Source organism: Brevibacterium sp. SIMBA_078, assembly GCF_046534565.1.
GTDB lineage: Bacteria > Actinomycetota > Actinomycetes > Actinomycetales > Brevibacteriaceae > Brevibacterium.
In genome coordinates this window covers 1-230686 of sequence record NZ_JAWRYQ010000005.1, presented here as the reverse complement: position 1 = coordinate 230686, position 230686 = coordinate 1, and the positions used below count along the sequence as shown (strand labels likewise).

At 64.6% G+C, this 230686-nt stretch carries 194 protein-coding genes, 5 tRNA genes and 1 pseudogene (1 of these 200 cut by a window edge); 147 read left to right on the top strand and 53 right to left on the bottom strand.

What is annotated here, in order from left to right:
* On the top strand, nucleotides 1–116 hold the 3' end of the coding sequence (locus tag SB749_RS18070) for a DNA-binding protein (protein WP_410711517.1). It extends 262 nt beyond the left edge of the window; 116 of the gene's 378 nt are visible here — the last part of the coding sequence; its start codon lies off the left edge, out of view; it ends in the stop codon at nucleotides 114–116.
* A gap of 66 nt (nucleotides 117–182) precedes the next feature.
* Here SB749_RS18070 and SB749_RS18065 read toward each other — a convergent pair whose 3' ends face one another.
* Nucleotides 183–869: a potassium channel family protein gene (locus SB749_RS18065; protein ID WP_410711516.1), complete on the bottom strand. Its 687-nt coding sequence runs from the start codon at nucleotides 867–869 to the stop codon at nucleotides 183–185.
* Nucleotides 866–1540 carry a potassium channel family protein gene (locus SB749_RS18060; RefSeq protein WP_101546977.1) on the bottom strand — a complete coding sequence of 225 codons (675 nt, stop codon included), beginning with the start codon at nucleotides 1538–1540 and terminating at the stop codon, nucleotides 866–868. The genes SB749_RS18065 and SB749_RS18060 overlap by 4 nt, the downstream gene beginning before the upstream one ends.
* Nucleotides 1541–1676: 136 nt before the next feature.
* Between SB749_RS18060 and SB749_RS18055 the strand changes: the two genes are divergently transcribed.
* Nucleotides 1677–3587 (top strand): APC family permease, encoded by a 1911-nt coding sequence (locus SB749_RS18055; RefSeq protein WP_410711515.1) that lies wholly within the window; start codon nucleotides 1677–1679, stop codon nucleotides 3585–3587.
* A gap of 7 nt (nucleotides 3588–3594) precedes the next feature.
* Nucleotides 3595–4920, top strand: a complete 1326-nt coding sequence (locus tag SB749_RS18050) for a class I SAM-dependent RNA methyltransferase (RefSeq protein WP_410711514.1) — start codon at nucleotides 3595–3597, stop codon at nucleotides 4918–4920.
* Between the two features lie 39 nt (nucleotides 4921–4959).
* On the opposite strand, the gene SB749_RS18045 is transcribed toward SB749_RS18050, so the two are convergent.
* Nucleotides 4960–5154 (bottom strand): hypothetical protein, encoded by a 195-nt coding sequence (locus tag SB749_RS18045; protein ID WP_410711513.1) that lies wholly within the window; start codon nucleotides 5152–5154, stop codon nucleotides 4960–4962.
* A 310-nt stretch (nucleotides 5155–5464) separates the two neighbouring features.
* Between SB749_RS18045 and acnA the strand changes: the two genes are divergently transcribed.
* On the top strand, nucleotides 5465–8149 hold the full coding sequence (gene acnA, locus SB749_RS18040) for an aconitate hydratase AcnA (RefSeq protein WP_410711512.1): 2685 nt from the start codon (nucleotides 5465–5467) through the stop codon (nucleotides 8147–8149).
* Nucleotides 8150–8741: 592 nt separating this feature from the next.
* Nucleotides 8742–10682, top strand: coding sequence for a 1-deoxy-D-xylulose-5-phosphate synthase (dxs, locus tag SB749_RS18035; RefSeq protein WP_410711511.1), 1941 nt, complete (start codon nucleotides 8742–8744; stop codon nucleotides 10680–10682).
* Between the two features lie 60 nt (nucleotides 10683–10742).
* Here dxs and SB749_RS18030 read toward each other — a convergent pair whose 3' ends face one another.
* Nucleotides 10743–11894: an HRDC domain-containing protein gene (locus tag SB749_RS18030; protein ID WP_410711510.1), complete on the bottom strand. Its 1152-nt coding sequence runs from the start codon at nucleotides 11892–11894 to the stop codon at nucleotides 10743–10745.
* Between the two features lie 17 nt (nucleotides 11895–11911).
* The gene (locus SB749_RS18025; RefSeq protein ID WP_173152837.1) at nucleotides 11912–12526 is read right to left on the bottom strand and encodes a DUF3000 domain-containing protein; all 615 of its coding nucleotides are present in this window, start codon (nucleotides 12524–12526) and stop codon (nucleotides 11912–11914) included.
* A 168-nt stretch (nucleotides 12527–12694) separates the two neighbouring features.
* Between SB749_RS18025 and hemE the strand changes: the two genes are divergently transcribed.
* From hemE to hemQ, 3 genes are read left to right on the top strand one after another with little or no spacing between them, the layout of a single operon-like run.
* Nucleotides 12695–13741 carry a uroporphyrinogen decarboxylase gene (gene hemE, locus SB749_RS18020; protein WP_410711509.1) on the top strand — a complete coding sequence of 349 codons (1047 nt, stop codon included), beginning with the start codon at nucleotides 12695–12697 and terminating at the stop codon, nucleotides 13739–13741.
* Between the two features lie 4 nt (nucleotides 13742–13745).
* Entirely contained in the window at nucleotides 13746–15161 is a 1416-nt protein-coding gene (gene hemG, locus SB749_RS18015) for a protoporphyrinogen oxidase (RefSeq protein ID WP_410711508.1), read from the top strand.
* A 22-nt stretch (nucleotides 15162–15183) separates the two neighbouring features.
* On the top strand, nucleotides 15184–15894 hold the full coding sequence (gene hemQ, locus SB749_RS18010; protein WP_410711507.1) for a hydrogen peroxide-dependent heme synthase: 711 nt from the start codon (nucleotides 15184–15186) through the stop codon (nucleotides 15892–15894).
* A 99-nt stretch (nucleotides 15895–15993) separates the two neighbouring features.
* On the opposite strand, the gene SB749_RS18005 is transcribed toward hemQ, so the two are convergent.
* A complete protein-coding gene (locus tag SB749_RS18005; protein WP_410711506.1) occupies nucleotides 15994–16281 on the bottom strand; it encodes a hypothetical protein in 288 nt (95 codons plus the stop codon).
* Nucleotides 16282–16379: 98 nt separating this feature from the next.
* Here SB749_RS18005 and SB749_RS18000 point away from each other — a divergent pair, with 98 nt between their 5' ends.
* A complete protein-coding gene (locus SB749_RS18000) occupies nucleotides 16380–16895 on the top strand; it encodes a MarR family winged helix-turn-helix transcriptional regulator (protein WP_410711505.1) in 516 nt (171 codons plus the stop codon).
* A 4-nt stretch (nucleotides 16896–16899) separates the two neighbouring features.
* On the opposite strand, the gene SB749_RS17995 is transcribed toward SB749_RS18000, so the two are convergent.
* The gene (locus SB749_RS17995; protein WP_410711504.1) at nucleotides 16900–17433 is read right to left on the bottom strand and encodes a GNAT family N-acetyltransferase; all 534 of its coding nucleotides are present in this window, start codon (nucleotides 17431–17433) and stop codon (nucleotides 16900–16902) included.
* Between the two features lies 1 nt (nucleotide 17434).
* A complete protein-coding gene (gene msrB, locus SB749_RS17990) occupies nucleotides 17435–17884 on the bottom strand; it encodes a peptide-methionine (R)-S-oxide reductase MsrB (RefSeq protein WP_410711503.1) in 450 nt (149 codons plus the stop codon).
* A 156-nt stretch (nucleotides 17885–18040) separates the two neighbouring features.
* Here msrB and SB749_RS17985 point away from each other — a divergent pair, with 156 nt between their 5' ends.
* The gene (locus SB749_RS17985; RefSeq protein ID WP_410711502.1) at nucleotides 18041–19240 is read left to right on the top strand and encodes an alpha/beta hydrolase family protein; all 1200 of its coding nucleotides are present in this window, start codon (nucleotides 18041–18043) and stop codon (nucleotides 19238–19240) included.
* Nucleotides 19241–19297: 57 nt separating this feature from the next.
* On the opposite strand, the gene SB749_RS17980 is transcribed toward SB749_RS17985, so the two are convergent.
* Both SB749_RS17980 and SB749_RS17975 read right to left on the bottom strand, forming a co-directional pair.
* Nucleotides 19298–22003 (bottom strand): penicillin acylase family protein, encoded by a 2706-nt coding sequence (locus SB749_RS17980; RefSeq protein WP_410711501.1) that lies wholly within the window; start codon nucleotides 22001–22003, stop codon nucleotides 19298–19300.
* A gap of 34 nt (nucleotides 22004–22037) precedes the next feature.
* Nucleotides 22038–22916 (bottom strand): DUF817 domain-containing protein, encoded by an 879-nt coding sequence (locus tag SB749_RS17975; RefSeq protein ID WP_410711500.1) that lies wholly within the window; start codon nucleotides 22914–22916, stop codon nucleotides 22038–22040.
* A 137-nt stretch (nucleotides 22917–23053) separates the two neighbouring features.
* Here SB749_RS17975 and SB749_RS17970 point away from each other — a divergent pair, with 137 nt between their 5' ends.
* On the top strand, nucleotides 23054–24823 hold the full coding sequence (locus SB749_RS17970; RefSeq protein ID WP_410711499.1) for an N-acetylmuramoyl-L-alanine amidase: 1770 nt from the start codon (nucleotides 23054–23056) through the stop codon (nucleotides 24821–24823).
* Between the two features lie 76 nt (nucleotides 24824–24899).
* Entirely contained in the window at nucleotides 24900–25574 is a 675-nt protein-coding gene (locus SB749_RS17965; RefSeq protein WP_410711498.1) for an NAD(P)-dependent oxidoreductase, read from the top strand.
* Between the two features lie 10 nt (nucleotides 25575–25584).
* On the opposite strand, the gene SB749_RS17960 is transcribed toward SB749_RS17965, so the two are convergent.
* Both SB749_RS17960 and SB749_RS17955 read right to left on the bottom strand, forming a co-directional pair.
* Nucleotides 25585–26160 (bottom strand): hypothetical protein, encoded by a 576-nt coding sequence (locus tag SB749_RS17960; RefSeq protein ID WP_410711497.1) that lies wholly within the window; start codon nucleotides 26158–26160, stop codon nucleotides 25585–25587.
* Between the two features lie 31 nt (nucleotides 26161–26191).
* A complete protein-coding gene (locus SB749_RS17955) occupies nucleotides 26192–27034 on the bottom strand; it encodes a L,D-transpeptidase family protein (RefSeq protein WP_410711496.1) in 843 nt (280 codons plus the stop codon).
* A gap of 60 nt (nucleotides 27035–27094) precedes the next feature.
* Between SB749_RS17955 and SB749_RS17950 the strand changes: the two genes are divergently transcribed.
* From SB749_RS17950 to SB749_RS17935, 4 genes are all read left to right on the top strand, one after another.
* Complete coding sequence (locus tag SB749_RS17950) at nucleotides 27095–28396, top strand: DUF6636 domain-containing protein (RefSeq protein ID WP_410711495.1); 1302 nt, start codon at nucleotides 27095–27097, stop codon at nucleotides 28394–28396.
* Nucleotides 28397–28589: 193 nt separating this feature from the next.
* A complete protein-coding gene (leuA, locus tag SB749_RS17945) occupies nucleotides 28590–30353 on the top strand; it encodes a 2-isopropylmalate synthase (protein WP_410711494.1) in 1764 nt (587 codons plus the stop codon).
* A gap of 77 nt (nucleotides 30354–30430) precedes the next feature.
* Nucleotides 30431–31159: a DNA repair protein RecO gene (recO, locus tag SB749_RS17940; protein WP_262774816.1), complete on the top strand. Its 729-nt coding sequence runs from the start codon at nucleotides 30431–30433 to the stop codon at nucleotides 31157–31159.
* Nucleotides 31156–31932, top strand: a complete 777-nt coding sequence (locus SB749_RS17935; RefSeq protein WP_410711493.1) for an isoprenyl transferase — start codon at nucleotides 31156–31158, stop codon at nucleotides 31930–31932. The genes recO and SB749_RS17935 overlap by 4 nt, the downstream gene beginning before the upstream one ends.
* A gap of 394 nt (nucleotides 31933–32326) precedes the next feature.
* On the opposite strand, the gene SB749_RS17930 is transcribed toward SB749_RS17935, so the two are convergent.
* Complete coding sequence (locus tag SB749_RS17930) at nucleotides 32327–34123, bottom strand: DEAD/DEAH box helicase (RefSeq protein WP_410711492.1); 1797 nt, start codon at nucleotides 34121–34123, stop codon at nucleotides 32327–32329.
* A 395-nt stretch (nucleotides 34124–34518) separates the two neighbouring features.
* Here SB749_RS17930 and SB749_RS17925 point away from each other — a divergent pair, with 395 nt between their 5' ends.
* Both SB749_RS17925 and SB749_RS17920 read left to right on the top strand, forming a co-directional pair.
* Nucleotides 34519–35901 (top strand): glycine--tRNA ligase, encoded by a 1383-nt coding sequence (locus SB749_RS17925; RefSeq protein ID WP_264798821.1) that lies wholly within the window; start codon nucleotides 34519–34521, stop codon nucleotides 35899–35901.
* Between the two features lie 169 nt (nucleotides 35902–36070).
* On the top strand, nucleotides 36071–37444 hold the full coding sequence (locus SB749_RS17920; protein WP_410711491.1) for a YibE/F family protein: 1374 nt from the start codon (nucleotides 36071–36073) through the stop codon (nucleotides 37442–37444).
* A gap of 79 nt (nucleotides 37445–37523) precedes the next feature.
* On the opposite strand, the gene SB749_RS17915 is transcribed toward SB749_RS17920, so the two are convergent.
* Together SB749_RS17915 and SB749_RS17910 are read right to left on the bottom strand one after the other, a co-directional pair.
* Nucleotides 37524–38915: an aspartate aminotransferase family protein gene (locus tag SB749_RS17915; RefSeq protein WP_410711490.1), complete on the bottom strand. Its 1392-nt coding sequence runs from the start codon at nucleotides 38913–38915 to the stop codon at nucleotides 37524–37526.
* Complete coding sequence (locus tag SB749_RS17910; protein ID WP_101547408.1) at nucleotides 38912–39397, bottom strand: Lrp/AsnC family transcriptional regulator; 486 nt, start codon at nucleotides 39395–39397, stop codon at nucleotides 38912–38914. Before SB749_RS17910 ends, SB749_RS17915 begins: the two co-directional genes overlap by 4 nt.
* A gap of 448 nt (nucleotides 39398–39845) precedes the next feature.
* On the opposite strand from SB749_RS17910, the gene SB749_RS17905 reads away from it, so the two are divergent.
* Nucleotides 39846–41174, top strand: a complete 1329-nt coding sequence (locus SB749_RS17905; RefSeq protein WP_410711489.1) for a M24 family metallopeptidase — start codon at nucleotides 39846–39848, stop codon at nucleotides 41172–41174.
* 85 nt (nucleotides 41175–41259) lie between these two features.
* Here the strand turns inward: SB749_RS17905 and SB749_RS17900 are convergent, their stop codons facing one another.
* Complete coding sequence (locus SB749_RS17900) at nucleotides 41260–42648, bottom strand: L-lactate permease (protein ID WP_410711488.1); 1389 nt, start codon at nucleotides 42646–42648, stop codon at nucleotides 41260–41262.
* Nucleotides 42649–42709: 61 nt separating this feature from the next.
* On the opposite strand from SB749_RS17900, the gene SB749_RS17895 reads away from it, so the two are divergent.
* The 9 genes from SB749_RS17895 to SB749_RS17855 all read left to right on the top strand — a co-directional run bounded on the left by SB749_RS17895 (nucleotide 42710) and on the right by SB749_RS17855 (nucleotide 53902).
* Nucleotides 42710–43258, top strand: coding sequence for a helix-turn-helix domain-containing protein (locus SB749_RS17895; RefSeq protein ID WP_410711487.1), 549 nt, complete (start codon nucleotides 42710–42712; stop codon nucleotides 43256–43258).
* A 234-nt stretch (nucleotides 43259–43492) separates the two neighbouring features.
* The gene (locus SB749_RS17890) at nucleotides 43493–45196 is read left to right on the top strand and encodes an ATP-binding cassette domain-containing protein (RefSeq protein ID WP_410711486.1); all 1704 of its coding nucleotides are present in this window, start codon (nucleotides 43493–43495) and stop codon (nucleotides 45194–45196) included.
* Between the two features lie 110 nt (nucleotides 45197–45306).
* Nucleotides 45307–46494: a tRNA dihydrouridine synthase DusB gene (gene dusB / locus SB749_RS17885; protein WP_410711485.1), complete on the top strand. Its 1188-nt coding sequence runs from the start codon at nucleotides 45307–45309 to the stop codon at nucleotides 46492–46494.
* A gap of 2 nt (nucleotides 46495–46496) precedes the next feature.
* Complete coding sequence (locus tag SB749_RS17880; protein WP_410711484.1) at nucleotides 46497–47804, top strand: deoxyguanosinetriphosphate triphosphohydrolase; 1308 nt, start codon at nucleotides 46497–46499, stop codon at nucleotides 47802–47804.
* 3 nt (nucleotides 47805–47807) lie between these two features.
* Nucleotides 47808–49880 (top strand): DNA primase, encoded by a 2073-nt coding sequence (gene dnaG / locus SB749_RS17875; protein ID WP_410711483.1) that lies wholly within the window; start codon nucleotides 47808–47810, stop codon nucleotides 49878–49880.
* A 78-nt stretch (nucleotides 49881–49958) separates the two neighbouring features.
* The gene (locus tag SB749_RS17870) at nucleotides 49959–50603 is read left to right on the top strand and encodes a TetR/AcrR family transcriptional regulator (RefSeq protein ID WP_410711482.1); all 645 of its coding nucleotides are present in this window, start codon (nucleotides 49959–49961) and stop codon (nucleotides 50601–50603) included.
* Between the two features lie 11 nt (nucleotides 50604–50614).
* Entirely contained in the window at nucleotides 50615–52411 is a 1797-nt protein-coding gene (locus tag SB749_RS17865; RefSeq protein ID WP_410711481.1) for a DHA2 family efflux MFS transporter permease subunit, read from the top strand.
* Nucleotides 52353–53318 (top strand): D-2-hydroxyacid dehydrogenase, encoded by a 966-nt coding sequence (locus SB749_RS17860; RefSeq protein ID WP_410711480.1) that lies wholly within the window; start codon nucleotides 52353–52355, stop codon nucleotides 53316–53318. The genes SB749_RS17865 and SB749_RS17860 overlap by 59 nt, the downstream gene beginning before the upstream one ends.
* A complete protein-coding gene (locus SB749_RS17855; RefSeq protein WP_410711479.1) occupies nucleotides 53315–53902 on the top strand; it encodes a hypothetical protein in 588 nt (195 codons plus the stop codon). The genes SB749_RS17860 and SB749_RS17855 overlap by 4 nt, the downstream gene beginning before the upstream one ends.
* Nucleotides 53903–54099: 197 nt before the next feature.
* On the opposite strand, the gene SB749_RS17850 is transcribed toward SB749_RS17855, so the two are convergent.
* Together SB749_RS17850 and SB749_RS17845 are read right to left on the bottom strand one after the other, a co-directional pair.
* Nucleotides 54100–55527: a glyceraldehyde-3-phosphate dehydrogenase gene (locus tag SB749_RS17850; RefSeq protein ID WP_139467387.1), complete on the bottom strand. Its 1428-nt coding sequence runs from the start codon at nucleotides 55525–55527 to the stop codon at nucleotides 54100–54102.
* 55 nt (nucleotides 55528–55582) lie between these two features.
* Nucleotides 55583–56620, bottom strand: coding sequence for a YhjD/YihY/BrkB family envelope integrity protein (locus tag SB749_RS17845; RefSeq protein WP_410711478.1), 1038 nt, complete (start codon nucleotides 56618–56620; stop codon nucleotides 55583–55585).
* A gap of 126 nt (nucleotides 56621–56746) precedes the next feature.
* On the opposite strand from SB749_RS17845, the gene SB749_RS17840 reads away from it, so the two are divergent.
* On the top strand, nucleotides 56747–57562 hold the full coding sequence (locus SB749_RS17840) for a DedA family protein (RefSeq protein WP_410711477.1): 816 nt from the start codon (nucleotides 56747–56749) through the stop codon (nucleotides 57560–57562).
* Between the two features lie 102 nt (nucleotides 57563–57664).
* On the opposite strand, the gene SB749_RS17835 is transcribed toward SB749_RS17840, so the two are convergent.
* Both SB749_RS17835 and SB749_RS17830 read right to left on the bottom strand, forming a co-directional pair.
* Nucleotides 57665–58708, bottom strand: a complete 1044-nt coding sequence (locus SB749_RS17835) for a glutathione S-transferase C-terminal domain-containing protein (RefSeq protein WP_410711609.1) — start codon at nucleotides 58706–58708, stop codon at nucleotides 57665–57667.
* Between the two features lie 262 nt (nucleotides 58709–58970).
* On the bottom strand, nucleotides 58971–60779 hold the full coding sequence (locus SB749_RS17830; protein WP_410711476.1) for an AMP-dependent synthetase/ligase: 1809 nt from the start codon (nucleotides 60777–60779) through the stop codon (nucleotides 58971–58973).
* A 189-nt stretch (nucleotides 60780–60968) separates the two neighbouring features.
* On the opposite strand from SB749_RS17830, the gene leuS reads away from it, so the two are divergent.
* Complete coding sequence (leuS, locus tag SB749_RS17825; protein ID WP_410711475.1) at nucleotides 60969–63884, top strand: leucine--tRNA ligase; 2916 nt, start codon at nucleotides 60969–60971, stop codon at nucleotides 63882–63884.
* A 99-nt stretch (nucleotides 63885–63983) separates the two neighbouring features.
* On the top strand, nucleotides 63984–64817 hold the full coding sequence (nadE, locus tag SB749_RS17820; protein ID WP_410711474.1) for an ammonia-dependent NAD(+) synthetase: 834 nt from the start codon (nucleotides 63984–63986) through the stop codon (nucleotides 64815–64817).
* A 3-nt stretch (nucleotides 64818–64820) separates the two neighbouring features.
* Here nadE and SB749_RS17815 read toward each other — a convergent pair whose 3' ends face one another.
* Complete coding sequence (locus SB749_RS17815) at nucleotides 64821–65537, bottom strand: hypothetical protein (RefSeq protein ID WP_410711473.1); 717 nt, start codon at nucleotides 65535–65537, stop codon at nucleotides 64821–64823.
* A 95-nt stretch (nucleotides 65538–65632) separates the two neighbouring features.
* On the opposite strand from SB749_RS17815, the gene SB749_RS17810 reads away from it, so the two are divergent.
* The 5 genes from SB749_RS17810 (at nucleotide 65633) to holA (ending at nucleotide 72238) form a co-directional block, all read left to right on the top strand.
* Complete coding sequence (locus SB749_RS17810; RefSeq protein WP_410711472.1) at nucleotides 65633–66940, top strand: UDP-glucose dehydrogenase family protein; 1308 nt, start codon at nucleotides 65633–65635, stop codon at nucleotides 66938–66940.
* Nucleotides 66937–67812: a DegV family protein gene (locus SB749_RS17805; RefSeq protein ID WP_410711471.1), complete on the top strand. Its 876-nt coding sequence runs from the start codon at nucleotides 66937–66939 to the stop codon at nucleotides 67810–67812. The genes SB749_RS17810 and SB749_RS17805 overlap by 4 nt, the downstream gene beginning before the upstream one ends.
* 127 nt (nucleotides 67813–67939) lie before the next feature.
* Nucleotides 67940–68872 (top strand): helix-hairpin-helix domain-containing protein, encoded by a 933-nt coding sequence (locus SB749_RS17800; RefSeq protein WP_410711470.1) that lies wholly within the window; start codon nucleotides 67940–67942, stop codon nucleotides 68870–68872.
* Between the two features lie 100 nt (nucleotides 68873–68972).
* A complete protein-coding gene (locus tag SB749_RS17795) occupies nucleotides 68973–71195 on the top strand; it encodes a ComEC/Rec2 family competence protein (protein ID WP_410711469.1) in 2223 nt (740 codons plus the stop codon).
* Nucleotides 71196–71254: 59 nt separating this feature from the next.
* On the top strand, nucleotides 71255–72238 hold the full coding sequence (gene holA, locus SB749_RS17790; RefSeq protein WP_410711468.1) for a DNA polymerase III subunit delta: 984 nt from the start codon (nucleotides 71255–71257) through the stop codon (nucleotides 72236–72238).
* A gap of 128 nt (nucleotides 72239–72366) precedes the next feature.
* On the opposite strand, the gene rpsT is transcribed toward holA, so the two are convergent.
* The 3 genes from rpsT to SB749_RS17775 form a co-directional block, all read right to left on the bottom strand.
* Nucleotides 72367–72627 carry a 30S ribosomal protein S20 gene (rpsT, locus tag SB749_RS17785; protein ID WP_139467376.1) on the bottom strand — a complete coding sequence of 87 codons (261 nt, stop codon included), beginning with the start codon at nucleotides 72625–72627 and terminating at the stop codon, nucleotides 72367–72369.
* 245 nt (nucleotides 72628–72872) lie between these two features.
* Nucleotides 72873–73487 (bottom strand): type II toxin-antitoxin system PemK/MazF family toxin, encoded by a 615-nt coding sequence (locus SB749_RS17780; protein WP_410711467.1) that lies wholly within the window; start codon nucleotides 73485–73487, stop codon nucleotides 72873–72875.
* Between the two features lie 102 nt (nucleotides 73488–73589).
* Nucleotides 73590–74354 (bottom strand): endonuclease/exonuclease/phosphatase family protein, encoded by a 765-nt coding sequence (locus tag SB749_RS17775; protein ID WP_410711466.1) that lies wholly within the window; start codon nucleotides 74352–74354, stop codon nucleotides 73590–73592.
* 162 nt (nucleotides 74355–74516) lie between these two features.
* Between SB749_RS17775 and lepA the strand changes: the two genes are divergently transcribed.
* From lepA to SB749_RS17760, 3 genes are all read left to right on the top strand, one after another.
* Nucleotides 74517–76385, top strand: coding sequence for a translation elongation factor 4 (gene lepA, locus SB749_RS17770; RefSeq protein WP_253903700.1), 1869 nt, complete (start codon nucleotides 74517–74519; stop codon nucleotides 76383–76385).
* Entirely contained in the window at nucleotides 76386–77615 is a 1230-nt protein-coding gene (gene hemW, locus SB749_RS17765; RefSeq protein ID WP_410711465.1) for a radical SAM family heme chaperone HemW, read from the top strand.
* A 242-nt stretch (nucleotides 77616–77857) separates the two neighbouring features.
* Nucleotides 77858–78376 carry a hypothetical protein gene (locus SB749_RS17760; RefSeq protein ID WP_410711464.1) on the top strand — a complete coding sequence of 173 codons (519 nt, stop codon included), beginning with the start codon at nucleotides 77858–77860 and terminating at the stop codon, nucleotides 78374–78376.
* 50 nt (nucleotides 78377–78426) lie between these two features.
* On the opposite strand, the gene SB749_RS17755 is transcribed toward SB749_RS17760, so the two are convergent.
* The 3 genes from SB749_RS17755 to SB749_RS17745 all read right to left on the bottom strand — a co-directional run bounded on the left by SB749_RS17755 (nucleotide 78427) and on the right by SB749_RS17745 (nucleotide 81005).
* Nucleotides 78427–79221 carry a DUF4870 domain-containing protein gene (locus SB749_RS17755; RefSeq protein WP_410711463.1) on the bottom strand — a complete coding sequence of 265 codons (795 nt, stop codon included), beginning with the start codon at nucleotides 79219–79221 and terminating at the stop codon, nucleotides 78427–78429.
* 84 nt (nucleotides 79222–79305) lie between these two features.
* Nucleotides 79306–80016, bottom strand: a complete 711-nt coding sequence (locus SB749_RS17750) for a DUF4870 domain-containing protein (protein ID WP_410711462.1) — start codon at nucleotides 80014–80016, stop codon at nucleotides 79306–79308.
* A 125-nt stretch (nucleotides 80017–80141) separates the two neighbouring features.
* Nucleotides 80142–81005, bottom strand: a complete 864-nt coding sequence (locus SB749_RS17745; RefSeq protein WP_410711461.1) for a DUF3097 family protein — start codon at nucleotides 81003–81005, stop codon at nucleotides 80142–80144.
* A gap of 160 nt (nucleotides 81006–81165) precedes the next feature.
* Here SB749_RS17745 and hrcA point away from each other — a divergent pair, with 160 nt between their 5' ends.
* The 8 genes from hrcA (at nucleotide 81166) to zapE (ending at nucleotide 89242) form a co-directional block, all read left to right on the top strand.
* Nucleotides 81166–82206, top strand: coding sequence for a heat-inducible transcriptional repressor HrcA (hrcA, locus tag SB749_RS17740; RefSeq protein WP_410711460.1), 1041 nt, complete (start codon nucleotides 81166–81168; stop codon nucleotides 82204–82206).
* A 122-nt stretch (nucleotides 82207–82328) separates the two neighbouring features.
* The gene (dnaJ, locus tag SB749_RS17735; RefSeq protein WP_262776724.1) at nucleotides 82329–83444 is read left to right on the top strand and encodes a molecular chaperone DnaJ; all 1116 of its coding nucleotides are present in this window, start codon (nucleotides 82329–82331) and stop codon (nucleotides 83442–83444) included.
* Nucleotides 83441–84202 carry a 16S rRNA (uracil(1498)-N(3))-methyltransferase gene (locus SB749_RS17730; RefSeq protein WP_410711459.1) on the top strand — a complete coding sequence of 254 codons (762 nt, stop codon included), beginning with the start codon at nucleotides 83441–83443 and terminating at the stop codon, nucleotides 84200–84202. The genes dnaJ and SB749_RS17730 overlap by 4 nt, the downstream gene beginning before the upstream one ends.
* A gap of 55 nt (nucleotides 84203–84257) precedes the next feature.
* Complete coding sequence (locus tag SB749_RS17725; RefSeq protein WP_410711458.1) at nucleotides 84258–85337, top strand: PhoH family protein; 1080 nt, start codon at nucleotides 84258–84260, stop codon at nucleotides 85335–85337.
* The gene (gene ybeY, locus SB749_RS17720) at nucleotides 85334–85822 is read left to right on the top strand and encodes an rRNA maturation RNase YbeY (RefSeq protein ID WP_410711457.1); all 489 of its coding nucleotides are present in this window, start codon (nucleotides 85334–85336) and stop codon (nucleotides 85820–85822) included. The genes SB749_RS17725 and ybeY overlap by 4 nt, the downstream gene beginning before the upstream one ends.
* A gap of 8 nt (nucleotides 85823–85830) precedes the next feature.
* Nucleotides 85831–87138 carry a hemolysin family protein gene (locus tag SB749_RS17715; protein WP_410711608.1) on the top strand — a complete coding sequence of 436 codons (1308 nt, stop codon included), beginning with the start codon at nucleotides 85831–85833 and terminating at the stop codon, nucleotides 87136–87138.
* A gap of 1 nt (nucleotide 87139) precedes the next feature.
* A complete protein-coding gene (gene era, locus SB749_RS17710) occupies nucleotides 87140–88078 on the top strand; it encodes a GTPase Era (protein ID WP_410711456.1) in 939 nt (312 codons plus the stop codon).
* A 156-nt stretch (nucleotides 88079–88234) separates the two neighbouring features.
* On the top strand, nucleotides 88235–89242 hold the full coding sequence (zapE, locus tag SB749_RS17705) for a cell division protein ZapE (RefSeq protein WP_410711455.1): 1008 nt from the start codon (nucleotides 88235–88237) through the stop codon (nucleotides 89240–89242).
* A gap of 60 nt (nucleotides 89243–89302) precedes the next feature.
* On the opposite strand, the gene SB749_RS17700 is transcribed toward zapE, so the two are convergent.
* Entirely contained in the window at nucleotides 89303–89779 is a 477-nt protein-coding gene (locus tag SB749_RS17700) for a TIGR02611 family protein (RefSeq protein ID WP_410711454.1), read from the bottom strand.
* A gap of 136 nt (nucleotides 89780–89915) precedes the next feature.
* On the opposite strand from SB749_RS17700, the gene SB749_RS17695 reads away from it, so the two are divergent.
* From SB749_RS17695 to SB749_RS17615, 17 genes are all read left to right on the top strand, one after another.
* Nucleotides 89916–89988: transfer RNA gene (locus SB749_RS17695), tRNA-Gly, on the top strand.
* A gap of 26 nt (nucleotides 89989–90014) precedes the next feature.
* Nucleotides 90015–90085, top strand: a tRNA-Cys gene (locus tag SB749_RS17690).
* Nucleotides 90086–90115: 30 nt separating this feature from the next.
* Nucleotides 90116–90187 (top strand) — tRNA-Val (locus SB749_RS17685).
* Between the two features lie 37 nt (nucleotides 90188–90224).
* Nucleotides 90225–90296, top strand: a tRNA-Val gene (locus tag SB749_RS17680).
* Between the two features lie 470 nt (nucleotides 90297–90766).
* Entirely contained in the window at nucleotides 90767–92080 is a 1314-nt protein-coding gene (locus tag SB749_RS17675; protein ID WP_410711453.1) for a DUF4352 domain-containing protein, read from the top strand.
* 195 nt (nucleotides 92081–92275) lie between these two features.
* Nucleotides 92276–94282, top strand: coding sequence for a threonine--tRNA ligase (thrS, locus tag SB749_RS17670; protein ID WP_410711452.1), 2007 nt, complete (start codon nucleotides 92276–92278; stop codon nucleotides 94280–94282).
* Nucleotides 94279–94884, top strand: a complete 606-nt coding sequence (locus SB749_RS17665; RefSeq protein WP_410711451.1) for an HIT family protein — start codon at nucleotides 94279–94281, stop codon at nucleotides 94882–94884. Before thrS ends, SB749_RS17665 begins: the two co-directional genes overlap by 4 nt.
* Entirely contained in the window at nucleotides 94881–96923 is a 2043-nt protein-coding gene (locus SB749_RS17660) for an alpha/beta hydrolase family protein (protein WP_410711450.1), read from the top strand. Before SB749_RS17665 ends, SB749_RS17660 begins: the two co-directional genes overlap by 4 nt.
* A gap of 130 nt (nucleotides 96924–97053) precedes the next feature.
* Nucleotides 97054–97533, top strand: coding sequence for an NUDIX hydrolase (locus tag SB749_RS17655; protein ID WP_062242804.1), 480 nt, complete (start codon nucleotides 97054–97056; stop codon nucleotides 97531–97533).
* A 137-nt stretch (nucleotides 97534–97670) separates the two neighbouring features.
* The gene (locus tag SB749_RS17650; protein ID WP_139467356.1) at nucleotides 97671–98423 is read left to right on the top strand and encodes a YebC/PmpR family DNA-binding transcriptional regulator; all 753 of its coding nucleotides are present in this window, start codon (nucleotides 97671–97673) and stop codon (nucleotides 98421–98423) included.
* The gene (ruvC, locus tag SB749_RS17645) at nucleotides 98423–99019 is read left to right on the top strand and encodes a crossover junction endodeoxyribonuclease RuvC (protein ID WP_410711449.1); all 597 of its coding nucleotides are present in this window, start codon (nucleotides 98423–98425) and stop codon (nucleotides 99017–99019) included. The genes SB749_RS17650 and ruvC overlap by 1 nt, the downstream gene beginning before the upstream one ends.
* A gap of 65 nt (nucleotides 99020–99084) precedes the next feature.
* On the top strand, nucleotides 99085–99681 hold the full coding sequence (ruvA, locus tag SB749_RS17640) for a Holliday junction branch migration protein RuvA (RefSeq protein ID WP_410711448.1): 597 nt from the start codon (nucleotides 99085–99087) through the stop codon (nucleotides 99679–99681).
* The gene (gene ruvB, locus SB749_RS17635; RefSeq protein ID WP_410711447.1) at nucleotides 99678–100754 is read left to right on the top strand and encodes a Holliday junction branch migration DNA helicase RuvB; all 1077 of its coding nucleotides are present in this window, start codon (nucleotides 99678–99680) and stop codon (nucleotides 100752–100754) included. The genes ruvA and ruvB overlap by 4 nt, the downstream gene beginning before the upstream one ends.
* Before the next feature lie 80 nt (nucleotides 100755–100834).
* Nucleotides 100835–101410, top strand: coding sequence for a preprotein translocase subunit YajC (gene yajC / locus SB749_RS17630; protein ID WP_410711446.1), 576 nt, complete (start codon nucleotides 100835–100837; stop codon nucleotides 101408–101410).
* A gap of 38 nt (nucleotides 101411–101448) precedes the next feature.
* Nucleotides 101449–103626 carry a protein translocase subunit SecD gene (gene secD / locus SB749_RS17625; protein WP_410711445.1) on the top strand — a complete coding sequence of 726 codons (2178 nt, stop codon included), beginning with the start codon at nucleotides 101449–101451 and terminating at the stop codon, nucleotides 103624–103626.
* Nucleotides 103623–104639, top strand: a complete 1017-nt coding sequence (secF, locus tag SB749_RS17620; RefSeq protein ID WP_410711444.1) for a protein translocase subunit SecF — start codon at nucleotides 103623–103625, stop codon at nucleotides 104637–104639. The genes secD and secF overlap by 4 nt, the downstream gene beginning before the upstream one ends.
* A 20-nt stretch (nucleotides 104640–104659) precedes the next feature.
* Entirely contained in the window at nucleotides 104660–106957 is a 2298-nt protein-coding gene (locus SB749_RS17615; RefSeq protein WP_410711443.1) for a RelA/SpoT family protein, read from the top strand.
* Here SB749_RS17615 and SB749_RS17610 read toward each other — a convergent pair.
* Nucleotides 106936–107490 (bottom strand): hypothetical protein, encoded by a 555-nt coding sequence (locus SB749_RS17610; RefSeq protein ID WP_410711442.1) that lies wholly within the window; start codon nucleotides 107488–107490, stop codon nucleotides 106936–106938. The two genes, SB749_RS17615 and SB749_RS17610, sit on opposite strands and share 22 nt — an antisense overlap.
* A gap of 122 nt (nucleotides 107491–107612) precedes the next feature.
* Nucleotides 107613–108965 (bottom strand): DUF349 domain-containing protein, encoded by a 1353-nt coding sequence (locus SB749_RS17605; RefSeq protein ID WP_410711441.1) that lies wholly within the window; start codon nucleotides 108963–108965, stop codon nucleotides 107613–107615.
* Nucleotides 108966–109084: 119 nt separating this feature from the next.
* On the opposite strand from SB749_RS17605, the gene SB749_RS17600 reads away from it, so the two are divergent.
* The 52 genes from SB749_RS17600 to SB749_RS17345 all read left to right on the top strand — a co-directional run bounded on the left by SB749_RS17600 (nucleotide 109085) and on the right by SB749_RS17345 (nucleotide 167992).
* Complete coding sequence (locus tag SB749_RS17600) at nucleotides 109085–109729, top strand: MBL fold metallo-hydrolase (protein ID WP_410711440.1); 645 nt, start codon at nucleotides 109085–109087, stop codon at nucleotides 109727–109729.
* A gap of 51 nt (nucleotides 109730–109780) precedes the next feature.
* Nucleotides 109781–111115, top strand: a complete 1335-nt coding sequence (hisS, locus tag SB749_RS17595) for a histidine--tRNA ligase (protein ID WP_410711439.1) — start codon at nucleotides 109781–109783, stop codon at nucleotides 111113–111115.
* A 58-nt stretch (nucleotides 111116–111173) separates the two neighbouring features.
* Nucleotides 111174–112958: an aspartate--tRNA ligase gene (gene aspS / locus SB749_RS17590; protein ID WP_410711438.1), complete on the top strand. Its 1785-nt coding sequence runs from the start codon at nucleotides 111174–111176 to the stop codon at nucleotides 112956–112958.
* On the top strand, nucleotides 112958–114361 hold the full coding sequence (locus SB749_RS17585; protein ID WP_410711437.1) for a replication-associated recombination protein A: 1404 nt from the start codon (nucleotides 112958–112960) through the stop codon (nucleotides 114359–114361). Before aspS ends, SB749_RS17585 begins: the two co-directional genes overlap by 1 nt.
* A 55-nt stretch (nucleotides 114362–114416) precedes the next feature.
* Nucleotides 114417–116006, top strand: a complete 1590-nt coding sequence (locus SB749_RS17580) for a cation:proton antiporter (protein WP_410711436.1) — start codon at nucleotides 114417–114419, stop codon at nucleotides 116004–116006.
* 254 nt (nucleotides 116007–116260) lie between these two features.
* A complete protein-coding gene (gene rpsD / locus SB749_RS17575) occupies nucleotides 116261–116902 on the top strand; it encodes a 30S ribosomal protein S4 (RefSeq protein WP_373270422.1) in 642 nt (213 codons plus the stop codon).
* Between the two features lie 206 nt (nucleotides 116903–117108).
* Nucleotides 117109–119763 (top strand): alanine--tRNA ligase, encoded by a 2655-nt coding sequence (gene alaS, locus SB749_RS17570; protein WP_410711435.1) that lies wholly within the window; start codon nucleotides 117109–117111, stop codon nucleotides 119761–119763.
* The gene (gene ruvX, locus SB749_RS17565; protein ID WP_410711434.1) at nucleotides 119760–120236 is read left to right on the top strand and encodes a Holliday junction resolvase RuvX; all 477 of its coding nucleotides are present in this window, start codon (nucleotides 119760–119762) and stop codon (nucleotides 120234–120236) included. The genes alaS and ruvX overlap by 4 nt, the downstream gene beginning before the upstream one ends.
* Complete coding sequence (mltG, locus tag SB749_RS17560) at nucleotides 120233–121369, top strand: endolytic transglycosylase MltG (RefSeq protein WP_410711433.1); 1137 nt, start codon at nucleotides 120233–120235, stop codon at nucleotides 121367–121369. The genes ruvX and mltG overlap by 4 nt, the downstream gene beginning before the upstream one ends.
* Nucleotides 121370–121372: 3 nt before the next feature.
* The gene (locus SB749_RS17555; RefSeq protein WP_410711432.1) at nucleotides 121373–122293 is read left to right on the top strand and encodes a shikimate dehydrogenase family protein; all 921 of its coding nucleotides are present in this window, start codon (nucleotides 121373–121375) and stop codon (nucleotides 122291–122293) included.
* Nucleotides 122294–122306: 13 nt separating this feature from the next.
* Nucleotides 122307–123086, top strand: a complete 780-nt coding sequence (locus tag SB749_RS17550; RefSeq protein WP_410711431.1) for a prepilin peptidase — start codon at nucleotides 122307–122309, stop codon at nucleotides 123084–123086.
* A 10-nt stretch (nucleotides 123087–123096) separates the two neighbouring features.
* A complete protein-coding gene (aroC, locus tag SB749_RS17545; RefSeq protein WP_410711430.1) occupies nucleotides 123097–124296 on the top strand; it encodes a chorismate synthase in 1200 nt (399 codons plus the stop codon).
* Complete coding sequence (locus tag SB749_RS17540) at nucleotides 124293–124931, top strand: shikimate kinase (RefSeq protein ID WP_410711429.1); 639 nt, start codon at nucleotides 124293–124295, stop codon at nucleotides 124929–124931. The genes aroC and SB749_RS17540 overlap by 4 nt, the downstream gene beginning before the upstream one ends.
* A 171-nt stretch (nucleotides 124932–125102) precedes the next feature.
* Entirely contained in the window at nucleotides 125103–126224 is a 1122-nt protein-coding gene (aroB, locus tag SB749_RS17535) for a 3-dehydroquinate synthase (RefSeq protein WP_410711428.1), read from the top strand.
* A gap of 147 nt (nucleotides 126225–126371) precedes the next feature.
* Nucleotides 126372–126932: an elongation factor P gene (efp, locus tag SB749_RS17530; protein WP_262776692.1), complete on the top strand. Its 561-nt coding sequence runs from the start codon at nucleotides 126372–126374 to the stop codon at nucleotides 126930–126932.
* Entirely contained in the window at nucleotides 126933–127343 is a 411-nt protein-coding gene (nusB, locus tag SB749_RS17525; protein WP_039207417.1) for a transcription antitermination factor NusB, read from the top strand. It abuts the gene before it with no gap.
* A 110-nt stretch (nucleotides 127344–127453) separates the two neighbouring features.
* A complete protein-coding gene (gene pyrR, locus SB749_RS17520; RefSeq protein WP_410711427.1) occupies nucleotides 127454–128005 on the top strand; it encodes a bifunctional pyr operon transcriptional regulator/uracil phosphoribosyltransferase PyrR in 552 nt (183 codons plus the stop codon).
* Entirely contained in the window at nucleotides 128002–128982 is a 981-nt protein-coding gene (locus SB749_RS17515) for an aspartate carbamoyltransferase catalytic subunit (RefSeq protein ID WP_410711426.1), read from the top strand. The genes pyrR and SB749_RS17515 overlap by 4 nt, the downstream gene beginning before the upstream one ends.
* Nucleotides 128975–130288 carry a dihydroorotase gene (locus SB749_RS17510; RefSeq protein WP_410711425.1) on the top strand — a complete coding sequence of 438 codons (1314 nt, stop codon included), beginning with the start codon at nucleotides 128975–128977 and terminating at the stop codon, nucleotides 130286–130288. The genes SB749_RS17515 and SB749_RS17510 overlap by 8 nt, the downstream gene beginning before the upstream one ends.
* On the top strand, nucleotides 130273–130767 hold the full coding sequence (locus tag SB749_RS17505) for a hypothetical protein (protein WP_410711424.1): 495 nt from the start codon (nucleotides 130273–130275) through the stop codon (nucleotides 130765–130767). The genes SB749_RS17510 and SB749_RS17505 overlap by 16 nt, the downstream gene beginning before the upstream one ends.
* On the top strand, nucleotides 130764–131924 hold the full coding sequence (carA, locus tag SB749_RS17500) for a glutamine-hydrolyzing carbamoyl-phosphate synthase small subunit (RefSeq protein ID WP_410711423.1): 1161 nt from the start codon (nucleotides 130764–130766) through the stop codon (nucleotides 131922–131924). Before SB749_RS17505 ends, carA begins: the two co-directional genes overlap by 4 nt.
* 12 nt (nucleotides 131925–131936) lie before the next feature.
* The gene (gene carB, locus SB749_RS17495; RefSeq protein WP_410711422.1) at nucleotides 131937–135212 is read left to right on the top strand and encodes a carbamoyl-phosphate synthase large subunit; all 3276 of its coding nucleotides are present in this window, start codon (nucleotides 131937–131939) and stop codon (nucleotides 135210–135212) included.
* Nucleotides 135212–136057, top strand: coding sequence for an orotidine-5'-phosphate decarboxylase (pyrF, locus tag SB749_RS17490; RefSeq protein WP_410711421.1), 846 nt, complete (start codon nucleotides 135212–135214; stop codon nucleotides 136055–136057). The genes carB and pyrF overlap by 1 nt, the downstream gene beginning before the upstream one ends.
* 174 nt (nucleotides 136058–136231) lie before the next feature.
* Entirely contained in the window at nucleotides 136232–136543 is a 312-nt protein-coding gene (mihF, locus tag SB749_RS17485; protein ID WP_025777825.1) for an integration host factor, actinobacterial type, read from the top strand.
* A 19-nt stretch (nucleotides 136544–136562) separates the two neighbouring features.
* Complete coding sequence (gene gmk / locus SB749_RS17480; protein ID WP_139908109.1) at nucleotides 136563–137126, top strand: guanylate kinase; 564 nt, start codon at nucleotides 136563–136565, stop codon at nucleotides 137124–137126.
* A gap of 12 nt (nucleotides 137127–137138) precedes the next feature.
* Nucleotides 137139–137474, top strand: a complete 336-nt coding sequence (gene rpoZ / locus SB749_RS17475; protein ID WP_228281215.1) for a DNA-directed RNA polymerase subunit omega — start codon at nucleotides 137139–137141, stop codon at nucleotides 137472–137474.
* Complete coding sequence (gene coaBC, locus SB749_RS17470) at nucleotides 137471–138751, top strand: bifunctional phosphopantothenoylcysteine decarboxylase/phosphopantothenate--cysteine ligase CoaBC (protein WP_410711420.1); 1281 nt, start codon at nucleotides 137471–137473, stop codon at nucleotides 138749–138751. The genes rpoZ and coaBC overlap by 4 nt, the downstream gene beginning before the upstream one ends.
* Entirely contained in the window at nucleotides 138748–139953 is a 1206-nt protein-coding gene (gene metK / locus SB749_RS17465; protein WP_410711419.1) for a methionine adenosyltransferase, read from the top strand. The genes coaBC and metK overlap by 4 nt, the downstream gene beginning before the upstream one ends.
* 12 nt (nucleotides 139954–139965) lie before the next feature.
* Nucleotides 139966–142020, top strand: a complete 2055-nt coding sequence (locus SB749_RS17460) for a primosomal protein N' (RefSeq protein ID WP_410711418.1) — start codon at nucleotides 139966–139968, stop codon at nucleotides 142018–142020.
* Between the two features lie 29 nt (nucleotides 142021–142049).
* Nucleotides 142050–142982: a methionyl-tRNA formyltransferase gene (locus SB749_RS17455; RefSeq protein WP_410711417.1), complete on the top strand. Its 933-nt coding sequence runs from the start codon at nucleotides 142050–142052 to the stop codon at nucleotides 142980–142982.
* A 5-nt stretch (nucleotides 142983–142987) separates the two neighbouring features.
* Nucleotides 142988–144511: an RsmB/NOP family class I SAM-dependent RNA methyltransferase gene (locus SB749_RS17450; protein ID WP_410711416.1), complete on the top strand. Its 1524-nt coding sequence runs from the start codon at nucleotides 142988–142990 to the stop codon at nucleotides 144509–144511.
* 3 nt (nucleotides 144512–144514) lie between these two features.
* Nucleotides 144515–145177 carry a ribulose-phosphate 3-epimerase gene (gene rpe, locus SB749_RS17445; RefSeq protein WP_410711415.1) on the top strand — a complete coding sequence of 221 codons (663 nt, stop codon included), beginning with the start codon at nucleotides 144515–144517 and terminating at the stop codon, nucleotides 145175–145177.
* Between the two features lie 50 nt (nucleotides 145178–145227).
* On the top strand, nucleotides 145228–145893 hold the full coding sequence (locus tag SB749_RS17440; RefSeq protein WP_410711414.1) for a nicotinamide riboside transporter PnuC: 666 nt from the start codon (nucleotides 145228–145230) through the stop codon (nucleotides 145891–145893).
* 99 nt (nucleotides 145894–145992) lie between these two features.
* A complete protein-coding gene (locus SB749_RS17435) occupies nucleotides 145993–146256 on the top strand; it encodes a phosphoribosyl-ATP diphosphatase (protein ID WP_410711413.1) in 264 nt (87 codons plus the stop codon).
* A 53-nt stretch (nucleotides 146257–146309) separates the two neighbouring features.
* Entirely contained in the window at nucleotides 146310–147149 is an 840-nt protein-coding gene (gene hisG, locus SB749_RS17430; RefSeq protein ID WP_410711412.1) for an ATP phosphoribosyltransferase, read from the top strand.
* Nucleotides 147150–147156: 7 nt separating this feature from the next.
* On the top strand, nucleotides 147157–147591 hold the full coding sequence (locus tag SB749_RS17425; RefSeq protein WP_244195112.1) for a PH domain-containing protein: 435 nt from the start codon (nucleotides 147157–147159) through the stop codon (nucleotides 147589–147591).
* A 2-nt stretch (nucleotides 147592–147593) separates the two neighbouring features.
* The gene (locus SB749_RS17420; RefSeq protein ID WP_410711411.1) at nucleotides 147594–148793 is read left to right on the top strand and encodes a CaiB/BaiF CoA transferase family protein; all 1200 of its coding nucleotides are present in this window, start codon (nucleotides 147594–147596) and stop codon (nucleotides 148791–148793) included.
* Nucleotides 148794–148804: 11 nt separating this feature from the next.
* Nucleotides 148805–150307 carry a carboxyl transferase domain-containing protein gene (locus tag SB749_RS17415; protein WP_410711410.1) on the top strand — a complete coding sequence of 501 codons (1503 nt, stop codon included), beginning with the start codon at nucleotides 148805–148807 and terminating at the stop codon, nucleotides 150305–150307.
* Nucleotides 150308–150316: 9 nt separating this feature from the next.
* A complete protein-coding gene (gene hisF, locus SB749_RS17410) occupies nucleotides 150317–151081 on the top strand; it encodes an imidazole glycerol phosphate synthase subunit HisF (protein ID WP_173152521.1) in 765 nt (254 codons plus the stop codon).
* Complete coding sequence (hisI, locus tag SB749_RS17405) at nucleotides 151078–151434, top strand: phosphoribosyl-AMP cyclohydrolase (RefSeq protein WP_173152519.1); 357 nt, start codon at nucleotides 151078–151080, stop codon at nucleotides 151432–151434. The genes hisF and hisI overlap by 4 nt, the downstream gene beginning before the upstream one ends.
* Complete coding sequence (gene trpE, locus SB749_RS17400) at nucleotides 151337–152977, top strand: anthranilate synthase component I (protein WP_410711409.1); 1641 nt, start codon at nucleotides 151337–151339, stop codon at nucleotides 152975–152977. Before hisI ends, trpE begins: the two co-directional genes overlap by 98 nt.
* A 4-nt stretch (nucleotides 152978–152981) precedes the next feature.
* Nucleotides 152982–153530: a Trp biosynthesis-associated membrane protein gene (locus tag SB749_RS17395; protein ID WP_410711408.1), complete on the top strand. Its 549-nt coding sequence runs from the start codon at nucleotides 152982–152984 to the stop codon at nucleotides 153528–153530.
* 96 nt (nucleotides 153531–153626) lie between these two features.
* Nucleotides 153627–153896 carry an HGxxPAAW family protein gene (locus tag SB749_RS17390; protein ID WP_173152511.1) on the top strand — a complete coding sequence of 90 codons (270 nt, stop codon included), beginning with the start codon at nucleotides 153627–153629 and terminating at the stop codon, nucleotides 153894–153896.
* Entirely contained in the window at nucleotides 153893–154690 is a 798-nt protein-coding gene (gene trpC, locus SB749_RS17385) for an indole-3-glycerol phosphate synthase TrpC (RefSeq protein WP_410711407.1), read from the top strand. Before SB749_RS17390 ends, trpC begins: the two co-directional genes overlap by 4 nt.
* A gap of 127 nt (nucleotides 154691–154817) precedes the next feature.
* Nucleotides 154818–156032, top strand: coding sequence for a tryptophan synthase subunit beta (gene trpB / locus SB749_RS17380; protein WP_264798710.1), 1215 nt, complete (start codon nucleotides 154818–154820; stop codon nucleotides 156030–156032).
* Nucleotides 156029–156820, top strand: coding sequence for a tryptophan synthase subunit alpha (trpA, locus tag SB749_RS17375; protein ID WP_410711406.1), 792 nt, complete (start codon nucleotides 156029–156031; stop codon nucleotides 156818–156820). The genes trpB and trpA overlap by 4 nt, the downstream gene beginning before the upstream one ends.
* Nucleotides 156817–157863 carry a prolipoprotein diacylglyceryl transferase gene (locus SB749_RS17370; RefSeq protein WP_410711405.1) on the top strand — a complete coding sequence of 349 codons (1047 nt, stop codon included), beginning with the start codon at nucleotides 156817–156819 and terminating at the stop codon, nucleotides 157861–157863. Before trpA ends, SB749_RS17370 begins: the two co-directional genes overlap by 4 nt.
* Nucleotides 157864–158048: 185 nt before the next feature.
* The gene (gltB, locus tag SB749_RS17365; protein ID WP_410711404.1) at nucleotides 158049–162749 is read left to right on the top strand and encodes a glutamate synthase large subunit; all 4701 of its coding nucleotides are present in this window, start codon (nucleotides 158049–158051) and stop codon (nucleotides 162747–162749) included.
* Nucleotides 162742–164205: a glutamate synthase subunit beta gene (locus SB749_RS17360; protein ID WP_410711403.1), complete on the top strand. Its 1464-nt coding sequence runs from the start codon at nucleotides 162742–162744 to the stop codon at nucleotides 164203–164205. The genes gltB and SB749_RS17360 overlap by 8 nt, the downstream gene beginning before the upstream one ends.
* Nucleotides 164206–164332: 127 nt before the next feature.
* On the top strand, nucleotides 164333–165880 hold the full coding sequence (gene pyk / locus SB749_RS17355) for a pyruvate kinase (protein ID WP_410711402.1): 1548 nt from the start codon (nucleotides 164333–164335) through the stop codon (nucleotides 165878–165880).
* A gap of 221 nt (nucleotides 165881–166101) precedes the next feature.
* A complete protein-coding gene (locus SB749_RS17350) occupies nucleotides 166102–167475 on the top strand; it encodes a dicarboxylate/amino acid:cation symporter (RefSeq protein ID WP_410711401.1) in 1374 nt (457 codons plus the stop codon).
* Nucleotides 167432–167992 (top strand): GNAT family N-acetyltransferase, encoded by a 561-nt coding sequence (locus SB749_RS17345; protein ID WP_410711400.1) that lies wholly within the window; start codon nucleotides 167432–167434, stop codon nucleotides 167990–167992. Before SB749_RS17350 ends, SB749_RS17345 begins: the two co-directional genes overlap by 44 nt.
* A 74-nt stretch (nucleotides 167993–168066) precedes the next feature.
* Here SB749_RS17345 and SB749_RS17340 read toward each other — a convergent pair.
* Nucleotides 168067–168148, bottom strand: a tRNA-Leu gene (locus tag SB749_RS17340).
* Nucleotides 168149–168340: 192 nt separating this feature from the next.
* Between SB749_RS17340 and SB749_RS17335 the strand changes: the two genes are divergently transcribed.
* Nucleotides 168341–168961 carry an ANTAR domain-containing response regulator gene (locus SB749_RS17335; RefSeq protein ID WP_373284070.1) on the top strand — a complete coding sequence of 207 codons (621 nt, stop codon included), beginning with the start codon at nucleotides 168341–168343 and terminating at the stop codon, nucleotides 168959–168961.
* Nucleotides 168962–169078: 117 nt separating this feature from the next.
* On the opposite strand, the gene SB749_RS17330 is transcribed toward SB749_RS17335, so the two are convergent.
* Nucleotides 169079–169540, bottom strand: a complete 462-nt coding sequence (locus SB749_RS17330) for a PaaI family thioesterase (RefSeq protein WP_410711399.1) — start codon at nucleotides 169538–169540, stop codon at nucleotides 169079–169081.
* A gap of 42 nt (nucleotides 169541–169582) precedes the next feature.
* Between SB749_RS17330 and polA the strand changes: the two genes are divergently transcribed.
* Nucleotides 169583–172246 carry a DNA polymerase I gene (gene polA / locus SB749_RS17325; RefSeq protein ID WP_410711398.1) on the top strand — a complete coding sequence of 888 codons (2664 nt, stop codon included), beginning with the start codon at nucleotides 169583–169585 and terminating at the stop codon, nucleotides 172244–172246.
* 189 nt (nucleotides 172247–172435) lie between these two features.
* On the opposite strand, the gene SB749_RS17320 is transcribed toward polA, so the two are convergent.
* Nucleotides 172436–173275: a class I SAM-dependent methyltransferase gene (locus tag SB749_RS17320; protein WP_410711397.1), complete on the bottom strand. Its 840-nt coding sequence runs from the start codon at nucleotides 173273–173275 to the stop codon at nucleotides 172436–172438.
* A gap of 206 nt (nucleotides 173276–173481) precedes the next feature.
* On the opposite strand from SB749_RS17320, the gene rpsA reads away from it, so the two are divergent.
* The 5 genes from rpsA (at nucleotide 173482) to SB749_RS17295 (ending at nucleotide 181490) form a co-directional block, all read left to right on the top strand.
* Nucleotides 173482–174966, top strand: a complete 1485-nt coding sequence (rpsA, locus tag SB749_RS17315; RefSeq protein ID WP_167196481.1) for a 30S ribosomal protein S1 — start codon at nucleotides 173482–173484, stop codon at nucleotides 174964–174966.
* A 46-nt stretch (nucleotides 174967–175012) separates the two neighbouring features.
* Nucleotides 175013–176839, top strand: coding sequence for a hypothetical protein (locus SB749_RS17310; protein ID WP_410711396.1), 1827 nt, complete (start codon nucleotides 175013–175015; stop codon nucleotides 176837–176839).
* Nucleotides 176840–176848: 9 nt separating this feature from the next.
* On the top strand, nucleotides 176849–178024 hold the full coding sequence (gene coaE, locus SB749_RS17305) for a dephospho-CoA kinase (RefSeq protein WP_410711395.1): 1176 nt from the start codon (nucleotides 176849–176851) through the stop codon (nucleotides 178022–178024).
* A 90-nt stretch (nucleotides 178025–178114) separates the two neighbouring features.
* Nucleotides 178115–180247 (top strand): excinuclease ABC subunit UvrB, encoded by a 2133-nt coding sequence (uvrB, locus tag SB749_RS17300; RefSeq protein WP_410711394.1) that lies wholly within the window; start codon nucleotides 178115–178117, stop codon nucleotides 180245–180247.
* A 175-nt stretch (nucleotides 180248–180422) separates the two neighbouring features.
* Entirely contained in the window at nucleotides 180423–181490 is a 1068-nt protein-coding gene (locus tag SB749_RS17295) for a TerC/Alx family metal homeostasis membrane protein (RefSeq protein WP_410711393.1), read from the top strand.
* Nucleotides 181491–181622: 132 nt separating this feature from the next.
* Here the strand turns inward: SB749_RS17295 and SB749_RS17290 are convergent, their stop codons facing one another.
* A complete protein-coding gene (locus tag SB749_RS17290) occupies nucleotides 181623–181913 on the bottom strand; it encodes a YciI family protein (RefSeq protein WP_410711392.1) in 291 nt (96 codons plus the stop codon).
* A gap of 65 nt (nucleotides 181914–181978) precedes the next feature.
* On the opposite strand from SB749_RS17290, the gene SB749_RS17285 reads away from it, so the two are divergent.
* The 10 genes from SB749_RS17285 to secG all read left to right on the top strand — a co-directional run bounded on the left by SB749_RS17285 (nucleotide 181979) and on the right by secG (nucleotide 195574).
* Nucleotides 181979–184474 (top strand): DEAD/DEAH box helicase, encoded by a 2496-nt coding sequence (locus SB749_RS17285; protein ID WP_410711391.1) that lies wholly within the window; start codon nucleotides 181979–181981, stop codon nucleotides 184472–184474.
* 57 nt (nucleotides 184475–184531) lie between these two features.
* The gene (gene uvrA / locus SB749_RS17280) at nucleotides 184532–187402 is read left to right on the top strand and encodes an excinuclease ABC subunit UvrA (protein ID WP_410711607.1); all 2871 of its coding nucleotides are present in this window, start codon (nucleotides 184532–184534) and stop codon (nucleotides 187400–187402) included.
* A gap of 5 nt (nucleotides 187403–187407) precedes the next feature.
* Nucleotides 187408–189267 carry an excinuclease ABC subunit UvrC gene (gene uvrC, locus SB749_RS17275; protein WP_410711390.1) on the top strand — a complete coding sequence of 620 codons (1860 nt, stop codon included), beginning with the start codon at nucleotides 187408–187410 and terminating at the stop codon, nucleotides 189265–189267.
* Between the two features lie 84 nt (nucleotides 189268–189351).
* A complete protein-coding gene (gene rapZ, locus SB749_RS17270) occupies nucleotides 189352–190242 on the top strand; it encodes an RNase adapter RapZ (protein WP_410711606.1) in 891 nt (296 codons plus the stop codon).
* 1 nt (nucleotide 190243) lies between these two features.
* Nucleotides 190244–191239 carry a gluconeogenesis factor YvcK family protein gene (locus SB749_RS17265; RefSeq protein ID WP_410711389.1) on the top strand — a complete coding sequence of 332 codons (996 nt, stop codon included), beginning with the start codon at nucleotides 190244–190246 and terminating at the stop codon, nucleotides 191237–191239.
* A gap of 25 nt (nucleotides 191240–191264) precedes the next feature.
* A complete protein-coding gene (gene whiA / locus SB749_RS17260; protein WP_039207494.1) occupies nucleotides 191265–192248 on the top strand; it encodes a DNA-binding protein WhiA in 984 nt (327 codons plus the stop codon).
* 9 nt (nucleotides 192249–192257) lie between these two features.
* Nucleotides 192258–193259 (top strand): type I glyceraldehyde-3-phosphate dehydrogenase, encoded by a 1002-nt coding sequence (gene gap, locus SB749_RS17255; protein WP_410711388.1) that lies wholly within the window; start codon nucleotides 192258–192260, stop codon nucleotides 193257–193259.
* Nucleotides 193256–194473, top strand: coding sequence for a phosphoglycerate kinase (locus SB749_RS17250; RefSeq protein ID WP_410711387.1), 1218 nt, complete (start codon nucleotides 193256–193258; stop codon nucleotides 194471–194473). Before gap ends, SB749_RS17250 begins: the two co-directional genes overlap by 4 nt.
* Before the next feature lie 14 nt (nucleotides 194474–194487).
* A complete protein-coding gene (gene tpiA, locus SB749_RS17245) occupies nucleotides 194488–195273 on the top strand; it encodes a triose-phosphate isomerase (protein WP_410711386.1) in 786 nt (261 codons plus the stop codon).
* Between the two features lie 55 nt (nucleotides 195274–195328).
* Nucleotides 195329–195574: a preprotein translocase subunit SecG gene (gene secG, locus SB749_RS17240; protein WP_101544300.1), complete on the top strand. Its 246-nt coding sequence runs from the start codon at nucleotides 195329–195331 to the stop codon at nucleotides 195572–195574.
* A gap of 145 nt (nucleotides 195575–195719) precedes the next feature.
* Here secG and SB749_RS17235 read toward each other — a convergent pair whose 3' ends face one another.
* The 3 genes from SB749_RS17235 to tkt are packed head-to-tail and all read right to left on the bottom strand — an operon-like array spanning nucleotide 195720 to nucleotide 200529.
* Nucleotides 195720–197351, bottom strand: a complete 1632-nt coding sequence (locus SB749_RS17235) for a glucose-6-phosphate isomerase (protein WP_410711385.1) — start codon at nucleotides 197349–197351, stop codon at nucleotides 195720–195722.
* Complete coding sequence (tal, locus tag SB749_RS17230; protein ID WP_410711384.1) at nucleotides 197348–198451, bottom strand: transaldolase; 1104 nt, start codon at nucleotides 198449–198451, stop codon at nucleotides 197348–197350. Before tal ends, SB749_RS17235 begins: the two co-directional genes overlap by 4 nt.
* On the bottom strand, nucleotides 198448–200529 hold the full coding sequence (gene tkt / locus SB749_RS17225; protein WP_410711605.1) for a transketolase: 2082 nt from the start codon (nucleotides 200527–200529) through the stop codon (nucleotides 198448–198450). The genes tal and tkt overlap by 4 nt, the downstream gene beginning before the upstream one ends.
* 246 nt (nucleotides 200530–200775) lie before the next feature.
* On the opposite strand from tkt, the gene SB749_RS17220 reads away from it, so the two are divergent.
* Together SB749_RS17220 and SB749_RS17215 are read left to right on the top strand one after the other, a co-directional pair.
* Complete coding sequence (locus SB749_RS17220; RefSeq protein WP_410711383.1) at nucleotides 200776–201312, top strand: hypothetical protein; 537 nt, start codon at nucleotides 200776–200778, stop codon at nucleotides 201310–201312.
* 10 nt (nucleotides 201313–201322) lie between these two features.
* On the top strand, nucleotides 201323–202309 hold the full coding sequence (locus tag SB749_RS17215; RefSeq protein ID WP_410711382.1) for a heme o synthase: 987 nt from the start codon (nucleotides 201323–201325) through the stop codon (nucleotides 202307–202309).
* Between the two features lie 130 nt (nucleotides 202310–202439).
* On the opposite strand, the gene SB749_RS17210 is transcribed toward SB749_RS17215, so the two are convergent.
* The 4 genes from SB749_RS17210 to SB749_RS17195 are packed head-to-tail and all read right to left on the bottom strand — an operon-like array spanning nucleotide 202440 to nucleotide 205423.
* A complete protein-coding gene (locus tag SB749_RS17210) occupies nucleotides 202440–202850 on the bottom strand; it encodes a VOC family protein (RefSeq protein ID WP_410711381.1) in 411 nt (136 codons plus the stop codon).
* A 16-nt stretch (nucleotides 202851–202866) separates the two neighbouring features.
* The gene (locus SB749_RS17205; protein WP_410711380.1) at nucleotides 202867–203769 is read right to left on the bottom strand and encodes a COX15/CtaA family protein; all 903 of its coding nucleotides are present in this window, start codon (nucleotides 203767–203769) and stop codon (nucleotides 202867–202869) included.
* Between the two features lie 8 nt (nucleotides 203770–203777).
* Complete coding sequence (locus SB749_RS17200) at nucleotides 203778–204509, bottom strand: ABC transporter permease (protein ID WP_410711379.1); 732 nt, start codon at nucleotides 204507–204509, stop codon at nucleotides 203778–203780.
* On the bottom strand, nucleotides 204506–205423 hold the full coding sequence (locus SB749_RS17195) for an ABC transporter ATP-binding protein (protein ID WP_410711378.1): 918 nt from the start codon (nucleotides 205421–205423) through the stop codon (nucleotides 204506–204508). The genes SB749_RS17200 and SB749_RS17195 overlap by 4 nt, the downstream gene beginning before the upstream one ends.
* A gap of 137 nt (nucleotides 205424–205560) precedes the next feature.
* Between SB749_RS17195 and SB749_RS17190 the strand changes: the two genes are divergently transcribed.
* The 10 genes from SB749_RS17190 (at nucleotide 205561) to SB749_RS17145 (ending at nucleotide 214806) form a co-directional block, all read left to right on the top strand.
* Entirely contained in the window at nucleotides 205561–206280 is a 720-nt protein-coding gene (locus tag SB749_RS17190; protein ID WP_410711377.1) for a helix-turn-helix transcriptional regulator, read from the top strand.
* Entirely contained in the window at nucleotides 206277–207707 is a 1431-nt protein-coding gene (gene sufB / locus SB749_RS17185; RefSeq protein ID WP_039207512.1) for a Fe-S cluster assembly protein SufB, read from the top strand. The genes SB749_RS17190 and sufB overlap by 4 nt, the downstream gene beginning before the upstream one ends.
* Before the next feature lie 40 nt (nucleotides 207708–207747).
* Nucleotides 207748–208923 (top strand): Fe-S cluster assembly protein SufD, encoded by a 1176-nt coding sequence (gene sufD, locus SB749_RS17180; protein WP_410711376.1) that lies wholly within the window; start codon nucleotides 207748–207750, stop codon nucleotides 208921–208923.
* A complete protein-coding gene (locus tag SB749_RS17175) occupies nucleotides 208920–209243 on the top strand; it encodes a non-heme iron oxygenase ferredoxin subunit (RefSeq protein WP_407645271.1) in 324 nt (107 codons plus the stop codon). Before sufD ends, SB749_RS17175 begins: the two co-directional genes overlap by 4 nt.
* Before the next feature lie 26 nt (nucleotides 209244–209269).
* Nucleotides 209270–210028, top strand: coding sequence for a Fe-S cluster assembly ATPase SufC (sufC, locus tag SB749_RS17170; RefSeq protein ID WP_410711375.1), 759 nt, complete (start codon nucleotides 209270–209272; stop codon nucleotides 210026–210028).
* Nucleotides 210028–211278 carry a SufS family cysteine desulfurase gene (locus tag SB749_RS17165; protein WP_410711374.1) on the top strand — a complete coding sequence of 417 codons (1251 nt, stop codon included), beginning with the start codon at nucleotides 210028–210030 and terminating at the stop codon, nucleotides 211276–211278. The genes sufC and SB749_RS17165 overlap by 1 nt, the downstream gene beginning before the upstream one ends.
* A gap of 16 nt (nucleotides 211279–211294) precedes the next feature.
* The gene (gene sufU, locus SB749_RS17160) at nucleotides 211295–211774 is read left to right on the top strand and encodes a Fe-S cluster assembly sulfur transfer protein SufU (RefSeq protein WP_410711373.1); all 480 of its coding nucleotides are present in this window, start codon (nucleotides 211295–211297) and stop codon (nucleotides 211772–211774) included.
* Nucleotides 211767–212102 carry a metal-sulfur cluster assembly factor gene (locus SB749_RS17155; protein ID WP_025778421.1) on the top strand — a complete coding sequence of 112 codons (336 nt, stop codon included), beginning with the start codon at nucleotides 211767–211769 and terminating at the stop codon, nucleotides 212100–212102. Before sufU ends, SB749_RS17155 begins: the two co-directional genes overlap by 8 nt.
* A 1074-nt stretch (nucleotides 212103–213176) precedes the next feature.
* The gene (locus tag SB749_RS17150; RefSeq protein ID WP_410711372.1) at nucleotides 213177–213446 is read left to right on the top strand and encodes a hypothetical protein; all 270 of its coding nucleotides are present in this window, start codon (nucleotides 213177–213179) and stop codon (nucleotides 213444–213446) included.
* 301 nt (nucleotides 213447–213747) lie between these two features.
* Nucleotides 213748–214806, top strand: coding sequence for a hypothetical protein (locus SB749_RS17145; protein WP_410711371.1), 1059 nt, complete (start codon nucleotides 213748–213750; stop codon nucleotides 214804–214806).
* 339 nt (nucleotides 214807–215145) lie between these two features.
* Here the strand turns inward: SB749_RS17145 and SB749_RS17140 are convergent, their stop codons facing one another.
* On the bottom strand, nucleotides 215146–216408 hold the full coding sequence (locus tag SB749_RS17140) for an MFS transporter (protein ID WP_410711370.1): 1263 nt from the start codon (nucleotides 216406–216408) through the stop codon (nucleotides 215146–215148).
* A gap of 164 nt (nucleotides 216409–216572) precedes the next feature.
* Between SB749_RS17140 and SB749_RS17135 the strand changes: the two genes are divergently transcribed.
* The gene (locus SB749_RS17135; protein WP_410711369.1) at nucleotides 216573–217340 is read left to right on the top strand and encodes an IclR family transcriptional regulator; all 768 of its coding nucleotides are present in this window, start codon (nucleotides 216573–216575) and stop codon (nucleotides 217338–217340) included.
* A gap of 192 nt (nucleotides 217341–217532) precedes the next feature.
* Here SB749_RS17135 and SB749_RS17130 read toward each other — a convergent pair whose 3' ends face one another.
* From SB749_RS17130 to SB749_RS17100, 7 genes are read right to left on the bottom strand one after another with little or no spacing between them, the layout of a single operon-like run.
* On the bottom strand, nucleotides 217533–217976 hold the full coding sequence (locus SB749_RS17130; RefSeq protein WP_410711368.1) for a hypothetical protein: 444 nt from the start codon (nucleotides 217974–217976) through the stop codon (nucleotides 217533–217535).
* Nucleotides 217977–217985: 9 nt separating this feature from the next.
* Complete coding sequence (locus SB749_RS17125; RefSeq protein WP_410711367.1) at nucleotides 217986–218162, bottom strand: hypothetical protein; 177 nt, start codon at nucleotides 218160–218162, stop codon at nucleotides 217986–217988.
* Between the two features lie 32 nt (nucleotides 218163–218194).
* The gene (locus tag SB749_RS17120; protein ID WP_410711366.1) at nucleotides 218195–218773 is read right to left on the bottom strand and encodes a 3-phenylpropionate/cinnamic acid dioxygenase subunit beta; all 579 of its coding nucleotides are present in this window, start codon (nucleotides 218771–218773) and stop codon (nucleotides 218195–218197) included.
* A complete protein-coding gene (locus SB749_RS17115) occupies nucleotides 218770–219570 on the bottom strand; it encodes an SDR family NAD(P)-dependent oxidoreductase (protein ID WP_410711365.1) in 801 nt (266 codons plus the stop codon). The genes SB749_RS17120 and SB749_RS17115 overlap by 4 nt, the downstream gene beginning before the upstream one ends.
* A complete protein-coding gene (locus SB749_RS17110; protein ID WP_410711364.1) occupies nucleotides 219567–220913 on the bottom strand; it encodes an aromatic ring-hydroxylating oxygenase subunit alpha in 1347 nt (448 codons plus the stop codon). The genes SB749_RS17115 and SB749_RS17110 overlap by 4 nt, the downstream gene beginning before the upstream one ends.
* A gap of 34 nt (nucleotides 220914–220947) precedes the next feature.
* The gene (locus tag SB749_RS17105; RefSeq protein ID WP_410711363.1) at nucleotides 220948–222186 is read right to left on the bottom strand and encodes an NAD(P)/FAD-dependent oxidoreductase; all 1239 of its coding nucleotides are present in this window, start codon (nucleotides 222184–222186) and stop codon (nucleotides 220948–220950) included.
* Nucleotides 222186–222506, bottom strand: a complete 321-nt coding sequence (locus tag SB749_RS17100) for a 2Fe-2S iron-sulfur cluster-binding protein (protein ID WP_410711362.1) — start codon at nucleotides 222504–222506, stop codon at nucleotides 222186–222188. The genes SB749_RS17105 and SB749_RS17100 overlap by 1 nt, the downstream gene beginning before the upstream one ends.
* A gap of 762 nt (nucleotides 222507–223268) precedes the next feature.
* Between SB749_RS17100 and SB749_RS17095 the strand changes: the two are divergent.
* A pseudogene (locus SB749_RS17095) lies at nucleotides 223269–223421 on the top strand (VOC family protein); the annotation flags it as partial.
* 644 nt (nucleotides 223422–224065) lie between these two features.
* Here the strand turns inward: SB749_RS17095 and SB749_RS17090 are convergent.
* From SB749_RS17090 to SB749_RS17075, 4 genes are all read right to left on the bottom strand, one after another.
* Complete coding sequence (locus SB749_RS17090; RefSeq protein ID WP_410711361.1) at nucleotides 224066–226033, bottom strand: ATP-dependent nuclease; 1968 nt, start codon at nucleotides 226031–226033, stop codon at nucleotides 224066–224068.
* Between the two features lie 630 nt (nucleotides 226034–226663).
* Complete coding sequence (locus SB749_RS17085) at nucleotides 226664–227773, bottom strand: 5-methylcytosine restriction system specificity protein McrC (RefSeq protein ID WP_410711360.1); 1110 nt, start codon at nucleotides 227771–227773, stop codon at nucleotides 226664–226666.
* A gap of 1 nt (nucleotide 227774) precedes the next feature.
* Nucleotides 227775–229751 carry an AAA family ATPase gene (locus tag SB749_RS17080; protein ID WP_410711359.1) on the bottom strand — a complete coding sequence of 659 codons (1977 nt, stop codon included), beginning with the start codon at nucleotides 229749–229751 and terminating at the stop codon, nucleotides 227775–227777.
* Between the two features lie 270 nt (nucleotides 229752–230021).
* Nucleotides 230022–230525: a helicase associated domain-containing protein gene (locus tag SB749_RS17075; protein WP_410711358.1), complete on the bottom strand. Its 504-nt coding sequence runs from the start codon at nucleotides 230523–230525 to the stop codon at nucleotides 230022–230024.
* Between the last annotated feature and the right edge of the window lie 161 nt (nucleotides 230526–230686).

Sequence of the window (230686 nt, the reverse complement as noted above, 5' to 3'; positions counted from 1 at the left end):
TCCGTCCCGGATCCCTTATCGTCTTGGAAGGACGGTTCTGCGGCAAGGACGGGGTGCTCACAGCACACAACCCCGTCTACGAACTCCTGCAGACGCGCGACGACTCCGACGACTGACCGGCGCAAGGGGGTGGGCAGCCGCCGGCCGCGGAGCTGTCGATCTCGGTCGCAGACGACCAGCTCTCAGCTCTCGCCGTTCTCGCCTGTCCTCGCGGTCTCCTGCAGCAGCGCGAGCAGCGCGGGTTCCTGATCGGGGGAGGAGAGGAAGAACAGCTCGTCCCCGGCCTCGATGACATCATCAGCGCTCGGAGCGAACGCCCGCGAATTGCGGATGATCGCCACCAGCACCGTGTCGAGCGGGAAAGTGATCCCACCGACGCGCTCGGCCACGAGCTCGGCGTTCTCGTGCACGGTGAACTCGAGCAGTCCCGCCTGCCCGCGTTCGAAGCTCATGAGGTGGACCAGACCGCCGACCTCGACGGCCTCCTCGACGAGCGCGGTCATCAGACGCGGAGTGGAGACGGCGACATCGACGCCCCAATTGTCGTCGAAGAGCCATTCGTTCTTCGGATTGTTCACGCGCGAGACGGTCCGCGGCACCCCGAACTCGGTCTTCGCCAACAGGGAGAGCACCAGATTGGTCTTGTCATCTCCCGTCGCGGCCACGACGACATCGGCCTCCTCCAACCCTGCTTCGGCGAGACCGGCGAGCTCACACGCATCGGAGAGCAGCCATTCCGCGCCCGGAATGCGCTCATGTCCCAGCGCTTCCTTGCTCTGGTCGATGAGCAGGACCGAATGGTCCTTGTCCAGCAGCTCCCTGGCCACCGAACGTCCGACGGAACCGGCTCCGGCGATGATGACCCTCATTCTTCTTCCTCCACGGTTCGCACGGGCTGATCGAGGATCCGTTCGATCTCGCCGAGGCGGTCGACCGGAGCCATGAGGTGGACGAGGTCCCCGTCCTGGAGGAGCAGATCGTCGTGGGCGACGATGCCCTCGGACAGGCGGGTGACATAGGCGACCCGAGCCTTGGTTCGTGTTTCGATCTCCTTGATCGGACGGGCCACCCAGCCAGGATCCAGATGCACCTCCGCCAGGACGAGGTTGCCGGAGGGCTCACGGTATTCGGTGATCGACCCCTGCGGGACGAGCTTGCGCATCACCTGCTCGGCCGTCCACCGCACGGTGGGCACGGTGGGGATGCCGAGACGTTCGAAGACCTGCGCACGGTCGGGATCGTAGATGCGTGCGGCGACATTGCTCACCCCGAAGGTCTCACGAGCGACACGCGCGGCGAGGATATTCGAATTGTCACCGCTGGAGACGGCGGCGAAGGCGAAGGCCTCGGCGGTCTTCGCCTGGGACAGGGTCTCGCGGTCGAAACCGACCCCGGTGATCGTCGAACCGCTGAAATCCCGACCGAGCTTGAGGAATGCGTCGGGGTCCCGGTCGACGACGGCGACGGAGTGCCCATTCGCATCAAGGGCTTTGGCCAGGGAGGCCCCGACTCGACCGCAGCCCATAATCACGAAGTGCATGGGTAATCCTTCCCGCAGTGATCTACCATTGGTTGCCGTGGCCAGCAGTTTTTCTGATGCCGTCAAAAGACTACTCGTTGGACGGCCCTTCCGCAGTGAGGACAGGCGTGCGCCTGCGCTGAAGAAGCGCATCGCGATGCCCGTCTTCGCCTCCGACATGCTCTCCTCGGTGGCCTACGCCCCCGATGAGATCCTGCTGGCACTGTCACTGACCTCACTTGTGGCCCTGACCGTCGCCCCCTGGATCGGCGTGGCCGTCGGCATCGTCATCCTCGTGATCGTCGCCTGCTACCGCATCAACGTCAAGGCGTACCCCTCCGGCGGCGGTGACTACGAGGTGGCCTCGAAGAACCTCGGCTCCGGTGCCGGGCTCATCGTGGCTGCGGCCCTCCTCGTCGACTATGTGCTCACCCTGGCCGTGTCGATGACGGTCTTCGCCGCCTACATCACGACGGCGTTCCCGGCACTCGCGCCCTACCGTGTGCCCGTGGCCATCGTCGGCATCCTGCTCATCTGCTTCGCCGGTCTGCGCGGTTCCCGGGCCACTCCGATGCTGCTGGCCGTGCCGACCTACCTGTTCCTCGGTGCCGTGTTCCTCACGATGTCGGTCGGTCTCATCCGCGTCGGGCTCGGTGACACCCCGCACGCCCAGACCGCCGACTACACGGTCGTGCACAGCAACATCGGCGATCAGGCGACGCTCGGCCTGGCCACCGTGCTCATCGTCCTGCGCGCGTTCTCCTCCGGAGCCGTCGCACTGGCCGGTGTGCAGACCGTGGCCACGGCGGTTCCGGCGTTCAAGAAGCCGCGCGGCAAGAACGCCGGCAACACCCTGCTGCTCTCAGGCCTGCTCGCCGCCCTCATGCTCACGGGGCTGACCTATCTGGCGTCGGTCACCGGAATCAAATACGTCGACGACCCGCATCTCTATCTCGTCCGCGGCGACGGCAGCCCGGTCAGCGCCGAATACGAACAGGAACCCGTACTCGCGCAGCTGGCGCACGCGATCTTCGACAATGCGCCTGCGATGTTCTTCATCGTCGTCCTCATCACCGCGCTCGTGCTCATCGCCGCTGCGAACACCGCGGTCGAAGGCTTCCCCGGACTGGCCTCACGGCTGGCCCGCGACGAATTCCTGCCGCGGCAGCTGGCGACGAAGGGCGACCGACTCACCTTCTCCAACGGCATCCTGCTGCTGGCCGCGGCGGCGATCGTCCTCGTCATCGCCACATCCGCCTCGGCGACGGTGCTCATCCAGCTCTACCTCGTCGGGGTCTTCGCCAGCTTCGTCCTCGGCCAAGCGGGAATGGTCCTGCATTGGCGCAAACGACTGCGTCTGGTCATCGATTCGAAGGCCCGGATGCGGATGCACTTCAATCGGGTCGTCAACGCCGTCGGCTGCGTGCTCGCCGCCGGCGTCCTCATCGTCGTCATCGTCTCGAAGTTCCTCGCCGGCGCCTGGCTGGCCGTCGCAGCCATGGCCGGTCTCTACCTCGTCATGGGCGCCATCCACCGCCACTATTCGCGCGTGGCCCGCGAGCTCGCCCCCGACGCGGACGTGAACTCACGGACGATCCCGTCGAACACCCACGCCATCGTCGTCGTCAGCGAAATCGACAAACCGACGATGCGTGCCCTCTCCTACGCCCGGGTGACCCGATCGAGTCAGCTCGAAGCCGTCACCGTGGCCGTGGACGAAGAGGCTGCGGCCGCTCTGCAGAAACGGTGGAACGAGATGGAGCTGCCGGTGCCTCTGACCGTGCTCGGCTCGCCGTACCGCGAACTCGTCCGCCCGATGCTCGCCCATATCCTCGCCATCCGCCGCAGGTCGCCCCGGGACCTCGTCATCGTCTACATTCCGCAGTTCGTCGTCGGTCGCTGGTGGGAGCACATCCTGCACAACCAGGTGGCACTCAAACTGCGCACCCGACTGCTGCTGGTGCCCAATGTCGTCGTGGTCTCCGTGCCCTGGCGACTGAAATCCTTCTCGCGACAGTACGGCGGAGACGGACCCGATTCCGACACCTCGCTGTACAGACAGGCCTAGAACACCCATGAGCGACACTTCGGTCCCCGCCCAGGAACTCACCCTCGACATCGAGGCACCGGCGGCCGGCGGCACCTCCATCGCCCGACACGACGGTCAGGTCGTCTTCGTCTCCGGGGCCCTGCCCGGTGAGAAGGTCCGAGTCCGCACCGAGGCAGGACCGCCCGCCCGGTTCCTGCGTGCCGCCGTCACCGAGGTGATCGAGGCCTCGGCTCACCGCGTCCCCGATCGTCGCCTCGACTATGTATCCACCGGTTCGGCTGGGTTCGGCGGAATGGAATTCGCCCACGTCGACCTCGCCCACTCCCGCACGCTCAAGGCCGAGGTGCTGGGCGACCAGCTGCAGCGCATCGGACATCTCGACTGCGCGGCCGAGGTGCTGCCCGCGCCGGGCGAGACGGACGGCACGGACTGGCGCACGCGCGTGCAGCTGGCCGTCGACGATGAGGGCCGCGCCGGAATGCTCGCCCCCAGATCACACGAGGTCATCCCCGTGACTACGCCCCCTCTGGCCGCCGGGCCCGTGCGCGACCTCGACATGACGACACTGCATGTGCCGGGAGTCCGCCGACTCGAATTCGCGTGGGCCGGCGACCATGGTGCGCTCATCGTCCGTGGTCGGCCCAGCGCGCAGGTTCTCGATGAGATCGAGTCCTGGCTGCCGGCGTCGTTCTCCCTCCTCGCCGAGGCGGCCGGACCGGAGCAGCGTCATGGTCGTGGCCGCGGTGGTCGTTCCCGCGGGCGCGGTCGCGCTCATGCGCCCGCTCCCACCCTGCGCGTGGTCCGCGGAGACCGCACCCTGACCGAAACGGTCGACGGCCGTGACTTCACCGTCGGCGCCGACGGCTTCTGGCAGGTCCACCGGGATGCGGCCGCACTGCTCAGCTCGGAGGTCGTCACAGCACTGCCTGGAGATGCCGAGGCGATCACGGACCTCTACTGCGGGGTCGGGCTCCTCGGCATCACTGCCGCCCGGGCCACCGGAGCGCCTCTGTTCGGGGTCGAAGGAGTGGAGGCAGCCATTGCTCACGCTCGTGACAATGCCGCCGATCTCGAGGCCCGGTTCCTCGCTCTCAGCGTCGATCGGGCCCGACTGCCCGATTCGGACGTCATCATCCTCGACCCGCCACGGGCGGGCGCCGGGAGGAAAGCCACCTCGGCGATCATCGAATCAGCGGCGCGCACCCTGGTCTACGTGTCCTGTGACCCGGCCACGCTGGCTCGTGACCTCGCGGCGCTCACGGGCGGGGGATTCGCGATCGAGAGCCTCACCGGCTTCGACCTCTTCCCGCTGACCTCGCACCTGGAGACCGTGACAGTCCTCAGGCGGTGACCGATCTGCGGCCTCAGGCGGCGACTTGAGGCGGTGTCCTCAGGCGGCGACCGAGCGGCGGGGGAGGAGGGCGAGGGCGATGAGGGCGATGAACGTCGTGAGGAAGCCCCACAGTCCCCACCAGCCGCCCGACCGGCCCTTCTCCTTTGCGAATGAGCTGCAGACGACGGCGAAGATAATGCCGACGAGCAGTGCGCCGAAGCCGAATCCGGCGCCTAGGGTGAACGGGTCCATGGGATCTCCTCGGGGATGGCAGGCGAGTGCGCTGCTGCTTTGAGTGTGCTGTCCACGCTAGGCCGTGAGGCCCGGCCGTGGCCCTGGTGATGACCGCACGAGGGCCTGCGGAAAACCCGATCGCAGGGTTTCGCACCTCCGTGTGCCATGGTGGTCAAAGCCCCTCAAATGCGATAGAATTTATCTTGACGTCAAGATACTTTTGGAAACATATGTGTCGCGTAAATCGGTGCGTGATGCAAGGGTCCGACCGCCGAGTCGGGCGGGCCCGGTTTCTTGGATGAGTGTCGGATGAAACAGGAGAATCACGATGAGCAACGTCGATACGTTCAAATCGAAGAGCACCCTGACCGTGGGCGATAAGGATTATGAGATCTATCGCCTGGATCAGGTCAAAGGGTCGGAGAAGCTTCCCTTCAGCCTCAAGGTGCTGTTGGAGAACCTGCTGCGCACGGAAGACGGCGCAAACATCACTTCGGAACATATTGAAGCCCTCGGCAGCTGGGACCCCAATGCCGAACCCGATACGGAGATCCAGTTCACCCCGGCCCGCGTGGTGATGCAGGACTTCACCGGTGTGCCCTGCATCGTGGACCTCGCCACCATGCGTGAGAAGGTCGTCGAGCTCGGTGGCAGCCCGGATCAGGTCAACCCGCTGGCTCCGGCCGAGCTGGTCATCGACCACTCGGTGCAGATCGACCGCTTCGGCACCGCCGATGCCGTCGAACTCAACATGGACATCGAATACCAGCGCAACGGTGAGCGCTACCAGTTCCTGCGCTGGGGCCAGACCGCATTCGAAGACTTCAAGGTCGTGCCTCCGGGCATGGGCATCGTCCACCAGGTCAACATCGAGCACCTGGCTCGCGTGGTCATGCCGCGCGAGGTCGACGGAGTCCTCCGGGCCTACCCGGACACCCTGGTCGGCACCGACTCGCACACCACGATGGTCAACGGCCTCGGTGTGCTCGGTTGGGGCGTCGGCGGCATCGAGGCAGAGGCCGCCATGCTCGGCCAGCCCGTGTCGATGCTCATCCCGCGCGTCGTCGGCTTCAAGCTCACCGGTGAGATCCCCTCCGGTGTGACGGCCACGGACGTCGTCCTCACGATCACCGATATGCTCCGCCAGCACGGAGCGGTCGGCAAGTTCGTCGAGTTCTACGGCAAGGGCGTCGCCGAGGTGCCGCTGGCCAACCGCGCCACCATCGGCAACATGAGCCCCGAGTTCGGTTCGACCGCCGCGATCTTCCCGATCGACGAAGTCACCATCGACTACCTCAAGCTCACCGGCCGCTCGGAAGAGCAGATCCAGCTCGTCGAGGACTACGCCAAGACGCAGGGACTCTGGCACGATCCGGAGAACGAAGTCGAGTACTCCGAGTACCTCGAACTCGACCTGTCCACCGTGGTGCCCTCGATCTCCGGACCGAAGCGCCCGCAGGACCGCATCGAGCTCTCCGACGCCAAGAGCCAGTTCGCCAAGGACATCCACAACTACGCCGCTCCCGGCGAGGAGTCGAAGTCCGTGGACGTCAGCACCGCCGACGGACGCAACTTCGAGCTGGCCAACGGTGCCGTGGCGATCGCTTCGATCACCTCCTGCACCAACACCTCGAACCCCTCGGTGATGATGGCCGCGGGCCTGCTGGCACGCAATGCCCGCAAGCGCGGACTCAACTCGAAGCCGTGGGTCAAGACCTCGATCGCACCGGGTTCGAAGGTCGTCACCGAGTACTACAACAAGGCCGGCCTCATCGAGGACCTCGAAGCGCTGAACTTCTACATCGTCGGCTACGGCTGCACCACCTGCATCGGCAACTCCGGTCCGCTGGATGCGGAGATCTCGAACAGCATCCAGGACAACGACCTCTCGGTCACCGCAGTCCTGTCGGGCAACCGCAACTTCGAGGGCCGCATCAGCCCGGACGTGAAGATGAACTACCTCGCTTCGCCTCCGCTGGTCATCGCCTACGCGCTGGCCGGCACCATGGACTTCGACTTCGAGAACCAGCCCCTGGGCAAGGACTCGCAAGGCGTCGACGTCTACCTGGCCGACCTGTGGCCCTCGCCTGAAGAGGTTGAGTCAGTCATCGCCTCGTCGATCTCGACCGATATGTTCGACAACGAATACGGTCGCATCTTCGACGGTGACGAGCGCTGGCAGCAGCTCGACACCCCCGAAGGCAAGGTCTTCGAGTGGGACGACGAGTCGACCTACGTGCGCAAGCCCACCTTCTTCGACGGCATGGGTCTCAAGCCTGAAGCCGTCAAGGACATCAAGGGTGCCCGCGTGCTCGCGAAGCTCGGCGACTCGGTGACCACCGACCACATCTCGCCCGCAGGTTCCTTCAAAGCCGACACCCCGGCCGGCAAGTACCTCGTCGAGCACGGTGTCGAGCGCAAGGACTTCAACTCCTACGGCTCGCGCCGCGGCAACCACGAAGTCATGATTCGCGGAACCTTCGCGAACATCCGTCTGCAGAACCAGCTCCTCGACGGAGTCCAGGGTGGCTTCACCCGCGACTTCTCGCAGGAGGGCGGACCGCAGACGACGATCTACGATGCCTCCGTGAACTACGCGGCCGCCGGCACCCCGCTGGTCGTCCTCGGTGGCAAGGAATACGGTTCGGGATCCTCGCGTGACTGGGCTGCCAAGGGCACCAAGCTGCTCGGCGTCGAGGCCGTCATCACCGAGAGCTTCGAGCGCATCCACCGCTCGAACCTCATCGGCATGGGCGTCCTGCCGCTGCAGTTCCCCGCCGGCGAATCCGCTGATTCGCTCGGACTCGACGGCACCGAGACCTTCTCCATCGAAGGCGTCACGGAGCTCAACGAGGGCAAGACCCCGGCGACCGTCAAGGTCACCGCCGAGAAGGAAGACGGCACGAAGGTCGAATTCGACGCCGTCGTCCGCATCGACACACCGGGTGAAGCCGACTACTACCGCAACGGCGGCATCCTGCAGTACGTTCTGCGTCAGCTCGCAGAAGCCTGATCGCAGACGTGCTGAGACGCCGTGAGTCTCCGACTCGCGGTAGTCGGTTCGGGCTGAGGCGCTGAACCGGGACACTTCGAAGGCCGGTGGGATTCTTCCCACCGGCCTTCGTCGTATCTGGACGCGTGTGACGATGCCGTTGATCGAGCATCCCTCACCGTTCGTGTCACGTCCTCCATGCAGTTCGGCATCCGTCACCGCTCGTGCCACAACGCCTCGTTGCAGCGGTGCGCTGTGCGGCGAAGGGTGAGGGACGGTCGCTGTCGTGCGGGATTGTCAGGGAGCGTGAGCGCGTCCGCGGGAATCCGTGCGCTGGTGGTCGGCCGCCTCGGCGTGGGTGGGGGTGGGCGCGAATGCGACCATCACTCATCGGCAGTCACTCAACACCGTGCTGCAACGGGGTGGTGTGCCACGAACGGTGAGGGGTGCGCTCGCAATGGTGCGAATTGCCGGCGCCGAGGCGGTGCAGCGAGAAGGCTGAGGGGTACTGCAGCGCGGAGATATGCCGCGAGAGGTGAGGGACGCATCGGTGAGCGATAGGATGGGGCGGATGGAATCTGTCCGCCAACGATGTCGTCAGAACTGAGGCCGCATGACCTTTCTCGAATCCCTCGGCTCGCCTGCCGATCTGCGTCGACTCGACGCATCGGAATGCGAAGTGCTGGCCAAAGAGATCCGTGACTACCTCATCACGACCGTGTCCGGCACAGGCGGACATCTGGGCCCCAACCTCGGCGTCGTCGAACTGACGATGGGCCTCCACCGCATCTTCGACTCACCGCGCGACACCATCATCTTCGACGTCGGCCACCAGACGTATGTGCACAAACTGCTCACCGGCCGCCGCGAGGAGTTCTCCACCCTGCGGCAGCGCGACGGCCTCTCCGGCTACCCGAGCCGGTCCGAGAGCGAGCACGACGTCGTCGAGAACTCCCACGCCTCGGCCTCCCTGTCCTGGGCCGACGGCATCGCCAAGGCTCGCCAGCTCACCGGTGAGCGAGACCGCCACGTCGTCGCCGTCATCGGCGACGGAGCCCTGACCGGAGGAATGGCTTGGGAAGCGCTCAACACCATCGCTGCCGACACTTCCACCCCGCCGAGGCGGCTAATCATCGTCGTCAATGACAACGGCCGCTCCTACGCCCCGACCGTCGGCGGATTCGCCGCCCACCTCGACGAACTGCGCACCACCACGAGCTACGAGAAGCTCCTGAGCTGGGGTAAAGAGACTCTGCGCCAATCCGGTCGCCCCGGTCGCGCCGCCTACAGCGCCATCCACGGCGTCAAACGCGGACTCAAGGACATGGTCAGCCCGCCCGAGACCGGAATGTTCGACGAACTCGGCATCAAATACTTAGGACCTGTCGACGGACACGATCTGCCCTCGGTTGAAAAAGCCCTGCAGCTGGCCAAACAGTTCGACGGCGGCCCCATCATCGTCCACATGATCACCCAGAAGGGCCACGGATACGACCCGGCCGTCAACGATGAAGCCGACCAGTTCCACTCCGTCGGCGTCATCGACCCCGTCACCGGGAGGTCGACACCCTCGAAATCGACATCATGGACCTCCGTCTTCGGCACCGAGATCTGCGAACTCGCCGAAGAGCGCGAGGACATCGTCGCCATCACCGCCGCCATGCTCCTGCCCGTCGGACTGGCGAAATTCGCCGAAGAGTTCCCCGACCGGGTCTACGACGTCGGCATCGCCGAACAGCATGCGGTCGCCTCAGCTGCCGGACTGTCCTACGGCGGGCTCCATCCCGTCGTGTGCATCTACTCCACGTTCCTCTCCCGCGCCTTCGACCAAGTGCTCATGGACGTCGCCCTCCATCGCCAAGGGGTGACCTTCGTCCTCGACCGCGCTGGCATCACCGGCCCCGACGGAGCCAGCCACCACGGAATCTGGGACATCGCGATGCTGCGCGTCGTCCCCGGACTGCGCCTGGCCGCACCTCGCGACGCCGCACGGCTGACCGAAGAGCTGCGCGAAGCCACGGACGTCAGCGACGTCCCGACCGTGGTGAGATTTCCACGCGGCGGCGTCGGGGCCGACATCCCGGCGCTGAGGCGGCTCGACGACGGCGTCGACATCCTCCGTGAAGGGCCGACCGGGTCGAAGTCCGATGTGCTCATCGTCTCCGTCGGACCCTTCGCCTCATTGGCCGGTGACGTCGCCGACCGCCTGGCAGAGCAGGGGCTGAGGTCCACGATCATCGATCCCAGATGGGTGCTGCCCGTGCCCGCATCCGTCATCGACCTCGCGACCGACCACAGCCTCGTGGCCGTCATCGAAGACGGGGTGAAGATCGGCGGTGTCGGTTCACAGATCCGCTCCGACCTGCGCGAAGCTGATTCGCGGATCGGAGTGCTCGAACTCGGCGTGCCCGACGAGTTCCTGCCGCAGGGGACGCGTAAAGAGATCCTCGCCGAGGTGGGCCTCGACGTCGACACGATCGTGTCCGAAATCCTCAGAACCCTGCCCACCGAGGTGGCCGATCGAGCCGATCAGAGTTCCCGCCGCGCGGTGTGAGTTCGGGCTCACAGGGGCGACGGAGGACAGAAGTTCGACCCTTGGGACTTGAGCGTGAGTTCAGGCCTGGGGGAGTCCGGCCAGGGTCTTCTTCAGCACAGGGGCGCTGAGCTCGATCTGCCACGGTCGGGCTCCCGCCTCGGCGAGGTAGCCCTCGACATCGACGCTCGACTCCGCAGACAGCGACTTCACAATCGCCGGCTGGAGGAGCACATCATGGGGGATCGTCAGCTCGTCGGAGAGCTCCGACATTGCGGCCTTGAGCGCCGCCACCCGCTCCTTGAGCTCCGCCGGGTTGAACGCGCTGCGCTTCGACCGTCCGCGTTCGAACCGTCCCGGCAGCTCTTCGGCACCCAACCGGGAGGCCTTGCGGTAGGCACGGAAGAGCCGGGCCGCCTCGGCGCGGGAGAGCCGGCGCCACTGCGCCAGGATGTCATCGCTGGACTTCACACCGGACTGGGCGAGGGCGACGAGCTCACGATCGCGCAGGATCTTCGCGGGTGCCAGATCGGCTTCACGGGCCATGGAATCCCGCGCCTGCCAGAGCTCGCGGACTCGGGCGATGTCGCGGCGGGACCTGATCTTCGAGAGTCCATGCGTGCGTCGCCACGGCTCATCGAAATGCTTCGGGGTGAAGTCGAGCAGGTGCGCGAACTCCTGCTGTGCAAATTCCCACCGGTCCAAGTCGAGAAGCTGCTGGTGGAGGATATCGCGGATCGGCAGGAGCACTTCGACATCGAGGGCGGCATAGTTCAGCCACTCCTTCGGCAGCGGACGCGTCGACCAGTCGGCGGCCGAATGCTCTTTCGCCAGACGCACCCCGAGGGTGCGTTCGGCGACCGCGGCCAGGCCGAACTTCTCCCACCCGAGCAGCCTGGCGGCCAGCTCGGTGTCGAACAGAGCGGCCGGGCGCATTCCGCGCTCCTGCAGGCACGGCAGGTCCTGCGTCACTGAATGGATGACCCACTCGTCGGAGCCGAGAGCCGGGTTGAGGTCGCTGAGGTCACCGAGCGTCTCGGAATCGAGGAGGAAGGTGCCCGCCCCTTCACGTCGCAGCTGGACGAGGAAGGCGCGCTGCCCGTATCTGATGCCGGAAGCGCGTTCGGCGTCGATGGCGATCGGACCCTGGGCGGCGGCCAGACTGGCGATCGAGGTGGAGAGGTCCTCTGGTGTGTCGACGACGTCGGGGATGCCGTTCGCGGGTGTTTCCAAAAGCGGTAGTTCAGTTGTCATCGACGGCGCCCGGGCAGGGCTGTGACTCCTTCAGGAAGTGGTGGCAGTCCGGCGACTGTGCTGAGCAGATCGATCCAGGCCTCGAAGTGATTGCCGATCAGATCCGGCTCGTCAATCACGGGTGTCCACGAGGCGCGCAGCTCCAAGTCTATCGTGGCCGGGCGATCGGCCAAGGTGCCGAAGCTCTCGGACAGCACCCGTGTGGTCGTCCCGCCGGCGGCGAGCACCTGGCAGTCGTTGGCATCGAGGGCATCCTCGAGCCAGCTCCATGCCACATGCCCGAGCATCGTCTCATTGCCGAGTTCGTGTTCGAGTTCGGCCCGGATATAGGAGACCACCCGGAACGACCCCTCCCATTCCTCGGGGGCGGCGGGATCGAAGAGGACGACGATGCGGCCGGTGGCGAGCTCGTCGATGGCCTCGCCGCTGGCCCGCAGAAACGTCTCATCGGCGCTGACCTCGGCCCCGAGCGCATAGGAGTAGGGCGCCAGACGGGCCGGGGCGGGAATCTCGGAAATCGACACGTTGTTCGTGCTGCGCGCCTGACGCAGCACCGACGTCACGGCGGAGAACTCCGCCGGAATGCGATTGAGAGGTGAGGTGTTGACCACAATTGCCACGATAGATCAGCCGCGGGGACAGAGGAATCATCCACGCCGAGGCGGCCCCGGACAATCCGTCGGATCGTGTCCTCGGCCGGATGCTGAGACGGCAAGACGGCCCGTCTTGAAACCGACGACGAGTGGGCATGAGCGATCGAAGAATGGGAAGATGGCCCCATGACATCACCCCTGTTGGCTGCCCTGCGTTCGGAGCCGGTTTCGCACACTCCCGTCTGGTTCATGCGGCAGGCCGGCCGCTCCCTGCCTGAGTACCGCAAGCTGCGCGAAGGCACTCAGATGCTCGATGCCTGCCGCGACCCCGAGATGGTCTCCGAGATCACCCTCCAGCCGGTCCGCCGCCACGGCGTCGACGCGGCCATCTTCTTCTCCGATATCGTCGTCCCGCTCCAGGCCGCCGGAGTCGAGGTGGAGATCGTTCCCGGCGTCGGCCCGGTCATCGCCTCCCCGGTGCGCTCCCGCGCCGATATCGACGCCCTGCCCGGACTCGACGCCGCCGACATCCCGGACATCGCCGAATCAATCCAGCGGGTGACCGCCGAACTCGGCGAGGCCACCCCGCTCATCGGCTTCGCCGGTGCTCCGTTCACCCTGGCCAGCTACCTCATCGAAGGCGGGCCGAGTAAGAACCACGAGAAGACGAAGTCGCTCATGGTCTCCGACCCCGAGGCGTTCTCGGCCCTGCTGAGCAAGCTTGCGACGATGTCGGCGACCTTCATCGACGTGCAGCTGAACGCCGGTGCCAAGGCCTTCCAGCTCTTCGACTCCTGGGCCGGCTACCTCGCTCGGGAGGACTACGAGAACCACGTACTCGAACACTCCACCGCAGTCTTCGACGCATTGTCCGGACACGACGTGCCCAGCATCCACTTCGGCGTGCAGACCGGTGAGCTGCTCGGCTCCATGGCACAGGCCGGATCGACGACCGTCGGCGTCGACTTCCGCGTCGACCTCGCCGATGCCGCCACTCGCGTCAATCCCGGTCAGGCACTCCAGGGCAACCTGGACCCGGCCCTGCTCTTCGCCCCGTGGGAGGCGCTGTCGGCCCGCGTCGAGGCGATCGTGCGCAAGGGACTCGAACTCGACCGCGGATTCGTCTTCAACCTCGGCCACGGCGTCCTGCCCGACACCGACCCCGAGGTGCCCGGACGCGTCGTCGACCTCGTCCACCGCGTCTCGGCCGAGATCCTCGGCAGCCGCGACTGATCGAATGACTCGGATCACCGTCGTCGGAGGAGGGATCTCCGGCCTCGTCGCCGCCTATCGTCTCTCCGCCGAGCACCAAGTCACAGTGCTGGAATCAGGCGACCGCCTCGGCGGCTGCCTGAGGCCGACCACGCTCGATGGTGCCGTGCCGGTGGGCATCGACTCGGGAGCCGAAGCGAGCCTCAACCGACGTCCGGAAACCAAGAGCCTGGCCGCCGAACTCGGCCTCGACTCGGTGTTCCCCTCGACCCAGCACAGTTCGCAGGTGCTCAGCCGGGGAGACCTGCATCCGATTCCCAAACGGACGATCATGGGAGTGCCCGCCGAGGCGGCCGAGGTCGAATCCCTCATCGGCACCGAGGCAGCCGCTCGCTTGGCGGCCGAACGGATCACCCCGCCGATCGAAGGTGATGACGTCTCGCTGGGGGACTTCCTGTCCGAGCGCCTTGGCGGCGCCATCGTCGACGAACTCGTCGATCCGCTGCTCGGCGGCGTCTACGCCGGTCGCTGCCGGGACCTGTCCCTGGCCGAAACGGTGCCCGCGCTGCTGCCCGCCGCGGTCGAGGGCACCTCGGTGCTCGACCTCGTCGCACAGCTCCTCGCCGCCCGCGACGCCCAGACCGCGTCGGCAGGGAACCCGGAACCGGTGTTCATGAGCTTCGAAGGCGGAATCAACCGCCTCATCCCGGCCCTGCACGAGGCGATCGTGTTGGGCGGCGGGACGGTGCGCCTCGGCGCCGGTGTCACCGGGATCGACCGTGACGGCGAGAAGTGGGTCGTCCGTGGTGAGGGGGAGGACATCGAATCCGATGGGCTCGTTCTCGCTACGCCCGCGCATGTGACTGCCGGGCTGCTGAGGTCGGTGGCCCCGGAATCGGCGAGCCGCCTCGGCGAGATTCCCTATGCCTCCACCGCCTTGGTCGCCGCCCTCGTCGACCTCGGGGGAGTCGAACTGAAGGGTTCGGGGTTTCTCATCCCCGCCACCGAGGGCACGTTCATCAAGGCCTCGACCTTTGTGTCGAACAAATGGCCGTGGACGACTGACCACATCCCCGCGGGGACGGCCCTGGTGCGGATGAGCATCGGACGCTTCGGCGACGGACCCGAGGTGTGGAGCAGCTTGTCCGATGAGGAGATCGTCGAACGCGCCTTCGCCGACTGGCAGACGATCACCTCCCGCCCGGAGTCGCGGCTGCTGGGCTCGGAAGTCCAACGCTGGAACTCCGCACTGCCGCAGTACCTGCCCGGCCATGCCGAACGCATCGCCGCCATCGACGCAGAGATCGCGGACCTGCCCGGCCTCGAACTCGCCGGATCCGCCTACGGGGGAGTCGGGATTCCCGCCTGCATCGCCCGCGCGGACGCCGCGGCCCAGAGACTGAACCGACCCGCCGACGACCACCGAGACACCTCAGAATGAAGAGAAGACAGAAGGAGCAGATATGAGCGAATACACTCAGCCCACCGACGCCCAGATCGAAGAAGCGAACGAGCAGACGCGGTATATCGCCTACTCCGTCTTCGCCTCTGCCGGAGAACTCGGCGATGCCGACCGGAGGGAACTCGCCGATGAGCTGCATGCGGCTCTCGAGCCCCTGAAGGAACGCGGTCTGATCGTACGCGGAATCTACGACGTCTCCGCCCTGCGCGCCGATGCCGACGTCATGTTCTGGTATCACGCCCCCGAAATCGAGGTCGTCCAGGCCGCATACTCGGCGATCCGCCGCAGCCTGATCGGCGGAGTGCTCGAACCCGTGTGGTCCGTCGTCGGAATCCACCGCCCAGCGGAGTTCAACAAGGCGCACCTGCCCGCCCTGCTGACCGATACCGAGCCCGGCGATTACATCTGCGTGTACCCGTTCGTGCGGTCCTACGACTGGTACCTCCTCGACCCCGCCGAACGGGCGAAGATGCTGCGCGACCACGGCATGGCCGCCGCCGGGTACAAGGACATCAAGGCGAACACGATCGCCTCCTTCGCCCTCGGCGACTACGAATGGCTGCTGGCCTTCGAGGCCGCCGAACTCCATCGCATCGTCGACCTGATGCGCGATCTGCGCAACACCGAGGCGCGCCTGCACGTGCGCGAAGAGGTTCCGTTCTACACCGGACCCCGTCGCGAACTCGTCGACATCATCTCCGACTGGCGCTGACCGAACGCCATTGACCCGGCCGGGACCGAGACAGCAGGAAAGGGCCGCCGCACCGATACGGTGCGGCGGCCCTTCGCGCGGTCGGGGAGCGGCCGGCGGCTACCTGCTGCCCTTCTTCACCACATAGGAATGGCCGTTGGCGTCGGTGCGCATCTCCAGCCCCATGGCATCAAGCTGCTGGTGCCGCAGCGTCTCGTCCTCGAAGTATCCGCCCGGGCGAGTGTTGTCGACCTGTGCCGGTCCGACGATCTTGCGGAAGAAGTTGTTGAGCCAGCCTACCCCGCGCTGGGAATCCGGATACTGGTCCTTCTTCCGTGCCGAAGTCTTCTGCTTCTTATCCTGCTTCCGGTTCGAACCATCGGGCGAAGGCTGCGAGGCGGACGACATAGCGAGGATCCTATCGACGAGGTGCCGCTTGGGCGGGGACTGGGCAGGTGTCACTATTAGTGTACACTAACCATTAGTGCACTAACTAAAGTTCCACGATGGTGCACTCACTGATTGCCGACGCGGAGGATCGACGACTCACGATGCTGGAATCCGAAGGTTCGACGGAGCCGCTGGACAACCCGCTGGCGCTCGAGAGCCAGATCTGCTTCGCTCTGGCGGTGGCGTCCCGCGGGGTGATCGGCGCGTATCGCTCCGTGCTCGAACCCATCAGTCTGACGCACCCGCAGTATCTGGTCATGCTTGCGCTGTGGCAGCACGAGAAGCTGCCGATGCGCGAGATCGCTCGCTTGCTGCGGCTCGAACCCGCCACTGTGTCCCCGTTGGTCAAACGCCTCGAAGCGCTGGACTATGTGACGAAGACGCGCAGCGACAGCGACGAGCGGATCGTTGAGGTCACCCTCACCGACACCGGCCGTGAGCTGCGCAAGACCGCCGAGGCGATTCCCGGGACGATGATGGCCAAGCTCGGCATGGACGTCGACGGAGTCCGCGAGCTGCATGCGGTGATGCAGAAGATCATCGCCTCCGTCGACGCCGCCGCCGAGGGCTGACCGGTCAGCCGGCCGGGCGCTCCATGGGGGTGTGCTCGATCCCGTCCTCGTCGAAGCGCGGACCGTTGGGGGCGAAGCCGAGGGACGAGTACAGCCCCTCGAGGTGAGACTGGGCATTGAGCGTCAGCGGGGCAGTCGACCAGGCGTGGACGATGTCGCTGAGCAGTCGGCGGCCCCACCCCTGACCACGGGCGTCGGGATGGGTGGCGACACGACTGATGCTGCGTGCCCCCGGCCTGGCCGCCGGTCCGTCGGGCACAGCCGCCGGCAGCAGACGGGCATAGGCCCATGGCGAGATATCGCGTCCGTGCTCGGCGCCGTGAGTGTCCGGCATCGCAGTGGCCGGTCGCGGGTAGAAGAAGTGCAGGGTCTCCGGGAGTGAGTCCACCCCGTCGGGGTCGAGGAACACGCATTCCTGTTCGACGACGAAGACCCGCGAGCGCAGCTGCAGTATTCCGTAGAGCTCCGTGGGCCGGAGCTCGTCGAAGGTCTTCACGACGAGTTCGGTCGCCTCGGTGATCTGAGTGTCCGTCGCCACCTCAGCTGTCCGCAGCGTCGGTGTTGAGCTTCAACGAGATCGAGTTGATGCAGTAGCGCTGGTCGGTGGGAGTGCCGTAGCCCTCGCCCGAGAAGACATGGCCCATATGCGAGTCGCAGTTCGCGCAGCGGACCTCGACTCGTTCCATGCCCATCGAGGTGTCGCGGATGTAGCGCACCCGGTCCTCGGCCAGCGGCGCGTAGAACGACGGCCATCCGCAGTGCGAGGCGAACTTCGTATCGGAGGGGAACAGGTCGGCTCCGCAGGCCCGACACTGGTACATCCCGGCAGCCGTCTCATCGTTGTACTCACCGGTGAAGGGACGTTCGGTCGCGCCCTGGCGCAGCACCGCGAACTCTTCAGGCGAGAGCACGTCCTGCCAACGGATCTCCTCAGCCGCGGCCCCCTCGTTCGTCGAAGTTTCAGCGTTGATATCTGATGACTGAGTCATCGTGACCTCCGGTCTCTGTCAATGACGGTGATTGCGGCGAGGAGGAGAAGATCTCCGCCCCTGGTGAGCGCAACAGCGAGTGACACTCGCTCATTCCGCACAACAGCGTTTGGTGCCTGATCATTCCGTAGGCAACAATGAACACAGGAGGTTTTCATGGTCCGCGACACGAAGTTCCCCGCCCGCCTGCTCGCCGCCGGTATCGGCGTCGGCGCCGGACTCGGTGCCCTGATCTCTGTGGCGTCGTCGGGTCTGGCCGCCTACTTCGCCCGCAAGATCATCGTTCCGGAGAACGCCCCGGAAGAACTCGACATCCTGCACATCGACGGTTTCCCGCCGAATATGCGCATTCAGCTGCCCGCCGATGAGGAGACCACGGTGCCCGGCACCTATGGTCTCTACTTCAACCAGGGTTCGGGACATGCCGTCGTCGGCGACATCGTCGAGTACGATCCGCGCTCGCGCACGGTCTCCCGAGAGATCCTGTCCGTCACCCGCGGTGATATCCGACGGGCCTGGCGGGGACGTTGGACCGGAGTCGTCTATCCCGATCCGATCGCTGCCGGAGTGAATTTCGGCGACATCGAGATCCGCTCCGACGCCGGGGACCTGCCCGCGTGGCTGCTGCCGACCGACCATCCGGAACCGCACGACACCTGGGCGATCCTCATCCACGGTCGTGCCAGCACCCGCGCCGAGGGACTGCGTGCCGCTCCCGTGCTCAACACCCTCGGGGTGCCGTCGATCGCGATGTCCTACCGCAATGACGCCGAGGTGCGGGTGGAGACCACATCGCGCTACGGACTCGGCGACACCGAATGGATCGACGTCGACGCGGCCATCGACTTCGCGCTCGAACACGGAGCGAAGAACGTCGTGCTCTTCGGCTGGTCGATGGGCGGAGCCATCGCCCTGCAGGCGGCCTCCCGCGGACGCAACCGCAGATTCGTCACCTCGCTGGTCCTCGACGGACCCGTCGTCGACTGGGTGAATGTGCTCGACGGGCAGGCGAAGAAGAACCTGCTGCCGACACCGATCGCCAAACTCACGCTCGAGATGATCACGCAGCCATGGGCGCGGCCGATCACCGGACTGGAGACCCCGCTCGATCTCGATCGCATGGATTGGGTGACCCGTGCCGCCGAACTCGATGTGCCGGTTCTGCTCATCCACTCCGATGACGACGAATTCGTTCCCTCCGGCCCCTCCCATGCGCTGGCAGGGGTCAGACGGGATCTGGTCACGATGCCCTCATACGGCAAGGCCCATCACACGAAGGAATGGAACATCGACCCCGTGCGCTGGGAAGACGATGTCGCGAACTTCCTCGAAGCGAAGATCCTGCCCAAGGACTGATCACGGGGCGCGGGGAGGGCCCCGCGCCTCTGTCGTATCCTCACGTCTGCTCTGTCCTCAGGGTTCGAGAGTGAGTGTGTCCTCTGCCGCGGCGGCCACGGCCTCCTGCGAGTACGGCCACGGACGATTGACATTGGCGGCCCAATCGTTCGTCTGATCGTCGTATTGCGGGTGGAAGGCATGCCCCGACGCGCCCGTGAGGTTGATCCAGTTCGAGGCGTCGAAGTTCGACAGATCGACCGTCTGGCGCATCGACGGCACCCAGTTTGTCTCATAGCCGACCGAGGCATCCCAGCCGGTGGCATGGACGACGCCCGAACCGCCGGAGACCTCATAGGGGCCGCGGTTGAACAGCTTCTCCACCGGTGTGATCCCGGATTCGCCGAGGCTGGCGTTGCGGATCGTCAGCCGGTGCAGGATTCCCCACCGCCACGTCACGGGCTCCGGTCCCAGCAGGTCCTCCGTCTCCGCCCACGCCGTCTTCATGGCCTTGCGCAGAGCCTCGTCCCGACCTTCGACGCCCTTACTCGACCACCACTGGGAATCCGGGTCTTCGAGCAGCTCCGAGAGTACGAGGTACCACCGTGAACCGCCGGCGGGGGACACCCCGTCGGGCAGCTTCGAGCTGATCGTCTGCTCGAGCAGCGTCTTCGTGAGCACATTGAAGTAGGCGGCGCCCGCGCTGTTCGCGGAGTCGAAGCCGTTCCAGCTCTTCAGCAGCTTCTTCGCCTCGAGGATGTCCTCGTCGCCATGGGAGTGGATCTTCACCGCTTCGGGGACGAGCTTCGCGGCGAACGGATTCTGGTCGTCGTTCTGGATCTCCGCCATGTCCATCGGCCGCAGCTTCCGGCCCTCGTCGGCCGCGTCCTTGATGCGTTTCGTGATGCGGCGGGCACGATCTCCGTAGTCGAAGTCCTCACCCAGCTGCACGGTCTCACCGGGGGCGGCGACCGGGTTGTTCGCGGTGACGATCCATCCGCGTTCGGGGTTGTACAGGTGTGGGAGATCCTCGAAGTCGACCCAGCCCTGCCAATCCTCGTCGGATTTCCACCCGCGGCGGGGCACGGTGCCGTCGGCCTTGCCTCGACGTGGGATCATCCCGGGTGCCTGATAGCCGATGTTACCGGCGACGTCGGCGTAGACGAGGTTCTGGGAGGGCACGTCGAACAGGGACGCCGCGTGCCGGAACTCCTGCCAATTCGTGGCCTTGTTGATGGCGAACACGGCCGAGGCGGTTGTGCCCGGACGCAGAGCCGTCCAATCGAGGGCGAGACCATAGTGTTCCTCGGCCGGTCCCGATTTCGGGTCCTGCGAATCCGCCCCGGTCGTCGCATCGAGTGCTCTGCGATACGTGCCGTCGAGCTTCGACACGAGTGGGCCGTTGCGGGTGGAGCGGATGGTGATCTCGCGCGGGTCCTCTCCCGCGACCTCGATCGTCTCCTTGCGCACCTGCAGCGGTTCGTCACCGTCGTCGTGGATGACCTTCCCGTCGCGGATCTTCTCCACCACGAGGTCGGTGACATCGGCGCCGAGGTTCGTCAGGCCCCAGGCGATCGACTGGTTGTGGCCGATGACGACTCCCGGCAGTCCGGAGAAGGAGAAGCCGGTGACGTCGAAGGGGCACTCATCGGTGACCTTCTTGCATCGCAGTCCCACCTGGTACCAGACCGAGGGCATCGCCGGGGCGAGGTGCGGGTCATTGGACAGCAGCGGTCGACCGGTGTTCGTGTGCTCCCCGGAGATCACCCACGAGTTCGACCCGATATCGTCGCTGTTCTGTCCCAGCATCGGCGGCAGCGAAGTGAGCGTATTCCGCAGTTCGAGGAGATCATCGGTCGGGGCGGCAGCCTCGGTGTCGGTGTTCCCCGTTCGGGGCGCCTCGGTGACGGCGCCTCCGGCCTGTGCCTCATCGTCCTCCCGTGCACGGTCGTCGGCTCGCGGCTCCTGCTCGACGTCGTCGCCGCTGAGGTCCTTCGGTGCTTTGTCACCGGCTCTGCCGCCGAGGATCGTCGGACGGGTGGCATACGGGTAGTCCGGATAGAGGTCGCTCATCTGCTCGTCGGTGAGCTCCGAGCCGAGGATCGACCGGTCGATCTCGTCTTCGAGGTTCGAGCGCAGATCCCACGCCATGGCCTTGAGCCAGGCGACGCTGTCGACCGGGGTCCATTCCTCGACCTCGGAGCTGCCGGTCTCGAGGCCGAGGACGGCGTACTCGAGGGACAGCTCGGTGGGGGATTTGTCCTTGAGGTAGGCGTTGACGCCGTCCGCGTAGGCCTCGTAGTAGCCCAGACTCGTCTTGTCGAGCTTCTTCACCTCCTGCTCGGCGACCTTCCGCCAGCCGAGCGTGCGGATGAAGGTGTCGGTGCCCAGCTGGGATTTGCCGAAGAGCTCGGAGAGTCGTCCCGAGGTGACGTGTCGGCGGAAGTCCATCTCCCAGAACCGGTCCTGAGCGTGGACGAACCCCTGAGCCAGGAACAGGTCGTGGGCGGTCTCGGCCTCGATGGTGGGAACACCCGATTCGTCACGGTGGACGGTGACCGGCGCGTCGAGACCCGACAGCGAGATCTCGCCGTCGGTGGTCGGGAAGGACCGGCGGACGAGGAACAGTCCGACGAGGGCGAGGACGAGAGCGAGGACGAGGACTCCGGCGATGACGCGCAGCAGCACACGGGCACTGACCGACAGGTTGGATCCGCTGGATGGGCGGAGCACCTTGAGCAATGCGCTCGATTCCTTCTCATTCTGCGCACCGGGTGCCGCCATGAGTCTCCTTCGGCCGTCCTGATTGTTTCGGTTCTCAGCAAGTATAGGTGTCAGGAGGCTCGGGTCTGTGGACCTCAGGCGGCCTGGGGCTGTGGACGAAGGTCACGAGGACGACGGAGATCATCATGAGCAGGAACCAGGCCACCAGCTTCGTCAGCGGCACCAGGTGCCAGCCGTCGTCCTGACTCGGATACAGCCAGGCACCGGCCGCGGTCCCGATGTTCTCGGCCACCCAGATGAAGAAGGCGACGAGGAGGAAGGCCAACAGCACGGGCATCGTCAGTGTCCTGCGATGGATATGGAAGTACATGCGGCAGCGGAAGAAGACGATGACGGTGGCCACGACGAGGAGCAGGCGGAGGTCGACGATGAAGTGGTGGGTGAAGAAGTTGATGTAGATGGCGGCGGCGATGATCGCGGTCAGCCACCTCGGCGGGTAATGGCTGAACCGTAAGTCGAAGAGTCGGTACACGCGGACGATATAGGAGCCGACGGCGGCGTACATGAACCCGGTGAACAGCGGTACTGCGCCGATGTGGAGGACCCCGCCGGGGGCGTAGTTCCATGAACCCACGGCGGTTTTGAAGATCTCCATTCCGGTGCCGACGATGTGGAAGACGATGATGACGATGAATTCGCGACCGGTCTCGAGTCGAGCGACGAGCATGCCGATCTGGATGAGTACGGCGAGGATGACGAGGAAGTAATTGCGGGCGATGGCCGCGTCATCGGGGTAGAGCCAAACGGTGGCGATGATCGCGGCGAGCATGAGAGCACCGAAGAGACACGCCCACGCCTGTTTGATTCCGAAGGCGAGGAACTCTCGGAGCCCGGCGGGGACGCGGGGGAGCAGTCTGTCGGCGAAGGCGTCGAGGACAGCCTCGAGGCGCGTGAGTTCGCGGCGATCGGCCATCTGCCGAAGTACCCACTTCCAAAAGTCTGAGAATCACCTTACGATATTCCTGCGGTCACACTGGGTGCCCGTAATTCGGCCCCATCCAGTGAGAAGAACGCTCACTTGGTCATGGATGACCTCAAGGACCATAACTGATGAAACCGTTGCCATTCCTCGCCTCGGCACTCACCGGAATTCTCCTCACTGCGACCCTAACGGGACCAGCGCTCGCCGCCACACCGGAAACTCCCACGAACACGTCCGGCGCCTCCGCCACCACTGAAGACTCTGCACGGGGCGGCGGTGCTGCCAACGATGACACCGCAGGCACTCCGGCCGAGACGACCGTCGACGCTCAGACCGACGAGGTCACAACGCTTCCACTGGATTCTTCGGACGTCACAATCGTCGGCGCCACTTGGGAGGGGGACGACCCCGACTTGGAGATCCGCACCCGTGATGGGAACGGCTGGTCGGCATGGGAGACCCTGCCCACGGACGACGAAGGCGGGCCGGACCTCTCTTCCGCAGAAGCTGCTCAGATCCCTGCTGCCTCACACCAGTCACAGTCCGTGGCGTTGCCGGTGCTCGACTCCGATGCCGTTGAAGTCCGGGCCGCCGACCCCCAGGCCGATACCGATGATCTGCAGATCACCCAGGTGTCCACCGCGGTCACCAAGGCCGACGCGCAGGTCGCGAAGTCCGCTGGGGGAGTGGGCGCCCATTCGGCCACGGGACCGGCCCTCAACGCACAGATCTCGGCTAAGGACCTGCGGGCCAAGATCGTCACCCGCAAACAGTGGGGTGCCGATGAGAAACTCGTCCGGTGCGCCACGGACAAGACGTCGTCGGCCAAGGGCGTATTCATCCACCACACCGCAGGGTCGAATTCGTACTCGAAAGCACAGGCCCCCGCAATCATCCGCGGCTACCTCACCTATCACACTCAGAATCGCGGTTGGTGCGACCTCGGGTACAACTTCCTCGTCGACAAATACGGCACCATGTACGAAGGCCGAGCCGGCAGTCTCGACAAAGCAGTGACCGGAGCCCACGCCTCCGGATTCAATTCGTGGACCATCGGCATCAGCGTGCTCGGTAGCTACTCCTCGGCGGCGCCGAGCACGGCAGCACAGACCTCGGTCAAGCGCCTCGTCGCATGGAAAGCCGGACAGTACGGCTTCAACCCGACCGGGAAGATGACCCTGACCTCGGGCGGGGGCGGAACGAGCAAATACCCCCTGGGCAGGAAAGTCAGCCTCAACGTCGTGGCCGGCCACCGGGACACCAGCTACACCGAATGTCCGGGGCTCGCGTTCTACAACAAGCTCGGCAGCATCCGCACAGGAGCCAAGGCACTGGTGCCGGAGCTGACCCCACCGCCCACCAAGAGTCCGGTGCCGAAGCCCGCTCCGAAACCGAAGTCCTATCCGACGAAGGGCGCAATCGGTTCGTACTATCAGAAGAACGCGGGAAAGACCGGCCAACCGGTCGGCTCGGAGAAGAAGCTGAAGAACCCGAACGGTGCCTACCAGTCGTTCGCCAAGGGCACCGTGTACTGGTCGAAATCGACCGGTGCGCACTTCCTCACCAAGGGCCAGATCCGTGTCGCCTACAAGCGTGCGAAGTATGAGAAGGGCGTCCTTGGGTTCCCCAGCAGCGATAAGCAGACCTTCAAATATCGGAAGAGCGCTCGATACCAGAGATTCCACTCCGGAATGATCACCTGGTCACCGCAGACAGGCAGCGATGTCATCTACGGAGGCTTCCTCACGAAGTGGAAGAAGCTGGGCTATGAACGCAGCAAGCTCGGTCTGCCCACCGCTGACCGGACCGTGAAGAACGGCGTCAAACGCCAGAACTTCGAACGCGGATATATGACCTATACGAAGAAGACCGGCATCAAGGTCCATATCCGCAAATAGCCCTGTCCTCCGCAGAGGCGGCCGGGGACCGAAGAGGGAGGAACCTGACCGAACGCAGGGGACATAGACTCGCCTCATGCACATCCTCCTCTTCGGCGCCTCCGGCCACGTCGGCACCGGGCTCGCCCAGCAGCTCAGTCCGCAGCACAGAGTCACCGGCATCGTCCGTCGCACTCCGGACACGGAGACGGCATACGAACCGGTGACCGTGCCGGACTGGGTGGACGAGCCGGAGGCGGTCACCACGGCGCTCGCCTCCAGTGACCTGCCGCCGGTCGATGCCGTCATCGCCGCCATCGGCGGGTGGTATATCGACGAACCGGTGCTCGACCGAGGTCTGGCCGAGTTCGATGCGGACTATGACTCCTACCTGCGCGGGCACTTCACGGCCTGTGCGATCTCGCAGTCCCTGGCCACCGACCGGACGAGCGGGGGCCACGGATTCGTCCACCTGGCACTCAACGGCGTCGCCAGCGTCGAGGCGCTGGCGGGGTCCGGGGCGATCAGCGTCTTCGGTGCCGCGCAGAAGATGCTCATCGAGGTCGCCCACGCGGAATCGACGAGCGTGGCCTTCCGCGAGCTGCGGATCATGGCTCCCATCGGCGGCGATGATCGCAATGATCTGTCCGGGGGAGTCGAAACCGTCCATCTCGCCGAGGTGGCCGACGGGATCACCGCGATCCTTGACTCACCCGATCGCTTCGATGTGAGCACCGAGATCCACGCGAACGAGGAGACGTCTGCCGGCTGACTGCTCCGGCTCAGGCGCGGGTATAGCGGAGGAAGACCTGGTCGTCCTCGGTGCGCACATCGATGAGGCGCAGAGCGATCTCGGCCTCGAGCCCGGCCAGGTGGCTGCCGGGGGTGCGGATATAGAGCGGACTCACGCTCAGATGCAGTTCCGCACCCGGATAGTGCTCGAGCAGCCGGAACGCGAGGTTCGGACCCGATTCGCACAGCAGCACCGTCTCATCGGCGGGCTGCGATTCGGGGGACGGTGCCGTCGTCAGCGAGGCAGCCACCTCGGTGATGGTGTCTGCCGTGAAACGTTGGGCACGATAGTCGAGACCGCGAGCGTCGAGCTCGTTCTGCAGGGCCGTCGGATCGGACTCGGTGAGCACGTGCACGGGGGTGTGCTCCAGCGTTTTGCCGGCGGCGTTGATGACGGGCAGCTGCGGATTCAGCGCCGTGCGGCGGTCGACGATGATCGCATTCGCGCTGCGTCGCAGGGCGAGGAAGCGCCGGAAGTCAGCGTCCGTGGACACCCCGGTCGACCAGCCGTCTTCGGCGAAGGATCCGTTGATCGACTGGACGAGGGAGATGATGAGACGGCGCACGGGATCCTGCTCTTCTGCTTCTTCGGCTCTGCTATTTCTTGACTTCGGGTGCCGGCCCCATGGCGATGCGCGGGTGAGCGTCGGGATCGATCGTGCGCATGATCCACTTGAGGTCCGCCTCGTCGAGGGTGACGCAGCCGTTCGTGCCCGAATCGTGGTCGAGGTGCAGCCAGATTCCGCCGCCCTTTTCCCGGCCCAACGGCCGGGTCTTGTCCGTCGGGGGAGTGCCGGGTCTGCGGTTGTAGTCGATGGCGATGATGTAGTCGAAGACCGATTCGTAGTCCGCCCCGTAGGCCACCGTCGCCGAGGAGGGCAGACGATCGTCCTGGGTGTACGGCAGGTCGGTGCCCGGGTTCGCCTTGAAACCGCCTGCGTCGCTGAGCGTGAACACTCCGATCGGGGTGGTCTTGTCGCCCTCGCGGCGATCCTTCAGCCATCCTTTGGAGCCGTTGTGGGTGTCGAAGGTCTTGAGCTTCTTCCACTTCTTGTCCGTGAACTCGTAGAAGCTCAGACTCGACTTCTCCGAAGCGGCTGTCGGCGAGGTCGCGACGAGGACTTGTGAGGTCTCTGCCGGGATCTGGTCGGTGAACTCCTTCGCCAGACCGGGGACAGGGACAGGGTGGACCGGGCCGGTCGCCTCGGTGCCGGTCTGATCGGATGTCGTCGATGCGGAGTCGGCTCCGGTGGGGGAATCCTGGGCCGGGGCTGCGAAATCACCGAAACTCGTCTGCTGTGCCGGAGCGGCGAAACCGGCGGATTCGGCCGCCGAGGACTCGTCCGTGCCGTCGTCGGCATCGGCCCCGCAGGCGGTCACCAGCAGAGCGCAGGCGAGAAGCGCGGGCACTCCCGCGCGCCGGAGGACTCCATCGGACATGAGGTCATCATCTCACGAAGCATGAGAACTCGCCGGTAGCGACTATGCGAAAATGACACCATGAGCATTCCACCTGTGCCGAACCATCCTCCGCGCCCCGGGCGTCGGAAGCCGGCCGAGGAGTCTCCGGAGTCGATCACAACCCAGTTGTTCATCGGCGAGGATGAGTCCGCGGCCGCTGATGGCTCCACCCAAGCACTCACTCCCGCAGAACTGCAGAGGCTGCGGTCGATGGTCGAATCCGACGGCACCGATGCCACCGAGGTGCTCAGCCTCGAAGAGCTGCGCGGACTGGCCGCCGCCGACGGGTATCAGACCGGAGGACTGCCGGCCGCGCCGCGCAAGGTGAACTCCGATGATATCGCCGCTGCTGAGGCGCCCTCGGCTCCGAAGCAGTGGAACCCGCTGCCCGGCTCGCAGCCGGCGCCAGCTGACGCGCACCAGGCCGAGCCGCAGCCACATTCGCAGCAGCCCGAACCGCACCCACAACAGGGAGAACCTCACCCGCAGCAGGGACAGTGGGGCGCAGAGTTCGGTGCCGCCGGTCAGGTAGCAGCGTCTCAGCCGCAGGCCGCCGGACCGGTGCAGTCGCCGGCGGGACCCGATTACGCTCAGCCCGGCGCCGGTCGCCCCGCGGGGCCCGGATACGGACAGGCCGGACACGTTCCCGCTTACGCTGCCGCACCAGCCGGATATGCCGCCGGCTATGCGCCGGGCGGTCCTGCCGGTCCTGGGGGACCCGGCGGGCCGGGAGGGCCGGGAGGCCCCGGCGGACCGGGGAATCCCGGCGGCCCGCACGACCCCTATGGTCGGCGAAATGATACGAAGAAGGTCCCCGCGTGGCTGTGGGTGCTCGCGGCCATCGCGCTCATTCTCGCCCTCGGCATCGTCGGCTATATCGTCTGGGACTCCACCCAGGGCGACGACACCACCACCGTCGGACCCACGGACGAACCGTCGATCGGTCAGACCGATGATCCCGAGCCGTCCGATTCGGGCAGCTCGAAGGCTCCCGTCGCCGAAGAGACCTTCACATCCCCGTCGGGAAATATCGCCTGCACCATCGACTCCGAACGAGCGCGCTGCGTGATCAAGGACTACGAGTACTCCCCACCGGAGAAGCCCGAGGACTGCAAGCTCGACGACTGGGGCTCCATCGTCGTGGCGAACAAGGAAGGCTCAGGCTTCTCCTGCGTCGAGGCTCCCGAGAGCAACGGCCCGGCACGCGTCCTCGGCTACGGGGATTCGATCTCCGCGGCGGGGATGACCTGCACCTCCAGCGAAGAGGGCATGACCTGCAAATCCGACGACACCGGCGTCGGATTCAACGTCCGCCGCGCCTCGGTCGACTTCCTCAAGTAGGAGCCCGGAGCCGCCTCGGCGATCTTAGGATGTGGACGGGATTCGGACGGAGCGCGGTAGGGGGACTAGGATGACCCTGTGGCTCATAGGTTCCTCCTCCTTCCTTGCCGCGACGAGTCCTGAACGGACAGCACGCTCGTCGCGGAGTCCTCGTATGCTGGTCAAGCGCTGAGAAACTTAAGTTAGAGGAACAATGAAACTGCAGAAGCCTTCTCCGATGCCGTTCGGCAAGTACAAGTCGTTCCAGGACCGCATCTCGCTGGATATGCGCGATCGCACCTGGCCCGACCAGATCATCAGCAAGGCGCCTCGCTGGCTGAGCACCGACCTGCGCGACGGCAACCAGGCGCTCATCGATCCGATGACCCCGGACCGCAAACGCAAGATGTTCGATCTGCTCGTGGGTCTCGGGTTCAAGGAGATCGAGGTCGGATTCCCGGCCGCCAGCCAGGTCGACTTCGACTTCGTCCGCGAGATCATCGAACAGGACGCGATTCCCGATGACGTCCGCATCTCCGTGCTCACGCAGGCTCGCGAGGACCTCATCGAACGCACCGTCGAATCCCTCGTCGGCGCGAAGATGCCCACGGTGCACCTCTACAACGCAACCGCGCCGGTCTTCCGCAAGGTCGTCTTCGGCTTCGACGGAGACGGCTTCGACCAGACACGCGATATCGCACTGCAGGGCACTCAGGCCGTGATGAAGCACGCCGAGACGCTGCTGTCCGACGCGGATTTCGGCTACCAGTATTCGCCGGAGATCTTCGTCGACACCGAACCCGAGTTCGCCCTCGACATCGTCGGCAGCGTTCTCGACATGTGGCAGCCGGCCGCCGGCCGCGAGACCGTCGTCAACCTCCCTGCCACGGTCGAACGCGGTACCCCGAACACCTACGCGGACCAGATCGAATGGTTCTGCCGCAATATGCCCTACCGCGACGAAGTGGCCGTGTCCCTGCACCCGCACAACGACCGGGGCACCGGCGTGGCCGCGGCGGAGATGGGAATGATGGCTGGTGCCGACCGCATCGAAGGCTGCCTGTTCGGCAACGGTGAGCGCACCGGCAACCTCGACCTCGTCACCGTCGCCCTCAACCTGTACACGCAGGGAATCGATCCGGAGCTCGACTTCTCCGATATCGACGAAGTCATCCACACCGTGACCGAATGCAACCAGATCGGTGTCCACGAACGTCACCCCTACGGCGGCGACCTCGTCTTCACCTCGTTCTCGGGCTCGCACCAGGACGCGATCAACAAGGCCTTCGCCGATCGTGAGAAGAAGGCGAACGCCCAGGGCACTCCCGTCGACCTCATGGAATGGGACATGCCCTACCTGCCGGTCGACCCGAAGGACCTGGGCCGCAGCTACGAGGCGATCATCCGAGTGAACTCGCAGTCCGGCAAGGGCGGAGTGACCTACCTGCTCAAGAGCGAGCACGGGCTGGACCTGCCGCGTCGCATGCAGGTCGAATTCTCCCGCGCCGTGCAGCAGCACACAGAAGCCGGCGGTGAGGTCACCGCCGAGGAGATCCGCCGCATCTTCAACTACGAATACCTGCCCGCCGAAGACCCCGAGAAAGCCTGGGGTCGCTTCCAGATCGTCGGTCTGCGTACCGAATCGGGCAATGTCGACGGCTCAGGTTCATCGGCAGAGCGCATCGAAGTCGACCTCATCGTCGACGGTCAGGAACGCACCTACGAAGGACGCGGCAACGGACCGATCGATGCGCTGGTGAAGATTCTGATCGACCAGTTCGACGTCGACGTGCGTCTCCAGGACTACTCCGAGCACGCCATCGGCTCCGGCGCTGACACCAACGCCGCCGCCTACGTCGAGCTCGCCGTCGAGGACCGTGTCGTCTGGGGTGCAGGACTGCACCCGAACATCACGAAGGCCTCGCTCAAGGCCGTCGTCTCGGCCGTCAACCGGGCCGCTCGCGACCGCCAGAACTGAAGCTGCGCGGTCGAACTCACAGCTGTGCCAGAGCGCGGCGGGGTGATTCCCCGCCGCGCTTAAGCGATAATGGGCTGGTGCACAACTATCGTGATGAAGGCATCGTGCTCCAGGGGCACAAGCTCGGCGAAGCTGACCGCATCGTCACCGTGCTCACTCGCAGCCACGGCCTCGTCCGCGCCGTCGCAAAGGGGGTGCGCCGGACGAAATCGCGGTTCGGCTCCCGTCTCGAACCCTTTATGCTCGTCGACCTGCAATGCCACGTCGGGCGCAGCCTCGACATCGTCACCCAGGTCGAACTCGTCGAACCCTTCGCCCGCGGAATCGCCACGGACTTCGATGTGTATTCGGCCGCCTCGGTGATGGCCGAAACGGCACGCAGCATCACCGAAGCCGAACCCCAGTCCCGCACGCATTTCCTCCTCCTCGTCTCTGCCATCCGTTCGCTGTGCAACCGCGAACACCCGCCGAGGCTGTCCCTCGATGCGTACCTGCTGCGCGCGATGTCCGTGGCCGGGTGGGCACCGAGCCTGCTCGACTGTGCCCAGTGCGGGAACCCCGGACCCCACCGCGCGTTCTCCGCAGCATTGGGCGGAGCCGTGTGCACGAACTGTCGCCCCTCCGGTGCGGCGCTGCCCGACACCGATGCGCTCGAACATATGGCCGCGCTCCTGTCCGGCGACTGGGAACGAGCCGAGGCCTCCGACCTGCACGATCAGATCGACGGGTCGAAGCTGGTCTCGGACTGGGTGTCCTGGCACCTCGAGCGCAATATCCGATCACTGAGAGTTCTGGAGAGCACATGAACTACCCCGCACCACCGGCCCACCCCAGCGGAGCGAGACCTCCGCGCATCGACGCGAAGTTCGTGCCCAAGCACGTCGCGATCGTCATGGACGGCAACGGTCGGTGGGCGAATCAGCGGGGGCTGCCGCGCACGGAAGGACACAAGGCCGGGGAGGCGTCGCTGCTCGACGTCATCCACGGCGCGATCGAGATCGGCGTGGACTATCTGTCGGCGTATGCGTTCTCGACGGAGAACTGGAAGCGCTCACCCGAAGAGGTGCGCTTCCTCATGGGATTCAACCGTGATGTCATCCGCCGCCGTCGCGATGAGCTCAACGCCCTGGGCGTGCGGATCGTGTGGTCCGGCCGCCGCGGTCGGCTGTGGCGTTCGGTCATCGACGAACTCGAGACCGCGGCGGAGATGACGAAGGACAACACCGGTCTCGTGCTCCAGTTCTGCGTGAACTACGGAGGACGCTCCGAGATCGTCGACGCAATCAATGAGATCACCGCCGAGGTGGCCGCCGGGAAGCTCAAGGCCGGCAAGGTCTCGGAGAAGACCGTCCGCTCCCGCCTCTACGCACCCATCGTGCCCGACGTCGATCTGTTCATGCGGTCCTCGGGGGAGCAGCGGACCTCGAACTTCCTGCTCTGGCAGTCCGCCTACGCCGAGATGGTCTTCCAGGATGTGCTGTGGCCCGACGTCGACCGACGCACCCTGTGGGCGGCGATCGAAGAGTACGCCCGCCGTGACCGTCGCTTCGGCGGCGCCGTCGACACCCCCTCGGCCTGACGCGGAGTCGTGAAGCCCTGGTCCGCGACCACGGGCGTCTGAGTTTCGCCCACCCAGCGGGGCGCAGCTTCCATGCGGGGCAAGGTCGCTGCGACCAGTGCGGCGCGACGTCACTGTGAAGGGTCCCCAATTCGGCACATCTGCGTGCAGGGACTCGGGGGTCTGGGCCTGTGTGAATGAGGGTTCTCAGCTTGGTGACACTGCACCAGCTCGGTGCTGGGACCAAGCTGATGCAGTGTCACCAAGCTGCTGAGAGCAGCAGGCTCTCTGACACCGGGCACAGCTGACAAAAACGGCCCCGCAGCGTAGATGCTGCGGGGCCGTTTCAGGTTCTCACTTCTGCGCAGACATTTCGGTCGAGCGCGTCAGTGCGACGGTGATGCCGCCGGTCGGATCAGTAGTGATCGCGGGAGCGGTCATTCCGTCCGCCGAACTTCTTGCCGCCTCGGCGATCGTTCCGGAAGTTGCGGCCGTCACCGGGTTGCTTGTCGAAGTTGCGCTTCTTGAACGCGCGTCCCGGGCGTCCGGAGTCCGGACGGATGTCGATGGGACGGCCCTGGATCTCGGTGTGGGAGAGCTTGCGCAGCACCGACGGGTCGAGGTCCTTGGGCAGGTCGACGAGCGTGTGGTTCGAACGGATGTCGATATGGCCGATCTGCTTCGAGGTGATTCCGCCTTCGTTCGCGATCGCACCGACCACGGCGCCCGGCTGCAGGCGCTCGTTGCGTCCGAGGGCCAGACGGTAGGTCGTCATGTTCTCGTCACGGGCGCGTCCGCCGCGACCCGGACGGCCGCCGTCACGACCGCCGTCGCGGTCACGGCTCTGACGGCGTGCCGGTTCGGGCATCGGCTCGGCCTTGAGCGTGTTCGACTCGAGGACGAGGGAGGCCAGAGCGGCGGCGATGTTCGACGCCGGCACATCACGGGAGAGCGAGTACGCCTCGATGACGTCGGTGAGTTCGGAGAGTTCGGTCTGCGCGAGCACATCGTCGATGCGCTTCGTGAACTTCTCGACGCGAGTGTTCGTCAGCTCTTCGACGCTGGGCAGGGTCAGCGGTTCGACCTTCTGCTTCGTGGCGCGTTCGATCGAGCCGAGCATGCGCTGCTCGCGCGGAGTGACGAAGAGGATCGCTTCACCGGAGCGTCCGGCACGACCGGTGCGGCCGATGCGGTGGACGTAGGACTCGGTGTCGTGTGGGATGTCGTAGTTGACGACGAGAGTGATGCGCTCGACGTCGAGGCCGCGGGCGGCCACATCGGTGGCGACGAGGATGTCGATCTTGCCTTCGCGGAGCATGTCGATCGTGCGCTCACGTGCCTGCTGCGGGATGTCGCCGTTGATCGCGGCGGTCTTGAACCCGCGGGCGCGCAGCTTCTCGGCCAGCTCCTCGGTGGCCTGTTTGGTGCGCACGAACATGATGATGCCCTCGTACTCCTCGACTTCGAGGATCCGGGTCAGCGCATCGAGTTTGTGCGAGTGCTGAACCATGAAGTAGCGCTGGCGGATGTTCGCACCGGTCTGCGACTTCGCGGCGATCCGGACTTCCTTCGGGTCGTTCAGGTACTTGCCGGTGATCCGGTGGATCGAGGACGGCATGGTCGCCGAGAACAGGGCCACCTGACGGTCGGGACCGACCTGGCTGAAGATCTCTTCGATGTCTTCGGCGAAGCCCATCTTGAGCATCTCGTCGGCCTCATCGAGGATGAGGTGCTTGAGGCTGCCGAGCTTGAGTGATCCCTTCTTGAGGTGATCGATGACACGACCGGGGGTGCCGACGACGACCTGCGCGCCACGACGCAGACCGGCCAGCTGCGGGCCATAGGCCTGACCGCCGTAGATGGGGAGCACGGAGAAGTCGGACAGCTCCGTGGCGTAGGAGGTGAACGCCTCGGCGACCTGGATCGCGAGTTCGCGAGTGGGGGTGAGTACGAGTGCGAACGGGCCGTCGTCGGCGCGCCCCGCCTCGGCGAGGTCGGACAGGGCCGGCAGGGCGAAAGCCGCGGTCTTGCCGGTTCCGGTCTGGGCGAGCCCGATGACGTCACGGCCCGACAGGAGGGTCGGAATCGTCTCGGCCTGGATGGGGGTGGGGATCTCGTAGCCCTGCGCCTCTACGGCCTTGAGCACGAGCGGGTGAAGCCCCAGTTCGGAGAATCTCGGAGTGGTTTCGTCGTTTGCGGACACATCGGTCATGAGTGATCTCTCTCACGTCGGCACACACTTGATCGCAGATGACTGTAGTGGCGATCTACCCTGCGGCCGCTTGTGCAATCATCGTGAGCAATCCGGGCCGAAACCGTAGTGATCCAAGAACTCGCTTGGACAGACGTGAAGACGTCGGTACGGAGAAAGGTTTGGGTGTACCCCCAAGTCTACATGCCACACCCTCGCCGAGGCGGTCCTGGAGTGGGAATCCGAGTGTGAGATCAGTCGCCTACCGTGGGCTCCTTCCGTCGTCGAGGGCGGGCGTCGGGGTGGGCCTGGTCGGTATCGCGCCGGTGTTGAGGAAGCGACGGCGTGACCAGTTAGGCTGGTACCTGCGAGCCACGGCAGCCGGCCGTCGGCGAACTGAAACAAGGAGAGAACTAGTGGCACAGTCCAAGTTGGATGCCGTTATCGCCCTGGCCAAGCGCAGAGGATTCGTCTTCCAAGCAGGAGAGATCTACGGCGGTTCCCGCTCGGCATGGGACTACGGACCGTTGGGCGTGGAGCTCAAGGACAACATCAAGGGCCAGTGGTGGCAGCAGTTCGTGCGCGGTCGCGAAGACGTCGTCGGCCTCGACTCCTCGATCATCCTGCCCAAGCGCGTCTGGGAAGCCTCCGGCCACGTCGCTACCTTCGTCGATCCCCTCGTCGAGTGCCTCAACTGCCATAAGCGCCACCGCGAGGACCACCTCGTCGAGGCGTATGAGGCGAAGAACAAGAAGGCTCCGGAGAACGGAATGGCCGATATCGTCTGCCCTGACTGCGGCACCCGCGGTCAGTGGACCGAGCCGCAGGAATTCTCCGGTCTGGTCAAGACCTTCCTCGGACCAGTCGACTCCGAAGCCGGACTCCATTACCTGCGTCCGGAGACCGCGCAGGGCATCTTCGTCAACTTCAACAATGTGCTCACCGCTGCCCGGAAGAAGCCGCCGTTCGGCATCGGCCAGATCGGCAAGGCCTTCCGCAACGAGATCACCCCCGGCAACTTCATCTTCCGCACCCGCGAGTTCGAGCAGATGGAGATCGAGTACTTCGTCCACCCGGACGAGGCCGACGACTACTACAAGCAGTGGGTCGAAGACTGCTGGTCCTGGTTCCTCGATCTCGGCATCTCCGAGGACAACGTCCGCCGCCTCGACGTTCCCGCCGAGGACCGTGCGCACTACTCGGCCGGCACCATCGACATCGAATACCGCTTCGGCTTCCAGGGATCCGAGTGGGGTGAGCTGATGGGTGTGGCCAACCGCACCGATTACGACCTCGGCACCCACACGGAGGTCTCGGGGGCGAAGCTGCAGTACTTCGACCAGGCCAGCGGAGACCGCTACACCCCGTATGTCATCGAACCCTCCTTCGGCCTGACCCGGTCGATGATGGCCTTCCTCGTCGAGGCCTACAGCGAGGACGAGGCGCCGAACACGAAGGGCGGCGTCGACAAGCGCGTCGTGCTCAAACTCGATCCGCGCCTGGCTCCGGTCAAGGCTGCGGTGCTGCCGCTGAGCCGCAACGAGAAGCTCACCCCGGCGGCGAAGGATCTCGCTGCGACGCTGCGTCGACGCTGGAACATCGACTTCGACGATGCCGGCGCCATCGGCCGTCGCTACCGTCGCCAGGACGAGATCGGAACGCCGCTGTGCATCACCGTCGACTTCGACACCCTCGATGATCAGGCAGTGACGATCCGCAAGCGTGATGACATGAGCCAGGAACGCGTGAGCATCGATCAGGTGGAGAAGTACCTGGCCGACCACCTCGCCGGAGCCTGACCCCAATTACTACCTGACGGCGGCCCAGCAACCTGGCGCCAGGTTGCTGGGCCGCCGTCAGGTAGTTCTGATGATGACTGGCCGCCTCGGTGAGCACCAGCCTCCATCCCGCCCTGGTCGACCGCCCCGCATCATTCCGGTCAGCCGTCCCTGAAGGACCGCCATGCATATGACGTCCCAGCACGAGCCGAAGGCCTCGCCGAAGGTTCGCCTGATCATGCTCGCCTGCCTCATCCCGCTCATCGTCGTCACGATCGTCGGACTGTTCGTGCTGTGGCCGTCGGGGCCCGACAAGGACCTGCCCGGTGGCGGGCCGACGACGAACACGGCCGAGGGGATCACCGATACGAAGGTCACCGTCACCGCCGTCGATGCTTCGGACTGCGACCCGGGGGAGACGGACCCGATGGTCCGCGCCGACTGCACGACGTACACCGTGGAGGCGAACGGGCAGGAAGGCAGCCTCTACGTCACCCCCGACGCGCTCAAAGCCGGCGTCGACGTAGGGGACAGGATCAAGGTCCTCGACTTCACGCAGTCACCGGATCGGGCGGAGATGGGCACCGACTATGTGTTCATCGATTTCGATCGCAACGTCCCGATGCTCACCTTGGCGATCGTCTACGCGATCGTCGTCCTCCTCGTCGCCGGTCTGCGGGGACTGCGTGCACTGATCGGACTCGGATTCGCCGGTGCTGTGCTGTTCGTCTTCATGCTCCCGGCGATGCTCGACGGCAAACCGCCGGTGCTGGTGGCGATGGTCTCGGCGAGCCTGATCATGGTCATCGCGCTCTACCTGGCACACGGAATCTCGACGCGGACGTCGACGGCGCTGTTCGGAACGGTGCTCGGCATCGTCATCACCGGCATCCTCGGCGCGTGGATGACGTCCTGGGCGAATCTGGGGATCGCCTACTCGGAGGACGGGTACCTGCTGGTCGATACGACCGATCTGGGGATGACCGACATCATCGTGTGCGCAATCCTCATCACCGGGCTCGGAGTGCTCAACGACGTCACGATCACACAGGCCTCGGCGGTGTGGGAGCTGGCAGCCGCTGCCCCCGAGATGAAACCCGGTCAGCTGTTCTCTCGGGCGATGCGCATCGGGCGTGACCATATCGCCTCGACGGTCTATACGATCACGTTCGCGTATGTGGGCTCGGCGCTGATGACGCTCATCATCGTCTCCGCGCACGATCAGCCGCTGTTCGACACGTTCACTCTCGGGGACATGTCGGTCGAGGTGGTGAGCATCCTCGTGTGCTCGATCGGTCTGGTCATCGCGATTCCGCTGACGACCGGACTCGGTGTCCTCGTGGTGAAATCGGGAGTGCGCCCACCGAGGCGGCCCACCGGGTCCGCGAGTGCGTCCGTGCCGGCAGCGCCGAGCAGAGAGACGAGCGAACTTGCACCGGACGAGGCATCCGAGGCAACGGCCGGAGCCGCGGAAGAACGCACAGGACCAGCACCCACCGACCCAACGGAGGTGCTGCCGCCGCTGACCCGTCGCGAGGCCCGTGAACGTGACCAGAACCGCTGAACTTCGCCCCGGAACTACCTGACGGCGGCCCAGCAACCTCGCGCGAGGTTGCTGGGCCGCCGTCAGGTAGCAATTGGGGTCAGAACATTGTCCAGGCTTCCTGCAGGACGCCGCGGATGATCTGCTCCATCTCGTCGAACTCGTTCTGACCGACGGTCAGCGGAGGCGAGAGCTGGATGACCGGGTCGCCACGGTCATCGGCGCGGCAGTACAGACCGCTGTCGTACATCTTCGCCGACACGAAGTTCTTGAGAATCCGCTCGGACTCCTCTTCGGTGAACGATTCCTTCGTGTCCTTGTCCTTGACGAGTTCGATTCCGTAGAAGAATCCCTCACCGCGGACGTCACCGACGATCGGCAGGTCCTTGAGCTTCTCGAGCGTGAACTTGAACGCCGCAGCATTCTCGTGCACGTGGTCGTTGAGCTTCTCCTCTTCGAAGACGTCGAAGTTCGCCATCGCCGCGGCACAGGCGACGGGGTGACCGCCGAAGGTGTAGCCGTGGTAGAAGGTCTCGTCTCCGTCGGGGCCGAAGGGCTCGAAGAGCCGATCGGAGGCGATCATCGCCCCCAGCGGTGCATAGCCGGAGGTGATGCCCTTGGCCGAGGTGATGATATCGGGAACATAGCCGAAGTCGTTACAGGCGAACATGTCGCCGATGCGACCATAGGCGCAGATCGTCTCGTCCGAGACCAGCAGCACATCGTACTCGTCGCAGATCTCGCGGACCCGTTCGAAGTACCCGGGAGGCGGCGGGAAGCAGCCGCCGGAGTTCTGCACAGGCTCGAGGAAGACGGCCGCCACGGAGTCGGCACCTTCGAACTCGATGGCCTCACCGATGCGATCGGCGGCCCAGCGGCCGAAGGCCTTCTCATCGTGGGCGAGGTGCTCCGGCGCCCGGTAGAAGTTCGTGTTCGGCACTTTGTGCGCACCGGGGACCAGCGGAGCGAACTGCTCCCTCAGACCCGGCAGCGAAGTCACCGACAGCGCACCGTGCGGGGTGCCGTGGTAGGCGGTGGCCCGCGAGATGATCTTGTGCTTGCCGGGCTTGCCGACGAGCTTGAAGTAGTTCTTCGCCAGCTTCATCGCCGACTCGACCGAGTCGCCGCCGCCGGAGGTGAGGAAGACCCGGTTGAGATCGCCCGGCGCATAGCTGGCCAGACGTTCCGAGACCTCGATCGCCTGCGGGTGCGCATACGACCACAGCGGCATGAACGGCAGCTTCAGCGTCTGGTCGTACATCGCCTTCGCGATCTGCTCACGACCGTGGCCGACCTGAACGGTGAACAGGCCGGCGAGACCGTCGAGGTACTTCTTGCCCTTGTCGTCGAAGATGTGGTGGCCCTCGCCGCGTACGATGACCGGCGCCTCACCACCGTTGAACAGTGCTTGGTGTGGTGACATGTGCATCCACACGTTGTTGCGGATGGCATCCTGATAAGGAGTGCCGGCCCTGGTGACATTGTCTGTCATCGCGTCCCCCAGTTGTATTTCTGCTTTTCGAGTGAGAGGTACATGAAGAGCTCCGTATCCACGACGGCATCGATCGAGCGGAGCTCCTCATTGACGAACTCGATCAGATGCCGATCCGATTCACACACGATCTCGACCAGAAGGTCGAACGAACCGGCGGTGACGACGAGGTAGTCGATTTCGTCGTAGTCGTGCAGCTTCTCGGCGACCGCGGAGATGTCTCCGCGGACCTTCAGCCCCACCATCGCCTGCCGCGCGAATCCCAGACTCAGCGGGTCGGTCACGGCGACGATCTCCATGACGCCCGAATCGATGAGCCGCGACACTCGCTGGCGCACGGCGGCCTCGGACAGGCCGACGGACTTGCCGATGGCCGAATAGGATTTCCGTCCGTCGTGCTGCAGCTCAACGATGATCGCCTTAGATTTCTCGTCGAGATTCCCCAGTCGGGAACCGCTGCCGTTCGGCAGAAGCGGGTCCATTTCTCACCTCCGTGATGTGCGTCTCAGAACAATCTACCACCGAATCTGCTGAAATGCGCTGTGGAGTATGCGAATTCCGTCGAAACTGAAAATATTTGGTTCTGGATTCGTCAATATCGCCGAGGCGGCCGACGGGTATCCGCGCCTCGTGCCGTTACCGGCGCGCCCGGGTCCGCCGCTGGCAACCGCCCGAAACCGCCGCAGGCAACCACCCGGATCCGTCGGCACCTGATCACCCGAACCGGTTGTTCGCCGACCACCCGAAGTGGCGGTTCGCCGAGTGCCGGGGCTCGACGTCGGCGGTCGTCGATATCCCTGTTGCGAAGGACTGCGAATCGCCGCTGCGAAAGCCCGCGGATCCCCGCAGACGCGCGGATCGACAGGCCGTCGACAACACGCGCATCGACAGTGATTGACAGTATGTGAGCGAGATCACCACACTGGGATCATGAATGAGGGTGAGCTGTTCTACAGCGGCGACGACAATCGCCCGGATGTGTACGGGATGCGTCCCGGAGCCGAGCAGGGGCAGGCCGGCAAAGAGGTCAAGGCGCGTTCGCAGCCTGTTCCCGGCGAAGTCGATACGATCGGCGCGAACGAACTGTCGTTCAGCGCCGAGGAGTACCTTGGGCGGATCGCCTCGGTGCGCAACAGGATGCTCGACCAGGGCCTGGCCGCGCTCATCGTCACCGACCCGGCGAACATCTACTACCTCACCGGCTACAACGCGTGGTCCTTCTACACCCCGCAGCTGCTCTTCGTGCCCTCGTCGGGACCGATGACGCTGTTCATGCGCGATATGGACGCGCGCGGTGCCTCGCACACCTCCTGGCTGCCGCCCGAGGACATCGTCGGCTATCCCGAACGCTATGTGCAGCGTCCGCATATCCACCCCTTCGACTGGGTCGCCTTCGCCCTGCGTCAGCGCTGGGAGGTCGCCCGTGCCTCGACGATGCCGGTCGGGGTGGAGATGGATTCGCATTTCTTCTCCCCACGAGCCTTCCGGGCGCTTGTCAACGGGGTGCCCGAATGGCGCCTCGTCGACTCCTTCGAACTCGTCAACTGGATCCGCGCGGTCAAATCTCCGGCGGAGATCGCGCTCATGCGCAAGGCCGCGAAGGTGACCACGGCTGCCATGGATGCGGCGCTGGGCACGATCGGCGTCGGCGTCGGTCAGAACGAAGTGGCGGCCGCGATCTCCGAAGCCCAGACCAGGGGCGGCGACGGAGTCTGGGGTGACTATCCCTCGATCGTCCCGCTCATGCCCACCGGCGAAAGCGCGGACACCCCGCATCTGAGCTGGACCGACCGGAAGTTCGAACGCGACGAATCGGTGAGCATCGAACTCGCCGGAGTCCACCGCCGCTACCATGTTCCGCTGGCTCGCACCGCGGTGACCGGGCGACCGAAGCAGGAGCTCGTCCGCCTCGAAGGCGTGGTCGCCGAGGCGCTGTCCGCGGTCCTCGACGTCGCCGCTCCCGAGGTGCCCACCGCGGAGCTCGCCCGCACCTGGAACCGCGTGCTGGCTCTGTCGGGGTTGGAGAAGCCCAGTCGGCTGGGCTACTCGATCGGGATCGGCTACCCGCCCGACTGGGGTGAGCGGACGATCTCGATCCGCACCGAGGACGAGCAGATCCTCGAGGCGGGAATGACCTTCCACCTCATCGGCGGAATGTGGATGAACGGCTACGGAATCGAGCTGTCGGAACCGGTGCTCATCACCGACAACGGCTGCGAACCGTTCACCAATTTCCCGCGCGAGATCATCCGCGTCTGAGGTCCTCCGCGGTCACGCCTCGTGCGCATCCCGCCTGCCTCAGCACTCTCCGCCCGCGTCCTGGAGCCGGAGTCTCCGCCGTCGATCAGACGAAGAACTGGATCCACAGGCCGAGAGCGAGGGCGTTGATCCCCGCCACCGCGAGCGCCCGGCCCTGCACCCAGGCGATGTCCTGCGCCGAGGCGGCCACCGACGAATCGGCGATCTGCACGGCCATCGCCACCCGTGGGGGAGCGGCGAGAGCGGCCAGTGATCCTGCCGCGTTTCCGGCCGCGACGACCGGCAGAGCCGAGACGTGCGATGATGCGGCGGCCGCGGTCAGGGTGCCGGTGAACATCGAGTTCGCTCCTGTGTTCGACCCGGTGAGCACCGCTCCGATGGAGTTCAGCCACGGAGTCAGCAGGATGAGTCCGGCCGGCAGCAGGGAGCCGATCGCCTCGCTCATCCCCGTGGTCGTCATGATCCAGCCCATGAGCATGAACGCGGCGGTCCCGACGCCGATGGGCACCCAGGAACGTATGGCCGCAACGGTGACTTCGCGTCTGCTGGCGACGGCGAAGGCGGCGATGAGGCAGGCGGTGGCCAGCCAGAACGGGGGAGAGACGATGATCTGCGTGAGGGGCGAGGGCAGCACGGCGTGCAGGGCCCGCGCCAACAGCAGCCCGACCGTGAGCACCCCGTAGGGCAGAACCGCCACGCCGAGGCGACGCGTCAGCCCCGTGGCTCTCTTGCGGATCATGAACAGCGCACCGACGAGCAGGATGACGATCAGCGATCCGATGATCCCCGACGGGGCCATGCCGATGACAGAGCTGGAAGCGAGGATCCCCGCCCACATGAGTGCGCCGGAACCGATGATCCCCAGCGCCGAGGGGGCGGACGGTCGCATGACCGCGACCACCGCGATCGCGACGATGATGACCGGAATCGCATTGATCCACGCCGTGGCCAGGCCGAGTTCGTCGACATCCAGCCCGGCGAGCGCCGCCGCTACGGTGGTGCCGGGTCCCAGGGCACCCCATGGGACGGCGATGAGCCCGAGGAGGCCGAGGATCGCGGACTGCCGCAAAGTGCAGCCGAGGTGACGCAGGATCGGCACCCCGACGGTGACACCGATGCCGAAGCCGGTGACCGATTCCGCGAAGGGCACGATGCCGAACACGACGAGCGCGACACCGAGCGGGCGGCCCGGTGACAGCGACTCGACCCAGGACGAGATCTGCGACATCGATCCCGCGGACTCGAGCAGCCGGGCAAGCAGCATGCCGAAGAGCAGGATGAGCGCGACCTCGAGGATGAGCGGAAAGTAGTCGATCCCCGATTCCACCAGCACCGAGGCGGGAGTGGGGAAGACGAAGGCGACGAGACCGGCCGCGAGCACGGCGCCCGCGAGAGCGGCGACCCAGGAACTCTGCTTGAGCAGGAGGAGGACGATGGCAATGAGGATCGGGGTGAGAGCCAGCACTGCCGCCATGGGGTGAAGTTTCCTTTGTGAGATGTGATTCTATGATCCAAGAATAGAATATGATGCTCCAATGGCGAAAGAAGAGGATCTCGGCGCACGTGTCTTCGGCGCCCGCATCAGAGCTCGGCGCAAGTACAACAACCTCACCCTCAACGAGCTCGCGGTGAGGGCGGGACTGTCGCGTGCCGCTCTGTCGAAGATCGAACGGGGCGAGCAGGACACATCGGTATCGAACGCCATGGGCCTCTCCCGCGCCCTCGGCGTCGACGTCGGCGAACTGCTGGCCGCCCCGGAAGTCACCATCACCCGCAGCGAGGCGATCCCCACGACCTCGACCTTCGGCAAGGGGGTCTGGCGGCGGGATCTGCCATCGGCGATCGAGAACATGGAGGTCGTGCACTACCGTCTCGACCCGCGCAGCGAGACCTCGGCCTTCGCCGCCCACCGCAGCGGATCGCGTGAGAGCTTCTTCGTCCTCAAAGGCAGCATCGAGGTCGTCACCATCGACCGTCGTACGACCCTGTACGCCGGTGACTGCGCCCAGGCTCCCGGGGACGTTCCACACCAATTGGCCAACCCTCACGACGAGCCCGCCGAACTCATGCTCATCATCGTCTGACCCCGCCGCACCCCTTCTTACTACCTGACGGCGGCCCAGCAACCTCGCGCCAGGTTGCTGGGCCGCCGTCAGGTAGTAAGAAGGGGTGGTCTTGACCCGGCGAGCTGCCTCGGCGATCATTGTTATGTTCCATTTCCGACGAAAGACGTCTCTGCTGTGAAGTGAATCCTCATACCGTGACTTGCGGGTGCCACGGGCCCGCAACGCTTCTGCGTACACGAAATGAGGACCCTCATGCCTGCAGCAATCACTGTGTCCGAACTGGACTACCGCCTCGGCGACGATACCGAGATCTTCTCCCGACTCACTGCCACCATCCCTGCCGACCTCGTCGGACTCGTCGGCGACAACGGGATCGGCAAATCCACCTTCGCCCGCATCCTCGCCGGTCGACTGCGCGCCTCGGCAGGAACCGTCACGGGTGCCGATGGCGCCGTCTACATCGATCAGCTGCTGCCGCATTCGACGCAGCGGGTCGACGCCGCACTGGACATCGCCCCCGTCCGGCAAGCACTGGGCCGCGCCCTGTCCGGAAAAGCGACCGGGGCCGACTTCGACCTCATCGGCGACGACTGGGACATCGAAGAGCGGGCCCTGGCTGCGCTGTCCGAACTCGGTCTGCAGCTGAGTGTCAGCGACCTCGACCGGAGTCTGAGCAGCTTCTCCGGCGGGCAGGCCACGCGCATCGGACTGGCTCGAGCGGCACTGGTCGGTGACACCTGGCTGATCCTCGACGAGCCGAGCAACAACCTCGACGAGGACGGACGGGCTCTGCTGACCACGCTGCTCACCGAACGGCGCGGACCGACCCTGGTCATCTCCCACGACCGCACGCTGCTGTCGCAGATGACCTCGATCATCGAGATGACCGACCGACTGCGGGTCTACGGAGGGAACTTCGACGACTACGAAGCCATGGTCGCCGCGGAAGAGGAGGCGAAGCAGCAGAAGGTCACCGACGCGAAGAAGTCCCACCAGATCGAGAAGCGTCAGCGGATCGAGCTGGAGACGAAGCTCGCTCGCAGCGAGCAGAAGGGGGCGAAGGACAAACTGAATAGGCGTCGTCCCCGGATCGCAGCAAACGCTATGGCTCACTTCGCAGAGAAGTCAGCGGCCAAACGACGCGGCGACAAAGCCGCCGACGAAGCCGCGGCCCGGGACGAACTCACCAACGCCAAGGATGCGCTGCGCCGGTCCTCAAGCGTCCGCCTCGACCTGCCGGACACCCAGGTTCACGCGACCAAACGGGTCCTCGAGATCTCCACGGCCGCCTCGGCGAAGTCCGAACGACCGCAGACGATCGTCGGTCCCGAACGGATCCGACTGACCGGACCGAACGGGGCAGGCAAGTCGACCCTGCTGGCCGCGATCCTGGCGGCTGCCAACGGCCAGGACGGCCAGAACAGCCAGGACGGACTGGACGAGGACACAGGCGACACAGCCGGGGGAGATGCAGGGGCCGAAACCGGTCCGCCGATCGCCGAACTCTTCGGCGACCTCGACATCACCGTCTCCGCACCGACGGCTCACCTCGACCAGCAGTATCGACTGCCGGGGGAGCTGACGGTGATGGAGGCGGTGCGATCAGGCAATCCGCAGCTCGACCCGCACCGCGTCCACGAGGTGCTCGCGGCCATGGGCCTGCGCGCCGGACGCACCGGCCAGATCTGCCAGACCCTGTCCGGTGGGGAGCGCTTCCGCGTCGCCCTGGCCTCAGGACTCCTCCAGGACCCGGCCCCGCAGCTGCTCATCCTCGACGAACCGGGCAACAATCTCGACCTGTCGTCGCTCGAAGCGCTGGTGACCGCTCTCGAAGGATTCGGCGGGGCCATGGTGATCGTCACCCACGACGACCGGCTCGCCGCCGAACTCTCCGTCGACACCGAATGGGACGTGCGGGAATTTCTGCGCACCGAAGTCGTTGAGGTGAACGGATGAGCCGGAACGATAGCGGGACGCCGGGCTTGCGCCGGCTTGGAATCCGAACGCGATCGAGTGAGGAGAGGCAGACGAATGTGCGATTTTGACTTGACTGGGATAATGGTTGCGTGAGTGTCATCAGCCCTGCCCCAGAAACCGCATCCCCGAAGCCCGAAACAGCCCTGCGCATCGGGCCCATCGAGCTGTCCTCGCCCGTCGTGCTCGCGCCCATGGCCGGAATCACGAACACCGCCTTCCGCCGCCTGTGCCGCGAATACGGAGCCGGCCTGTACGTGACCGAAATGGTCACCACCCGGGCCTTGGTCGAGCGCAATCCGAAGACGATGCGCATCATCCACCACGAGCCCTATGAGACTCCGCGCTCCGTCCAGCTCTACGGAGTCGACCCGGTGACCATGGGCCAAGCCGTGCGGATGCTCGTCGAGGAGGACCGCGCCGATCACATCGACCTCAACTTCGGCTGCCCCGTCCCCAAGGTCACCCGCAAGGGCGGCGGCTCCGCGCTGCCGTGGAAGCAGGACCTGTTCAAGTCCATCGTCACCACGGCCGTCACCGAGGCGGCCCGCCGGGACGTACCCGTGACCGTGAAGATGCGCAAAGGCATCGACGCCGACCACACGACCTTCCTCGACGCCGCCGAGACCGCGCGCAACGCCGGCGTCGCCGCTGTCGCGCTGCACGGCCGCACCGCGGCCGATCTCTACTCGGGGACCGCGGATTGGGACGCGATCGCCCGGCTCAAGGACCACCTCGGCGACACCGTTCCGGTTCTCGGCAACGGTGATATCTTCGCCGCGGAGGATGCCCTGGACATGATGGCCAAGACCGGCTGCGACGGCGTCGTCATCGGGCGCGGCTGCCAGGGACGGCCGTGGCTGTTCGGCGACCTCGCGAACGCGCTGAACGGCAGCGAGGAGCGCCACCGTCCCGGACTCGCCGAGGTGGCTCGTGCCGTGTACAAACACGGCGAATACCTCGTCGATCACTTCGAGGACGAATTCCTCGGCGTCCGTGACCTGCGCAAGCACATCGCCTGGTACTTCAAGGGCTACCCCGTCGGGGGTGAGCTGCGCAGCCAGCTGGCCATGGTCTCCTCGCTCGAGGAACTCGCCGGACTGCTCGACCAGCTCGACAAGACCGCGCCCTACCCGGGAGAAGCCGCCGAAGGGTCCCGCGGCCGCACCACCCGGCCGAAGAAGCCGCACCTGCCCGAAGGCTGGTTGGACTCCCGCATCTTCGATCCCAGCGGGAAGTCGCTGCTGTCGGAGGCCGAACTCGACATCTCAGGAGGATGAGAATGCCCTTCGACACTCACCCACACACCTCGGTGGGGACGGGGACCGTGGCGGTCTACTCGTCGTGGGACCAGGAGCGGTGGGTGAGCGAACCGGCGAAGAATCCGCGGCGCTCGGCTTTCCAGCGCGACCGAGCCCGCGTCCTCCACTCCTCGGGACTGCGCCGCCTCGGCGCGAAGACCCAGGTCGTGTCCCCGGGCACGGACGATTTCGTCCGCACCCGTCTCACTCACTCCCTCGAGGTCGCCCAGGTTGGCCGCGAACTCGCCCGCTACCTCGGCTGCGATCCCGATATCGTCGACACCGCCTGCCTGTCCCACGACCTCGGTCACCCTCCTTTCGGCCACCACGGTGAGACGATCCTCGACGCCCTGTGCGCAGACATCGGCGGCTTCGAAGGCAATGCCCAGACCCTGCGTCTGGTCACCCGGATCGAACCGAAGGTCATCGCCGATGACGGTCGCCCGGCCGGCCTCAACCTCTCCCGCGCGAGCCTCGACGCTCTGACGAAGTACCCGTGGCCCCGAGCCGAAGCCACGGCCGGTCGCCGCGACTCCGGGGTTCGCAAATTCGGTGTCTACGATGACGACCGGGCTGTCTTCGACTTCTACCGCGACGGCATCGACAACGGCCAGAAATGTATCGAAGCCCAGGTCATGGACTTGGCCGACGACATCTCCTACTCCGTCCACGACGTCGAGGACGCCATCGTCGCAGGCCATCTGGAGCTTGCCGAGTTCGCCGCCGATGAGCGGCGGGCCGAACTCTTCGACATCACCCGCCAGTGGTACCTGCCGGACACCACCGATGCGGAGATGGACAAGGCACTCGGCCGACTGCAGGCCGCCGCCTACTGGCCCAAGGAGTCCTTCGACGGATCCCGACGCGCTCAGGCCGGCCTCAAACACATGACCAGTCAGCTCATCGGGCGCTTCGTCGGCGCCGCGGAATCCGCGACCCGTGAGGAATTCGGCTGGGAGCCCCTCGCCCGATACTCGGCCTCACTCGTCGTGCCCGAGACGACCACCGTCGAGATCGCCGTGCTCAAAGGCATGGCCACGCTGACGGTGATGGTCGCCGAGGATCGACTGCGGCTGCATGACATCCAGGCGGCGGTCATCAACGAACTCGCCGAATGGTATTCGCAGTCACCGGACAAACTCGATCCGATGTTCCGCGCCGACCACGCCGAGGCCGCCGACGACTCCGCACGACTGCGCGTCATCGTCGACCAGATCGCCTCCCTGACCGACCATTCCGCCTGGGCCCTGTACCACCACCTCAACGCCGGAGCGGAGGATCGGCTCTAGACCATGGCCGGACTCATCAAACGCGAGGACATCGACGAACTGCGCAGCCGCACCCGCATCGACGAGGTGATCGGGGAATTCGTCACCCTCAAGACTGCGGGCATCGGATCGCTGAAGGGACTGTGCCCGTTCCACGACGAGAAGACCCCGTCATTCACGGTCCGCCCCCAGGTCGGGATGTACCACTGCTTCGGCTGCGGAGAGTCCGGAGACGTGTTCACCTTCCTGCAGAAGGTCGAGCAGCTCAGCTTCGTCGAAGCCGTCGAGACGTTGGCCGGCAAGGCCGGAATGCACCTGCGCTACGAGGACGGGAAAGGGCCGGACCGAGAGCAGGCCAGCCGCAGGCAGCGGCTGCTGGAGATGCACGAGGTTGCGGGGCGCTTCTTCGCCCAGGCTCTCGAGTCCGAGGCCGGGCAGATCGGCCGCGAGTTCCTGTCCGGCCGCGGCTTCCCCGCCGAGTCGAGCCGGGGGTTCGGCATCGGGTTCGCCCCGAAATCCTGGGATGCCCTGACGAGCCATCTGCGCAAGGCCGGATTCACCGATGAGGAGATCCTCGCCGGCGGCTTGGCCAGCGAGGGCGGTCGTGGAATCTACGACCGATTCCGCGGTCGGGTGATCTGGCCGATCAAGGACATGACGTCCCGGACCATCGGCTTCGGCGCCCGCCGACTCTATGACGACGACAAAGGTCCGAAGTACCTCAACACTCCCGAGACCGCTCTCTATCACAAGAATCAGGTCCTCTACGGACTCGACCTGGCGAAGAAGTCCATCGCGAAGACCAAGCGCGTCGTCGTCGTCGAGGGCTACACCGACGTCATGGCCGCCCACCTCGCCGGAGTCGACCAGGCTGTGGCCACCTGCGGCACGGCCTTCGGCGCCGAACACGTGAAGATCATCCGTCGTCTCCTCGGCGACGACCCGACCGGACAGGTGATCTTCACCTTCGACGGCGACGCCGCCGGTCAGAAGGCTGCGCTCAAGGCCTTCGAATTCGAGAACCTGTTCACCGCCCAGACCTTCGTCGCCGTCGAACCCGATGGCCTCGACCCCTGTGACCTGCGCATGCAGAAGGGCGACGCGGCCCTGCGCGAACTCATCGACGGCTGCAAGCCGCTCTTCGAGTTCGTCATCACCACCGCGATCTCCCGCTTCGACCTCGACACCGTCGAAGGACGGATCTCCGCGGTCCGCGCTGCTGCCGAGGTGCTCACCGACATCCGCGACCGCAACAGCCTCTCCCACTACTACCGGTTCGTCGCCGGACGCATCGGCGTCGATATCGACGAGGTGGAGGCCGCGGTCCGCACCGCCGCCCGCCAACCGAAGCAGAACCGTCAGCCCGCCGAGGCGCCCGCCCGCCAGTCGTCGTATCGCGACGGCCCACCGCCGGCACCGAGCGCACCCGCACCCTCGACCGCGGCGGCGCCCGGTCCGGGCCACGGACCTGATTCGGGGCAGGGGACCGGTCCCAGAACCGAGCCGGGGACGGCCCCGTCCGGGGGTACACGCGGGCCCGCTCCCGCCTCGGCGGGGGAAGTCTCCGATGAACGCAGCATCGAATACGTCTACGACGAACGCCCCGACGTCTCGAACCTCTCGGCCCCGATCAGCCCTGCCCGGCTGAAGACGGAGAAGGGGGCTCTCATGGTCGCCCTCCAGCATCCGGAGGTGGTCAATGCGAAGCTCTTCGACTCTCTGTCCGCGAAGGCCTTCGAACACCCCGGATACCGGCGGATCCAAGAGGCGATCAAACGGGCCGGAGGACTGGGTGCGGCCGGCACGGCTCAGTCGAAATGGGCCGAACGCGTCCTCGACGCTGCTGCCGAGGACCTCAAGCCCTATGTGGCACAGCTGCTCGTGACCCCGCTGCCGGTCATCGAGGGAGACGGGATCGATCGGTTCGCCCGCGGGATCGTCGCCCGCCTCTTCGACTACGATCTCGAACGCATCGCCAAGGAACTCCACTCTCGTCTCCAGCGCCAGGACACCTCCGATGGAGCGGGTCAGGCAGCACTGCTCGGTCAGCTGCAGACCCTCGAACAGCACCGGGCACGGCTGAAGATGCTCATGTAGAAGACTGCGCACAGTGAAATAGTGCACAATTGCAGATTTGCAGTTGGTGAAAGTTTGCATGTGATGCAAAATGTACCTATGCCCGCTGAAGAATCCCTGCGCTCGAAAAAGGCGCGACTGACTCGCAACGCCCTCCACGAGGCGGCGATCACTCGTGTGCTCGAAGACGGCTTGGCCTGTGCCACCGTGGCGACGATCGCCGCCGACGCCGGGGTGTCCACTCGCACCTTCTTCAACTACTTCGAGACGAAGGAGGACGCGATCGTCGGCCTCGGAGCCGATGTCCGCGTCGATGAGAGCATCGCCTACGACTATGTCCACAGCCCTGCCGGACTCGACTCGCTGGCCGAGGACACGGCGCGCTTCGTCCGCGAAGCGCTGCTCGTCGGCTCCGTCGACCCCGAACTTCCGGCTCGGCGCCGGCGCCTCTTCGCTCTCTACCCGGAACTCGTGAGCAAGAGCTTCGACCGGGCAGAAGAACTCGAAGAGATCGTCACCGGGCACGTGCTCGACCGACTGCGCCACCTCGGCCAGGAGTTCTCCTCCGAAGACTCCGCCTGGCGCAGCGCACGAATGCTCACCCAACTCTGCCGGGTCCCGCTCAACCACGCGGGACAGGTGATCAAAGCCGATCCCGAGGCGGTCGAGGACAAAGGCGGAACCCAAGCGATCTTCGAAGACTCCCTGAGCCTGTTCCGCAAGGTTCTGGACCGACTGCCATGACGAAAGCTGTGATGAGAAGCAACCACGAAACCGATGAGACGACGATGACGGCAACCACCTCGAAGAACTCCGCTCCTGCGGGACCCGACGCACAGACAGAGCCGATGGCCACCTCGGCGATCATTCTGCTCTTCGTGGGCCTGATGATCGCGATGTTCATGTTCTCGCTCAACCAGACGGTTCTGGCCACCGCACTGCCGACGATCGTCGGCGAACTCGACGGCGTCGACCAGATGCTGTGGGTCTCCACCGCATTCATGCTCGCCTCGACGATCATGATGCCCGTCTACGGCAAGGTCGGCGACCTGTTCGGACGCAAGCCGCTGTTCATGTTCGCCATCTGCTGCTTCCTGCTCGGCTCGGTATTCGCCCTCATCGCGAATGAGATGTCGACGCTGATCTTCGGTCGCGTGCTCCAGGGCATCGGCGGCGGCGGAATGATGATCCTCTCGCAGTCGATCATCGCCTCCGTCGTCCCCGCCCGCGAACGCGGCAAGTACATGGGCATCATGGGCTCCGCCTTCGCCGTGTCGTCCGTGGCCGGACCGCTGATCGGCGGCTGGCTGACCGAGGGACCCGGCTGGCGCTGGGCCTTCGCCATCAACTTCCCGTTGGGCATCATCGCCCTCATCGCCGCCGCCGTGTTCCTCAAGGTGCCCGAGCACACCAAGGGTGCAGGCCCTCGTCCGAAGATCGACGTCATCGGCATGGCGCTCATCTCGATCGTCACCTCCTGCATCGTGCTCACCTCCGCCTGGGGCGGACACGACTACGAATGGGGATCCTGGCAGATCAACGGCCTCATCGTCACCGGCGTGATCGCCGCAGTCGCCTTCGTCTTCGTCGAGCTCAAGGTCAGCGAACCGGTCATCCCGATGCACCTGTTCACCAACCGCGACTTCCTGCTGTGCACGATCGCCGGTCTCTTCGTCGGCATCGGCATGTTCGGTGTGCTCTCCTATATGCCGACCTACCTGCAGATGGTCCACGGGATCGATGCCACCGTCGCCGGTCTGATGATGGTGCCGATGATGGGCACCATGCTCGTGTCCTCGACGCTCGTCGGGTTCATCGTCTCCCGCACCGGCAAGTACAAGAAGTACCCGCTGACGGGCATCCTCATCATGGCCGCCTCGCTCGTCCTGCTGTCCCAGCTGAAGGCAGAGAGCTCGGCCTGGGAGACCATCGGCTGCCTGGCGCTGCTCGGACTCGGCCTGGGCCTGAGCATGCAGACTCTCGTCCTCGTCGTCCAGAACGCCTTCCCGGTGTCCATGGTCGGCACCGCGACCGCGTCGAACAACTACTTCCGCCAGGTCGGTGCCACCCTCGGTATGGCCTTCATCGGATCCGTGTTCACCCAGCGCCTCATGGACAACATCAAATCCGGAATCACCGAGATCGCGAAGGCGGCCCCACACGGCCACATGCCCAAGGTCTCCTCGACGGGGCTGACCCCGGAGATCGTGTCGAAGCTGCCGGAGCCGATGCACTCGCTCATCATCACCTCCTACAACGACGCCCTCGTGCCCCTGTTCCTGTGGGTGGCTCCGCTGGCCGTCCTCGGTTTCGTCTTCCTCTGCTTCCTGCCGAACACTCCGCTGGCACAGACCCTGAAGAACGAACCGGCGAAGCGCGAGAGCCTCGACGTCGAAGCCGAGCGCGCGGGTGTCGTGTCCGCGCCGGTTTCCACCCCGGCAGAGACTTCATCAGTTAGTGTGGCAGAAAGCCCACTGTCCAAGGAGCCGAGGAATGACGGTACTGACCATACTCAACTCACCCGGGACCGAGATCCCCGCACTGATCACTGATCTGGGGGAGCGGGACGGGATCGAACTGCGCATCGCCGAGGCATCGACCCTGTCCCAGGCGCTGCCCGGCACCGATGTGCTGCTGATGTGGGATTTCTTCTCCACCGCGCTCAAGGATGCCTATGGCAGCGCCGACAGGCTCGAGTGGGTCCATGCCGCCGCGGCGGGCGTGGACTCTCTCCTCTTCGATGAGCTCGTCGATTCACCGGTGACCGTGACGAACGCCCGCGGGATCTTCGACCGCCCGATTGCCGAGTTCGTCCTCAGCTACATCCTCATGCACGCGAAGAGCTCGATCGGCTCGCTCGACGACCAAGCCGCGAAGAAGTGGAACCGCCGGTCGACGCGCGATATCGCCGGCACCAAGGCTCTCATCGTCGGCACCGGAGCGATCGGCCGGGGCATCGCACGCCTGCTGAAGGCCGTCGACATCGACGTCACCGGAGCCGGATCGCGCGCCCGCAGCGGCGACGCCGACTTCGGTGAGGTCATCGACTCCGCCACCCTGCCCGAGCACGTGGCCGGGTTCGACTGGGTCATCGACATCGCACCGCTGACGGGGAAGACGGAGAGGCTCATCGGCGCCGAGGCGTTCGCCGCCATGGACGACACCGCCGTGTTCATCAATGTCGGGCGTGGAGACACCGTCGACACCGACGCACTCGTCACCGCGCTGCGCGACGGGCAGATCGGCGGGGCCGGACTCGACGTCTTCGACGAAGAGCCGCTGCCCGCAGGCCATCCTCTGTGGTCGATGGACAATGTGATCATCACCCCGCATATGAGCGGTGATACCGACGGGTGGAGAATGCGACTGGCCGAGCAGTTCCACGCCCTGTTCGAACAGTATCTGGCCGGGGAGCAGTTCCCGCACACCGTGGACAAGCAGCTCGGGTACGTGCGGTGAGCCAGGCCGACGACCCCGCGGCACAGAGGGTCTTCCTGGCCAGGGTGATCGCCGAACTCATCGCCGTGCGCCGTGCCCGTCTGCTGAGCATGCTGGTGCTTGCCTTGGCGATGCTCGTCGCCGGACTCGGGGCCGCCCTCCAAGCCCAAGGCGATCGCATCGATGCGGTGCTGCTGTTCTCGGCGTTCAGCCTCATCATGATCGGCATCGTCTGCGCGCTGGGCGCGATCATCGCCTGGACGCGGATCAACCGGGACGTGCTCGACTCGATCGCTGCGTCGCGACCGGCCCGTGCCAAGGCGCCGCGGACGCGGAACGCCGGACTCGCCGTCGCAGTCGGCTTCGCCATCGTCGGGATCCTGTTCGGCATGCTGCTGTGGGCCGAGACTCCGACCCTGGCCGGCGCCGTCGTCATCGCCTGCCTGCTGCTGGCCTGCCTGGGTCCCATCTGGGCGAATGAGCTGGCGAATGCCGATGACCGACTCGCCGTCATCCTCGACAGCGACGACGATCTGGCGGAGCGATTCGCCACCTTCACCCCGATCTGGCTGCATGAGGCCATGGAGTCCGACGCCGCGAAGTAGGCAGAACACCTCGTTGCCGGCAGAACCTCCCGTTCCTACGGGAGGTTCTGTCATTTTCGAGAGATTTCGGCGGGAGGTGTAGGGCGTGGCACTGCCAGTGAATGACGAAAGCGCCCGGAGTCGGAAGACTCCGGGCGCCTGTCTCAGCCGGTCACCGAACGCTCATCCGAACGGTTCGGTGGGCCGCCTCGGCGATATCAGGGAAAGGCCGGAACGTCGACGTCGGCCATCTTGGCCACGCAGCGCACGACCTGGCAGGAGTAGCCGAACTCGTTGTCGTACCAGACGTAGACGACGACGCGGTCCTCATCGACGATCGTGGCCAGACCGTCGACGACACCGGCCCGCTTGGAGCCGACGAGGTCGGTGGACACGAGCTCGGGAGAGGTGACGTAGTCGACCTGGTTGCGCAGCGGCGAATGCATCGACACTTCGCGCAGGAAGGTGTTGAGCTCGTCGACGGTGGTGGCGTTGTCCAGGTTGAGGTTGAGGATCGCCATGGACACGTTCGGGGTGGGGACGCGGATCGCGTTGCCCGAAAGCTTCCCGGCCAGCTCAGGCAGAGCCTTGGCCACGGCCTTGGCGGCACCGGTCTCGGTGAGGACCATGTTGAGGCCGGCTGCACGGCCGCGGCGGGAGCCCTTGTGGAAGTTGTCGATGAGGTTCTGGTCGTTGGTGAACGAGTGGACTGTCTCGACGTGGCCGTTGCGGACACCGAACTTGTCGTTGATGGCCTTGAGCACCGGGGTGATCGCGTTCGTCGTGCAGGATGCGGCCGAGACGATGGTGTCCGTGTCGAGGATCGCGTCGTCGTTGACTCCGAAGACGATGTTCTTCACATCGCCCTTGCCGGGAGCCGTGAGCAGGACCTTCGACGCACCGGGGCAGGCGAGGTGCTTGGACAGGCCCTCTTCGTCGCGCCACTTTCCGGTGTTGTCGACGATGATGGCGTCGTCGATTCCGTAGGCGGTGTAGTCGACCTCCGAGGGGTCATTCGAGTAGATGACCTGGATGAGGGTGCCGTTGGCCTGGATGGTGCTGTTCTCTTCGTCGACGACGATGCTGCCGTCGAACGCGCCGTGCACCGAGTCGCGGCGCAGCAGGGAGGCGCGCTTGACGATGTCGTTCTCCCCATTGCGGCGCACCACGATCGCACGCAGACGCATACCGGTTCCACCGGCGCGATCGATGAGGATGCGGGCGAGCAGGCGGCCGATGCGACCGAAGCCGTAGAGGACGACGTCGCGGACCTCGCCCTTGCCGGACTGCGACTGAACGACCTCGGCGAGCTCGGCGGCGAGGAAGGCGTCGACATCGGCGTTCGGGTCATCGAGCTTCTCGATGAGGCGGCCCAGATCGATGCGGGCCGGTGCCAGGTTGAGTCCCGACAGCGCCTTGACGATGCGGTGGGTGATCTGGATGTCGAGCTCTTCGCCGAGGAAGTGGCGAGCGTAGCGGTGCGCCTTGATCATGCCGGTCACCGACTTGTTCAGCAGCGACCGCCCGAACAGGGTCAGCAGAACGTCGTTCTCACGGTACAGGCGTCCGACTAGCGGAATGAGTTCTTCGGCGGCGGTCTGCTTCTTCGCCCAATCGTCCAGGCGAGCAGTCGTAGCGTCAGTCAAAGGTCGTGTCCCCTCGGTCAGTGATAACGGATGCGCCAACAGTCTACCGTCTCGCCTATTCGCGATCCGACCGGCGTTCCTCGAACCGTTTGAAGCCCAGCAGGGTCAACGCCACGATTCCCGCACCGGTGATGAGCGCTCCGAGGCTCTGCGCCTGCACCTTCGGTTCGACGAACCGGTACTCCTGTTCCTCTTCACGAGGCCGAGGTGGTTTCGCCGTGCCGATCCACGCGGCGATGAACAGGATGATGCGGGCGAAGACGTTGAGCGTGAGCATGATCGCGATGATCGATCCGAACACACCGGCGGCCTTGTTTCCGGAGAAGAGATTGACGAGCACCGTGGAGAAATTGATGAGGATGAGGAACGCGGTTGCGCCGATGAGCGAGCCGCGGTTCTTCGCCTGTTTGTCGACCGGCTTCTCCGGCAGCATCGTGAACAGGAACCAGAAGATCAGCCAGGCGGCCCCGAACGTCAGGATGACCGGAACGATGAACAGCAGGCTCGCGGCGAAGCCGGAGAGTCCGAGCAGATCGGCGATGATCGAGCGCAGGCCGGTGCCGACGACGGTGAGCGCCACGGCCAGCAGCAGGCCGATGATAAGTCCGATGAGAGTGACGACATTGCTGAGGACCTTGGCTACGAAGGACTTCTCCGGAACGGCATCGTCGAAGTCGTCGTGCAGCTGTGCCCGCACCGCGGCACCGAGGTTGCCGATGAATCCCTGCCCCGTGTAGAGACCGGTGAGAATACCGATCATTCCGACTGCCTGCCACTGCAGCAGGTAGCTTTCGAGCTGCTCAGTCAGTGTCTCGTTGCCTGCCGTGAAAGCTTCGATCTGCTTGGTGACTTCGGGCAGGAGTTCGGGGCGGGCGACGTCGAGGACGAAGCCGATGCTCGCCAAGCTGACCATGGCAATGGGCATGACCGCGAGGACGAGGAAGTAGGTGATCGCGGCACCGAACTGATTTCCCAGACGCTGTCCGAAACGCTGGACGGCGCGCATGAGGTGGGCGGGCCCGGGCTTGTTGACGGCATTGTGTCCGACCTCAGCGACGGTGTTGCGCGAGGCCAGTACTTTGGCAGGTGCCACGTGTATGCTCCTTCGATGCGTTTCAGCAAGGTGCGTTCGTATTCCGGTCCGAGGTGTTCGTTTCCACACTAGCCGCTGTGAGCGTACTGTGAGCGGCAGGCCGCGCCCTTATCTAGACTTTTGACCATGCTGTTCACTGATTCGCACGCTTCAGCCGCCGATTCCGCGCCCGCTGCCACCGACGCTCTCTCCGCCGGCGTGCCTGGAGCCGGCTTGCCTGCCGGCGGAGTCCCTGCCGATGTCCTCGCCGCCGGCGGCAGCGCTGCGGACAATCTCAGCGGGTTCTCGGCCTGGACCGTGACGATCATGGAGACCCTGGGGCCGGCCGGTGTCGGGTTCATGGTCTTCCTCGACAACATCTTCCCGCCCATCCCCAGTGAGCTCGTTCTGCCTCTGGCCGGATTCACCTCCAGCCAGGGGCAGATGAACATCGTGGCCGCGATCGTCTTCGCCACGATCGGCTCGGTCGTCGGCGCGGTTCTGCTGTGGGCGCTGGGCAAGTGGATCGGCATCGAACGCATCGCCCGAATCGCGGTGAAGATGCCTTTGGTCGACGTCGACGATGTGCACAAGACCGTCGACTGGTTCGACAAGCACGGGGACAAGGCGGTGTTCTTCGGGCGGATGATCCCGATCTTCCGGTCGCTCATCTCCATCCCCGCCGGCATGCGGGACATGCGGCTGATCAAGTTCCTGCTGCTGACCACGGCCGGCAGCACGATCTGGAACACGATCCTCATCGTCGCAGGCTTCACCCTCGGCGAGAACTGGTCGGTCGTCGAGACCTACGCAGGCTACTTCCAGAACGTCGTCATCGTCGCCGTCGTCGTCTTCGTCATCGCGTGGATCGTGCTCAAGGTCCGCAAACAGCGCAGGAAGGAGGCCGCCGGACTCGATACGACGGAGAACGACCATATCGCGCCCGGCGAATTCGACGCCTGATGAGCCAGTTCGACTCCTGAGATCGAACCGCCTCGCCCGCGCGCCCGCGCGCCGGCCGCGCCCGAAGACCAGCAGGCCCCGGGCGAGCAGTTCATCCGAGCATCAGCTCACCCAAGCCGCCGCGGTATGCGCGGGTGCAACCTCTTCGCCGGGCTTGACCGGTCCGGGAGCGGTGCCGTCGCCGAAGGGGGATCCGCCGAACTTCCGGTCGCGACCGTGATCGCTGAGCCAACCCGAGAGGTCGGGGCCTTTCGGGACGATCTGCGTCGGGTTCACATCCTGGTGGACGATGTAGTAGTGCTGTTTGATCTGCACGAAGTCGACGGTGTCACCGAAGCCCGGCGTCTGGTACAGGTCACGGGCGTAGCCCCACAGATTCTCGAACGCCGTGAGAGGCTGCCGGTTGCACTTGAAATGACCGAAGTAGACGGGGTCGAAGCGCACGAGTGTCGTGAACAGTCGCACGTCCGCCTCGGTGATGGTCTCTCCCATGAGGAACCGTGACCGGCTGAGCCGATCCTCGATCGTGTCCAGAGCGGTGAACAGCCGATCGAATGCGGCATCGTAGGAGTCCTGGGACCCGGCGAATCCGCAGCGGTAGACGCCGTTGTTGATCTCCGTGTAGATCAGCCGCATCACCTTCTCCATCTCCTGCCGGGATTCTTCGGGCCAGAGATTCGGTGCTCCCTCACGGTGATAGTCGGTCCACTGAGTGGAGAAGTCCTCCGTGATCTGCGGGAAGTCGTTGGTGACGACGACGCCGGTGGGCACATCGACGACGGCCGGCACGGTGATTCCGCGCGGATAGTCCGGGTAGCGGGCGAAGAACGCCTGCTGCAGCCGTTCGATGCCGAGCACCGGATCCACCCCGCCCGGGTCGAGGTCGAACGTCCACGATCGCGCATCATGGGTGGGGCCGGGCATGCCGAGGGAGATGACGTCCTCGAGGCCGAGGAGGCGACGGACGATGATCGTCCGGTTCGCCCAGGGGCAGGCGCGGGCGGCGACGAGGCGATACCGACCCGGTTCGACGGGCCACTGAGCGTTCGGATCATTGAGGATGCGATCGTCGATGTAGTTCGTATCGCGGTTGTATTCCGCGCCTTCGGTCACGTAGCTGGGAGTGTGATCGGTGGTCTCGGACATGGCGCTGCCTCCAGTGAGATCGATGAGTTCGACTTCTGCGCTCAAGCTTACGACGCTGAGGCAAGCCCTCGCCGAGGCGGCCCGCCGTCACCGTTGCCGTGCCCTCCCGATCGGGAGGAGTCCGCCCACCGTCCCCGAGGCGGGACGACGACGGCCCGGGACGGACCGTTCGAGTCCGTGCCCGGGCCGTACCCCGCAGGCTGAGTTCAGCGACTGTGCCGCGGTCGACAGCGATGGTGCCTCGGTCGACAGCGGCTGTGCGTCAGCCGGCGTAGAGCGCGTCGATCTCGGCGGCGAAGTCCTTGTTGATGAGGTGGCGCTTGACCGACTGCTTGGCGGAGAGGTAGCCGTTCTCCTCGCTGAGTTCGATCGGCAGGATTGTGAACTTCTTGACCCCTTCGGCGCGTGAGACGGTCTTGTTCATCTGTTCGACGGCCTTGGCCACTTCGGCCTGGATCGCATCGTCCTCGGCGGCTTCGCGCAGATCCATCTGGGGCAGATCATGGTTCTTCAGCCAGCCCGGCAGCATCTCCGAATCGAGGAAGATCAGCGCCGAGACGAATTTGCGGTTCTCGCCGACGAGCACCGGCTGGCCGATGATCGGGTGGCGACGCAGCACGTCCTCGAGCGGAGCCGGGGCGACGTTCTTGCCGCTGGAGGTCACGATGATCTCCTTCTTGCGGCCGTTGATCGTGAGGTAGCCGTCGTCATCGAGGGAGCCGAGGTCACCGGTGCCGAACCAGCCGTCGTGGAACTCCTTGGCCGTGGCCTCCGGATTGTTCCAGTACTCGCGGAAGACCGGCACGCCCTTGGCCAGGATCTCACCGTCGGGAGCGATCGCCACCGAGGCGCCCGGCAGCGGCACGCCCACGGTTCCGATCTTCGACTTCTCCGGAATGTTGACGGTGATCGGGGCCGTGGTCTCGGTGAGTCCGTAGCCTTCGAGGACGATGATTCCCAGTCCGCGGAAGAAGTGTCCGAGGTGCGAGCCGAGTGCGCCGCCGCCGGAGACCGCATGGGTGACGTTGTCGCCCATGACTGCGCGCAGCTTCGAATAGACGAGCTTGTCGAACAGGGCATGTTGGAGCTTGAGGCCGGTCGGCACCTTGCCGGTGTCGAGTGCCTTCGAATAGGCGACGGCGACCTGCTCGGCGCGGCGGAAGATCTTCTCCTTGCCGCCTGCCTGAGCGGTCGCCAGCGCGGAATTGAAGACCTTCTCGAAGACTCGGGGCACACCGAGGATGAACGAGGGACGGAAGCTGCCCATGGCGTCGGTGAGCTTCGTCAGATCGGATTGGTGGGCCAGCAGAGCGCCGTTGCTGATGGCCAGGACCTCGATGAATCGGGCGAAGACGTGAGCCTGCGGCAGGAACAGCAGGCAGCGCATATTCGTGTCGAGAACGCTGGGGATCTGGTGGCGAGCGGCTTGGGCGGTCTGCACGAAGTTCGCGTGGGTGAGCACACAGCCCTTGGGCTTTCCGGTGGTGCCGGAGGTGTAGATGATCGTCGCCACGGAATCGGAGCCGACCTGTGAGCGAGCGGCTTCGAGCTCTTCATCGGTGACGGCCTTGCCGGCTTCGGTGAGATCGGCGAAAGCGCCTTCGTCCCAGACCCGCAGGGCCGGCTCTTCCCGTCCGGCGGTCTCGGCCGCCGCCCGCACCCGATCGGCATGCTCGCGTGATGCGACGAGCCCACGAGTGACATCGGCGTCGGTGAGCATCCAGCTGAGCTGGCTCCCCGAAGAGGTGTCGTAGAACGGCACGGAGATTCCGCCGGCGTACCAGATGGCATAGTCGCTGAGCGTCCACTCATACGAGGTGGGGCCGAAGATCGCGATCCGGTCACCGACTCCCACGCCCAAGGCGATGAGCCCCTTCGCGGCCGCCTTGACCTCTGCGAGGAATTCGGCCGCGGTCAGTTCGTTCCAACCGTCTCCGTCGGGCTTGGCGACCAGAGGGCGGCTGGGGTTATCAGCGACTGTGCTGAGGAAGATATCGGTGGTCGACGAGGCGGTATCGACCTCGAAACCGACGACGGGTGTTGACGACTGCGGCATGGTCGTTGAGCTCATGACTCTCCTTCGAGGACGTAAGTTACTGCTCGGTTATCTTACAGTTCGGCCGGGTCTCAGTGAAATCGATCACGTTTGCCGAGATAACCGGCGTCCGCTGACCTGTGAGCAGTCTAACCAAGTCGAATCAAGGGGCGTTCAGAGTACGATGGTCAGAACCCGCTCACGTCTGTTCAGCGAAGGAAGGTAATGACGACGAACCCTGAGGAGACCGGTTTCCGCTATGACGCGGCGCTGGCCGAGAAGATCGAGAAGTCGTGGCAGCGCACTTGGGAGGAATCGGGCACGTTCCACACCCCGAACCCCACCGGAGACCTCGGCGAGCTTGACTCCCAGGATGCTTCGTCGCCCTACGGTCCGCCGGCCGACCTCAGCGAGCGCGAGTCCCTGTACATCATGGACATGTTCCCGTACCCCTCCGGTGTGGGACTGCACGTCGGCCACCCGCTGGGCTACCTCGGCACCGACGTCTACGGCCGCTATCAGCGGATGCGCGGACACAATGTCATGCACGCCCTGTCCTACGACGCCTTCGGACTGCCCGCCGATCTCTACGCGGTGCAGACCGGTCAGCACCCGCGCATCACCACCGATGCCAACATCGCGAACATGACCGAGCAGCTGCGTCGCCTGGGGCTGGCCCATGACGTGCGCCGTCGCTTCGCCACGACAGACGACGAATTCGTCAGATGGACGCAGTGGATCTTCCTGCAGATCTTCAACTCCTGGTACGACACCGAGGCGACCACCCCCGATGGTGAAGCCAAGGGCGCGGCTCGTCCGATCGACACGCTCATCGAGCAGTTCGCCTCGGGTGCGCGCCCCACACCCGACGGTCGCGCCTGGTCGGAGCTGAGCCCGGCGGAGCGCGAGAACGTCCTGCAGGGCTACCGCCTCGCCTACGTCTCCGAATCCCCGGTCAACTGGTGCCCCGGACTGGGCACCGTGCTGGCCAATGAAGAGGTCACCGCCGAGGGGCTGTCCGAGCGCGGAAACTACCCGGTATTCACCCGCCGTCTGCGCCAGTGGAACATGCGCATCACCGCCTACGCCGACCGCCTCATCGACGACCTTGACGTACTGGACTGGCCGCATGCGATCCATGCGATGCAGGTCAATTGGATCGGCCGGTCGAAGGGCGCCCTGCTGCGCCTGCCCATCGCCGGTGACGATGCGTCCGACATCGAGGTCTACACCACCCGCCCGGACACCCTGTTCGGCGCCACCTACCTCGTCCTCAGCCCCGAACACCCGCAGGTCGCCGACCTGACCGCTGAGTCCTGGGATGAGTCCACCCCCGAGTCCTGGCGCGGGGGAGAGGCAACCCCCGCCGAGGCGATCGCCGCCTACCAGCGCGCCGCTGCGGCCAAGACCGACGCCGACCGGCAGCAGAGCCGGGAGAAGACCGGCATCTTCACCGGCTCCTATGCGCTCAACCCGGCCACCGGGGCACAGGTTCCGATCTTCATCGCCGACTATGTGCTCATGGGCTACGGCACCGGAGCGATCATGGCCGTGCCGGCCGAAGACGCCCGTGACTGGGACTTCGCAAAGGTGTTTGGACTGCCCTATATCCGCACCGTGCAGCCTCCCGCCGACCACGACGAGGACGCGCCCTTCACCGGCACCGGCGTGATGATCAACTCGGCCAATGGCGAGATCGACATCAACGGCCTCGAGATCGACGCGGCGAAGGCCCGGGTGACCGAATGGCTGAAGGACAAGGGACTGGCCACCGAGTCCACCCAGTACCGCCTGCGCGACTGGCTGTTCTCGCGCCAGCGATACTGGGGCGAACCGTTCCCGATCGTCTACGACGAGAACGGAACCCCGATCGCTCTGCCTGACGAGATGCTACCCGTCCAGCTGCCCGAAGTCGACGATTTCGCACCGCGGACCTACGCGCCCGACGATGCCGACAGCCGTCCCGAACCGGCGCTGAGCCGGAACCAGGAATGGACGAGCATCGAACTCGACCTCGGCGACGGTCCGAAGACCTACCAGCGTGAGACGAACACGATGCCCAACTGGGCCGGATCCTCGTGGTACCAGCTGCGCTACGCGGACCCGCACAACGACGACCGCCTCGTCGACCCCGCCAACGAGAAGTACTGGCTGGGACCGCGGGCCTCGAAGCCGCGCGGCGGCGCCGACCTCTACGTCGGCGGGCAGGAGCACGCTGTGCTCCACCTGCTCTATGCCCGCTTCTGGCACAAGATCCTCTTCGACCTCGGGCACATCTCCTCGTCCGAGCCGTTCCACCGCTTAGTCAACCAGGGATACATCCAGGCCTATGCGTACACCGATTCCCGCGGTGTCTACGTCCCCGCCGCCGAGGTGGAGGAGAGGACCGAATCGAACGGTGAGCTGACGTTCTGGTACGACGGCGAACAGGTCAATCGGGAGTACGGAAAGATCGGCAAATCGCTGAAGAACTCCGTCATGCCCGACGAGATGTACGACGCCTTCGGTGCCGACACCTTCCGCGTCTATGAGATGTCGATGGGCCCGCTGGAGCAGGACCGTCCCTGGGACACCCGCGCCGTCGTCGGCGCACAGCGGTTCCTGCAGCGCGTGTGGCGACTCTTCGTCGACGAGACCACCGGCGAGTCCGTGGTCGCAGTCGGTGAGGCCGACGCCGAATCGCTCAAGGTCCTCCACCAGGTCATCGACGGCGTGCGCGAAGACATGGACCATCTGCGGTTCAACACCGCGATCTCCAAGCTCATCGTGCTCACCAACCATGCCACCAAACAGGGCGGTGCGACCCGGGACGTCCTCGAACCGCTGACGATCATGCTCGCGCCCTTCGCCCCGCACCTGGCCGAAGAGCTGTGGTCACGTCTCGGACACGAGTCGACGGTCACCTATGCGGCCTTCCCCGAGGCGGACCCGAAGCACCTCGTCGCCGAGACCGTGACCTGCGTGGTCCAGGTCAAAGGCAAGGTGCGCGCACGACTCGAGGTGGCCCCGGACATCTCCGCAGAAGAGCTCGAGAAGCTGGCGCTCGAATCGCCGAACGCCGTCAAGGCCCTCGGTGGCGCCGGAGTTCGCAAGGTGATCGTGCGAGCCCCCAAGCTCGTCAACATCGTCCCCGACGCCTGAGCCCCGGCCGATACTTCGCCGTAACACGGCATCTGGGAGACTGCATGAGTGCGGGCGCCGGACGGCGGCGCTTCGTCCCCGACTACGACTGGTGAGAGCATGACGAACAACAGAGTTCAAGACGAGATCCGGCACGCCCTCGGCGTACGACCGCAGATCGACCCGGCGACGGAGATCGCCCGCCGTGTCGAGTTCCTTGTCGACTATGTGCTCACCACCGGAGCCAGAGGTCTCGTGCTCGGCATCAGCGGCGGGCAGGACTCCACACTGGCCGGCAGGCTCTGCCAGCTGGCGGTGGAGGACCTGCGCCGCCGCGGGGCCGATGCCGAGTTCTGGGCCGTGCGCCTGCCTCACCATGTGCAGACCGATGAGGCCGATGCCCAGAATGCTCTGTCGTTCATCGCCGCCGATCATGAGCTGGCGATCAACATCGGCGCCGCCACGGATGCGGCCGCCGAGGAGTACGAGAAGGCCACCGGAGAGATGATCACCGATTTCGGCAAGGGCAACGTCAAGGCCCGGATGCGGATGATCGCGCAGTTCGAGCTGGCAGGGGAGAAGAAGGCGCTCGTCGTCGGCACGGACCACGCCGCCGAGGCGGTCACCGGGTTCTTCACAAAGTTCGGCGACGGCGCGGCCGACGTCATCCCCCTGGCAGGTCTGAACAAACGGCAGGGACGGGAACTGCTGCGCCACCTCGGCGCTCCCGAACATCTCATCGTCAAGGTCCCCACCGCGGATCTGCTCGATGACGAACCCGGGCAGACGGACGAATCGTCGCTGGGTCTGACCTATGACCAGATCGATGACTTCCTCGAGGGGAAGGCGATCGAGCCCGCGGCCGCCTCGGCGCTCATCGAGAAGTACCGCCGCTCAGAGCATAAACGCCGCACACCTGTGGCTCCGGTCGATTCCTGGTGGATCCGGCACTGAGCCTCAGTCGTTGAACGGCGGCGTGCCTGAGACGAGTCCGAGTTCGAGGGCCGTCTGGTTGAACTCCCACCGGGAGGAGACGAGGTCGTCGCTGAGGCGTTCGCCCCGGCTCTGAGCCTCGGTGTAGCCGCGCCAGCCGTCCTTGCGGGCATCGCCGGGACGGATCTCACGGGTGCCGGCATCATCGGGGGAGACCTGGGTCTCCTCCTTCACCCAGATCGACAGGCCCTCGGCTGCCCGATAGAGGTTCATGAACGCGGTGTGCGAACGCGGGTTGTCGAAGCTGACCTTCTTGAACTCGGCACAGAAGGTGGTGAGCGGCTCGAGTTCGTCGACGGCGACGGTGGCGAAGGTCGCATCGAGTCGCAGGGACTGGACGAGGCCCGACGAATCCGGGATGAGCTCGAGGATGCGACGGGCGCGACGCTCATCGGGAAGCAGCTCGACCGTGTCCTCCACCGGGGTCAGTCCGAGAGTGTCCATCCGACCGCGCTCGACGCTGAGCTGCTGGCGCAGTGCGTCGATCTGCTGTTGGGCTCGTCGCCATTCGCCGTGGAACATCAGCAGCGCGGCGATCACGCCGAGGCACAGCACGAGTCCGATGATCCAGGCCGCAGAGTGCAGCCCGGGGATGGCGAAGGCGATGATGCCGAGCACGGTGAGCACCGCAAACGTCACGGCCGCCGGTGAGTTGGTGAGGAAATCAAGGAAACGCTTCACAATTCCAAGCCTACTGTTTCAACCTCCACATATCGTGCAACCGGGTGGCATATAGTGTGGTCGAAAACGCATGCCAATACCCAGGAGAGCTCGGTTTGAAGATTTCAGTCATCGGTTGCGGATATCTGGGCGCGGTCCATGCGGCGGCCATGGCGTCTCTGGGCCATGATGTCACGGGAGTCGATGTCGACACGGAGAAGGTCGAGGCCCTGACTTCCGGTCGTCCGCCCTTCTACGAACCGGGACTGAGTGAACTCCTCGTGAAGGCTCAGGAGCGCGGAAAACTCGAATTCACCACCGATGTCTCCCGCGCCGCCGACGCCGCCGTGCACTTCGTATGCGTAGGCACTCCGCAGAAGCCCGGTGAGTTCGCCGCCGATGTCACCTATGTCGATGCGGCCGTGGAATCGCTGCACCCGCACCTGACTGCGACGTCGGTGGTTGTGGGAAAGTCGACCGTTCCCGTAGGCACCGCCGAGCGACTGGCCGGAAACATCGCCGACACCGGCGCCGCCATGATGTGGAACCCGGAATTCCTGCGAGAGGGCCATGCCGTCGAGGACACCCTCCACCCGAATCGTCTCGTCTACGGAGTCGCCGACGGCGAACCCGGGCAGGCCGCGGCCACAACCCTCGACGAGGTCTACGCCTCGATCCTCGCCGACGACACTCCTCGGATGATCACCGACTTCGCGACCGCCGAGCTGGTCAAGACCGCGGCGAACTCGTTCCTCGCCACGAAGATCTCATTCATTAATGCCATGGCCGAACTCTGTGAAGCATCGGGAGCCGATGTCACCCAGCTCGCCGACGCGATCGGCATGGATGACCGGATCGGCCGCAAATTCCTCAACGCCGGGCTCGGCTTCGGCGGCGGATGCCTGCCCAAGGACATCCGCGCCTTCATGGCCAGGGCCGGGGAACTCGGCGCCGATCAGGCGGTGGCGTTCCTCAAGGAGATCGACTCGATCAACATGCGCCGTCGTGTGCGGATGGTCGACATCGCCCGCGATGCCCTGGGCGGGTCGTTCATCGGCAAGAAGATCACCATCCTCGGTGCCGCGTTCAAGCCCGACAGCGACGACGTCCGCGACTCGCCGGCCCTGGCCGTGGCCAGACTCATCGCCACCCAGGGCGGGCTGGTCACCGTCACCGATCCGCAGGCGATCGGCAATGCGCAGAAGTCGTTCCCCGAACTCGACTACGTCGCCGACACCGCCGTGGCGATCACCGGGGCGCAAGCCGTGCTGCTGCTGACGGAATGGCGCGAATACCGCGACCTCGACCCGGCGGCGACCGCCGAACTCGTGAGTGGGAAGGTGCTCGTCGACGGCCGCAATGTGCTCACTCCCGAACTGTGGCGGGCAGCGGGCTGGACGTATCGGGCTTTGGGCCGTCCATGAGGATCGGACTGGTCACCGACTCCACGGCGCAGCTCTCCGCTGACGAACGCGAAGAGCTCAGCGAGGCCACCGGCGGTCTCTTCGCCGTGGTGCCGCTGACCGTGCTCATCGGCGGTGTCGCCTTCGCCGACGGTGAGGTCGATGCCGGGCACCTGTGCGCGACGATGACCGACGGAGTCGAGGTCACCACGTCCATGGCCACCCCGGCTCAGTTCGCCGACGCCTATGCACGGCTGCGCGAGGACGGTGCCGAAGCCATCATCGTCGTGACCATGTCCGCGGAGCTCTCGGGCACCCGCGATTCCGCGGTCAATGCCGCCGAAGCCGAGGACATCCTCATCGATGTCGTCGACTCGAGGACCACCTCGGCGGGATTGGCTGGGGCACTGTCCGTGGCGGTAGCCGGGATCAGGCAGGGACTCGACGCCGAATCGATTGCCGGAACCATCGCCGACTGGTGCGCGGCGGAGACCCGCTCCGTGTTCGCCCCCGGCAGCCTCGAACACCTGCTCCGAGGCGGCCGGATCGGCGCCGCGTCCTCCTTGCTCGGCAGGGCTCTCCAGATCGTCCCCGTGCTCGGTCTCAGCGCCGGAGTCGTCGTTCCGCTCGCCCGTGTACGCACTCGCACCAAAGCCCTGGAGAAGATCGTCGCCCTGGCCGCGCAGGCCGCCGCCGAGGTGGCCGATCCCGAGGACACCGTGCACGTCGAGGTCCAGAACGCCGAAGGGGAGATGGACACCGCGGATGCCGAACTGCTGAGCTCGCGGCTGCGCGAGCTCGGATTCGACTCCTCGTTCAGGACGCTGTCGACGATCATCACCGCGCATGTCGGACCCGGCACGGTCGGTGTGACCGTGCAGACCACGCCCTGACTCACACACTCATGCCTGGGGATGCTCGGGTGACTTGATCACCTCTGCCCTGTGGACGCAGATGCGCTGTCCACAGGCGACGATTCCGCCCTGGCCGCCGTGTGCCGGCGCTCCCTAACCTCGGACCATGGCTGTGTCTCCGGATGATCGTTTCGCCGGCCTCCTGGGCGCCAGTGCCGAGCGCGGCGGTTGGGTGCCGGGCGACGTCTACACCGCCGACACCGCCGGTGACGAAGAACCCGTCGAACCCCGTCGCGTGCGTCTGCCCGTGCTGGCGGCTCTCGGCATCGCCACGGTCGGAATCCTCGTCCTCGCCTTCCTCCTCTTCCGCCCCGCACCACAGCATTCGCCCGTGGGCAGCGGTGGCGATCCCAGCCAAGGTACGGAAGCCGGTCAGTCGCCTGGCGCGACCAGCGAGGGAGGTGAAATAGGCGAAACCGGTGAGGGGTCGGCCGAGGGAACAGCGGGAGCAGCCGCAGGACAGGAAGGAGCCGCCTCGGCGAAGTCGGCGAATGCGAACGGGGAAGTGATCGTCCATATCACCGGAGCGGTCAACGACCCCTCCGTGGTCACGCTGAAGGCGGGTGCGAGGGTCCAAGACGCTGTCGAAGCCGCCGGCGGGCTGAGCGCAGGAGCCGACAGTGAAGCGGTGAATCTGGCGCGCGTGGTCGCCGACGGTGAGCAGATCCACATCCCGGCAGAAGGAGAGGAACCGGCAGCCGACGTCGATGGTGCCGAGGCGAACGGGACCGGTCAGGACGGAACCGGTTCGGACGGAAGTGGGGGAGCGGGCGCGGGTGGAGACGCCGGTTCGCCGGGAACCGCCGATTCATCCGCCGCGGCGAGTGGTGGGGCACCCGGCCAGGCGGGGAAGGTCGATCTCAACACCGCCGACGCCACCACCCTGGAGACGCTGCCCGGGGTCGGACCCGTCACCGCCGAGGCGATCATCAGCCACCGCAGCCAGCAGCCGTTCGCGAGCGTCGAGGATCTGCTGCTCGTCAAAGGCATCGGGCCGAAGACCTTCGAAAGCCTCAAAGACCTTGTCACCGTCGGCTGACCCGGTCCCCGCAGCCGTACGCACACGGCTGCGAACGTGGCGATCTCGGCAGCAGGCGTGGGAGCGCAGACTCATTGCCCTGCGAAAAAGGTGCGGGTCCGTGGTCGCTTGGGTACGGGAGCGGGCGGCGCTGTGGCCGGGTTCCGTCCGCCTCCTCTGCTGTGCCGCCGGCCTCTGGGCCAGCGCACTCCTGTCACCGGAGCCGTGGGTGCTCTTCGGCGTTCCCGTGCTCGGACTCCTCGGTATCGTGATCCTGCGACGGCACCACCACCTCGGTGTCGGTGTCCTCGTCTTCACCTGTCTGCTGACGATCCAGATCACCGCCCTGGCTGCCGCTCACGGACCGGACGATGAGGTCGAGACCACGGGGCTCGTCGTCGGCCACAGTGAGCCCGGAGCGTCCGGCTGGACGCGACTGACCCTGCTCACCCCCACCGGATTCACCCACGTGCTCAGTCCTGAGACCGCCGTCGACGGAGCGACCGTGCGGATGCGCACTCAGCGCCTCGACGACATCCGCTCGACTGAGGCGGAACCACAGGTGCTCGAAGAACCGAACCGACTGTGGCAGTGGCGTGAGAGGCTGCGCACCGAACTCCGCGTCGATTCTCTCGCCGCTGGCAATGACGGAGGACGGCTTCTGCCCGGACTCGTGGTCGGTGACACCTCGCCTCAGGACGACCGGATGGTCGACGATATGCGGGTCGTCTCCCTCACCCACGTCTCGGCCGTATCGGGCAGCAACGTCACGATCGTCAGCCTCGGTGCCGGACTGCTCGCCGGAGCCTGCCGAGCCGGCCCACGGCTGCGCGTGAGCATCGGTGTGCTCACCTGCCTCGGCTACGTCTTCATCGTCGGATTCGAACCCAGCGCCATCCGCGCGGCCGGAATGGCGATCGCCGCGGCACTCGTCTTCCTGCGCGGCGGCGGGATCTCCCCGGTCGCGGTCATGTGCTCGACGGCGAGCCTGCTGCTCGCGTTCGTGCCGGTGTTGGCCACCTCGGTGGGGTTCGTCCTGTCCGTGGTCTCCACGGCTGCGATCATGTTCGTCGTCCCGGTCCTGCTGCGCCGTCTCGCCGTGCACCTGCCGCTGGCGCCCACGGTGCTCGTGACCGCGCTCATCGTGCCCTTCGTCGCCCAGCTTGCGTGCACCCCGGTGCTCGTGGCGATCGACCCGCGCATCGGTCTGTGGTCGGTGGCTGCCAACGCCGCGGCCGCACCGGCGGTCATGCCGGCGACGGTGGCAGGTTTCCTCAGCCTCGTGGCCACCGGCATCGCGACGGCAGGTGTGCCCGGAGCCGACTTCGTCTCGGCCCTGCTGGCGTGGATCGGGTCCTTCCCGGCCTGGTGGATCGTCCTCGTCGCCCGAGTCTGCGCCGCGCTGCCGGGAGCGGCGCTGGACTGGCCGGTGCCGCCGGTCGGAACGCTGCTGGCGCTCGGTCTGCTCGGCCTCGCAGTGGCCGGGACGTGGATGCTCGTCCGTCGTCGCCTCTGGGGTCTGCCCGTCCTCGTTCTGTGCTGCCTGCTCACCGCCGCCGTCATCGTTTCGGTGAGGTCGAAGCCGCCGGCCGGGGAATGGTTGGTTCTCGTCTGCGATGTCGGTCAGGGGTCCGCCGCGGTGATCAACCTCGGTGAGGGTCGGGGCCTCGTCGTCGACACGGGGCGCGAGCCAAAACCCATCGACACCTGCCTCGACGAATCCGGGATCGAGGAATTCGATCTGCTCATCTCCCACTTCGACGCCGACCATTTCGCCGGCTATGCGGGCACGACATGGGGGCGAAAGGCCGACCGGCTGTTCGTCTCCGCGAACGTCGCGACTTCGCCCGAGGCCCGGCGCGTGATCGCTGACACCGGCGCCGAGGCGGTCCCCACCCACCGCGGCGAGACGCTGACCTTTGAGACGGCGAGTCTGGAGGTGCTGTGGCCGCCCCTGCGCTCGGTCCCTGCGGCAGAGGACGAGGAGCTGCGCAACGAAGACTCCCTGGTGGTGCGGGTCGCACAGAAGGGGCTGAGCACTCTGCTGCCCGGCGACGTCGGAGCCGAGGAGCAGTACGTGCTCGCCCAACAGGTGCAGCCGGTGGATGTGCTCGTCGCACCGCACCACGGTTCCTCCGATCTGGCACCCGAGTTCTTCACGGCCGCGGCTCCCGGGCTCGGCATCGTCTCGGTGGGGGAGAACAGCTACGGGCATCCGAGTGAGAAGTCGCTGCGCTCCTTCGGTCCCGTGCCAGTGCTGCGCACCGATCACTGCGGTTCGGTTGCGCTCTACGCGCAGAGTCGATTCAGCACGGGTCACAGGTGTCCGGAGGACAAGGGATGAGGTGGCGGGTGCCGGTCCGCCATGCCGGCCATGTCGGGCCGCCGCGATAGGCTGGGGCCATGGCAGTGAAGAAGACCCTGATCCCGTGGAGCTCGGCGAAACCGGCCCCTGTCGTCATGATCTCCGGTGGCGAATCGGTGCTCGTGCGCATGGCCAAGGACCGCATCGTGTCGGCCGCACGGAAACAGGATCCCGAAGAGATCGAATTCGACGCTGCCGGGTACCAGGCCGGCGAGTTGGCGATGGCGGCTTCACCGTCTCTGTTCTCGTCCTCGAAGCTCATCGTCGTCGATGCGGTCGAAAAGTGCTCGGAGGACTTCCTGAGTGACGCTTTGGCCTATCTGGACGCTCCGAACGATGACGCCGTCGTCGTGCTGCTGCACGCCGGCGGCAATCGGGGAGCGAAGCTCATCAAGAAACTCGATTCCGCCGGTTATCCCCGCATCGACGCGGCGGTGCTGAAGAACGAAAGCGATCGGGCGAAGTTCGCGCAGACTCGGTTCAAGGCCGCGAAGCGGCGCATCGACGAAGCGGGAATGGCCGCGCTCATGTCGGCGCTGGGCTCCGACCTCGCCGAACTCAATGCCGGAGTCGACCAGCTCATCGAAGACACCGAGGGCACGATCACCGCCGAGGTCGTCGACCAGTACTACGGCGGCCGTGTCGAAGCCACGGGCTTCAAGGTCGCCGATGCGGCAGTGGCCGGAGACGCGAAGAACGCACTCAGCCTGCTCAGGCATGCCCTGTCGACGGGGTCCGACCCGGTCCCGCTGGTAGCGGCAGTCGCGATGAAGCTGCGCGGCATGGCGAAGGTGCAGGGTTTCTCAGGCACCAGCGGCGAGCTGGCTTCCGAGTTGAAGATGGCTCCGTGGCAGGTCGATCGGGCCCGCCGTGAGGTGAGGCGGTGGAATGAGGTGGCGCTCGGCCAGTCGCTCATCGCCGCAGCCGAGGCCGATGCGGCTGTCAAGGGCGGGGGACGCGACCCCGTCTACGCCGTCGAATGGTTCGTCTCAGAAGTCGCCCGCCTAGCCAAAACCCGCTAATTACTACCTGACGGCGGCCCAGCAACCTCGCGCGAGGTTGCTGGGCCGCCGTCAGGTAGTAATAGGGGAAGAGAACGGGGTCCGAACCGTGTGGTTCGGACCCCGTGAAGCTATAGCCTCAGTCGTGCTCAGAGAGCGTTGATCTGCGTGGCCAGGCGCGACTTGCGGTTCGCAGCGTTGTTCTTGTGCAGAACACCCTTCGAAACAGCCTTGTCGAGCTTGCGGGCAGCCACAGCATAAGCCTGCTGTGCCTCTTCCTTGTTGCCGGCAGCAATGTTCTCGCGAACGACGCGGACGTAGGACCGAACCTCGGACCGAACAGCCTTATTGCGCTGACGAGCCTTCTCGTTGGTCTTGATCCGCTTGATCTGGGACTTGATATTAGCCAATTTCAACACTCTTTCGTGTTAGTGGTACATGGTCGTGAGGGCGCATCGAACCGACATGATCATCTCCGCGGGGAAACACATCGACGACATCGAATCCGACGGCGTCTTCACCCGACCTCGGCGAGACACACGCCTTGATGAAGACACAATCACCTATGATACAGGCTCGAGTCCCGGGCTGGAAATCCCTGCGCGCCCAGCAGCGCAGGGAAGATGACGGCTCCGCTCGGCAGGTCTGCCGGGTCTCAGTCGGAGATGTGCTCGGCCACCCGGTCGAAGACGTCGCGGGGCATGATCGCGCCTTCCCTGCGGATCGAATCGGGATCGAGCCGGATGATGCGATCGAGGCGGAGCTCCGAGGGCCGACCCTGCGAATCCCAGTCCCCGGTGCCGATGTTCATCCACTTCGCGTGCCGATCCTCTCGGACCTCGCCGACGCCGCCCGGGATGTGATCCTGGCTGGTGAGCATGAGCGCGAGCACCCATCTGCCGTCACGTCCGACGACGAGAGACGGTCGATCCTTGCCCTGCGAGTAGTCCTCCTCGAAGGGGACCCACCCCCAGACGACTTCGCCCGGATCGGCGTCGCCGTCGAGGTCGGGGGAGTAGCTGACCGTGATGGAGCCCCTGTAATCGCCGGGATACGCGCCGGATCCGCCCTGGCCGCCCGAGGCGGAACGATCGGCAGAACCCGCCGAGGCGGCACCTCCACCGCCGGACCGTGCAGGATTCGGCCGGCGGGCATCCGTCGGCTGCGATGCGCCTCCGGAGTTCTTCTTCGACTGCGATTGACGCAGGTAGCGCAGCCCTTCGCGGACACCGATTCTCGCGGCCCGATTGACCAGTGATTTCCAATTCATATGTCCAGCCTAAACGAGCCGGCTGTCACAAGCTGCAGAGATCCGTGTGCCGACCCGGTCAAGCGCACGAGCCGTCGTGGTCCGGCGAACGAGCCGTCACGGTCACGAGAATTCGAGGACCGCCTCGACGGGGAAATGGTCGGAAGGGTACTTCCCGTCGACCTCGAACGTGTCGATGCGCGTGGACAGTGTGCGCAGGCCCGGGGTCGTGAGGATCCAGTCGATGCGCGGCTCGCCGGCCTTCGGACCCTTGTAGCGGTGGAAGGTGCCGATGTCCTCACCGGGGACCTCGGCGGCGGTGTCGGTGAGGCCGAGCTCGGTGCAGAAGAAGTCGTAGACCGGGGAGCCGGTGGCGACATTGAAGTCACCGGTGACCACGCAGGGATGGGTCGCCTCGGCGATGGTCTCGGCCATGATCCGACCGGACTCGAGACGGGCGCGCTCGGACTTGTGATCGAGGTGGGTGTTGAGCACACGCAGACTCCGGTCGGATTCGAGGTCACAGACATCGACCGTCGTCAGTGTGCGCGCATGCGAGACTCCCCACGATTCCGAGGCCACGGTGTCGGGCTGTTCGGACAGCCAGCTGATGTCCACGGCTTCCACGTCGAAGCGCTTCGAATCGAGGATCACGGCTGTGAACTCGCCGGAGTTGCCGCCGGAGTGGCCCTCTCCGAGCCAGATGTACTCCTCGGGCAGCAGGCTGATGAGCGTCTCGAGCTGGTCGAGTTCGCCCTCCTGGGTGCCGATGAGGTGCGGACGTGCGCGCCGGATGAGTTCGGCGGCGATCGGCAGCCGCTCGGCCACCGGATGACCGTCCATCGCGGGATAGCGGAGGTTGAAGCTCATGACCCGGAATTCGCTCATGACTCCATCTTCCCCGATCGGCACTCCTCGGTGGGGGCGAATCGCGAAAGACACGGACGATCACGACGTGCATGTCCGTGGATTCCAGGTCCGCGCGCAAGTCATGAAACAATGGGGGATCCGGTCTGTCTGGGGACCTGGTCTGTCAAAGAAAGGGCGTTCATGTCACCTCAGGTGAATAAGGAAGCTGCAAAGCGGATCTCACCGTCTGCCACCTCACCCGAGCTGATTCGCAATTTCTGCATCATCGCTCATATCGACCACGGCAAGTCGACCCTGGCCGATCGCATGCTCCAGATGACCGGCGTCGTCGAGAACCGCGATATGCGCGCCCAGTACCTCGACCGGATGGACATCGAACGCGAACGCGGAATCACCATCAAATCCCAGGCCGTGCGCATGCCGTGGGAACACGAGGACACCCCGTATGCGCTCAACATGATCGACACTCCCGGGCACGTCGACTTCAGCTACGAGGTCTCGCGGTCCCTGGCCGCCTGTGAAGGTGCGCTGCTGCTCGTCGACTCCGCTCAGGGCATCGAAGCTCAGACGCTTGCCAACCTGTACCTGGCCATGGAGAACGATCTGACGATCATTCCCGTGCTCAACAAGATCGACCTGCCGGCCGCACAGCCGGAGAAGTACGCGGAAGAGCTCGCCAACCTCATCGGCTGCGAACCTGAGGACTGCCTGCTCGTGTCCGGCAAGACCGGCGAAGGCGTCGAGGAGGTCCTCGACCGCATCATCACCGATATCCCCGCGCCCGTCGGCGATGCCGAGGCCCCGGCCCGCGCGATGATCTTCGACTCCGTCTACGACACCTACCGCGGCGTGGTCACCTATGTCCGTGTCATCGACGGCTCTCTGTCCCCGCGCGAGAAGATCGAGATGATGTCGACCGGCACCACCCATGAGCTGCTGGAGATCGGCGCTTCCATGCCCGAGCCCAAGGCGACGAAGGGACTGGGCGTCGGCGAGGTCGGCTACCTCATCACCGGTGTCAAGGATGTGCGCCTGTCGAAGGTCGGCGACACCGTCACCGCCGCTGCGGGACCCGCGACGGAGGCCCTCGGCGGCTACCGCGAGCCCAAACCGATGGTGTTCTCCGGACTCTTCCCGATCGACGGGTCCGACTACCCGGTGCTGCGCGATGCGCTGGACAAACTCAAACTCAACGACGCCTCTCTCGCCTACGAACCCGAGACCTCGACGGCTCTGGGCTTCGGCTTCCGCTGCGGATTCCTCGGTCTCCTCCATCTCGAAGTGCTGCGCGACCGCCTGGAACGGGAGTTCGATCTCGACCTCATCTCCACCGCCCCGTCCGTGATCTACGACGTGACCATGGAAGACGGTTCGGAGACCGTGGTGACGAACCCGAGCGAATACCCGACGGGCAAGATCAAGGAAGTCCGGGAACCGATGGTGCAGGCGACCATCCTCACCCCCAGCGACTACATCGGCGCGGTCATGGAACTGTGCCAGGATCGCCGAGGCAAACTCCAGGGCATGGACTACCTGTCCTCGGATCGTGTGGAGATCCGCTACCGTCTGCCGTTGGCGGAGATCGTCTTCGACTTCTTCGACCAGCTGAAGTCCCGGACCAAGGGCTACGCCTCCCTCGACTATTCCGACGACGGGCAGGACGCCTCCGACCTCGTCAAAGTCGACATCCTGCTGCACGGCGACCAGGTCGACGCATTCTCCGCGATCGTCCACCGCGACAACGCCTACTCCTACGGTGTGGCGATGGCCGGGAAGCTGCGCAAGCTCATCCCGCGTCAGCAGTTCGAGGTGCCCATCCAGGCGGCCATCGGCTCACGCATCATCGCCCGCGAGACGATCCGCGCCATCCGCAAGGACGTGCTTTCGAAGTGCTACGGCGGCGACATCAGCCGTAAGCGCAAACTGCTCGAGAAGCAGAAGGAAGGCAAGAAGCGGATGAAGATGGTCGGCACCGTCGAGGTTCCGCAGGAGGCGTTCATCGCGGCCCTGTCCTCCGACGAGCCGGAGACGAAGGACAGCAAGAAGTAAGTGCCCGCACAACCGACCGGTGAGGTCCCTCCGCGCGACGGTTCGCTGCCGACATCGGTGGGGATCGGGGCTGCCGAGCGGGGGCTGAGCCTCTACATCCACGTCCCGTACTGCCGGGTCCGCTGCGGCTACTGCGATTTCAACACCTATACCGCCGACGACCTCGGCCCGGGCGCGTCCCGGGAGGACTACCGCAGCAATCTCGCCCGTGAGCTCGATCTGTCCGTGTCCACCCTCGCCGAGGCAGGGGCCGGCGATCGTGAGATCTCGACGATCTTCTTCGGCGGAGGCACCCCGACCTTGCTCGCAGCGGATGTGCTCGCCGGGGTGATGGACGATGTCCGCGCCCGCTTCCGCCTGGCCGAGAATGTCGAAGTCACCACCGAAGCCAACCCCGACACCTTGGATCCCGCCTACATCGCGACCCTTGCCGGAGCCGGTTTCAACCGCATCTCCATGGGCATGCAGTCGGCCGTGCCGCACGTGCTCGCGACCTTGGACCGCACCCACGATCCGGAGAAGATCCCCGAGGTGGCCCGCTGGGTCAAGGACGCCGGTCTCGAACTCAGCCTCGACCTCATCTACGGCACTCCGGGGGAGTCGATCGACGATTGGCGTCGCTCTCTCGACGTGGCCCTGTCCAACGAGGTCGATCATATCTCGGCATATTCCCTCATCGTCGAACCGGGAACGAAGATGGGCGTGATGGTCCGCCGCGGCGAACTGCCGATGCCCGATGAGGACGACTTGGCCGACAAATACGAGATCGCCGATGCCGCGATCTCCGCCGCCGGTCTGCACTGGTACGAAGTGAGCAACTGGTCGGCCGGTCCCGAGACCCGCTGTGAGCACAATATGGCCTATTGGCGCAATGCCGACTGGTGGGGGTTCGGGCCCGGAGCTCACTCACATGTCGGAGGCGTGCGGTTCTGGAATGCCAAACACCCCCGGGCCTGGGCCGATCGGCTGTTGGCGGGGGAGTCCCCGTCGATCGGTCGTGAGGTCCTCGACGTTCAGACCCGGGAGATCGAACGGATCATGCTGGCGGCCAGGATCGACCGTGAGCTGCGCCTGGATTCTCTGGCTCCAGGCAGCGAACAGGCGATCAGCACCTTCGTCCGGCAGGGGCTTCTCGACGCCGATGGCGCCGCAGCCGGCTGGTTCCAGCCGACTCTGCAGGGACGTCTCATGGCCGACTATATGGTGCGCATCCTCACCGAATACGTGTGAGCCGACGTCCGTTCGAGTCTTTCGTACTAGGCAATACACCGGTAGTGTCAAGGTAAGTGGTGTTGCCTGTGCGGATGCGGAGGAGGAGTTCGTCGATGAATTCTCCTGGCCGAAATGAGATCGGAAGGCCCCGGCAGCCATCCCCACCACATCACGCTCCATTGGGAAATCGCGCAGCGAATGAACAGAGATTCGCAGCTGCGGCAGCGGCGCGCGAAGCTATGAAAGCCGGGAGGATACCGGTGGTTCCCGCCGCCGAGCCTGCGATCGTGCGTCGCCCGTGGGAGGTCGTCGTCGCGGCTGTTCTCGGGGCAGTGGCTCCGATCTTCGTTCTTCTCGCGCTGATTGTTGCGGCATTCACCGGTGGTCGGGTTCTACGGGTGCTCGGGTGGGTCCTGCACGGGGTCGGTGATTCGACCGAAGTATCAGGCGTCTCGGTCGCCGGTGACGTCTCTGATTTCCTTGCTCAGGTCATCCTCGTCGTCGGAGCGGTGGCCGGCTTGGTCGTGATGGTCGGCTTCGCCGTCTACGCCTGGAGGATGTTCGTCGGAACGGGGCCAGCACGGTGGGTGGCGCTCGTGTGTCTGGCCATTGGGTTCTTCGTCATCACTCCGTTGAGTCCGCTGCTCATCAGCGGGTTCCTTCTTCTGGGCGCGTTGAGTGTGGTATTCGCATTCCTTCCGCGGTCTTCGGCGTGGTTTGCCGGGCGGAGACGGAACCGGGCCGTTCCCGAATTGTCGGGAACGGCCCGGAGGCGCTGACTGGTGATGAGGTGTTGACGTCGACTGCAGTCGAGATCATACCCACCGAATCACTTGATGAACTGGATGCTCATCGGAACCTTATAGACCTCGCCCTTGTTGGCGGCGACAGCGGCCAGGATCATGAATACCAGAGCAACGACCCAGATGACCAAGAAGAGGATCCCGCCGATGCCGAAGGTGATGACGGCGAGGATGTCGGCGATGATATAGGCGATGATGAGGGTCAGTTGGAAGTTCAGCGACTGACGGGCCTGTTCGCGGATGAAGGGCGACTCATCTTTCTTCACGAGGAAGACGATGAGCGGAACGATCCAGGCGGTGAAGATTGCGCCGACCTGTGTCCACATGGATGTGGAGCGTTCTGACGGGCTCGGCTGCCAGAGTCCCGCCGAACCCGGCCCGTAAGCCTGGGGCGGCAGCGCCTGAGAATTGAACGAGCCGGGATTCCCCGCCGAATTCATTCCGTATCCCTGTGGGCCACCGTAGGGCTGTTGGCTTCCGTGTCCGGGCTGACTGCCGCACGCCTGCTGCGAACCGTAGCCCGGCTGGGAACCATACTGCTGCTGAGGATTCTGCTGCTGAGATCCGTAGGCCGGATTCTGCTGCTGGGAGCCGTACCCGGGCTGGGGCTGCGAGCCATAGCCCGGCTGTGATCCCTGCTGAGGATTCTGCGGCTGAGAGCCGTGGGCCTGACCACTCTGCTGCGGCTGCGAACCCTGCTGTGGCTGCGAACCCTGCTGTGGCTGCTGGGTATACGGCTGTTGCGAGCCCGACTGCGGGGAATAGTTCGGAGGCATCGGCTGTGACTGTCCGTTGTTCGGCTGCTGCGGGTTGTCCGACATGAGAGTCCCTTCAGAGTGTGCGATCACTCCACACTAACCCAGTGAGTGTGGGCTGTCCCAGTGCAAGTGAGGTGACGGGGATGGTCACTTCACGAAGTTGATGGTGAGCGGGAACTTATAGCCCTCGCCCTTGTTCGCTGCGACGGCCGCGATGATGTAGAAGACGCAGTAGACGAGCGGGACGATGAACGCCGCATACATGATGATCATGCCGATCCCGAATGTCACCAGTGCCAGCATGAAACCGAGGAACATGAAGATCATGAAGGCACCGAAGGTGACGATCGTGTTCGTGATCATCGCATTGAGGCCCTGACGCGAATGCTCCCGGACGAACGGCGATTCGTCCTTCTTCACGAGGAACATGATGAGCGGCATGAAGCCGAAGATGAGCGAGCCGAGGTGGGTCCACATTGCCGTGGTCCGGTCGGGTTCGTGGGCCATCCAGAACTGCTCGGAGCCGGGTCCGTAGGCCTGCTCAGGCAGGGAGCGGGAGTCGAACATCGCCGGGTTGTGCATCTGCGGCATGCCGTAACCAGGCTGAGCTCCGTATCCAGGCTGTGCGCCGTAACCCGGCTGGCCCCCGGGGTTCGGCTGCGCCCCATATCCCGGCTGAGCGCCGTACGCTCGCTGCGAACCATACCCCGACTGCCCACCGGAACCCGGCTGACCGCTGTGCGTCTGCGGCTGCGAATACTGCTGGCCCTGCGGCGCGTAGGGCTGCTGCGAACCGGAGGCCTGAGAGTAGTTCGGCGGCATCGGCCGGCTGCCCGGCTGCTCGGGGTGATACGACATGGGGATCCTTTCGAAGAGTGCTTGCCATTCACCCTAACGGAGCGACGTGTCCCGAGGATGTCGGGAAAGCCTCACTCCTGTGACAGATTCGGCACACATCCCCCGCGCCGCACCACCGCCGACTCTCAGCCAACGGTGACGAAGTCGATGAGCTCCTCGACGCGCCCCGACAGAGTCGGTTCGACATCAGCAATGGTGCTCACCTTCCCGAGGATGCACACCCACCCGCGGGCAACGTCCCGATGGTCGGCGTGCGGCCATCCGATGCGACGCAGTATTCCCGTCTTCCAATCCTCACCGCGGGGGACGACCGGCCACTCGCGGATGCCGACGACATGGGGCTTCACCGCCTGCCAGATATCGACGTACGGGTGACCGATGATGTGGACGACATCGCGGTACCGCGGATCGGACCGGACCGCCTCGGCGATCTTCGATTCCTTCGTCCCGCTCACCAGATGGTCGGCGAGGACACCGACTCGATGGTCCCGATCCGGGCCGAAGGCCTCGAGCTTGTCCGCGACATCATCGAGACCGCCCAGGGGCTCGACGACGACGCCTTCGATGCGCAGGTCATCGCCCCAGATCTTCTCGACGAGTTCGGCGTCGTGCTTGCCCTCGACCCAGATCCGCGACCCACGTGCCACTCGAGCCTTCGCTCCGACCACGGCGCGAGACCCCGAGGCCGTCCGTCCGGGCTGCTGCGCCTTCTTCTTCGGCAGCTGCACATCGACGGGCTGCCCCTCGAGGAGGAAACCCGGTCCCAGGGGGAAGGCCCGAACCTTGCCGGCGCGATCCTCGAGCTTGACGACGACACCGGCCGTGGTCTTCTCCGCGCCGACGACAGCGCCGACATAGCCGCTCATCGCATCCTCGAGAACCATGCCCAGGCCGAGTTCGACCTGGCGGGACTTCTTCGGACGGTGCGACGACGGGGAGGAACCGGAGAGCACATCGGGGCCATAGCGATCAAAAGCATTCACGGGCACCCACCATAATCAAGGACGGTCCCGCAGGCGTGCAGACCCGCAGGCCACCCCAGAAATGAATTCCGGGAACGAGAGGCGTAGAATTGGCACTCAGACTCAGTGAGTGCCAAGAGCAGGCATGGGACCGCGATCGACCGGCGAGACGGAGAGGAGACCCGCGATGAACGACAGCAGACGAGCACAGGTGCTGCGCGCCATCGTCGAGGACTTCGTCGCCACCAACGAACCCGTGGGATCGAAGGCGATCGTCCAGCGCCACACCCTCGGAGTCTCTCCGGCCACGATCCGCAACGATATGGCCGCGCTCGAACAAGAGGGCTATATCGCCCAGCCCCACACCTCTGCCGGACGGATCCCCACCGACCTCGGCTACCGGATGTTCGTCGACCGGATCGATGAATTCAAACCGCTGACCACCGCCGAGCGGCGCGCAATCTTCCAACTCATCGACGGCGATGTCGACCTCGACGAGATGCTCGACCGCACCGTCCGCGTCCTCTCCGGCCTCACCCGACAGGTCGCGCTCATCCAGTACCCGACGGTGTCGCGGGCGCGCATCAAGCACATCGAGATCGTCGGACTCGGACCCGGGCGGATCCTCGTCGTCCTCATCACCGACGCCGGCCAGGTCGAGCAGAAGACCGTGATCACCCCGAGCCCGCTCGACGAAGACGCCGTCCGCGGACTGCGCGACCAGATCAACGCCGAATTCGCCGGACGCACACTCGCGCAGGTCTTCGGATCGGCCCACGCCGCCGAGGCGACCGCCACCGAATCGAGTGAGCCGGCCGCTCGTGACGACTCCGGACTCACACAGGTCAGGGCCGCCGTCGTCGACCTCGTCGCCGCGACGCGTGAAGAGCGCATCATCATGGCCGGCACCGCGAACCTCGCCCGCTCCGGAAGCGAATTCGGAGAGAAGATGGCTCCGATCCTCGAAGCCTTCGAAGAACAGGTGGTCCTGCTCAAGCTGCTCACCTCGATGGCCGAAGACCACGAGGAGATCAGTGTGCGCATCGGGCGTGAGAATACTCACGAATCATTCAGCTCGACTTCCGTCGTCGCCGCCGAATATGGTCATGACGCGGGTTCCTCGGCCAGACTGGCAGTGCTCGGCCCGACCCGAATGGACTATCCGACGACGATCTCGGCAGTCCGTGCCGTCGCCAAATACGTGTCCTCGATCCTCGATCGAGGGTAGGTCCCTTGATATCGACGAGGGACACCCGCAGACGGGCAGCGCAGAACCGGTGAGCACCGCGCAAGGGCGCAGCCACCACCACGAACAGAGAAGACCACTACGTCAGGGAGAGAGAAGTTTCTGTGGCCGATCACTATGAAACACTCGGAGTGTCCAAAGACGCTTCCGCGGCTGAGATCAAGTCGTCGTACCGGAAGCTGGCACGCAAGTACCACCCGGACGTCAATCCCGGTCACGAAGACGAATTCAAAGCCATCTCACTGGCCTACGACGTGCTCTCCGACCCGGAGAAGCGCCGCAACTACGATATGGGCGGCGGCGAGAACGGTCAGGGCTTCCCGGCCGGCGGCGGATTCGGCGGATTCGGCGACATCTTCGAGACCTTCTTCGGCGGTGGCGGCGGTCAGGCCGGAGGACCGATCCCGCGCACCCAGCGAGGCAAGGATGCCCTCGTCGGAGTCAATATCGACCTGAAGACCGCGGCCTTCGGCGGCACCGTCGACCTCGACGTCACCACTGCAGTCGTCTGCGACACCTGTTCGGGCGCGGGCACGCAGGAAGGCACGAAGATCGAGACCTGCTCGCTGTGCCACGGAGCCGGCAGCGTCCAGCGCATGACCCGGACCCTGCTGGGTCAGATGGTCACGAACCAGACCTGCAACTCCTGCCACGGCTTCGGCACCGTCATCCCGAACCCCTGCCTCAACTGCCAGGGCGACGGACGCGTGCGCAAACAGCGGACCATGAAGATCCGCATCCCCGCCGGTGTCTCCGACGGCACCCGGATCCAGCTTTCCAGCCAGGGCGAGGTCGGGCCCGGCGGCGGACCCGCCGGTGACCTCTTCGTCGAGGTCATGGTCACCCGCCACGAGGTCTTCCAGCGCGACGGCGACAATCTCCGGGCCGCCGTCTCCGTGCCGATGACCGCGGCGACCCTGGGCGCCACCATCCCGTTCGAGACCTTCGACGGCACTCAGGACCTCACCATCGCCGCCGGCACCCAGTCCGGCACCATCGTCAAACTCCCCGGACTCGGCGCCACCCGCCTGCGTTCGGAGACCCGTGGCGACCTGCTCATCACCGTCGACGTCCTCACCCCGGACAAGCTCGACGACGAACAGCGCGAACTGCTCGAGAAACTCGCCGAACTGCGCGGAGAAGAGACACCGCGCGCCCAGATCTCGACCGAGAACCGCGGAATGTTCTCCCGCATGCGTGAGAGGTTCGCCGGTCGGTGAGTCTTCCCGTCTTCCGCTCCGCCACCGCCGCCGAGGCGGTCGTCGGGTCCGCCCTCACCCTCGGTGAGGACGTGGCCGGGCATGCGGTGCGGGTGCGTCGGATCGGTCCCGGCGAGGATATCGACATCGTCGACGGGGAAGGCAGACGTGCGCGCGGAACCGTCACGGCCGCCTCGGCGAACCAGCTGACGATCGACGTCACCGAGGTGACGGTCGAGGAGCGCACGGGCCCGCGCCTCGTCCTCGTCCAAGCCCTGGCCAAGGGCGACCGGGACCTGCAGGCCATCGAAACGGCCACGGAGATCGGCGTCGACGACGTCATGCCCTGGGCCGCCGAGCGCTCGATCGCCGACTGGCCGGCCAAGAAGCGGGAGAAGATGGCCGCGAAATGGGAGAACCTCCTCGGAGCGGCCTCCCTGCAGGCCAGACGAGCACGATTTCCCATCCTCCACGACCTCGTCCGCGGAGCCGCCCTGGCCAAGGCCCTCGACGACGCTGATGCGGTCTTCGTCCTCCACGAGACCGCTCAGCGCAGGCTCTCCGAAGCGCTGGATGGCCTGATCGCGAACGACTCGGCGCAGCTGCCGGAGCGCATCGTCTTCGTCGTCGGCCCCGAGGGCGGCATCAGCGACGGCGAACTCGCCGCCCTGACCGACCGTGGAGCAACCGCGGTGCTGCTGGGACCGACGATCCTGCGCTCGTCATCGGCGGGACCCGCCGGTCTCGTCCTGGCCCAGAATTCATTGGGCCGTTGGTGAGGCATCGGACTAGGATGGAAGCACACTCAGGCGCTGCCGGTGACGGTGCGCTCACTTGCAAAGGAACATTCTGGACATCACCCCACCGAACCCGAACTCCATGAACCCCACCGACTCGGACACCGCCGCGACCGGCGACGGTGCCGCCGGCGTTGATGCCGTGCCGGACACCCAAGGTGCCGATCGCGACACCGTGCGACTGGTCATCCCCGACTCCATCGACCTCGTCGCCTTCTTCGGTCCCGGAGAATCGAACCTGCGCGCCCTGGAGAAGACCTTCGCCGACCTCGACATTCACGTCCGGGCCAACCAGGTCCAGGTCACCGGCGACTCGAAGCGCGTGGAAGCCTTCGTCAGCGTCATCGGGGAACTCAAGAAACTTCACGCGGCCGGCCATCGCATCAACGAAGAGACGATCGAGAGGGTCACGACGTTCTCCTCCGAGGGAGCGGCCGCCTCGGCGGTGCTGGGCACGAACATCCTCTCCACCAGGGGAAAGTCGATCCGTCCGAAGACGATGGGCCAGCACGACTACGTCAGGGCCATCCGCAACCACACGATCACCTTCGGCATCGGTCCGGCCGGAACCGGCAAGACGTACCTGGCGATGGCCATGGCCGTGAACGCCCTCCAGCACAAAGAGGTCTCACGGATCATCCTCACCCGTCCGGCTGTCGAAGCAGGGGAGTCCCTGGGCTACCTGCCGGGCACGCTCAACGACAAGATCGACCCGTATGTGCGTCCGCTCTATGACGCCCTGCACGACATGGTCGATCCCGAATCGATCCCGCTGCTCATCGAGACCGGAACGATCGAGGTCGCGCCCCTGGCCTATATGCGCGGGCGCACCCTCAACGACGCGTTCATCATCCTCGACGAAGCGCAGAACACGACGGCCGAGCAGATGAAGATGTTCCTCACCCGCCTCGGCTTCGGCTCACGCATGGTCGTCACCGGTGACATCTCCCAGATCGACCTGCCGGGCAAGACCCGCAGCGGACTCAAGGTCGTCCGCGACATCCTCGACGGAATCGAGGACCTGCAGTTCTGCGAACTGGGCAGCAAGGACGTCGTCCGGCATTCGCTGGTGACGAAGATCGTCGAAGCCTACGACCTGTGGGGGAATGCCGAATGAACACCGAGATCCTCAACGAGACCGACGCCGAGGTGGACCTCGACGAAGTCGTGGCCCTGACCGAGTACTTGGGCGAAGCCCTGCACATGCACCCCGGTGCGGAGCTGGCCGTGACCATGGTCGACGGGGCGGCCATGTCCGAACTCCACGTCACCTGGATGGACCTCGAAGGACCGACCGACGTGATGTCCTTTCCCATGGATCAGCTCCACCAGGGCGAGCCGGAGAAGCCGACCGAAGGTCAGATGGGCGACATCATCATCTGCCCCGAGGTCGCCGAGGCTCAGGCTCGGGCGGCCGGTCATTCGACGATGGACGAGGTCCTGCTGCTGACCGTCCACGGATTCCTCCACCTGCTCGGCTACGACCACGGTGAGCCCGAAGCGCGGGAAGAGATGTTCGCCCTCCAGCGGCATCTGCTGCTGACCTTCTTCGCGGCCCGCTACGACGGTCGCACCGACATTCCCACCCCCACCGAGGTCTGATCGTGTTCATGTTCTTCCTCGGGGCGGCACTGTGCCTCATCATCGCAGCCACCCTCTCCGCCGTGGATGCCGCGCTGCTCAACGTCTCCCACCATGCGGTCGAAGAGGCGAAGGAGGACGGCAAACGCTCAGCGGTGCGTGTCGAGCGGATCCTCGCGGACCTGCCGACGAACATCAACGTCATCATCTTCGTCCGCAACTTCCTCGAAGCACTCGCCACGGTGTTCATCGCCCTGGCCTACGACTCCTACTACTCCGTGGGACCGCTCATGGTCTTCCTCACGGTGATCACCGCCTCGGTGGCGGTCTTCATCATCGCCGGAGTCTCTCCACGCACGATCGGCAAGCGCCGATCGCTGGCTGTCAGCCTCAACCTCAGCTGGGTCGTGCGCATCGTCCTCGTCGCGCTCAAACCGCTGACCCGCATCCTCGTCGTGCTCGGCAATCTGCTCACACCCGACAAGGTGTACAAGGACGGTCCGTTCGTGACCTCCGAACAGCTGCGCGACCTCGTCGAACGTGCCAGCGAATCCGACGTCATCGAAGACGGCGAACGCGAGATGATCCAGTCGGTGTTCAACCTCTCTGACACCTCGGCGAACGAGGTCATGGTGCCGCGCACCGACCTCATCACCGTCGATGCGGACGTGAGCCTGCAGAAGGCGATGAACCTGTTCTTCCGCTCCGGCTTCTCCCGCATCCCCGTCTGCGGGGAGGACCTCGATGACGTCCGCGGAGTCGCCTACCTCAAGGACGTCGCCCGCCGCCTCCACCTCCACCCCGAGGAGGCCGACCGTCCCGTGGGCAACCTGGCCCGCTCCGTCCTGTTCGTCCCGGAGACGAAGCCGGCCGATGACCTGTTGCGGCAGATGCAGCTGGATTCGACGCATCTGGCGATCCTCATCGACGAATACGGTGGCACCGCAGGGCTGGTGACCATCGAGGACATCGTCGAAGAGATCGTCGGCGAGATCGAAGACGAATACGACAACGGCGATGACGAACTCGTCGCCGCCGAAGACGGATCGTTCATCATCAGCACCCGCATGTCGATCTCCGACTTCGCCGAGTACTTCGACGTGCGCATCGACGAAGACGATGTCAACAGCGTCGGCGGACTGCTCTCGAAGCTCATCGACCGAGTGCCCATCGACGGCTCGCATGCGTCGATCGAGGGCCTCGAGATCGAAGCCATGGAGGGCCAGGGGCGACGCCACCGAATCACCCACGTGCGGGTCACCCGCACCCACGAGAACAGCAGACACGCACAGCGGACCGCCGCAGCCGAAGGTTCGGGGACGAAGGAAGAGGACTGAGATGGAATTTCGCACGGACTACCCCGATGACTATCGGGCCGGCTTCGCCTGCTTCGTGGGTCGCCCGAATACGGGAAAGTCGACGCTGACGAACGCCCTGGTGGGGGAGAAGGTCGCGATCACCTCGGCCAAACCTCAGACGACCCGGCATACGATCCGCGGAATCGTCCACAAGGACGACCACCAGCTCATCCTCATCGACACCCCCGGACTGCACAAACCGCGTACCCTGCTCGGGTCCCGACTCAACGATCTCGTGGCCTCCACGCTGGGCGAAGTCGACGTCATCGGCTTCTGCCTGCCCGCCGATGAGCCGATCGGTCCCGGCGACCGCTATATCGCCTCCCAGCTGGCGCTGCTGGACGGACGGACCCCGATCGTGGCGCTGGTGACGAAGGTCGACCGGGTGCCCAAGGACAGAATCGCCGAGGCGCTGCTGGCCGTCGGCGAGCTCGCCGACTTCGCCGATGTCGTCCCCGTCTCCGCTGTCGAGGACTTCCAGGTCGACACCGTCGATTCGGTGCTCGCGGCACATCTGCCGAAATCTCCTCCGCTCTACCCCGACGGTGACCTCACGGATGAGCCGGAAGAGAAGATGATCGCCGAGCTCGTGCGCGAAGCAGCCCTCGAAGGAGTGCGTGATGAACTGCCCCATTCCCTGGCCGTGCAGGTCGAGGAGATGTACCCGCGGGAAGGACGCAGCGAGGACAATCCGCTGTGGAACGTCCACGTCAATCTCTATGTCGAACGTCCGAGCCAGAAAGCCATCATCATCGGCAAAGGCGGCAGTCGGCTCAAGACCATCGGGTCGGAGTCCCGGCAGGGCATCGAGCGGCTCCTCGGCACAAAGGTCTACCTCGACCTGCACGTCAAGGTGGCCAAGGACTGGCAGCGCGATCCCAAACAGCTCGGCCGCCTCGGCTTCGACTTCAACAGCTGATCTGCCCGGTCGGTCGCCGCTGGTGATGCGAACAGCACGCTGACGGACGGGGGAAGGCGGACTGCGGAAGCGGCGCGGATCCGCGGCTGGTGACGGGCATCACCCTCCGGGGCCCGAGTTGAACCGGGCACTCGAGCCTGCCTTAGACTAGGCCGAGTGAATGCCGAGCAGACTCTGGTCGCACTGAGCGACCGATCCCCACAGGTTGCCCCCGAAGAGCTCATCGCAGGTCTCGTGCCGCCGCCTCAGTTCGAGGACGTGTCCTTCGACAGCTACCGCACCGACCCAGCGGAGCCCTCGCAGGAAGAGGCACGGAACAAGCTGCGGGACTTCACTCAGCGCTCGACCGACAAGGGATTCTTCGGCAAGCTGTTCGCGAAGGGCAGCTCCGGCGCCAAGGGCGTCTACCTCGACGGCGGCTACGGAGTGGGCAAGACTCACCTGTTGGCTTCGGCCTGGCATGCCAACGAGAAGCCGGCGACTTTCGGCACCTTCGTCGAATATACGAACCTCGTCGGAGCCCTGGGCTTCGCTCGGGCTCGCGACGACCTGTCGAAGATGAAACTCGTCTGCGTCGACGAATTCGAACTCGACGATCCCGGCGACACCGTGCTCATGTCCCGGTTGATGCGTGAACTCACCGATGCCGGGGTGAAGATCATCGCGACATCGAACACCCTGCCCGGGTCTCTGGGGGAGGGGCGCTTCGCCGCTCAGGACTTCCTGCGCGAGATTCAGGCGCTGGCGGAACAGTTCGAGGTCTACCGCATCGACGGCAAGGACTACCGTGCCCGTGAGCTCACCTCGCCGGCGGACCCGCTGCCGGAATCCGAACTCGATTCGGCCGCGAGTCGGCTTGACGGAGTCGTGGCTCGCGATGACTTCTCGGAGCTGCTCAGCCACCTGTCCACCGTCCACCCCTCACGCTACGGGCGGATGGTCGACGGAATCGACGCGGCTGTGTGGGAGAACGTGCGCACGATCGACAACGAGAGCGTGGCTCTGCGCTTCGTGGCGCTCGTCGACCGGCTCTACGATCGCAACGTGCACATCATCAACTCCGGTGCCGCTCTCGACAAGGTCTTCACCGAGGAGTCGCTGGCAGGCGGGTACAAGAAGAAGTACATGCGCTGCCTCTCGCGACTGACCGCTCTGTCGTCCTGAGCCGAGAGACCAGTGACGCCCGTCGCACCTCTGATGAAGGTGCGACGGGCGTCAGTCGTTTCAGCTGAGGCCGATCACATCGAAGAGACGCAGGTCCGGCACCCAGTCGGGCAGACCGGTGAGTTTCAGGGTGAACCACACGATGACAGCCACGAAGGCCGCCGTGACTGCGCCGATGGTCCACCGCACCCACAGCCGCTGAGCCATGATCCAGTGTGTCCAGCGTTCGACGTTCACGCGTACGAAGTGCAGAAGTCGCTGAGCCCAGTGGAACTCGCTGGAGATGATGAACAGGCCGATGATGACGATGAGCCAGCCGGGGCCGGGCAGCGGGACGAGCACGAGTCCGATGAGCACGATGAGTGTGCCGAGGCCGCCGACGATGGTGCGATAGAGGCGTGCAGTGTGCGGGTTGGCCAACACTGTGCGCCGCCAGCGGAGGAACCCCAGACGCAGTTTCCGCCACGGTCGGGGACCTTGCCGGTGGTGGCGTGACAACCAGCCCTTGGGGCGGGTCTGCGGGCTCTCTGCATTCACCCAACCACTATAAGATGGTGACCCTGAAAGCTTGATCGATACGTGTGACCACGATCACCCGATTCTGATTTTGCGTAAGCCGCCACCTGCGTATAGAGTTATATCTCGTTGCCAGGGAAACCGGGCAGCGAGAAATGCGGATGTGGCTCAGTTGGTAGAGCATCACCTTGCCAAGGTGAGGGTCGCGGGTTCGAGTCCCGTCATCCGCTCGGAGGCGTCATGGCACTGCCTTGGCGGTGGCGTGGCCGAGAGGCGAGGCAGCGGCCTGCAAAGCCGTATACACGGGTTCGAATCCCGTCGCCACCTCGTATGACCGGCAGAAATGTCGGTTGACCAGCGCGATTGGCGCAGCGGTAGCGCGCTTCCTTCACACGGAAGAGGTCACTGGTTCGATCCCAGTATCGCGCACAGGGACCTTCGGGTTCCGGTGCAACAAATGAATAGAGCGCGATTGGCGCAGCGGTAGCGCGCTTCCCTGACACGGAAGAGGTCACTGGTTCGATCCCAGTATCGCGCACAGAAGAAGCCCCGAGTGATCCACTCGGGGCTTCGTGCGTTCACGCTCGAGCAGACTTTCTGAGCATTGACCCTTTTCCCCAGTGACCCTCAATCACCCTCTTCGCCTAAGCTCGCGGGTGAGATTTGCCCCGTTACGCCGGTGAGATTCGCCCGGTCGCGCCGGTGAGCACTGTTTCGGCTCAGTTTTCTCTGGATTCATCACATTCCTCGGTGTGCAATTCAAAGAAGGGTGTACAAATCAGCCTGGTCTCGGCCGCAAAGCGTCGCTGCTGTGACCGAGCCTCTGGGGGTGAGCAGTCACGTTCGGTGAAGCCGGGAAGATGGCGCTCGAGGCACTGAACGCACGAATCGGAATTGTGTATGTTTAGTTCACCGTGTTCCAGGACTGAAACGCGGTCAGCATGCGGTATCAAAGGGGTTTGCTAGTACGCTAGGTGTTGTACTAAACGACGATGACTCGGAGCACCTATGTCTACTCCTCAGAACCCGTACGGTTCGGGTGACGGTTCGCCCAACAACCCCAACGGGCAGAACCCGAACAACCAGCCGCCGAATGCCCCCAACTACGGCAACGATCAGAACGCCGGTCAGCAGCCCGGTCAGTACGGTTCGGGGCAGCCCGGTCAGCAGTACGGATCGTCGGGCGACCAGCCCAATGGTTCGCAGCCGAACTACGGTCAGGGCGGCAACGACGGCTCGCAGCAGTACGGACAGCAGGCTCCCCAGTACGGCTCCCAGCCGAACTACGGTGCGTCGAACGATCAGAATCAGTATGGCCAGAACCAGTACGGCCAGGACCCGAACAATCAGAACCAGTACGGTCAGGGTCAGCCTGACCAGAATCAGTACGGGGACAACCAGTACGGACAGAACCCCTACGACACCAACGCGCAGGGATACGACGCCAACCAGTACGGCCAGCAGCCGGCCTACGCCGGTGCCGACGGATCCTCCGATCAGTTCATCCCGGCGAACCCCAACTCCGGCTACGGCCAGTATCCCTCGGGCACCGGCGGCAACACCTCGAAGAACATCTGGGGCATCCTCGCCCTCATCGGCGGCATCGTCGGCGTCCTCGGATCGTTCTTCTTCGGTATCGGCGCGATCTTCGGCATCGCAGCGATCATCTTCGGCTTCGTCGGGCTCTCCGCGGTCAAGAAGAACTTGGCCAGCAACAAGGGCCTCAACATCACCGGTATCATCCTCGGTTTTCTCTCGGTAGTCATCGCGATCATCTCGATCGTCGCAACCGTCATGTTCGGTGCCTTCATCTTCAACGCAGCCGAAGAGGCCGCCAGCTCCTCCGCCCCCGCCGATCCGAGCCAGGGAGCCGGCCAGGACCCGAGCCAGGGCTCCGGCGGCTCCGACGGCGGAGCCGGCGCACCTGCTCAGGCCGGCGAGGTCGAGATCGGCACCGACGTCACTGCACAGATCAACGTCCGCGAGGGCACCGCATCGTCGTCGGCCTCCGGCGCCGAATCGACCAATGGTGAGATCGCCATCGTGACGATGACCGTGAAGAACAACTCGAGCTCCGACATCGAGATGACTCTCACGAATCTGTCCGCCAACAACGGCGGCAGCACGGAATACGACGACGTCTTCGACGGCGGAAACTACAAGGGCTCTCTGGCCTTCACCGATCCGGTTCCTGCCGGCGGCGAAACGACCTATGAATTCGCTTACGCCGTCCCCAAGGCCGAAATCGACGGTATGCACCTCAAGCTCGAACTCGTCGACGACCTCGGCAAGGGCACGGACTTCGAGTTCTACAAGCAGTGACACCCTGTTCCCCGAGGTGACAAGGTCCTTTCGGCCCTGACGCCCCGGGCACAGGCTTCGACAGACTCAGTGTGGGTGGCAGTCATTCGACTGCCACCCAACTGATTTGTCACAAGCGAATTGGTACTAGAATCTGAGGGTGACCAGCCCACCGGAAGGGCTGGTCGAATGAACACGTGACGAACGGAGAAATCAGTGGCAGACAGCATCGACTGCGCGGGCGAAAGCATTCCCTGGAAAGAGGGTCTGACCGGAACGGAGATCTTCTCCACCGACCGCACAGTCGTCGCCATGTGGCTGAACGGCGAACCCGCCGACCTCAGCCGCGAGTTGCAGTCAGGAGATCGGATCGCTCCGATCACCATCGACTCCGACGCCGGACTCGACATTCTGCGCCACTCCACCGGTCACGTCACCGCTCAGGCCGTCCAGGAGCTCTTCCCCGGAACCAAGCTCGGCATCGGGCCCTACATCACCGACGGCTACTACTTCGATTTCGACGCCGCCGAACCCTTCACGCCTGAGGACCTCAAGGCGATTCAGAAGAAGGCCGCCCAGATCGTCAAGTCCGGCCAGACCTTCAATCGCGTCGTCGTCACCGAAGAAGAAGCCCGCGAGCGGATGGCCGACGAGCCGTACAAGCTCGAACTCATCAACGACAAGGGCAATGGCGGCGACGAGGAGACCTCCGTGGAGGTCGGCGGCGGTGAACTCACCGTCTACGAGAACGTCGACCGCAAGGGCGAGGTCGTCTGGCAGGACCTCTGCCGCGGCCCCCACCTGCCCAACACCAAGCTCATCGGAAACGGCTTCGCCATCACCCGATCCTCGGCGGCCTACTGGCGCGGCGACCAGGCGAATGCGAGCCTGCAGCGGGTCTACGGAACCGCCTGGGCATCGAAAGACGACCTCAAGGCCTACCAGGATCGCATCGCCGAGGCCGAGCGTCGCGACCACCGCAAGCTCGGTGCCGAGATGGACCTGTTCTCCTTCCCCGAGGAGCTCGGCTCCGGCCTGCCCGTCTTCCACCCCAAGGGCGGTGTCATCAAGCGGGAGATGGAGGACTACGTCCGCGCCCGTCACATCGACGAGGGCTTCGAATACGTCGGGACCCCGCACATCTCGAAAGAGACGCTGTACTACACCTCCGGACACCTGCCCTACTACGGGGAGAACATGTTCCCGGCGATGTCCGTCGACGAGGTCCGCGACGAGTCCGGCGAGATCGTCAAGGAGGGCACCCCGTACCGGCTCAAGGCCATGAATTGCCCCATGCACAACCTCATCTACCGGTCCCGGGGCCGGTCCTACCGCGACCTGCCGCTGCGGCTGTTCGAGTTCGGCACCGTCTACCGTGACGAGGCATCCGGAGTCATCCACGGCCTCACGCGCGTCCGCGCCCTGACCCAGGACGACTCGCACTCCTATGTGGCTCAGGAAGACGCGGGCAAGGAGATCCGCCACCTGCTGAACTTCGTGCTCAGCCTGCTGCGCGACTTCGGCCTCGACGACTTCTACCTCGAACTGTCCACCCGCGACGAGGACGGAAAGAAGGCCGACAAGTTCATCGGCTCCGACGAACAGTGGGCCGAAGCCACCAGCGTGCTCGAGGAGGTCGCTCAGGAGACCGGACTCGAACTCGTCCCCGACCCGGGCGGCGCGGCGTTCTACGGCCCGAAGATCTCCGTCCAGGCCCGCGACGCCATCGGCCGCACCTGGCAGATGTCGACTGTCCAGCTCGACTTCAACCAGCCCGAGCGCTTCGGACTCGAATACGTCGCCGCCGACGGCTCCCGCAAACAGCCGGTGATGATCCACTCCGCGAAGTTCGGCTCCATCGAACGCTTCCTCGGCGTGCTCACCGAGCACTACGCCGGTGCCTTCCCCGTGTGGCTGGCGCCCGTGCAGGTGACCTGCATCCCCGTGGCCGACGAGTTCAACGACTACCTCGCCGAGGTGGCCGACCAGCTGCGCAAGTCCGGGGTCCGCGTCGAGATCGACGACAGCGACGACCGGTTCCCGAAGAAGATCCGCAATGCCTCGAAATCGAAGGTGCCCTTCACCCTCATTGCCGGGGGAGAGGACCGTGACGCCGGTGCCGTGTCCTTCCGCTTCCGCAGCGGTGAGCAGGAGAACGGCGTCCCCGTCGCCGAGGCGGTGCGACGGATCCTCGACTCGATCGAAACCAAGGCTCAGGTATGAGCGGAGGCGACGACGACCGATCCGCTCAGGAGAACCCGGGCGGCCGCCTCGGCGAAGGGACTCCCTACCCCGAGGCGGCCGCCGGGTTCCCCGGGGAACCCGACGGATTCCAGCGCCTGTGGACTCCGCACCGGATGGTCTACATCGACGGTCAGGACAAACCGAAGGACGACCGCGCCGAGGAGTGCCCGTTCTGCACGGCTCCGTCGAAGACCGATGAGGACGGGCTCATCGTCGCCCGCGGTCAGCACGTCTACGCGGTGCTCAACCTCTACCCCTACAACCCGGGCCACCTGCTCATCTGCCCCTATCGTCACGTGGCCGACTACACGGATCTGACTCAGGAGGAGACCGTCGAACTCGCCGAGTTCACACAGAAGGCGATGCGCGTCATCCGGGCCGTATCCGGACCTCACGGATTCAACCTGGGAATGAACCAGGGACCCGTGGCCGGCGCAGGAATCGCCGCCCACCTGCACCAGCACGTCGTCCCGCGCTGGGGCGGAGACGCGAACTTTCTGCCCGTGATCGCCCAGACCAAGGCCCTGCCGCAAGTGCACGCCGATGTGCAGGCGCGGCTCAAAAAGGAATGGAACAGATGAATCCTGAAGACCTCGGCACTCTTGCCGAGTACTCCTCACCCGTGCTGCGCGGCGACGAAGCCGTCATCACGATCCGACGACCCGACCTCGAGACCAACAGCTACCTCTCCCAGCTGTTCTCCTTGAGCGACGCCAGCTCCAGACGGCTGACCCACTCATGGTCTGACTCGAACCCGCAGTGCGGCCCGAACTGGTCCGGGTACCTGAGCGCGGAGAGGAAGGCCGCCCCGCAGCTCTTCGTCGGCGACAGCCTGGAGACGGCACACCAGATCACGGACAACCATCTCGGCGTGTCCGAATTCGCCCTCGACGACACCCGTTCCAGGGCCCTCTACGTCGCCCGAGTCGCCGAACCCGGACGCTACGGGCTCGATGATGACATTCCGGCGGCCGAGGAAGCCCCACGCCGGATCACCACGGCCTCGTACCTGGCCAACGGCCTCGGCTATACGAACGACCGTCCGGCGCGGGCCTTCCTCGTCGACCTCGCCGAACCCGGTCTCGGCACCGTGGGTCTGCGCGGGTCATCCGAAGTTCCGCTGTCGACTCTGCTGACGACCCCGGACAGCGACGTCCACGATCCGCAGTTCTCCCCGGACGGACACTGGGCAAGCGTGATCGCAGCGGTCGAACCCGATCGCGGGCGGCCCGACTTGCGCAGCACCGTGTGGCTGCTCGGCCGCGAGGAGTCGCGCCCGCTTGACCTGCCGCCGATGAGTGTGAGTCTGCACGTGTGGATCGACGCTGATCGGGTGCTGCTGCTCGGCAATGCGCTGACCCGTGACGAACTCGACTTCGTCGGACAAATGCCCGGGCTCTTCATCCACACGGTGTCGACCGGCTCCACGAGGCGGCTGACCGACCCGGAGACCGTGGCGCTGACACCGATCCCGCCGCAGATCCGCGGGGGAGCGGTCGTCGCCGCTGTCGACACGGACGGGGCCACCCGGATCGTTCGCATCGGCCTCGACGCCGCAGAGGTCGGCATCGACGACCTCGAGTTCCTCACCGACGACACCACCGTCGTCAACGGCTTCGATGCCGACGACGAGACGCTCGTCTTCACCGGATCGACCCCGCACTCTCCGGCCGTGCTCGGCTGCATCGCTCTCGGCGGGCCCACGGCGTCCGGGGCCGCCTCGGCGATGGGGTCCTCTGTCATCGTCAAGGAGCATCCGGCACCGGCGAACTCCGTCCTGCCTCAGGTCCTGCGGGTGCCAGGCGATTCCGGGACGATCACCGGCTGGCTGGCCAAACCGCACGGGGAGGGACCCTTTCCCGTCATCCTCAACATCCACGGCGGGCCCTTCGCCCAGTACACGCATTCGTGGTTCGACGAGACCCAGGTGCTCACGTCCGCAGGCTACGCCGTCGTGTTCTCGAACCCGCGCGGATCCGGGGGCCGCACCCGCAGCTGGGGGACCGCCGTCCAAGGAGACATGGCGGCACCGGCGATGGCCGATGTGCTCGCCGTCCTCGACCATGCCCTCGACCTCGATCCCTCCCTCGACCGCAGCCGTCTGGGCATCCAGGGCGGATCGTATGGGGGATATCTCACAGCCATGACGATCGCCGCGGACCATCGCTTCCGCGCCGCCATCGTCGAACGCGGCTACCTCGACCCGGACAGCTTCGTCGGGACCTCCGACATCGGCCGCTTCTTCACCGAGGAGTACACGAGCCGCAGCCGTGAGGCGATCGCGGCGCAATCACCTCTGGCCCACGCTCCACAGGTCGGCACACCGACCCTGGTGATGCACTCGGAACTCGATCTGCGCTGCCCGCTGGAGCAGGCACAGAAGTACTATGCGGCCCTGCAGAGAGCCGGGGTCGACACCGAGATGCTCATCTTCCCCGGGGAGAACCACGAGCTCTCCCGGGCCGGGCAGCCCCGCCACCGCAGGCAGCGCTTCGAAGCGATCCTCGACTGGTGGGATCGCCGTCTGAGCGGCGAAGATCGGGGGCAGTCGCAGGACGGACGACATCGTCCTGAAACGGCTGATCCCGCTGTGGCCGCAGCGGCCGACTCCGCGTCATGAGCGCCGAGTTGGCCGGGACCGCGCAGAGCCGATATCGTTCTCTGGACCGCTGTCGCGCTCTTGCCGAAATCCCCCAGCGTCATTATTCTGCAAACACTTGCCTCCCTTCGTCGCCGACCACTGGAGAAACATGAAACCTCGTAAAGCCTCACGGGTCGTATTACTCAATGAGCGCGACGAGGTTCTCCTGATCCGTGCCCAGGATCTGCTGACCCCCAGTCACCAATGGTGGATGACCTGCGGAGGCGGTTCCGAACTCGGGGAGTCGGCAGCGCAGACGGCGGCCCGGGAACTCGCGGAGGAGACCGGGATCGAATGCGAACCTCACGAACTCATCGGTCCCTTGGCCACGCGCGACGAGGTCTTCGAATTCACGGAGAAGTCGCTGCGCCAGGTCGAAACCTACTTCGCGTTCCGCACCAGCGAGGACATCGAACTCGAAGACGCGGTCTGGACGGACATCGAGAAGCGCAGCCTGCTCGAATTCCGCTGGTGGACCCGGGAGGAACTCCTGGCCACGACGGAGACGATCTATCCGAAGAACCTCCTCGGCCTCATCGACCTGGCCACCGCCGGGTCCGTTCCCGACGTGCCGCTGGTCATCGACTGAGCGCACGAGCGCGCTCCGGAACAGGTCCGCGATGAGGTCCGGTGCGAGCCCGGACGGAATCGCGAACGGGAAGTCTGCACGAGTCGGCGCGGTCAGCGTATAGACTTGAGAGGCTGTAACTACAGGAAGGAACACCAGTGTCAGGTCATTCCAAATGGGCAACGACTAAACACAAGAAGGCTGCCATCGATGCCAAGCGCGGCAAGCTCTTTGCCAAGCTGATCAAGAACATCGAGGTGGCCGCACGCAACGGTGGACCCGATCCCGACGGCAACCCGACGCTGTTCGATGCGATCCAGAAGGCGAAGAAGAACTCGGTCCCCGCGGACAACATCACCCGTGCGGTCAAGCGCGGCGGCGGTCTCGACGGCTCCGGAGTCAACTACGAGACGATCATGTACGAAGGCTACGCCGCCGGCGGTGTGGCCCTGCTCATCGAATGTCTCACCGACAACCGCAACCGCGCCGCCTCCGAGGTGCGCGTGGCCGTAACCCGCAACGGCGGTTCGATGGCCGATCCCGGTTCGGTGACGTACAACTTCAACCGCAAGGGCGTTATCACCGTGGGCGCCGAGGAGACCGACGAAGAGGCCATTCTGCTGGCGACCATGGACGCCGGAGCCGAAGAGGTCAAGGAAGTCGGCGAGAAGTTCGAGATCATCTGCGAGGCCACCGACCTCGTGGCCGTGCGTACGGCCCTCGTCGACGCAGGCATCGACTACGACTCGGCCGAGGCCTCCTTCGTGCCCGAACTCGAGGTCAGCCTCGATGCAGAGACCGCGAGCAAGGTCTTCTCCCTCATCGATGCGCTCGAAGACAGCGACGAGGTGCAGAACGTCTACTCGAACGCCGATGTCAGCGATGAGGTCCTCGCCGAACTCGATGCCTGATGCGCATCCTCGGTGTTGATCCCGGACTGACCCGGTGCGGGCTCGGTGTCATCGACACCCTGCCCGCCCGGAAGGCGAAGATGATCGCCGTCGACGTCCTGCGGACTCCTTCGGCCGATTCCGTCGACCTCCGTCTCGGTGCGATCGCCGAGGCGTTCGACAGCTGGCTGGACACGTACCGTCCCGATGTCGTGGCCATCGAACGCGTCTTCGCCCGCAACGATGTGTCCACGATCATGGGCACCGCCCAGGCATCGGGACTGACCATGGGACTGGCCGCCCGCCGCGGACTGCCGGTGGCCATGCACACCCCATCCGAGGTCAAGGCCGCGATCACCGGTTCGGGCCGTGCGGACAAGAAGCAGGTCACCTCGATGGTGACGCGGATCCTCGGTCTCGACGCACCGCCGAAGCCCGCCGACGCCGCCGACGCCCTGGCGATCGCGATCTGCCATTCCTGGCGCGGCGCGCTGTCGGCCCAATCGACGCCGGGGATCAATAAGGATCTGACCGAACGCAAGGCCGGCGGGAGGCAGGGCAGCGGACTGACGAAGGCCCAGCAGCAGTGGGCCGAGGCCATGCGGCGCGCCAAGTGAGCATGGGGGAGCGGGCGCCTGCTAACCTGGATTCGTACACGTGTTCCCCTTAAGAAAGGCTGTCCGTGATCAGTTTCCTCAGCGGTACGGTGCATCGGATCGCAGCTGACCACCTCGTCGTTCTCACCTACGGTGTCGGTCGGAAGGTCCACGTCACCCCCGATACTTTGGCTGGGACTCGGCACGGCGCCGAGATCGAACTGGTCACCAGCCTCGTGGTGCGCGAAGACTCGATGACGCTCTACGGCTTCGGCACCGAAGACGAGAACCACACCTTCGAGGTGCTGCTGTCGATCTCCGGAATCGGTCCGCGTCTGGCGATGGCGATCCTCTCGGTGATGGGACCTGACGAACTTGCCGCCGCGATCACGAATCAGGACGCCAACGCGCTCACCCGTGTCCCCGGAATCGGGAAGAAGGGCGCCTCGCGCATCATCCTCGAGTTGGAGAACAAACTGCCGAAGCTCACCGCTGCCTCTCCCGGACCCACTCTGTCCTTCGGCGGCGGCAACCAGCAGGTCGTCGACGCCCTTGTGGGACTCGGGTGGAAGGAAGCGCAGGCCGAGGACGTCGTCGCCGACGTCGTCAAGGAGACCGGTGCTGATGCCGGCACCTCCGTGGTCCTCAAGGCCGCTCTGAAGGTCCTGGGTGCGAAGAGATGACGGGCTCGTTCGACTCCGACTCCTACGAGGTGGACTTCGGTGACCAGGACCTGACCGGAGCCGAACAGGAGAGGCTCGTCTCCGGCCGTGCCGAGACGGCCGAACGCGATGCCGAGGCGGCACTGCGTCCGAAGGGGCTGGCCGACTTCATCGGCCAGCCGCAGGTGCGTGAGCAGCTCTCACTCGTCCTCGACGCGGCGAAGGCCAGACAGAAGGCTCCCGACCATGTGCTGCTCTCCGGTCCTCCCGGGCTCGGTAAGACCACACTGGCGATGATCATCGCCCACGAGATGAACTCGAGCCTGCGGGTGACGTCCGGCCCGGCCGTCCAGCATGCCGGTGACCTCGCTGCCATCCTGTCCTCCCTCGAGGAAGGCGAAGTCCTCTTCATCGACGAGATCCACCGCATGGCCCGGGCCGCCGAGGAGATGCTGTACGTGGCGATGGAGGACTTCCGAGTCGACGTCATCGTCGGCAAAGGGCCCGGTGCCACCGCCATCCCGCTCGACCTCCCGCAATTCACCCTCGTCGGGGCGACCACCCGGTCCGGTCTGCTGCCCGCGCCGCTGCGTGACCGCTTCGGCTTCACCGCCCTGCTCGACTTCTATTCGAGCGCCGATCTGCTCACAGTTCTGCAGCGTTCGGCTCGGATGCTCGGCATCGAATCCGAACTCGCCGGGCTCGAAGAGATCTCCACGCGGTCACGGGGAACCCCGCGAATCGCAAACCGACTGCTGCGCCGCGTCCGCGACTGGGCACAGGTGCGGGGGAGCGGAATCATCGACGAGGAGGCCGCCACCAATGCCCTGCGCGTCTATGAGGTCGACGAGCTCGGTCTGGACCGCCTCGACCGGTCGGTTCTGCAGGTGCTGTGCAAGCGCTTCGGCGGGGGCCCGGTGGGATTGGGCACCCTCGCCGTCTCCGTCGGCGAAGAAGCCGATACGGTCGAAACCGTGTCCGAGCCCTACCTCGTCCGAGAGGGCCTGATCAGCCGCACCCCACGTGGACGAGTGGCCACCACAGCGGCCTGGAAGCACCTGAAAATGCAGATCCCAGCAAACTATGAGTTCTGACCCTGCCTTTGAGTTCGCTATGAGAGGTGAGGACGAACTAAGCTGGTTCACTGATTCATTCATATGAAAGGCTGATATCTGTGGATTTGCTGATCCCTCTTGCGCTTGCCGCGCTGCTGATCTTTTTCCTGTTCAATTCTCGGCGTAAGCAGAAAGCGCGTGCGGAGCAGATCAAATCGGGTCTCGTGCCCGGCGCGACCGTGATGACGACCTTCGGTGTCTTCGGCACCGTGCTCTCCATCGACGAAGAGAACAACCAGGTGACCATCGAGTCGGGTCCCGGCACGGTACTGCGCGTCCACCGCCAGGCCATCGGTCAGATCGAGAACAACCAGGCCGCGGCGCCCGTCGACGCTCCCGATGCCGCCGCCCCCGCCCCCGCCGCCGATGCCGATGTCGACGCAGACGAGAAGCCGGCCATCACCGACGCCGAGCTCGACGCCATGAACGAACGCAAACGCGCCGAGAAGGACACCCCGGACGAGGACGCATCCGATGACGTCATCGCCGATGAGTCCGCTGCGAAGACCGAGGACGCCGAAGCAGTCGCTGAGACCGAGGACGTCGACACCGAGGCCGCCTCTGAGACCGAGGCCGACTCCGCCGCTGCGGAGTCCACGGACCCGACTGATTCGGATTCCGACAAGAAGAACTGATCCGTTCTCGCACTCTTCTCCCGACTGAAAGCTGAAACGTGTCCGATATCGAAGAAAAACCACGCCCTGGTTTGCGCTTCCTGTGGCTGACCATCATCACTCTGGTGCTGGCCGCAATCATCGCCGGCGGTGTCATCTGGTCGAATGCCACGACGACTCCGAAGCTCGCGCTCGACCTCGAGGGCGGAACGTCGATCATTCTGGAACCACAGGTGTCCAAGGGCACGGACATCAGCAAGGAGCAGCTCGATCAGGCCGTGGCGATCATCCGCCAGCGCGTCGACTCGACCGGTGTCTCCGAAGCCGAGATCACGACGCAGGGCGACCGCAACATCGTCGTGAATCTGCCGGGCAACCCCGACGAGGAGACCCGAAACCTCGTCCGCTCGTCTGCTCAGCTGGTCTTCCGTCGTGTGGCGCTGGTCGGTGACCCGCGTTCACAGGAGCAGATCCAGAAGGAACAGGAGAAGAGCGGCGAGGAATCGGGCGGCGATGACGGGCTGAGCGACGAAGAGCGCAAACGCCTCGAGGACCTCACCGGCGCCGACTCGCAGGGCGACGGACAGAGCGAGGACCAGGCTCCGTCCGGCGGCGGCGATGTCGTCAATGCCGGCGGCGAGACGAAGAAGACGGCCGAGTCCTCCGAGAAGACGAAGTCCTCGGAGTCGGAGAGCAAGGACGCGGAGAGGTCCGGAGAAGGCAGCGGATCGAGCGACAGTACGAAGGTCACCGACTCGACGCCTCGGCCGCTCTTCGATCCGGAGAAGGACGCCTCCGAATGGCAGTCCGACAAGATCATCAAGGAGTACACCGAGCTCGACTGCACGAACAAGAAGAACCGGACGGGCGGGCAACAGCGACCCTCGGACGAACCGGTCGTCTCGTGCTCCGAAGACGGACAGGCGAAGTACATCCTCGGCCCCGTCGAACTCTCCGGCGATCACCTCGCCGATGCCAGTGCCGGCTACGCCGCAGGAGCCAACGGCGTGCAGACCAACAACCCTGCCGTCAACCTCTCCTTCGACTCCACCGGCCGTGAGATCTTCAAGCAGATCACCTCGGACATCACCGGCAAACAGCAGCCCTACAACCAGTTCGCGATCGAACTCGACGGTCTCGTGCTGTCGGCTCCGTCTTCGAACGCGGTGATCAACGACGGCAACGCCCAGATCACCGGTGACTTCTCCCTCGACGAGGCACAGACTCTGGCCAACCAGCTCAAGAACGGTTCGCTGCCGCTGAGCTTCCAGGTCCAGAGCGAGGACCAGATCTCACCGACCCTGGGATCGAACTACCTCAAGATCGGTCTGCTCACCGGCCTGGTCGGACTCCTCCTCGTCGTCGTGTACTCGCTGCTGCAGTACCGGGTGCTCGGCCTCGTCACCGTCTCGAGCCTCGTCGTCGCCGGTGTGCTCACCTACCTGCTGCTGCTGTTGGCATCGTGGAGATACGGCTACCGACTGTCCCTGGCCGGTGTCGCCGGTATCATCATCGGCATCGGCATGGCGGCGGACTCGTTCATCGTCTACTTCGAACGTGTCCGAGACGAACTGCGCAGCGGCCGCAATCTGCTCTCCGCTGTCGAGGTCGGCTGGGACCGTGCCAAGCGCACGATCTACGCCTCGAAGGCAGTGAATATGCTCGCCGCGGTCATCCTCTACATCCTGGCCGTCGGCTCGGTGCGAGGCTTCGCCTTCACCCTGGGTCTGACCGTGATCATCGACGTGCTCATCGTCTTCCTGTTCACCCACCCGATGCTGCAGTTCCTGGCCCGCACGAAGTTCTTCGGCGAAGGCCACCCGATGTCCGGAATGGATCCGCGTCTGCTCGGCGTCAAACCCGCCGCCTACCGCGGAGCGCTCAACCTGTCCATCGACGACAAGGACAAGTCGCCCGAGGCCAAGCGGCGCGAGAAGGCACGGATGCGCAAGGCCGGAATGAGCGCAGACGACTCCTCCGATGCGACAGCCGCGGCGGCAGCTGCGTCCGAGCCGGAGGAGACCACGACGACGTCCACGGCAGACGATTCCACGACCGGCACGGCCACGACCACAAAGTCGAAGACCACGAAGTCGAAGAGCAAGAAGGCGGCGAAGTCCGCGGCTGCGACGGGCGGAATGACCATCGCCGAGCGGAAGGCCGCGGCCCGACGGGCCGAGGAAGACGATGCCGTCGAAGACTCGACGGCTGACGACGGCAAGGAGGCTGACAAGTGAAACGGTTCTTTGCCTGGGGCAACCGCCTGCACAGCGGCGAATCATCGATCCCTTTCGTCGGCAAGGCGAAGCTGTGGCTGGCCATCTCGGGCGTCCTCGTCCTCCTGTCCCTGCTCGTCCCGCTCATCTTCGGCTTCAACTTCGGCATCGCCTTCAAGGGCGGTTCGCAGTTCCAGGTCGACCATGTCAGCGACACCTCGGCCGCCAAGGGCGAAGGCATCATCACCGATGTCGTCTCCGGGTCCGAGCCGCGCCTGACTCCGACCAGTGACACGGCCGTCCAGATCGAGACTAACCAGCTCACCGACCCGCAGATGCAGGAAGTCCGTGACGCCCTCGTCGCCGGCTACGACGTGAAGGTCGAAGACGTCACCTCGACGTTCGTCGGACCCGAATGGGGCCAGGACGTGACGTCGAAGATGATCCGCGCACTCGTCATCTTCGTGGCCATCGCCCTCGTCGTCATGGCCCTGTACTTCCGCACGTGGAAGATGTCGCTCGCGGCGATCGTCGGCCTCTTCGTCGTGATGATCGTGACCATGGGCATCTACTCGGCCACCGGCTTCGAAGTCACGCCGGAGGCCATCATCGGCTTCCTCACCGTGCTCAGCTTCTCGCTCTATGACACGGTGGTGGTCTTCGACAAGATCCGAGAGAACACGACGAGATTCGAGGAGAAGCGGAATCTCAAGTTCTCCGAACTCGTCAACCTCGGTGTGAATCAGACGACCGTGCGTTCGATCAACACCTCAGTGGTGTCGGTGCTGCCGATCGCCTCGATCCTCTTCATCGGCGTGTTCCTGCTGGGCGCTGGAACACTGGTCGATATCTCACTGTCCCTGTTCATCGGTACTATAGTGGCAGCCGCTTCGACGCTGTTCGTCGCGAGCCCCCTCTACGCCCTCCTCCGGGCAAACGAACCGGCGGTCAAGGCACAGGAGGAGGCCGTGCGTGAACTACGCTTGAAGGATGGGGGAGCAGACGTCCCACCGGTGACTCACGCCGAAGTCTGATTCCCGAGAGAGGAGATGGTGTGGCTTCGTCCGCTGATTCGCGCCGTCCGCGAGGCATCTCCCGCTTAGCCTGGTGGGCGGCCAGGGCACAGAACAACCCTGGCTACCCGCGAGTGCTCGGCCCGATGATCCGGGCCCTGCAGTCGAACCATCCGAAGGCGGACACCGACCTCGTCGTCAGGGCCTACAAGGTCGCCGAGGAGGCCCACCGCGGGCAGACCCGCAAGTCCGGTGATGCCTATATCACCCACCCTATCGCGGTGGCGACGATCCTCGCGGAGATCGGCATGCTGCCGGTCACGCTCGCCGCCGCATTGCTGCACGACACCGTCGAAGACACCTCGTATTCGCTCGACGAACTCACCGAGGAATTCGGCTCCGAAGTCGCGGCCATGGTCGACGGGGTGACGAAGCTTGACAAGCTCACCTACGGGCAGGCCGCGCAGTCCGAGACCGTGCGCAAGATGATCGTGGCGATGGCCAAGGACATCCGCGTCCTCGTCATCAAGCTCGCCGACCGTCTGCACAATGCGCGCACCTGGCGATTCGTGCCCGCCTCGTCAAGCACGAAGAAGGCTCGCGAGACCCTCGACATCTTCGCCCCACTGGCCCACCGGCTGGGCATGAACACGATCAAATGGGAACTCGAAGACCTGTCCTTCCAGGTCCTCCATCCCAAGGTCTACGACGAAGTGGTCCGGCTCGTCGCGGATCGTGCTCCCGAGCGTGAGAAGTATCTGGCCACGGTCTCCGAGGAGCTCCAGGGCGAACTCAAGGATTCCGGAATCGACGCCTCCATCACGGGGCGCCCCAAGCACTACTACTCGATCTATCAGAAGATGGTCGTGCGCGGACACGAGTTCGCCGACATCTACGATCTCGTCGGAGTCCGCGTCCTCGTCGAATCCGTACGCGAATGCTATGCCACGCTCGGCATCGTCCACGCCCGCTGGAATCCTGTTCCCGGACGGTTCAAGGACTATATCGCGATGCCGAAGTACAACATGTACCAGAGCCTGCACACCACGGTGATCGGGCCGGCCGGCAAGCCCGTCGAGATCCAGATCCGGACCCACGAGATGGATCGACGTGCAGAATTCGGCGTCGCCGCTCACTGGAAGTACAAGGATCTGAACAAGTCCTCGAAGGCCGTGACCTCGAACACCGCGCGTTCGGTGAAGGTCTCCGACGCCGGTGAGGTCGACGACGCCGCCTGGCTGCGACAGCTGCTGGACTGGCAGCGAGAGGTCTCCGACCCCGACGAATTCCTCGACAGCCTCCGCTACGAGGTCAACTCGAAGGAAGTCTACGTCTTCACGCCCAAGGGCGAGGTGATGAGCCTGCCGTCGGGTGCGACCCCCATCGACTTCGCCTACGCGGTGCACACCGAGGTCGGACACAAGACCATGGGCGCCCGGGTCAACGGTCGCCTCGTCGCCTTGGACACGGAGCTGAAGAACGGGGACTCCGTCGAGGTCTTCACCTCGAAGGACGAGAACGCCGGACCCAGCCGCGACTGGCTCGGCTTCGTCAAGAGCCCGCGTGCCCGCAGCAAGATCCGTCAGTGGTTCTCGAAGGAGCGCCGCGAAGAGGCGATCGAGAACGGTCGCGAACAGCTCGCCCGGGCGATGCGCCGTCACACGATCTCCGCTGCTTCGCTGATGAGCCAGGAAGCTCTTCAGGTCGTCGCCACGGAGATGCGTCTGCCCGACGTCAGCGCACTCTATGCCGCGATCGGCAACGGTGTGTCCTCGGCTCAGCACGTCGTCGACCTGCTGGCCAAGGAAGTCGGGGAGGACGACGAGTCCGTCGTGCTGCCGCCGGAGCCGCGCAACCGCACCGGCCAGTCCTCGGGGCATCATTCCTCGTCCGAAGGCGTCATCGTCAAAGGCGTCGACGATGTGCTCGTCAAACTGGCTCGCTGCTGCACCCCGGTGCCGGGAGACGAGATCCTCGGCTTCGTCACCCGCGGTTCGGGAGTCTCCGTGCATCGCGTCGACTGCCCGAATATCACCTCGCTCAAACGCGAACCCGAACGTATGGTCGAGGTCTCGTGGGGTGAGAAGACGAGCGGAATCTACCTCGTGCAGATCCAGGTCGAGGCCCTCGATCGTGCAGGTCTGCTTTCCGATATCACCAAGGTGCTCTCCGAGACCCATGTGAACATCCTGTCGGCATCGGTCGGAACGTCTCGGGCGCGCGTGGCGCAATCGAAGTTCGTCTTCGAGATGAGCGATGCAAGCCATCTCGACACTGTCCTCTCGGCCGTGCGCAAGGTCGAAGGCGTCTTCGACGTCTACCGCATCTCCGGCGGCTGATCCTCTCCGTCCAGCGCCGCGCGCATCTGGGCGACGAACGGCCGACGGGCCACCACGGTGAGGTAGTCCCGGAGACGCTGACGCAGACCGCTGGGGATCTCCGCAATGATGCCCTTGAGCGCACGCGGCGAGTCCGCGGACTGGTTCCGGAAATGCGGGAAGAGGAGATCGTAGAGCGTGCGTTCCTCCGTCGTGATCGGCAGCTCGTCGATGAGGCACCAATCATTCTGCGCCAGATTCGTCTCGTGGACATCGAAACCGTCATCGGCGATCCACCGGCGCCTGGGCAGCGTGATGAAGCTCAGCGGAGCGGGGGCCCTGCCGAGTCCGCGGTGCACCCACCAGGCGCTGTCGTGGGAGAGCGCGAGTCCGGGCGGGATGAGCGAATGCAGGGCCGCCATCCGCTCAGCGGGGGAGAGGATCGCACCCTTGCGCACCCAGGTCGATTCGGTCAGTCTGATGAGCAGGCCGTCGAGGGTGAGCTCGGTGAGCTGCTCGTACCCGAAGTCCCGCAGATGAAACAACGCCTCCATACCCGAACTATCGTCGGATGTGGAGGCGGTGACAAGACTTCGGTGAGCGCCTGTGGACAGGTGCTGACTCGAACGTCAGAAGCTGTGGACGAGCGCCTCAGCCTCAGCCGAGCACTGCGGTCTCAGTCGAGTTCTGCGGCGGTCTGGGCGAGCTGATCCCGCCAGGCGCGGCGAGCGTCGAGAGCTTCCTGCGCTTCGGCGACGGATTTCTCATCTCCGCCGACCTTCGCGGCCTCGAGCTTCTTCTCGAGGTCGACGATCGACTCGTCGAGCTGACTCAGCGCACCCGAGGTGCGGGCCTTCGTCTCAGGGTTGCTGCGCTGCCACGCGGCTTCCTCGGCATCGGCGAGCGCGCGTTCGACATCGCGCAGACCGTTCTCCATCCGCGGGACATCGGCGCGAGGGACCTTCCCGGCGTCCTCCCACTGGTCTTGGATGGTGCGCAGCTCGCGCTTGGCCGCCACCGGGTCGGTGATCGGCAGCAGCGCCTGAGCCTTCTTCAGCAGCTCTTCCTTGACGACGAGGTTGCCCTTGAACTCCTCGTCCAGAGCGGCATTCTCGGCATCGCGGGCGGAGAAGAACACGTCCTGTGCTGCACGGAATCGTGCCCACAGCGCATCATCGTCCTTCCGCGAGGCACGCGGGGCGCGCTTCCACTGGCTCATCAGGTCCTTGTACTTCTGCGACACGGTGCGGAAATCGGTCGAGGCCGACAGCGACTCCGCCTCGGCGACGATCTTCTCCTTGATACGCTTGCCCTCGGCATTGAGCTTGTCGAGTTCGGCGAAGAACTCCTTGCGCTTGTGTTCGAAGGTGTTCCGAGCCTGTGAAAACCTGCCCCAGAGTTCCTGATCGACGGCACGCGGCAGGCGGGGTCCGCTGCGCTGCATGTCCTTCCACTGGGCGAAGAGCTCGCGCAGGCGAGCGCCCGACTGCTTCCACTGGATCTTCGACGGGTCCTGCTTGGCCAGGGTCTCGGCCTCGACGACGAGAGCCTCACGATCCTCGGCGGCGGCGAGTTTCGCGGCCTGCGCCCGGGCCGCCTGACGGGACTCCGTGGCCTCGGCATCGGAGATGAGTGTGTCGAGAGTGGCGCTCAACCCCTTGAGATCGCCGACGACGTTGGCTTCCGGCAGTGTTTCCTGCAGCGTCTTCGCCGCAGACACGACCTCACGGCCGGGAGCGCCGGCGGAGAGACGATTGCGCAGCAGGACCGCGCTCTCGGCGAGTTCGACGTACTTCTTCGCGAAGTACTCGAGAGCCTCCTCAGGAGTGGCGTCCGGGTATTGACCGACGGCACGTTCGCCCTCCGGTGTGGTGACGAACACATTGCCGTCCGCATCGGCACGACCATGTGTCACCGCGCGAGCCACCTCGGCGTCGTGGTCGATATGGCTGGCATTGACCACCTGTGCCGCCTGCGGACGCGGCAGCGACGACGGACGGGGGGTCGGCTTCGGTGTCGGGGTCGACATGGTTCTCACCTTGTTTCCATCGGTCGAACCGGCAGGTCATTCCACCCGCCGATCACTCGATTGTGGGATAGACGTTATCCCAGCATAACCATCGGCGGGCGTGTAGATAGACTTTGCACATGGATGTGTTCTCGACCAACGCCGAATTCCTCGACGTCAACTGCTATGCCGTGCGCGCAGACGGCTCCAGCGACTGCATTCTTATCGACTCCGGATACGACTGCGCCCCCGGCCTCGAGAAGCTGCTGAGCGAAGAGGGACTCGAACCTCGGGCGATCTTCCTCACCCACGGCCACCCCGACCATATCCTGGGCCTGACCAACGTGCTCGCCCGCTGGAACGTGCCCGTCCACCTCGGCGCCGCCGACCGGTACCGCCTGGAAACGCCCGCCACAACGCTCAACCCGCAGTTCGCGGCAATGCTGGCCCCGCTCGTCGCAGACTGGAACGCCCCGGCAGCCATTGACATCATTGATGGTGAGAGCTTCGAGATCGCCGGACTCACCATCACCGCAGTCTCCGCACCAGGGCATACGGAAGGTTCCATGCTGCTGCGAGTGAAGGACGGGGACGAGGAAGTCATCTTCACCGGTGACGTCGTCTTCGCCGGAGCCATCGGCCGCGTCGACCTGCCCGGGGGAGACCCTCAGGCGATGGCCGAATCGCTGCGGGCCTTCGCGACACTGCCGGACGTGCAGATCTATCCTGGACACGGCCCTGGCTCACGCGTGAGCACGGAACTCGCGACGAATCCGTTCTTCTGAAACCTCCCACCACTTCACAGCACTCAAACCGCACCGAAAGCAAGGAGCACCATGGCGAAGTCAGCCCGTCTGTCCGGATTCCCGGAACGACTCCCGGCCGAACGCGTGATCGAGAAGACCATCATCGACACCCTCGAACACACCTTCGCCCTGCACGGGTTCTCCGCCCTCAACCACCGCGCCGTCGAACCGATCAGCCAGCTGGCCAAGGACGGCGAGATCGACAAGGAGATCTTCGCCGTCTCCCGCCTCCACTCCGAGGGCGCCGAACGCAACCCTCTGGGACTTCACTTCGACCTCACGGTGCCCCTGGCCCGCTACATCGCCGACAATGCGAACGAACTGAGCTTCCCGTTCAAGGCCGCCCGCGTCCAGCCCGTCTGGCGGGGCGAACGGCCGCAGGCCGGTCGCTACCGTGAGTTCATCCAGGCCGATATCGACGTCATCGCCGATGGGGAGCTGCCCGGACACTTCGAGGTCGAGATCCCCCTGGCCGTGGCCGATGCGTTCTCCCGCCTCGCCCCGCTCGGCGTGCCCGGAATCAAGATCGTCGTCAACGACCGCAGGCTGCTCGAGGGCTTCGCCCGCGGAATCGGGCTGACGAACATCCAAGCCGTGCTGCGCTGCCTCGACAAATACGACAAGATCGGTCCCGACGAAGTGGCGAAGCTGCTGGCCGCCGAAGCCGGCGCCGATGAGGAGCAGCAGCGCCTGTGCCTGGAGTTGGCCGCCATCGAATCCGACTCCCCGGACTTCGCCGACGAGGTGCGCGCCTTGGGCGTCGACCACCCCCTGCTCGAAGCCGGACTCGAATCGCTGACGACGCTGCTGCGAGCCGCCGCCGTTCGCGCCCCCGGAGTCGTCGTCGCCCAGCTCAAGATCGCCCGCGGCCTCGACTACTACACGGGCGCGGTCTACGAGACCCAGCTGATCGGCCACGAGGAGCTCGGCTCCGTATCCTCCGGCGGGCGCTACGACTCGCTGGTGACCGTGGGGAAGAAGAACTACCCCGGGGTGGGCATGTCCATCGGCGTCTCCCGCCTCATGGCGTTCATCCTCGGCGAGACCTCGGAGATCCGCGCCACCCGCGGTACCCCCTCGGCCGTCGTCATCGCAGTCACCGAGGAAGCCCGACGGGCCGACGCTGACGCCGTAGCCGCGACGCTGAGGTCCCGGGACATCCCGTGCGAAGTCTCGCCGAACGCTGCGAAGTTCGGCAAACAGATCCGCTACGCGGAACGCCGCGACATCCCGTTCGTCTGGTTCACCGACGGTGAGTCCGGCCACGAGGTCAAGGACATCCGCTCGGGAGAGCAGACCACGGCCGACCCGGACACGTGGACACCCGCGGAAGACGACCTCTGGCCCCGCGTGTATCGGAGCTGAGCGCGGGGCGACTATCATTGTTCAGGCGCTAGACCACAACATCACAAAGGAGCCCTAGGTGCTGCGAAGCCACGAAGCCGGAAGCCTGCGAGCCGCGAACGCAGGAGAAACCGTCACCCTCACCGGGTGGGTCGATCGTCGTCGCGATCACGGAGGTGTGGCCTTCATCGATCTGCGCGACGCTTCGGGGATCGTGCAGGTCGTCGTCCGTGAGGACGATGCCCACCAGCTGCGCAACGAAACCGTCGTCAAGGCCACCGGCACCGTCTCGGTGCGCCCCGATGGCAACACGAACCCGAACCTGCCCACCGGCGAGATCGAGATCATCGACACCACCGTCGAGGTGCTCTCCGAAGCAGCGGCCCTGCCGTTCCAGGTCTCCGACCATGCCGAGGACTCGGGCGCCGTGGGCGAGGAGACGCGTCTGCGCTACCGCTACCTCGACCTGCGCCGTTCGGGCCCGGCCAAGACGATCCGTCTGCGCTCCGATGTCAACAAGGCCGCACGTTCGGTGCTCGACGCCCACAGCTTCGTCGAGGTCGAGACGCCGACGCTGACGAAGTCGACTCCGGAAGGTGCCCGCGACTTCCTCGTCCCGGCCCGCCTCAAGCCCGGCTCCTGGTACGCCCTGCCGCAGTCGCCGCAGCTGTTCAAGCAGCTGCTTCAGGTCGCCGGTATGGAACGCTACTACCAGATCGCCCGCTGCTACCGCGACGAGGACTTCCGCGCCGACCGCCAGCCGGAGTTCACGCAGCTCGACATCGAAGCCTCCTTCGTCGAGCAGGAGGACATCATCGCTCTGGCCGAAGAGATCCTCACCGCGCTGTGGAAGCTCATCGGCTACGACATCACCACCCCGATCCCGCACATCACCTACCACGAGGCGATGGAGCGCTACGGTTCGGACAAGCCGGACCTGCGCTTCGGCCTCGAGCTGCACAACCTCACCGAATTCTTCGCCGACACCCCGTTCCGCGTCTTCCAGTCGCCCTATGTCGGCTCCGTCGTCTACCCCGGCGGCGGCTCGCTGCCCAGGCGTCAGCTCGACGGCTGGCAGGACTGGGCCAAGCAGCGCGGGGCGAAGGGCCTGGCCTATGTGCTCGTGGCCGAAGACGGCACCCTGTCCGGTCCGGTGGCCAAGAACATCTCCGATGAGGAGAAGGCGGGACTCGTCGAGGCGGCCGGTGCGCAGCCGGGCGACGCCATCTTCTTCGCCGCCGGTGAGGCGAACTCCTCCCGTGCCCTCCTCGGTGCCGCCCGCAACGAGATCGCCGAGCGCACGGGTCTCATCCAGGACGGAGACTGGGCCTTCGTATGGGTCGTCGACGCGCCTCTGTTCGAATCGGCCGCCGAGGCGCAGGCGGCCGGAGACGTCGCCGTCGGCGGCGGACAGTGGACGGCCGTCCACCACGCCTTCACCGCTCCGAAGCCCGAATTCCTCGACCGCCTCGAAGACGATCCGGGCGCGGCACTGGCCTATGCCTACGACATCGTCTGCAACGGCAATGAGATCGGCGGCGGCTCGATCCGCATCCACCGCAAGGACGTCCAAGAACGCGTCTTCAAGATCATGGGCATCTCCGCCGAAGAGGCCGAGGAGAAGTTCGGCTTCCTCCTCGAAGCCTTCAAGTTCGGAGCACCCCCGCACGGCGGCATCGCCTTCGGCTGGGATCGCATCGTGTCCCTGCTGGCCGGCGTCGACTCGATCCGTGAGGTCATCGCCTTCCCGAAGTCCGGCGGCGGATTCGATCCGCTGACCCAGGCACCGGCACCGATCACCGGCGCCCAGCGCGCCGAGGCCGGCGTCGACTTCGAACCGGAAGACGACGACGCCGAGGCCTGATGAGCCAAGAACCCAATCTGTTCTCCGACGGCCCGGACCAGGAGACACCGGGTCCGGGCTTCGCCGGTTCCTCCGCGACCTCCTCGGGCAGGGCCCTGGATCCGCTTGCGGTGCGGATGCGTCCGCGGTCCCTGGACGAGGTCGTCGGCCAGGAGCACCTGACCTTCCCGGGGTCCCCGCTTAACCAACTCGTCGAAGCCAGCGGGGGAGACCGGGCGGGAGCCTCCTCGGTGATCCTGTGGGGTCCGCCCGGAGTCGGGAAGACCACGCTGGCCCATGTCATCTCCCATGCCCCGGGCCGCACTTTCGTCGAGCTCTCCGCCATCACCGCGGGCGTCAAGGACGTGCGCCAGGTGATCGAGAGCGCCCGCCGCGAACGGGAGATGTACGGACGGACCACCGTCCTCTTCCTCGACGAGATCCACCGGTTCTCGAAGGCCCAGCAGGATGCCCTGCTGCCGGCGGTGGAGAACCGGCTCGTCGTGCTCGTGGCCGCGACCACGGAGAATCCGTCGTTCTCCGTCATCTCGCCCCTGCTGTCGCGGTCGCTCATGCTCACGCTGCGTCCGCTCGACGACGAGGCGGTCGGCAATCTGCTCGACCGTGCCGTCGAATCAGATCGCGGTCTGGCCGGACAGTTCACCCTCACCGAGGAGGCCAGGAACTTCATCGTCCGCATCGCCGGAGCCGACGCCCGACGGTCGCTGACAATCCTCGAAGCCGCCGCCGGAATCGCCGCCGCACAGACGGAGGAGGCGAGCGACGAACCGATCGCGATCACCGAGTCCGCCTGCGCCGAGGCGAGCAGCGAGACCGTCCTGCGCTACGACAAGAACGGCGACCAGCACTACGACGTCGTCTCCGCCTTCATCAAATCCATCCGCGGTTCCGATGTCGACGCGGCCCTGCACTTTCTCGCGCGGATGATCGTCGCCGGTGAGGACCCGCGCTTCATCGCCCGTCGCGTCGTCATCTCCGCAGCCGAGGACATCGGCATGGCCGATCCGCAGGCGCTGCCGATCGCCGTGGCCGCCTCGACCGCAGTCCAGAACATCGGCATGCCCGAAGGACGGATCCCCCTCGCCGAGGCGGTCACCTACCTCGCGCTGGCCCCGAAGTCGAATGCGAGCTACCGCGCCCTGGACGCCGCGATCGCCGATGTGAAGAACGGACTCGCCGGTCAGGTGCCGATGCATCTGCGCGACGCCCACTATCCGGGGGCGAAAGAGCTCGGCCACGGCGAAGGCTACAAATACTCCCACGACTATCCGCACGGGGTCGCCGATCAGGAGTACCTGCCGGAGACGCTGCGGGGGAAGCGCTACTACTCTCCGACGGGCAACGGAATGGAACGCAGCATGGCTGAGAGGCTCGAGAACCTCAGGCGGCTGCTGCGACCCTGATAGCTTTGGAACAGTCGCGGCACCGTCGCGGGCAGCGCCGATCGAGGAGGACGGCATGGCAGACATCGTCATCACGATCGCCGCCGCGTTGGCGCTGGGACTCATCGCCCATGAGCTGCGCGTCCCGCCGCTCGTCGGTTTCCTCGCGGCCGGATTCCTCCTGCACGTCTTCGGCTTCACCGCCTTCGCGGGACTGCAGCAGGTATCGGACATCGGAGTCGTCCTGCTGCTGTTCACGATCGGACTGAAATTCGATCTGCGCTCCCTGCTCCAACCCGAAGCCCACGGCACCGCTGCGCTGCACATGATCACGGTGGTCCTCCTCGGCGCCGGGACGATCGGAGCTGCCGCCGCCATCGGAATCGTCAGCGTCGGCGGGGGACTGGGCACCTTGGCGCTGCTCGGCTTCGCCCTCTCCTTCTCCTCCACGGTGCTCGTCGTCAAAGTGCTCGAAGACCGCTCCGACGACGGGTCCTACTACGGGCAGATCGCCATTGCGATCCTCGTCCTCCAGGACCTCGCTGCGGTCGCCTTCATCACGATCGGAGGCGAAGAGCCGCCGAGCCCCTGGGCGTTCGCGCTCGTCCTGATCTTTCCCGTGGTCTGGGTGCTGCGACGGATCCTCGATCGCGTCGGACGCGGTGAGCTGCTCGTCCTCTTCGGCGTCGTCATGGCCTTGGGCCCCGGCTATGTCGCCTTCGAATCAGTCGGCATCCACGGCGACCTCGGAGCCCTGGTGCTCGGACTTCTCTTCTCCACCCACCCGCGAGCCGTGGAGATGTCGAAGTCGCTGTTCAGCGTCAAAGAGCTCTTCCTCGTCGGGTTCTTCGTCGTCATCGGGCTCCAAGCGGTCCCCACCTGGTCGGATCTGCTCATGGCGCTGGCCCTGTGCGTCGTGCTGCTGCCGTTCAACTTCGCGAGCTTCTACCTCATGGGTCGCCTCTTCGGCCTGCGCAACCGCACCAGCGTGCGCACCAGCCTGGCCCTGAGCAACTTCTCCGAATTCGCACTCATCGTCGTCGCCGTCGGAGTCGACAACGGACTCTTCGAGGACAACTGGCTGACCATCACCGCCCTCGCCGTGGCATTGGGGATGATCGGCTCCTCCCTGGCGAACGCCTACAGCCTCCGGATCGTCGCGAAGCTCGACGCGATCCTGCCGGATGAGAACGAGAGCCGGCTGCGGGCCAGTGATCGGCCGCTCGACACCGGAGATGCGGAAGTCGTCGTTCTCGGCATGGGCCGCATCGGTCGCGGAGCCTACGAGCGCTTCGTCGAACGCGGCGACCGCAGCGTCATCGGCATCGACAACGACCACACAGTCATCGAAGCCCTGCACGCCGATGAGTTCACAGTGCTCGAAGGCGACGCCACCGACCACGAATTCTGGCACCGCCTCGTCGTCGGCGGCAGCGCTCACACCGTCGTCCTCGCCATGGCGCTGCACGATTCGAACACCTTCGCCCTCGAACAGCTGCGCATCGCCGGCTTCCCCGGGACCATCGCCGCCGTCGTTCAACGCCCCGATCAGGCCGAGCACTTCGCCCGTGCCGGGGTCCACGCAGTGATCAACATCTACAGCGGGTCAGGAGCGGCCGTGGCCGATGCCGCCATCGACAGCCACGAAGACGGCCGCCGCCGGTGACAGCGGTGAGCGCGGACCAGGCGGTCGGCTGGAGCTGTCGGTGCGCAGCAGTCGGGAAGATCACAGCGGCGAGGCCGCCGATCCGCTTTGCGACACTCCGCCTGCACCCGCTAAGATAGACAGCTGTTGTGCCTGCACCCTAAAGGCGGTCGGTGCGAGCGGATCTCGACGCTCAATCCCTCTTTCCCATCCGGGGAAACAACAGTCGCGTTCGGGGCGAGAACCGCAAAGGCCCACCGCGGCAGAACACATTGATGAAAGGTAATACAGTGCCAGCACCAGCACGTAATCGCCGCATGACGCGCCTCTCGCGCGCCCTCGGCATTGCTCTGACACCCAAGGCCGAGAAGTACTTCGAGCGTCGCCCGTACCCTCCAGGTGAGCACGGTCGCGCCCGTCGTCGCAACGACAGCGACTACTCGGTCCGCCTCAAGGAGAAGCAGCGTCTGCGCGCGCAGTACGGCATCCGCGAGGCCCAGATGCTCAAGACCTACAAGGAAGCCAACCGTCTGCCCGGTCTGACCGGTGAGACCATGGTCGAGCTCCTCGAGTCGCGTCTCGACGCCCTCGTCCTGCGTTCGGGCTTCGCCCGCACCATGGCCCAGGCCCGTCAGTTCGTCGTCCACCGTCACATCACGGTCGACGGACAGCGCGTGGACCGTCCCTCCTTCCGCGTGAAGGAAGGCCAGACCATCCAGGTGCACGAGCGTTCGGCTTCGATGGATCCGTTCCAGGTCGCCGCCGCCGGTGGTCACAAGGACGTTCTGCCCGCAACGCCGGGATACCTCAACGTGAACCTCGAGGGCCTGCAGGCAACTCTGCTGCGCACCCCGAAGCGCGAAGAGGTGCCGATCACCTGTGACGTTCAGCTCGTCGTCGAGTTCTACTCGCGCTGATCTGCCGAACACAGCGCATCGCGCCACCGCGACTGCCCGGGACCGCACGGTTCCGGGCAGTCGTGCATTCACGGCACGCCGCGCCACATCGCATATTGCGACGGAGCCATTAAACTAGTCCCTGTTAAGTGCGGGTATGCACGAGTAAGTGTCGCGTCGGGCTCATTCGCCCGGCGGCGCACAGGCAATATCTGAAAGGCCTTGGATTGAAGACGGCAGAGATCAAACAACGCTGGTTGGACTACTTCGAAGCGAACGGGCACACCGTGGTCCCCTCGGCGTCGGTGATCAGCTCCGATCCGTCCATCCTGTTCAACATCGCGGGAATGGTCCAGTTCATTCCCTACCTCACCGGCCGTGAGCCGGCCCCGTTCAACCGTGCCACCAGCGTCCAGAAATGCGTGCGCACCGGAGACATCGAAGAGGTCGGCAAGACGACCCGCCACGGCACCTTCTTCCAGATGAACGGCAACTTCTCCTTCGGCGACTACTTCAAACGCGATGCCATCAAGTTCGCCTGGGGACTGCTGACGACCCCCGTCGCCGAGGGCGGACTCGGCTTCGACCCGGAGCTGCTGTGGGCGACGGTGCACGAGGACGACCTCGAGACCATCGACATGTGGCTCGAGGAGACCTCCGTTCCCCGTGAGCGCATCCAGCTGCGCGACAACGAGGACAACTACTGGCACACCGGCCAGCCCGGCCCTGGCGGCTACTGCTCGGAGATCTACTTCGACCGCGGCCCCGCCTACGGCGTCGACGGCGGCCCCGTGGCCGATGAAGACCGCTACATCGAGATCTGGAACCTCGTGTTCATGGAGTTCGAACTCTCCGAGGTTCGCTCGAAGGTCGACTTCGACGTGGCCGGCGAGCTGCCGGCGAAGAACATCGATACCGGCATGGGCCTCGAACGTGTCGCCTTCCTGCTCCAGGGCGTGGAGAACATGTACGAGATCGACGAGGTGTTCCCCGTCATCGAGGCCGCCAGCCGTCTGGCCGATCGGACCTACGGCGAGGACGAGCACGCCGATGTGCAGCTGCGCGTCGTCGCCGACCATGTCCGTTCGGCACTGATCATCATCGGCGACGGAGTGCGCCCCGGAAACGAAGGCCGCGGCTACATCCTCCGCCGCCTGCTCCGCCGTGCCGTGCGCGCCATGCGTCTGCTCGGAGTCAAGAAGGAAGTCCTGCCCGAGCTGCTGCCCGTCTCCATGCAGGCGATGAAGCTGTCCTACCCGGAGCTCGAAACCGACTTCGACCGCATCTCCCGGGTCGCCTACGCCGAGGAGAAGGCGTTCCTGCGCACCCTCGAATCCGGCACTCAGCTGTTCGCCAATGCCGCGAAGTCACTCGATGGCGCGGACAAGACCATCAGCGGAGACATCGCCTTCGCCCTCCACGACACCCACGGATTCCCCATCGACCTCACCCTCGAGATGGCCTCCGAAGCCGGACTGAGCGTCGATGAGGCCGGGTTCCGTGAGCTGATGAGCGAACAGCGCACCCGCGCCAAAGCCGATGCCAAGGCGAAGAAGGGCGGCGGCCACACCGACCTGTCCGCCTATTCGGCGCTGCTCGACGAAGGCAAGAGCGAATTCGTCGGCTATGACCGACTCGAATCCGACTCACGCGTGCGCGGAATCGTCGTCGACGGTGTGGCCGCCGAGGTGCTCACCGCCGGCCAGAGCGGCGACGTCGTCCTCGACCTGACCCCTTTCTACGCCGAATCCGGCGGTCAGCGCGCCGACGTCGGCCTCATCTCCGGCCACGGCTTCACCGCCCGGGTCAGCGACGTGCAGAACCCGGTCAAGGGTCTGCCCGCCCACCGGGTCGAGGTCATCGACGGAGAGCTGCGCGTCGGCGACGAGGTGCTCGCCGCCGTCGACCACGACCACCGGTTCCAAGGCGCACAGGCCCACACCGCCACCCACCTCGTCCACGCTGCGCTGCGCGAGATCCTCGGCAGCCACGCCGTGCAGGCCGGTTCGCTCAACCAGCCCGGATACATGCGCTTCGACTACTCGTTCCCCGAAGCCCCGAGCGCCCAGATGCGGGCCGAGATCGAAGAGGTCGCGAACCTCGCAGTGCGCTCGAACTACGAAGTCGGCACCGAATACATGTCCTTCGACGACGCCAAGAAGTCTGGTGCCATGGCGCTCTTCGGCGAGAAATACCCGAACGTCGTGCGCGTCGTCGACATCGGCGGACCCTTCTCCCGCGAACTCTGCGGCGGCACCCACGTCGGTGCCTCGGCAGAAGTCGGCCCGATCTCCGTGCTCTCCGAAGCCTCCGTCGGCTCCGGAGTCCGACGCATCGAAGCCGCTGTCGGCATGGATGCCTTCCGGTCCCTGGCCGCCGAGCGGACCATCGTGTCCTCGCTCTCGGAGATGCTCAAGGTCCCCGGCACCGATGTCACATCACGCGTGTCCGACCTGATGAGCCGGCTCAAGGACGCTGAGAAGGAGATCGCTCGCCTCAACGCCCAGCAGCTGCTGGCCTCTTCGGGCAAGTTCCTCGATGAGGCACAGACCGTGGGCCAGACGCTGTTCGTGCAGGCCGAACTCGGCGATATCGCCAATGCCGGAGACATCCGCACACTGGTCACCGACCTGCGCAACCGGGTCGCCGACCGTCAGGCGGTGATCTTCGGCATCGGAGTCAGCAGCGGAAAGCCCGTCGTCGTCATCGCCACCACCGAGGCGGCCCGTGCCGCCGGTCTGCAGGCCGGAAAGCTCGTGTCGCTGGCCTGCGGCGAACTCGGCGGCGGAGGCGGCGGCAAGCCCGACCTCGCCCAGGGCGGGGGCAGCAACCCCGCGGCGATCCCGTCAGCCATCGCGGCCGTCAAAGCAGCCATCCAGTGAGTTTCCGCCGAGGTCGCCGGTTGGGTCTCGACATCGGTTCCGTGCGGATCGGTGTCGCCTCCAGCGACCCCGACGGGATTCTGGCCACTCCGCTCACCGTCGTTCGGCGAGGGGATGAACCGGCGGCGCTGCGGCAGCTGCGCGATATCGTCGACGAATACGAACCCATCGAACTCCTGGTGGGGGACCCGAAGTCCCTCGACGGCGCCGCCCGGGCCGCAGCCACCTCGGCGTTGGAATTCGCCCGCCGGATCGCCGCGGCCACCGGCACATCCGTCCGTCTCGTCGACGAACGATTCACCACAGTCGAGGCCCACCAGGCTCTCGCTGCAGCCGGGAAATCGTCACGCCAGCGACGCGAGATCGTCGATGCCCAAGCTGCCGTGATCATCCTCCAGAACGCCCTCGAGTACGAACACAACACCGGTGTCCCCGCCGGCCGTGAGATGCCCGACGAGGAGAACGACGTATGAGCCCGATCACCGGAGAGTTCTCGACAGACGAAGGACTGTCCCGCGCAGAGATCCGCGCGAAGAAGCGGCGCAGAATGATGCGCCGGCGACGCACGACGACGATCGTGATCATCTGCATCCTCGTCTTCGGCATCGGGGGATTCTTCGGTGTGCGCGCGGCCGGGGGAGTCTTCGATGACCTGTTCGGACCGAAAGGCGACTACGAGGGGCAGGGCACGAACGAGGTCTCGATCGAGATCGCTCCCGGATCCTCGGCCCGCACCGTGGCCAACCAGCTCGTCGAAGCCGGAGTGATCATGAACTCCGAACCCTTCCTCGACGAGATCGAACGCCGTGAGGCGACCATCCAGGCCGGAACCTGGACGATGCGGGAGAAGATGAGCTCGAAGGCCGCGGTCGAAGCGCTCATCAACCCCATCGCCCCGCCGAAGATCACGGTCGCCGAAGGCAAACAGGTCGAAGAGATCAAGGCGATCATGATCGAATCGGGGATGAACGCCGATGAGGTCGACAAAGCCATCGACGACAAGACCCCGAAGGACTACGGACTCGAGATCGACGCACCGATCCTCGAGGGGTATCTGTACCCGGCGACCTACGACCTCAACAAGCAGAAGACCGCCGAGGACATCGTCCAGGAGATGGTCGACAAGACCGAGACCGAACTCGACGAACTGGGAATCGAGAGCAAGGACGCCAACCGCATCCTCACTCTGGCCAGCCTCGTGGAGAAGGAATCCCCGGGTGACCCCGAAGTGCGCTCGAAGGTCGCCAGGTCCTTCCTCAACCGCATCTCCGACGAATCGCAGACCGGAGGACTCCTCCAATCGGATGCGACCGTGGCCTATATCCACGGTGCCCGCTCCGACCTGACGACGACGAAGAAGGAACGCCAGTCGGACTCGCCGTACAACACGTACAAGAAGAAGGGTCTGCCTCCCGGTCCCATCAACTCGCCGAGCAAGGGCGCCGTCGAAGCTGCGCTCGAACCCGCCGACGGTGACTGGCAGTTCTTCGTCGCGACCAACCCGGACACGGGGGAGACCAAGTTCGCCGACAACTACGAGGACCACAAGAAGAACGTCGAGATCTACCGCAAGTGGCTGCGCGAGCACAGCAAGGACGACGGATAGCCGGTGAAGATCGTTGCCGCGGTGCTCGGTTCGCCGATCGCACACTCGAAATCCCCGCTGCTCCACCGAGCCGCCTTCGCAGCGCTGAACCTGGCATCCAGCGAGTATTCCCGGTACGAAATCGGAGCCGACGAGCTCGAGGGATTCCTCGACTCCCACCCCGATCACACCGGTTTCTCACTGACGATGCCGTTGAAGGACCGACTCGTCACGCTCGCTGCCGAACGCGGGTGGACCGTCGACGAAACGGCAGCACTGACGGCGGCCGGCAACACCCTTGTCCGCCGCAGCGGAGAAGTGCAGGTGGCGAACACCGACGTCGAGGGCATCGTGCGTGCCATCGCCTCGCACAGGGAATCGGGTCCGTCCGCGGCCGGTGGCGCGGGAGCCGGTCGGACGACGATCCTCGGCGCCGGAGCCACGGCCGCCTCGGCGCTCGTGGCCTGCCGCGATCTCGGGATCGCACACGTGGACTTCCGCGTCCGCAACCCGGACCGTGCCCGCCGGGTTCTCGAGCTGGCCGAACGGATCGGGCTGACCGCCTCGGTGGGCGACCTGACCCGGATCGGTCCATCGTCGATCGTCATCTCCACGCTGCCCGCCGAGGCGGCGCCCGACCCGATCTGGGAAGATTCCTTCGCCCCCGGAGCGATCGCCCTCGACGTCGCCTACGCCGCCGATTCGACCTTCCTCGCCGCGGCCGCCGCACACGGTCTGCGCCCCGTCGCCGGAACCGCCATGCTCGTCGAACAGGCCGTCGCCCAGTTCGAGATGTTCCTCGCCGCAGCCAGGGCCGACGACCCAACCGAGACGGAGACCCAGCCGACCTCGAACACCCCGCCGGCGGCAGACGACCTGACCGCGCGGATCACGGCGGCCATGTACGCAGCACTCGAGGGCCCACCCGCCCGCGCTCAGGACTGAACCGGCGATCGCGATGAACACCGGGGTGCTGCACGGGATGACCATCGGAGTCACGGTTCTGGCCGCTCTGGCCTGCGGTCTCATCCTCGCCGTGACCCCACGGACCTGGCTCAACGACTCCGCGCACCTGCAGCGGTGGCAGTCATCCAGATGGGCACGCGGTCCGGGACCGATGCTGCTCGGCCCCATCATCGCCGCGGCAGTCGCCGTCGTCTTCACCCTCTTCGTGCTCGCACCACTGGAGACAGGGTGGAGCGCCTATGCGCCGCTGGACGGAGCGACGTTCGCCCCAGACCAGCCGAACTCCGCCGATCGCATCCTCTCCGCCCTGCTGCTGGGACTCGTCTCCGGAGCCACACCATTCCTCATCTCCGCAGATCTGAGCGTCCGCAGACTGCCTGATCGGATCGTCATCCCCCTGTCTCTGGTCGCCGTGGGACTCCTGATCACGGGCTCCGTGCTCGGAGAACTGCCGATGTGGTTCTGGTCATTCTTTGCCGGAATCCTCGGACTCGTCGCCTTCGCCGCGCTGCACCTCGTGGGTCGACTGCTGGGAGTGCGGACGATGGGGCTCGGGGACGTCAAGCTCGCGTTCATCGTCTTCGCCGTGCCCGGTCTCTTCGACCCGTGGGCACCTGCCCTCGTGCTTGTCGCCATGATGCTCATCAGCGGCGTCTGGGCGCTCATCGGCGCGATCCGTGCCGGTCGGGTGCGCGGGGTGACCATCGCCTTCGGACCGGCCATGCTTTCCGGCATGTGGCTCGGGTGCCTGTTCGCCCCAATACTTTTGTAGAATCGGTGGAATGTTGAGATGGCTGACTGCAGGCGAATCCCACGGCGAAGCGCTGACCGGGATCATTGAGGGGCTTCCCGCCCATGTACCGATCACCAGGGACGATATTCGTGCGAGCCTGGCTCGCCGCCGACTCGGCTATGGCCGCGGCGCACGGATGAAGTTCGAAGCCGACGAGGTGCGTCTCCTCGGCGGTGTCCGCCACGGGCAGACCTTGGGCTCACCGGTGGCGATCGAGGTCGGCAACACCGAATGGCCGAAATGGGAATCCGTGATGAGCCCGGATCCCGTCGACGCGTCCGAACTCGAAGGACTGGCGCGCAACGCCCCGTTGACCCGGCCGCGTCCGGGCCATGCCGATATCGTCGGCATGCAGAAGTACGGCTTCGACGAAGCCCGCCCCGTGCTGGAGCGCGCTTCGGCGCGTGAGACCGCAATGCGCGTGGCACTGGGCACGGTGGCCGCGAAGTTCCTCGGCGAACTGGGCATCACCCTCGTCTCCCACACCGTAGCCATCGGCGGTGCAGAACATGCCGACGATGCGCTGCCCGCGCTGCCGACCGCAGCCGATGTCGAGGCCCTCGACGCCGATCCGGTCCGCTGCTTCGACGCCGACCTCTCGGCGGCGATGGTCACCGAGATCGACGCGGCGAAGAAGGCCGGGGACACCCTCGGCGGAGTCGTCGAAGTGCTCGCTTACAACCTGCCTCCGGGCCTGGGCTCCCACGTGCATTGGGACCGTCGTCTCGACTCCCGCCTGGCCGGTGCCCTCATGGGCATCCAGGCGATCAAGGGCGTCGAGGTCGGAGACGGCTTCCTCACCACGAAGCGTCCCGGCTCACAGGCCCATGACGAACTGGAAGTCGGACCCGACGGATTCCGCCGCACGAGCAATCGTGCCGGCGGCACGGAAGGCGGAATGTCCACGGGCGGCCCGCTGCGTGTGCGGGCGGGAATGAAGCCGATCGCCACGGTGCCGCGTGCCCTGGCGACGGTCGACGTCGAAACCGGTGAGGCCGCGAAGGCGAACCATCAGCGTTCCGACGTGTGCGCAGTTCCCGCCTCGGGAGTCGTCGCCGAAGCCATGGTGGCACTCGTGCTCGCCGAAGCCGTCGTCGAGAAGTTCGGCGGAGACTCCGTTGCCGAGACGAAGCGGAACCTGGACGCCTATGTCGCGGCCATTCCGGAGAACCTCCGCATCGGACAATGAACCACACCCCGCTGCCCAAACCGGTTCCGCCCTTGGAACCGGTCCCCGCCGCGCTCTCGCGCATCGTGCTCTCCGGTCCGCCGGCGGCAGGGAAATCGACGATCGGTCGGCTGCTCGCCGACCGGCTCGGCCTGCCGCTGACGGACACGGACGCGAACATCGTCGACAAGTACGGGGTCATCTCGGAGATCTTCGTCGAACGCGGCGAAGATCACTTCCGACGCATCGAACGGGAGGTCGTGCGCAGAGCGCTGCGTCGTCTGCTCGATCGTCCTGGCATCGTGTCCCTGGGCGGAGGAGCGATCCTCAACCCCGGCACCCGAGCCCAGCTTCGACACCCGGCGATCAAGGTCGTGCACATCGATATCGATGTCGACACCGTGTCCCAGCGGCTGACCGCCCCGCACCGACCGCTGCTGCGCGGTGCCGGCAGCCCGGTGGAGAACTGGCTGGCCCTGGTCAGCGAACGCGAACCGCTGTACGAACAGGTCGCGACCTTCCGGGTCCAGGCCTCGAACTCCCCACCGTCGACGGTGGTCAACCGAGTCGTCGACGTCCTCACCGGTCTGCAGCGAGCCGAGGAGTACGCGAAGTACGCCGATCCCGACGACGACGGATCCGGTCAGCAGCGCTGAGCACAGCCCCGGCGGTGAGACGCCTGCGACCACATCGGTCACCCGTTTCGCCGCCGGGAGCCTGTGAGGGCTAGGCTGGATCCGGCCCACGGAACAGGTGGCTCGACTCCGAGCACTCACCGGGCGGCCGAGCCTTGAGAGAAGACGATGAACGATCAGGAAGACGGACGAATGAGCCTCACACGCATCAATGTGGACGCCGGCGGGAACTACCCCGTCCTCGTCGGCCAGGGACTGCTCGGCGAACTGCCCGAGCTGCTCGGAAACCGTGTCGAGAAGGTCCTCGTCATCCACCCCCGCGCCCTGCGCACCACCGGTGAGACCGTTCGCGACGACCTCGCCGCCGCCGGTCTCGAGGCCGTGGCCGCGGAGATCCCCGACGCCGAAGAGGCCAAACACGTCCAGGTCGCTGCATTCTGCTGGCAGGTCCTCGGCCAATCCGACTTCACCCGCACCGACGCGATCATCACCGTCGGCGGGGGAGCGGTGAGCGACCTCGGCGGATTCGTCGCCGCCACCTGGCTGCGCGGAATCAAGGTCATCCACATCCCCACCACCGTGCTCGGTATGGTCGATGCCTCCGTCGGCGGCAAGACCGGGATCAACACCGCCGAAGGCAAGAACCTCGTCGGCTCCTTCCACGCACCCGCCGGTGTCCTCGTCGACCTCGACACGCTCGGGACCCTGCCGGAGAACGAACTGTTCACCGGCCTCGCCGAGGTGGTCAAGACCGGATTCATCGCCGACCCCGCGATCCTCGATCTCGTGTCGAACCATTCGAAGGACGAAATCGCCGATGTGCACGGCCCCGTGCTGCGCGAACTCATCGAACGCTCCATCCGGGTCAAGGCCGATGTCGTCTCCGGAGACTTCAAGGAGTCCGGACGCCGGGAGATACTGAACTACGGCCACACCCTCGGCCACGCGATCGAGCACAAGGAGCGTTACCAGTGGCGCCACGGTGCCGCCGTATCGGTGGGCATGGTCTTCGCCGCCGAGGTGGCGTCGATGATCAAGAGCCTGCCCTACGAAGTCGTCGACCTCCACCGTGAACTGCTCGGCAAGCTCGGACTGCCGGTGGGCTACCGTTCCGACGTGTGGCCGCAGCTGCTGGACACGATGAAGAGAGACAAGAAGGCCCGCGGAGCGATGCTGCGGATGGTGCTGCTCAGCGACATCGGCGAACCGAGCACCGTCGAGATCCCCGATGCCTCCATTCTCTTCACCGCCTACCAGGAGATCGGCGAGGATTCGCCGACGGTTCCCCTCGGGATCGGCCTCGGCCTCAACTGACCCCGCCCGGATGGAAGCGTCCCGCTGGGCTTGCTAGACTTGCCCAGTGGCGCGTTCGTCGACCCCGCACCTCGGGGTTCTCCGGCGCGTCGTGCCGACTGCGATCACCATTCGGTGATCAGGACTGAACCGAAGAAGGACGAATTAGTGGCGACAACGAACGACCTGAAGAACGGCCTTGTGCTCAACCTCGACAACCAGCTGTGGCAGGTGCTCGAATTCCAGCACGTCAAGCCCGGAAAAGGACCGGCCTTCGTCCGCACCAAGCTGAAGCATGTCATCTCCGGCAAGATCATCGACAAGACCTTCAACGCCGGCACCAAGGTCGAGACCGCGAACGTCGACCGCCGCGATATGCAGTACCTCTACCATGACGGCACCGACTACGTGTTCATGGATGCCAAGGACTACGACCAGGTCAACATCTCCGCAGAGCTCGTCGGCGACGCCGCGAACTACATGCTCGAGAACCAGGATCTGCAGATCTCCTTCCACGAGGGCACCCCGCTCTCCGTGGAGCTGCCGCCCTCGGTGGAACTGACCATCACCCACACGGAACCCGGACTTCAGGGCGACCGTTCGACCGGCGGTTCGAAGCCCGCGACCCTCGAGACCGGGTACGAGATCCAGGTGCCCCTGTTCCTCGAAGAAGGCGTGAAGGTCAAGGTCGACACCCGCAGCGGCGACTACCTCGGTCGCGTCAAGTAAGTGGCGTCCGCACGTACCCGAGCCCGTCGCCGGGCTCTCGAGCTGCTCTTCGAAGCCGGGCAGCGTCGACTGGCCATGGACGAACTCGTCACCATGCGGTCGAACGATCCCGACTACCCGATGAAGGAATACGCGGTCGAGATCGTCAAGGGCATCACCGAGAAGCAGGCGGAGATCGACGAGATCATCTCCACCTACTCAGAAGGCTGGACCCTGGATCGGATGCCGGCTGTCGACCGATCGCTGCTGGAGATCGGAACCTGGGAGATGCTGTTCAACGACGAGGTTCCCGACAAAGTGGCCATCGACGAAGCAGTGTCTCTGGCCAGACAGTTCTCCACAGATGACTCTCCCGGCTTCGTCTCGGGGCTGCTCTCCCGCATCCTCGACGTCAAACCGACACTCATCTGAGGCGGCGGGTCCGCACTCCGGACCCGCCCGCCGGTGGGCACCCCACCGGGTCTACAATCGAATCGAACCACTCCTTTAACCACCGTCCAGAGAGGCGGAGAAGGGGAAATATGACACAGCGAACAGTGCTGGACGCCCCCGATATCTCGCGGGCGATCACCCGCATCGCGCACGAGATCATCGAATCCAACAAGGGCGGCGACGACCTCGTCCTCTTGGGCATTCCGCGCCGCGGAGTCCCGCTCGCCCACCGACTCGCCGAGGCGATCGCCTCCATCTCCGGTCGGCCCGAGGCCGCAGGCGAACTCGCCGGCAGCCTCGACATCACGATGTACCGTGACGATCTGCGCGGCGGCTCATACCGGGCACCCGAACCCACCACCATTCCGAGTGCGGGAATCGATGCGAAGACCGTTGTCCTCGTCGACGATGTGCTCTTCTCCGGACGCACCATCCGCGCCGCCCTCGACGCCCTCGCCGATGTCGGTCGGCCCGCCAAGGTCCGCCTCGCCGTCCTCGTCGACCGCGGCCACCGGGACCTGCCGATCCGTGCCGACCATGTCGGCAAGAACCTGCCGACCTCGAGCAGCGAACGCGTCAACGTCTCCCTGACCGAAATCGACGGTGACGACTCCGTCAGCATCTCGGGAGGCCGCGAATGAAGCATCTGCTCGACACCGCATCGCTGAGCCGGGACGACGCCATCGGCATCCTCGACATCGCCGAGGAGATGACTCTCGTCTCCGAACGCGAGGTCAAGAAGCTGCCCGTGCTGCGCGGACGCACAGTCGTCAACCTGTTCTTCGAGGATTCCACACGCACCCGACTGTCCTTCGAAGCCGCAGCCAAACGCCTTTCGGCCGATGTGCTCAACTTCTCCGCCAAGGGCTCCTCCGTTTCGAAGGGCGAGAGCCTCCAGGACACGATCCAGACGATCTCGGCGATGGGCGCCGATGCCATCGTCGTCCGCCACTCCGGGGCAGGCACCGCCCACCGCCTCGCCCATACCGGGTGGATCGACGTCCCCGTCGTCAACGCCGGCGACGGCACTCACGAACACCCCACCCAGGCGCTCCTCGACGCGTTCACTCTGCGTCGGGCACTCGCCGGAGTCCCCGCCTCGGGGCCGGTGAAAGGGGGACCGCGCGGTCAGGGACTCGACGGAGCGAAGGTCGCCATCGTCGGAGACATCCTGCACTCCCGAGTGGCACGGTCGAACGTCCACCTGCTCGCCCGCCTCGGCGCGGACGTCCACCTCATCGCTCCGCCCACGCTGCTGCCCTGGGGAGTGGAGAGCTGGCCGGTGACCGTCCACTACGACTTCGATTCGGCGCTGAGCGGCGAGGATTTCGCGGCCGTGATGATGCTGCGGGTCCAGCACGAGCGGATGCACGAATCCTTCTTCCCCAACGAACGCGAATACGCCCGCCTGTGGGGTCTGAGCGCGGCCCGTCTGGCCAAACTGCCGGAGACGAGCTTCATCATGCACCCAGGGCCCATGAACCGCGGCTTCGAAATCTCCGCTGCCGCAGCGGACTCACCCCGCGCCCTCGTCCTCGACCAAGTCGAGAACGGAGTGAGCGTGCGCATGGCGGTCCTCTACCGTCTGCTGACCGGTCAGGAGGAGACCAATGACTGATTACCTCATCCGCGGTGCCGATGTGCTCGGACGCGGAGCCGCCGATATCGCGATCCAGGACGGTCGCATCGTCGATCCCGAGCTGCTGAGCTCAAGCGACTATGAGACCGTCGACGCCGCAGGACTCGTGGCCCTGCCGGGACTCGTCGACATGCACACTCATCTGCGTGAGCCGGGCAAGGAAGACGCCGAGACCGTGCTCACCGGATCACGTTCAGCCGCCTCGGGCGGGTTCACCTGCGTCCACGCCATGGCGAACACCGCGCCCGCAGCCGACACCGCCGGAGTCGTCGAACAGGTTCACCGCCTCGGCCGCTCCGCCGGTTTCACCGAAGTCGTACCCGTCGGCGCCGTGACCACCGGGCTCGAGGGCAAGCAGCTCGCCGAGCTGGGAGCCATGGCGCGCTCCGGAGCCCGCGTGAGGATGTTCTCCGACGACGGAATCTGCGTCTCCGATCCGCTGCTCATGCGCCGCGCCCTCGAATACGTCAAGACCTTCGACGGCATCATCGCCCAGCATGCACAGGAGCCGCGCCTGACCGAAGGCGCACAGATGAATGAGGGAACGGTCTCGGCCGAACTCGGACTGCCCGGCTGGCCCGCCGTGGCCGAGGAGTCGATCATCGCCCGCGATGTGCTCCTGGCCGAACACGTCGGATCCCGGCTGCACATCTGCCACGTCTCCACGGCCGGCAGCGTCGACCTCATCCGCTGGGCCAAGGCCCGGGGGATCGCCGTGACCGCCGAGGTGACACCGCACCATCTCATGCTCACCGACGAACTCGTGCGCACGTTCGACCCCGTCTACAAGGTCAACCCGCCGCTGCGCACCGACCGCGATGTGCAGGCGCTGCGTGAAGCGCTGGCAGACGGCACGATCGACGTCGTCGGCACCGACCACGCCCCGCACACGGCCGAACACAAATGCAGCGAATGGACCGCAGCGGCCATGGGCATGGTCGGCATGGAATCCGCCCTGTCGATCGTCGTCGCCGCCATGGCCGACCACGACTTCGACTTCGGCGATGTGGCCCGCGTGATGTCCTCGGCTCCGGCTCGGATCACCGGGGCCTCCGGGCACGGCAGCCTCGAGATCGGGGCGAGTGCGAACATCGTCCTCGTCGACCCGGCCGCACCGCACCGCATCGAACCCGCCGACCACGCCACGAAGGGACGCAACAACCCCTTCGCCGGCGTCGAAGTCACGGCGCGGGTCACCGACACCTTCTTCTACGGCCACCGGGTCTTGGCCGCAGGGGCACTCACCACACCCCACCCGGCAGGAGCAACATGGACACAACAGTAGGCACACTCATCGTCGCCGCCGTCATCCTCCTCGTGATCGTCGCGATCGCCTGGGGATGGAGCCGACGCAAACAGGCCCAGTCAGAGGTCGTCACCCCGCCGAAGCCCCATATGGGAATCAAGGCAGTGGGCGATCCCGTCGAAGGCTCCTATGTGTCGACGACGAAGGCCGGCCATCCGCTCGAACGCGTCGCCGTCCACGGTCTGGGCATCCGCACCACCGGGGAACTCGTCGTCACCGACGGGGGAGTGATCATGGACCTGGCCGGACGCGAGGACTTCCTCATCCCGCGCCGCGACATCGTCTCCGTGGACACCACGAACGGGATGATCGGGAAATTCGTCGAACGCGGAGGCATCATCCGCATCACCTGGCACCTGGGCGACACCCTCGTCGACACGGGCTTCCGCGCCCGCTACGCCGCATCCACCACTCCCACCGTCGACCGCATCCGCGAAATGATCGAAGAGGCACAATGAGCTTTTCCACCACCCCCGCCGTCCTCGTCCTCGAAGACGGCCGGACCTTCCACGGATCCGCCTACGGACACATCGGCGAAACCACCGGTGAGGCCGTGTTCGTCACCGCCATGTCCGGCTACCAGGAGACGCTGACAGATCCGTCCTATCACCGACAGATCATCATTCAGGCCGCTCCGCACATCGGTAACACCGGAGTCAACCGCAACGATGACGAATCCGCCCAGATCTGGGCCGCCGGCTACGTCGTCCGCGATGCCTCCCGCATCTCGTCGAACTGGCGCTCCGAAGGCGACCTGGCCGACTGGCTGACCGAGTCCGGGATCGTCGGCATCTCCGACGTCGACACCCGAGCCCTGACCCGCCACCTGCGCGACAAGGGAGCCATGCGTGTGGGCATCTTCTCCGGACCCGCCGCCGAGGCGCCCGAATCCGAACTCCTCGCCCGTGTCCAGGCGTCCCCGCAGATGGCCGGAGCCAACCTCGTCGACGAAGTCTCGATCACCGAACCCACCCTCATCCCCGCCCGCGGGGAGAAGCGCTTCAGCGTCGCCGCCGTCGACCTCGGCATCAAATCGATGACCCCCGAACGACTGAGCGAACGCGGAATCGACGTGCACCTGCTGCCGTCGACGATCAGCTTCGAAGAGATCCGGGCCCTGGGCGTCGACGGAGTCTTCTTCTCCAACGGCCCCGGCGACCCCGCGACCGCAGACGACCAGGTCGAACTGCTGCGCGCCGTGCTCGACGCCGGAATCCCGTTCTTCGGCATCTGCTTCGGCAACCAGCTGCTCGGTCGGGCCCTGGGCTTCGGCACTTATAAGCTGCCCTTCGGCCACCGTGGAATCAACGTGCCCGTAATGGACCGGACCACGGAGAAGGTCGAGATCACCTCGCAGAACCACGGCTTCGCCGTCGACGCTCCGCTGACAGGGGAGACCACCGCTCCGCACAAGGCCGACTACGGCCGGGTGACCGTCTCCCACGTGTGCCTCAACGACGACGTCGTGGAGGGACTCGCCTGCCTCGACATCCCCGCCTTCTCCGTCCAATTCCACCCCGAGGCTGCGGCCGGCCCGCACGATTCGAGCTACCTGTTCGATCGCTTCGTCGACCTCATGTCCGTTTCCCAGGCCGATTCGGCTGCCCAGGCCTAAGGAGAACACCCCATGCCACTGAGACACGACCTCACATCCGTCCTCGTCATCGGCTCCGGCCCCATCGTCATCGGCCAGGCCTGCGAATTCGACTATTCGGGCACTCAGGCGTGCCGCGTGCTGCGCTCTGAGGGCCTGCGCGTCATCCTCATCAATTCGAACCCGGCGACGATCATGACAGACCCGGACATCGCCGACGCCACCTACGTCGAGCCCATCGATCCGGACGTCATCGAGACGATCATCGAGAAGGAACGCCCCGACGCGCTCCTGCCCACCCTAGGCGGACAGACCGCACTCAACGCGGCCATCGCCCTCCACGACGCCGGAGTGCTCGAGAAGTACGGCGTCGAACTCATCGGTGCCGACGTCGACGCCATCCAGCGCGGCGAGGACCGTCAGAAGTTCAAAGACATCGCAGAGGCCTGCGGTGCCGAAGTGGCCAGATCCGCCATCTGCCACACCCTCGACGAAGCCCTGGCCGCCGCCGAGGAGCTCAACTACCCGGTCGTCGTCCGCCCCTCGTTCACCATGGGCGGCCTCGGCTCGGGCATGGCCTATGACGAAGCCGATCTGCGCCGCATCGCCGGCGCCGGCCTGTCCGATTCCATCACCCACGAGGTGCTGCTCGAGGAATCGATCCTCGGGTGGAAGGAATACGAACTCGAGCTCATGCGCGACAACAAGGACAATGTCGTGGTCGTGTGCTCGATCGAGAACGTCGACCCGGTCGGCGTGCACACCGGCGACTCGATCACAGTGGCGCCGGCACTGACGCTGACCGACCGGGAATACCAATCGATGCGCGATATCGGCATCGCCATCATCCGTGCCGTCGGCGTGGACACCGGCGGCTGCAACATCCAGTTCGCCGTCGATCCCAGGACCGGCCGCATCATCACCATCGAGATGAACCCACGCGTCTCCCGGTCCTCGGCGCTGGCGTCGAAGGCCACCGGCTTCCCGATCGCCAAGATGGCCGCGAAGCTCGCCGTCGGCTACTCGCTCGACGAGATCCCCAACGACATCACGAAGGTCACCCCGGCCAGCTTCGAACCGACCCTGGACTATGTGGTCGTGAAGATCCCGCGCTTCACCTTCGAGAAGTTCCCGGCCGCGGATCCGACCCTGACGACGACGATGAAATCCGTCGGTGAGGTGATGGCCCTCGGCCGCAACTTCACCACCGCGCTGCAGAAGGCGATGCGCTCACTCGAGCAGAAGCACTCCGCGTTCAGCTGGGCCGACCTGCCCGACGTCTCCGACGACGACGTCCGCGAATCTGTGCTCGAAGCGATCTCGCACGCCACTGCCGACCGCATCCACTCGGTCCAGCGCGGACTCGCCGCCGGGCTGAGCGCGGCCGAGGTCTTCGACGCCTGCGAGATCGACCCCTGGTACCTCGACCAGATCCAGCTCATCAACGAGGTGGCCGCCTATGTCCGCGACGCCGACGAACTCGACGAGCAGGTCCTGCGGGTCGCGAAGAACCACGGTTTCTCCGACGAGCAGATCGGAGGACTGCGCAGCCTCGACACGAGCGTCGTCACCGGCATCCGCCACGCACTGCGCGTGCGCCCGGTGTTCAAGACGGTCGACACCTGCGCGGGAGAATTCGAAGCGAAGACTCCCTACCACTACTCGAGCTACGACTCCGAGACCGAGGTCATGCCGCGCGAGCGCCCGGCCGTGATCATCCTCGGCTCGGGCCCGAACCGCATCGGCCAGGGCATCGAGTTCGACTACTCGTGCGTGCACGCGACCATGGCGATCGGGTCCGCCGACTACGAGACGATCATGGTCAACTGCAATCCGGAGACCGTGTCGACCGACTACGACACCGCCGATCGTCTGTACTTCGAACCCCTGACGTTCGAAGACGTCATGGAGGTCTACCACGCCGAACTCGCCGCCGGCGAGGTCCTCGGCGTCGTGTGCACTCTCGGCGGACAGACACCGCTGGGTCTGGCCGACAAGCTCAAGGCCGCGGGTGTGCCGGTGCTCGGCACCCAGCCCGAGGCCATCGACCTGGCCGAGGACCGCGGTGAGTTCGGAGCCGTGCTGGAGAGGGCCGGACTCACCGCGCCCAAGCACGGCACCGCGGTGACCGCCGCGGAGGCCGCAGCGATCGCGGAGAACATCGGCTACCCGGTGCTCGTGCGGCCCTCCTACGTCCTCGGCGGACGCGGAATGCAGATCGTCTACGATCGCACGCAGCTGCTCGACTACATGGCCAGCGCCACGGAGATCTCGACCGATCGTCCGGTCCTCGTTGACCGGTTCCTCGAAGACGCCATCGAGATCGACGTCGACGCCCTCTACGACGGCAACGAGGTCTACATCGGCGGAATCATGGAGCACATCGAGGAAGCCGGAATCCACTCCGGTGACTCCGCCTGCGTACTGCCCTCGCTGACTCTGGGTGAGGACGTGCTCGAGCGCGTCCGCCAGGGCACGAAGGCCATCGCCGAAGGTGTGGGCGTGCGCGGACTGCTCAACATCCAGTTCGCCATCGCCGCGGATGTTCTCCACGTCATCGAAGCCAACCCGCGGGCTTCGCGGACCGTGCCCTTCGTCTCGAAGGCGACCTCGACCCAGCTGGCCAAGGCCGCGGCGCTCATCGCCGTGGGCCGCACGATCGAGGATCTGCGCGGTGACCTTCTGGCCGCAGAGGGCGACGGTTCGACCCTGCCGCTCGACCATCCGATCGCCGTCAAGGAGGCGGTCCTGCCGTTCCGACGGTTCACCACCGTCGAAGGCAAGATCGTCGACTCGATCCTCGGTCCCGAGATGCGCTCGACCGGTGAGGTCATGGGCATCGACCACAACTTCCCGACCGCCTTCGCGAAGGGACTGCTCGGGGCATCCGTGAAGCTGCCGACCTCGGGCACCGTCTTCGTGTCGGTAGCCGATCGGGACAAGCGTGCCATGGTGCTGCCGGTCAAGGAGCTCGTCGACATGGGCTTCGACGTCGTCGCGACCACCGGCACTGCGGCCGTGCTCTCCCGCTACGGGATCAAGACCACCCAGGTGCACAAGCACTTCGAGGCCGATGCCGAAGACCGCACGGTCATCGACTACCTCACCGCGGGCACCATTGACATGGTCATCAACGTGCCGTCGGGTCGGCAGGAACGCGCCGACGGCTATGAGATCCGAGCCGCGGCGACCGCGAACTCCGTGCCGCTGATCACCACGCTGGCCGAATTCGCCGCCGCCGTGACCTCCCTCGAGGTCATCCGCGACTCGAAGTTCGATGTGCGCAGCCTGCAGGACTGGAGCGCCTGATGTTCGGCACCCGACTGGCAGCCGCCATGGACGAGCACGGACCGTTGTGTGTGGGCATCGACCCGCACGAGCATCTCCTCGCCTCCTGGGGGCTGCCTGCCAGCGCCGCAGGCGTCCGGGAGTTCGCCCTCCGCACGGTCTCCGAGCTCAAGGGCTCGGTGGCCGCCGTCAAACCGCAGTCCGCGTTCTTCGAACAGTACGGCTCCGCCGGAGTCGCTGCTCTCGAAGACACGCTGGCCGCGTCCCGGGACGCCGGACTGCTCTCCGTCCTCGATATCAAACGCGGTGACATCGGGTCGACCATGGGTGCCTACGCGAAGGCCTATCTCGATCCCGCCTCGGCGCTGGCCGCGGACTCGATCACGGTCTCGCCCTACCTCGGATTCGGCGCCCTGGAACCGGCCTTCGAACTCGCTGCCGCTCACGGCAAGGGCGTGTTCGTCCTGGCACTGACTTCGAACCCGGAAGGGGCAGAGGTCCAGCATGCCGAGAGAGACCGCGAATCCGTGGCCGGATCGATCGTGTCCCGAGTGCGGCAGCGCAATGCTCAGGCACTGGGGTCACCCGGCGAGCTCGGTCCCTTCGGACTCGTCGTCGGCGCGACCATCGGCACCGCCGCGCGCGATCTGGGATTCGATCCCCGTGACTGCGGGGGACCGATCCTCGCCCCGGGCGTCGGCGCACAGGGCGCGGGCCTGACCGAGCTGCGTGCCGTCTTCGGCGACCGGGCGCTGAAATCGGGACAGGTGCTCGCCACCGCCTCCCGGGCGGTGCTCGGCGCCGGACCCGACGGTCTGGCCGAAACCGCCGCCGCTCTCAATCGTGCGCTGACGATCACCGACTGAACACCGGCGTTCGGATCGCGGGGCGGTCCGAACACCGGATTCGGTGCTCCGTCGACGGGCGGATTCCGGCTCGCCACACCACAAATTTCTGCTCATATCGCCTCTCGGCAGGGATTTTGTCTTAGACTGAGACAACTTCCCTACCTGCCCGTTCATGGTGACAGAGGAGACAAAGTGGCACTCGAACCGTTGACCCCGCAACAGCGTTCCGCTGCGTTGGACAAAGCGTTCAAGGCACGTCAGGCACGAGCCGAAGTGAAGTCGGCGCTGAAGACCGGCGATACCGATCTCGCGGCCGTGCTCAAGAAGGCAGCAGACGACGAAGCACTGGCGAAGATGCGTGTGCTCGATCTGCTCAGAGCTCTGCCCGGAGTCGGCGACCGGCGCGCCGAAGCCGCCATGGAAGAGGTCGGCATCGCCACCTCCCGTCGGATCAAAGGTCTGGGCGTCCACCAGAAGTCCGCCCTGTTGGAGAAATATTCCTGAGTGTGACAACCTCAGATCTGTGAATAATCGACTCACCGTTCTCGCGGGTCCGACCGCCGTCGGAAAAGGCACCATCAGCACCTATATTCGGCAGAACCATCCCGAGGTCTGGTTCTCCGTTTCGGCCACGACCCGCCCCAGGCGACCCGGTGAGATCGATGGTGTCCATTATCACTTCCTCACCGACGACGCCTTCGACACCCTCATCGCCGAGGATCGGCTGCTCGAATACGCCGTCGTCCACGGACGCCACCGCTACGGCACGCCTTCGGCTCCGGTGGAGGAGAAGCTCGACCAGGGGATTCCCGCGCTGCTGGAGATCGATCTGCAGGGAGCCCGCCAGGTCAAAGAGAAGATGCCCGATGCCCGCTTCGTCTTCCTCGCCCCGCCCAGCTGGGAGGAACTCGTCTCCCGACTGACCGGTCGAGGCACCGAAACGGAGGAGGAGCAGGAGCGACGACTGGCCACCGCGAAACGCGAATTGGCCGCCGAATCGGAGTTCGATGTGACCATTGTGAACGACCACGTTCGCACTGCGGCCGAAGAACTCCTATCATTGATGGGTATATCCACTTCCGATTAGATGGGAATCTCCTTGCCCGCACAGCCTGAAGGCATCACCAACCCTCCGATCGACGATCTGCTCAACGTCACCGGTTCGAAGTACGAACTGGTCTCGATCGCGGCAAAGCGCGCCCGTCAGATCAACTCGTACTACGCCCAGCTGCAGGAGGGACTGCTCGAGAACGTCGGTCCGCTCGTCACTCCGGGCACCAACGAGAAGCCTCTGTCGATCGCTCTGCGTGAGGTCAACGAGTCGAAGATCGTCGCCCGCGAGGTCTCCGAAGCCGACTTCATCCAGGCCGCACCCGAGGCCGAAGCCACCGCTCCTGTGAGCAACGACGGCGCGATCGACTTCAGCGACCAGTGAGAATCGTACTCGGCGTCGCCGGTGGGATCGCCGCCTACAAAGCGGCACACATCATCCGGCGACTCCGGGAGCTCGACCACAGCGTCAAGGTCGTTCCGACGGCCAACGCACTGAAATTCATCGGTGCCCCCACTCTTGAGGCCCTGTCCGGCCAGACCGTGACCACCGATGTCTTCGACGAGATCGACACCGTCAATCATGTGCGCATCGGACAGGAAGCCGAACTCGTCATCATCGCCCCGGCGACCGCCGATCTGATCGCGAAGATCGCAGCCGGGCGAGCCGATGACCTGCTCACCGCCTCCGTGCTCACCACCACCGCCGAGGTGGTCGTGGCCCCGGCCATGCACACCGAGATGTGGCTCAACCCCGCCACAGTCGCCAACATCGCGACCCTGCGCTCCCGCGGCGTCCATGTCCTCGACCCTGCTGTCGGACGCCTCACCGGCCCCGATTCCGGTCCCGGACGTCTGCCCGAACCCGAAGAGATCGTCGACTTCGCGCTCTCGATCAAGGACGGCACAGCCGGCGGCTCGGCAGACGCACCCGCTGACCCCAGCGGTGGTCTGTCCGGTCGCCGCATCGTCATCAGCGCCGGCGGCACCAGGGAAGCACTCGACCCCGTGCGCTTCCTCGGCAACCGCTCCTCGGGCAAGCAGGGCATTGCGCTGGCCAAGGCCGCGCATGCCGCGGGCGCAGCAGTCGAGCTCGTCGCCGCGAACATCGACACCGGACTGCTGACGGGACTGCCTGCGGGCGTCACGATCACTTCGGTCGAATCCACTCTGGAGCTGCAGTCGGCGATGCATGGCGCCCAGACGCGCGCAGATGCCATCATCATGGCCGCCGCCGTCGCAGACTACCGACCGGCCGAGACGACGGACTCGAAGATGAAGAAGTCCGGAGACGACGGTCTGACTCTGCGTCTCGTGCAGAACCCGGACATCCTCCGCGGACTCGTCGACGAGCGCAGCCGGCAGACCAGACTGCGCCATCAGATCATCGTCGGATTCGCCGCCGAGACCGGGGACGCCGCCACCGCCGCCCTCGACTACGCTCGAGCCAAGTTCCAGCGCAAAGGCGTCGACCTGCTCGTATTCAACGACGTCTCTGACGACCGCGCCTTCGGCCACGATGACACCATGGTCCAGATCATCTCCTCCGACCGCGGCGAGATCGTCGTCGGCGAGGAATTCCACGGGTCGAAGGACCATGTTTCACAAAAGGTCATTGCGGCCGTCTCCGACCAATTCACCCACGTAGAATCGACAACGTGACACACACAAATCTGCGTTTCTTCTCATCCGAGTCCGTCACCGAGGGACATCCCGACAAGATCTGCGACCAGATCAGCGATGCGGTGCTCGACGACCTGCTCCGGCAGGACCCCAACGCCAAAGTGGCCGTGGAGACCATGGTCACCACCGGCCTCGTCCATGTCGCCGGTGAGGTGAATACGGCCGCCTACGCCGACGTGGCCGGAATCGTGCGCAGCCTCATCACGGGCATCGGCTACGACTCCTCGGACACCGGCTTCGACGGTCACTCCTGCGGAGTCTCCGTGTCCATCGGCAGCCAGTCCACGGACATCCACTCCGGCGTGACGAATCCGCTGGACTTCCGCGAAGCCGTCGAATCCTCAGACCACGGCACCAGCCTCGGCGCCGGAGATCAGGGACTCATGTTCGGCTATGCCGACAACTCCACCGATGTGCTCATGCCGCTGCCCATCCACCTGGCCTCCCGGATGGCCGAACAGCTCTCCGAGGTGCGCAAGTCCGGTCGACTCGACTACCTGCGTCCCGATGGCAAGACGCAGCTGACGTTGGGCTACGACGGCGACGAGGCAGTCTCGATCGAGAATGTCGTCGTCTCCACCCAGCATTCGGCGGACACCAGCCAGTCCCAGCTGCACACGGAGATCAAGGAACTCGTCATCGATCCGGTGATCGCCGACTCCGGTCTCGACACCTCGGGAGCGAACATCCACATCAACCCGGCCGGTCCCTTCGTCACGGGCGGACCGATGGGCGATGCCGGTCTGACCGGTCGGAAGATCATCGTCGACACCTACGGCGGGTTCTCCCGCCACGGCGGCGGTGCGTTTTCCGGCAAGGACCCGTCGAAGGTCGACCGTTCGGCGGCCTACGCGATGCGCTGGGTGGCGAAGAACGTCGTCGCCGCCGGTCTCGCGGAACGCGCCGAGGTGCAGGTGTCCTATGCGATCGGCCGAGTCGATCCGATGGGGCTCTACGTCGAGACCTTCGGAACGGAGAAGGCGGACCCGGCAGCCATCTCGGCCGCCATCCGAGAGGTCTTCGACCTCCGCCCCGCGATGATCATCCAGGAACTCGACCTGCTGCGCCCGATCTACTCGCAGACCTCGACCTACGGCCACTTCGGCCGTGAACTGCCCGATTTCACCTGGGAGGTCACGGACCGCGCCGAGGACCTGCTGCGCGCCGTGTCCTCCAACTAGTCTGCCGTCGGCGTGGACGAACCCCTCCCGATCGACACCGGCACCTCGGCCGAGGGCCAGGTTCCCCTGGCCCCGACCGAACCGGTCGCCCGAGTGCTCATCGACCATCCCGTCCCGCACTTGGCGCGGACGTTCGACTATGCGGTGCCGGAGAAGCTCGCCGAGGCTGCCCTGCCCGGTGTGCGGGTGCGGGTGAAGTTCGCCGGGAAGCTGCGTGACGGCTATCTGCTCGAACGCGTCGAGACATCGGACCACGTCGGTCCTCTCGCGACGATCCAACGCATCAGCGGCCCCATTCAGGTGCTGAATGACGATCTGCTCGCCCTGAGCGAAGCCGTCGCCCGTCGCTACGGCGGCACCCTCGCCGATGTGCTGCGCCTGGCCATCCCACCGCGCCATGCCCGCGGCGAGAAAACCGTGCTCAAGGCGGAGAAGGCGGGAGACCCGGCCGCGCAGACCGATGCGGACGCCGCGGACCCAGTGACCTCGCTGAACGACGGGCCGGCGGATGATCCGCAGCTGCTGAACCGCCTCGGCGAATGGGTTCTTGCTGCGGGGGACCAGCCCACGGCCGACGATGCTTCGGCGTTGCCTCGGCGCAGGGCCGTGGCGTGCACACCCGGGCCGACGCCGGGGCTGAGCTGGATCCGTGCCGGACTCGATGCCGCACGGGCGAGTCTCGAGGCCGGCCGGTCCGTGCTCTGGCTCGTGCCCGATCATCGCGAACTCGCCGTGCTCCAGTCGACCCTCACCCGAGCGGGGATCGCGGAGGTCTCGGTGCTCAGCGCCGACCAGTCACCGGAGCTGCGGTGGCAGGCCTGGCTGCGCGGACTGCTCGGACACACGCGGATCACGATCGGCACGCGTGCGGCGGCTTTCGCCCCCGTCGCGGACCTCGGTCTCATCATCTGCACCGATGACGCGAACCTCAACTATCTCGATCAGCACGCCCCGTACCCGCACGCCCGGGAGGTCTGCCTGCTGCGGTCGACGATCGAGGACACCGAGCTGCTCTTCGTCTCCACCGACCGCAGCGCCGAAGTGCAGCGTCTCGTCGAGATCGGCTGGCTGGCCGACGTCACACCGGTCGGTCCGGCCAGGCGGCATGCCGCGCCGGTCGTCTTCGTCCCCGATGAGGACCGGGACCCCTTCGCCTGGCAGCGCATTCCCAGCCGCGCCTGGCAGATCATGCGCACGGCGCTGCGTCCGCGTCCCCGGGACGGCGGAGTGCCCGGTCCGGTGCTCGTGCAGGTGCCGCGCTCCGGCTACTATCCCGTCTTCGCCTGTGCCCGCTGCCAGGAAGTCGCCCGCTGCCCGCAATGTCAGGCGACGCTGACCACTCAGTCCGAGGTCGGTCCCTTCGCCTGCCGGTCCTGCGGCTACCACTCGGAGGCGTTCAGCTGCCTGCGCTGCCGTTCGAACCGTGTGCGATCGATCGTGCGCGGCCGGGCCCGCACCGTCGAAGAGTTCGCCCGGGCGCTGCCCGACATCGAGATCGTCGAATCCGGAGGCGACCACATCTCCACTGCCCTCGACGAGACCCCGCGGCTCGTGGTCGCCACCACGGGAGCCGAACCCTATGTGCTCGGCGGCTATGCCGCGGCGATCCTTCTGGATTCGCTGTGGCCGGGACCCTGGATGCGCTCGATCGACGAAAGTGTGGCACGTCGACTGCGTGCCGCCTCACTCGTGCGCTCTCGCGATGACGGAGGAGCCGTCTACCTCAGAGACGAGGACGAACTCATCCGGCAGACCCTGACCGCCTTCGACCCCACGACATTCATGTCACGCCAGCTGAGCGACCGGAAGGCCCTCGGGTTCCCGCCCTACCGACGGATCCTCGAACTCACGGGAGCGGGCGCCGACATCGACGAGGTGCTGGAACAGATCGGCGAGGTCGAGGAACTCCTGCGCGAAGACGCCGAGGACGGCCAGCGCAGCGTGAGCGCCTACCCGTTCTCCGCCGGAGACCGTGTCGGGACGAGAGCGGCCGAGATCATCGCCTCCCGGTCCGCCAAGAAGCAACGACAGGTGCGCGTGCGCATCGATGATCCCCGGTCGCTGTGACGGCGCGGCGAACCAGTAGACTTCCCCACGTGGATATCGTCTTCGCCGGCACCCCTGATGTCGCAGTTCCCGCCCTCGAGGCCTTGGCCGAATCGAGCCACCGCATCCGTGCGGTGCTCACCCGACCCGATGCGCCCGTCGGAAGGAAGAGAGTCCTCACCCCGTCACCGGTGAAGACTCGCGCTCTCGAACTCGGACTGCCCGTCATCGAAGCCGGTCGTCTGCGCGGCGAGGTCATCTCCCAGCTGCAGGCACTCGATGTCGACGCCGTCGCCGTCGTCGCCTTCGGCGCCATCGCGGGACCCGCCGCACTGGCCACCGCCCGACTCGGCTGGTTCAACCTCCACTTCTCACTGCTGCCGGCCTATCGCGGAGCCGCCCCTGTCCAACGCGCACTCATCGACGGCGAGATCACCAGCGGAGTCAGCGTGTTCCGCATCGACGAAGGCATGGACACCGGCCCCGTGCTGCGCCGACTCGAACTGCCGCTCGATCATCCCGACGTCGGTTCTGCACTCGAGGAATATGCGCGCAGAGGCGCTCCCGAACTCGTCGCCGCCTTCGACGATCTGGCCGCCGGCACCGCTGTGGAGACTCCGCAGTCCGGTGAGTCCAGCCACGCGGAGAAGATCACCGTCAACGATGCCCACCTCGACCTGTCGGCACCCGCAGCCCAGGTCATCAACCGGGCCCGCGGAACCAGTCCCGCACCGGGGCCATGGGTGGAACTCGACGGCAAGAGGACGAAGCTCTTCGGGCTCATACCCGCACCCGAAGTGACGACCCCCGGCGCTGTCGGGCAACTGACCACCTGGCAGCATCAGCCGGTGCTGCGCTGCGGTGACGGCTGGGTCCGAGTTGAGCAGATCCAGCCCTTCGGCAAGGCCCGGATGGCCACTGCCGACTTCCTGCGCGGCCGCGGAGACGTGACCTTCGACCCCTATACCGAGAGGCAAGCATAAGAGCCATGGCTGAGTCAGCAGGCAGAGACCGCCGAGGCGGCAGCCGCGGCAACGACGGCAATCGCGGGCAGCGCCGAGGCGGCCCCCGAGACACCGACCGACGCGGCGGCCACGGCCGCGACCGCCCACGTCAGGACCGCCGAGCACCGCAGGCCGAACGAGCGGGTAAGAACCTGCCGCGGCGCATCGCCTGGGAAGTCCTCCTCGACGTGGCGACGAAAGACGCCTACGCGAACCTGCTGCTGCCGGCCAAACTCGCCCGCACACATATGGGCGCTCAGGACGCTGCCTTCACCACCGAACTCACATACGGAACCCTGCGTCGGCAGAAGTTCTACGACGCGGTCATCGAAATCGCCTCGTCCCGAGCCGTCGACAGAATCGATCCCGAACCCCTGGCCGCGATGCGCCTCGGCGCCCACCAGCTGCTGTCGATGCGGGTGCCCAACCATGCTGCACTGTCCGAAACAGTGGCCGTGGTCAAACGATCGGCGGCGAAGACCGCCGGATTCGTCAATGCCGTGCTCCGCCGCATCTCGGAAGCCGAACCCGTCGAGTGGCTCGACCGCGTCACCGCCGAGGCCGACGAGACCACCCGACTGGCAATCGAACACTCCCATCCCGAATGGGTCGTCCGTGCACTGAACCAGGCGCTCAAGGGACACGGCCGCGATGCCGCCGAGCTCGAAGCCCTCCTCGAAGCCGACAACGCTCCGGCAAAGGTCGGCGTGACCGCCCTGCCCGGACTCATCGACCGCACCGAACTGCCGGGGGAACCCACCCCGCTGTCGCCGATCGGCGTCACCCTGGAGACCGCAGTGCCTCGAGACGTGGCAGCCGTGGCCGACGGACGCGCCCGCGTCCAGGACGAAGGATCCGCGCTCGTCGCCCTCGCTTTGGCCGATGTCGACGCACCCGCCGGAACCTGGGCCGATCTGTGCGCCGGACCCGGAGGCAAGGCAGCCGTCCTCGGTGCCGCGGCCGCGGGCGAATCGACGACATTGGAGGCCTTCGACTCCAGCGAGCACCGTGTCGACCTCGTCCGCGACTCCACCAAGGCGCTGACCAATGTCACCGCCGCCGTCCGCGATGGCCGCGACGCTCGCGGACCCTACTCGAAGATCCTCGTCGACGTGCCCTGCTCCGGACTCGGCGCCCTGCGCCGCCGCCCCGAAGCCCGCTACCGCAGGTCACCCGAAGACATCACGGCACTGACCGGACTCCAGCGCGAACTGCTCTCTGCGGCCCTCGAGGCCTGCGCACCAGGGGGAGTGGTCGCCTACTCGACGTGCTCACCGCACTACGCCGAGACCGTGCTCATCGTCGACGAGGTTCTGCGCCTGCGAGCCAAGTCCGTGAGCGCTGACGTGGAGATCCTCGACACCCCGGCCGTGCTGTCGGCGATCACCGGCAGCGAGGCGGAGTCGTTCGCCTCGGTGACCCGTGAAGACGGGCGATACGCCCAGCTCTGGCCCCATGTCCACAACAGCGACGGAATGTTCCTGGCTCTCCTGCGAAAGGCGAAATGACCCATGTCGATCGACATCAACCCCTCCATCCTGTCCTCGGACTTCTCCGATCTGCGCGGTGAGCTTACGAAGATCAGCACCGCCGATATGGCCCATATCGACGTCATGGACAACCATTTCGTGCCGAACCTCACCTTCGGCCCGCCCGTCGTCGAACGCATCCAGGCGATCTCACCGATCCCGCTCGACGCCCACCTCATGATCGCCGATGCCGACCGCAATGCTCCCGTGTACGCGGAGATCGGCTGCGCCTCGGTGACCTTCCACGCCGAGGCGGCCGCCGCCCCCGTCCGTCTCGCTCGGGAACTGCGCCGCCTCGGGGCCAAGGCCAGCCTCGCGCTCAAACCGGCCACCCCGATCGAACCCTTCATCGACCTCCTCGGCGAATTCGATCAGATCCTCATCATGACCGTCGAACCCGGATTCGGCGGTCAGAAGTTCCTCGACGTGTGCCTGCCGAAGATCACGCGGACCCGCGAAGCGATCTCTGCCTCCGGACTCGAGATCAAGCTGCAGGTCGACGGGGGAGTCTCCGCGGCGACGATCGACCGTGTCGTCGATGCCGGCGCCGACGTCCTCGTCGCCGGCTCCGCCGTCTACGGTGCCGACGATGTCGCAGCCGCGATCAGCGAACTGCGCACGCTCGCCGCCGCACACACCCACTGACCGAACCGGGCCGGACCATACTCACGGCCCACACCTGAAGAGAGCCTGCGATGGACCTGTTCGACTGGTTGAACACCCCGGCATTCGAACTGCTGGGCAAGCCTGTGCCGTACTCCGACCTGTTCGGCAACATCTGTGCGCTGGCCACGGTCGTCCTGGCGCTGCGCCGGAACATCCTGTCCTGGCCGGTGCAGATCCTCGGCTCCATCCTGCTCTTCTCGGCCAGCCTCTCCGCCGGTCTCGGCGGCAATGCCTCTCGGCAGGTCGTCATCATCGTCGCCGCGGTCTGGGGATGGACGCAATGGAAGAAGTCCAAGGCCGCCGCCGGTGAAGTCCTCGTCCGCTGGGCGAGCTGGAAGGAACGGGCGATCCTGCTCGCGGCTCTCGTCATCGGCACCGGAGTCTTCGGCTGGGTCCTCGCCGCGGGCGGATGGTCCTGGAACCCCTACCCCGACGCCTATATCTTCATCGGTTCGATCGTGGCCATGTACGCCCAGGGCCGGGCCATCGTCGAATTCTGGTTCGTCTGGCTCGCCGTCGACCTCGTCGGCATCCCGCTGGCGATCTCCGGCGGACTCGTCTTCTCCGGTGCCGTGTACCTGTTCTTCCTCGTCATGGTCATCCTCGGACTCATCGACTGGTCGAAGCGGTCACGCCAGACGATCTCTGCGCCTCACCGTCCGGCCACCGACATCGGCCGCGACCCCGAGGACTGAGGTCAGCCGCCGGCAGCACCGGTGAGACCCGGGTCCGCCGCGTTTTAGAACATGAGACCCCGAATGCTGCGGCCGATGCGGATGCATTAGGCTGGAGAAGTGAAGACCTTTGAGACTCTCTACGCCGAACTCCAGCAGAAATCCCTCGATCGCCCCACCGGTTCGAAGACCGTGGCCGAACTCGACGCCGGAGTCCATGCGATCGGCAAGAAGGTCGTGGAAGAGGCCGCCGAAGTGTGGATGGCCGCCGAATACGAAACCAAGGAAGATCTCGCCGAGGAGATCTCGCAGCTGCTCTACCACGTGCAGGTGATGATGATCGCCAAGGGACTGACCCTCGACGACGTCAACACCCACCTGTAAGACCCTCCCACGAACCTGACCGACCCGACCCCATCGAACTCCAAAGGGACCCTATGCTGCGTGTAGCCGTGCCCAACAAGGGCGCACTGTCCGAAGCCGCCTCCGACATGCTCAGCGAGGCCGGATACTCCACTCGACGCGGAACCAAGACCCTGGTCCATCAGGACGAGGTCAACGGAGTCGAATTCTTCTACCTGCGTCCCCGCGACATCGCCATCTACGTCGGCTCGGGCATCCTCGACGCCGGAATCACCGGCCGTGATCTGCTGCTCGAGTCACAGGCCGAAGCCGATGAGGTGCTCGGACTCGGATTCGGCGCCTCGCGGTTCTTCTACGCCGGCACCGTCGGCTCCTTCACTTCGGCCGACCAGCTGGCCGGTGCCCGCATCGCCACGAGCTTCCCGAACCTCGTGGAAGCAGACCTGCAGCGACGCGGAATCGATGCGACGACTGTGCAGCTCGACGGAGCGATCGAGGTCTCCATCCAGCTCGGAGTCGCCGACGCCATCGCCGATGTCGTCGAGACCGGCTCCACGCTGCGCGCCGCGGGACTCGAAACCTTCGGCGAGCCGCTGCTCGAATCAGAAGGTGTGCTCATCCAGCGCGACGGAGCCGAATCCCGCATCGACGTGCTCAAACGACGCCTCGAATCGGTCATGGTCGCCCGCCAGTACGTTCTCGTCGACTACAACATCGAACAGCGCCTGGTTCCCGAGGCGATCTCGCTGACTCCGGGACTCGAATCCCCGACCGTGTCCCCGCTGCAGGAGACCGGGTGGGTCGCCGTGCGCGTCATGGTCGAAGCGAAGGAAGTCAACAACGTCATGGACCGTCTCTACGGAGTCGGGGCGCGTGCGATTCTGGTGACGAACATTGGCGCCTGCCGAATCTGATCTGGCCGTGTTCCGGCCCCGACAGGTGCGCGTCGTCAGCATCGTCGGTGCCGTTGCCGTGACCGCTGGGTTCGCGGTCCTGTCCGTGGCGCTGTTCGTCGTGGACTGGGAACCGTGGACAGTCCTCGACATGATATGGATGAACCTGCTGGGCATTCTCTTCGGAGCCGCCCTGCTGCGCATCTCCGATATCCAGGCCCGCCCGACCGAGGAGGGCCTGGTGGTCAAGAACATGGTGCGCACCCGTCGGCTCGACTGGGGACAGATCCTCGGTGTGACGTTCTCACCCGAGGGCGATGACCCGTGGCCCCTGTTGGACCTCACGGACGGCACCACCTGCGCGGTGATGGCGATCCAGCATGCAGACGGTCGCCGCGCCCATGCGGAGGTCGCACGATTGCGTATGCTCATCAAGAGACGCACCCACTTCAAGGAGGATTAGGAATGGCGAACGAGACACCCGAGGCTGGACCCCTGACCGGATATACCGTCGTCGATCTCTCTCGTGCCCTGGCCGGCCCTCATGCAGGAATGATGTTCGGCGATCTCGGTGCGCGGGTGATCAAGGTCGAGAACCCCGGCAAGGGCGATGACTCCCGGTCCTGGGGACCTCCCTTCGTCGGCCCCGAGGACAACCCTCAGGCCACCTACTTCTTCTCGTGCAACCGCAACAAGGAATCCATCGCCCTCGACCTCAAATCCGACACGGGCAAGGACACCCTGACCGGACTCATCGCACGCGCCGATGTGCTCATCGAGAACTTCCGCTCCGGAGTCCTCGACCGCCTCGGCTTCTCCACCGCCCGCTGCATGGAGATCAATCCGCGCCTGGTCATCCTCTCCATCACCGGATTCGGCCATGACGGTCCGGAAGCCTCCCGCGCCGGCTATGACCAGATCGCTCAGGGCGAAGCCGGGCTGATGTCGCTGACCGGTTCGGGACCCGATGATATGCAGCGCGTGGGAGTGCCGATCGCCGACCTGCTCGCCGGAATCTACGGCTCATACGGTGTGCTGGCGGCCCTGCTCGAACGCGAACGCACCGGCAAGGGCAAGGTCGTGCGCACCTCGCTCATCGCGGGAATGGTCGGCGTCCACGCTTTCCAGGGAACCCGTGCCACGGTCGCCGGTCAGGAACCGCAGCCCGGCGGCAACCACCACCCCTCGCTGTCGCCCTACGGCCTCTTCACCTGCCGCGACGGCGCCGTGCAGATCTCCGTGGGCAACGAGAACCTGTGGCAGAAGTTCTGCGCTGCCTTCGACATCGATCCCGCCACCGAGGGCATGGCCGTCAACTCCGAGCGGGTGGAGAACCGCCCGGCGGTCATCGAACTCATCGAAGACCGCTTCTCCGCCTACGATGCAGCCGATCTGCTGAACAGACTCACCGAGGCGGGAATCCCGTCCGGCACGGTGCGCACCCTGCCCGAGGTCTACGAGTGGGAGCAGGCGCTCAGCCAGGGACTCAAGGTCTCCGTCGACCACCCCGTGCTCGGCGACATCGACCTGCCCGGACCGCCGCTGCGCTTCTTCGACGCCGATTCCTCCGGCGAGGTCGAAACCACCCGCACCGCTCACGATGCCCCGCCGCTGCTCGACGAAGACGCGGAATCCATCGTGGCGTGGCTCGCCGACGGAAACTGAACGGAACCGCCATGACGCGTCTCAACGCACTCGAGCTCGTCGACATCGTCCTCGACGAGGGATCGTATCTGTCCTGGGACACCACCCCCGTCCAGCCCGCCGGCGGGATCTCTGATGCCTACGCCGCTGAACTCGACGCAGCGGCGCAGAAGTCCGGAGTCGACGAATCCATCATCACCGGCGAAGGCACCATCGCCGGCCGTCGCGTGGCCGTGATCGCCGGCGAATTCCGCTTCCTCGCCGGGTCGATCGGCGTGGCCGCGGCCGAACGTCTCGTCGACGCCATCGAACGTGCGACGCTCGAAGGTCTGCCCCTGCTGGCCGGTCCCGCCTCGGGCGGCACCCGCATGCAGGAGGGCACCATCGCCTTCCTGTCGATGGTGAAGATCACGAACGCCGTCATCGCCCATCGCAAGGCCGGACTGCCCTACCTCGTCTACCTGCGCCATCCCACCACCGGAGGAGTCTTCGCCTCCTGGGGATCGCTGGGGCACGTCACCGTGGCCGAACCCGGATCCCTCATCGGATTCCTCGGCCCCCGAGTCTTCGAGGCTATCTACGGAGAGAAGTTCCCGGAGAACGTGCAGACCGGGGAGAACCTGCACAAGATGGGCATCGTCGACGCCGTCATCGGACCCGAACGCATCGCCGGCACGGTCTCCCGCGTCCTCGACGTGCTCATGGGCGCCAAGGAAGTTCCCAGCCCGGTGCCGGACCCGGACACGGCCCCGGACAGCGTCGACCCGAACTCCGATGCCTGGGCCGCGATCACCAGCTCGCGTCGCCCCGAACGCCCCGGAGTCCGTGATCTGCTGCGCACCGCAGCGAACACCGTGCTGCCGCTCAACGGCACCGGCGAAGGGGAGAAGGACCCCGGACTGCTGCTGGCCCTGGCGAAGTTCGGTTCCGCACCGTGCATCGTCCTCGGCCAGGACCGATTCCGGCAGGACTCCCGCGCACCCATGGGCCCGGCGGCCCTGCGTGAGGCCAGACGCGGAATGCGATTGGCCGCGGAGCTGCACCTGCCGCTCGTGACCGTCATCGACACCCCCGGCGCTGCCCTGTCGAAGGAAGCCGAAGAAGGCGGCATCGCCGGCGAGATCGCCCGCAGCCTCGCCGACCTCGCCAACCTCGACGCTCCGTCCGTCTCGCTCATCCTCGGTGAGGGATCCGGGGGCGGAGCACTGGCCCTCATCCCGACCGATCGGGTGCTCAGCGCCGAACACGGCTGGCTTTCGCCCCTGCCGCCCGAAGGCGCTTCGGCGATTGTGCACCGCACGACGGAGAGAGCCGCCGAGATGGCTCAGAGCCAGGGCGTGCACGCTCCCATGCTGCAGGCCAACGGAGTCGTCGACCGGATCATCGCCGAGCATCCCGACGCCAGCGACGAACCGCTCGACTTCGTCGCCCGGGTCGGTGAGACACTCGAATACGAACTCATCTCGCTCATGCGCGAACCTTCGGCCAGGCGCCTGGCCCGCCGGATGGATCGCTACCGGGGCCTGGGAATCTAGGAGGACTGCGTGGTAGCTGTCAGAGTCATCCCCTGTCTGGACGTGGACGGCGGACGCGTCGTCAAGGGAGTGAAGTTCGCCGACCTCAGGGACGCCGGCGACCCCGTCGAGCTCGCCCGCCGCTACGGCGAGTCCGGTGCCGACGAACTCACTTTCCTCGACGTCACGGCCAGCAGCGGTGATCGGGAGACCGTCCACGACGTCGTCCGCGCCTGCGCGGAAGAGGTATTCATCCCACTCACCGTCGGCGGAGGGATCCGCAGCGTCGCCGACGTCGACCGGCTGCTGCGCGACGGAGCCGACAAGGTCTCGGTCAACACCTCGGCGGTGAAGAACCCGGAACTCATCAGCGAGATCTCCCGACACTTCGGCAACCAGGTCCTCGTCCTCTCTCTCGACGCCCGCCGCGCTCAGGGCGCGAGTACGGAATCCGGCTTCGAGGTCACCACTCGCGGCGGCCGCGAAGGCACGGGCCGCTGCGCCATCGACTGGATCCGGGAAGCCGCCGACCGCGGGGTCGGCGAGATCCTGCTCAACTCCATCGACGCCGATGGCACACGTGAGGGATTCGACCTCGAACTCATCCGTGCCGCCCGCGCCGCCGTCGATGTGCCGCTCATCGCCTCGGGCGGTGCCGGAGCGGTCGAACACTTCGTTCCGGCGGTGGAAGCCGGAGCCGATGCCCTGCTGGCCGCCAGCGTCTTCCACTTCGGCACACTGAGCATCGCCGAGGTCAAGGACGCCCTGCGCGGCCAGGGAATCGACGTCCGATGAGCAGCGACATCGACGCGACTCCGGAGAACTGGCGGGAGATCATCCGAACGAACGCCGACGGGCTCATCCCCGTCATCGTCCAAGAGGCCACGAGCGCAGAGGTGCTCATGCTCGCGTGGATGGACGTCGAAGCCGTCTCCCGCACACTGGAGACGAAGCGGGCCACCTACTGGTCCCGCTCCCGGCAGGAGTACTGGGTGAAGGGGGAGACCTCGGGCCACGTCCAGCACCTTCGCTCGCTCAGCCTCGACTGTGATGCCGACGCCCTGCTCATGCTCGTCGACCAGACCGGACCCGCCTGCCATACGAACACCCCGACCTGCTTCACCGGAAGGACCATCAGTGTCGACTGACCCAGCGGCGAACCCCACGAACCTGCCGATCCGACCCAGCCTCGACCAGTTCCGCGCCCTCGGCGCCGATCATCGGCTGGTGCCGGTCCACACCCAGGTGCTTGCGGACTCGGAGACACCGCTGAGCCTCTACCGCAAACTCACCGACGGCGGACCGGGCAGCTTCCTCTTCGAATCCGCCGTCGCCGGATCCTGGGCCAGGTACTCCTTCATCGGCTCGGCGCCCGTGGCCACCCTCATCTCGACCGAAGACGGATTCCACTGGACCGGCACCCCTCCGGTCGGCATCCCCACCGAGGGCGACGTCCTCGACGCGGTCACCGCCACCCTCGATCTCCTCGCCGTGGCCGAAGCGGAATCGGCGCTGCCGCCCATGGTCTCGAGCTTCGTCGGCTACTTCGGATGGGACATCGTCCGTCGCTTCGAGAGGCTCGGGCCGCCGCGGCCCAATGAACACCACCTGCCGACCGTGCAGCTGATGATCCCCGGCGATATCGCCGTCTTCGACCACTATTCGGGAATGGTCACCCTCGTGGCCAACGTGTTCAACGTCAACGGCGCCGATACCGGCATCGACGACGCCCATGCTTCAGGAGTCGCCCGCATCGCCGCGATGTGTGAGCGTCTGCAGCAGCCCAACCCGGCAGATGTCCTGCGCCCCCGGAAAGCCGACCCCGAGGTGGCCACCCGCACTCAGCCGCAGGTGTACCTCGACGGTGTGGAGACGGCGAAGCAGAAGATCGTCGACGGGGAGATCTTCCAGGTCGTCGTCGGCCAACGATTCGACACCCCGTGCGATGCCGATGCGCTGAGCGTGTACCGGATGCTGCGACATGCGAACCCGAGCCCCTTCATGTACCTGCTCAACCTCCATGACGACGGAGGGGAACCGGTGAGCATCATCGGCTCCTCACCCGAAGCGCTCGTGACCGTCCGGTCAGGAGAGGTGGTCACCCACCCGATCGCCGGTTCCCGCCCCCGCGGGACCACACCTGAAGCCGATGACTCCCTGGCCCGAGAACTCCTGGCCGATGAGAAGGAACGAGCCGAGCACCTCATGCTCGTCGACCTTGCCCGCAATGACCTGGCGAAGGTCTGCGCAGCCGGAACCATCGACGTCAGCGAGTTCATGGACATCGTCCGCTACAGCCACATCATGCACATCAGCTCGACCGTGCGCGGCGAACTCGAACCCGGAACCACGGCCATCGATGTGCTGCGGGCGACGTTCCCCGCCGGCACTCTGTCGGGCGCGCCCAAACCCCGGGCGCTGCAGATCATCGACGAGCTCGAACCCGTCGGACGCGGAATCTACGGGGGAGTGGTCGGCTATATGTCCTTCACCGGCGACCTCGACCTCGCCATCGCCATCCGCACCGGGGTGCTCCGGGACGGCACGATGAGCGTCTATGCCGGAGGCGGACTCGTCGCCGACTCCGTGCCCGAGACCGAGTACCAGGAATCCGAGAACAAGGCCGCAGCGGTGCTGCGTGCCGCCGCCGCGGCCGACGCATTGGATGCGGCAGAAGGAAGTCAGAGGTGAGGCCATGACGAAATCACGCGGAGTCCTCATCATCCTCGTCATCGCCGCTGCACTGTGGGCGCTGACGATCTCCGCCTGGCAGGCCGGCGCCGGAGGCGACACGCTCGGACCCAGCGGAGTGGCGAAGGTCACCGAGGATGCGAGCTCCCAGACCTCACCCGTGGCCACCGCGTGTGTGGCGATCATCGCGGTTTCGGGACTGCTCGCCGCGATGCTCGGACGGATCGGCCGCTTCGTCGTCCTGGGACTGGCCGGCATCGCCGGAATCGGCTACGGGATCACCGCACTGAGCGCCGCCTCGGCGCCGGGAGCCACCTCCTGGGCGATCATCGCCGCAGTGGCCGCAGGCATCGGCGTCATCGGCATCGTCTGGGTCGCCGTCGCCTCGAACGGGTGGACGAACTCCAACCGCTACGCCCGCACCGCCGAATCCGCCTCCGGGGAATTCGATTCTGCCGCGACCTGGGACGCACTGTCCCGCGGAGAAGACGTCGAAGACGCACCCGACGACGAAACGTCGTCCGACCCGGATGCCGACCCGGATTCGAAATGACCTTGTGACCGGGTCGGTGTCCGGTCAGCCGAAGAAGCGTGACACAATGGAGGAAAGATTCCACACGCGTGTCACGCACTCACACAAAGGAGCGCCATGTCGCAGTCCCTCGCCCGCAACGGAGCCGCAGATCTCGACAAATCCACGATCGACTATGCAGCGATCGCCGATCCCGGTCACGGCAACTCGGTGGCGGGATGGACCGGAGTCATCATCATGCTCATCGGCGTCACGGTCGGCTGTGTGGGCTTCACGATCCACAACCCCACGATCACCTACATCTCCATCGGCATCGTCGCCCTCGGCGTCGTCGTCGGCCTGATCCTGCGCGCCGTCGGACTGGGCAACAAGCCGAAGAAGAAATGACAGTCCTCCTCGACATCATCTCCGGCGTGCGGGAAGATCTGCAGGCACGCCGGAACGAGGTTCCGCTGAGCGAGATCACGGCGCGTGCCGCGGCGGCCGAACCGGTCCGCCCCTTCGACCTGTCCGCCGACTTCGGCGTCATCGCCGAGGTCAAGCGGAAGTCGCCCTCCCGTGGTGACCTCGCCGAAATCCCCGACCCCGGCACTCTCGCCGGTCTGTACGCCGCCGGGGGAGCCCGGGCCATCAGCGTGCTCACGGAATCCCGCCGCTTCAACGGCAGCCTCGCGGACCTCGACTCGGTGCGCGCTGCCGTGGACATCCCGGTCCTGCGCAAGGACTTCATGGTCGACGAATACCAGTTCCATGAGGCCCGTGCCCACGGTGCCGATATCGTTCTGCTCATCGTCGCGGCCCTCGATCCCGTGCAGCTGGCCGAATTCCACGCCCTGGCCACGGAACTGGGGATGACGGCGCTCGTCGAGACCCACAACCGCGAAGAGCTGGAGATCGCGACGGAGCTCGGTGCCGAACTCATCGGCGTCAACACCCGCAACCTCAAGGATCTCAGCGTCGACACCGACCGGTTCGCGCCCCTGGCTGAACTCGCTCCCGCCGGATGCACCCTCGTGGCCGAGTCCGGCGTCGCCGGAGCGGCCGAGGTGTCGAAGTACGCTGACGCCGGAGCCGACCTCGTGCTCGTCGGCGAAGCCCTCGTCACCGGCGGCCGTCCGCAGGCCGCAGTCGAGGAGTACACCGCACTCGGCCGGGAACGCCGCTCCCTGTCCGCATCCTGAACCCCGCCCGCGTCGGCCGCTGCACGTGACCGACGATGGGCTGACACTGCACCCATTCCGGCGTCCGGTGAGGCGGAGTCCCTCCGTCCCACAGGTCGGCGCCACGAGGAGATCGAGAAGGACCGCAATGACCGATTTGAGCGAGGAGACCGGACCGTACTTCGGCGAGTTCGGAGGCAGGTTCATCCCCGAGGCGCTGATCCCGGCACTCGACGAGATCGAAGAGACCTGGCGCAAATCCCAGGTGGATCCGGCCTTCACCGACGAACTCCTCACCTTGCAGCGCAGCTACATCGGTCGGCCCTCTCTGCTCACCGAGGCGACACGCTTCGCCGAGCACTGCGGCGGTGCGCGCGTGTTCCTCAAACGCGAAGATCTCAACCACACGGGCAGCCACAAGATCAACAACGCGCTGGCTCAGGCTCTGCTGGCCAAGCGGATGGGCAAGACCCGTCTCATCGCCGAGACCGGAGCCGGTCAGCACGGCGTCGCCACGGCGACCGCCGCAGCGCTGCTCGACATGTCCTGCGTGGTCTACATGGGCGAAGAGGACACTCAGCGTCAGGCCCTCAATGTCGCGCGCATGCGTCTGCTCGGAGCCACGGTCAACGCCGTGACCAACGGCACCCGCACCCTCAAGGACGCGATGAACGAGGCCATGCGCGATTGGGTGGCCAACGTCGACGACACCCACTATGTCATCGGCACGGTCGCCGGTCCTCACCCGTTCCCGGCGATGGTCCGCTCCTTCCAGAACGTCATCGGGGTCGAAGCCCGCGAACAGATCCAAGACATGGTCGGTCGCCTGCCCGACGCCGTCTGCGCCTGCGTCGGCGGCGGATCGAACGCGATGGGACTCTTCGCCGCATTTCTCGGCGATGCGGACGTGAAGATCTTCGGCTTCGAGGCCGGCGGCGAAGGCGTCGACTCCGGCCATCACGCCGCCCGGTTCTCCGGCGGACGCCCTGGTGTCCTCCACGGCTCCGCCACCTACATCCTCCAGGACGCCGACGGACAGACCCAGGCCTCCCACTCGGTCTCCGCCGGGCTCGACTACCCATCGGTCGGCCCCGAGCACTCCCACCTCCACGACACCGGACGTGTGACGTACGAACCCGTCGTCGACGAGGAGGCGATGGAGGCCATGCGACTGCTCTCCCGCACGGAGGGCATCATCCCCGCCATCGAATCCGCTCACGCTCTGGCCGGAGCCATGCGCGTCGGTCGTGAGCTCGGACCCGATGCGGTCCTGCTGGTCAATCTCTCCGGCCGCGGCGACAAGGATATGACGACCGCCGCGAAATGGTTCGACTACATCGACGAAGGAGCGGTGCAGGTATGACGCACTCAGGTCCACGCACAGGAACCACCCTCGACGCCGTCGCCGAGGCGGGCCGCAAGGCCGCACTCATCGCCTACCTGCCCGTCGGCTTCCCGACCGTGACGGGTTCGACCGAGGCGATGGTCGAACTCGTCCGCAACGGCGTCGACATCATCGAGGTCGGTCTGCCGTACTCCGACCCCGGAATGGACGGACCCGTCATCCAGCGCGCCGGTGAGGCTGCATTGGACAACGGTGTGCGCACCTCCGATGTCTTCACCGCAGTCGAGGCCATCGCCGAAGCCGGCGGCACCGCCGTCGTCATGAGCTACTGGAACCTCGTGCTCCAGTACGGCGTCGACAGCTTCGCCCGTGATCTCGCCTCGGCCGGAGGCGGCGGAATCGTCACCCCCGATCTCATCCCCGATGAGGCGGGCCCGTGGCTGGCAGCGTCTGAGAAGCACGACCTCGACCGCATCTTCCTCGCCGCCCCCTCGTCGACGCCCGAGCGACTCGCCCGCATCGTCGAGCACAGCTCCGGGTTCGTCTATGCCGCCTCGACCATGGGTGTCACCGGCGTCCGCTCCGAAGTCGACAACCATGCCCGCGATCTCGTCGCCCGGCTGAAGGAAGCCGGCGCCGAACGCGCCTGCGTCGGCCTCGGCGTGTCGAACCGGGAACAGGCAGCCGAGGTCGCCGAATACGCCGACGGCGTCATCGTCGGCTCCGCGCTCGTTCGGGCGCTGGACTCCGAGGGAGTGGCCGGAGTCGGTCGACTCGCCGCCGAGCTCGCAGAAGGGTGTGCATGAGCTTCAGCCCGGCATGGGTCGTCTTCACCGTCCTCGGCATCGGACTCGCGCTGTGGATGACAGGCATCCAATGGCGCGCCCGCGGCGGCCATAAGGGAGACCTGTGGGCCATCACGGTCGTCGGTCTGCCTGCAGCGATCATCGGCGGACGCCTCGGACATCTGCTCTCGGCGCCGGAGACCTACTTCGGCCCCGACGGCAGCCCTGTCCGGGCGCTGGCCGTCTGGGACGGCGGATTCAGCTTCTGGGGAGCCACCATCTTAGGCTTCCTCTCCGTCTGGGTGCTCACCCGCATCCAAGGCATCAGGTTCCGACCGCTGCTCGACTCGGTCGCACCGGGGCTCATCCTCGGCCACGTCGCCGGAGCCTTCAGCGACTGGTTCGACGGTCGCCTCGAACTGGTCACGGTGCTCACCGAATCGGCGTGGAACCTCATCGCCTGTGTTGTGCTCATCATCGTGTCCAAACGCCTCCGGCTCGGCTACGGACAGGTATTCGCCCTGTATCTGTGCCTGTTCGGCCTCGGCCGCATTCTGCTCGAGGCCCTGCGGATCGGCACCCCCGCCGCCGAGGACGCGCGCCTGCTCCTCGGACTGCCGTTCAACGTGTGGACGGCCATCCTCGCCCTGCTCATCGGCCTCGGCTGGCTCATCGTCTCCCGCCTGCGTCACCGCACCTACGAGACCGGCGTCTACATGCACGGGTCCCGGACCCTGCTGCGCCGCCATCGCCGCGGAAAGCACACCTTCGAGATCAATGCACCCAATATCGCCGAGGCGGCCGAGACCTCCGGAGCTCCGCTGCCATCCGTGGCGCGGGTGGCCGACCCCGATGACCGCGCGATCGCGGACGTGCCCGTCGCCGCGGCTGATACCGAGGCTGACGATAGGGAGATCGAGCGCGAATCAGACATCGATCTCAGTGGCCGCCACAGCTTCGGTTTCTTCGGAGCCGTGACCTCGGCGATCTCGATCGTGCCCGATGTGCGCGGAAATTCGGCGCCTGCCAACCACGAAGTGAACCCGCGAACGTCCGACAAATGAGACGAATTGGTTCGCGGTTCGTTCCTTTGTCTGCTTTTTCTGAAATTGCACATGGTGTAAATTAGGACTCCGGCTGTGAGAGTGATCTCACAGCCGGGTTCGGAAACGCTGTTTTTCGGACTCGTCCACACCGCAAGGGACAGCGCCGTCTTTTCGGGAAGCACTCAACACCGAGAAGGCAGCATATGAACCACAGCGCTCAGTCGATCCCCAAGACCACGGCCCCACCTGGCCGTATCGGGCTCTACGATCCGGCGCTCGAACACGATAACTGCGGCCTCGCACTCATCGTCCGCTACCGCGGATCTGCCGACCACGAGGTCGTCGAACAGGCCCTGACCGCTCTGCGCAAGCTCGAGCACCGAGGCGGCATCGGCTCGGACGAGGGCACCGGCGACGGTGCGGGCATCACTCTCCAGGTGCCCCATGACTACTTCGCCGAGGTGCTCGCCGCCGACGGCATCGACCTGCCCGAGCCCGGCGCCTACGCCGTGGGCGTGGGATTCTTCGCCCAGGACTACGGCCGCGATCTCAAGGCTGCAACCCCGCCGCTGTCGGAGAACGTGTCCCCGGACTTAGGTGCCGGCGCCGCGGCCGGCGACGAAACCCAGGACGACCTCGTCGCCCGCATCGCCGCCGAGGAGGGCCTGCGCGTCCTCGCGGTGCGGGATGTGCCCCACGATGACAGTGTGCTCGGCGAAATCGCCCGATCGACCATGCCGCGGATGCGCCAGGTCTTCCTCGCTTGCGACGAGCGCTACCCGGCCCGTGACGACGCGGACCTCACCCGTCGCGCATACATCGTGCGCAAGCGACTCGACCACGCGGGCATCTACTTTCCCTCGCTGTCCCCGGCGACCATCACCTATAAGGGGATGCTCTCGACCGGTCAGCTCGCCTCGTTCTACACAGAACTCCACGACGAGCGGCTGACGTCGCGGATCGCACTGGTCCACTCGCGCTTCTCGACGAACACCTTCCCGTCGTGGCAGCTGGCCCAGCCATTCGGCACGATCGCTCACAACGGCGAGATCAACACCGTGCGCGGCAACCGCAACTGGATGCAGGCCAGGGAATCGAAGCTCGCTTCCGAACTCCTCGTCTCTCCCGTGCCCGAGACCTCGCGCAGCCTCGACCGGCTGTGCCCGATCGTGCCGCCCGGTGCCTCCGACTCGGCGTCGTTCAATGCCGTCGTCGAGCTCATGGTCGCCTCCGGAAGATCGCTGCCGCAGGCGATGCTGATGATGATCCCCGAGGCCTGGGAGAACAATCCGGGCATGGGTGAGGAGCGTCGGGCCTTCTACGAATATCATTCGCTGCTCATGGAGCCCTGGGACGGTCCCGCCTGTGTGGCCTTCACCGACGGCCGGCTCGCCGGCGCCGTCCTCGACCGCAACGGCCTGCGCCCGGCCCGGTACGTGATGACCGAGGACACGGTGGTGCTCGCCAGCGAGGTCGGAGTCGTCGATCTGCCCGAGTCCGAGGTCGTCGCACGCGGCCGTCTCACCCCGGGCCGCATGTTCCTCGTCGACACCGAGTCCGAGCGCATCATCTCCGACACGGAGATCAAGAACCAGCTCGCCACCGACCACCCCTATTCCGACTGGGTAGACAGCTGCTCGAAGCGATTGAAGGATCTGCCCACCCGCGTCCACGTCACTCACCCGCAGTCCTCAGTCAGGCGCCGTCAGCGCACTTTCGGCTACACCGAGGAGGAGCTGCGAATCCTCATCTCGCCGATGGCCGAGACCGGGGCCGAACCGCTGGGTGCGATGGGCACGGACACCGCGATCGCCGCGTTGAGTCAGCGACCTCGTCTGCTCTTCGACTACTTCCACCAGAACTTCGCTCAGGTGACGAATCCGCCGCTCGACTCGATCCGCGAGGACATCGTGACGAGCATGGCTGCCGGGATCGGCCGAGAGGGCAATCTGCTCGAGTTCTCGAAGCCCGACTCCGCGCACATCCTGCTCGACCAGCCGGTCATCGACAACGACGAGCTCACGGCGATCGCGCACGTCAAGGGCAGCCACCTCGGCGTGGAGAACGCACACCCCTCCGTGATCCTCTCCGGCCTCTACTCGGTCAACGGGGGAGATGACGCGATGGCCGATCGTCTCGAGGCGCTGTGCGCCGAGGCGAGCGCGGCGATCGAGGCCGGCGCCGTGTTCATCATCCTCTCCGACCGGGACTCGACGGCCGATCTCGCTCCGATCCCGTCGTTGCTGCTCACCTCGGCGCTGCACCACCACCTTGTGCGCGAACGCTCGCGGACGAGGGTGAGCATCATCGTCGAGGCCGGTGACGTCCGCGAGGTCCACCATGTCGCGACCCTCGTGTCCTTCGGTGCATCCGCGGTCAATCCGTACCTCGTCATGGAGTCCGCCGAGGCGCTCGTCCGTTCGGACCGGATCCGGGGCATCAGCGAAGAGGCCGCAGTTGCCAACGTGCTCACCGCGCTCAACAAGGGACTGCTCAAGATCATGTCCAAGATGGGCATCTCGACCGTGCAGTCCTACCACGGGGCCCAGACCTTCGAGGCTCTGGGTCTGTCCGAGGCATTCATCGACAAGTACTTCACATCGACTCCGCACCAGCTCGGCGGCAGGGGCATCAGGGAGATCACAGCGGAGACGAATGCCCGCCACGGGGACTCCTACCGCGATGATCACCCCCGCCCCTCGCACCGCAACCTCAACGTCGGCGGGGAGTACCAGTGGCGTCGCGAAGGGCCGGAGCATCTGTTCAACCCGGAGACGATCTTCAAGCTCCAGCACTCCACCGCCACTGGACGCTTCGACATCTTCGGCCAGTACACGGCACAGATCAACGAACAGTCGCGCGAACTCATGACGCTGCGCGGTCTCTTCGACCTCGTTCCACGCGAATCGGGCCCGATCGACATCTCCGAGGTCGAACCCGCCGAGGAGATCATGAAGCGGTTCTCGACCGGAGCGATGAGCTACGGTTCGTTGTCCCAAGAGGCCCATGAGACCCTGGCGATCGCGATGAACCGGATCGGCGGCAAGTCGAACACGGGCGAAGGCGGCGAGGACACCGAGCGGCTCATCGACCCCGAGCGCCGTTCGGCGATCAAGCAGATCGCCTCGGGACGCTTCGGCGTCACGAGCCACTACCTCACCGAAGCCGACGATCTGCAGATCAAGATGGCGCAGGGAGCCAAGCCCGGCGAGGGCGGGCAGCTGCCAGGGACGAAGGTCTACCCGTGGATAGCGAAGACTCGCCACGCGACTCCGGGCGTCGGGTTGATCTCGCCGCCGCCGCACCATGACATCTACTCGATCGAGGACTTGGCCCAGCTCATCCACGATCTCGGTCGCGCCAACGCCAAGGCCCGGGTCCACGTCAAACTCGTGTCCGCGATCGGCGTGGGCACGGTGGCTGCCGGAGTGGCGAAAGCCGGTGCCGACGTCGTCCTCATCTCCGGGCACGACGGCGGAACCGGAGCGAGTCCGCTCAATTCGCTCAAGCACGCGGGCACTCCCTGGGAGCTCGGCCTCGCCGAGGCCCAGCAGACCCTCGTGCTCAACGGTCTGCGCGAGAAGGTCAGCGTACAGGTCGACGGTCAGCTCAAGACCGGCCGGGATGTCATCATCGCAGCCCTGCTCGGCGCGGAGGAGTTCGGGTTCGCGACCACGGCCCTCGTCGTCTCCGGCTGCATCATGATGCGCGTGTGCCACAAGGACACATGCCCGGTGGGTGTGGCGACCCAGAACCCGAAGCTGCGCGAGCGCTTCCACGGTCAGGCCGATCACGTCGTCAACTTCTTCACCTTCATCGCCGAGGAGGTCCGCGCCTACCTGGCGGCGCTCGGCCTGCGCAGCCTCGATGAGGCCATAGGCGCGGTCGAGCGGCTGAGCATCGACGAGGAGCGGGCAGCCGCAACGGGGCTCGACCTCGATCTCGCATCGATCCTCAAGGTCCCCGTCGACCTCCACGGCAGCTCCGACGTCGCACGCAAATGCGGCGAACGCGTCGACCGCGGCTTCGCCGACGAGCTCGACCTCCAACTGCTCGAGCAGGCCCGAGACGCCATCTCGGAGGGCACGGAGACGACGATCACCTCGGCGATCGAGAACACCGACCGCTCGGCGGGCACCTTGCTCGGCCATCACGTCACTCTCGCCCACGGGCAGGCGGGCCTGCCGGAGCACACGATCCGGCTCGAGCTGCGCGGAACTGCAGGGCAGTCCCTCGGTGCCTACCTGCCGAAGGGTGTCAGCATCGAACTCCACGGTGATGCAAACGACTATGTCGGCAAGGGCCTGTCCGGAGGAATCGTCAGCGTTCGGCCGCATGCGGAGAACCCCACCCGACCCGAACACAACGTCATCGCCGGCAATGTGCTCGGCTACGGGGCGACGGCTGGCAAGCTGTTCGTCTCCGGACAGGTGGGGGAGCGGTTCCTCGTCCGCAACTCCGGCGCCGAGGCGGTCGTCGAGGGCATCGGCGACCACGGCCTCGAGTACATGACTGGAGGTGTGGCCGTCATTCTCGGCGGCACCGGCCGGAACTTCGCCGCAGGCATGTCCGGCGGCACCGCCTATGTGCTCGACTTCAATCCCGCCCGACTCAATCCGAAGGAGCGGGCGGCCGGCGTCTTCCGTTTCACCGGTGTCGGCGTGGACGATATGGAGATTCTCGAGCGGCTGCTGCGTGAGCATGTCGAATGGACTGCCTCACCGCTGGCCGGCGAGCTCCTCGACGGACTGCGCCGAGGGCAGGACGTCCTCTCCCGCTTCACGAAGATCATCCCCGTCGCCTACGCGACGGTCAAAGACATCCAGGACGAGTTCGCCGCGGCCGGCAAGGCCGTCGACTCGGACGAGGCCTGGCACACAATTCTGGAGGCCACCAATGGCTGATCCGCACGGATTCCTCACAGTCGAACACCGGGAGCTGCCGAAGCGGCGCCCCGTCCCGATCCGTCTCATGGACTACAAGGAGGTCTACGAGGCGGGTGATCCCGAGCAGCTGCGACGGCAGGCATCACGCTGCATGGACTGCGGCATCCCCTTCTGCCATCAGGGCTGTCCGCTGGGCAACCTCATCCCGGAATTCAACGACGCGATGTACCGCGGCGAGCTCCCCCGCGCCGTCGAACTGCTTCACGCGACGAACAACTTCCCGGAGTTCACCGGGCGTGCCTGTCCGGCCCCGTGCGAGAACGCCTGCGTTCTCGGCATCAACCAGCCGGCAGTGACTATCAAACAGGTTGAGGTCACCATCGTCGATCAGGGCTTCGACGCCGGTCTCATCCAGCCGATCATCCCCGAGCGGATCACAGGCCACACGGTCGCCGTGATCGGATCCGGTCCCACCGGGCTGGCCGCAGCCCAGCAGCTGACCCGAGCCGGGCATACGGTCGTCGTCTACGAACGCGCCGACCGCCTCGGGGGGCTCCTGCGCTACGGCATCCCGGACTTCAAGCTGGAGAAGCACCACATCGATCGTCGACTCGATCAGATGCGTGCGGAGGGCACCCGCTTCAAGACTTCGGTCGAAGTAGGACGCGATGTGACGCTCGAGTCCCTGCGTTCGAGCTTCGATGCCGTCATCGTGTGCACGGGTGCGACGGTTCCGCGCGACATGCCGATCCCCGGCCGCGATCTCGACGGGGTCGAATTCGCCATGGACTACCTCGTGCCCTCGAATCGGGATCAGGCGGGCGACCATCGCGGGCCCGAGGCCGACTCGTCGGCGTTCATCGACGCCGCGGGCAAACACGTCATCATCATCGGCGGCGGGGACACGGGCGCCGACTGCCTGGGCACGGCCCTGCGCCAGAAGGCGGCCTCTGTGACGACCCTGGCGATCGGCGCCCAGCCGCCCGCCGAACGCAGTGAGAGCGATCCGTGGCCGACCGTTCCTCGCATCTTCGAAGTCCAGTCCTCGCACGAGGAGGGCGGAACGCGGAAGTACCTCGCCTCGACCACGCGCTTCGTCGGCGACGACACCGGCCGCGTGAGCGGGATCGAGGTCGCCGAGACCCAGTTCGTCGACGGCCGCCGGATTCCGACACCGGGCACCGAACACGTCCTTGAGGCCGATCTCGTGCTGCTGGCACTGGGATTCTCCGGACCGGAGTCGGAATCGTTCGGTCTCGACGTCGCCGAGACCGGAGCCTTCACCCGTGATGACTCCTACGCTTCGGCGACCCCCGGAATCTTCGTCGCAGGCGATGCCGGACGCGGACAGTCGCTCATCGTGTGGGGCATCGCCGAGGGGCGCGCCGCGGCCGCCGAAGTCGACCGGTTCCTCACCGGGTCGACGAGGCTGCCGGCGCCCGTTCAGCCCACCGACACGGGGTTCAAATGCTAAGATAGTTCATGTCAGACACTGAGAACGGGTGGTGGGGGCGGTACAGCGAAGTGCCGCACCCGCACAGCCCGTGACCAGCGGAGAGCGGTGGCGACCGCCCGCTGAGACTTTAGGTAGGGTGGAGCGTATGAGGCGTGCAAAGATAGTCGCAACTTTAGGTCCGAACCAGAACTCCTATGAAGAGATCCGCGAGCTCGTCGATGAAGGCGTCGATGTCGCCCGATTCAATCTGAGCCACGGAAAACGAGAAGAGCACGAAGAGAAGTTCGCCTGGGTCCGCCAGGCCGCCCTCGACACCGGACGGCCCGTCGCCGTCCTGTTGGACCTGCAGGGTCCGAAGATCCGCGTCGGCACCTTCGCCAACGGGAAGGAAGAGCTCGTCGAAGGGGCCTCCTTCACCATCACCAGCCGTGACGTCCCCGGCACCGCAGAGCTCGTGTCCACGACCCTGCCTACCCTGGCCGAAGACGTCTCCGTGGGCGATCCGCTGCTCATCGACGACGGGCGCCTGCGCCTGCGCGCCACCGAGGTGACCGACACCGATGTGGTCACCGAGGTCGAGATCGGCGGAACCATCTCCAACCACAAGGGCATCAACCTCCCCGGCGTCCCGGTCTCCGTCCCCGCCCTGTCGGAGAAGGACGTCGACGATCTCAAATGGGGGCTGCAACTCGGCTTCGACTGGGTGGCCCTGTCCTTCGTCCGCAGCCCCGAGGACATGAACGATGTGCGCGCGGTCATGGACGAGGTCGGCATCACGGCTCCTGTCATCGCCAAGCTCGAGAAGCCGCAGGCGGTCGACCAGCTCGATGAGATCATCGACGCCTTCGACGGAATCATGGTCGCCCGCGGCGACCTCGGCGTCGAGCTGCCGCTCGAGCAGGTGCCGATCGTGCAGAAGCGGGCCGTCGAGATCGCCCGCCAGCAGGCCAAGCCCGTCATCGTGGCCACGCAGATGCTCGAGACGATGATCGATGCTCCGCGACCTACCCGTGCCGAGGCCAGCGACTGCGCGAACGCTGTCCTCGACGGCGCCGATGCGCTCATGCTCTCCGGCGAGACCTCGGTGGGCGCTCACTGGGTCGAGGCGATCCGGACGATGAGCCGGATCATCGGCTCCACCGAAGAGCACGGTCTCGAACGGATTCCGGAACTGGGCACCGTCCCGCACACGAAGGGCGGAGCCGTCACCGCCGCGGCCGTGCAGATTGCTGAGCAGCTCGATATCGATCTCCTGTGCACCTTCTCACAGACCGGCGACTCCGTGCGGCGCATGTCGCGGCTGCGTCCGGCTTGGCCGATCCTCGGCTTCACCCCCGATCCGCAGGTCCGCCACCAGCTGGCGCTGACCTGGGGAGTCCGTCCGTACCTCGTGAAGACCGTGCGCCACACCGACCAGATGGCGCGCCAGGTCGATGCCGTTCTGCTGGCTGACGGCACGGCCCGCGAAGGCGATCAGAGCATCCTCGTGGCCGGGTCGCCTCCCGGGATCCCCGGTTCGACGAACGCTCTGCGCATCCACACCATCGGTGATGCCGCCAAGGGTGTGGCTGCCGCCTACCAGGACGCCTCGGACTCCGAGGAGGACCCGCTGGCCGGATACGGAGTCGTGGCCGAAGCGCCTATCACCCGTGAGGTGCCGATCGTGCGCGAGGGCCACTCACCCCGACACTGACCGCCATCAGGCTCAAACGCCGGCGGCGTCCGCCCCCATGATCACGGGGGCGGACGCCGCCGGTGTCTCTGTGTTCGGAGCCGGATGCGGACCGATTCCGAACTGCGAGACAGATCACAGGAAAGCGGGGAATTTTGCAGATTGCTCAACAGTTGTGCTCTCTGTTGCCTAATCCTCCCTGCGGATCTGCCAGGGGGAGGACCCGCTAGGAGAGGAATTCAATGAGACTGCCCGCGTGGAGCAAGTCCTTCGGAGTGCAGGTGACCATCGCACTCATCGCCGGTGTCATCCTCGGGCTCATCGCCCGCTCATGGGGACCGGTCAGCGACACCGCTGACAATTGGCTCGGCCAGACCCTCGACACCATCGGCTCGTCGTATGTCACGCTGCTCAAGGCCGCTGTCGTCCCACTGGTCATCACCGCGATCATCGCGAGCATCGGCAACCTGCGCAAGGTCACCAACGCCGCCAGACTGGCGATGTCGACCCTGCTGTGGTTCGCCCTCACCGCCCTCATCGCCGTCGTCCTCGGACTCATCATCGGCATCGTCATGCAGCCCGGCGCCCACGCCGATGCCGCTTCGCTCAACGCCGGTGCACCCGACTCCCAGGGCAGCTGGCTGGGCTTCCTCACCGGACTGATCCCGGTGAACTTCCTCGGTCTCGAGGTGGCCACCGCGCCAGATGACGCCGGAGTCATGACCTCCGAGGTCAACTTCAACATCCTCCAGCTCATCATCGTCTCCGGTGCCATCGGCATCGCCGCGGTCAAGGTCGGCAAGGCCGCAGAGCCGTTCCTCCAGTTCACCGAGGCGGCCCTGGCCGTGGTCCAGAAGGTCGTCTGGTGGATCGTGCGCATCGCCCCGATCGGCACGCTCGGCCTCATCGGCAACGCCGTGAACTCCTACGGCTGGTCGACGATGGGCTCGCTGCTGTGGTTCGTCGTCGCCGTCTACATCGGCCTCGCGATCGTGTTCTTCATCGTCTACCCCGCCCTGGCCCGCGCCAACGGACTCTCGGTGCGCCAGTACTTCTCCGGTGTCTGGCCGGCCACTCAGATGGGCTTCGTCTCCCGGTCCTCGATCGGCACCATGCCCGTGACGCAGAAGGTCGCCACCGACAACTTCGGAGTGCCCCACTCCTACGCCGCCTTCGCCGTGCCCTTCGGCGCGACGACGAAGATGGACGGCTGCGCCGCGATCTATCCGGCCATCGCCGCGGTGTTCGTCGCACAGTTCTTCGGAATCGATCTCTCACTCATCCAGTACCTGCTCATCATCTTCGTCGCCGTCATCGGCTCGGCCGCCACGGCCGGCACGACGGGTGCGACCGTGATGCTCACTCTGACCCTGTCGACCCTGGGCCTGCCCCTCGAGGGCGTCGGCCTGCTGCTGGCCATCGAGCCGATCGTGGACATGGGCCGCACCGCGCTCAACGTCTCCGGTCAGGCACTCGTCCCGGCCATCGTGGCCAAGCGGCATGAGATCCTAAATGTCGAACGCTACGATGCTTCGCGCATCAACGGCTACGTTCCGACCGAGGAGGATGCAGATGTCGACGAGGCCCGCACCGAGGATGCCCGCAGCCAGAGTTGATCTCCTCCCGGCCGAGGGGCTGGCCGAGCATGATGTCGGGCAAGTGACCTCACTTCTCGGCCGCCTCGTCGAGGCAGGTGCCGCGCTCGGCTGGGTCTCAGCTCCGCCTGTCGTGGAGATTGCGGATCTCGTCGGCAGCCTGGCCGCGGGCACTGACACCGGGGATTCCGCTGCGGCAATCGCTCGCACCGGAACCGAGGTCACCGGCTTCGCGTACTGGAATCGGTACACTCGCCCGACGTTCCGCCCACATGTCGACATCGAAAAGGTGGCTGTCGCCCCGGATGCTCAAGGGCAGGGGGTGGGCAGGAAGCTGATGGAGGCGCTCATTCGGGCGGCTCGTCTCCACGGGACTGAGGTCGTCACTCTCGATCTGCGCGGAGACAATGTGGCCGCCATCGGGCTCTACGAATCCCTCGGCTTCACCCGATACGGACGACTTCCGGACTTCGTGGCGGTGGGGGAGAAGCGGTACGACACGCTGCTGTACTCTCTCGACCTGCGCACGGGGCGCTGATACTCGGTCGCCAATCGGCTCCCGGGAAACACAGAAGGCACTGTCGACATCACGTTCGACAGTGCCTTCGTCCGTACCGGATGCGGGACTCGAACCCGCACGTCTTTCGACAATGCATTTTGAGTGCACCGCGTCTACCGATTCCGCCAATCCGGCTCGTCACGAGCAGTCCCTTGCGGACCGCCTGTGCAACGGGGACGATTCTACTGCGCGCGCGGACCGATTGCACAATCGCCACCCGCCGAGGATGCCCTCCGGTGGCCACCATCACCGCCCGTGGCCACCCTCACAGAATAAACTTCCGGGTCCGCTGGCCATGACGCTGAGCGCCTGGTCTAGACTGGTGCCGTGCTTTCAAACAGCGAAGAATCAACTTCAGATGAGTCCGTGCCGGTCCGCCGCGTAGTCGTGGCCGAAGACGAGGCCGTGATTCGTCTCGATATCGTAGAAATGCTCCGCGAGGTCGGCTACGACGTCGTCGGTGAGGCTGCGGACGGCGAATCCGCCATCCGCCTGGCTGAGGAGCTGCGCCCGGACCTCGTCGTCATGGACATCAAGATGCCCATCCTCGACGGAATCTCCGCCGCCGAGCGCATCGCCCGCGCCCGCATCGCCCCCGTGGTGCTGCTCACCGCCTTCTCGCAGAAGGAGCTCGTCGAGCGGGCCCGCGATGCCGGTGCCATGGCCTATGTCGTCAAGCCGTTCACCTCGGCCGACCTCATCCCGGCCCTGGAGATCGCGCTCTCTCGCCATGCCGAGATCAGCTCGCTCGAGTCCGAGATCTCCGATCTCACCGAACGCTTCGAGACCCGCAAACTCGTCGAGCGCGCCAAGAGCCTGCTGCAGACTTCTATGGGGCTCAGCGAGCCCGAAGCCTTCCGCTGGATCCAGAAGACGTCGATGGACCGCCGCCTGACGATGCGCGAGGTCGCGGAGACCGTGCTCAAACAGATCGGCACGAAGAAGTAATCACCTCCCGGACCGGTGAAGGTCCGGACCCGGAACCCGAGAGGGCCGGCGGATCCCGCGATGGATTCGTCGGCCCTCTGCTTTCGCCGCGGACTTTCGCCGAGGAGGCGCTGTGCCTCAGCCCTTCGGCTCGGTCTTCAGGATCATATTCGTGATCCGCACGATCGAGAGCAGGCGCCCCGCCTCGTCGGTCATCTTCACCTCATGGGAGACGATCGTGCGTCCCTGGTGGAGCACCTCGGCGCGGCCGGTCACCACGCCCTCACGCGCGGCGCGCAGGTGAGTGGCGTTGAGATCGACTCCGACGACGTTCCTGCCGCCGGAGAGCAGATACGAATGCATCGACGCCAGGGATTCGGCGAGAACGACATGGCCGCCTCCGTGGAAGAGACCCATCGGCTGCCGATTGCCGACGACTGGAGCGGTGGCCACGACATGATCGTGGGCGAGTTCGACGAACTCGATTCCCATCCTCTCGGCCAGCTCACCCCCTGACCCCTGCGTGCGCAGCTGCCCGAGCAGCGTGTCGATCTCCTCCGGGGTGGTGTGAGCGGTCAGGGACACGTCGGGACGCAGCATCAGTTCTCCTTCAAGTCAGCTTCGAACGCTAGGCTATGCCATGTGAGTCACTCAAACGAATCCCTCCTGCTCATCGACGGACACTCCCTGGCCTACCGGGCGTTCCACGCCCTGCCGGTCGAGAACTTCTCCACCAGCACCGGCCAGACGACGAACGCCATCTACGGCTTCATCTCCATGCTCATCAACGTCCTCCGTGATGAAGAGCCCAGTCACGTGGCCGTGGCCTTCGACCTCGGACGCCAGACGTTCCGCCTCGAGGAGTACCCCGCGTACAAGGCCGGCCGAGCGAAGACTCCGCCCGAGTTCCACCCGCAGATCGACCTCATCAAGGACATCGTCACGGCGATGGGCATCCGGGTCGTGACGAAGGAGGGGTTCGAAGCCGATGACGCTCTGGCGACGATGGCGAAGATGGGCACGGACGCCGGCTCGTTCGTCGAGGTGATGAGCGGAGACAAGGATTCGTTCCAACTCGCCTCCGACCGGGTGACGATCCTCTACCCGAAACGCGGAGTCAGCGATCTCAACCGGATGACGCCGGCCGCGGTCGAGGAGAAGTACGGGGTGAGCCCCGCGAACTACCGGGGTCTGGCCGCACTCGTCGGTGAGAAGGCCGACAATCTGCCCGGCGTGCCTGGAGTCGGCGACAAGACCGCCGCGAAATGGCTCACTGCCCACGGCGACCTGCCAGGCGTGCTGGACAACGCCGACAAGATCGGCGGCAAGGTCGGGGAGAAGCTGCGCGACCATATCACCGAGGTGGAGCGGAACTACCGACTCAACCGCCTCCTCGACGACGTCGACCTGGGACTGAAGTTCGACGACCTGATCTGGGGCGAAGGGGATCCGGCCGAGCTGTCGAGCCTGTTCGACCAACTCGAGTTCCAGGCCCTCGGCAAGCGTCTGGCCGCGATCTTCCCCGAAGCCGGAGCCGAATCCGAGCCGGCACCGGCACGCGAGACGAACATCGAAACCGTCGACATCGACGCTCTGCTGACGAAGATCGCCGACCACGATGTGCTGGCGCTCGATTCCGACGCCTCCTTCGAACTCGGCCACGGTCAGGCACGGACCCTGGCGGTCTCCGCCGAACCCGGCCAGGTCTGGGTCGTCGACCTCGCCGAGGCGGGGCAGAAAGCCGTCGGTGCGCTCGGTTCCGCCCTGGGTGGGCATTCGCTCATCCTCCACAGCTCGAAGCTGCAGATCAAAGCCTGGGCGTCGATGGGACTGTCCGTGACGGACGTCGCCGGGGACACGGCCCTGGCTGCCTACCTCCTCGTTCCCGATGCCCGGTCCTACGAACTCGGTCAGATCGCCGCCGACCGTGCCGGTATCGATCTCAGCGAACCCGAGTCCGATTCGGGACAGCTCGCCCTCGACCTCGACTCCGATGCGGCCGTGACCACGCACGGCCAACGCGCCGCGGCCCTGCTCGAGGTCCACGAGGTGCTCGCGAAAGCCGTCGACGACGCGAACATGACGCAGGTGTACCGCGAGATCGAGCTGCCGCTCGTGCCCGTGCTCGCGCGCATGGAAGCGACGGGAATCGCTGTCGACGAGGCCGGACTGTCGAACCTCATCGACGAATTCACCAAGCAGGCCGAAGCCAGCGCTCAGGGGGCCTACGACGCAATCGGCCACGAGGTGAACCTCGGATCTCCCAAGCAGCTGCAGACCGTGCTCTTCGACGAGCTCGATATGCCCAAGACCAAGCGGACGAAGACCGGCTATACGACGGATGCCGAAGCGTTGGCCGAACTGTTCGTCAAGACCGAACACCCCTTCCTCCAGCACCTGCTGGCCTACCGGGATTCGACGAAGCTCAAGCAGACGGTCGTCGGACTGCTGAAGACCGTCGCCGACGACGGCCGCATCCACACCACGTACCAGCAGACCGTGGCCGCCACCGGTCGGCTCTCGTCATTGGACCCGAACCTGCAGAACATTCCGGTGCGGACCGAATCGGGTCGCCGCATCCGGGAGATCTTCATCGCCGACCCCGAGGTGTCGGGCGGGACTCTGCTCACAGCCGACTACTCGCAGATCGAAATGCGCATCATGGCTCACCTGTCCGGAGACGCCGCGCTCATCCAGGCGTTCAAGAACGGCGAGGACCTCCACTCCTATGTCGGCTCGAAGGTCTTCGGCGTCGGCATCGACGAGGTGGACTCGGAGATGCGTTCGAAGGTCAAGGCCATGTCCTACGGGCTGGTCTACGGGCTCTCCGCCTACGGGCTCTCTCGTCAGCTGGCGATCGGCGTCGACGAAGCCAAGGGGCTGATGGACCAGTACTTCGAACGCTTCGGAGCGGTCAAGGCCTACCTCGACGACATCGTCGAACAGGCCCGGGCGAAGGGGTTCACGGAGACCATCATGGGCCGCCGCCGCTATCTGCCGGCTCTCCACAGCGACCGCCGGCAGCTGCGCGACATGGCCGAACGCGCCGCACTCAACGCACCGATCCAGGGCTCGGCCGCCGACATCATGAAGATCGCCATGCTCAAGGTCGCCGAGCGGCTGAAAGACCTGCAGTCGCCGATGCTGCTGCAGGTCCATGACGAGATCATCGTCGACGTCCGTCCCGACGAGATCGATGAGGTGAGGACCATCGTCACCGAGGAGATGGGTTCGGCATTCGAACTCGATGTCCCCCTGGACGTCAACGTCGGCACCGGTCGCTCCTGGCACGCCGCCGCCCACTGACCGGCTGAGCGCTATAGCGTTCCTCGTTCAAGGGCCAGCGCAGAAATCGATGCTGCCCGTGCTCGATCAGGGCCGCGCCCACTTAACGCGGCGTGTACCTGTCAAAATGCGAGCTGGCGCTTGAACGAGGTTGCTGCGCGCGGCGCTGCTTGACCGAGCTTTCGCCTCAGTGCTCGGCTGGGCGGCGCCTCAGTCCTTGGTCAGCGTTGTGGAGAAGATCGCCGTACCGGGCATGAGAGCACCGCGCAGCGGCGACCAGCCGCCCCAAGCGGTCCGATTCTCTTCCGGCCATTCGGGTTCGGTCACCGAATCGATCGTGAAGCCGGCGTCGACGAGGAGGCTGACCCAGTCGCTCATCGTCCGGTGATGCTCGGCGTAGACCGGCTGACCGTCCGAGGACAGCTCGACGTACGGAGTGCGATCGAAATACGAATACTCGACGGTCAGCCCGGCCTCACCGGGGACGTCGGGGAACATCCACCGCATCGGGTGGGTCGTCGAGAAGACCCACTGCCCGCCGCTGCGCAGCACTCTGGCCACCTCGGCGAAGACCACTTCGGCGTCCTTGACGAAGGGCAGGGCCCCATAGGAGGAGAACGCGCGATCGAAGCTGTTCGACGCAAACGGCAGCTGCCGGGCATCGGCGAGGAGGAATGTCGGGGGAGTCGCCTCGGTGCTCAGGGGATGTTCCCGCTGCAGACGTGAGGCCTGTTCGAGCATTCCGGCGGAGACGTCGACGCCCGTGGTGATCGCTCCCTGTTCGGCCAGCCACCGGGAGCACTGACCGGCACCGCAGCCGACCTCGAGCACCTGCTTCCGGTCGACGTCGCCGAGGAGGCGGACATCGGATTCGTGAATTCCCTCCGGACACCAGATGAAATCCGAAGCGCCGAGGAACGTGCCGTGTTCGGCCAGGTACTCCTCGGCAGAGTTGTCCCAATAGCTGCGATTGGCCCGGACTGAAGCCTCTTCGTCGATGGGGAGATAGCCACCGCTGATGACCTCGGCTCCGTCAGTTCCTTCGCTCATGGTTCCTCCGTGGCCCCAGGTGGTGATAATTCGACTCTTCGGCGTGCATTCACGCCTGAAAAGGTGCTAGCATTGACAACCGTATGCGCCTGTGCATACAAGTCCAAATTCGCAATCGAGACCGGATTCGGTTCTTGCGGCAACTTACACGACCTGCCGCCAGGGTACCGGATCTGGACCAATATTCCATCGGAGTCCCTACCTATATGACCACCACCACGCCGGAATCGGTGCAGCCGAAGCAGGTCGCTGTCAACGACATCGGAACCGCTGAGGATTTCCTCGCCGCCGTCGATGAGACCATCAAGTACTTCAACGATGGCGACATCGTTGAGGGCGAAGTCGTCAAGGTCGACCGTGACGAAGTCCTCGTCGACATCGGATACAAGACGGAAGGCGTCATCCTCGCACGTGAGCTTTCCATCAAGCACGATGTCGATCCCGGCGAAGTCGTCGAGGTCGGGGACGACATCGAAGCCCTCGTCCTTCAGAAGGAAGACAAAGAGGGTCGTCTCATGCTGTCCAAGAAGCGTGCTCAGTACGAGCGCGCCTGGGGCGACATCGAGAAGATCAAGGAAGACGACGGCGTTGTCACCGGCACCGTCATCGAGGTTGTCAAGGGCGGCCTGATCGTCGACATCGGACTGCGCGGCTTCCTGCCCGCATCGCTGGTCGAGATGCGCCGCGTCCGCGACCTCGCTCCCTACATCGGCCAGCAGGTCGAAGCCAAGATCATCGAGCTCGACAAGAACCGCAACAACGTGGTCCTGTCGCGCCGCGCCTGGCTCGAGCAGACCCAGTCGGCCGTCCGCCACGACTTCCTGCAGACCCTGCAGAAGGGCCAGGTCCGTCCTGGTGTCGTGTCCTCCATCGTCAACTTCGGTGCGTTCGTCGACCTCGGTGGTGTCGACGGACTCGTCCACGTCTCCGAACTGTCCTGGAAGCACATCGATCACCCGGGTGAGGTCGTCACCGTGGGTGACGAGGTCACCGTCGAGGTCCTCGACGTCGACATGGACCGTGAGCGCGTTTCGCTGTCGCTCAAGGCCACCCAGGAAGATCCTTGGCAGCACTTCGCTCGCACGCACGTCATCGGTCAGATCGTGCCGGGCAAGGTCACCAAGCTCGTTCCCTTCGGTGCGTTCGTGCGCGTCGAAGACGGCATCGAAGGCCTCGTCCACATCTCCGAGCTGGCCGTGCGCCACGTGGATCTGCCGGAGCAGGTCGTCTCGGTCGACGAGACCATCTACGTCAAGGTCATCGACATCGACCTCGAACGCCGCCGCATCTCACTGTCGCTGAAGCAGGCGAACGAAGGCGTCGACCCCGAGGCCGAAGAGTTCCTCGACCCCGCTCTCTACGGCATGCCGCAGGAGTACGACGAGGACGGCAACTACAAGTACCCCGAGGGCTTCGACCCCGAGACCAACGAATGGGTCGAGGGCTACGAGGCTCAGCGCGAGACCTGGGAGCAGCAGTACGCCGCCGCTCAGGAACGCTGGGAAGAGCACAAGAAGCAGGTCGCCAAGGCCATCGCAGCGGACGCCGAGGCTTCCGCAGCCGATGCCGTCGGCTCTGCCGAAGCCGCTCCGGCCACCGGATCGTTCTCCTCCGAAGAGGCGAACGACGAGGGCACCCTGGCCAGCGACGAAGCTCTCGCAGCTCTGCGTGAGAAGCTTGCAGGCAGCTGATAACAGCTCCCACAAGGGCTCCCGGTCGGAAGGCCGGGAGCCCTTTGTGTATGCCCCCACAATCAGGGCGCGCCTGCGCCCTTGGCTGTGGTACACCCTCATCCTCTGCGTCGGCAGCCTGTCCGTCTTCGGCTCCGTCGCCGCCGATCCCGGCGGCAGCGTCGTCGCCTCCAACGATGACACTTCCCTGTTCATCTGGTGGCTCGGACACGGTGCACAGGTGCTCGCCGACGCCCTCGGTTTCGGACCGGGGGAGACCGGGAGGCTGCTGTACACAGAATCGATGAACGCCCTCGGCGGGGGAGTCAACGGGGCGTGGAACACCTCCCTGGCCGGCTTCGCGATCCTGCTCGCTCCCGTGACGTGGGTGGCCGGCCCCATCGTGAGCTACAACCTGCTCATCCTCGCCTCCCCGGTGCTGGGCAGCCTGGCCACAGCGGTACTCTTCCGCCGCTTCCTCGATCGCCTGCCCGCCTTCATCGCCGCTGCCGGAGTCGGCTTCTCCAGCTATGTCATCGCCCAACTCGGCGGCCACCCGAACCTCGCCTATATCGTCACTCCGCCGTTGACCGCCTGGGCGATCCTCGCCCTCCTCGACCTCGGCCGCGCGACACTGGCGGATCCCTGCCCCGCCCTGCTGCGCAGCCGTCGCCTGTGGCTGCTCGGCGGAGGCTTCGGGCTCCTCCTCGGCTTCCAGTTCTACGTCTCCACCGAAGTCCTGGCCGGAACCTTCCTCGCCGCACTCTGCTTCCTGGCCGGCCTCGCCGTCTTCGGACGCCGCCTCTACCGCGCCCGGTCATGGCTGGCCCTCGGACTTGGGTCCGCCGTCGCCGGCTGCATCGCCGTGCTGTGTGCGATCCCCCTGTTGGTGACCATGTCCGGCCCGAACTCTCCACAAGGCGCGATCCGCCCGCACGGAGTATGGAACACCGACCTGCTCGACCCGATCCTGCCCGCCGCCCCGGCCTGGCTGAGCTCCGGAGTGTCCCCTCTGCCCCGGATCATGGACATCGACCCCGCCGAACTCGGCGCCTACGTCGGCGCACCAGCACTGGCGGCGGCAGTCCTCATCGTCATCGGCCTCGCCCGCAGATCCGCGCACACGGTGCCGGTGCGCATCGCAGCGAGTACCGGCATCCTCGTCGGCCTGCTGGCACTCGGCTCTCCGATCCTCCTCGGCGGCCGAATCGCCCTCGAGACGGGGCCGTTCGCCCTCATCGAGGCCATCCCCGTGCTTAACAACATCCTGCCCATGCGGCTCGTCCTCCACTCGACGATCGCGCTCTTCGCCGTGCTCGGAATCGGCCTCCAGTGGGCGCTGGACCACCGGAAGCTGCGTCGCGCCCGCGCCCTCCTCACCCTGCTCGTCCTCGCCGCGGTGGCCGTCCTCCCCGCTGCGCAGACCGCCCATGAGGTGACCGTTCCCGATTTCTACGAGGACTCCATCGCCGAGGTGGTCCCCGCCGGATCCGTCGTCAAGACCTTCCCCCGCCCCCTGGCATGGGCTGAGCCCCACGCCGACGAAGCCATGGTCTGGCAGTCGGTCAGCGGATTCCGCTACCGCGAGACCGGCGGATACTTCATCGGTTCGAGCCCGGAATCGCCGGTGACCTATTCCGCCCCCGAGGATGCCCTCGACGAACTCCTGCACGGCTCCGTCTTCGACGGGGAACCCATGCCGGATGTGAACAGTCCGGAAGTCGCCTCGGCGATCGCCGAACTGAGGGAGACAGGGGTCGACTTCATCGTCTTCGCCCCCGAAGCTCCGCTGCTGCCGGGAGGCGACGGAGACTATGCGGAATTCCTCGATGCCGCCGTCGGAGATCCGATCTTCGCCGACGAGGGAGTGCGGGTGTACCGACTGGATCAGTAGGATGATCCCATGCTGAGAATCGGTCTCACCGGCGGAATCGGCGCCGGAAAGTCAACGGTGTCCGCAATGCTCGTCGAACACGGGGCAGTGCTCGTCGACGCCGACAGGATCGCGCGCGAAGTCGTCGAACCCGGACAGCCGCTGCTCGAGAAGCTGGCCGAGGCCTTCGGACCGCAGGTGCTGCACTCCGACGGTTCGCTCAACCGACCGGCCCTGGCTTCGGCGGCCTTCGTCGATTCCGACCACACGGCACGGCTCAACGGACTCATGCATCCGGCGATCCGCGACCGCACGGCCGAACACTTCGCGAGTCACGCCGATGCCGAGATCGTCGTCCACGACGTGCCGCTGCTCGTCGAGAACTCGATGACACCTGCCTACCACCTCAACCTCCTCGTCGATGTGCCCGCCGAGGTGCGGCTGCGCAGACTCATGGACTCCCGCGGAATGGACCGCGACGACGCCGCCGCACGGATCTCCCGCCAAGCCGACGACGACACCCGCCGTGCGGCCTGTGACGTCATCATCGACAACTCCGGTCCGGTCGAGGAGACGAAAGCTGCTGTCGGACGCCTCATCGAATCGCGGATCCGCCCTTTCGCCGCCAATCTCACGGCCGGCCGGCGGGCCCCGCGAACTGTTCTGGACCTCGTCGACCCCGCGGACGCGGACTGGGCCGGTGACGCACAGCGAGTGGTCGCAAAGCTGAGGCACGGCACCAGCGACGAATTCACCGTCGAGCACATCGGCTCCACCTCGGTGCCGGGACTGCCCGCCAAGGACGTCATCGACCTGCAGCTCCTCGTCCCCGATCTCATCGCCGCCCGGGAGCTGGAGCCTCGATTGGCCGAGCTCGGGTATCCGGGCACAGAGATGAGTGACCACCTCGGCGAGGGCGGAACCGAGCCGAAGTGGTTCCACGCGAACACGGATCCTGGTCGGGCCGTCAATCTGCATGTGCGCACCGCGGATTCGGTCGGGGTGCGCTTCGCCCGCGCGTTCCGGGACCTGCTCATTGCGGACGCGGGGGAGCGGAACCGTTACCTCGAGCTGAAGAGAGCCCACTTGGCCGAAGCGAAGGCTGCGGGCAAAACGAGCGGGCAGATGATCCGAACATATGCGGAGTCGAAGGAACCGTACTTCCTGCAGATGCGCCGTCGACTGGTGCCAGACAGCTTCGACTGACGCGGCGTCGCACGTCGGCGGGCACTTCGCCGAGGCTGTCGTTCCGGCTCCGGCCTGCCCAATGTCAGGGGCGGGGGCTAGGGTTGGACTATGAGCTCAGAACGCCCCCTGCCAGCGATCGGCCACCGCCCCGACGTCACCCGCGAGGTGGCGCCCTTCGAAGTTGTCTCCGAGTACTCGCCCTCCGGTGATCAGCCGACGGCGATCCGAGAGATCTCCGACCGGCTCGACGCGGGAGAGCGGGACATCGTCCTCCTCGGTGCCACCGGCACAGGCAAGTCGGCGACGACGGCTTGGCTCATCGAGCAGGTGCAGAGACCGACCCTGATCATGGCGCCGAACAAGACTCTTGCCGCGCAGCTGGCGAACGAGTTCCGACAGCTGCTGCCCAACAATGCTGTCGAGTACTTCGTCTCCTACTACGACTACTACCAGCCGGAAGCCTATGTGCCGCAGACGGACACGTTCATCGAGAAGGACTCCTCGATCAACGACGAAGTCGAACGGCTGCGCCACTCGGCCACGAACTCGCTGCTGACCAGGCGTGATGTCGTCGTCGTCTCGACGGTGTCGTGCATCTACGGTCTTGGCACTCCGGAGGAGTATGTCGACCGGATGGTCACCCTCCACAAGGGCGACGAATGCGACCGGGACGAACTGCTCAAACGCTTCGTGTCCATGCAGTACGCCCGCAATGATATGGCCTTCACCCGCGGCACCTTCCGGGTCCGCGGAGACACCGTCGAGATCATCCCGCAGTACGAGGAACTCGCTCTGCGGATCGAATTCTTCGGCGATGAGATCGAATCGCTGCAGACCCTCCACCCGCTGACGGGCGAGATCGTCCGCGACGAGGACACCATCCACGTGTTCCCGGCCAGCCACTATGTCGCCGGTGAGAACCGGATGGCGACGGCCATCAGCGGGATCGAGGAGGAGCTGCAGAAGCGCCTGAGCGAGTTCGAGTCGCAGAACAAGCTGCTCGAAGCGCAGCGGCTGAAGATGCGCACGACCTATGACCTCGAGATGATGGAGTCGATGGGCTTCACGTCCGGGATCGAGAACTACTCCCGGCACATCGACGGTCGCGATCCCGGTTCGGCACCGAACTGTCTGCTCGACTACTTCCCCGAGGACTTCCTCCTCGTCATCGACGAATCCCATGTCACGGTGCCGCAGATCGGCGGCATGTACGAAGGCGATATGTCGCGCAAGCGCACCCTCGTCGAACATGGATTCCGCCTGCCCAGTGCCATGGACAACCGGCCGCTGAAGTTCGACGAGTTCCGGGAGCGGGTGGGACAGAGCGTGTACCTGTCCGCCACCCCCGGCAACTTCGAACTCGGCAATTCCAACGGCTACGTCCAGCAGATCATCCGTCCCACCGGCCTCGTCGACCCCGAGATCAAGGTCAAACCGACGAAGGGCCAGATCGACGATCTGCTCGATGAGATCAAGACGCGCGTCGACGCGAACGAGCGTGTGCTCGTGACGACGCTGACGAAGAAGATGGCCGAAGATCTCACCGACTATCTGCTCGAACACGACATCCGCGTCCAGTACCTCCACTCCGACGTCGACACTCTGCGCCGTGTGGAACTGCTCACAGAGCTGCGGGCCGGTGAGTTCGATGTGCTGGTCGGCATCAACCTGCTGCGTGAGGGCCTCGACCTTCCCGAAGTCTCCCTCGTGGCGATCCTCGACGCCGACAAGGAAGGCTTCCTCCGGTCATCGACCTCGCTCATCCAGACGATCGGTCGTGCCGCACGTAACCTCAACGGCCAGGTGCACATGTACGCCGATACGATCACGGATTCGATGCGCACCGCCATCGACGAGACCGACCGCAGGCGGGCCATTCAGATCGCCTACAACGAAGAGCACGGAATCGACCCGGCACCGCTGGTCAAGCGGATCGCAGACATCACCGAACGTCTGCAGCGCGAAGACGAGGACACGCGCGAGCTGCTCACCGAATTCGACTACGGAAAGGGCAAGCGCGGTTACAACTCGACGCTGACCGACGAACAGAGGGAAGCCGCCGGCAAGCCCGGTTCGCTGCGTCCGCCGGCTGCCGACCTCACCGAGCTCATCGAATCGCTGACCTCGCAGATGCATTCGGCGGCCGCGGAGCTGCAGTTCGAGCTCGCCGCGCGACTGCGTGATGAGCTCTCCGATCTCAAGCAGGAGCTGCGTCAGATGAAGGAGGCCGGGCACGCCTGAGCCGCACCGGTGACGCGCGCGTGTTTATACTGGTGTGCTGGCGAAAGGGAGTATCCCGTCCATCCGCGGTCGTCACCACGACCCCTCACGGGGTCCGGCCGCGGAGCGCACGCAGCTTCACCGCGTGGGAGAGACTTTCGACCTGGATACATCCTGTTCACCACGAAAGGCATCCATGGATATTCTGTCCTCCACGCTCGCGGCCGGCGGCAACGCCGCTGCAGCGAGCGAATCTCCGATTCCCGTCTGGTTCATGATCACCTCGGGAATCATCGTCGTTGCGATCCTCGTCTTCGACCTCCTGCTGGTCGTCAAGCGACCACACACCCCGTCGATGCGGGAAGCGAGCATCTGGGTCGCGTTCTACGTCGCCCTGGCTTTGATCTTCGCCGGCGCACTCTTCGCCATCGGCGATGCCCAGCACGGCAGCGAATTCCTCACCGGCTGGCTGCTCGAGTACTCATTGAGCATCGATAACCTGTTCGTCTTCATCATCATCATGGGCAGCTTCTCGGTACCGCGGAAGTACCAGCAGGAAGTGCTCATGGTCGGTATCATCATCGCCATCATTTTCCGCGGCATCTTTATTCTCGCGGGTGCGGCGATCATCAGCGCCTTCGTCGAAGTCTTCTTCATCTTCGGCATCTTCCTCCTCATCGTCGCCTACCGTCAGGCCTTCAGCTCCGAAGACGAGGGCGACGGCGAGAACGGCCTCATCCGGTTCCTGCGGAAGCGGATCAACGTCGTCGACGAATACCACGGCAACAAGCTGCGGGTGACCCTCGACGACAACAAGAAGTACTGGACCCCGATGTTCATCGTGTTCATCGCCATCGGCTCGACCGATGTGATGTTCGCACTCGACTCGATCCCCGCGATCTTCGGCGTCACGCAGAATGCGTTCCTCGTGTTCACCGCGAACGTGTTCGCCCTCATGGGGCTGCGTCAGCTGTACTTCCTACTCGGAGGGCTCGTCGACAAGCTCGTGTACCTCCACTACGGAATCGCTGCGATCCTCGGGTTCATCGGCATCAAGCTCATCATCCACGCTCTGCACTCGAGCGATTGGGAGTTCCTGGCGTGGGGACATTCGATCCCCGAGGTGCCGACGTGGCTGTCCCTGACCGTCATCGTCCTCGCCATGGCGGTCGCCACGATCGCCTCGCTGATGAAGATGAAGAAGGACGGAATCTCCTTCAAGGATGTCAGCGCCGACCAGTCGGATGAGTCCGAAGAGGCCTGAGCCGATCGGATTCGGTCGTGCCGACACCGCCTCGGTGTCGGCACAGAACGAGTGGGGTCCGTCTCGATCTCTCGAGACGGACCCCGCTCGTGTCTGCTCCGTCCGGGCAGACCCGAACCGGAAGGAGGCCGCTCAGCCCTGGGCGAAGGGCCCGAACACGGGAGTCCACTCGCGGATGTCCGTCGACTCGATGACACCGAGCGAGGCATAGGGATCGGCGGACAGGTGCCCTTCGACCTCTGCGCGGTCGGCGGCGCGGAGGATCAGCAGACCTCCCGGCTGCGGATCGTTGTCCAGGGGACCGGAGGCGAGGATCGTTCCGGCCTCATTCATCTCCGCCTGCCATTGACGGTGCGCGGGGCGGTGCTCCATCCGCGTATCGGTATCGGGACCGTAGTGATAGGTGACGGCGAAGACCGGCATATGTGACTCCTCGGTGTCGAGCAATAGGATGGAACCAGTCTAATCGGAAAGGTCTGTGCATCAGCGTGGCCAGATTGCAGGAGATCCCAGCGGAATTCGCGGACGACGACACGATCTATGAGTCCTTCGGCGAATACTGCCAAGCGATCGGAGTGGAGCCGTATCCGGCTCAGGACGAGGCGTTCCTCACGATCCTCGCCGGCGACAATACGATCATGGCGACCCCGACCGGTTCGGGGAAGTCACTCGTCGCTCTCTTCGCGCTCTACCAGTCCTTCACCCGGGGGATCCGGTCCTACTACACGGCCCCGCTCAAGGCCCTTGTGAGCGAGAAGTTCTTCTCCCTCATCAACGCCTTCGGTGCCGAGAACGTCGGCATGATCACCGGCGACTCCACGGTCAACCCCGACGCTCCCGTCATCTGCGCCACGGCAGAGATCCTGGCCAACCAGGCTCTGCGTGAGGGCGGAATGCTCGACGCCGGAATGGTCGTCATGGACGAGTTCCACTATGTCGCCGATCCCTCCCGGGGCTGGGCCTGGCAGGTGCCCCTCCTCGAGATGCCGCAGACCCAGTTCGTTCTCATGTCCGCCACTTTGGGCGACACGACCGACATCCGGTCGACCATGACGGAGACGACCGGACGCGGATCCTCCGTGGTGACCTCCGCGACCAGGCCCGTCCCACTCGACTACGAATACTCGACGGAGACGCTCTCTGACACTCTGCGCGGACTCGTCCGCAACGACAAAGCCCCGGTCTACGTCGTCTCCTACTCCCAGAACGGAGCCATCGACCTCGCCACCAACCTGCTTTCGGTCGACCTCGCCTCCAAGGAGCAGAAAGCCGCGATCGCCGCAGCCATCAAGGGCTTCACCTTCGGCAAGGGATTCGGGCAGAGCCTGCGCAAACTGCTGTTGCACGGCGTCGGCGTCCATCACGCCGGAATGCTGCCGAAGTACCGCCGACTCATCGAACAGCTTGCGCTCAAGGGCCTGCTCCTCGTCATCTCCGGCACGGACACCCTCGGCGTGGGCATCAACGTGCCCATCCGCTCCGTGCTCCTGACCGGACTGACGAAGTTCGACGGACGGAAGATGCGCAGACTCAGCGTCCGCGAATTCCAACAGCTCGCCGGACGTGCCGGCCGCGCCGGATTCGACACCCGCGGCTACGTGATCGCCCAAGCCCCCGACCACGTCATCGACAACCTCAAGGCCGAAGCCAAGGCTGCGAACGATGACAAGAAGAAAAAGAAGAAGGTCAAGAAGAAAGCCGCCCCGGTGGGCTTCGTCGGTTGGTCCGAAGAGACCTTCACCAAACTCATCGAAGGCGAGTCCGAGACCCTGCGGCCCCGGATGAAGATCGACCATTCGACGATCCTCAACCTCGTCGCCCGCCCCGGCTCCGATGTGTCGACCATCAGCGACTTCATCGACAAGACGCATGAGACAAGGGACCGCCGGCTCGACCTCAAACTCACCGCGATCAGCATCGGACGCTCCCTCATCGATGCCGGACTCATCGAGGTCCGCGGCAGCGAACTCATCGCCACCCAGGACCTCGGACCCCAGTTCGCGCTCAACCAGCCTCTGGCTCCCTTCGTGCTCGCCGCACTGGAGCTTCTCGATGAGAACGACGACACCTACGCCCTCGACGTCGTGTCCATCGTCGAGGCGACCACCTCGGTGCCGTTCCAGATCCTGAAGGGCCAACTCGACCGGATCAAGGGAGAGACCCTGGCCGAGCTCAAGGCCGAAGGCGTCGAATACGCCGAACGCATGGCGATCCTCGACGAGATCGAAAGCCCCGCACCCCTGGCTGAGATGCTCGATCCGGCCTTCGATCATTTCGTCGAAACCCATCCCTGGCTGCACCGAGGCGGCTTCGAACCCAAATCCGTCGTCCGCGACATGATCGAGCAGGCGATGGGCTTCACCCAGTTCGTCGGCTACTACAGCCTCGCCCGGGCCGAAGGCAGCCTGTTGCGCTACCTCACCGACGTCTACCGTGCACTGCTCCACAACGTCCCCGCAGAGAACCGGACCGAGGAACTCGAGACCATCATCGAATGGCTCGGGGAGACCATCGCCCGGACGGATTCGTCGCTGCTCGACGAATGGCGGACCCTGCAGGGACTCGACCCCACCGAACACGACGATGATCTGCCGGCACTCGATCGCCGGTTCTCCGAGAACACGAAGGTCTTCACCGCAGAGATCCGCAACGCCCTGTTCCACCGCGTGCTGCTGGCCGAACGCGCGAACTACACCGAGCTCGGCCGCCTCGACGCCGAATCGGGATTCGACTCACGGGCCTGGGAAGACGCGATCGAGGACTTCTATGACGAATACGGGGAGCTCATCGTCGACCAGAAGGCCCGCGGTCGGGAATATATCGACATCACACCCGGTTCAGACACATGGAGCGTCCGACAGATCCTCGCTGATCCCGACGACAACAGGGACTGGGCCATCGACGCCGAGGTGGACGTGGCCGCCAGCGACGAATCCGGCGATATCGTGCTCCGCATCCTCTCCGTCGGAGAGATCGGCAGATGAGCCGGAAACCGCTGCGAATACAGCAATGTCAGTGCCGAGTAATACAGTGGTCAGGTGATGAAAACCAATAACGGTGAGCAAGTGACAGGCGTCTCCCATCTCGACACCCTGTGGGTCAAGGGAGCGCGAGCACACAATCTCAAGAACGTCGAGATCGCGCTGCCGCGTGACTCGATGGTCGTGTTCACCGGCTTGTCCGGTTCCGGCAAATCCTCGCTGGCCTTCGACACGATCTTCGCCGAGGGGCAGCGACGCTATGTCGAATCCCTGTCCTCCTATGCCCGGATGTTCCTCGGGCAGATGGACAAACCCGACGTCGACTTCATCGAAGGGCTGTCTCCGGCGGTGTCGATCGACCAGAAGTCGACATCGCGCAACCCGCGTTCGACTGTCGGCACGATCACCGAGGTCTATGACTTCCTCCGCCTGCTGTGGGCGCGGATCGGCATCCCGCACTGCCCCGTCTGCGGTGAGGTCATCACGAAGCAGACCCCGCAGCAGATCGTCGACCAGCTGCTCGAACTCGAGGAGCGGACGAAGTTCCTCGTCCTCGCTCCCGTCGTCCGGTACCGCAAGGGCGAATTCGTCGACCTCTTCACCGACCTGCAGTCCAAGGGCTTCTCCAGGGCCATCGTCGACGGCGAGCAGATCAGCCTGAGCGAACCGCCGACCTTGGAGAAGCAGTACAAGCACACGATCTCCGTGGTCGTCGACCGTCTCGTCGCCAAATCGGGAATGCGCCCGCGGCTGACCGACTCCGTCGAGACCGCCCTGGGGCTCGCCGACGGACGCATCGACATCGACCTCGTCGACGAAGGCACGACCCGCACATTCTCCGAGCACATGTCGTGCCCGAACGAGCATCCGCTGACGATCGACGAGATCGAACCCCGCTCGTTCTCCTTCAACTCGCCCTTCGGAGCCTGCCCCACCTGCGACGGCATCGGCACGCGTCTGCAGGTTGACGAAGATCTCGTCGTCCCCGACGAAGACCTCAGCCTCGGTTCCGGAGCCATCGCCCCCTGGTCGGGAGGCAAGCAGGTCTCGAAGTACTTCAACCGTCTGCTCAAGGGGCTCGGCGACGAGCTCGGCTTCGATATGAAGACGCCGTGGAAGAAGCTGCCGAAGTCCGCGAAGACCGCGATTCTCACGGGCAAGGACTACAAAGTCCACGTCAAGTACAAGAACCGCTTCGGTCGTGAACGCACGTACTCGACGGGCTTCGAAGGCGTCTACCAGTACATTCAGCGCAAACACGAAGAAACAGAATCCGAGTGGTCGCGGGAACGCTACGAGTCCTATATGCGTGAGATCCCGTGTGCCAGCTGTGACGGTACGCGCCTCAAACCGGAGATCCTCGCCGTCAAGGTCGGCGACAGGTCCATCGCCGAGGTCTCCGAACTCGCCCTCGACGAAGCTGCCTCCTTCCTCGGCTCCCTCGAACTGAGCTCCCGCGATGCCGCCGTGGCTGCGCAGGTGATGAAGGAGATCAACGCCCGACTCGGATTCCTCCTCGACGTCGGCCTCGACTACCTCAGCCTCAACCGGGCCGCCGGGACGCTCTCCGGCGGCGAGGCCCAGCGCATCCGTCTGGCCACGCAGATCGGCTCCGGCCTCGTCGGCGTCCTCTACGTCCTCGACGAGCCCTCCATCGGACTGCATCAGCGCGACAACCGCCGACTCATCGAAACACTCAACAAGCTCAAGGATCTCGGCAACACCCTCATCGTCGTCGAACACGACGAGGACACCATCGAATCCGCCGACTGGATCGTCGATATCGGGCCCGGCGCCGGCGAGCACGGGGGAGAGGTTGTCTACTCAGGTGCCGTCACCGGCCTCAAGGACGCCGAGGGATCGATCACCGGCGACTACCTCTCCGGCCGGCGGGCGATCCAGATCCCGCCGACGCGCCGCCCCGTCGACAAGGAGCGGATGGTCACCGTCGAGAAGGCCGTGGAGAACAACCTGCGCGACGTCACCGTGTCCTTCCCCCTCGGTGTGCTCACCGCCGTCACCGGCGTGTCCGGTTCGGGCAAATCGACGCTCGTCAACGAGATCCTCTACACACAGATGGCCAACGTCCTCAACGGCGCCTCCCGGGTGCCGGGACGGCACAAGCGCGTGACCGGCCTGGACAATCTCGACAAGGTCGTCCACGTCGACCAGTCGCCGATCGGTCGCACCCCGCGGTCGAATCCCGCGACCTACACCGGCGTCTTCGACCATGTGCGCCGACTGTTCGCCGAAACCGAATCGGCGAAGGTCCGCGGTTATCTGCCCGGTCGGTTCTCCTTCAACGTCAAGGGCGGACGCTGCGAGAACTGCAGCGGCGACGGCACGATCAAGATCGAGATGAACTTCCTGCCCGATGTCTACGTCCCCTGTGAGGTCTGCCAGGGCGCCCGGTACAACCGGGAGACCCTGGAGGTCACGTTCAAGGGCAAGAACATCGCCGAGGTCCTCGACATGCCCATCGAGGAGGCCAACGACTTCTTCGCCGCGATTCCCGCGATCTCGCGACACCTCAAGACCCTCGTCGAGGTGGGGCTCGGCTATGTCCGACTCGGCCAACCAGCCACGACGCTCTCCGGCGGTGAGGCACAGCGTGTCAAGCTCGCCGCCGAACTGCAGAAGCGCTCCCGCGGCCGCACCGTCTACGTGCTCGACGAACCGACGACCGGTCTGCACTTCGAGGACATCTCGAAGCTGCTCATGGTCCTCCAGGGACTCGTCGACAAAGGCAATACGGTCATCGTCATCGAGCACAACCTCGATGTCATCGGCAATGCCGATCACATCATCGATCTCGGACCCGAGGGCGGTCGCGGCGGCGGGCAGATCATCGCCCAGGGCACTCCCGAAGAGGTCGCCGAGGTGGCCGAATCGCACACCGGACGGTTCCTCAAGCCGATGCTCAAGTCCTGATCCGAATGCCTGATCCATCCACCTACCGTCCGGCCACCGGGTCGATCCCCACATCGGCCGGGGTCTACAAGTTCCGCGACCCCGACCGGCGGGTGATCTATGTCGGAAAGGCGAAGAACCTCCGGAACCGACTCAACTCGTACTTCGCCAACCCCGCCCAGCTGCACCCGCGCACCTCGACGATGGTCCACACCGCGAACTCGGTGGAATGGACCGTCGTCGACACCGAGGTCGAAGCTCTGCAGCTCGAATGGACGTGGATCAACGAGTTCAACCCGCGGTTCAACGTCATGTTCCGCGACGACAAGTCCTACCCCTACCTCGCGATCACGATGAATGACGAAGTGCCTCGGGCCTTCATCACTCGCGGAAAACGACGCAAGGGAGTGAAGTACTTCGGTCCCTTCGCGCAGGTGTGGGCGATCAAGGACACCCTCGACCTGTTGCTCAAGGCCTTCCCGATGCGCACCTGCACAGCTGGGGTCTACCGGCGGGCCGAACGCAGCGGCAGGCCCTGCCTGCTCGGCTATATCGACAAATGCGCAGCTCCCTGCGTCGGCCAGATCAGCAAAAACGATCACAAAGACCTGGCCCGCAGCATCTCCGACTTCATGTCCGGAAACACCGGTCGGTTCATCAGCTACCGGCAGAAGGAGATGGCCGATGCCGCGGCCGAACTCGACTACGAACGCGCGGCCGGTCTGCGCGACGAGATCTCCGCCCTGCAGAAGGTCCTCGACAAATCCGCAGTCGTCCTGTCGGTGAGCGCCGACTGCGATATCTTCGCCCTCGTCACCGAGGAGCTCGAAGCCTCCGTCCAGGTATTCCACGTGCGCCAGGGTCGTATCCGCGGCCAACGCGGCTGGATCATCGAACGCTCCGACGATCACACTCCCGCAGAACTGACCACCGATTACCTGCGACAGGCCTACTCCGGACTCGATGCCGATGCCATCCCGAAGGAGATCCTCGTCGACACCCTGCCGGCGGATCTGGAGTCCCTGGAAGCCTGGCTGAGCGAGCAGCGCGGTTCGCGCGTGACCGTGCGGGTGCCCGAACGCGGCGAGAAGAAGGCGGCCCTGGAGACCGTGGGGAAGAACGCGAAGGAAGCGCTCATCCAGCACAAACTCAAACGCTCCTCCGACCTGACGACCCGTAGCCAGGCTCTCAAGGAGATCCAGGAGCACCTCGACCTGCCGGAAGCACCGCTGCGCATCGAATGCATCGACATCTCCCATACCCAGGGATCGAACGTCGTCGCCTCACTCGTCGTGTTCGAAGACGGAATGGCGAAGAAGCGCGACTACCGACACTTCGCCATCCACGGTGAAGCCGCGGCCGACGACACGGCTTCGATGTACGACGTCGTCTCCCGTCGCTTCAGCCGCTACCTCGAACAGATGACCTCCGAAGAGCCCGACGAGCGCTTCGGCTACCGACCCAGCCTGCTCGTCGTCGACGGTGCCGGACCGCAGGTTGCCGCAGCAACGCGGGCACTGATCGACCTCGGCATCGTCGACATCTCCGTCGTCGGTCTGGCCAAACGGCTCGAAGAGATCTGGGTACCCGACGATCCGTTCCCGGTCATCCTCCCACGCAACTCCGAAGGGCTCTTCCTCATGCAGCGCCTGCGTGATGAGGCCCACCGCTTCGCCATCACCTATCACCGGTCGAAACGTGCGAAGGCGATGACGAGTTCGGTGCTCGACGACATTCCGGGCCTCGGAGAGTCGAAGCGCACCGCTCTGCTGCGCCATTTCGGATCCGTGAAGAAGGTCCGTGCTGCCACCGCCGAAGAAATCTGCGAGGTCAAGGGAATCGGTCCCTCCCTCGCCGCGAAGATCGTCACGGCTCTGGCCGACTGAGCTCTGCGATTCTGCCCTAGAGTAGTGCCGAGAGGTACAGTGCCCACCGACCTATCGGGCACGAGCAGAGGAGGACGAGTGAGCGTGCAGGCCGAATCGAACGGAGCCGACCACCCCATCGAGGTTGTGCTCGTCACCGGCATGTCCGGAGCGGGCCGCACCACCGTGGCCAATGTGCTCGAAGACATGGACTGGTACGTCGTCGACAACCTGCCGCCGCAGATGATGCGTCCGCTCGTCGAACTCGTCGCCCGTGCCGACGGCGCCCTGCCGAAGATCGCCATCGTCATCGACGCCAAAGGGCGGACCAAATACACCGAACTGCAGGAGACGATCAGCGACTTCGTCGATCAGGGTCTGTCCCTGCGCATCGTCTTCCTCGACGCCTCCGACGAAGTCCTCGTCCGACGCTTCGAATCGACCAGGCGACCCCACCCACTGCAGGGGGAGGGGACCCTGCTCGAGGGCATCGAAGCCGAACGCGTCGAACTCGAGTCGCTGAGACACCGTGCCGACATCATCGTCGACACCTCCGACCTCAACGTGCACCAGCTCTCCGCGGAGGTGCGCAAACGCTTCAGCGACGACGACACCCCGCCGCTGCGGCTGACGGTGATGAGCTTCGGCTTCAAATACGGCCTGCCCAAGGACGCCGACCACGTCGCCGACGTCCGCTTCCTGCCGAATCCGTACTGGATTCCCCACCTGCGCGGACACAACGGACTCGACTCCGATGTCGCAGCCTACGTCCTCGAGCAGAACGGCGCCGAGGAATTCATCGAACGCTATGCCGCCACTCTGTCCACGGTCGCCGAGGGCTATCTGCACGAGGGCCGCGGCTACGCGATGATCGGCATCGGCTGCACGGGCGGCAAACACCGTTCCGTGGCGATCAGCGAACGCGTCGGACGACTGCTGTCGGCCCAGACCGGGATCCCGGTGGCCGTGCGTCATCGCGATCTGGGAAGAGAATGACATGGAGACCGAAGACCTGCCCGTCATCTCCACGGGCGCACAGAAGGACGGTCCGAACATCGTCTCCTTCGGCGGCGGCCACGGACTCTACGCGGCGCTGAGGGCGTTCCGCCTGCTCACCGAAGACCTCACCGCGGTCGTCACAGTCGCCGACGACGGCGGCTCATCCGGACGACTGCGCGATGAGCTCGGCGGACTGCCTCCCGGCGATCTGCGAATGGCGCTGGCCGCACTCTGCGATGACGGCACGTGGGGCCAGACCTGGCGTGATGTCATCCAGCACCGCTTCGAATCGACAGGTGAGCTGCACGGTCACGCGGTGGGCAATCTGCTCATCGCAGCACTGTGGCAGATCCACGGCGACCATGTGGCCGGTCTGGACTGGATGGCCCGCCTGCTGCGCGCTCACGGTCGCGTGCTCCCGATGTCCTCGGTGCCGCTGACGATCGAAGCCGATGTGAAGTTCCCCGGCTCCTTCCAGGTCGTGCGCGGTCAGTCCGTGCTCGCCTCCACGATCGGCCACGTCGAGACCGTGCGCCTCGACCCGGCAGCCCCGCCGGCTCGCTACGAGACGATCGAAGCCGTGGAGGAGGCCGATGTCCTCAACCTCGGCCCCGGCTCCTGGTACACCTCGGTGATGCCGCACCTGCTCGTGCCGTCGCTGGCCGAGGCGATCGTGGCCTCGAAAGCGGTGAAATCCCTCACGCTCAACCTCAGCTCCACCGACGGCGAGACGAAGGACCTGAGCCTCGGTGAACACCTCGTCTCCCTCCACCGTCATGCCCGCTCACTGACCTTGGACTATGTCCTCGTCGACGAGGCGGCCACCGAACTCGAACCCGACCTGCCGCAGCGGGCCGAGGACATGTTCGGAGCGCAACTCTGGGAACGTCCCCTGCGCTCACGGAGGCAGGGACAGCATGACAGCCTCAAGCTGGCGGCATGCTACCGTGACATGTTGTTGGACGCCGGGATCGGCGTCGCCGAGCAGTGGTAGAACTTCAGGTGCAGGAGGACGAGCTATGGCACTGACCGCTCAGGTCAAGGACGAGTTGGCGCGAGTGAAGATCACTCGCACCTCCGCCCGCAAGGCCGAGGTGTCCTCGATCTTCCGCTTCTCCTCCGCCCTCCACCTCGTCAACGGCTCGATCGTTCTCGAAGCCGAACTCGACACCGCCCAGGCCGCCAAACGGCTGCGCGCGGAGATCAAGGATCTCTACGGTCAGCATGCCGACATCGTCGTCATCAACGCCGCCGGAATCCGCCGCTCCAACCGCTACCTGCTGCGCGTCACCCGTGACGGGGGAGCCCTGGCCCGCCAGACCGGACTCGTCGACAACCGCGGCCGTCCCGTGCGCGGACTGCCCTCGGCCATCGTCAACGGCTCCGTCGCCGATGCCGAAGCCGCCTGGCGCGGAGCCTTCCTCGCTCACGGCTCACTGACCGAGCCGGGGCGCTCCTCGGCGCTGGAAGTCACCTGCCCCGGCCCCGAGGCGGCTCTTGCCCTCGTCGGCGCAGCCCGCCGGCTCGGACTGAGCGCGAAAGCCCGCGAAGTCCGTGGAGTCGACCGCGTCGTCATCCGCGACGGAGACGATATCGCCGCGCTGCTCACCCGCATGGGCTCCCACAGCGCCGTGCTGGTCTGGGAGGAACGGCGGATGCGGCGGGAAGTCCGTGCGACCGCGAACCGCCTGGCGAACTTCGACGATGCGAACCTGCGTCGCTCGGCTCGCGCCGCCGTGGCCGCCGGCGCCCGGGTCGAACGCGCCCTGGAGATCCTCGGCGACGAAGTCCCCGAACACCTCCGCTACGCTGGTCAGCTTCGAGTGACCCATAAACAGGCGTCCCTTGAGGAGCTCGGTCAGCTCGCCGACCCGCCGATGACGAAGGATGCGGTGGCCGGCCGGATCCGCAGGCTGCTGTCCACAGCGGACAAGCATGCGGAAGAACTGGGAATTCCCGGCACCGAGGCCAGCCTGACCCCCGAAATGCTCGAGGATCGCTAAGATCGAGGCATGAGACGAATCGCCATCAACGGCTTCGGCCGAATCGGCCGTGCCCTGTTCCGTCTGTCCCTCGAACCCGATGCTGATTTCGAGATCGTGGCCATCAACGATCTCACCGATACGACGACCCTGGCTCATCTGCTCTCCCACGACTCCGTGTGGCCGCGCTTCGACCATGACGTCGACGCCGCCGACGAGGCGATCATCGTCGACGGACGAGAGATCGCGGTGACCAGCCAAGCCGACCCGTCCGTCATCGACTGGAGTTCGCACAAGGTCGAACTCGTCGTCGAATCCACCGGACGCTTCACCCGGCAGGATCAGGCCGAGGCCCACCTCGGCGGCACGGTGCAGACCGTCGTGCTCTCCGCCCCCGGAAAGGACGTCGACGCGACCCTCGTCATGGGGGTGAACGAGGATACGTTCGACCCGTCCGCGCACTCCGTCGTCTCGAATGCCTCGTGCACGACGAACTGCATGGCCACCGTCGTCAAGGCGCTCGACGATGCCCTCGGCGTCGAATCCGGGCTGCTCAACACCGTTCACGCCTACACCGGCGACCAGATGCTCGTCGACGGACCCCACCGGGATCTGCGTCGCGCCCGCGCCGGCGCCGTCAACATCGTGCCGACCACGACCGGAGCCGCACGCACCGTCGGTCGTGTCATGCCCCACCTCGAGGGCAAGCTCGACGGACTGGCCGTTCGCGTGCCGGTGCCCGCCGGATCGATCATCGACTTCACCTTCACCACCTCCAAGAGCGCCGACCGCGACGAGGTCAACGCGATCCTCGCCTCCGCCGCGGACGGATCGCCCTACCTCGACTACTCCACCGACGAACTCGTCTCCAGCGACATCGTCGGCACCACCGCCTCGGCGATCGTCGATTCCAAGCTCACGATGGTGCTGGGCGACCAGATCAAGGTCGTGGCCTGGTACGACAACGAGTGGGGATACACGAACCGACTCAAAGACATGGTCAGCTACATTCTCAGCGAAAGGGACTCATGAGGACATTCGACGATGCGGGCATCTTCGCCGGACACACGGTGCTCGTCCGCAGCGATCTCAACGTGCCGATGGACGACGGCACCATCACCGACCGCGGTCGCATCCTGGCCTCGGTCGGAACCATCAGGTCCCTCGCCGAGGCGGGAGCCAAGGTCATCGTGATGTCGCATCTGGGCCGGCCGAAGGGAGAACCGGACCCGCAGTTCTCGCTGGCCCCGATCGTCCCCGAACTCGCCGAAGCCATCGGCCGTCCGGTCGCCTTCGCCGCCGACACCGTCGGTGACGATGCGCAGACGAAGGCTGCAGCCCTGACCGACGGCGACGTGCTGCTGCTGGAGAACCTGCGCTTCAACCCCGGCGAGACGGCGAAGGACGATGCCGAGCGCCAGGAGTTCGCCACCCAGCTGGCAGCACTGGCCGATGACTTCGTCTCCGACGGATTCGGCGTCGTCCACCGCAAGCAGGCCTCGGTCTACGACATCGCAGGCCTCCTTCCGCACTATGCCGGCTCACTCGTGCGTACCGAAGTAGAAGTCAGCGACAGGCTGCTCGACAACCCCGAATCGCCATTCACCGTCGTTCTCGGCGGTTCCAAGGTCTCGGACAAACTCGGCGTCATCGACAACCTCATCGACCGTGCCGACAATCTGCTCATCGGCGGCGGAATGGTTTTCACCTTCCTTGCCGCACTCGGCCACGACATCGGCTCGAGCCTCGTCGAGAAAGACCGCATCGACGACGTCAAGGGCTACCTCGAACGCTCGCGATCCGGTGGCGCACGCATCGTCCTGCCCACGGACATCGTCATGGCCGCCTCCTTCGCCGCCGACGCAGAGCACTGGGTCCGGCCCGTCGCCGAACTCGAAGACACCCCGGCCGGAGGCAACGGACTCGGCCTCGACATCGGACCCGAATCGGCTCGTGCCTATGCCGAGATCATCGCGGACTCGACCACCGTGTTCTGGAACGGGCCGATGGGAGTCTTCGAGTTCCCCGCCTTCGCCGCCGGCACCAAAGCCGTAGCCCAAGCCCTGACCGGTGACGCCGGCGGTCAGGGGCAGAGACTGACCGTGGTCGGCGGCGGAGATTCCGCAGCCGCCGTGCGCAGCCTCGGCTTCGCCGATGACGCCTTCGGACACATCTCCACCGGCGGCGGTGCCAGCCTCGAATATCTCGAAGGCAAGACGCTGCCCGGACTCGACGCACTCGGATGAGGAAGACAGACACCATGAGCGACCGCACCCTGCTGCTGGCAGGCAACTGGAAGATGAACCACGATCATCTGGAGGCGATCTCCGCTGTCCAGAAGCTCGCCTGGGCACTCGAGGACGCCAAACTCGACGACAGCCGCTGCGAAGTCGTCGTCATTCCGCCGTTCACCGACATCCGTTCGGTGCAGACACTCGTCCAGGGCGACAAGCTGTGGTTGAAGTACGGTGCCCAGGACGTCTCCCAGCACACTCCCGGAGCGCATACCGGAGAGATCGCCGCATCGTTCCTCTCCCGGCTCGGCTGCAGCTACGTGGTCATCGGCCACAGCGAACGCCGTGCCGACAATCATGAGACCAACGAGGTCGTGGCCGCGAAGATCAAGGCCGCGCTGTCGGCTGAACTCACTCCGATCCTCTGCGTGGGGGAGTCGCTGGAGCAGCGACAGGAGAAGAGCCACGTCGAGTTCACCCTCGGACAGCTCGAGGAGTCGCTGGCCGGATTCGACGCCGCCGACCTCTCCGGCCTCGTCATCGCCTACGAACCCGTGTGGGCGATCGGCACCGGCGAGACAGCCACGGCCGCCGATGCCGCCGAGATGGCATCGGCCATCCGCGCACGCATCGGTGAGAAGTACGGCGACGCTCTTGCCCAGACCACCCGCATTCTCTACGGCGGGTCGGTCAAGGCCGACAACGTCGCCGAGATCGTCGCCTCCGCGGACGTCGACGGCGCACTGGTCGGAGGTGCGAGCCTCAGCGGCCCGGACTTCGCCGCTTTGTGCAAGGCCGCGGTCGCGAAGTAGACTGACAGACGCATCATTCGACGAAACACTCGACGAAACATAGGTTGAATCCGACGTGGAAATCCTCAACATCATTCTCATCGCGCTGCTCGTGCTCACGAGCATCTTCCTCACCCTGCTGATCCTCATGCACAAGGGCAAGGGCGGTGGCATGTCCGACATGTTCGGCGGCGGAATGTCCTCGTCGCTGGGATCCTCGGGCGTCGCCGAGCGCAACCTCAACCGGTTCACGACGCTTATGGCGATCATCTGGGCGGCCTGCATCATCCTGCTGGGCGTCCTCACCCGGTTCAACTCCTGAGTCATCGCGACCCGCTGATGCCGAGACCGTGAGACACCGTCCGCCCCGGGTGGACGAATGAGAAGGACCCCGACCGATTCGGTCGGGGTCCTTCTCATTCGTGCTCTGTCCGTCGTGCCGGCGGATCGGTGCCGTTTCCGGCAGATCAGTCGTGGCCGAAGTGGTGGCGCGGGCTGATCGACCCGATTGCCTCCCGCAGCTGTTCGAGCCCACGAGCACGATCAAGCAGGTGCAGGCGCAGCACGGGCCGGCCCTTCTCCCTCAGCACCGCCGCATCTCCGGCGGCCTGGGCACGCTGCAGCTGAGCGAAGCCGAAGTTGCGTCCCGGCACCAGCAGGTCCGTGCGCGCTTCACCGGTGATCTGGAGGAACACTCCGTTCGGATGACCGCCCTTGTGGTACTGACCGGTCGAATGCAGGTAGCGGGGGCCGAAGCCGAAGGTCGTCTGCACTCCGGCATGTGTGGACACGAGCGGACGCAGGTCCTCAGCTTCGGCATCGGCGATCCGATCGAGGTAGGCCTGGATACCGACATATCCGTACTCGTCGACCTGCGAGAACAGCTCCTCCAGGGCCCCGACGAGATCCGTGGCCTCATCGATGACCTCGAGAACGTCGATGTCTCTCTCACGGAACCGCGCCTGCCCCGTCGAACCGGAGTCCGGTCCGTCGAGCAGGTGCCTGGCCTGTGCCTTTGCTGCCTCCACATCGGGCTGGTCGAAGGGGTTGACCCCGATACTGTATCCGGCGATGGCCGTGGCGTATTCCCAGAACAGGAACAGTTCGCCCAATCCACCCGTGATCGTCGCTTCGAATCCGGACGGTGCACCCAGCTCAGAGTCATCGGCTGCCGGCCCGAGCAGGCACAGGAGGGCGTCGGCACGTGCATCGGAGAACCCGATGTCGGCGGGGGAGTCGACGACGACGGGAAGGATGCCCTGACCGTCCTTGCCGAGGGACTCGGCGATCAGCTGCTCGACCCATGCACCGAGTCCGCTGAGCTTCTCAGCGGTCTCGGCGAGGACGAGCTTCTCCGTCGTCCGGGCGTGGGCGATGCTCAGCCACGCACCGAACCGCAGCGCAGGATTGTCCAGACCGTCGGCAGACAGGTCGGAGGCGGCCGCGGCGGCCTCTGCGACGATTCCGCGCACATCGGCGCCGGCCAGACCCGCGGGGACGAGTCCGAAGGCCGAGAGCGCGCTGAAGCGTCCGCCGACCGTGGGGTCGACGAGGAAGGTCGCAAGGAAGCCCTGATCGGCGGCCAACGCCTCGAGTTCGGTTCCCGGATCGGTGATCGCGATCGTCCGGGACGCCGGATCGACGCCGATCGACTCGAAGGCCGCGACGAAGCTGCGGCGGATCGAATCCGTCTCCACCGTGGTTCCGGACTTCGACGCGATGATGAGGACCGTGTGTTCGAGGTCGGTGCCGATCGCCTCGGCGACCTGATGGGGATCCGTCGAATCGATGATCTCGAGTCGGACACCAGCCGTCTGAGCCATCACCTCGGGAGCGAGCGATGACCCGCCCATTCCGGCCAAGCTGATCGTGCGCAGACCCTGCTCCTGCAGGCGCGCCCGCAGGGATTCGATCTCATCGAGCAGATCTGCGGCATTCTGCGGCAGGTCCACCCAGCCCATCCGGTCCGCGGCATCGGCGGCCCCGTCGAACAGTTCCGCATCCTTGGCGCTCAGCCGGGAAGCCAGGCCCGCGTCGATGAGACGCGCGGCCTCTGCCTCGAACTCCTCATCGACGGGAACAGAGAGTGACAGTTTCATGAGCGGTCCAGAGCCGTACGGATCGTTTCCTGGAGTTCGGTCCAACTGACGTCGAACTTCTCCAGCCCCTGCTCTTCGAGCACGGTCATGACTTCGGCGTAGTCGATGCCCAGTCGTGCCAGAGCATCGAAGACCTCGTCGGCGGCACGGTAGTGCTCGGACGTGATCTGGCCGGTGACCTCACCGTGATCGGCGAACGCCTCCAGGGTGGGCTCGGGCATCGTGTTCACGGTGTTCGGCGCGACGAGCCCGGTCACGTACATCGTGTCGGCGTAGTCGGGGTTCTTCACTCCGGTCGAAGCCCACAGCAGACGCTGCGGACGTGCCCCGGCGAGTTCGAGGACTCGGAAGCGTTCGGAAGTGAACAGCTGCGAATGGATCTCGTGGGCGAGCACGCAGTTCGCGATGCCCGCCTTGCCCTTGAGCTCTACGGCCTTCGGGTCGTCGATGGAGTCGAGACGGGAATCGATCTCCGAGTCCACTCGGGAGACGAACACCGAGGCCACCGACCGAATCGTCGAGAGGTCATGGCCGGCGGCGCGGGCCTTCTCCAGCCCCTGGAGGAAGGCCTCGACGACGTGGCGGTAGCGGGTCAGGGAGAACACGAGCGTGACGTTGACGCTGATCCCGGCTGCGATCGTCTCGGAGATCGCGCGGAGTCCCTCCTCGGTGGCCGGGATCTTGATCATCGCATTCGGTTCGCCGACGCGGTCCCACAGGGCCTTCGCCGAGGCGACGGTCCCTTGCGCATCATGAGCCAGCGGGGGAGCGACCTCGATCGACACGCGACCGTCCTCGCCGTCCGTGGACTCGAAGACCGGACGGAACAGGCGGGCCGCCTCGGCGACATCCGCGGTGGTCAGCGCCTCGATGGCCTCATCCACATCGGCGCCGGAGGCACCGAGCTCGGCGACCGCAGCGTCGTAGTCGTCGGCAGCCGAGATCGCGTTCGCGAAGATCGTCGGATTCGTCGTCACACCCGTGACGGAGGATTCTGCGATGAGGCGGGCGAGATCCCCGGATTCGAGTCGGGTGCGGGAGAGGTCGTCGAGCCAGATCGAGACTCCGGCCGCGCTGAGCTGCTGGAGACGTTCACTCATGCTTCCGCCTTTGCTGCGTTGATGGATTCCTGGGCTGCGTCGACGACGGCCGAGGCCGTGATGCCGAACTTCTCGTACAGGGTCTGGTAGTCCGCGGATGCACCGAAGTGTTCGATGGACACGGCACGACCGGCATCGCCGAGGTACTTGTGCCAGCTCATCGCCGAGGCGGCTTCGATGCTCACCCGTGCCTTGAGCGAACGCGGCAGCACGGTGGCCCGGTAGTCCTCCGGCTGAGCGTCGAACCATTCCTGGCACGGCATGGAGATGACGCGAGCGGCTGTGCCCGATGCCTGCAGAGCCTCGACGGCCTCGAGGGCGATGGCGACCTCGGAACCGCTGGCGATGATGGCCACCTCGGGTTCGTCACCGGTATCGGTGAGCACATAGCCGCCACGTGCGGCCTCGGAGGCGGGGGCGTACTTCTCACGGTCGAGGACCGGCACGGCCTGTCGGGTCAGCACGAGTCCGCTGGGGCCGTCGGTGCGTTCGAGGATCTTCCGCCACGCGACCGCGGTCTCGTTCGCATCGGCCGGTCGGACGAGGTCGAGGCCGGGGATCGCCCGCAGCGCGGAGAGGTGCTCGATCGGCTGGTGGGTCGGTCCGTCCTCGCCGAGGCCGATCGAATCGTGGGTCCACACGAACAGGTTCGGCAGTTGCTGGAGGGCAGCCAGGCGCACTGCCGGACGCTGGTAGTCGCTGAAGACGAGGAACGTGCCGTTGTACGGGCGGGTTCCGCCGTGCAGGGCGATGCCGTTGCCGATGAGACCGGCGGAGAACTCGCGGACGCCGAAGTGGATATTGCGTCCGTACTCGTGGCCGGAGAACGCACCCGTGGACCGGTGAGCGGGCAGGAAGCTCGGCTCACCCTTGATCAGAGTGTTGTTCGAACCCGCGAGGTCGGCGGATCCGCCCCAGAGTTCGGGCATGGTCTCGGCGATCGCATTGAGAACCTGACCGGACGCCGCGCGAGTCGCGATGCCCTTCTCGCTGGCTTCGAAGACCGGGAAGGCCGCATCGAGGCCGGCGGGCAGTTCGCGCTTGGACAGACGGTCGAAGAGAGCGGCGTTGTCCGGGTTCGCGGTGCGCCATTGCGCGAAGGACTTGTCCCATTCGAGGTGGGCGGCACGACCGCGGTCCAGGGCCTGACGAGTGTGGGCGAGAACCTCGTCATCGACGGCGAAGGTCGACTCCGGGTCGAAGCCGAGGACCTCCTTGGTCGCACGGATCTCGTCCTCGCCGAGGGCCGCACCGTGGGACCCGCCGGTGTTCTGCGCGTTCGGGGCGGGCCAGGCGATGATCGTGGACAGACGGATGAACGAGGGGCGGGAATCCGCGCGAGCGGCCTCGACGGCGGCGTGGAAGGCTTCGATGTCCTCGTGGTAGTCACCGCCGGCGGTGAAGTCGACGTGCTGGACGTGCCAACCGTAGGCGGCGTACCGGGCGGCCGTGTCCTCGCCGAAGGCGATCGCGGTGTCGTCTTCGATGGAGATCTTGTTGTCGTCCCAGATCACCAGCAGGTTCGACAGCTCCTGTGTCCCGGCCAGCGATGACGCCTCACCCGACACTCCTTCTTCGAGGTCACCGTCGGAGGCGAGCACGACGATGTTGTGGTCGAACGGTGAGGCGCCGGGAGCCGCCTCGGGGTCGAAGAGTCCGCGTTCACGGCGAGCGGCCATGGCCATGCCCACGGCCGAGGCCAGTCCGGAGCCCAGGGGACCGGTGGTGATCTCGACGCCGGCGGTGTGGCCGACCTCCGGGTGACCCGGGGTCAGCGAACCCCATGTGCGCAGCGCCTTGAGATCGTCGAGCTCGAGCCCGAACCCTGCCAGGTAGAGCTGGACGTACTGGGTGAGCGAACTGTGACCGCAGGAGAGGACGAAACGATCACGGCCGACCCAAGTCGGGTCGGCCGGGTCGTGAGTGAGTCCGTGCTGATACAGGTAATGGGCGATGGGGGCCAGGCTCATTGCGGTGCCCGGGTGCCCGTTCCCTGTCTTCTGCACCGCATCCGCGGCGAGGAGGCGGGCAGTGTCGACTGCGCGATTGTCGAGTTCAGTCCAGGACAGAGTTGTCATGTCGTCGAGCGATCCTTCGTTCGTCTGAAGAGCGTGCATTCAAACTCTACCCGTCGGATGCCTGAAGCGCCGCCCCTGTTCACCTGCCGTGCCGACGGGGAGCAAGACATTTAGGCTACCGACGGGTAAAGTGTGGTCTCGCGCACAGCTGTGATTCGATATTCAACAACTGCAGCGCGCCGAAGAGACTGACCAGAGGCCGGTGCTGATAGGAGAGGTGACAGGGTGGGCAAAGGTGCTGAACCCGTGATCGATGCCGCTGTCGCAGACAGTGGAGACCAGCGATCCGTTCGGCTGGCGGGCAGACGCCCGGACCTCGCCGAGGTGGCCGAACAGACACGAGGTCTCCGTCGGCGGATCTCCCGGATCGGCACCGCGTGCCCGGTGCTCTTCGCCGTGATGACCGTCGCCGTGTCGTCGGCGATCGCCCAGCCGTTGCGCGGCAGCGTCGACATCGGGGAGCTCGGTCTGTGGACGCTGGGCACGCTCCTCCTGCTCACACCCTTCGCGGCAGCGCTGACCGTGATGCTCAACGCACGGCGCGGCGGTCTGGTGTGGACGACGGCCCTCGTCTATTCCGTCATCGCCGGAATCATCGGACTGTGCGTCGATGTGAATCTCCTCGGCACGGATCCGCAGTCGGCCTCGCTGAGCTTCATCTCAGTGCTCATCGTCCAGGTCGTCGTGCTTGCTCCGGTGTGTGCGGCGGTGGCGTTCCTCGTCCGCATCGTCAGTGACTCGACTCGCCTGCGTGCGACTGGCAAAAACTTCGACAACAGGTAGAATCTAGGGCGTGAGCAAACTTCGTCAGAACCGGGAAGAGCAGAGTGAACGACCTCTGCAGAGGGCCATCGACGAGCAGAGTCTCGCTACCCGACCGCGTTCGATCATCAGCGCCTATATCGCGCTGACCAAGCCGCGGGTCATCGAGCTCCTCCTCGTCACGACCGCGCCCGTGATGTTCCTGGCCGCTCAGGGAATGCCGAACATCTGGCTGGTCATCAACACCCTCATCGGCGGAGCCGCCGCTGCGGCCTCGGCCTCGGTCTTCAACTGCTATGTCGACCGTGACATCGACGCGAAGATGGAGCGGACGAAGGACCGTCCCCTCGTCACCGGTGAGATCAGCCCCCGTTCTGCACTGATCTTCGCCTTTGTGCTCGGCATCGGTTCGATCTTCTGGCTCGGCGGATTCACGAACTGGGTCACGGCGGGACTCACCGCCTCGGCGATCCTGCTCTACGCAGTCTTCTACACCCTTGTCCTCAAGCGCCGCACTTCACAGAACATCGTCTGGGGCGGCGCTGCAGGCTGCATGCCCGTGCTCATCGGCTGGTCGGCCGTGACCGGGGGGATCGCATGGGAGCCCGTGCTGCTCTTCCTCGTCGTCTTCTTCTGGACCCCGCCGCACTACTGGCCGCTGGCGATCAAGTACAAGGCCGACTACGACGCCGCCGACGTGCCCATGCTGCCGTCGAAGGTTCCGCCGACATCCGTCGGCCGTCAGATGATCCTCTACACCTGGGCGATGATCGCCTGCTCACTCGCGCTCATTCCCGTCGCTCCGATGGGCCCGGTCTACACGATCGTGGCCGTGGGCGCCGGAGTCTGGTTCCTGTGGTCCTGCTACTCGCTGGTCTCCCGTGCCAAGCAGGGCAAGGACGGCACCTCGCTCAAGGCGATGAAGGTCTTCCACGGTTCGATCACGTACCTGTCGCTGCTCTTCCTGGCAGTGGCCATCGACCCGTTCGTGCCCACCCTGATCCCCGGGATCTGGTGACTCGCCGAAGAACCCGCTGATCCATTCGGCCCAGTTTGGGCTGGATAGCACACGTTTGAAACAGTGCTATCCAACTCAAACTGTGCCGTTGTGCGTCTGTGCCCTGCGCTTCGGGCCGGAACTCAGATCCTCAGCCGGCGTTGACGAGGTCGTCGATGACGATCTTCTTCATCTGCATGAGCGCCTGAGTCTGTGCCGGACCGGTCATCAGCTCGCCGAGGTTCGCCGGAACGATCTGCCAGCTGACTCCGAACCGGTCTTTGAGCCAGCCGCACTGTTCGTGCTCGGGGGAGGCCGAGAGGTGTGACCAGTAACGGTCGATCTCGGCCTGGTCCGCGCATTCGACGGTCAGCGAGATCGCCTCGTTGAATGTGAACACCGGTCCGCCGTCGAGGCAGATGAACTCTGTGCCGTCGAGGACGAACCGGCCGGTCAGGACCTTCCCGCTCATCCCCTTGAAGTGTTCGTCGAGGGATTCGTCGGGATAGCGTTCGATGGACAGGACGCGCGAATTGGGGAAGACAGAGCAGTAGAACTCCATGGCCTCCTCGGCGCAGTCAGGAAACCACAGACATGGAACGATCGGTATTGACATCGGTGCTCCTCGGGTACGCGCTGTCGAGGACGGCAACGCTTGCCGCAATCGTAGCCGAGAGGCCGATCATGTGTAAGGCCACGAGCAGTTCGGGAACACCGAGGAAGTACTGGACGTAGCCGATGATTCCCTGGGCGACCTCGACGACGAGGAGCACGGTCAGCGGGGCGACCATCGCCGTCTGCGCCTTCTTCCAGGCGACGACGAGCGCGGAGATCGTGGCGATGACGAGCAGCCACACCGGCGCGGCATGCAGACGGGTGACCCAGATGTTGTCGAGGTTGTTGCGGGTCGAGATCGTCGAGCCCGAATGGGGCCCGGCCCCCGTGGTCAGCACGCCGAAGACGACGATGATCGCGGTGAGGCCGAGGATGATCCAGCCCAAGGTCGGCAGCGGAGCCGGGGCCTTGGTCCCCAGCCGCACTCCCGTGTCATAGGTGCGGCGGACGAAGTAGGCGGCGACCCCGACCGCGACGGCTGAGGGCACGAAGTGTCCGGCGACGACCCAGGGGTTGAGCTTCGTCCACACGGTGATTCCGCCGACGACGGCCTGGACGGGCACGATGGCCAGCAGCCCGATGTTGAGCCAGAAGAGATCCGGGCGCTGTTTCCGGCTCTTCCACAGCAGAAGGGCAATGCACACGCCGAGGATCGCCAGCGCCACAGCCAGCAGGCGGTTGCCGAACTCGATGGCGCCGTGGATGCCCATCTCGCTGGTGGCCACGAGCGAATCCGGGGTGCACTTCGGCCAGTCCGAACAGCCGAGCCCCGAGCCGGTGAGCCGGACGATTCCGCCGGTCAGGATGATTCCTGCCTGGGCGATGAGCATGGCCCAAGCGGCGATGCGGATCTTCTTCGTGACCACTTCACTCCTCATTCGAAACGGAACCACCTGCGTGCCGCAAGCGTTCCCACAAGCCCCCATATCAGGAGCACGATGATTGCCTTGATGTCTGTGCCGCCGTGTCCGATGGCGGATCGCATGGCGTCGCCGAGCGCACCGGAGGGCAGGTAGCCCACAACCGTTCCCCATTCTCCCGGATGCGCGATGACGAGGCCACCGACGCCTGCCATGAGCACCCAGAGGAGGTTCGTCACCGCCAGAGTCGCCTCGGCGCGCACCGTGCCGGCCATGAGCAGACCGAGCGAGAGCAGCGCTGCGGTGCCGAACAGTGTGGCCAGGATGAGTCCGAGGACGTCGACGGTGCCCCGGAAGCCGAGAATCGCCGCCGCGGCGAAGACGAGCGCGTACTGGAGGGCAACGACGCCGATGACGGCGCCGAGTTTGCCGAGGATGAGTCCGTTCGTCCCCAGCGGAGTCGTCGCCAGCTGCCGCAGCACTCCGTAGCGGCGATCGAAGGCGGTTGCGATCGCCTGCCCGGTGAAGGCGCTGGAGGCCAGGCTCAGGCTCAGCGCCCCGGGGACGGCGATCGACAGCGAATCGGCACCGGTATCGATGACCCCGAGTCCGGTGAGCAGGGGAGTCTTGGCGAGGAAGACGAGCAGACCCAGCGGGAAGATGATCGAGAGCAGCAGCTGTTCGCCGTTGCGCAGAACGGACAGGGTCTCGAACTTCGCCTGCGAGACGATGCGGGTCGATGTCATCGCAACGGCCTCCCTGTCAGTTCGAAGAATACATCGGACAGGGACTGCCTCTGCATGCCGATGTCCGTGATCTGCAGGCCCGCCTCGGCGACGGCAGTGCACGCAGCCGCGATCTGGCTCGCAGTCGGTGCTCCGTCGAGGGAGATCAGTGAGCCCTGCGCCGAGGCGGGACCGAGCTCGGTGAGTCGATCGACGAGAGCGGCGGGGACGGCGGAGTCGAGGCGTATCGTCAGCGACCGTGACCCGGCGGAGGCGCTGCGCAGCTCCTCGGGTGCTCCCTGCGCGATGATCCGTCCGCGATCGATGACGACGACCTCGTCGGAGAGCTCCTCGGCCTCGGCGAGGTCGTGGGTGGTGAGGACGACGGCGACTCCGCGGTCGGCGAGATCGCGGATGAAGCTGTGCACGACTTCGCGAGCCTGCGGATCGAGACCGGCGCAGGGCTCGTCGAGGAAGACGAGGCGCGGCCGTCCGATGAGGGCCGCTGCCAACGCCACTCGCTGCTTCTGTCCTCCGGAGAGCCTGCGCATCGTGCGTCCGGCGAAGTCGTGGAGGCCGAGGGGATCGGCGAGTTCGTCGACCGGTACGGGATTCTCATAGAGGGTGGAGAGGTGCCGCAGCACCTGCAGGGGCTTCGAGCTCATCGGCAGGCCGCCGTCCTGGAGCATGACCCCGGCCAGCTGCGACGTCGTCGCGTGTTCGGTGACGGGGTCGTGTCCGAAGATCTCCACCGTGCCCGAGTCGGGACGGCGGGTGCCCACGGCCAGAGAGATGGTCGTGGATTTTCCAGCGCCGTTGGGTCCGAGCACGCCGAGGACGGATCCGGACTCGGCCGTGAGGTCGATTCCGTCGACGACACGGTGGGTGCCGTAGGAGTACTGGAGACCGCGAATGGTCAGGGCCGGAGATGACACCAGGCTATTCTACGACGCGTCGAAACCGGTGTCGAAACCGCAGGTGTCCGCGCGCGATGCGGGCGGGGGTTAGGCTCACCTAGTTTTACGAAACAAATTACGCAACAATATTGTTGTGTTAGTCAAGGAGGTGGATTATGGCTGCAAACGACACGGAAGATCGCCGAACCCGGCAGAAGGTATTCCAGTCGGTGCTCGACGAAGGGCCGATCACTGCTTCGTCTTTGGCCAAAGCCCTCGAGCTGACTCCCGCGGCGATCCGTCGTCACCTGGACGCGCTGGAGAGTGAGGGTCTCCTCGAGGTCCGTGAACTCGCCGGCAAACAGGCGGGCAGGGGCCGACCGGCCCGGCACTATGTGGTCACGACGGCCGGACACGATTCGGTCAGTCATTCCTACGACGAGTTGGCCGTGAACATCCTGCGCTTCATGGAGGACAAGCACGGCCGATCGGCAGTGGACGGATTCACAGAAGACCTCGTGAGCCGACTGCGAGAGCGACTCGGACCGGAACTCGAGAAGCGCGGCGGCACCACAGTGGCGTCTCGCTCACGTGCACTCGCCGCCGCACTCACACGGGAAGGGTACGCCGCCTCGGCGACCCCGGTTGCGGCCGGAACCCCGTTGGAGGCGATGCAGCTGTGCCAGGGACACTGCCCGATCCAGGCCGTGGCGGCGGAGTACCCGGAGATCTGCGAAGCAGAGCTCGCGATGTTCTCCGACTACCTCGGCGTCGACGTGCGGCGGCTGTCGTCGCTGGCGCAGGGCGACCATGTGTGCACCACCCACATTCCGACTTCGGAACTGACCAGACCACTCATCCACAGCAATGATCGACCTCAAGGAGGTTCACGATGACTGACACAGGAAATCGGATCATCGATGCGAATCCCGAGCTCAAAGACCTCGGGCAGTACGCATACGGTTGGCACGACGAGAACGACGCCGGCGCGACCGCGACCCGCGGCCTCAGCGAGGAAGTCGTCCGCAACATCTCGAAGCTCAAGGACGAACCGGAGTGGATGCTCAAGCGTCGGCTCAAGGCTCTGCGTCTGTTCGACAAGAAGCCGATGCCGAACTGGGGCGCCGATCTCACCGGAATCGACTTCGCCGACATCAAGTACTTCGTCCGCTCCACCGAGGGACAGGCGACGTCCTGGGAGGACCTGCCCGAGGACATCCGCAACACCTATGACAAGCTCGGCATCCCCGAGGCCGAGAAGCAGCGCCTCGTCGCCGGTGTCGCCGCTCAGTACGAGTCCGAGGTCGTCTACCACCAGATCAACGAGGAGCTCGAGGCTCAGGGTGTCATCTTCATGGACACCGACACCGGCCTGCGCGAGCACCCGGAGATCTTCGAAGAGTACTTCGGGTCGATCATTCCGTCCGGCGACAACAAGTTCGCCGCTCTGAACACCGCTGTCTGGTCCGGCGGTTCCTTCGTCTACGTCCCCAAGGGCGTCCACGTCGAGATCCCGCTGCAGGCCTACTTCCGCATCAACACGGAGAACATGGGCCAGTTCGAGCGCACGCTCATCATCGCCGACGAGGGTTCCTCGGTCCACTACGTCGAGGGCTGCACCGCTCCGATCTACAAGACGGACTCCCTGCACTCGGCCGTCGTCGAGATCATCGCGAAGAAGGATGCGAAGGTCCGCTACACGACGATCCAGAACTGGTCGAACAACGTGTACAACCTCGTCACCAAGCGCGCCATCGCCGAAGAGGGCGCCTCCATGGAATGGGTCGACGGCAACATCGGCTCGAAGGTGACCATGAAGTACCCGGCCATCTGGCTCACCGGTGAGCACGCCCGTGGCGAGACGCTGTCCGTGGCCTTCGCCGGCGAGGGACAGCACCAGGACACCGGTGCGAAGATGGTCCACGCCGCTCCGCACACCCATTCGTCGATCGTGTCGAAGTCCGTGGCCCGCGGCGGCGGACGTGCCGGCTACCGCGGACTCGTCCACGTCCACCCGGGTGCCGAGGGCTCGTCGAACAACGTCCTCTGCGACGCCCTGCTCGTCGACAACGTCTCCCGTTCGGACACGTACCCCTACATCGACATCCGCGAAGACGACGTCACACTCGGCCATGAGGCCACCGTGTCGAAGGTCAGCGAGGATCAGCTCTTCTACCTCATGTCCCGCGGCATGGAGGAGACCGAGGCGATGGCGATGATCGTGCGCGGCTTCGTCGAGCCCATCGCGCGAGAACTCCCGATGGAGTACGCCCTCGAACTCAACCGCCTCATCGAACTGCAGATGGAAGGCGCGGTCGGCTGAGAACCGACCCAGCGCCCACTGCACTCAAAGGAGTAAATCTGTGACTGATACCACCAATCCGCTTGGCCTCTCCGAGCATTCGCACGGTTCCGAGGTCCAGGTGCCCGATTCGAAGCGCGATGCGCGCACGCGCAGCTTCGATGTCGCCGACTTCCCCGTGTCCACCGGCCGGGAGGAGGAATGGCGCTTCTCGCCCGTCCGCAAGTTCAGCGAGTTCTTCGAGGACACCGCCACCGAGGCGAAGCTGAAGTTCGAGGCGGATCTGCCCGCGGGACTGTCCGTCGAGGAGATCTCGCTCGAGTCGGCTCAGGAACTGGGCATCCTCGAGCCCGAGGACCGGGCCGCGGCCGTCGCCGCCAACCGCGCCTCTGCGGTGACGCACTACTCGATCCCCGCGGACACCGAACTCGAGCGGGCCGCGATCATCCACGCCGACGGCACCGGTGAGGCACTCGGCCACGGCCATGTCGTCGTCACCGTCGGCGCGAACTCGAAGGCGACCATCGTCGTCGAACACGAGGGACTGGCCCGGTACTCCGAGCTCGTCTCCCTCGTCATCGGCGATGGTGCGGACGTGACCTTCGTTTCGCTGCAGCTGTGGGAAGACGGCTCCCAGCACCTCGGTCAGCACGATGCGATCGTGGGCAAGGACGCGAAGTTCAAGCACATCCACATCACCCTCGGCGGTGACGTCGTGCGCCTGAACACGAACGTGCGCTACTCGGCAGCCGGGGGAGAGGCCGAACTGCTCGGACTCTACTTCGCCGACGCCGGTCAGCACCTCGAGCACCGCACCTACATCGACCACAACACGCCGAAGGCTCAGTCGAACGTCCACTACAAGGGCGCTCTGCAGGGCAAGGACGCGCGCAGCGTGTGGATCGGCGATGTGCTCATCCGTCCCGAAGCCCTCGACATCGACACCTACGAGCTCAACCGGAACCTCATCCTCACCGATGGCGCCCGCGCCGACTCGGTGCCGAACCTCGAGATCGAGACCGGCGACATCGCCGGTGCCGGCCACGCCTCCTCGGTGGGTCGCTTCGATGAGGAGCACCTGTTCTACCTCATGAGCCGCGGCATCCCCGAGGACGTCGCTCGTCAGCTCGTGGTCCGCGGATTCTTCAACGAAGTGATCCAGAAGATCCAGGTGCCCGAGATCGAAGGCGTGCTCAACGAACGCATCGAGGACGAACTGTCCCGGAGTGTTCTGTGACCATGATCGACGTGGCGGCCACCGACGAGGTGGCCCCCGGCGGCACCATGCGCATCGAGGTCGGCGAGTTCGAGATCTGCATCGCTCGCGACTCCGACGGCACGATCCACGCCATCGACGACCTGTGCACCCATGGTGAGGTGTCGCTGGCCGAAGGAGACGTCGAGGACTGCACCATCGAATGCTGGCTGCACGGCTCGCAGTTCGACCTGACCACGGGCAAGCCGGTGAATCCGCCGGCGTTCGAACCCGTCGCGGTCTATGACTGCAAAGAGATCGCCGGCCGCATCCTCGTCGACCCGAACACCACCCTGAACTGACTCAAGACCGAAGAAGAAGGATCATTATGTCCACTCTCAAGATCGAAGACCTGCACGTCGGTGTCAACACCGAAAACGGTCTCAAACCCATCCTCAACGGCATCAACCTCGTCATCAACTCCAACGAGACCCACGCCATCATGGGCCCCAACGGCTCCGGCAAGTCGACCCTGGCCTACGCCCTGGCCGGTCACCCCAAGTACGAAGTGACCTCCGGTTCGGTCACCCTCGACGGAGAGGACGTCCTCGAGATGTCCGTCGACGAGCGTGCCAAGGCCGGACTGTTCCTGGCCATGCAGTACCCCGTCGAGGTTCCCGGCGTGACCGTGACGAACTTCCTCCGTTCGGCCAAGACCGCCATCGACGGTGAAGCTCCGAAGCTGCGCAACTGGACCAAGGACCTCAAGCAGGCTATGGAGAACCTCCGCGTGGATCCCGCCTTCGCCTCGCGCAACGTCAACGAAGGCTTCTCCGGCGGCGAGAAGAAGCGTCACGAGATCCTGCAGCTCGAGATGCTCAAGCCGAAGTTCGCTGTGCTCGACGAGACCGACTCCGGCCTCGACGTCGACGCGCTGCGCATCGTGTCCGAAGGCGTCAACCGCGTCAAGGACGCCACCGACGTCGGCATCATGCTCATCACCCACTACACGCGCATCCTCAACTACATCAAGCCCGACCACGTCCACGTGATCATCAAGGGCAAGGTGGCCGAGGAAGGCGGACCGGAACTGGCTGAACGCCTCGAGAACGAAGGCTACGACCGCTTCTTCACCGCCGGCGTCTGATGTTCTCACGTCTGAGGGGCGACTTCCCGATCCTCGATGTGAGGGTCGGGGAGTCGCCGCTGTCGTATCTCGACTCGGGAGCGACATCGCAGAAGCCGCAGTGCGTCATCGACACCTTCGTCGAGTACTTCCAGCAGCGCAACGCCGCCGTCCACCGAGGCGCACACTCCCTGGCCGTCGAGGCCACCGACGCCTTCGAGAACGGTCGGATCGCCGCTGCCGGACTCGTCGGCGGGGCACCGGAACAGGTGTGCTGGACGAAGAACGCCACCGAGGCGCTCAACATCGTGGCCCTCGGCATGGATCGGGCCAGCCATGGCTTCGGGGGAGACGACGCAGAGCGTTTCGCCCTCGTCCCCGGTGACTCGATCGTCGTCACCGAGATGGAGCACCACGCGAATCTCGTGCCGTGGCAGCAGCTGGCCGCCGCCACGGGAGCACAGCTGCGCTGGCTGCCGGTCACCGACTCCGGTGAACTCGACCTGACCGATCTCGACACGATCGTCGACGAATCGACGAAGGTGCTCGCGTTCACGCACGTCTCCAACGTCCTCGGCACGATCAACCCGGTCGACCGCCTCGTGGAACGGGCCCGCGCCGTCGGAGCCTACGTCGTGCTCGACGCCTGCCAGTCCGTTCCGCATATGCCCGTGGACTTCGTCGACCTCGATGTCGACTTCGCGGCCTTCTCGGCTCACAAGGCGCTCGGCCCCACCGGTCTGGGTGCGCTGTGGGGCAAGTCCGAACTGCTCGACGCTCTGCCGCCGGTGCTCACCGGCGGATCCATGATCACCACGGTGACCATGGCCGAGACCGAGTTCATGCCCGCTCCGCAGCGCTTCGAGGCCGGCACTCAGCCGGTCGCCGAGGTGGCGGCGTTCGCGACAGCGATCGGATACCTCACCGAGGTGGGGCTGGACAATATTCTCGAGCACGAGAAGGAACTCGCCCGAGTCCTCCTCGACGGGATCAGCCAGATCCCCGGAATCCGCATCCTCGGCGAGGCCGAGGACCGGATCGGAACTGTGGCCTTCGACGTCGACGGCGTGCACGCCCACGATGTCGGACAGTATCTCGACTCGCAGGGCATCGCCGTGCGGGTGGGCCACCACTGCGCTCAGCCGCTGCACCGCCGTTTCGGAGTCACCGCCTCGACGCGGGCGAGCACATACCTGTACAACAACGTCGAAGACTGCACCCGCTTCCTTTCTGCTCTGGCGGAAGTGCGGCCCTTCTTCGGAGTCGCGTGAGGAGGGGAGCGAAGCGATGAGCACACAGATGCAGCAGCTCTACCAGCAGGTCATCCTCGACCAGTCGCGGGCACGCATCGGCAACACCGAACTGCTCCGTGACGCAGCATCGTCACCGCACGGATATTCGCATCAGGTGAACCCGACGTGCGGCGATGAGATCGAGCTCGAGACCGAACTGCGTGAGGACGGCACGATCGCGGTGCGGTGGACCGGCGACGGCTGTTCGATCTCGATGGCTTCGGCCTCGGTGCTGTCGGAGCTGGCCGCCGAATCCTCCGCCCCGCAGATGCTCGAGATCGAAGGCGCGTTCCACGAACTCATGCATTCCCGTGGGACAATGGAGGCGGATGAGTCGATTCTCGGGGACGCCGCGGCGTTCACCGGAGTGTCGAAGTTTCCGGCCAGGATCAAATGCGCTCTCCTGGCATGGATGGCGTTCAAGGACGCACTCAACCAAGCACAAGCAGCTCGTGAGGAGAAACACAATGCCTGAAGTCATTGACGCACCGCAGAATGCCAGCGTCGACGAAGTGCGCGAAGCGATGATGGACGTCGTCGATCCCGAGCTCGGTGTCAACATCGTCGATCTCGGCCTCGTGTACGGACTCTCGGTCGAAGACGACGGCACTGCCGTGATCGAGATGACCCTGACCTCGGCGGCCTGCCCGCTGACCGATGTCATCGAGGACCAGACCGCACAGTCGCTCGAGGGAATCGTGCCGGCCTACCGGATCAACTGGGTCTGGATGCCGCCATGGGGTCCGGAGAAGATCACCGAGGACGGCCGCGAACAGATGCGTGCCCTCGGCTTCAACATCTGAGTAGTAAGGAATGGCCCTCTGGCTTGCATAACCGCAGGTCAGAGGGTCTTTCTTATGCCCAGTGTATTGCCTTCATAGGACTCCTTCTCGGCCCTCCGGGTCGCTTCGCTATAGCTCCCAGGCTTGGGCCGCACTCTTGCGTTGGCGCAGCGAAATTTGTCGATTTTCTGTCCACTGTGCGGGGTTTTGTGCGTGTTTTGGCCTTTTCGGGCGGTGATTGGAGTTATGTGGGGTGCTGGGAGGTGCTCGTGGGGACTTGACCAGGAAGATCACGGTGCGAGTATCTGGGTTCGTGAGGGTGCCTGAGGGTGCCTGAGGGTGATCACGGGTACTGAACGCATCAGTATCAGAGTGTTCTGGATGCCACTGTTGAAACCTTGACTTTGGTTTGGCTGAGGTTGTGACATTAGACGCTATTCAAGCGATCTTTCCATTGATGAGTCGCCCTCAACTCGGGGTGGCAACGAGCCCGCGGCCGGAGCAAGTCCATCCGTCCGGTGACCTTTCGAGTAAGAGTTCCGCGCTATCAGGAGTTTCTGCGGGATAGCAACAACTTTGGTCGTCCCAGGTGAGGAGTCCATTTGGCTATCGGGAACTTTCATGGGCTGTTACTGAAAGTGCGGGATAGATGCGGGGTTTTGGCCCAGTCCGCTCTCCCTGAAGCGAAACTGGGGACGAAACACCAATCTCGTGTCAGCCGTGTTCACTACAATAGTTCTCAGAGCACCGAAGCCCCGGAAATCTCCGGGGGAGGAGCTGTCCAGGGCTTGATGTCTAGTTGGCACACTAGGATATCGAGACTATCAGCTCCGTAGGTAGTGCTCGCAATGGGCCACGGTCCAGAACGGAGGTGGTGCCAGATGGCACGCACCGTCAGTAGGAGCGCTCGTACAGGGCGATTCGTCAAGGCTTCGACAGCCCGTCGAAGCCCGTCCCCACAACAGTGACTGAACGAGTGGGGCGCGGGACGTCGAACAAGACGTCGGTCAATCGTTCGGCATCGACCGGTCGTTTCGTCAAAGAGTCGACAGCTGAGCGTCACCCCGGCAAGACGATCAAGCAGAGAGTGTAACGATGGGTTCTTCTGTGACGATCGATTTCTCCAGGAACTTCGACCGTGAGCTGAAGAAACTGCTGAAAGACGAGATCAAAGCTCTTGCCCAGAAGTGGCAGAAGTTGTTTGACTCGCTCACTAAGCAGTACTCGGGCAAACCGGTCGCTGCGGTCAAATCTGCGCTCAAGCGAGAGTCGATGAAACTTGGCGGCTCATTCTCAGATCGGGAGCTCACCGATTATGCCACCCTCATCAGTAAGGGCACCAGCATCAAGGTAAAACTCAAGTAGTGACAAGGACTGGTGTGCAGTGGGCTTTTGACGAATCGTCCGCTGCGCACCAGTGTTCCCGTTGTGGCTATTTCCAAACAGCCATTCATCTCTGCCGCAGTTCAAGGTCGTCGTCATGCAGATCACCTGATGAAGATGCGAAGATCTCTCCCAGTTACATTCATCGTCAAACAGCAACCGGGGACTACTACTTCTTTTTGGAAGGCCCTGGCCTTGAGCTTCGCGAAGAGCAAGCTGAGTCGGCGACGAACCACTAATGCATGAAGTACTAAATCACTGTCACTTACGGCATAGTAGTCTCATGGACGCGACTCTCACATCGGATGATGATGAATCTTCCAACGATGACCTCGGACGCATCGTCAGAAACATCGCTCGTCCTACATTCGCCGGTCAATTCTCTGCATTGAACAACACCGCGTGGTTCAAGAGCACCATTCCTACACCGACACAGTTGGGCTTGATGAATCGGTCTTACGCGAAGCTGGATAACCTTCAGTGGTTCGCAAACGTGCTGCCACACCCCTCAACCATGGACTCCATCAGCGATGTTTTCAAGCAACTGAATACCCATAGTTTCCTGAACGACATCGTCCCGAGAGTCGATACGCTGTCATGGCTCACTAATGTCTATCCAAAGGTGAACACACTGGCATGGATGGACAAGGTCCAGTCGACGATGACCTCGTCTGTGGTGGCCCAAATCGCCGGAGCAAGAATCGACCAGCAGGAGTGGTGGAAGGGGGTCTACAGCGGCGTTGACTGGCAAGGCATCACCTCGACTGTTCAAATATCGAGCCTGAACAAAATCTCGCAGGCCATAACTCAAACCGGGGCCGCTCTGGCAACTTCATTGAGCGACGAGGTCATCGAATCGATACTCACCGAGTTCCATGACAACACAGAGCTTGCAGAGCCAGAGCACGACGATACCCAGGCGACGACGGGCTCGGACATTAATACTGATGTCGAGGACCCCATCCTCGAAGCTGTCTTCCGCCGGCTGGCCGGATTCAGCACCTGGTGGCAAGACCACTACCCAGAGCTTTCAAGTCGAGTCATCGCTGAACTGAACATCGCATCACGCTCTATCGTCTACACATTTGTGATGTACAGTCTGCCAACCTATCTGGTGCACTTCTTCGGAACAGAAGGCATCGCCATGTCGAGTGTCCTGCTTGGTCTTGCACACTTCCACAGCGAGCGGAGCAAGAACAAGTTGTCGCCAGCGAACGCGGCGGCAATCGAGTTTGAATGTCCCTACTGCAAGGCTCAGCCGGGAATGCAGTGCATCACTATTTCCGGAGACAACATCGGGAGCCCGACGAAGATCCATGCGGGACGCCTTGACCTTGCGTAAGGGTGTTTGACGGTTGTCTCACGCTTCCATGTTGTCACCAAACCCTGCATCAGTCCCTCCCGTTCGCCGTCTTGTAGACACCACCTAATTGAGACGCCCACGCCCATTCGTAAGGCGTGGACGTCCCAGTCTCGAACACTCTCTCCCATAAGTAGGAGTCTCAGATAGGAATTGCCGAGACCACTAACCGGATGCTGCCCTGTGAGTTTTGAGGCTCTAGCGCAGGTCCACCACCATTCTTGCAAGCGTCGCCCGGACGTTGACCGCTGGCGTTTGATCGTTCGTGTACACGTCTCAGGAGTCCTTAGAAGTCACCTACACGGAACGGACTTATACAGATCATTGTTTAGCGGTCTTCATCTTTTGTGCCGTTCTCGAGGCAGAACTAGGCATGGTCGCTTTCTGTTCACGAACCATCGCTAAGAACACAATGCCAACTATGGGTCCTGCGGCAAGAGTCAGAAACGCGGCATTGAATGACTGGGATGCGGCAAAGACAGCACCCACTGCGAGCGGTGCGAATACACTGCCCAGCTGCCATGTGGCGTTCGCTAGTCCCGATGCGCCGCCGGTTACCGAACCACTAACCAATCGAGGTACGAGGGAGACCAGGAGTGGCGACCAGCCATAGGCGACTATGCCCAGGAACGGGGCAGCGATAATGAATGCTGTCGCTGTGCTCAGGTTGCCGAAGGTGATCAGCGCCGCAGCGAACAACGCGAATAATATAAGAGATGGGGCTTTTCGACTTCCGCCAAAGAAGCGGTCAGAGACGAAGCCGATGATTGGCTTGGAGAAGATGGCGCTGATCGCGACGATGGCAACGACTGTGCCAGCGGTCCCAGAGCCGAGGTCGTACCCTTTGATCATCAGGGTGTTGGACCAAGTGATGAACCCGTAGAGGCCCCAGAAAGCTCCGAAGCCGGCCAGGCAAGTAAGAATAAAGTTCCGGTTCTTGGCCAGTGGTCGAAGCGCGAGTCCTCGACGGCCTTCCCCACCTACCTCCTTTTTTGGTAGGAACGGTCCGGAACGGACGATGAAGATCAGCGCAATAGCAATAACAATCGAGATTCCTCCGAAGAGGTGATAGGAGAGCTCCCAGCCTGATTGAGCAATCAGTGCGGGGACGACGATGTTGGCAGCCGCAGTGCCGATAGATGTGGCGGTAGTGAATATACCTAGGGGGAGACCAAGTTTGTCTGTTCGGAACCAGCTGGTGATCAACCTGACTCCAGCGGAGTAGTCTGCGCCGGCGAAGAGGCCGACCACGGCCTGGATGGCAATGCCGAGAGCCGCGGACTTTACCGAGCCGAAGCAAAACATTGCAGCTCCGGCTCCAAACAAGGAGACTGCGAGCATGATGCGCCCGCCGAATGCGTCTGTGAGAAATCCGCTTAGTGCGTTTGAAGCTACGTAGCCGATGTAATAAGCGGTGGCAAATGCTCCGAGACTTGCCAGTGGAACTGTGAGGTCATCGGCTACGAAGATGGACGCCGGACCCCATGTGGAGCGATCAATTGATGTGAGTGTGAACGACAGCCACGCAGCGATAAGGATGACCCAGCGGTATCCAGAGACAGGTGTTTCATTCGAACTGGCCACACTTGTGGTTATGGGCATTACTTCTCCCGACTACTGAGTTTCTGCAATGCATCGTTGCATCATTATCAGTATGTGATAGAGTGTTATTTGTATGCGATAATTACGTTATGTTCCGTGCATCTCGCTGTCAAGTGAAATGTCTCCGCAATGCAAAAGGAAATTCAATGAAACAGCAAAGAACTGGCTCTGAAAGTGCACTCAGGACAATTGATGTCTTGTTTGCTTTCGAGGAATATCCCGTTGCTACGATCAAACAGATTTCGGAGTTTACGGCGATTCCTTTGCCCACTGCGCACCGTTACGTGGCAATGCTGAAAGATATAGGGCTGGTCTCTGAGGCGGGCAATAATGCATATCGGTTGACGATGCGGATGGCCGGCCTCGCAAGCGCCGCTCGAAATGCGAACTCAACTATTGATGTCGCCGCTCCGTTTTTGCAACGGCTCAGCGCGGACCTCGGGGAAACCGTCCTTCTTGTTCAACTCATCTCTGGCAAACCAGTGTGCACCTACCGTGTGGAGGCTAGTCGCAGATTGCGTCTTTCATTCGAAGTCGGTCAGCGAATGCCAGCGCTTCGTGGCGCTAGTAGCCATCTGCTCCTGTCCGGCCTATCCATAGAGGAGCGACGTAGTTACGTAGAGCAAATACTGTCTGAAGGCGAGCAGGAACCTACGGTGGAGATCGAAGAATTCCTCGATGATGTTCAGCGTGCAGGAGATCTTGGTTGGGCAACGAGTAGCGCTGAGATTGACGAGGGAGTATGGAGTGCCGCTGCACTCGTCAAGGTGTCGCACGAGGTAATTGCCACAATCTCTGTGCCGTGCCCGACGGTCCGCATCGATGCTGAGAAAGAGGAGCTTGTGCGAGACTCAGTATGCAAAGTCGCAGCTGAAATCGCTACTGCACTAGGGGGAGGGCAAAGCCGGCCCTGATCGTGAGGGCCTTGCCTTTTTTGTAGGATCGCAACGACACATTGCGAAACTACTGGCAACCGGCTTCCTCTTTTCAATGCAAGATCGACCTGGGCAATAATTTATCGTCAAGGAGCTCGCCTCGGCTTAAGGCTAATGCGACCTATCCACAAATGAAATGAGGCGAGCCCCTTTTTGATTCTGCCTCGTGTTTCAGGTCCCCGGCGGTATGTAGTCCGGATGTAGGTGGTGCTTCGGAGTGAGGAAATTCTCGGTGAACTCGCCCCGGGAGACTTTGATGGGAATCTCACCTTCCAGGCCGAACTCAAGAATGTCATTGCCCGACTTCATTTCTTCTGGTGTCAATGCGTCGATTCTCTTCGCCACCTGACCCGCTTGCCATACGTTGAGGCACCAGGTGAATGTGTCATTGCCTTCTGCAGCCCGAAGGCCATAAGGGTGATCATCTCCTTCCGCATGGACCAGCCATAGAGACGCCCGACCCTCCGCATTTGGGAATGTCTCCCGAAGGCTGATTACCCGGGGATTCTGCTCGAAGTCTCGAAATACCGCAGCGAACTGTTTGAGTTCTTCAGCGTCGCCGAGAAACAAGAACAGCGGATTGAAATCACTGGACATGAACTCGAAACGGAACATACTTAGACCTCACTGTTCCTTTGCATAGTCCACAATGTCTTGGCTATGTACTAGTTCCGGTGCTTCGCCGTCGCTTTCGACAGCTTCGATCCATTGGCCCTCGTCCATATTGTCCGTGACGGTCACTGTGCGTCCGTCGACATGGATGATACGGTCGCCGGGCTTGAGATAGAAAGTGTTTATCACTGTGTTTCCTCGCTGTTGGGTCCTGTGATTGCTCAGAAGAACGTGGTGAGATTCTTCGCTAGGAGTATGTTCTGATCGAGGACGATTTCACGGCGTGCGATCTTCCACCCCTCTTCGGTTTCTCGCAGCTTGTCGGTACGACGTCCGACGAAGAAGTAGGTCTCGTATTGCACCCTGTTCTGGTAGACCAAGAAGCGGCACCTCACGTCGAGCTCTCGTCCGTTGTCGGTCTGACGGTCCCGAAGTGGTTGAACATTGGTGATCATGTGAGTCACTCGCGACAGAGGCTCCTCGGCATAGTGCACTCCGGTCAGAATCTGTTCGACTCTCTTAGTGAGAGTCCATTTGCCTTCGTCGAACCAGTGCATGCCCTCGCCCTGCTTCGTATTCTCTCGTTCGGCCTGTTGGCCGAACTTCACATTCCGCCGAATCGGCATGAAGTAGAGAGTATCCTCGGTGAATAGGTCCAGCCACTTTTTGAAGTCTCTGCTATCGAGCAGATCCGCCTCAGAATAGTAGAAATCTTCTATCTCGGATTTGAGTCGAGAATAGTTCCCGCTGCTCGTGTCAATCTGTTTCGCTAACTGATCAGCGACAATCCCGTCAGTCATTCGTTTCCTTTCTCCTGGATTCGACCGCCTTGATTCGCAAAGCAGCCGAGATCAATTACTGACCCTGAGATCGTGGTTCCGCTCTCCCCGATGAGAAAGTCCACAGTCTCAGCCATGTCGTATCCGTTTACAGGTCGTCCAGCCACGGACCCGGTCGCGGCTACTAGTGAGCCGCCTTCTCCGACTCGGCCGAAGGAAATGCCTCCAGCGATACCTCCTCCTCCAGGGATGAGTAGGTTGACTCGGATTCGATCATGGAAGAAGTCGTATGCCATGGAAGTGGTCAAGGTGGCGAGGCCGCCTTTGCTGGCCCCATATGCCGACATGTTGGGCTTTCCCCAGCCAGCTCCTGAGCCCACGTTGATGATCGATCCGCCTCCTCGCTCGGCGAAATGCGGGATGAAGCTTTTCGAGGTGAGGAATGGCCCCTTGAGGTTCACCGCAAGCACCTGTTCGAAAAGGGCTTCCTCAGTGTCCAGTACGGTGCCAAGCGGACCGATAGCTGCGTTGTTCACGAGTGCATCGACTCGGTCGTATCGAGTGATCGCGTCCCGAGCCAGCTCGTCTACCTGGTCTGCGTCGCTCACATCGGTTTCGACCACTTCAATGGTGCGCAGTCCGCTGTCTTCGACTTCACGACGAAACGCGGAGACGGAGCCGTCGGCCGTGCTTGATACCTGTTTCGAGTCGATCCCGGCGGCGACTACTCGGTGGCCTTTCTGTGCCAAACCAAGAGACATCTCTCGGCCCAGCCCAAAAGTGCCGCCGGTGACAATGACTGTGCGCATATCGGTCATGCGTTCCCCAGTAGTTCGTCCCAGCCTGCTCCACGCATATAGCGTTCCCACGATCGGTAGTATCCACGCGCCATCTGTTCGGTGGGTTGCAGCGTGATGTTACCGTGGTAGCCCTCGTATTCCGGCTGTGACAGATTCATTGATTGCTGGTAGTTGAAGGGGTACTGCCGAGCAATTGTGCCCATGCTGGACTGTGTTGCGTAAAGCCAGTTCTCCATGTCGTCTTGCTCGGTCATGCCCGCAGGTCCGGAGTACCGCATGTAGTAGTGGCGCAGATAGTCTTTGACTTCATCGGGGGCGTCGGCGTCGACAAGGAAGAAGCGCCAGGCTTCAGTCGAGGTCGCTGTTTGGGGGTGCCAGACGCAGAGATTGCGGGGCTGACGTCCGTGATAAGAGACATTCGGGAAGATTGATCCGACGAATGGAAGCAGTCGTGCTTCTTCTCCGAGCCTGGCCTTTCGCTCTTCGAAGCAATGGCGGAAGTACTCTTCGAGGACCGGCTGATCGAGGAATGACTCGATGTATTCGTTCAGGGTCGGTTGCACGGCAGAGTGCACTCCGTGTCCCTGATCGAAGCTGACCCAGATGTGCTGCGCCTTTTCCAGCTCGTCGTCCCGTCGCCCCTTTTTGCCTGAGGCTGCGCTTGGGCCAATGCCGATCAGGTCGACGGAGCGGTGGCTAGGGTTGTGGTAAGTGTCTCCGAGGAAGTTTTCGGCCGCGAACTTCCAATTTGCGGGAAAAATCCACTTGTGGACGCCGATGACTTCAGAACCGCCTGGGCGACCATCTCGGCAATCAAGTGCTTGGTCGAGGTGTATCTTCGCATCGCCCAGGTAGGTCATGAGGTCGGGGGCGTCTGCATCCCAAGTTGCCCAAATGGTTCCCTTGTAGATTTCGAGTTTCGCCACTGAGACGAGCGAGTTCTTCTCACGATCTAGTACACCGTCGTACAGAGTGCGGTATTGCGGGACACCTTGGAGTTTGCCGTCGGTGGTATAGGTCCACGAGTGGTAAGGGCACGTGAACAATGATGTGTTTCCCGATTCGTAACGGCACACCTTCATGCCACGATGGCGGCAGGAATTGAGGAACACCTGGACGGTGCCGCGCTTGTCACGGCACATGATGACTGACTCATCGCCCATCCGCGAGGTGAAGAAGTCACCGTTTTCAGGTATCTGGCTCTCGTGTCCCACGAAGAGCCAGGAGCGAGTATAGATCTTCTTCAGCTCTTGATGGAAAACCGCTGGATCAACAAACAGTTCACGACTGATGTAGCCGCTCTCGGTATCAATGAGTCCGTCGACGTTTACTGGTTGACGTCCAAGATTGATCGCTGGCATTGGCAATCCTTTCTATTTTTACGATGAGTAGGTTCTAAACTGTCGCGGTTTCGTTTCGCGCAGCGTGCTTGAGAGAGAAGCCCGGTGAGGTGATTTCCTCGAGGGAGAGCTGAGCTGAGCGGGAGAGGATCTTCCTAGCCGCCATATGCTCACCCGGCTGGTTGATCGACTCAACGGCGACGAGTCTGCCTTCTCTCACCCTGCCGATGGAAAAGCGGTGCGGATCTGCTGACGCAAGAGCCACGGCGTCGTCGTCGGGGCGCGACAATCCTGCAATTTGGAGTCTGGCCCCGGCTTGGAGGCTCCAGAACCATGGCACAAAGCCGTAACCTTCGGCTGTCTCACCGGTCAGTACTCGAGCGAGATACCTCGCCTGTTCTGCCGCATTCGGTACGGACTCCAGACGGACTAGTTCCTGGGACTGAGGGTCCGGGAAGCTCGCGCAATCTCCGATCGCATAAATGCCTGGTTCGCTCGTCTGCAGGTTCCGATCGACGACTATGCCGTTTTTGACCTCAAGCCCAGCCTCCTCGGCGAGCTCAGAATTGGCATGGACTCCGATTCCGACGACCACGACGTCAACCGGGGTGAACTGCCCTTCTAGCCAGGCACCGGAGATTTTGCCATCTGCGTCATACGAAAACTCGCTCACGCCGCTACCGAGAACTAGATGCACGTCGTCTGCTTTGTGCAGACTAGCAAAGTGGTCCGAAGTCGGTCGTGAAATCGCTCGTCCCATGACACGATCAGCCATCTCTGCGACTGTCACATCGAGCCCATTGGCCCTCGCGACAGAAGCGAATTCAAGACCGATGAAGCCGGCTCCAATGACGAGCGCATGTTTGGATTTCGTCAGCACGTCCTGCAACGAAATTGCATCGTCGAGGGATCTCAACGCGTAGACGTTGCTCGGTATGTCATGTTCCCAGGGAAGTTCTCGTCCTCGAGCTCCTGTGGCAAATACCAAGGAGTCGTACGAAAGATCAGAACCGTCATCCAGCTGAATCGAGTGGGTTGCGCAATCGACAGATTTGACAGCTGCACCGAGGCGCAAGGTTATGTCTTCGCGCCGATAAACCTCGGAGCCTCGGAAATACAGCTGCGACTCCGAGAGCTCGCCCCGCAAGAAGTCCTTGGACAAAGGTGGACGCTGATATGGGGCGTGCACTTCGTCGCCAATGACTGTGATCGGCTTTGAATATCCGGATTCCCGCAATGAAACTGCCAGCTGAGCTCCAGCTTGACCTGCGCCTATAACCACCAAGCCCGTCATTACTGCTCCTCAGGAAGATTGAGCACGAGACCATCAAGGTCATCTGTTACATCGATTTGGCAGGAGAGTCGACTGTTCGCTCCTCGCTCGCAGGCTGTGACATCCAACATGTCGTCTTCGTCAAGGCCTGGCTCGCCCACCTTTTCCGTCCACGCTTCATCCACATAGACATGGCAGGTGGCGCAAGCGGCCTCGCCGCCGCAGTCAGCAAGTATTCCCCGGACGCCACCGATGAGAGCAGCGCGCATGGCGCTCGTGCCGCCCTCGGCTTCGACGGCCGTTTGGCCCCCATCGGGGCTGACATATACAACTCTGGGCATGAGTTCTCCAATCGACTCTGAATGGCGAATCGGTAAACTCACTCTCATTAGATTATCGCAGAGTGATTATCGATTCTCGCTGGGCGATTACTTCACCATAATGGCGCGTGATGTTGAAGTCAACTGTCTTGGGTACTTCAGCAGTAGACGCTTCGGTGCAGGAGATCCAAGGTCAGAACACCTCGAGACGATTTAGGAACAGCCCGGTGGGTTTTACCGGCCTTCCGGCCGGCGCTGAGGTGATCAGGCTTGAAAACACCTTGTTGGTGTTGTCTAACTAAAGGAGTTGGTAATCGAGGCCTAGGCGACGGTGCTGCGCTTCATCTTCAGTTTCGTTTCGGCTTGGCTCCACAGACATCTGAGCCTCGATAAATTTCCTGCCTTCTTAAGCGATCAGGTGGTCGAGCCGCCATCGATTCGGATTCGTCACGACCGGTGGGGCGCGTTGTGGGGGAGCGGACGTCGGATAGCGACATTAGACGTTTATCCACTCGAATTGTCGCGCTGTGGTGCAACAGAGCGGCTGTCGGTAGCCTCAGACACATGATCACCGCAGTAGCTTCGGCCATTCTGTACGTTAGCGATCAAGACTCCGCGCTGGAGTTCTACTGAGACGTTCTTGGCTTCGACGTTGTCATGGATGCAGATATGGATGAAGACTCGCGTTGGCTGGAGGTCAAGCCCGGTAATGCTCAGACATCAATCGTGCTCGCTTCGGCTGAAACATTCGGAAAATAACCTGGCGACGGCGCATTCCTAACGTTCATTGCCGACGATGTCGTGGCCACAGTTGAACAATTGCGTGCCCGCGGCGCAAGGACCTCCGAAGTAATACCCGAAACTTGGGGGACATACGCGACGGTTGACGCGCCCGATGGCCACAAGCTCCAGTTCAACGAGCGCCCACAAAATTGAGAACCGACTTCACCAGTTTCTACACTGTCACGCTCTTAGGGTGTGCGACGATTCGTTCATCACCTGATTCCCGCCTTGGCGTAGCCATGTCGAAGTCGTCGTACTTGCCGCCGGGGAGGAACAAGTTGTGAACGAGCAAAGCCCGACGTAATATGTTTTCAACATTCGGACCCACTCGACTTCGTCGGGTGGGTCCTTCGCTACTTGAATGTCAATCAAATGGCGGGTCGAACTGACTGCACAGGTCCAATGACCTCGTCGACTTTGACGGCTGCATGGCTGCTTGAAAGGTTTAGTGACCTACTGGCTGACCCGTCCTCGAACTCGTAGCTTTCTGTGAATTATTCTTTATCGACCTACACGTTGTATTCGTGTACAGCATCGCTGGCTTAATGCCACCTAGGATTGGACTCAATCATATAGATACATACTGAAACTCCACGCAAGCAACGGGGAGATACCGTTGCCTATGGATTACAGCACAATAGTTTCGTCTGCGTGGGCTACCCTTAATCTGACGTACGGACCTACCCATCGTAGATGGTGCAGCAGGTGCAAGATAGGTATTTGTCCATCTACGTAATGAAGATTCGGATGGTGAGCGGCTTTGTAAGGACTCAAGCTGTTCACGTATGAGACTCTACTCACGATGAAAACTTCAAGATTTCGTCGATGAGACCCGTTAATGAAGAAGGGACGTCGGACATTTTGGCCTCTTGGACTGCTAGTCGGTATGTAATGGCATGCTTTTGGCGCAACTTTCCATTGTTATGCTCGAGTGCCTTGACGAAAGAAGTCCACTGACCTAGTTCGGTCTCGAGATCATCACGCCAGATCGTAAACTTGTCTGTAACAACTGAGGGGGCACCGTAAGCATATGGCCAAAATCCTTGACTCGCCGTGGCCGGTGGTAGCCACCCAATAAGTTTCTCGGTTGAACTCCGATGGCTCTCATTTACATTTCGCCGTCTCTCGTCGATATCCTCGCCTGCCTTCTCTTTGACTCGCGATGCGCCATCTGCGTCTCCATCTGCAATCAGATAGGTCGGAATTTCAAGTGATGAAAGCATCTGGTACGGGATTCTCAAGCTTCCCTTTCCGCCCAGTTCGAGTACTGATATGCCACGCTCGTCGAGCGGCGTGTTCAAACGTTCTGCCAGGGCTTCGAGCACTGCGCGATCCGTATCTCCCTCAACTACGACTACTGCGTCCGCAAAGAACCCTTCCGAGAAATTCGTAGGAAGTTGCTTATCGACTGTCTTTTGTACTTGTGCAGCAGTTGAGTTGGCTTGTTCGGTCACTAGACTGATAGAAGTTGACGACGGTCGTGTGAATCCGCCATCAGTGCGGAATCGGCGAATCGAACCAAACTTTTTGGGTGGCACGAAATACGGACTGTGCGTGGCGATCAGAACCTGCGTAAGTTGCTGGTTTGATAATTCACTAAGTACTCGACCGAACGCGCGCGCTCGAATGGGATGCTGATAGATCTCCGGCTCCTCGATGGATACTATTAGCGCCGGACCAGTGCGTTCGCTGCCTTCTTCCGTAGGGGCATCATTTTCCTGGTTTGCTTCCGTATCTGCGTGAGTTGCGCCCGGGGAGTTCGGGACCAGGGACTGGAAGAGAGCTATCAATATTGACCGTTGGACGCCGTGACCTTGGCGGGCAATATCATTCGTAATACCGTCAACCGTCACGGCAGTAGAAATCGAGGCTTCGTTCTTCGGTGTCCATGTCGGGACGGACGGATTGAACTTCACGCTTGCGTTAGGTACCGTCTTTTGTAAGTGCTGATTGATTCGTTTTGATTGTTCAGAAACAGATTTCTCTACTCCTTTCTCTACGCTTCTGTTGAGTTGGGTTACAAGATCTTTGTTCTCCTCCATCCAGGCGTCACGCGCTTGATCGCCGGCATTTTTTACCAGGGCCCCGAGAAGTTCAGTTATAGCTGCGCCTCGCGCACCATCTTGAAACTGCGCTTGCATATCGGTTGCGGCCGGAATTAGCACAAAATTGATGCATTCACGAATCGCATTGGTGCCGTTGATTCCGAACATATGATTTGCGTCAATATTATCAACCGGGACCAATTGGCTTTCGTTATCGGGGTTGTCTTCCCAATCGGCGAGAGCGGCTTTTGCCTGATCCCTTGAAAAAGATCCTGTTAAAGTTTCGAGACCGTCTAGCTCTGAAGCGAGCGCTCTGTATGCTGAACGCATGTCAGCGATCCCTTTTGCGTTGTGAACATTGCTGAAGCCAGGACCTTGCATAGCACGGCCGACTACTTTGGTGCCTTTCTGTCCGGGTGTGCAGGTTCGTCGAAAGGTAGCCCGCTCGCTTCTCCCATACTCGCGAAGGATTTCGCGATCGCGATTCGTCAGATCGCTGAATGTCGCTGTGACTTCAACTTGTGAACCGAGTGGTTTGCCCCCACGTTGTGTGAGGTCATCTATTTCTAAATCGTGGCCGTTGAAGAACCAATCCAGCGCATAAAGTACTGAAGACTTCCCTGCGCCGTTCGTGCCGACGAGTGCGGTATAGTCGTCGATCGCCAAATCAAGTTTCTGTATGCAACGGTAGTTACGAATTGAAACATCAGTAAGTTTCATCGGTCAGTTTCTCCGCTCTCACGCTATCACCTCCACCTCGACGTGGGGCGTAGTTGAAGTCTGCCATGGTGTTGACAGATTTACGAATTGAGCTGTTCTCGAAGTTTCAACAGCGTCACTCGGACAGAACTCAGCTGGCAGCAACACATTGGCAATGTCCCAGCACTCAGATCTGTAGATTCGGGAAAGTCTGGCACGAACAATTGCGATAGTGAAGCGGTGCCAAGCTAGGGAAATCGACACTCTGTCGACCTTTTATCCCTGGTGCACCGCCTCGCAGACGTGAGGGCGACTTGGGCTTGCAAGATGTAGGTGGATCCTGTCCTGACGGGGTATTGCCAAGGCGCGTTGACACTGTTGGCAATAACCGCCTTGCCGAGGGCTTCATAATCAACGGTCTTTCCAGCGGCGAACGAGGTCCAACTGGGTTTGCATTGAGTGCCGCGTCGACACCGTTCTATCAAGATTCGACACTATCTATCTGATCGCGCATGAGTAATCGGCCCAGCAGCTAGACCTGCCCCACGGGCGATGGAGACAGAGTTCGAAAGTTAGCCTTCATCTTCGCGGCGTCACACAAAATGTTCATTTTAGGTGCTTAGTGATCACTGGGCGGCTATCTCGGCCAGATTATGCCTTGTAATGGATATTATCGATCGTTGATGGCGGGAGTCCGAGCGCCCCTGACAACGCTGCACGGATCGTAGTGGGCCCTTCCGACAGATCGATCTGGCGCACAGCGAATGGGATGTCTTCGATTGTCATTTTGAGATCGTGTCCAGGCGAACCGGCTACAAGCGCGCCCAGGAGCACTGCTCGAGTCTCTCCGTCGAATTCGTTGCGGAACACGGTGGCGTAGGAGAACAGTTGGCGCACATAGTCCGGCTTGAGCATAGGTTTGCTCTTATGCCAGGTGAAGATCGGCGCAAACTTGCACTCAACGATCGTCTGGGACCCGTAGCCTCGAATGACGACGTCGGCATTGAGCCGAGGAAGGAACGCGACATCGGCATGTTCGCCTTCGGCCGGCCATGGACGGTTCTCTGCTCGGATTGTGTATCCCCTTGGGCCAAGATGATAGCGATAGAACCCGCGAACTGCTCTCTCAAACAGGCTGCGCAGGGCGCTCTCGTCGCGCAGGACCATTGGCAGTTCATCGGAACCAGGAGAGTGCTCAGGCGCGCACATGTCTCTGACTAGTCGGCTGAGGCTTAGCAGAGTGCGGTCTTCGGCATCGAAGTGACCGAACTGCGCCTTGGACATTTCTATTGCGGTCGGGTCGATGGGGGAGACGCCGCTTCTCTCGAGCATTTGAGCCGTGGTCAGGCACTCCTGGCGTACGTCGGCGGAAACCGCACGACGAGCGGCCCGACGCAACGTAATGAGCATGTACCGATAGCGGGGTAGGTCTACAGTCTGTTCGTCGTAACGGCACAGGACACGTCCGGATTCCATCAGCCGACCTCGTGCCGTTCCCAGATGATCGATACGTCCGCGTACACGGTTTAGTGGTTGGATCCGGCGGTGGTATCCGCGCGCAAGCATGCCTCGTGCACGTTTCTCGACGCGCATCGCAAGAACTACCGCAAGCGCGTCGAGCAGGTCGTTATCGTGCTCTCCCCGCAGCAAACTCTCGCGGTCCTCTCCTGTTAGCTTGTCGAGAAGGTCGGAGGCATAGAGGAGGAGAAACCAAACGCTTCGAACGCTTATGCGTGTGGCACCTTCGCCAGCGACGAACACCTCAGAACCCCGACAGGAGCTGTTCGACTATACGATCGACGGTCTCGGGATCGTCATGCCAGTATTCCGCGAGTTGCGGAGCGACGGAGGATTCAACGACGGACCTGAACCACGGCGTGAACTCGCTGGCTTCCTTCTCGGGCACGAAAAACGAGTGCCCAATCCTGAAGGACGGACCTAGTCCAGGGTTCTCAGCGATCTCTTGGTTCATTGCCGTGACTCGGCGTGAAGCATCGTCGATGCGGGAACCAGGCTCTGCACGGAATCGGTCTTTGAGGTGGTTGACCCACGCATCGTTAAGTTGTGGAGCCAGGTCGAAAAATGCGAACCGTCGACGCAGTGCGAAGTCCACCAAGGCGAGTGATCTGTCCGCGGTGTTCATCGTGCCAATGACATAGAGATTTTCTGGAAGGAAGTAGGCCGGCTCGTCGTCGTACATATAGGTGAGTTCGAGGGCTTCTCGAGAACTGCGTTTTGTGTTCTCCAAAAGCGTGAGCATTTCGCCGAGCGACTGTGCCGGATTTCCGCGGTTGAATTCTTCGATGATGAGTACGTGTTCGACATCAGGGTTGTTTCGGGCTCGCTCGGCGTGCTGCAACAGGGGTCCATCGACAAGATCGAGTTTTCCATCGCTGCCTGGTCGCCAGCCTCTTACGAAGTCCTCGTAGGAAGTTCCGGGATGGAACTGAACCGAACGCACGGCTTCGTCTAGTTTGCGACCAATGAGGGCGAAGGCAAGTCTGCGGGCTATCCAGGTCTTGCCGGTTCCAGGTGGACCCTGCAGGATTACGTTCTTCGTCGCTGACCAGCGTGATATGACAGCGCGTAGATCGACGGCGGAGTGGAAGGCACCGTCTTTGAGGATGGACTCGACTGTGTATTCGGCAGCCTCAGGCAGTACATCTTCGGCAACAGTTTCGTCGTCCTCGTCCTCGTCGAAGTACATCCAGTAGGAATCGAGCGGTTCACTGTAAAAATTGGGAGTGGTGCCTGCCTCTGGCGACATCCAATCCCGGAGCGCCGCAAGGTCGACATCGACGTCGCCGGTCGCCGATCGTTTCGTCCATTCAGGGTAAAAAGCATCGACGATCTGGTGCTTGTGAGGTTCCGAGACGATGGGGAAGAAATACTCAGGGTGACCGAGATAGATAAGCGAGCCCCGCAACGAGGGTTCAGGAGTTCCAGGTGAGCCCATAACGAGCTCGCGCCACGCCAACGGATCTTCGCGAGCATCATCCCATTCGTCGTCCGAGAGAGCGCGGAGGTAGCGGATGAACTCGATAAGCATGGACAGTTGCTGGAAGCGGCGAATTGCAAAGGCGACTCCACCTCCAAAGACAGGTGATTCGAATGCTTCGATGATGCCGGGAGTAATCTCGTACTCAACTTTGGTATCTCGGAGCACGCGTTCGATGTTGCCGATCTTCGTTTCCATGCGGAACTGGGAGATGGGGAGCATCTGGAGAAGGAATACTTCGGCGAAAAGTACCCGGGCGTCGTCGTCGACTCCAGCGAGTTGTGCATCGAGCTTGGTGAAGAAGTCTGATCCAGAGATGTCCGGCTGCTTGACGAAGCGTTCAAAGATCACGTTGATATTCGCGTCTGTCCACACGTTGTGATCGGTGAGCACGGAGCCGCCATTTCGGGCGACATTTAGGAGATGTTCGGCTTCGCGTATGACCGGCCCCTCGTGGTCAAGAACAGTGAACTCGGGTGGTTCAACGTCGAACGAGCCATGAGCGCCGGTCTGCTCGTCACGTTCGTTGTCGAACAGTTCGAGGACTTCGGAAACTTTGTCTGCACTAACTCGTCCGAGATCGACGTTGTGTCTTCCGACGAAGGCGACGTCGTCCCGGTCCAGGTACCAGCGACTGCGTGCAGGTCGGTTCGGAGCTCGTTCGCGTAATGGCTGTCGGACGTGTTCATTCGAAGCAACGCCTAGCAAGTTCGCTAGCTTTTTCGGTGTCCAAGGAGTCATAGCAACACCATATAGGCCGGGGGGCAGACGATCGGTCTATACGAGTGGTTGAACTTAGGGCACCCGTTGATTCGCCAACGCGGTGTAGTGCCTCCGGTTGCCGGTAGCGTCAAGCTAGCCGACTTAAATCCAAAACTCGTTCCGCGAGCCGATTCACCGGACCCTTGGTCGAGCAACTTCGAGGCTTGCATACTCTGTAATGACGAGAATAATGCGACCTGCACCCCCGAGTGCGCAGAAACTCTCGCCTACTTCGTGCGATGACTAGCACTAGTGATCGAGACGCTGGTTCTGCTGTCGTCCGCTATGCATATCCCACTTAATGTTCATGGCTTCGGCCTTCCGGATCACTGACTCGGGAAGACTTCCTCGCTTGTATTTCCCGCGAAGCGCTGCGATCCATCGCCCTGCACCCGACCAACCATCGACTCCATACAGCTGCCTAATATTGATGTGGCCGTGTTCGCGGTAGAACGGTTCCAAGCTAGTAAGCCGAAGAATGAGGTCTGATTCTCGGCGCTCTGCACGAGTCGGGGGTTTCGGCTTGGGATCTCGATACGGCGGACTAAACCTGACGCCTATGGCCTCGGCCTCGGCTATTTGATTTTCGCTCAGCTTTCCTGTTCGGAATTTGAGTCTCAAGTTGGAAACCCACAAACCGATGGTCCATCCCAGCCAGATTTCACCTGACTTGGGGTTTGCATGGCCGTGGGCGCGGGCGTATGACGACAGGCGATTGATTCCGCGCGAGAAGTCGACTCTGCCTCGGCCCATGCTAAAGAGAATACCTAAGATTCAACAGTCCTCACATAGCTGCACGATAGCCCATCTCCTACAAGAAGGAATAGCTACGTGTCGCCTGACTTGCACAAGTAGATGAGGTTTTCGGGGCCACGGAGCATATTCCTCCTGGTCAGGAGGTTGCTTGTTTCGGA

Excerpts from the sequence above, each read along its gene's own strand:
- SB749_RS17860 (WP_410711480.1), top strand. The coding sequence starts at position 52,353 with ATGACGGTACTGACCATACTCAACTCACCCGGGACCGAGATCCCCGCA.
- SB749_RS17835 (WP_410711609.1), bottom strand. The coding sequence starts at position 58,708 with ATGTCCGAGACCACCGATCACACTCCCAGCTACGTGACCGAAGGCGCG.
- gltB (WP_410711404.1), top strand. The coding sequence starts at position 158,049 with ATGAACCACAGCGCTCAGTCGATCCCCAAGACCACGGCCCCACCTGGC.
- SB749_RS17910 (WP_101547408.1), bottom strand. The coding sequence starts at position 39,397 with ATGGACCCGCTTCTGCCGAACGGCAGCGGTTCCCGACTGGGGAATCTC.
- SB749_RS17840 (WP_410711477.1), top strand. The coding sequence starts at position 56,747 with ATGCTGTTCACTGATTCGCACGCTTCAGCCGCCGATTCCGCGCCCGCT.
- SB749_RS18050 (WP_410711514.1), top strand. The coding sequence starts at position 3,595 with ATGAGCGACACTTCGGTCCCCGCCCAGGAACTCACCCTCGACATCGAG.
- SB749_RS17950 (WP_410711495.1), top strand. The coding sequence starts at position 27,095 with ATGAGCATTCCACCTGTGCCGAACCATCCTCCGCGCCCCGGGCGTCGG.
- SB749_RS17235 (WP_410711385.1), bottom strand. The coding sequence starts at position 197,351 with ATGAAACTGTCACTCTCTGTTCCCGTCGATGAGGAGTTCGAGGCAGAG.
- mltG (WP_410711433.1), top strand. The coding sequence starts at position 120,233 with ATGAGCCCGATCACCGGAGAGTTCTCGACAGACGAAGGACTGTCCCGC.
- hrcA (WP_410711460.1), top strand. The coding sequence starts at position 81,166 with ATGAACGACAGCAGACGAGCACAGGTGCTGCGCGCCATCGTCGAGGAC.
- SB749_RS17905 (WP_410711489.1), top strand. The coding sequence starts at position 39,846 with ATGAATGAGGGTGAGCTGTTCTACAGCGGCGACGACAATCGCCCGGAT.
- SB749_RS17155 (WP_025778421.1), top strand. The coding sequence starts at position 211,767 with ATGCCTGAAGTCATTGACGCACCGCAGAATGCCAGCGTCGACGAAGTG.
- SB749_RS17830 (WP_410711476.1), bottom strand. The coding sequence starts at position 60,779 with ATGAGCTCAACGACCATGCCGCAGTCGTCAACACCCGTCGTCGGTTTC.
- SB749_RS17600 (WP_410711440.1), top strand. The coding sequence starts at position 109,085 with ATGGATGTGTTCTCGACCAACGCCGAATTCCTCGACGTCAACTGCTAT.
- SB749_RS17675 (WP_410711453.1), top strand. The coding sequence starts at position 90,767 with ATGTCTACTCCTCAGAACCCGTACGGTTCGGGTGACGGTTCGCCCAAC.
- SB749_RS17605 (WP_410711441.1), bottom strand. The coding sequence starts at position 108,965 with ATGTCGACCCCGACACCGAAGCCGACCCCCCGTCCGTCGTCGCTGCCG.
- hemQ (WP_410711507.1), top strand. The coding sequence starts at position 15,184 with ATGAGCGAATACACTCAGCCCACCGACGCCCAGATCGAAGAAGCGAAC.
- tkt (WP_410711605.1), bottom strand. The coding sequence starts at position 200,529 with ATGACAACTCTGTCCTGGACTGAACTCGACAATCGCGCAGTCGACACT.
- SB749_RS17985 (WP_410711502.1), top strand. The coding sequence starts at position 18,041 with ATGGTCCGCGACACGAAGTTCCCCGCCCGCCTGCTCGCCGCCGGTATC.
- msrB (WP_410711503.1), bottom strand. The coding sequence starts at position 17,884 with ATGACTCAGTCATCAGATATCAACGCTGAAACTTCGACGAACGAGGGG.
- aroC (WP_410711430.1), top strand. The coding sequence starts at position 123,097 with ATGTTGAGATGGCTGACTGCAGGCGAATCCCACGGCGAAGCGCTGACC.
- SB749_RS17130 (WP_410711368.1), bottom strand. The coding sequence starts at position 217,976 with ATGTTCCGTTTCGAGTTCATGTCCAGTGATTTCAATCCGCTGTTCTTG.
- SB749_RS17515 (WP_410711426.1), top strand. The coding sequence starts at position 128,002 with ATGAAGCATCTGCTCGACACCGCATCGCTGAGCCGGGACGACGCCATC.
- SB749_RS17780 (WP_410711467.1), bottom strand. The coding sequence starts at position 73,487 with ATGAATTGGAAATCACTGGTCAATCGGGCCGCGAGAATCGGTGTCCGC.
- uvrA (WP_410711607.1), top strand. The coding sequence starts at position 184,532 with ATGAAAACCAATAACGGTGAGCAAGTGACAGGCGTCTCCCATCTCGAC.
- SB749_RS17665 (WP_410711451.1), top strand. The coding sequence starts at position 94,279 with ATGAGCGGAGGCGACGACGACCGATCCGCTCAGGAGAACCCGGGCGGC.
- SB749_RS17585 (WP_410711437.1), top strand. The coding sequence starts at position 112,958 with ATGAGCCAAGAACCCAATCTGTTCTCCGACGGCCCGGACCAGGAGACA.
- SB749_RS18055 (WP_410711515.1), top strand. The coding sequence starts at position 1,677 with ATGCCCGTCTTCGCCTCCGACATGCTCTCCTCGGTGGCCTACGCCCCC.
- SB749_RS17210 (WP_410711381.1), bottom strand. The coding sequence starts at position 202,850 with ATGGAGTTCTACTGCTCTGTCTTCCCCAATTCGCGCGTCCTGTCCATC.
- SB749_RS17200 (WP_410711379.1), bottom strand. The coding sequence starts at position 204,509 with ATGACATCGACCCGCATCGTCTCGCAGGCGAAGTTCGAGACCCTGTCC.
- SB749_RS17135 (WP_410711369.1), top strand. The coding sequence starts at position 216,573 with ATGAAACAGCAAAGAACTGGCTCTGAAAGTGCACTCAGGACAATTGAT.
- SB749_RS17800 (WP_410711470.1), top strand. The coding sequence starts at position 67,940 with ATGGCTGTGTCTCCGGATGATCGTTTCGCCGGCCTCCTGGGCGCCAGT.
- carB (WP_410711422.1), top strand. The coding sequence starts at position 131,937 with ATGCCACTGAGACACGACCTCACATCCGTCCTCGTCATCGGCTCCGGC.
- rpe (WP_410711415.1), top strand. The coding sequence starts at position 144,515 with ATGTCGATCGACATCAACCCCTCCATCCTGTCCTCGGACTTCTCCGAT.
- uvrC (WP_410711390.1), top strand. The coding sequence starts at position 187,408 with ATGCCTGATCCATCCACCTACCGTCCGGCCACCGGGTCGATCCCCACA.
- pyrR (WP_410711427.1), top strand. The coding sequence starts at position 127,454 with ATGACACAGCGAACAGTGCTGGACGCCCCCGATATCTCGCGGGCGATC.
- SB749_RS17440 (WP_410711414.1), top strand. The coding sequence starts at position 145,228 with ATGGACCTGTTCGACTGGTTGAACACCCCGGCATTCGAACTGCTGGGC.
- SB749_RS17350 (WP_410711401.1), top strand. The coding sequence starts at position 166,102 with ATGAGACTGCCCGCGTGGAGCAAGTCCTTCGGAGTGCAGGTGACCATC.
- lepA (WP_253903700.1), top strand. The coding sequence starts at position 74,517 with ATGTCACCTCAGGTGAATAAGGAAGCTGCAAAGCGGATCTCACCGTCT.
- rpsA (WP_167196481.1), top strand. The coding sequence starts at position 173,482 with ATGACCACCACCACGCCGGAATCGGTGCAGCCGAAGCAGGTCGCTGTC.
- SB749_RS17415 (WP_410711410.1), top strand. The coding sequence starts at position 148,805 with ATGACGCGTCTCAACGCACTCGAGCTCGTCGACATCGTCCTCGACGAG.
- SB749_RS17145 (WP_410711371.1), top strand. The coding sequence starts at position 213,748 with ATGGACGCGACTCTCACATCGGATGATGATGAATCTTCCAACGATGAC.
- coaE (WP_410711395.1), top strand. The coding sequence starts at position 176,849 with ATGCTGAGAATCGGTCTCACCGGCGGAATCGGCGCCGGAAAGTCAACG.
- SB749_RS17075 (WP_410711358.1), bottom strand. The coding sequence starts at position 230,525 with ATGGGCCGAGGCAGAGTCGACTTCTCGCGCGGAATCAATCGCCTGTCG.
- SB749_RS17115 (WP_410711365.1), bottom strand. The coding sequence starts at position 219,570 with ATGACCGATATGCGCACAGTCATTGTCACCGGCGGCACTTTTGGGCTG.
- aroB (WP_410711428.1), top strand. The coding sequence starts at position 125,103 with ATGAGCCTCACACGCATCAATGTGGACGCCGGCGGGAACTACCCCGTC.
- SB749_RS17360 (WP_410711403.1), top strand. The coding sequence starts at position 162,742 with ATGGCTGATCCGCACGGATTCCTCACAGTCGAACACCGGGAGCTGCCG.
- hisG (WP_410711412.1), top strand. The coding sequence starts at position 146,310 with ATGCTGCGTGTAGCCGTGCCCAACAAGGGCGCACTGTCCGAAGCCGCC.
- SB749_RS17510 (WP_410711425.1), top strand. The coding sequence starts at position 128,975 with ATGACTGATTACCTCATCCGCGGTGCCGATGTGCTCGGACGCGGAGCC.
- SB749_RS17105 (WP_410711363.1), bottom strand. The coding sequence starts at position 222,186 with ATGACGGGCTTGGTGGTTATAGGCGCAGGTCAAGCTGGAGCTCAGCTG.
- SB749_RS17420 (WP_410711411.1), top strand. The coding sequence starts at position 147,594 with ATGGCGAACGAGACACCCGAGGCTGGACCCCTGACCGGATATACCGTC.
- SB749_RS17975 (WP_410711500.1), bottom strand. The coding sequence starts at position 22,916 with ATGGCCGATCGCCGCGAACTCACGCGCCTCGAGGCTGTCCTCGACGCC.
- SB749_RS17090 (WP_410711361.1), bottom strand. The coding sequence starts at position 226,033 with ATGAAACTTACTGATGTTTCAATTCGTAACTACCGTTGCATACAGAAA.
- SB749_RS17450 (WP_410711416.1), top strand. The coding sequence starts at position 142,988 with ATGGCTGAGTCAGCAGGCAGAGACCGCCGAGGCGGCAGCCGCGGCAAC.
- hisI (WP_173152519.1), top strand. The coding sequence starts at position 151,078 with ATGAGCAGCGACATCGACGCGACTCCGGAGAACTGGCGGGAGATCATC.
- SB749_RS17370 (WP_410711405.1), top strand. The coding sequence starts at position 156,817 with ATGAGCTTCAGCCCGGCATGGGTCGTCTTCACCGTCCTCGGCATCGGA.
- sufC (WP_410711375.1), top strand. The coding sequence starts at position 209,270 with ATGTCCACTCTCAAGATCGAAGACCTGCACGTCGGTGTCAACACCGAA.
- acnA (WP_410711512.1), top strand. The coding sequence starts at position 5,465 with ATGAGCAACGTCGATACGTTCAAATCGAAGAGCACCCTGACCGTGGGC.
- SB749_RS17100 (WP_410711362.1), bottom strand. The coding sequence starts at position 222,506 with ATGCCCAGAGTTGTATATGTCAGCCCCGATGGGGGCCAAACGGCCGTC.
- gap (WP_410711388.1), top strand. The coding sequence starts at position 192,258 with ATGAGACGAATCGCCATCAACGGCTTCGGCCGAATCGGCCGTGCCCTG.
- SB749_RS18000 (WP_410711505.1), top strand. The coding sequence starts at position 16,380 with ATGGTGCACTCACTGATTGCCGACGCGGAGGATCGACGACTCACGATG.
- rpsD (WP_373270422.1), top strand. The coding sequence starts at position 116,261 with ATGAAAGGTAATACAGTGCCAGCACCAGCACGTAATCGCCGCATGACG.
- SB749_RS17900 (WP_410711488.1), bottom strand. The coding sequence starts at position 42,648 with ATGGCGGCAGTGCTGGCTCTCACCCCGATCCTCATTGCCATCGTCCTC.
- SB749_RS17895 (WP_410711487.1), top strand. The coding sequence starts at position 42,710 with ATGGCGAAAGAAGAGGATCTCGGCGCACGTGTCTTCGGCGCCCGCATC.
- SB749_RS17390 (WP_173152511.1), top strand. The coding sequence starts at position 153,627 with ATGTCGCAGTCCCTCGCCCGCAACGGAGCCGCAGATCTCGACAAATCC.
- pyk (WP_410711402.1), top strand. The coding sequence starts at position 164,333 with ATGAGGCGTGCAAAGATAGTCGCAACTTTAGGTCCGAACCAGAACTCC.
- SB749_RS17505 (WP_410711424.1), top strand. The coding sequence starts at position 130,273 with ATGGACACAACAGTAGGCACACTCATCGTCGCCGCCGTCATCCTCCTC.
- SB749_RS17880 (WP_410711484.1), top strand. The coding sequence starts at position 46,497 with ATGCCCTTCGACACTCACCCACACACCTCGGTGGGGACGGGGACCGTG.
- tal (WP_410711384.1), bottom strand. The coding sequence starts at position 198,451 with ATGAGTGAACGTCTCCAGCAGCTCAGCGCGGCCGGAGTCTCGATCTGG.
- tpiA (WP_410711386.1), top strand. The coding sequence starts at position 194,488 with ATGAGCGACCGCACCCTGCTGCTGGCAGGCAACTGGAAGATGAACCAC.
- SB749_RS17980 (WP_410711501.1), bottom strand. The coding sequence starts at position 22,003 with ATGGCGGCACCCGGTGCGCAGAATGAGAAGGAATCGAGCGCATTGCTC.
- SB749_RS17250 (WP_410711387.1), top strand. The coding sequence starts at position 193,256 with ATGAGGACATTCGACGATGCGGGCATCTTCGCCGGACACACGGTGCTC.
- SB749_RS17750 (WP_410711462.1), bottom strand. The coding sequence starts at position 80,016 with ATGTCGTATCACCCCGAGCAGCCGGGCAGCCGGCCGATGCCGCCGAAC.
- SB749_RS18045 (WP_410711513.1), bottom strand. The coding sequence starts at position 5,154 with ATGGACCCGTTCACCCTAGGCGCCGGATTCGGCTTCGGCGCACTGCTC.
- whiA (WP_039207494.1), top strand. The coding sequence starts at position 191,265 with ATGGCACTGACCGCTCAGGTCAAGGACGAGTTGGCGCGAGTGAAGATC.
- ybeY (WP_410711457.1), top strand. The coding sequence starts at position 85,334 with ATGAACACCGAGATCCTCAACGAGACCGACGCCGAGGTGGACCTCGAC.
- trpA (WP_410711406.1), top strand. The coding sequence starts at position 156,029 with ATGACGCACTCAGGTCCACGCACAGGAACCACCCTCGACGCCGTCGCC.
- leuS (WP_410711475.1), top strand. The coding sequence starts at position 60,969 with ATGACGACGAACCCTGAGGAGACCGGTTTCCGCTATGACGCGGCGCTG.
- ruvC (WP_410711449.1), top strand. The coding sequence starts at position 98,423 with ATGCGCATCCTCGGTGTTGATCCCGGACTGACCCGGTGCGGGCTCGGT.
- SB749_RS17120 (WP_410711366.1), bottom strand. The coding sequence starts at position 218,773 with ATGACTGACGGGATTGTCGCTGATCAGTTAGCGAAACAGATTGACACG.
- SB749_RS17150 (WP_410711372.1), top strand. The coding sequence starts at position 213,177 with ATGGGTTCTTCTGTGACGATCGATTTCTCCAGGAACTTCGACCGTGAG.
- trpC (WP_410711407.1), top strand. The coding sequence starts at position 153,893 with ATGACAGTCCTCCTCGACATCATCTCCGGCGTGCGGGAAGATCTGCAG.
- SB749_RS17915 (WP_410711490.1), bottom strand. The coding sequence starts at position 38,915 with ATGACAGACAATGTCACCAGGGCCGGCACTCCTTATCAGGATGCCATC.
- SB749_RS17345 (WP_410711400.1), top strand. The coding sequence starts at position 167,432 with ATGTCGACGAGGCCCGCACCGAGGATGCCCGCAGCCAGAGTTGATCTC.
- SB749_RS17870 (WP_410711482.1), top strand. The coding sequence starts at position 49,959 with ATGCCCGCTGAAGAATCCCTGCGCTCGAAAAAGGCGCGACTGACTCGC.
- SB749_RS17970 (WP_410711499.1), top strand. The coding sequence starts at position 23,054 with ATGAAACCGTTGCCATTCCTCGCCTCGGCACTCACCGGAATTCTCCTC.
- SB749_RS17580 (WP_410711436.1), top strand. The coding sequence starts at position 114,417 with ATGGCAGACATCGTCATCACGATCGCCGCCGCGTTGGCGCTGGGACTC.
- nadE (WP_410711474.1), top strand. The coding sequence starts at position 63,984 with ATGACGAACAACAGAGTTCAAGACGAGATCCGGCACGCCCTCGGCGTA.
- leuA (WP_410711494.1), top strand. The coding sequence starts at position 28,590 with ATGAAACTGCAGAAGCCTTCTCCGATGCCGTTCGGCAAGTACAAGTCG.
- SB749_RS17110 (WP_410711364.1), bottom strand. The coding sequence starts at position 220,913 with ATGCCAGCGATCAATCTTGGACGTCAACCAGTAAACGTCGACGGACTC.
- ruvB (WP_410711447.1), top strand. The coding sequence starts at position 99,678 with ATGACGGGCTCGTTCGACTCCGACTCCTACGAGGTGGACTTCGGTGAC.
- SB749_RS18065 (WP_410711516.1), bottom strand. The coding sequence starts at position 869 with ATGAGGGTCATCATCGCCGGAGCCGGTTCCGTCGGACGTTCGGTGGCC.
- SB749_RS17775 (WP_410711466.1), bottom strand. The coding sequence starts at position 74,354 with ATGAGCGAATTCCGGGTCATGAGCTTCAACCTCCGCTATCCCGCGATG.
- dxs (WP_410711511.1), top strand. The coding sequence starts at position 8,742 with ATGACCTTTCTCGAATCCCTCGGCTCGCCTGCCGATCTGCGTCGACTC.
- SB749_RS17295 (WP_410711393.1), top strand. The coding sequence starts at position 180,423 with ATGGATATTCTGTCCTCCACGCTCGCGGCCGGCGGCAACGCCGCTGCA.
- SB749_RS17920 (WP_410711491.1), top strand. The coding sequence starts at position 36,071 with ATGACGTCCCAGCACGAGCCGAAGGCCTCGCCGAAGGTTCGCCTGATC.
- carA (WP_410711423.1), top strand. The coding sequence starts at position 130,764 with ATGAGCTTTTCCACCACCCCCGCCGTCCTCGTCCTCGAAGACGGCCGG.
- dnaG (WP_410711483.1), top strand. The coding sequence starts at position 47,808 with ATGGCCGGACTCATCAAACGCGAGGACATCGACGAACTGCGCAGCCGC.
- SB749_RS17865 (WP_410711481.1), top strand. The coding sequence starts at position 50,615 with ATGAGAAGCAACCACGAAACCGATGAGACGACGATGACGGCAACCACC.
- uvrB (WP_410711394.1), top strand. The coding sequence starts at position 178,115 with ATGAGCTCAGAACGCCCCCTGCCAGCGATCGGCCACCGCCCCGACGTC.
- SB749_RS17290 (WP_410711392.1), bottom strand. The coding sequence starts at position 181,913 with ATGCCGGTCTTCGCCGTCACCTATCACTACGGTCCCGATACCGATACG.
- holA (WP_410711468.1), top strand. The coding sequence starts at position 71,255 with ATGGCAGTGAAGAAGACCCTGATCCCGTGGAGCTCGGCGAAACCGGCC.
- era (WP_410711456.1), top strand. The coding sequence starts at position 87,140 with ATGGAATTTCGCACGGACTACCCCGATGACTATCGGGCCGGCTTCGCC.
- SB749_RS17660 (WP_410711450.1), top strand. The coding sequence starts at position 94,881 with ATGAATCCTGAAGACCTCGGCACTCTTGCCGAGTACTCCTCACCCGTG.
- SB749_RS17935 (WP_410711493.1), top strand. The coding sequence starts at position 31,156 with ATGAACTACCCCGCACCACCGGCCCACCCCAGCGGAGCGAGACCTCCG.
- hisS (WP_410711439.1), top strand. The coding sequence starts at position 109,781 with ATGGCGAAGTCAGCCCGTCTGTCCGGATTCCCGGAACGACTCCCGGCC.
- SB749_RS17080 (WP_410711359.1), bottom strand. The coding sequence starts at position 229,751 with ATGACTCCTTGGACACCGAAAAAGCTAGCGAACTTGCTAGGCGTTGCT.
- SB749_RS17610 (WP_410711442.1), bottom strand. The coding sequence starts at position 107,490 with ATGGAGGCGTTGTTTCATCTGCGGGACTTCGGGTACGAGCAGCTCACC.
- SB749_RS17965 (WP_410711498.1), top strand. The coding sequence starts at position 24,900 with ATGCACATCCTCCTCTTCGGCGCCTCCGGCCACGTCGGCACCGGGCTC.
- SB749_RS17320 (WP_410711397.1), bottom strand. The coding sequence starts at position 173,275 with ATGAGCGAAGGAACTGACGGAGCCGAGGTCATCAGCGGTGGCTATCTC.
- SB749_RS18060 (WP_101546977.1), bottom strand. The coding sequence starts at position 1,540 with ATGCACTTCGTGATTATGGGCTGCGGTCGAGTCGGGGCCTCCCTGGCC.
- SB749_RS17395 (WP_410711408.1), top strand. The coding sequence starts at position 152,982 with ATGACGAAATCACGCGGAGTCCTCATCATCCTCGTCATCGCCGCTGCA.
- SB749_RS17890 (WP_410711486.1), top strand. The coding sequence starts at position 43,493 with ATGCCTGCAGCAATCACTGTGTCCGAACTGGACTACCGCCTCGGCGAC.
- hemE (WP_410711509.1), top strand. The coding sequence starts at position 12,695 with ATGACATCACCCCTGTTGGCTGCCCTGCGTTCGGAGCCGGTTTCGCAC.
- SB749_RS17540 (WP_410711429.1), top strand. The coding sequence starts at position 124,293 with ATGAACCACACCCCGCTGCCCAAACCGGTTCCGCCCTTGGAACCGGTC.
- sufU (WP_410711373.1), top strand. The coding sequence starts at position 211,295 with ATGAGCACACAGATGCAGCAGCTCTACCAGCAGGTCATCCTCGACCAG.
- sufB (WP_039207512.1), top strand. The coding sequence starts at position 206,277 with ATGACTGACACAGGAAATCGGATCATCGATGCGAATCCCGAGCTCAAA.
- SB749_RS18005 (WP_410711506.1), bottom strand. The coding sequence starts at position 16,281 with ATGTCGTCCGCCTCGCAGCCTTCGCCCGATGGTTCGAACCGGAAGCAG.
- SB749_RS17715 (WP_410711608.1), top strand. The coding sequence starts at position 85,831 with ATGTTCTTCCTCGGGGCGGCACTGTGCCTCATCATCGCAGCCACCCTC.
- pyrF (WP_410711421.1), top strand. The coding sequence starts at position 135,212 with ATGTTCGGCACCCGACTGGCAGCCGCCATGGACGAGCACGGACCGTTG.
- SB749_RS17755 (WP_410711463.1), bottom strand. The coding sequence starts at position 79,221 with ATGTCGGACAACCCGCAGCAGCCGAACAACGGACAGTCACAGCCGATG.
- SB749_RS17930 (WP_410711492.1), bottom strand. The coding sequence starts at position 34,123 with ATGACCGATGTGTCCGCAAACGACGAAACCACTCCGAGATTCTCCGAA.
- hemG (WP_410711508.1), top strand. The coding sequence starts at position 13,746 with ATGACTCGGATCACCGTCGTCGGAGGAGGGATCTCCGGCCTCGTCGCC.
- SB749_RS17190 (WP_410711377.1), top strand. The coding sequence starts at position 205,561 with ATGGCTGCAAACGACACGGAAGATCGCCGAACCCGGCAGAAGGTATTC.
- SB749_RS17550 (WP_410711431.1), top strand. The coding sequence starts at position 122,307 with ATGAACACCGGGGTGCTGCACGGGATGACCATCGGAGTCACGGTTCTG.
- SB749_RS17330 (WP_410711399.1), bottom strand. The coding sequence starts at position 169,540 with ATGCTGCGTCCCGACGTGTCCCTGACCGCTCACACCACCCCGGAGGAG.
- SB749_RS17805 (WP_410711471.1), top strand. The coding sequence starts at position 66,937 with ATGAGGATCGGACTGGTCACCGACTCCACGGCGCAGCTCTCCGCTGAC.
- SB749_RS17265 (WP_410711389.1), top strand. The coding sequence starts at position 190,244 with ATGGAGACCGAAGACCTGCCCGTCATCTCCACGGGCGCACAGAAGGAC.
- SB749_RS17955 (WP_410711496.1), bottom strand. The coding sequence starts at position 27,034 with ATGTCCGATGGAGTCCTCCGGCGCGCGGGAGTGCCCGCGCTTCTCGCC.
- SB749_RS17655 (WP_062242804.1), top strand. The coding sequence starts at position 97,054 with ATGAAACCTCGTAAAGCCTCACGGGTCGTATTACTCAATGAGCGCGAC.
- trpE (WP_410711409.1), top strand. The coding sequence starts at position 151,337 with ATGCCGACGCCCTGCTCATGCTCGTCGACCAGACCGGACCCGCCTGCC.
- SB749_RS17165 (WP_410711374.1), top strand. The coding sequence starts at position 210,028 with ATGTTCTCACGTCTGAGGGGCGACTTCCCGATCCTCGATGTGAGGGTC.
- trpB (WP_264798710.1), top strand. The coding sequence starts at position 154,818 with ATGACCGATTTGAGCGAGGAGACCGGACCGTACTTCGGCGAGTTCGGA.